Consider the following 228,826-nt stretch of genomic DNA (forward strand, 5'->3'; position numbering starts at 1 on the left):
CTGATGCCGAACTCGATCAGGAGGCGCTGGCCGCAGCGGGTGGTGATTCACTGGAGATCTTGCCCCAGCCGAAGTAGGGCCGCCTGAAGCGGCTTCAACCCGGGCCGTGATATGCCAACATCACCGGCCTGAGCTTATTTTTTCTTTCGCCCTGATGTGTGATGTCCGGCATCAATTGCGGGAATTCACCTCCTATAGTTAACACACCCATATGGGGTAACGGAGGTGAGTATGTCTGAACGTCCCGATGACCTTGAACCACTCCCAGATGATGCAGAGTTCCCTGTGGAGGAAGATGAAGATGAGGATGAAGCCGGATTACCATTAGGCACGGACGATGTAGAAAATCCCGTTGAAGATGATGATGAGCCTGTAGATCCACGAGAAGATATCTGATTTCTCTGACAAACCGCCAGAATGGCGTGCGCCATACCCGATACCGGGAGCCACGCCATCAGCGCGGTTTTTTTTCGTCCTGAATTCGCGCTGAATTGGCCTTGCTTTACGATCGCCAGAGGCGTTTTCAACACATCTTGTTGAGCTTTGATATGTTATATCATAACATTTAATCCTCTGTTACTTTTCGAGGATTCAATTTTGGCTGGTCACTTTGGAAAATTTGCTTTAGCTCTGGGTAGTCTTCTGGTCAGCGGACAGGCGCTGTCACATGGTCATCATTCGCACGGTACGCCGTTGACGGAGGTCGAGCAGAAGGCGGCTGACGGGGTGTTTGACGACAAAAACGTGAAGGATCGCAAGCTCGAAGATTGGGATGGCGTGTGGCAATCCGTTTATCCCCTGTTACTGAAAGGCGAACTGGATCCGGTTTTCAGGAAGAAAGCGGAAAAGGATAAGAGTAAAACCTTCGAGGATGTTAAAGCCTATTACCGCAAAGGCTATGCCACCAACATAGAGAGCATCGGCATCGAGAATGGCACCATGGAGTTCCACGTGGGCGAGCAGGTCAGCAGCTGTAAGTATGACTATGCCGGCTACAAAATCCTGAACTATGTCTCTGGTAAGAAGGGCGTCCGCTATCTGTTTGAATGTCATGATGCCAGCAGCAAAGCGCCGAAATTCGTGCAGTTCAGCGACCATATTATCGGTCCGCGTAAATCGTCCCATTTCCATATTTTTACCGGCAATACCTCCCAACAGGCGCTGTTGGCCGAAATGGACAGCTGGCCGACCTACTATCCGTTCCAGATGACGGACGAGCAGGTGGTTGACGAAATGCTGCATCACTAAGGCGATGACTGCCCCGGGCGGGGGGGTATTATCTGCGCCGTTTTACCCTCTATCAGGACGAAAAAAAGCCCACTCGAAGGTGGGCTTCTTCTCACTTGCCGGATAGTAGGAGTACCCAGCATGTTCGGGAATAGGGCGATAAGGCGACTACCATACAGTGATCTCATCAGATAGACAGCCTTGATCAAAGTTTAGTCAGCTTTAGGCCGGGCAGGGCAATAATTAATTAGTAAGCAGGCTAATAATAACGATAGCAAGAAGTGCTAAGAATCATCTTAAGGATTGCGGGATAATCTCTCTCGCCCCCTTCAAGAGCTAAGCCAATGCGAGTGCCGGAGATAAGCGCCGGATGGGGAGCAGTATTTAAAGAGGTCGCCTTTCGGCGGCCTTTTCTCGTTATAAAGCTCCGCTTTTCACCGACAAGGTCTGGGCAAGGTCAGATTAGCAATCATCTTCCTTTACAGCGCGTTGCCTTATCAGCAACGCCGCGTGGACGAAATGCGTCTACGGTAACCGGTTTCAATCTGCTAATGTTGATGTTCTTTTGTGCATTGGGGATCGTTATGACTGTCATAAATCCTGACGGGTTGAAGGCCAGAAGTTACTACAACCACATCAAAATCCGGCCCGGCACACCGGTGTTTCCTACCGGACAGGTCGCCTGGGATCAGGACGGCAGAATCGTTGGGGTGGGCGATATGCGGCAACAGGTTGAGCAGGTGTACGCCAATATCGACAGGTTACTGGCAGGATTAGGCGTCAGTCGCGATACCATTGTCCGAACCACTACCTATGTGACCAATCTGGCGCTGGTGGCCGAAATTCATCCGGTGCGTGAGCGCTTCTTCGCCGGGCTGGAATTGCCCGCCAGCACGCTGTTCAAGGTATCGGCACTCGCTGAGCCGGAACTGATGCTGGAAATCGATCTGGTTATTATGTTGCCGCTCTGAACAACGTCTTCTGCAACATCCTCCGCTCTGGCAACATGTTTCTGAACCGGTGACCGTGTGTCAGGGCGGTCACCAGCCGAGATCAGACTTCCGTCACCACCAGCTCGTTAAGATGATGGAAACGGCGATCCATATACAGCAGCGGCGCGGCATCGGCACGAGGATGGGTAACACCGGTCACTTCGCCAAGAAAAATACCATGGCTGTGCCAGTCAACAATCTTTGCCAGACGGCATTCAAACGACACCAGCGCTTCGGCACAGATCGGCGCGCCCTGCGCTGAAAAGCTCCAGTCACCGGTCTGAAAGCGCTCCGCCCGACGGCTGGAGTTGCTGAAAATATCCACCAGTGAAACGGCCTCTTTCGACAACACATTTACGCAGAAACGGCCTCCCTCCTGAATCATTGCAAACATCGACGCATTGCGGTTAACGCACACCAGCAAGGTTGGCGGCTCGGCACTGACCGAGGTTACGGCGGTGGCAATCATGCCGCTGTGCACACCGTCGTGATGAGTGGTGATCAGGCATACACCGGCTGGCAGCAGGCGCATCCCGCCGCGATACGCATCGGCAACATTGCCTGCCGCTTCGGTTACTGGCGGGATTATGCTGCCAGGGGCACTTCTGGACTCTGTCATGAACGAACCTTTAACAATCGGTAATGGGTTAAAATGTTATGCCTGTCACCTGCGAGTGACGCGACCTTCAATCGGGTGATGGCTGTCCACCGGACCGAGGCTGGAGCTTTTACCCGGCGAAACCAGCCGGTCGCAAAAGGCTTCATCTTCAGCCGTCCAGTCGCACGCCATCGCGGCGATACCGTCCTGCCACTGCTCAAACGTTCTCGGACCCAGTAGCGTGCTGGTCACGAGGCTGTTACGCATCACCCATGTCTGGGCAAGATGCGCGGGTTTACGTCCGGTCTGTTCGGCGTACGCCGCCAGCTCGCTCGCAGCCTGCAGCGACTCGGGCCGCCATTCCGCTTGCAACATGCGCGGGTCGCCTCGTCCGGCGCGGCTGCCCGCATCGGGTGCCTGATCCGGGCGATACTTGCCGGTCAGAATGCCGCGCGCCAGCGGACTGTAGCAAACTGTGCCGGTGCCAAAATACGCAGCAGAAGGCAGAATTTCTACTTCTGCTTCACGATTGACCAGGTTGTAAAGCGGTTGCGTAGCGACCGGCCCAGCGATGCCGGCCTGATGGGCCAGACGTACCGTTTCTGCCAGCCGCCAGGCTTTGAAATTGGATACGGCGAAATAACCGATTTTGCCCTCTCGGATCAAATCGGCGAAGGCCTGCACCATCTCTTCCAGCGGGGCACTGAAATCCGCTTTGTGCATATAGAGGATATCGATGTAATCGGTGCCCAGGCGGGTCAGTGACGCATGGGCCGCTTCGCGGATCCACTTACGTGACATGCCGCCCTGATTCGGGCCTTCGCCCATCGGATTACCGGCTTTAGTTGCCAGCACCCAGCGATCGCGTTCGGCGGCAATCGCCCGCCCCACCACGCGCTCTGACTCGCCTTTGTTATAGACGTCGGCAGTATCGATAAAATTGACTCCGCTGTCGCGTGCGGCGGCGATAATCTGCCGCGAGGTGGCCTCGTCGGTCACTCCGCCGAACATCATGGTGCCCAGGCAAATCTCTGAGACTTTTAGCCCACTGCGGCCCATATAACGGTATTGCATCTGGCAAATCCTCTTGGTTGCACTTGCGGAGCAGTAAGCTTAGCCGCTCCGCGAACGGCCCATGTCGTCAGGCTGGAATGATGGCGGTGGTAGCAATCTCAACCAGAAACTCAGGCCTGACCATTTCCAGCTTGACGCAAAAACGTGCCGGCAAAATAGCCGGGAAGTAGGTGACGTACAGTTCGTTGAATTTATGGTAGTCGTCCAGATTACGCAGGAAGATCTGATTCATCACCACGTGATCCATGCTGCTGCCGGCCGACTCTAACACCACTTTGATGCTGTCCAGTACCCGGCGCGTCTGTACTTCAATATCGCCTTCACCAACGATGCTGCCATCAATCGGATCGGTCGAGAGCATGCCCGCGACGGAAATATGGTTGCCCGACTTCACGCCCCAGTTAAGGTGATTGAGGCCGGTCGCAGTTTTGCCAATGATCCAACCTTCCGGATTTATTGCCTGATTCATCTCTGACTCCTGTTGGGGCTTCCGCCCACGGTGTTAAGTGATTAACGCCCCGATCCGCGGAGGAAAGGGCGACCTAAATCTGCCGGTGCCGCGCCCGCCCGACCCATCATGATCCAGGCAAACAGCGCGACCACAAACGGCATTGCCATTAACAGCGACGGCGCGATATCAATGCCCAGATATTGCCCCTGGAACTGCAGGGCCTCGAGCAGGCCGAGCACCACAGCGACGATCAGCACCCGCAGCGGCTTCCAGCGGGCAAAGATGGTGATGGCAATCGCCAGATAGCCGCGACCGGCGGTCATATCGTCGACGAAGATCCCGCCCGAGGCGACGATGCACAAATAGGCGCCACCCAGTCCCGCCATCAGGCCGGTGAACAACGCGGCAAAAAAGCGCAGGCGTAATACCGGGTGGCCGGCGGCATCGGTGGATAATGCATTTTCGCCCACCGCCCGCAGCAACAGTCCTGCGCGAGTAAAGCGGAACAATACCCACAGCGCGATGCCCACCAGCACCGCCAGATAGAACACCGGGCTTTGCGAGAACAGGGCGCGTCCCACCACCGGAATATCCGACAGCCAGGGCAGTTTTAACATCGAGACGGACCGCATTGAGCCGCTTGCCGGCGCACCGCTTAGCCATAGTTGCCGAATCAGTGATGTCGCGCCGATGGCCAACAAATTGAAGCCAATGCCCATCACAATCTGGTTGGCACGGGCAAAAACGGTGGCGAATGCCAGCACCGCTGCCGCCAGCAGTCCGCCCGCCATGCCAGCCAGCAGAGCGAGCATCGGCGAGCCGGTTACTGCCAGTCCCAGCGCCGAGGCAGACGCGCCAAACAGCATCAGACCTTCCAGCCCGATGGTGAACACGCCCGCCCGTTCAGAAACGGTTTCGCCCAGTGCGGCGAGCATCACCGGCACGCAGAGCCTCAGCCCACCGGCAAAAAACAGGGCCAGAGTTACAGCGTCGAATTCCATACCGGCCTCCCTTTCACCAACATCACGCCACTGATGGTCGCGAGGAAAATAATCGGCATGCCACCAAGCACATCCGCTAACGCCGCCGGGATCGAAAAGGTACTTTGCAGGGCCAGCGCGGCACTGTTGATCGCGCCAAAATAGAGCGAAACGATGATGGCGCCGAAGGGTTCAAGACCGGCGAGGAAAGAGACCGCCAGCCCTTCAAACCCCAAGCCGGAAGAGAAGCCGTCAATCAGACGGTACTGCACGCCCAGTACTTCAAATGCCCCGGCCAGTCCACTAATTGCACCTGAAATCGCCATACTGGAAATCACATTTTTTGCCGCAGACTGACCCTGAAACTGCACAAAGCGCGGGCTCTGGCCGCTGGCCCGCAGTTTTAAACCAAATGCGGTATGTTCCAGCATTACCCAGACGGCGAGGGCAATCATCAGGGCCAAGAACACGCCAGAGTGCAGACGTGTGCCGGCAATCACCTGTTCAAAAACGCCATCAGCCGGTAACTGCGCGGACATATTGAAGTTGGAATTCGCCGGACGCATCGGCCCTTGCACCAGATACTTGAGGGTATAAATAGCGATAAAATTCATCATCAGCGTCACGATGATTTCATCGATGCCACGCCAGACTTTCAGCACGGCGGGGATCAATCCCCACAACGCACCGCAAAGCGCACCACTGAGGATCGCCAGCGGCAGCAGGGCAGCGCCAATATCGCCGAAGGCGAGAAACGGCAACATCGCGCCGATGGCGCCCATTTGCAGCTGTCCTTCGCCACCCAGATTAAACATGCCGCCGCGAATGGCCACCAGCGCACCCAGCGCCACCAGCAGCCGCGGCGTCATAAACACCAGCGTATCGGACAGCGCGCGCACCGAGCCAAACGCGCCATCCCACACCACGCTGATGGCGGAATGTAGCGGCACGCCCATTGCGGCGATTAACCCCAGCCCGAGGATCGCCGATCCGATAAAGGCGCTGAGGGTGACCCATAAGGAACTGGCCGCGCTAAGCCTGGCGATAACGCGACGCAAAGATGCGCTGGATTCGGTCAGTGGATTGATTGATTCAGACATGTTCACCCCTTGCTGCTTGCGACGGCACGCCCTGACCCTGAGTCATCAGCGTGCCGATTCGCTCAATAGTCATCTCATCTCCCGCGACTTCGCCGGTAAAACGGCCGCCGTTCATCACCACGATGCGATCGGAAATGCGCAGTAATTCTTCAATATTGGAGGAGATAATCACCACGGTAGTGCTGGCATCTGCCGCTTCGGTGAGGCGGATTAACACCGCTTCTGCGGCGGCCATATCCAGCCCGCGCGTGGGCTGATAAACCACGATGATGGCCGCCGATTCCGCCATCGCCCGCGCTACCACGATCTTCTGCTGATTCCCCCCGGAAAGGGCGCGGGCAGGGCTAGTCGGCGAGTGGGTTCGAATATCGGATTGGGCGATCATTTCGCCGGCGCGCTGAGCAATGGCCGCATGGTTAAGCAGCCCCAGACGGCGGTACTGGCCCTGCATAATTTTCGGATAGAGCAAATTATGGCTAACCGGCAAATCCAGCGATAACCCTTCGTGATGGCGATCCTGTGGCACCAGCGCCACCGTCACCTCCTCGCCGCAGCGGGTGATCTCGCCACTCTCTGGCACTCGTTGGCCCGCCAGCAGTTCAAACAGTTCGGTTTGCCCGTTGCCTTCCACCCCGGCGATGCCAATCACTTCCTGCTGGCGTAGCGTCAGGTTGATATTGCTCAGTCCGGGCGAGCCACTGGCAGGACGTAAATTGACCCCGCTGACGTGCATCCGCTCAATGCCGGGCTGGCGTTGGCTGCCCAGCCGCGTGCCGCTGGCGACCGCACGGCCAACTATCTTTTCGACCAGCTCATCAGCACGACAGTCTTTAGTCATGCCCGTGCCGTTGGTTTTGCCGCGCCGGAGAATGGTGTAACGGTCGGCGTTAGCCAGCACTTCGTCGACATTGTGGGTCACCACCGCCACCGCCGTGCCTTTTTTACAGATACGCCGCACCGTGTCGTACAGCGCCACAATTTCAGCCGGGGTAAGGATAGTGGAGGGCTCATCCAGCAACAGCACGCGGGTGTCATTCACCAGCGCTTTCAGGATCTCGACGCGCTGCTGCAATGCCAGCGGTAGCTGCCCGACGATGGCGTGCGGATCGAGATCGACGCCATAGCCCTGCATAAAGGCGCGAATGTCCCCGTCCCGCCGCAGCGCTTTACGGCGTTCGCCCCTGGCAACCAGTGCCAGATTCTCGGCAACGGTAAACGGGCTGACCAGCTTGAAGTGCTGATGAACCATGCCGATGCCATTGGCTATCGCATCGGCAGGCTGGCGGTGGATCACCTGGCGTCCAGCCATAAGCACGCCACCTTCACTCGGTTCGTGCACGCCGTACAGAATATTCATCAAGGTCGACTTGCCGGCCCCGTTCTCGCCCAGGAGCGCGTGGATCTCGCCTGGATAAAAAGACATGCAGACCTTATTCAGCGCGACGAAACCGTTTGGGTAGCGCTTCGAGACGTGATCAAGTTCGATGACGGGGCTGGACATGCGGCTATTCCTCAATCTTAATCTTGCCAGCCTTCAGATCGTCAATCACCTTAAACACTTTCGTTTCAACGTCTTTGCCGACATGGGCAAACGGCGTTTTCAGCGACCACCCATTGGTGGCTAAATTCTCGGTGATAATGCGGTTGCCCAGCTGGTGGTCAGCAAAGTGCTTACCGATATCGGCATACGACTTGTCAAAGTTCATCACCGTGGAGGTCATGATCGCGTTCGGGAAGGATTTTGATTGATCGGTATAGGAGCCGATAGTCAGTACGCCTTCATCATCGGCCGCTTGCTGAATACCGGCATCGGCGGTATCTGCCGCTGGGATGATAAAGTCGGCGCCACGGGCGATGGTGCCGGTAGCAATTTCTTTTGCGCGGGCCACGTCAGTGAAGGAGCCGACATAGGCCGAGTCGACCTGGATTTTAGGGTTGACGTAAGCCGCCCCTTTTTTGATGAACTGCACGGTGCGTTCAGCCGACGGGATCGGTTCACCGCTAATCACCGCGATATGTCCGCTCTTACTGGCAGACGCGGCCAGCACACCGAGCACAAAGCCATATTCATCCCAGTCGACCGACCAGGCGGAGTAGTTCGGCAGGTTCGCCGTAGTGCTCTCGTAGGAATAGAGTACAAACTGGGTGCCGGGGAAGGCGGGGGCCACTTCCTTGATCGCCGCGGAATAGCCGGATGAGTGGGCTATAACCAGCTTCACGCCATCCGACGCTAGCTGACGCAGCACCGCAGGCGCGGATTCATAGGTGGTGTTTTCAAGATAGCTGGGGGCGAAACCGTCTTTGGTCGCCATGGATTTGAATGCGGAATAGCCGGCCATATCCCAAGAGCCCTGGCTGACGGTTTGGGTAAACAACGCGGCAACGCGCGGTTTGCTGTCATCTGCGTGCGCAACCGGGCCGTAACTTATTGCTGAGGAGACCGCAAAAGCCAACATCATTTTCATTTTCATAGCTCAACTCCTGGCGAGCCGCGAAGCGGCAAAGGTGATTCATAAGAGGCTGAGACAGGCCCAGCCTGAAGGTGACTACCGATCAACGCTTTACAGATTTTTGCCAGGCACGGGCGTTGGTATCGACGCCATGCAGCTCCAATACCTCCAGCACCTCGGTGCCGACCGTGCGCAGGTCATCGATGAAGTCCGGCACAATCACAGTGACGCCATCCAGCTGTGCCCCTTTAACAATCGCCGCCAGCTTGTTGCCGATCGTCTCCGGAGAGCCAACCAGTGCGGCGCGCGTCATCGAATTACGCTGCTCACCCTGCGAAACGAAACGCTGAGCCATGGTGTTTTGCTTGAAGCTTTTATCGCCGGAATATTCACGCGTCTGGTTATCCAGCGCGATGGTATCGACGCCGGCGTCATAGAAGGCCACCCGCTCCTGCGCTTCAGCATCGGTTGCGCCCGGAACGATGGTAAACAGCCCGTACGTTTTGAAGTCGGGTTTACCTTGCTGCGCCGCGAGCTCTTTGGCCCGCAGGCCGGTTTTAATAAAATCGTCGTGGTCTGAGCCGAGCATAAAACTGCCGGTGCAATGTTCGATGGTGAACAGGAAGCCCCGGTCGGAGGCGCCGGCGCAGATGATCGGTGGCGGGGAAACCGGTTTAGGGTTCGACATACAGTCGGTCAGTTGGTAGTGCTTACCCTGATGATCGACCCGATCTTCGGTCCACAGGCGTTTAAGCACCTCCAGCCATTCCGCCGCCAGCTCATAGCGTTCGCCATGATCCAGATCCATCCACAGCCCCATCTGCCCCTGATCGGTGGGATTGGATCCCGAAACGATATTCAGCGCAAAGCGCCCTTTAGAGATTTGATCGAGCACAGCGGTCATTTTGGCCACTACCGCCGGATGGAAAACCATGGTATGCACCGTTCCCCACACGCCAATTCGGCTGGTGGCCTGCGCCAGTCCCGCCATGGTGGTCAGGCTTTCCAGCGTGACGTCCCAGTGTTTAGACGGACCGCCGTAGCCGCGCCATTTCGCCATCGACAAGGCAAAATCAAATCCTAATTGCTCCGCCAGCACGGTGACGTCGCGGTTGTAATCATAGGTCGCCGGCAGTTGAGGGCTGTTGGTAGAGGTGATCCAGCCGCCGTTACCGACCGGGAGAAAGACGCCAAACTCAACGTTACGCGATTCGTGGTTGCTCATAAGCACCTCCGTTTGCCGGGCTGTGGATGGCTGCCACAAACCCAAACGTAATCTGGTTAAACAATGCGGGTTCCGTTTCAGACAGACTGTGTCCGCCCTGCGGGACGATTTTTAGTTCCGATCCGGCGATGCCCTCAGCCAGCAGGCGCGACTGGTAAGGTGGGGTCAGCACGTCATCCTGTGCGCAGAGCACCAGCGTCGGGATGGCGATCAGCGGCAAACAGGCGATAGCATCGTGCGCCATAATGGCGTCAATGCGGCTGAGCACCACCTCGCGCTGCGGAAATTTGGCGGCCGAGGCCAACAACGCTGGGGACAACACCTCGGCATTGGCTCTTACATGATCCGGTGGGTAAAGGAACAATGCGCTGCCATGTACATATTCTTCCACCGTGCTGCCCACAAGCAGCGCGCGGCGCATACGGAAACACCAGTTGAAATGCCGGTCCGACTTCGCCCAGCTGGCGTACATCACCATGCCGGCCAGCAGGTCAGGATGACGCGCGGCGAGGATCTGGCCGATGGCGCCACCCGTGGAATGGCCAATCAGGATCGGCCGTTCCAGCTTCAGTTCGCTAAGCAGACAAAACAGATCGTCGACCAGCGTTTCAATGCTGTATGGTCCGGCGGGATGTTCAGTCGTGCCAGACCCGCGCTGATCGTAGGTCAGAACGGTGAAGTCTTTGGCAAAAGCCGCAATCTGCGGCTGCCAGTAGGCCGCCGTTCCGCCCAATCCGGAGACAAAGACAATGGCCGGACCCGTGCCCTGAATTTCATAGTGGGTCAGTATCCCGTTAGTCATGATGCTCGGCATGGTTCTACCCTCGTTAGCGTCTTGCCTGACCAGGTCAGGTGCGTGAAGTCTTCGATGGCTAAATAAATATCACGCCCGCCGGGCGGTGATGTAATACCTAATGCAGCACGCCGCGTTGACTGTTTTAGAACGCCCGCCGGTTTGGCAGAATTAACCAATCTCTTTGCAGATATGCTTCAGAAACTGATGGGCAGCGAAGGAGAGAGAGCGATCGCGATGCACGCAGATTTCGATGGTGGCGGATTGCATCGCCTCGTTTTCAATGGGAATGGCGCGCAGCAGATTTTGCTGGATCTCTTTGGTGGCGATCTGTTCTGGGCCGATGGTTAAGGTTCTGCCCGCCATCGCCATTGCTTTGGTCAGCTCAAGATTATTGGTGTTCACAATCGATTGCGGATTCAGATGCAGGTTGCGAATATTTTTATCGAAGGTCTGACGCAGACCGAAGCTGGAGACGGGCAGGGCGATTGGCCAGGCGCAAATATCTTCCAGCGTCAGAGAATCATGGTCGGCTAGCGGGTGTTTCGGTGACACCAGGCACTGAATTGGTGCAGCGCAGCGTTTAATCACCTCGATGCCGGGTCGTTCACCCATGTTAAAAACGATGCCAATATCAATCTCATCGCGCATGATCGCTTCAATTGTCCGGTCGGAGGATTCGCTATATATGGAGAACTGAATGGCTGGGTAATTTTCATTAAATTCAGTCACTATGCGCGGTAATATCGCCTGAACCACCGCTTCAATCACCCATATTTTGACTTCCCCTTCGCGCAGGCCTTTTAAATTTTTAATCGACTCATGGATACGATCTAAATCCCGTACCATTTTTCGGGTAAAGCGTTCCAGCATCATGCCTGCGGGCGTCAGCCGGATACCGGTGTTGGTGCGCTCCAGCAGCATAACGCCGAGGCTGTGTTCGAGTAATGCGATCTGGCGACTGATGGCCGACGGGGCGACGTGCAAGCGATCGGCGGCGCGACGAATCGATCCGCTGGCCACTACCTCATTGAAATATTTATAAGTATTTAAATTCATACCAACCCCTGAAAGCAAAATGTTGCCGTAATGACGTTCAGGGCTGATGCAACATTGATACCAACGGGCGTTGCCAAACTGGCAGCACTAGCAAAGCAGGGCTTTCATGCAGAATGCGAGAACGAACAGAATAAAAAATAATCAGCGGTGGTATGATTAGGCCCATTCACCAAAAAGGTCGACGATAATGTCCTTCTTAAATCAGCTCATGGGCAGAATGACCAAAGGGACCTCTCAAACAAAATGCCCGGTTTGCGGTAAATCATCACAACAGTCATTCGCCAAAGTGAACCGTGAACAAACGCTACTTTGCCCGCACTGTAAATCCCTGTTCGTCGTCCATCCTTAAGGCCCAGCTGAGCTATACTTTAGCTACCCAATAATGGGTGAAGGAGGTCTTATGCTCACAGACCCGGAAGTCAAAAGGTGGGCCTCGTTGATGCTCACATCCGCCTTGCGCGGAGGCACGTGTAAAGAAACCATATGTCAGCAAATTGTTCTGTTGCGAACGCGTCATGGTACAGATGCACTGGAAGAGGTGTTAGAAGCAATGCTGTTGGAGGCGGGCCGTATCGGCACCTTGCACAGCGATGGCACCTTGTATGTCCAGGAGAGTGTTAACAAACCCGACCGACGCCCGCACTGATCTTTGCTATTTCAGTTAAATCTGCCGCCTTCCTGACGTGGATCTCACTATTTAACGGGGTCCAGTTCACGAAGGCGGCTTTTTTTATTCTGCGGGTGGCTCAAAAAACTGATAAGACCCGTCACCCCGGGCCTTCGCCTGGTACATGGCTTTATCGGCATTATCAAATAACACTTTGGCCGATGCGGTGCCAAACTGTGCGAGGCTGATGCCTATTGCCGCCCCGACCTGTACCTTGATGCCATTGATAGAAAAGGGCTCTATCAAACTGTCGATCAGGCGTTGGGCAATTGTCGACGCCACCTCGCGATTGCTGCACTTGGCTGCCACCACAAATTCGTCTCCGCCCATACGTGCTACCGAGTCGCCCGGTCGCATGCAGTGTTGTAGCCGCTCGCTGACCCGCTGCAGCAGGACATCTCCCGTCGCGTGCCCCATCGAGTCATTGACCGCCTTGAACCCATTCAAATCGATAAACAGCACCGTTGTCCAGGCCCGATCTTCGCCCTGCGAGAGCATGCAGCTAACCTGTTCGTTGATCCAGGCCCGATTGGGCAATCCGGTCAACGTATCGTGAGTCGCCAGCTTTTCGAGTTTCCGCATCCTTTCCTTATCACGCGTAATGTCGCGCGAAATCAGCACGGCGCCGATGTTTTTGCCTGAGGAAGGATCGCTGACGCTGCAGGCCTTGGTGCCCAGCGTCATGTAATGGCCATCGCGATGTAACTTGCGCACCTCAACCACGTCCGGCAATTCGCCGCCGTTGAAGAGGTGTTCCAATACTTCTGTGGCGGATGCGCGGTCGTCGGGATGCAGGAAGTCCACCACCCGCTGGCCGGTCATCTCATCGGCTGACCAGCCGATCATTTTGCTGTAAGAGGGCGAAATCGAAACGTACCTGCCGTCCGCGTCACAGTGGGCGATTAAATCCGTACTGTTTTCAATCAACAGACGATATTCCGCCGCGGTGCGCAGCGCGTCTTCCAGCGCTTTGCGCTGTGCGGTGATATCCAGAATAAAGCCGCTGTAACGCAGGCGAGGCACACCGGGTTGGCGATCCGGCAGGCCGGAGACAATCACCCGCCGCGTCGTTCCGTCCAGGCATTGGATAGGCACTTCGAGACTAAAAGGCTTCACACATTCCAACGCCGCAGCCAGTTGCAACGCGATCTTCGCATCATCATCTGCCTGTGCCAGCCTTAGCCAGGCACAAAGCGTGACGCCTTTCAGCGCAGGCATCAGGCCTGCGGGGCTTTCCTGACTGGCGATGCATAAGCCTTGGGCGTCCATGGACCAAACGGCGGAGAGGGTAGGTTTGATCACAGTGTTCATGATGGTTGGATCCGGTGTTTGCTGACGCGGGCCTGTCTGACAGCGGTTTCTACGATGCCATTTTGCCTGCAGAATTGAGCGGGAATTATCGATGACGCGTTCAGGTAAAGAAGGTTGTGACTGCGTATATCGGCCAATCGGCCCACAACCTTTAATGAAACCTTTATCAGGCTACGGGCGTGATCCGGTTAGCGGAAAAGCTCCGGCCCGGGATAAAACTCACGGAAGGCATCATCGACCGGCTGGTAACCCAGCACCTTGCGGGTCTCGGACAGATCGAATCGCTTAAAGCGGTTATCTGAAATGCCGTAGCCGATAAAGAAGGTTATATCCCTCGCTTCAATCGCGCAGGTGATGAGCTTCACGGCATCTTCCGGGCTGAGCCAGGCGCTGTAGTCGCGGGCATTGTTGAGTGCATCCGCATGTCGGGTTTCAAAGGCGCCGATCCTGAGCGCGACAGATGACAGGCCATGTTGAGTGGCATAAAAAGAACAGAGTGCCTCGCCGTAGCATTTGGTGACGCCATACAGATTGGCCGGCGCGACGGCCATACCCGGAGAGATTTGCACGTCAACCGGATATCCTTCAATGGTCTGGGCACTGCTGGCAAAAACAAAGCGACGACATGTGGTGGCAGCCGCCGCTTCCAGCAGCCAGGTGATGGAGAGGATGTTGGCCGGCAAGAGCTGTTCGAATTCCGCATCGGCTTCTGGAATCCCGGCCAGGTGCACGATCGCATCAGGTGGCTCAGCGGACAGCAATTTTGCAGCCGCACCCGGCGTCGACAGATCCGCGGCAATAAACCGGTGAGGTGATTCGATCTCATAGTCCGGTACGTTCCGGTCAGTAAGAATAAAGTTATAGGTCTCGCGCATCTTATTAAAATAGGTGCGCCCAATACGGCCGCTGGCACCTGTAAGCAGAATTGTTTTTACCGTCATCGTGCCGGATCCCTTGTTTCGTTAATTCATCATCGGGCTGATACCAAACGAGTTTAGCTCGGTCATGGCGGTCTGTAAGTCTGAGCCGCATGGAATTATGGCAAACAATCCGCCGTGATGAAGGTCAGGGATAAAAGTAATCTTTACTTCACGCTGAGCAGAGCCTGCTCCATCAGGTGTCCCAGTACCGTCCGCGCGTCAGCATTCGCTTCATTCCGTTGTCCCTGTTGTAGCGTAATCCCCAGATTCCCCGGCGAAGGCAAAATGCTGCCCGTCACGCGCAGATTACCCGGCATCCCCACGCGCGTTCGCACGGTAATCCCCAGTCCTGCCTGAACCGCCGCCCAGATACCGCTCAGGCTGTGGCTGACAAATACCACCCGCCAGGGAATGCCAGCCCGGTCCAGGCAGGCGAGGGCAGGTGTGCGCATTAGGCACGGGCTATCAAACATCACCAGCGGCAAGGGTTCGCCATGCTCCAGCAGCGTGCTGACGTCAAATTCTGCATGCTGTATCCACTCAAGCGGGAAGTGGCTAATCAGTTTTCCCTCACGCTGTGCGTTCGCCGGCTGCCATAACAGCGCCATATCCAGAACGTTGTTATCAAGCGCATTAAGCAGCGCCTGGTTGCGGTCCACGCGGGCAATAATCCGCATTCCCGGATGGTGGCGTGTAAACTCGCCGAGGATGCCGGGCATCAGCGACTCGCCAAAGTCTTCCTGCAACCCAATGCGGATTTCCCCCTGTAACAGCTCGCCTTTCACTGCACGCTGCGCCTCATCATTCAACGCCAGCAGCCGACGGGCATAACCGATTAAGATTTCTCCGTTAGGGGTTAGCATCAGATGGCGTCCGTTCTTAACCACCAGTTCGGCGCCGCATTGATGTTCCAGTTTCTTCAGCTGCGCGCTGACTGCGGAGGTGGAACGACAAAGCCGGGTTGCCGCCAGCGCAAAACTGCCGCACTCGATGCCGGTCACAAAGCTGCGCAGGGCATCGAGATCCAGGGTCAGACTTAACTTTTCCATAATCATCCTGATAAACGGGACTTATGATCGCGTTTAATTTGATTTTCAGGATGAAAGTATTTCGTCAGACTCGCTTCACTGTCAATAAGGAGAAAGATGATGGCGAAATCCCTCAATCGGGAAACCCTGGCAAAGCTGGCGCCGAAGCTGGCCGAACTGAGTCAGGAGATCCTTTTCAATGATATCTGGAAACGTGAAGCGCTGACGCCGCGCGAACGCAGCCTGCTTACGCTGGGTGCGCTGACAGCGCTGGGCCGCGTGCAACAGTTACCCTGGCATATCGATTTCGCGCAACAAAATGGCCTGACGCGTGAACAGATCGTCGAAGCCTTCACGCACCTGGCATTTTACGCTGGCTGGCCAGCCGCAGTTTCTGCCCTGACCTGTCTGGAAGAGGAATAACAGAGATGCCTTTTACGCGAATCATATTGCGCCAGGGATACAGCCACGTGCAGATAATGCAGATCTCCGACATCCTGCAACAGAGTCTTGAGCAGGAGTTTGCCGTGCCGCCCCGCGATCGCTTTCAGGTTTTCGAAGAATTGCCTGCCAGACTCCGCGTGTTTGACCGCCATTATAAAAGTGGCGGACGTAGCGATAATTTTATTCAGTTTCATATCCTTGCGGGCAGGCCGCGTTCATTTGCACAAAAGCAAAACCTGAGCCGCGTATTGTGCGACAGGCTGCACGGTGGCCTGAATATTGATCCGGATGATGTGATGATAATGATTCAGTTTAACAGCGCCGAGGAGTGGAGTTTCAGTCAGGGGCGGATGCTGTCTGAAGAGCAATGACGATCGCCATACAACCAGGCTGGTGGGGAATGATGGCGTTAGTTAGCGCGAATTGTTCTGCGCTAAAACTAATCCAGGCCGTTAATAGCCTGAACACCCTGCAGAGTCGTTGCAATTACGCTTTCATCACCGTGACGCCTTTTTCTTCAATGCTGCGAACCCAATTCTCATCGGCTCCGCTATCCACCACGATCGTGTCGATCAACCCGAGGTCACCAATAACAAAGGGTGACGCGGCGTTGATCTTTTCAGGAGAGACCAGCACGACCGTTTCTGCCGCTCTGCCGGAAAATGCACGTTTGATGCACGCTTCTTCGTAATCACCGGTGGTTAATCCCGCCTCGGCATGGACGCCGGTGACACCCATAAAGAAAATATCGGCCTGAATTTTGCCAATGCCTTCAATTGTTGCTGCACCCACGGTCACAACTGAGTGTTTGAATAGCCGTCCGCCAATCAAAATCACCTCAATTGAAGGGTGCTCAATGAGCCCAAGGGCAATGCTCGGGCTGTGCGTGACCACGGTGATGCGCAGGTCATCAGGGAGACAGGCAATGAGTTCTGAGGTGGTGGTGCCGCCATCAATAATCACCACCTGGCCTGAAGAGATCAGTTCTGCCCCTTTTTGCGCAACCTTCCTTTTAGCATCAGTTTTTAATGACTTACGCTCGGAAAATGTGGCGGTGGCTGAAGATGAAGGCAGCGCACCTCCGTGCACACGCTGCAAACGGCCTTCCGCGGCAAGCTCGCGTAAATCACGCCGAACGGTGTCTTCTGAGACCTCAAAGCGAACACTCAGATCCTTCGAGAGCACCTGTCCTTCCTTCAGAAGCTGTTCAAGGATGCGTTGTTTCCGTTGGCTGGTGAGCATGTCATTATTCCTGGTTTGCACGATATTGCTTGAATTTGCACGAGTGTGCTGCTTATGATGATAATCCTACGTATGGAGGAGGTAGTATGCAACCAAAACGTGCAGAAGTACGGATCGTCGACGAAAAAATTCTTTCCGATGATTGGTATTCTTTAAAGAAATACACCTTTGATATTCAACGGCGAAACGGTGACTGGCAGCAACAAACGCGTGAGGTCTACGATCGGGGCAATGGCGCCACCGTACTGCTCTATAACCGTGAGCGGGAAACGGTAATCCTGACTCGTCAGTTTCGTTTTCCGGTATTTATGAATGGTCACGAGGGTTATCTGATTGAAGCAGCGGCCGGTCTGCTGGATAACATGGACCCTGAAAGACGCATAAAAGCGGAAGCCGAAGAAGAAACGGGTTTCAAAATTTCTACGGTACAGAAAGTGTTCGAAGCCTATATGAGTCCGGGGTCGGTTACCGAAAAACTCTACTTCTACATTGCTGAATATGATGCAGGTGACAAGACCAGCGCGGGCGGTGGAATAGAGGCTGAAGGGGAAGACATTGAAGTGCTGGAAATGCCCCTGAAAGACGCGCTTGCCGCAGTCGAAAATGGCCTTATCGTTGATGGTAAAACCATCATGTTACTTTATCACGTGGCATTAAAAGTCATTTTACGAGGTTACGATGAATAAGCAGCTGATTATTATCGCAGGTCCCTACCGTAGCGGAACCGAAGGAAAACAAGCGCTGATTGACGCTAATCTTGCCCGTCTGGAAAAGGCCGCGCTGGAGGTTTATCAGCGAGGACACATTCCGGTCATCGGCGAATGGCTGGCGTTACCGCTGGCGAAAGCCGCAGGTTCAGAATCTATCGACGATGAAATAGGTGAGGCGATGATCTATCCGGTCGCGCACCGGCTTATCACCAAGTGTGATGCCCTGTACCGTATTGCAGGCGTTTCAAAAGGTGCCGATATGGATATCGAAATAGCACGGAAACACGGGCTGGCAATTTATACCCGAATTGAAGATATCCCCTTAGCCTGATTGAGTCGTTCAACAACGCCTGTAGCTAAAGCGGGCAGGGCTAAGTTCATGCCTGGTTTAATAAGGGGAAAGCGCAGGTGGCGATCCCCACATTTACTCACTACGAATTAGCTTTGACAGAAGCGCAGCCGGTTGCCAAACGGATCATAGACTTCCATCACATCGCCCCAATCTTGCTGCACTATTTCCGGGCGGCCGTAACCATATTGTTTACCGTGTAGTTCATCTCTGAACGACGCAATATTCTGCATCGGGATAAATATCGTTGCGCCGGGGCTGGCGTCACCATGATGTTCAGAGAGGTGTAGCTGCAAACCCTCGCGGACAATGCCCATATACAGGGGTAAGTTCGGCTCGAACCGGTGTTCAAATTCGACGCTGAACGACAGGAATTCAAGATAGAACTCACGGGCTTTTCGCTCATCAAAGCTGCGCAGAATAGGGATGGGTTTACTGAATTGAATCTCTGAGGGAGTGATATGCAGGGGTTCTGCCGTCTGAGAGGGCAGCGTTGCAACAGCGGTGTTCCAGTCGCGATAGCCCAACTGGTGTGAAACTGTTTCGAGTGCGGTGGCATAAGAAATCTTTTGATCGCGCAGCTCAAGTGAAGCTTTTAGCTTTGCGGCCATGTTTTTGGCCTGCTCGATAGATAGCATCTTGTCTCCTGTCGTCAGGTATTGAGGGGCTCGCATTACCATATCCCAACCATCAAGAGTGATTTAATCAATGAGGTTGAGGACTAACATGCTTTCACCATTTCCTTCAAGGAAGCGAGCGGCAGGCAGCGTGTGGTTGTTGGATGTTGTGGTAAAGATGCGTGACGGCAAGGTTTTCGTGATTACAGAATTTCACTCACCACAAACTCTTCTGCCACAAGCTCCATATCGTCAGAGAAAAAGCCAGCCCTTGTGAAAAAAGCCTTATGCTCTCTTCTCCAGTATTCGAGGCTTAAATCTCCTTCCCCCTCTTTCCTGGCAAACTCTTCAGTCACTTCAGAGAAACGTACCAGCCGAAGCGAAACTACTCGGATAACACATACCGGCGTGCCTTGTCCGTCCAGGACAATATTATAACTGCCTATTTTTGGTGAAGGTTCGTCTGCCTGGAATGAGGCAAGCGAGCCGCATGATGCGGTTTTAACCCCTTTAACAACTAAGCTTGCAAGCTCGTTTGCCATCTCAGGATTGTCCCCGAACGACCATGCTTGAGCATCCGGATATTTCGCGTTTAGCTCATCAATTAAACTCATTTTAAAATCCTTTTATCACCGTGAGTTGAGGGCTGAATTTAGCACGGTTTAACGGGTGGTGAACTTTGGGTAGACGCGAGATGCATAGATAAATGGAATTGGCTTTTCTGTTACTCACAAAGCACGGTGTACCCACACCCCAATCGGATACAGCAAATACAGAAAGATGGCGATTTGCATCCCTCTTATAAGCCAGCGGGCGTGCCGCCACTGGTGACGTTCTTTCTGATTGGCTTGTTGAATACTTTTTTGTATCTGATCCTGAGCTGTCATAACGTCGTCCTGAACGGGTGAGTCGGGTCATTACCTGAATTTTTAGCATAGCGATATAGATGCATACAGCAAGTTGTCTTGAGGGTATTAAACTGATTTTTATACGCCAACCAGTAATCCGTCTGCATAAAAGCCTGATAGTTTTTCACCGGGTTTATCGAAGCGGTTTTGCCCGTTAAGCCAGTTATCTTCCAGCCTGCGCAGCATGTTAAATCCAGCGGCGATACTTTCCGCTTTCAACTCCAGGAAACCGCTATAGTCCGGGGTAACATCCTCGATGGTGACATTCATCAGTAATGCCCTTCTGTTTTAAGTTTACGGACGATGATCTGAATGTTGAATCAGGCGTACTTTAGATCAGCATCGCCAGCAGGACCACGCACAGTAGCAGCACATAAACGCGCGCATGCCAGATATCCGGTACCGCGGGGATGTTGCTGCGGCTAAATACACTACCCGCCCAACCGGTTAAAACCAAAACAGCTAATATTTTCAGGTTGATGAAGCCAAGATATCCGCTTGCCGGCATGTGATGCCAGCCGCTTATCGCGTAGGTCGTTGCACCGCAAAGGGCCACCGGCAGTGAAAGCGGGTTGGCGGCACTAATGCAATCGCGCATTGTGTGGCCGTGACGGCGCAACAACGGCACCGTCATCACGCTGCCGCCCAAGCCCAATAATGCGGCAATCATCCCAATCAGTACACCGCCGCCCGTTACGGTTACAGGCGCTAAACGTCGGGGGGCGCTGCCGCCAATGAATCCTTTGCGCAGCAGGCAATCAGCAATCGCCACCACCATATAGACAATAAACAAGCCGCGAATCAGCGCCTCGCCGATCGTTCCTGCCAGCCATGAACCGGCTACCGCCCCAATGGCGATAAACCCTAACAGCGGAAAAAGAATTTGTGATGAAAGCTTACCCGCGCGCCAGTTGCGATAGCTGACCCAGCCCGCGTTAAAAATCATCACCGCCGTCGAGGTGGCCACGGCGATATGCAACGCATTACCCGCAACATCAGGCTGGCGCAGCAACAACTGGTAGACAAACGGCACCACCACAAAGCCACCGCCAAAGCCAAACAGCACGGTAGTGATGCCGGTGGTAAAACCGGCCAGTGCGATAATAACAATATCGTTCAAGGGAATTTCCTGATGGGAAATAATGCAGCAGCTTATCGCGCTGGCGACTCACTTCCCATTTGCGCAGCGCTCGATTACCCTTGCAAATCGGTCAGAAGGGGGCAGATGTGCGCAACGGAAAAATTGACGATTACGATCATCTGGATCGTGACGTGGTGTCGCTCGGCAATGACTATGCGCAGGGATTTATCCTGCAGCACCATCAACATCGCCGCGCGCAGCTGTTGTATGGCGCAACCGGGTTGATGCACGTATCCACCCTCGACGGGGAATGGGTGGTGCCGCCGCAGCATGCGGTGTGGATCCCGCCTGAAACGCTACATGCCGTCAAGTTTGTCGGCGTCAGCACGCGCAGTATCTATATCGAACCTGCCTGCGCGGCCGCGTTAAATAAAAACAGCCGCTGCGAAGCGATCGGCGTATCGCCACTGTTGCGGCAGTTATTGCTGGAAGCGGTGGATTTGCCGCCGCTGTATGACAGCGAACGCGACAGGGCGGTGATTAGGTTGATGTTGCTGGAACTGGCGGCAATGCCGGTACGCGAGTTTGATATTCCCCTGCCGCAGCAGCCTGCACTATTGGCGCTTTGTCAGGCTTTTTTACTCGCGCCAGCCATCCACGATCCGGCCGAGCGCTGGGCCAGCGCGCTGTTTATGAGCGCCAGCACCTTTCGCCGCCATTTTCTGCAGCAGCTCGGCATGTCATTTTCTGCATGGCGTCAGCGAGCCTGTGTGGTCAGCGCGTTGGCACTATTGATAACCGGAAAGTCGGTCAAGGAAGTGGCATTGTTACTGGGTTATGACAATGGCTCATCCTTCGCAACGATGTTCCGCCGCGTTACCGGGCAGCCTCCTTCACATTATCATCCGAACTAAGTGCTGGCGCATCGCAGCGGCTTTATGACTGCTGTTTTTTTCCATCAAGGTAAATATCAGGACGGGTGATGGTCCACGCATAATTTTCTTTATTGACGGGTGCATAGCCTAACTTCTCATAAAGCCATGGCGCCGTGGTTGTGAATAACACAATCCTGCGAAGCTGCTCAAAAACGGGATGGTTATGAATGCATTCCATCAGCCATCTTCCCAGCCCATCCCCTTGATATTCGTCCAGTACGTAGACATCGCACAGATAAGCGAAGGTGGCGTAGTCCGTAATCAGACGCGCAAAACCAATCTGCGATTGATGGTGATACATGCCAAAGTTGAGGCTGTTATCAATTGAAGCAGAGACGATGTCGGGAGCAATGCCTTTAGCCCACGTTGACCGGGTCAAATACTGATGCACGGCCGATACATCCAGCTTTTCTTTGTCCGTGCTAACAAGATAGTCATTTTCACGCCATTCATGTATTGCTGAAATGCTCACGCTGATGTCTGCCAGGAAGATGTCGGGGAAATTAAACCTATCATAAAATAAGCAAACCAGACGTTAAAAATCGCGTAGGCTCTGTTGCGATAATTTTTTAACTGACAGAAGCCTCTTTCGATTACCGATTGGCAATATAGCTTTTCAGAACCTGCCCGGCTGAAAGTATATGTTCAACGGTACGGTCGCGCGCAGCAGCGGGATCGTCTTCCAGGCAGGCCTTTAAAATAAGCGCATGTTCATCCTGAAACTTAGCCGTTTCCGACAGCAATCGATGCTGTAGGTGTTCATATCTCTCTACCTGCTCGCGTAGTTCAGTAATCATCTTCAACAGGCGTTGATTTTTACAGCGTCGATAAAGCAGTTCATGAAATTCCCGATTGTACTGTCCCTGCAACGTTGATTCTGTCGCGCTACCCAGAAGCTTGTGCACAAGCTCTGCGCGCGTAAGGGTTTCGGCATCCATGTTTTGCACGCTGTGGAAGATCGCATCGCCTTCCAGTAATGCCCGAAGTGGGTAAATTTCGTCAACGTCGCTGGCCGTAAGGGTTCTGACAACGGCTCCCCGGTTTCGGTAAACGTCTACCAAACCTTCCCGCTCAAGTTTCTGGATCGCTTCTCTCAGCGGGATGCGGCTGACAGAAAACTGGCTGGCGAGGTCTCTTTCAACAAGGCGATCGCCATCCCGCAACGCGCCGGTGTTAATTAAAATTTTAAGCTCACGGGCAAGCATGTCCGCAGTTGAAAGGATAACCGTACTCATAAAACCTTCTTTACCTGGTCGCTAAATGGTATACCATTATGCCACATTCAACGCCGGAGCGTGAAATTTATGCAACACACCTATTCGTCACACCTGTCCTGGACGGGAAATCTGGGGACCGGGACATCGGGTTACCGTTCTTATGCCCGCACATGGGACATTTCAGCCGCTGGGAAGGAAATCATTCATTGCTCTAACGATCCGCTACTGGGTGGCGACCCCGGTAAAATGAATCCGGAAGATCTGCTGATATCGTCTCTTTCTGCCTGCCATATGCTGTGGTATTTGCATCTGGCGTCGGATGCTGGCATCACCGTGCTGGAATACGAGGACTCACCGCAAGCAACGGGTGAGGTTTTAAAGAGTGGTGCAGGCCGCTTCATATCAGCAATCCTCAGACCCAAAATTACTGTGGTAGCCGGTACAAATATTGATGCTGCAACGGCTATTCACCATGAAATCCATAAAGTGTGCTTTATTGCCAGGTCCGTAAATTTCCCGGTGACCTGTGAGCCTGAATTTATCCTCTCTGAGGACGTGCATTCTTCGGAGTAGGGCCCGGTATAAACAACGCCGCTTTCGAAAGGGTTTTGATTTTCCTGAAAACGGCGATATGGCTTTTAACGGATGCTTGCTCTTTGCCAGAGGCTCTTGCAGCACCTTCCAAAGAGCTCCTGCAGCCCCTTCCAAAAAGCGCCAGTCACAGCCCATCTAAACCTTTTTGGAAAAACCTCTAGACGACTGGTCTAATTGTTGTTAGTTTAACGCCATCGCACCGACATGCGGTCGACATTTACCCCATTACAAGACGACTGGTCTAATTCAGTCAGCTAACCTAACTTGCAGGAGAGTAACGATGAAAATTCTTATGGTCTTAACCTCACACGACAAACTGGGTGATACCGGACGTAAAACCGGCTTCTGGCTGGAAGAGCTGGCCGCGCCTTACTATGCGTTTAAGGATGCCGGCGCCGAAGTCACGCTGGCTTCACCGAAAGGCGGCAACCCACCGTTAGACCCGAAAAGTAATGAACCGGATTTCCAGACTGACCAGACCCACCGCTTTGAAGCTGACGCCGCGGCTGTGGCCCAACTGGCTGCAACGGTCCGTCTCGACAGCGTGTCATCCGCAGATTACGACGCCGTTTTCTATCCAGGTGGACACGGTCCGCTGTGGGACCTGGCTGAAGATAAACACTCCATCAGCCTTATCGAATCTTTCCTCGCGGCGAACAAGCATGTTGCACTGGTATGTCATGCGCCAGGCGTGCTGCGTCACGTCAAAACGCCAGCGGGAAAACCACTGGTCGAGGGCCGCAAGGTCACCGGATTTACCAACAGCGAAGAAGAAGGGGTAGGGCTGACCCAGATTGTGCCTTTCCTGGTTGAAGACGAGCTGATCGCCAAAGGCGGGATCTATTCCAAAGGGGAAGACTGGGGTTCATATGTGGTGAGCGATGGCCTGCTGATCACCGGTCAAAACCCAGGATCTTCGGCCGCAACTGCAGCCCAGCTGATTAAGCAATTAGGTGCATAAAGGGTAATCACGCCGGAGGGGCGCAGGCTAAGCGCCCCAAGGCAAAGGATTATCCATAACGGTCCATCAACTTATCGGGCTGTCAGACGTTCTCTCAGAGCGTCTGGCTCAACGTCACCATTGAAGGAAAATCATCATGTTTAAAAAATCTTTGACCACGCTGGCATTAAGTCTGGCTTTGTCTGTCTATGCGCAGTCGTCTGTGGCTGAGCCGGTAAAAAACATTGTTTTGGTTCACGGGGCTTTTGTTGATGGATCGGGCTGGAACCCGGTGGCGCGCATTCTGGATAAAGCGGGCTATAAGGTGTCGATAGTTCAGGAGCCGCAAACCTCACTGGCGGATGATGTTGCGGCCACCCGGCGCGTTCTGGCACTACAACAGGGAAAATCGTTGCTGGTGGGCCATAGCTACGGCGGGATGATCATCAGTGACGCGGGAAATGAGGCTTCTGTCGCGGGGCTGGTCTATATCGCTGCGTTTCAGCCTGAGCAAGGCGATTCCTTGCTGAGTCTGGCAAAACAAATGCCGGCAGCCGCCCAGTCAATTACCGAAACAGCGGATCACTTCCTCTATATCAAACCGGAAAACTTCCACGCTGACTTTGCAGCAGATTTACCCGTTAAAGAGACGGATTTATTGGCGCGTTCCCAGGTGATGCCTGCCGTCGCCGCATTTACGGCTGCCGCTGGCGTTCCTGCCTGGAAAACCAAGCCAAGCTGGGCGGTTGTTGCCACGCAGGACAGGGCGATTAATCCCGAATTAGAGCGCTTCATGGCGAAACGTGCTCACAGCACCGTGACGGAACTGAAGGGCAACCACGCCATTTATGCCTCACAGCCGGAAAAAATTGCGGCAGTGATTGAAAAAGCGGCGAAGAGTTTATCTCAGTAAACAAAGAGTAAGCCTGCGAGGCGGTAACAGCGCTAACCTGTCTATAGACGACTGGTCTAGCCCCTGATAAATTATGCCGATGAATACGACAACTTCACTCCATAATCATGAAATCCGCGATCACATCCTTGCTACCGGCCAGCGCATTATGGCCGGTAAAGGATTCTCTGCCGTCGGATTGAATGAAATACTCAAAGATGCCGGTGTGCCAAAAGGCTCTTTCTACCATTACTTTGGTTCGAAGGAAGCGTTTGGCGTGGATATGTTGAGCCACTATTTTGATGACTATCTGGCGGATATCGACAGAACGCTGGGCCAGCCGGGTCTGACGATGGCGCAGCGACTGATGAACTACTTCCAGCAGTGGCAGGCGTCGCAGTCATTTTCTGATTGTCAGGGTAAATGCCTGGCGGTGAAGCTGGGTGCTGAAGTTGCCGACCTGTCGGACAGCATGCGCTTAGCGTTGGATGCGGGCACGTCTGGCATCATCTCACGCCTGTCGGAAGCGTTAGAAACGGGTGTCGCCGAGGGATCGCTTGCCATCGACGAGCCGCCTCGCACCGTGGCAGAAAGCCTCTATCAGCTTTGGCTGGGCGCAAGCGTCATGGTCAAGATTGTTCGACATACCGGCCCGTTCGACTCAGCCATGATCACCACCCGAAAAATTATTCATATCACCCCTTAACCGGGGGATATGCCTTCGTAAAGGCTCTTACCCCTTCCCAACGCCGCTCACAACCGACCGTGTCTATTTTATTCTCTGCAACATATCGAGTTTGAATAGTTTGTTGTGCAGTTCAACAACGTTGCGGCAGCCCAGCTTCTTCATGATGTTTTGTTTGTGGCTGCTGATGGTTTTATTGCTGCGCGAAACAATCGGCGCTATTAGCTTGTTGGTTTTTCCGCGGGCCATCAGTTCAAGCAGCCTGAACTCTAATGGCGTCAGCGTTTTGTGCTCGTCCTGATTATATTTCCATACCATCGCTTGTGAAGAGCTGTTAAAAGGATGCCCGCTGGCACCGGCAAATATGCATGCAGCCAACTGCTGGACGCTGTCATTTTTCATCACCATATTGCAGTGCGGAACATGTTGCAGAACGTACTTTATCAGCACCGGGTCAGCGATTTGGGTGAATATAATCAGCCGGATATGTGGCCAGCGCAGGTTAAGCTGCGTCAGGAATTTTACGCAGCGGAAGAAGGTATCCTTGCTGGTGGCCAGTTCGGCGATCACCACCTGAACTGAGTGAATTTCGAGGGTAAATTCAAGCTCAGTCATGTCCGGGCAGCAGAATGTGCGGATATCCCTGGCCTCAAAATAATCAGCGATGCCTTTGCAGCAAAAGGCATCACTGTCGAGCACGGCAAGTGTAAACATGGCGAGGACTCCGTGACAGTAGGTCCCGTCATTACACCCCTAAGATTAAGGGCCAGGAATCAACCATTACTGAAGATGTTGTAAGGCCTTTCCGAGTTTGGTTTAAGCACGTTTTTTTTGTTAGATACTCCGTAATGAACTCTGATGACAAGCCAGACACAGGTTCAAGGTATTCGATCTCTTATCGCTCACGATTGTTTAGCCGTTTTAGCCTGGACGTTGCCGGTATTCCCCCAGTGAGCCAGCGCACAAACCGGGACTAAAGTCTCCGACAATAATTAACATAACAGCATGATTTGTAACAAGTGCAGGGCATTTGCCTAACTGTTATCGGGCAATGTCACATAGGCGCGGGTCAACTCTGCTGGGTATACCTATAGCGGTGCTCTTAACCCTACAGGTGACGCATGACCCAACAACACGCTGAATTATCAGCCGATCACGATGCGCATATCGCGTCCGCCATCGGCAAGTTCTTCCGCCGCATCATCCCGATGCTGGCCGTGATGCTTATCGTTAACCAGATTGACCGCGCCAACATTGGCTTTGTTAAGGCCGAATTGCAAACCGATGCCGGCATCAGCGCCGCCGCCTTTGGCCTGGGCGCTGGGCTGTTCTTTATCGGCTATGCGCTGTTTGAAGTGCCAAGCAATATGATGCTGAAAAAAGTCGGCGCACGGGTATGGCTGACGCGCATCATGATCACCTGGGGTCTGGTGGTGGTGCTGACCGGCTTCGTCAGCACGCCGCTGCATTTCTATCTGCTGCGCTTCCTGCTCGGCGTCGCCGAGGCGGGCTTCTTCCCGGGCGTGCTGTTCTATTTTCGTCAATGGGTGCCGAATGCCTGGCGAGGACGCGCGACGGCGATGGTGCTCAGCGCGACCGCCAGCGCCTTTCTGTTTTCCGGTCCGCTGACCGGTGCCATCCTGATGATGCACGATTTTGGCGGCATCGCAGGCTGGAAATGGGTGATGTTTCTGGAAGGCGGCGCGTCGATAGTCATCGGTTTGCTGGCGGCCATGGTGCTGGTGTCGAAACCGGACGGGGCGAAATGGCTGAGCAGCGCGGAGAAACAGGCGCTGGCACAGCAGCTGGCGCTGGAAGATGCCGCTCGTGAAGAGCATGCGGTAACCCAGGGCCGCTGGGGATTAATTACCGACCGCAGCCTGTTAACGTACTGCCTGATCTTCTTCACCATGACCATGACCGGCTACACGCTGGTGTTCTGGCTACCGCAAATTATTCAACGCATTCAGGGCTTCAACAGTTTTGAAACCGGACTGCTGACCGCCGTTCCGTGGCTGTTCGCCATTGTGGCGCTGTTTCTGCTGGGCAAAGCCACCGACCGCTATCGCCATATGCTCGATAAAGGGCTGGGTATCGCCATGCTGATCGCCGCCTGCGGCACCTTTATGGCCACGCTGGGCACGCCATGGTTTGGTTTTGTGGCGATGATTGTTGCCTGTATTGGCTCCAAGGTCAGCGCCGCCTTCTTCTGGCCGATGCCGCAAAGCGAATTGCCGTCATCGATAGCTGCCCCCGGCATTGCGCTGATCAACTCCATTGGCAACCTTGGCGGATTCTTTGCGCCAACGGTGTTCGGCTACCTCGAAATGCATACCGGCAGCACCACCGGCGGGCTCTACGCGCTGACCAGCGTCTCCGTCGTGACCGGCCTGTGGCTGCTGCTGCGTCGCAAACCTGTTCCCCCGGCATTTGGTCATACGGAGACAAACCATGTCAGACAGTCCAGTCATTAAATCGATGCGCATTGTGCCGGTTGCCGGTTACGACAGCATGTTGCTGAATATTGGCGGTGCCCATAACTGCGTTTTTACCCGCATTATCGTGATCCTCACCGATTCTGCCGGACACACCGGCGTTGGCGAAACGCCCTGTCATGCCTCAACCCTGCAGTTGCTGGCGCAGTTTCGCCCGCTGATTGAAGGCAGTTCGCTGCTGCGGCTGAACGCGACGCTAAGCCAGCTGTTCAGCAGCGACGCGCGTCAGCAGCAAACCTCGCATACCAACGACATTCATATTCCGCAGATGAATCCGGAGAAGTTTTATAACGCCGCCGCCGCTATCGAAGCGGCGTTGTTGGATCTGCAAGGCAAGCTGTTTAACCTGCCGGTGGCGGATCTGCTGGCCAGTGGCAAACAGCGCGATCGTATTCCGGTGCTGGGCTATCTGTTCTATATCGCCGACCGCAAGCTGACCAATATGCACTATCGCTCGGGCGATAATGAGCAGGATGGCTGGTTCCGCCTGCGGCATGAAGCGGCGATGGACAGCACCGCCGTGGTGCGGCTGGCCGAAGCGGCGGTTGAGCAGTACGGCTTTCGCGACTTCAAGCTGAAAGGCGGCGTGCAGGCGGGCGAAGTGGAAGTCGAAACGGTTGAAGCGCTGCTGTCGCGTTTCCCCGAGGCGCGGGTGACCGTCGATCCCAACGCCAGCTGGTCGCTGGAGGAAGCGATTCGCTTTGGTAAACAGCTGGCCGGTAAGGTGCCCTATCTGGAAGATCCGTGCGGCGCGGAGCAGGGCTATTCCGGTCGGGAAACGCTGGCCGAATTCCGTCGCGCCACCGGCGTGCCGGTGGCCACCAATATGATCGCCAACGACTGGCGACAGCTGCATCATGCGCTGCAACTGAATGCCATCGACATTCCGCTCGCCGATCCGCACTTCTGGACGATGCGCAATGCCAACGTGGTGGCGCAGCTGTGCAACGAATGGGGACTGACCACCGGCTGTCACTCCAATAATCACTTTGATATCTCGCTGGCGATGGTGGCACACCTTGGCGCAGCGGCACCGGGCGATCGCCAGACCGCCTTTGATACCCACTGGATTTGGCAGGATGGCCAGCAGCTGACGCGTCAGCCGCCGCAGATCCGCGATGGCTACCTGGAATTACCGCCGGGCCCCGGACTGGGCATCGAGTTGGATATGGAACGCGTTGAGCAGGCGCATGCGTTGTATAACGCGCTGCCGGATAAGAATCGCAACGATGCGTTGGGAATGCAGTTTTTGATCGACAACTGGCGCTATGACGCCAAACGACCGTCACTGGTACGCTAAGGAATAAGCATGCAGAAAATAATACGTGCAGCGGCGCTGTTAGCGTCGATCGCCGCCAGCGCGCCAGTGATGGCGCAAACCTTTGTCTACGTTTCGGAAGCCGATGATGGCACCATCGCGCGCTACGCGCTGAATGAGCAAACCGGTGCGCTTAACCTGCTGGGACGCACCAAAACCGCCGGCAAAGTGATGCCGATGGCACTGAGTGCCGATCGTACCCAGCTCTATGCGGCCATCCGCAGTAAACCGCTGCAGCTGGAAAGCTGGCATATCGACAGCAAAACCGGCGATCTCAGCCCGTCCAGTTCTGTTAGCGCCGCCGCCAGCTATCCCTATATCAGCACCGATCCGCAGGGGCGTTTTCTGCTGGGCGCGTCCTATGATGGCGACGTGGTGCACGTCTACCGGCTCGCCAGTGACGGCAAGGTGATTGCGCCGCCGGTTGGCAGCTTCAAGACCGGTCACGCGGCCCACTCGGTGATTGTCGATGCCCGTGGGGAAAATGCCTACGTTGGCAATCTCGGCACCGATCGGGTGCTGCAGCTGAAGTTAAGCGCTACCGGCGAGCTGACGGCCCTTGGCAACGGCTATGTCAAAACGGCCGCTGAAAATGGCCCGCGCCATTCGGTGCTGTCGCCGGATAATCGCTTCCTCTACAACATCGGCGAGATGGGCGGCATCATCACCCAGTTCCGCCGTGAAGCCAGTGGCGAGCTGGTAAAAGTGGCGGAGACGCCGAATGCGGTGGCAGAAAAACACCATCTGGAACATGGCAAAGAGCGCCCGGCTAACTACAGCGACCCCACGCCGCGCATCTGGGCCGCCGATATCCGCCTGACGCCGGATGGCCGTTTTCTGTATGTTAGCGAGCGGACCAGCAGCACCATCAGCGGTTATCGGGTGAATAAGGCCGACGGCACGTTGACGCTGATTGATAGCTGGCAGGTTGAGAAACAGCCGCGCGGTATGGCGATTACTTCCGACGGTCGCTGGCTGATTGCCAGCGGGGAGAAGAGTACGGTTACCGGCAGTTATGCCATCGATCCGCAAAGCGGGGCACTTAAGCGCGTTGGTGAAGCACCGGCCGGCCGTGATGCGAACTGGGTGACGACGGTGACCTATGCGGAACACTGTACGCCGGAAGATTTTGGCGGCAAGGCGGATGGAAAAACGCTCAATACCACTGCCATCCAACAGGCGATTGACCAGTGCAGTCAGCGCGGCGGCGGAACGGTTCAGCTGTCGCCAGGACGCTGGTTAAGCGGCCCGCTGCAATTGCAGAGCAATATCACGCTTCAGATTGATCAAGGCGCCACGCTGCAAGCCAGTAATCAGGAAGGAAAATTTGTTAACGCCTTTATTGGCCATCCCGCCAGAGTGAATGAAGCCTTTATTTACGCCAGCAACGTCAACAACGTGGCGATAACCGGCGGCGGCACGCTGGATGGCGACGGTGAAAAAAGCTGGTGGCCGCAAGCATTGAAAATCCGCGCAGAGGTGAGAGGGGGCAATCCTAAAGCCTTTACCGATCGCTTCCCTGGCATTCCGTTAGCCAACGGCGCACCGCGTCCGTGGTTTATCGAATTCAACAACGTCAGCCACAGTAAGATCGAACAACTGCACCTGACCAACTCGCCGATGTGGAATATTGTTATCCGCAACAGCGCCGATATTACTGTGCAGAACGTCAGGATAACCAATCCCGTCAGCTCGCCAAATACCGACGGCATGGACATCGTTTCCTCGCGCAATATCACCGTGTCAAATATGGATATTCATACCGGTGACGACAATATTGCCATCAAGTCCGGGCTGGTTAACGGCACGGCTGCCGCCTCGAAGGACATTACTATCGAGGATTCGGTGATGCGGGATGGCCACGGTATTTCTGTCGGCAGTGAAACCGCCAACGGCATCGGCAAGGTTACGATTAATCACGTCACTTTCCTGAATACCGAAAATGGCGTGCGCATTAAATCAGCCAGAGATCGGGGCGAGAATATCGGTCCGCTGATCGCCAGTCATCTCACCATGACCAATGTGGTGACGCCGGTGCTGGTGACCAACAGCTACAGCGGCCAGGCAGGCGCACAGGGCCACACGCTGACCCAGCCGATTGAAACGGCTGCGGTCACCGCCTCCACACCAAAAATGAAAGGGATACATATTTCCGACCTGATGGCGACGAAAGCCAGCTATGCGATGATTTTCAGTGGCCTGCCGGAATCACCTGTTGAAGACGTCACGCTGAATAACATCCGCATTGATGCGCAGTATGGCGTGCAGGCAAGGTATGTCAGCGGGGAAGGGAAGAACATCACTCTCACCGTGAAGGAAGGCGAGACGCTGGCAAAAGGCCCGGATACCTCGCTCACACTAAACTGACCCGGCTTGCTCCTTCTGGACCCAATTCGTCCTAAAAGGAGCCGGTTTTTTCGCCAGAAAACAGCGTTGCACAAACTTTGAAACCATCCAGCTGACGCAGAGCATAGGGATATGCTGGATCTGGGGTTATCTTATGTGCAGGCATGTTGCCTGGAGGGGAGTTTATGAAGACAGTGATCGTGATATTAGCCTGCCTGGTGCTGTCCGGGTGTGGTGCAGGGATGGCTTCGCTGATTCCTTCCTCAGATGTGTGCCCGAACGGCATCGACAGCGTAACCGGGCAGTGCCGTTAAGAAAAACCGCCGTATCGGGATTAGCTGTGTTGGATCCTGATATCGGCGTCGGTCATTTTCCCCAGCAGTTGCTGTTCCGACACCAGCGGACGCCTGAAATCAACCGACTCGCCGGACAAACACACCGTGCGTAAATGGCGGTTACAGATAAACCAGATTTCATCCCGGTCATTCGAGAGAATGTAATACGCGTCGGAGGTTTCGGACGGATTGTAGCAACCCAACGCCCGGTAAGCCGTTTCGCTGTTGAATCCACTTTGCAGCGGAAGAGGGCGAGGACCGTTTTCCATTTCCTTCACCTTCAAATACAAGCCTTGTTCCAGCCAGAGCATAAGTCACCAATGGGTTTGCAGAAGTCCTGTAATTATAACCAGCCTCTCTCTGTTCACCCCGTCTGTGACGTTAATTGCCAACTCTGTCACAGACGAGACAAATTTATTGCCTTTAAAGCCGTTATTTACCGATCCTGGTAGGGATCTTTCTTGTGATCTTCACTGTCATCACGGGTTCGTGGGATCTCGCCATGTTCATTGGGATTATCTTTGGCAGGATGCTGGCCTTTCTCGTTGTCTTTTGGCTTTTTTTCATGCTCATGCGTTTTATCAGACATGCTTAACTCCTTCTTTTCCAGAAGTATTAAGAATAGACGATAAATGCCACAAATCTGGCTAAAACCCTACGCTATTCACGGATATTGAGAGGGCGATCGATGAATAATTCACTCAGGCGAATTAAGGATAATTACCGCATTAACGCAAATTAATCTTGTAAACTTACGTAATAAGTTCAATGCATTGATATTTAACAAATTTTAATTAAAGTAAGTAAAGAAAGCTTATTTGTAGTTAAAGGTATCTGTGATTTGTTAACAAAATTATTAAAATATTCCCCTAATTTTTTAATAATTGTTGAACTAAGTTACTCATATGTCGCAAACAAAAAAAGTTATTCCTGCTGTCTCGCTTCTGGCCCTGCTTGTCTGCTCCAGCGTTCACGCTGAAGAAACGGAAAAGACCGATGTCCTGCTGATTGGCGGCGGCATTATGAGTGCTTCTTTAGGCACCTTGCTGCACGACCTCCAGCCTGACTGGAAGCAGCTGATGGTTGAAAAACTGGATGGTGTTGCGCTCGAGTCCTCTAACGGCTGGAACAACGCCGGTACCGGTCACTCCGCCAACATGGAGCTGAACTACACGCCAGAGCGCCCGGACGGTTCCATTGATTACAGCAAAGCGCTTGAAATCAACGAAGCCTTTATGATCTCCCGCCAGTTCTGGACCACTCAGGTGCAGCGCGGCGTGCTGAACAATCCGCACTCCTTTATCAACTCCACGCCGCATATGAGCTTTGTCTGGGGTGACAAAAATGTCGACTTCCTGACCAAACGCTACAAGGCGCTGCAGGAAACCACGCTGTTCCAGGGAATGCAATTCTCTACCGATCAGAACCAGATTAAGAAGTGGGCACCGCTGATCATCGAAGGCCGCGATCCACAGCAGAAAGTGGCCGCGACCTGGACGCCAGTCGGCACCGACGTCAACTACGGTGAAATTACCCGTCAGCTGGTCGGCAGCCTGAAGAAGAACGACAACTTCAAGCTGGAAACCTCGACCGAAGCGACTGACTTCAAACGCAATGCCGATAACTCCTGGCACGTGACCGTGACCGATGTGAAAACCGGCAACACCCACGCCGTTGATGCGAAATACGTCTTTATCGGTGCCGGTGGCGGCGCGCTGAAGCTGCTGCAGAAAACCGGTATTCCGGAAGCAGACAACTATGCTGGCTTCCCGGTGGGCGGTTCATTCCTGGTGACTGAAAACCCGGACATCACCCGTCTGCACGGTGAGAAGGTTTACGGTCAGGCGTCCGTTGGCGCGCCGCCAATGTCCGTTCCGCACCTGGATGCGCGTTTCCTTGACGGTAAGCGTGTGGTGTTGTTTGGGCCGTTCGCCACCTTCTCCACCAAGTTCCTCAAGCAGGGTTCATTCCTCGATCTGCTGAGCACCACCACCACCAAAAACGTGATTCCAATGACCGACGTCGGTCTGGATAACTTCGACCTGGTGAAATACCTGATTGGTCAGGTGATGTTGAGCGATGACGACCGTTTTGCGGCGCTGAAAGAGTACTATCCTTCTGCCCGTAAAGAAGACTGGAAACTGATCCAGGCCGGTCAGCGCGTGCAGATCATCAAGAAAGATGCAGACAAGGGCGGCGTACTGAAGCTGGGCACCGAAATTGTCACCGACCAGCAGAAAACGCTGGCTGCGCTGCTGGGTGCTTCACCAGGCGCATCGACCGCTGCACCGATCTCGATCAACGTGATGAAAAAGCTGTTCCCTGAGCAGTTCAACTCGCCAGAATGGCAGAGCAAAATCCGCACCATCGTACCGAGCTACGGCCAGGAGCTGAATGGCAACGTGGCACTGACGCAGAAAGTGTGGAATGACACGGCTGCGGCACTGCAGCTGACCACGCCGCCGGTGATCAACATGAACAACGTTGATAAAGATGCGGTAACCAAACCTGCCGACCATAAATCTGTGGTCACTGGCCAGCACGATATGGCGCTGTAAGCCTGAGTGTCCTGAAGCCCCCAACGTCCGCGTTGGGGGCTTTTTCGTTTCTGGCATCTGGCGAAGGGAAGGCGGCGAAGTTTGCACCAGCCGTGGCCGGAGCCTGTGCTATCATCGCCGCGCGTGTTTCTGCTGCCCGTCGCGGGCGTTAATGATGAATGAGGAAATCATGAAAATTGGTTATTTATTCCCGGCTGCGGTGGGTATCGCAGGCGTCACTCTGCTGATCTGGTTTATCGCCAGCGGCGCGTGGATGCCGGGCGCGTAGCTCTCGGAATTATCCAGCGCCAAACCGGGGCTGACCTCTGCTACCCTATGGGAAGACATATAAGGGAGGCCTATGCGCACAAGAAATGCACTTTTGATTATCGCTTTGTCGGCAGTTTCACTGTCGGCTTCCGCTGCCGAATCGTTAACCTGCAGCCTGACGCACAGCGTGGAGTCTCCGGGACAGCAGCCTAAAGTCTCGGTGGTCAGCAAAAATTCTGCGGTGACCGATGAAGGCACCAGCTTCACCTTCTCCACCGATGGACAGAAGCGCATCACCAGCCCGGAGCTGCAGCCGCTAAAGACCGATGACGGTGAAACGGCGCTGGCTGCCAGGGTGAAAGATGTCACCTTCGTTAAGCTGAAAGACAGCTATGTGCTGCGCAACAAAAGCGAAAGCTACGTCTATTCGGACTGTAAGCCCGCCGCGAAGTAACCTCGTTGCTGAAGCTCAAACAACCCAGCCACCGCGCTGGGTTTTTTATTGCCGCAGCCGCCTCAACGGGGCGGCTTAGTGCTATTTTTCCGTCACTTGCATATAACATTTTTGAAATGTTTTCGAATCAGGCTTTCCCATTGCCGCAGTGAGGCTTAAACTATCTGACTTTAGGGTGGTCATCGTCGCCCATTTGACAGGAGTAATGTATGGTTTCCCCGCTGAAGGTTGCATTTATTAAAGCCAACTGGCACGCCGACATCGTTAACCAGACGCTGGTTGGATTCAAGAAAGAGATGGCCGCGCGTGACGTTGACTGCCAGATCACCGTGCTGGACGTACCCGGTGCCTTTGAGATGCCGTTGCTGGCACAGCGCCTGGCAAAACGGGGTGACGTTGATGCGATTGTCTGCGCCGCGCTGGTGGTTGATGGCGGCATTTACCGTCATGACTTTGTTGCTCAGGCGGTGGTGACTGGCCTGATGGATGTGCAGCTGGCCACCGACGTGCCGGTGTTCTCCGTCTCCCTGACGCCGCACAACTTCCAGCCCGCTGAAGAGTTCACCGGTTTCTACAGTGAGCACTTTATCAAGAAGGGCGCTGAAGCCGCCCGTGCCGTGTGCATGGTTGCCGAACTGAAATAAGCATTCCCGCCACACCGCAATGACGCCGGACGGAGAAATCCCCCGGCGTTTTTCATTTTTTGGTCCTACCAATTCATCCATTCTGTGATCCCGCTTAGGCCCTGAACGCATCAGGTTACGCAATCGTTGCATTCAGGTTAGCGAAAGAGGAACAATCGCCCGGTCAAACGCCTTTTTTGGTAGGACCAATCAGCGATGAGCAACGAACTGCTGGTGGATCGTCTGCGGGACTTTATCCACCAAAATCACCTTCAACCGGGCGCACGTCTGCCTGCCGAACGTCAGCTGGCGCAGCAGTTTGGCGTCTCGCGATCCTCACTGCGGGAAGCGATTCAAACGCTCACCAGCCAGGGGGTCTTATTCAGCCGTCGCGGCGGCGGCACCTTCCTGCAACCCGAGACGGTGGACTGGAGCGAAGAGCGTCTGGTGATGCCGCTCAGCTCACTGCTGGCCGAGGACCCGGGCTATCGCTATGACGTGCTGGAAGCACGCATGGCGATTGAAGCCAGCACCGCCTGGCACGCCGCCAGCCGCGCCACCGAAGAGGATAGGGCGCGGCTGAAAATGTGCTTCGAGGCGATGCAAACCATCTCCGATCGTGACGATCCCGATCTTGCCGCACACGCTGACGTGCGCTTTCACCTGGCGATTGCCGAAGCCTCGCACAATCTGGTGCTGCTGCAGGCGATGCGCGGCCTGTTCGATCTGCTGCAATCCTCGGTGATGCAAAGCCGCCAGAAGATGTTTACCCAGCCCGCGATCCTCGACCAGCTTTCCGCCCAGCATCAGGTCATCTACCGGGCGATTGTTGCCGGAGAGGCGGATGCTGCCCGCGACGCCACCCTTCACCATCTGGAGTTTGTTGCCGAGACTCTGCATGGCCTGACCGAGCAGGCGGCGCGACACGCCCGCAGCCTGCGTATTCCCGACATTAAACCGCAGCTTAAGTGAGGCACACCTGTGATTATCTCCTCCTCGAAAGACTACCGCGCCGCGGCAAAGGCCAAGATCCCGCCGTTTCTGTTTCACTATGCGGATGGTGGGGCCTACGACGAACACACGCTGCAACGCAACTGTGAAGACCTGGCCGATATCGCGCTGCGTCAGCGCATTCTGCGCAACATGTCCTCGCTGGACCTGACAACAACACTGTTTAACGAAACGCTGTCGATGCCGGTGGCGTTAGCGCCTGTCGGCCTGTGTGGCATGTACGCCCGGCGCGGGGAAGTGCAGGCCGCGCGCGCGGCGGATAAAAAGGGCATCCCGTTTACCCTGTCGACGGTCTCCGTGTGTCCGATAGAAGAAGTCGCGCCGGTGATGAACCGGCCGATGTGGTTCCAGCTGTACGTGCTGCGCGACCGGGGATTTATGCGCAATGCGCTGGAGCGTGCTCAGGCCGCGGGCTGTACCACGCTGGTGTTTACCGTGGATATGCCGGTGCCGGGCGCGCGTTACCGTGATGCGCACTCCGGGATGAGCGGTCCCAATGCCGCGATGCGCCGCTATCTGCAGTCGGTGACCCATCCGCAGTGGGCCTGGGATGTGGGTTTGCATGGACGCCCGCACGATCTGGGCAATATCTCGGCCTATCGCGGCGAGCCGACCAATCTGCAGGATTACATCGGCTGGCTGGCGAATAACTTCGATCCGTCGATCTCGTGGAGCGATCTGGAGTGGATACGTGACTTCTGGAAGGGGCCGATGATCATCAAAGGCATTCTGGATCCTGACGATGCGCGCGATGCGGTGCGCTTTGGTGCCGATGGCATTGTCGTTTCCAATCACGGCGGTCGCCAGCTGGATGGCGTGCTCTCGTCGGCGCGGGCGTTACCGGCGATTGCCGATGCGGTCAAAGGCGATCTGACCATTCTGGCCGATGGCGGCGTGCGCAGCGGGCTGGACGTGCTGCGCATGCTGGCGTTGGGGGCGGACACCGCATTGATTGGCCGCGCGTTCCTCTATGCGCTGGCCACCGACGGCGAGGCGGGCGTGACCAACCTGCTCAACCTGTTTGAGAAAGAAATGCGCGTGGCGATGACCCTCACCGGCGCCCGTTGCATCGCTGAGATCACCCGCGATTCGCTGGTTGCCGCGGCGAAACAATAGTCAGCCTGCGAATAAAATCAGCAACAGGGGACAGAAGTCCCCTGTATTTTTTTCTTCTTCTGCCGATAACCCTCTCAGAGTGATTTCAGCGCGCAATGGCGTGCAGGGGTAACACTTCCCGTATGCGCCTCGTTGAGAGCAGCGACGAAAACTAGAGGATTAAAATGGATAACTTTCAGAAAGAGATCGATGAGCGCGCCAACCTCGCCTTATCCAATAAATTTGAACTGCTGGTGTTTCGTTTAGGCTCGGATCTCAACGAAGAAAAGTCTGAACTGTTCGGCATCAACGTCTTTAAGCTGCGTGAAATCGTCCCGATGACCACCATCACCAAAGCGGCAGGCATGAAGTCACCGCTGCTGGGGATGGCCAACATTCGCGGTCAGTTTATTCCGGTGATCGACCTGCCGGCGGTCGTCGGCTGCACGCCAACCACCGGCCTTAACCTGATCCTGGTGACGGAATATGCCCGCAGCACCCAGGCCTTTGCCGTCGAATCGGTTGAGGATATCGTGCGTCTGGACTGGAGCCAGGTCCACGCTGCGGAAGCCGGCGTCAGCAGCCGTAATATCACCAGCATCGCCTGTCTGAATACCGACAAAGACAACAACACCACCATGGCGTTAGTGCTGGATGTCGAGCAGATCCTGCATGACGTGATCCCGTCGGTGCGTGAAGTGAAGGAAGGCGACATCAAGCTGAAAGAGTTTGATATCCGTCCAGGTTCGGTGGCAATCGTGGCAGAAGATTCGAAGGTTGCCCGTCAGATGCTGGAACAGGGCCTGAAGGCGATGGGCATTCCGGCAGAGATGCACAACACCGGTCTGGAAGCCTGGAACCGCATCAGAAGTATCCAGCAGCAGGCGAAGGAAGAAGGGATCCCGATCCGCGATAAGATCTCGATGGTGCTGACCGATCTGGAAATGCCGGAAATGGATGGCTTCACCCTGACGCGCAATATCAAAACCGACATTAACCTGCGGGATATTCCGGTGGTGATCCACTCGTCGCTGTCCGGCAGCGCCAACGAAGATCATGTGCGTAAGGTCGGTGCGAATGGCTACGTGGCGAAGTTTGAGATCAACCAGCTGTCGGCGGTGATCCACAAGGTGCTGGAAGAAGCTCCCCGCTAATGCGAGGAGCCATCGCGCATTATCTGCGGTTATTGCACAGGATTGAGAAGTTGAGGGCGGCGGCGATCGACAGCCACGCCAGATAAGGCAGCAGGATCAGGCCAGTCAGCGCTTCCAGCTGAAGGGCCATCACCACCATCGCCGCAACCACCAGCCACAGCAGGGTCAGGATTATCATCCCGGCAAGAATGCGGTGCGAGCCGAAGAACACCGGCGTCCACAGCGTGTTCAGCGCTATCTGTGCCGCCCACAATGCCAGCAGCGTCTCGCTGCCTGGCAGCATGGTCAGACGGTAGCCTGCCCAGGCAAGCAGCAGATAAATAATCGACCAGGCCACCGGAAACGCCCAGTTTGGCGGGGTAAAGCCCGGTTTTTTTAACGACTTATACCACTCGCCAGGTTTAAACAGCATCCCGGTACTGCCTGCTGCACAGCAGGCAAAAAGAAAGATAAAAAAGGTCATGTTCCGTCCTTAGCTTGCCGCTGTTTCCCGCTGTTGCAAAATGTTCTCAATGGCCGATTTAAAGGCTTCCGGCGGCTGTCCACCGGAGAGCAGATACTGGCGATCGAACACGATGGACGGCACGGACTGAATACCGGCATCCACCCATTCACGCTCCAGCGCGCGAACCTCGTCAGCATAGCGGTTGGTCGCCAGCACCTCGGCCGCTTCAACCGGATCCAGCCCAACGTCTTCGGCGACGTTAACCAGCACCACGTGACTCGACGGGTTTTCGCCATCGGTAAAGTAGGCGGTAAACAGCGCGTGCTTCAGCGGCTGCTGCAGGCCAAAGCCTTCCGCCCAGTGCAACAAGCGGTGCGCATCGAAGGTGTTATAGATGCGCAGTCCCGGCCCGGCGTTATTCATCTCAAAGCCCACCGCCTCAGCACGTTCGCGGATGCGCTGACGATTCTCAGCAGACTCTTCCGGCGACGAACCGTATTTCTCGGCGATGTGCTCAACCAGATCCTGACCTTCAGCCGCCATTGACGGGTTTAACTCAAAGGGCTGGAAGGTGATGTTAGCCTGAACGTCGGGGCCGAGTTCAGCCAGCGCTTGCTCCAGCCCCTGAAGGCCGATAATGCACCAGGGACAGGAAATATCGGAAACGAAGTCTATCTGCAGTGGCTTGCTCATGGTGCCTCCTCTGGCGTTATGGGCAGACTGTCGCGACGCATCGCGACAGCGAATGCCTTACAGTCTAGCATTTCACGCCCGGTGCTCAGGAGGCACCTTGAGCTTTTTCTCTCAGGAAGACTTCGGCAGTGGCGTAGTGCGACCAACGCGGAAGAAACCGGGTTTAGCAAACATCACCAGATTCCCCAGCAGGATCAAGACCAGGCCAATCACCGCGTTCGCATGCCAGACGTAGCCTTCGTACAGCGTGGACAGGGTCAGCGCCACCAGCGGGAACAGCAGGGTGCTGTAGGCGGCCTGGCTGGCACCAATGCGGCCAACCAGCGTGAAGTAAGCGCCGAAGGCGATCACCGAACCGAAAATCGCCAGATACAGCAGCGATCCCAGATAGCGCACCGACAGCTCCGGCATAAAGCGATCGCCGTTAAACAGGCTGATGGCGGCCATTACCAGCGCACCGTAAAACATCGCATAGGTGTTGGTCGAGAGGATTTCCAGCCCGCGACGCTGGTGGCGGGTGCTGATCATATTGCCCAGCGAGAAGCCGAAGGTCCCCAGCGCGCTCAGGCCGATGCCGATCAGCAAAGACGGCGCCATCTGCGTGGCCATCAGGTCGTGCCAGAACAGGGCGATAATGCCGATGATGCCCAGCGCGGCGGCCGGTAACAGATTGGGATGCGGACGCTGGCGGAAGAACAGCATGCTGTTTACCGCGTTATACAGCACCGCCATTGAGAAAATCACCGACTCCAACCCGCTGCTGATATAAGACGCCGCATGGTAGAAGCAGACAAAGTTAAAGCCGAATACGCAGCAGCCCTGTAACAGGCAGTAAAGGTGATCCTTCAGGCTGATTTTGCGCAGCCGGCCCGCCAGGCCCAGCACGATGACCATCGCCAGCGCCGCCACCAGAAAGCGCCAGAAAATGGAGACGGTAACCGACACCACGCCTTGCTGCATCACAATGGCTATCCATGTCGTCCCCCAAATCACCACCACCAATGCGTATAAAATTCCGTTCATCCTGACACCTCAAAACCGCGTTTAATTGCCGCCAGTGTGTCAGTTGCCATGCCGTGTCGCTTTCAGCAGCCTGCGCAGACTTGCATATTCTTGCGGTTATTTTCGGCTTGCGGGGATAAGCGCTGGAATCTGCTCCGGCAGCTCCTTAAAATACGGCTTTGCTTCCACCTTCAGGTATCGTTATGCCCCAGCCCTATCAGGCTTTTGAAAATCTGCGTCAGCATCGCGCGCGCCTGCAGGGCAGCGTGCAGCTTGGCTCGGGTATTCAACTGGCGGCATGGCGTAATGACTTTGACTGCGTCCGGCAGCGTAGCGATCACCACACGCTGAGCCTGTACGTTGAGGGTGGAGTGAACACCTGGCATAAAACCCGTTCCGGCTGGCAGAACGGCGGCGGTCCGGACCGTTTTTGCCTGATGCCCGAAAACAGCGAATCGGTCTGGGATATCCGTGCCGAATTCTCCTTCGTGCATCTCTACTGCACCGATCGTCATCTGCGCCATCTGGCCGAGCAAATCTGGGATAAAAGCCCGGCAAGCATTTCGCTGGATGAAAAGGTGTTCAGTGAAGATGTGCGCATTACCCAGCTGTATCGCCATTTTTTGCTGAGCAGCGACTGGCAGCAGAATGCCAACCATCTGATGCTCAGCAGCGCCTCAACCCTGTTGATGACCCATCTGTTGCAGCACTACAGCGAGGTGCTGTGGAAGTTGCCCGCGGTGCGGGGCGGGCTGGCCCCGGCGGTGTTACGCAACATTATGGCGTTTATCGAAGAGCATCTTGCCAGCCCGTTAACGCTGGCCGAACTGGCGGTGCAGGCGGGACTCAGCGAGTTTCACTTTGCGCGGATGTTTAAGCAGTCCACTCAGCTGGCCCCGCATCAGTACGTGATGCAGCGGCGGATGGCAAAAGCGGAACAGCTGGTGCGCGGAAGTCCGCTTCCGCTGACGGAGATCGCGCTGGCCTGCGGCTTTAACTCCTCCAGCCATTTCAGCAACCGCTTTAAAAGCGTGTATGGCTGCACGCCGTCCACGCTGCGGGGCTAGCCTGAGGCTTATCCTGGGGAGCTTTCTGAATTTGCCGGAAAGGCGAATATAAAGACATTTTTAACAGTCGACCGGGTGTACTGTCTGTTTGTCGGGTAATTTATGACAAAGAGATAACAATGGGCGATTACTATTATCTGGAGCAGAAAGCGCGCCAGGATGCTCTCAAAGTTGTCCACCGCTCAGGCTGCCTTAAGCTAAGCATTCTGAAACGACAAAGAGAGTTTTTGGGCACGTTTTATACCTCAGCAGATGCATTACTTACAGCAAACAAACGTTATGGTAGCAGCCGCTTATGTCCACTGTGCTGCATGAAGAAGCGTTAATTCAGAGGCTGCCTGCGGGCAGCCTTTTCTCTTTGTTGCAAAGGCTGACAGGCTGCTGTTACTCTGACGCCCCGCAGAATCGCCGTCCTTGAACGGCCCGTGTCTGGAACAGGATAGTTAATGATTTGGCTGATGCTCGTGACCCTGGTTGTGGTTTTTATAATTGGTTTTCGTGTGCTGAATTCCCAGACCCGGCGGGCCAGTAAAGCGCTGACTAAGCGGTTGAATCTGGAGCCGGTGTACGTGGAGTCATTGATCAATACGATGGGTCGCGTGGCGGGCGAAGAGTTTGTGCAGTATCTGGCGCGGGATAATGAAGCCCATATCGCCAACGGGGCCAGCGTGCTGCTGATCTACCAGGTGTTTATCGTCGACGAGTCCGACGAAAGCCTGATGTTCTGGCGCGGCGTGCTGCGTAAAGCCTATCTTCCGACTGAACTCAGCAATGAACACGTCAGGCTGGCGATGTCATTCCTGCGCGAGCTGGAACCCGACGCGCAGGAAATGCTGGCATTTCGTCAGCGCTATAACGCCCGCTTTGCGCCGCCAGACGACCATTCGCCTGATGAGCCGCACAATAATGTCTATTCCCTGCATTCACGTCTCGATCGTCACTGATTTCCGCTTATTCCCGTTGCCGCTGAATGTCTGAATAAGCGGGAATTCAGTGCTCAATTGTTTTATATTTGTTAATGTCATGATCCCCTCGCGTTAAATAATAAAAAAGGCGTCAGACGAATTTTTTCCATTTATTTAATGGGGGTATAGTCACGCTTTTGAATTATTCCCGGATAATCACAAGGGATAACTGGCCCTAATCAGCATAAAAACAGGGGTTATGCGGTTTTTTTAACCATAACAGGCCTTTATCATTTTCATGCTTAAATTTAACAACGTGATAAACATTTAACTATAAATAAACTGAATTCAAATTTTACATTTTGTAACCCTCCTATCCATAACATTACGTTCAGCACTGTCGATAACCATACTTATTAACTCAAATTACATTTTATTAGCATGTGAGAGTCGTGATGTTATGCTCCTTCAAAAAGAAACTACCCGTCGTAAGTTTTTAATAGGATCGCTGTTGGCATTACCGCTAGGCGATATGGTCCTGAAAGGTATTACTGCCGCCCAGGCTGCGGAAATGGCCGCACCCGAGCTGGTCGATTATAAACCGATCTTTTTTAGCGCCGATGAATGGCAATTCATCATGGCTGCCTGCGACCGCCTGATCCCGGCTGGCGGCAAAGGCAAAGCACCAGGCGCACTGGAAACCAACGTGCCGATCTTTATCGATCAGCAAATGCACGGCGATATGGGATCTGAAATCTATATGCAGGGGCCGTTCAACACCCACGCGCCTGCCACTATGGGGTATCAAATCCCGTTCCGTCCTCAGCAGATTTACAAAACCGGTATCAAGCTGATTGAGGGCTGGTGCCAGACGACCCATCAAAAATCCTTCCATGAACTGTCTGATGCGGACAAAGACGCCGTGCTGACCCAGGTTCAGAAGAACACCATCAGCTTCGCCGATCTGGGCGAAGAGGCACTGAAAGGATCGCAGTTCTTTAGCGAGCTGCTGGCCGATACCAAGCACGGTTACCTGGCCGATCCTATCTATGGCGGAAACAAAGGGATGAAGGCGTGGATCGCCATCGGCTTCCCTGGCGCGCGTGCCAGCTTTACCGAATGGGTGAAGCAGCACAACGTGCCGTATCCGCTGGGCCCGGTCAGCCTGTTAGGCATGCAGGCCTGAGTGCGCTAATAACGCTGATTGCGCTAATCGCGCTGACTCCGTTTTCTGATGAGTGACAGGATTTAAGATGGCAACTGTAAATAAAGAAGAAGTCGACGTCGTAGTCGTCGGCCTGGGTTGGGCTGGCTCACTGATGAGTATTGAGCTGGCGATGGCCGGGCTGAAAGTTCGTGCGCTGGAACGTGGTGGCGATCGCGGCTACGAAGAGTTCAAATATCCAAAACCGGCGGATGAGTACGCTTACGCAGTCCGTAACAAAGTGATGGCCACGCCGGCGGAAGCCGCGGTGACCGTGCGCTACAACATGAGCGAAACTGCGCTGCCAACCCGTAAATGGGGTGCGTTCGCACCCGGTACCGGCGTCGGCGGATCGGGTCTGCACTGGACGGCGGTATTGATCCGTCCAACGCCAACCGATCTCAAGCTGAAAACCTATGCAGACGAAGCCTACAAGCCCGGCATTCTGCAGGAAGATATGCGCATCATGGACTTCCCGTTCACCTGGGATGAAATCGAGCCGTATTACACCAAGTTTGAACATATCTGCGGCCAGTCCGGTAAAACCGGTAACCTGCGCGGCCAGATTATGGAAGGTGGCGATCCGTTCGAAGGGCCACGTTCAGAGCCGTATCCACTGCCCGCACTGGAAGATACGCTGAACAGCAGCATGTTTGCTGAAGTGACCAAAAAAATGGGGTATCACCCGTTCCCGAACCCATCTGCTTGCGTCTCGCGTGCCTGGACTAACCCGTACGGCAACCAGATCGCGCCGTGCAACTACTGCGGTTACTGCAGTAAATATCCGTGCCTCAACTACTCCAAAGCCTCGCCACAGACCGCGGTGATGGATGCGTTGAAGCGTATGGATAACTTCTCCTACGAAGTGCATGCCAACGTGATGAAAGTGGTGCTGCATGATGATAAGAAAACCGCCAAGGGCGTGATCTACATCGATGCACAGGGCAACGAGTGCTTCCAGCCAGCGAAAATCGTGGTGCTGAGCAGCTTCCAGTTCTGCAACGTGCGCCTGATGCTGCTGTCCGGCATTGGAAAGCCTTACAACCCAATCACCGAAGAAGGGGTGATCGGTCGTAACTATGCCTTCCTGAGCAACGGCGGCTCGACGCTGTTCTTCAAAGACAAAAACTTCAACCCGTTCGCCACCGCAGGCGCCACCGGCCAGATGTTTAACGATCTGTCGCCGGGCAACTTCGATGGTCCTTCACTGGGCTTTATCGGCGGCGCGAAAATTCACAGCTCGCAGGCGACCGGTACGCCAATCAGCACCGCCTTGCCGAAAGGCACACCGGCATGGGGAACCGGCTGGAAAGAGGGGATGGAAGAGTGGTACGGCCATTCGATGAAGATCAGCATCACCACCACCTGCCAGTCCTACCGCGATATCTATCTCGATCTGGATCCGAACTACAAAGACGAGTACGGCTATCCGCTGCTGCGTATGACCTTCGACTGGAAACTGAACGAGCTTAAGCTGCAGCAGCACCTGAAGCAGATCGTCGGCAATATCACCAAAGAGCTTAACCCGGACAGCTACAGCGAAAGCTTCCTGCCGATGGATGCGCACTTTGACCTGACCAAATACGTCTCGACCCACAACGTCGGCGGCGCGGTGATGGGCGATAATCCGAAGACCTCTGCGCTGAATAAGTACCTGCAGAGCTGGGATGTTCATAACGTCTTTGTGCCAGGCGGTAATGCGTTCCCGCAGAACTTCCAGGCGAACCCGACCGATACCATTGGCGCAATCACGCTGATGGCGGCTCAGGCGATCAAGGATCACTATCTGAAAAATCCCGGCCCACTGGTACAGGCGTAAGCGATATGAAGATGACATTAAAAAGTTTGGTTCTGGCCAACACGCTGCTGCTGGGCGCAGGATTTTGTCAGCTGGCGCAGGCAGACGATGCGGCGCTGGTAAAGCAGGGGGAATACATCTCCCGTCTGGGCGACTGCAGTGCCTGTCACTCGATTCCGGGCAAACCGGCGTTCTCCGGCGGCCTGGCGATTGAGTCGAACCTCGGCACGATTTATTCGACCAATATCACGCCGGATAAAGATCACGGCATTGGCAACTATTCCGAGCAGCAGTTCTCTGATGCGGTGCGTAAGGGTGTGCTGCCAGACGGCAAGCGCCTGTATCCGGCAATGCCTTATCCGGACTACGCCAAGATCAACGATCGGGATATGCACGCGCTTTACACTTACTTTATGCAGGGCGTGAAGCCAAGTGCCGACGTGCCGCCGGAAACGGATCTGAGTTTCCCGTTCAGCCAGCGCTGGGGAATGCGCTTCTGGAACTGGGCGTTTGTGTCCGACAAGCCATTCCAGCCTATCGGTGGGGCCACGGCGGAAGTAAATCGCGGTGCCTATCTGGTGGAAAGCCTCGGTCACTGTGGCAGCTGCCACACGCCGCGCGGTCTGGGGATGAACGAGAAAGCGCTGGATAGCGGTGACGACCAGTTCCTCGCCGGTGGCAACCTCAACGGATGGGAAGTGCCTTCCCTGCGTGGTCTGCCACACTGGACCGAGCAGGAAACCGTCGACTATCTGGCAACCGGCCGTAACGACAAGGCGGCGGTGGGCGGCGAGATGACCTCGGTGGTTGAGCACAGCACCTCGTATATGAGCGATGCCGACCTGAAAGCGATTGCCGCTTACCTGAAGTTTATTGGCGGCAACCCGGCGGCACCTGCCGCGCAGGAAACCACCATCAGCCCAACGGAAGCGAAGCTGACGGCGGCGAAAAACCTCTCTGCGGGCGAGCGTCTGTATCTGGACAACTGTGGCGCCTGTCACTTTGTCACCGGTAAAGGCGCACCGGGCGTGTTCCCGCAGCTGGACCAGGCGACCATCGTTAATGCCGGCGATCCGGGTGGGTTGATTCATACCATTCTGGCCGGTGCGCAGCAGCCTTCAACGGCGAAAGCGCCATCCACGCTGGCGATGCCAGGCTTTGCCAACCGTCTTAGCGATGATCAAGTGGCGCAGTTAGCGACCTTTATCCGCCAGGGCTGGAGCAACAAAGCGTCGGCGGTTACCGCTGACCAGGTGGCGAAAGTCAGAGAATCGCTGAAGAAGTAAGGGATTTTCGGGCACCACATACAGAGAGAGGCTTCGGCCTCTCTTTTTTTATGCCATTTGGCCCTCTTAACACAAATCATTCGCGTCTGGAAGGTCCTTAATTCGTTCATAGTGTTAAGGAAGTGATAAGAAGGGGTAAAGTAGCGTAAGTCCATGGGTTTTAAGACATTTGGAGATATTCAACCGCCTGCGCTTAGCCGATAGTACCACTCAACGGCGGCACGAAAGCCGGGTGAAAATCGAGGATACAAAAATGAAAAAAACGACTCTGGCACTGTTAATGACCGTCTTTACGGCAAGCACCCTGTTCTCCACGGTTTCTCAGGCTGAGGGCCCTCCGGGACAGCCATGGCATCAGCAGGGCGGCCATGATGGACACGGCGGCCCTGACGGCCACGGTGGCGGCCCAGGTCGTGGTCCGGATCGCGGACATGACGATCGCGGTCATAACGATCGCGGACATGATAATCACGATCGCGGTCACGACAATCGTGGCCCGGATCGTCATTACGAATCCCGCGACCGCTTTGCGTGGCAGGGACACGACTTCCGTCGTGGCGACCGCCTGCCACCGCACTATCGTTACGATGATTACCGCGTCAATGACTGGCACGAACGTGGCCTACGTGAACCGCCGCGGGGTGAGAACTGGGCCTACATCGACGGCAACTATGTGTTGATTGCGGCGGCAACCGGGGTGATTACCTCGATCCTGTTAAATAACGCCTTCCACTAGTCCTTCTGACGGCTGGCCACTGCGCCAGCCGTGTTACTTTTCCCCTTACTTTTCAGCCTGCTACATCCCCGCGTTTTATATCCTTCCTTCAGGGTAAAGTTTCGCCGCTCAACTACCGATAACCTCTGTAAGGCCGTTCTCTGACCTTAATTCCAGCTTAGATCCGACTGCTGCTTCACCTGAAGGGTGAGGGCGATGTCTGTCAGCTATTTACAAGGCACCAGTGAAATCACGTTGAGGTTTCAGCATGACTATTACAAAAAGACTGTTCTTTATTTTTTCCCTGCTCGCCGTGGCCCTGTGCCTGCTGGCCGGGTTCTCTCTCTATGCCATCACCGGGTTCCAGAACAGATTTGAATACGTTCAGATGAACGCCATTCCCAGCATCAAAGATTTGGATAAGGCTATCAGCACCGCCAGCAAGCTGAATATGGCGCTTTACGAGCATCAGAGTGAAGCGAACAACAGCAAGCAGAATGAATTTGAGAAAAAGATTAACGAGCAGATTGACCTGTTAAAAACCCAGACCGATTACTATATGGCGAACGATATCTCCAGCGATGAAGATAAGGCCATGACCGTCGCTGCGCTGGCTGATATCGAGGCGATAAAAGCGGTGTTACCGGCCTTTATCACCGCTTCACTGGCGCATAACGATGCGGTTACCCTGCCGATGATGCAGGGTGAGGGCGGAATTGGTGCGGCGGTGCGCAAGCTGACCGGCGATCTTAAGGCGCAGATCGAGCTGAACATTCAAATCGGCGAAAGCTTACGCAAAGAAAACAACGCGATTTACTCTCGCGTGTTCTGGGGATTACTGAGCTTCTCTGCGGTAGTGATCCTGCTGATGGGCGCACTGGCGTGTAAGACCATCTTCGGCGTGCGCCGCAGCCTGAACAGTATTCAGCAGGTGATGGTTGAGACCAGCGAATCGCTGGATCTGACCCGCCTGGCCGACGACAGCCGTCATGATGAGATTGGCAAAACCGCCTTTGCGTTTAACGCCCTGATGGCACGCGTGGCCACCGCGATGACCGCCGTCACCGCCTCGGCGCAGTCCGTCAGCTCGGCTTCAACGCAGATTGCCGCCGGTAACGAAGATCTGTCTGCCCGTACGGAAGAACAGGCTGCCTCACTGGAGCAGACCTCTGCCAGCATGAGTACCCTGAACGACACGGTGAAGCAGAACGCCGAAAACGCCAAACAGGCCAGCCTGTTAGCCAGCAACGCCAACGAAATGGCCGAGCAGAGCGGGAATGCGGTGTCCTCAATGGTGAAAACCATGGACAACATTAAGGCCAGCTCCAGCAAAATCTCCGACATCACCGGGTTAATCGAAGGCATTGCCTTCCAGACCAACATCCTGGCGTTAAACGCCGCGGTAGAAGCGGCACGTGCGGGTGAGCAGGGTCGTGGATTTGCCGTGGTCGCCAGCGAAGTGCGTAACCTGGCACAGCGATCATCTGTGGCAGCCAAAGAGATCAAAGATCTGATCGTTACCTCGGCACAGCTGGTGGAAAGCGGTGCCGTACAGGTGGCGAACGTCGGCGATAATATGGAGAAAGTGCAGGGTTCGATCCGTCAGGTGGCGGATATCGTCGGTGAAATGGCGGCGGCAACCTCTGAGCAGAGCCAGGGCATTGAGCAGGTGCATCTGGCCGTGGGTCAGATGGACTCGGTGACGCAGCAGAACGCCGCGCTGGTGGAAGAAGCGTCAGCGGCTTCCCAGTCGTTGCAGGAACAGGCACTGACCCTGAGTAATCTGGTGGGTGCGTTTAAGGTGCAGGCCGGCAGCGCAGTCGCCGCCGTTCATCAGCCAGCCGTGGTGAAATCACCGGCCAGGGCGGGAAAACTGATTAAGCCTGAACTGGCTACCGATAACTGGAGCTCGTTCTGATAGCACGGCCTGACGCCGCCTGATTTGCTCAGGACGTGTCAAAGCCATAAAAAAGCCCCGCCAGAGCGATCTGGCGGGGCTTTTTATTGCCCGCTTAGCGCGGGATCTCAGCGCTTACTGATGGGCAATGATAGAAGCAATCACACCGGTGCTGATGGCAATCAGGACATAGTTGCCATCAACATTCTGCCAGCGGTGACCGGCCGGTGGCGCCTTCAGGCCACGCTGATGCCAGTCGTTGACCTGGTAACCTTCACCCCGGTATTTCTGCGGCAGTGGGCGACCCTGATGGAAGTCATTGTGATGCGACTGTTTGTGCTGCGGCTCGCGGTGCTCGGAAGCACGCTGTGGCTGTGCACCGTGCGGATTACCCTGCGGCTGGCCGCCGTGCTGGTTGCCGCCTTGCGGTGGACGTTTCACTGGCTGCTGCTGGTGCTGATCGTCATGACCCTGCTGTGGGCCTTCGGCAAATGCGCTCAGGCTGGTTGAAGCAAACAGCAGCGCAGAAAGGGCAATAATTCCTGATTTTTTCATCTTTTTTTCCCTGTGGGTATGGAGCAAAAGTCGTGTTGATGCAGACAATTTGGGGGGCAGGGAAGGGAAGAACAACCTGAATACTCCTAAGAATGATGATCTTAACGGTAAATTTACACTGGCTTAGCGCAACGCTAACGGAGGAGGGGCAAAAGGGGCGAAATCGGGCGCTGAAAGCGGATGAATAGTGCCAGTAAATACGGCGAACACGCGCCACAGCAGTGGCGCATTGTGGATCAGAACGGGGTTTCGACCACACCGCCGTCGACACGTAAGGCGGCACCTGACGTGGCGGAGGACAGCGGTGAACAGACATACACCACCATATTGCTAACTTCTTCGACGCTGGCGGCACGCTGGATCACCGAGGTTGGGCGGTTGGCTTTGACAAATTTCGCGCCCAGCTCTTCCAGATCGGCACCCTGATCCAGCTCTTTCTTAAACATCTCTTTGAAGCCATCGGACAGCGTCGGGCCGGGCAGCACGGCATTTACCGTGACGCCGGATCCGGCAACCGCTTTAGCCAGTCCACGAGAGAGAGCCAACAGCGCGGTTTTGCTGACGCCATAATGGATCATATCGGGAGGGATATTCACCGCAGATTCAGAAGAGAGGAACACCACGCGTCCCCAGCCTGCCTGCTTCATCGCCGGCATATAGGCACGGCTCAGGCGCACGGCGGACATCACGTTGACGTCCCAGATCTTTTGCCAGGTATCGTCGGTGGTTTCAAAGAAATCCCCCTGCGGGAAAATCCCGACGTTGTTGACCAGCACGTCGCAGGTGGGCTCGGCGTTGATCAACGCCTGACAGCCCTCTTCCGTCCCCAAATCCACCACATGACCGCGCGCATTGTTGCCGAGTTTTTTCACCAGCGAATTCACCTGATCTTCGCTGCGGCCGGTGACAATCACCGTTGCGCCCGCGGCCGCCAGACCTTCCGCAATCCCTTTACCAATCCCCTTGGTTGAGCCGGTAACAATCGCCGTTTTGCCGGTTAATTCAATCTTCATGTCGATCTCCTTTTGGGTCGCAAAAGAGATAAGTGTAGACAAGCGAAACTGCAAACCCGGCTCTCAGTCACATTCCCCAACAAAATCAATAAATGCCCGCAGCGGTGCCGGGATCAGACGGCGGTCGGGATAATAGAGCCACGGGCCGGGGAAGGTCAGCCACCACGGCTGCAAAATGGGTTCGAGTTCGCCGCGGGCAAAATAGGGCGCAAGCCACTCTTCGAACAGGTAAACGATGCCGCCGCCGGCGATGGCGGTATCCACCGCCAGGTCGACACCGGCGCCAATGCTGACCAACAGCGCGGCGGGCGGCTTAACCCGCACGTTTTCTCCCTCACGCTCAAATTCCCACTCCGGCTCCACGCCACTGGCGAAGCGACCGCGCAGGCAGCGGTGCTGTATCAGATGATGTGGATGGGTTGGCCGTCCGGCCTGATTGAGGTAATCCGCTGAGGCGGCCAGCGCAAACCGTTGCTTGCGCGGGCCAATCGGAACGGCAATCACATCCTGCTCCAGCTTTTCGTCGTAGCGTATGCCGGCATCACAGCCCTCGCGGAACACATCCTGCACGTTGCTTTCGGCGACTATCTCCAGCTGGATGTCCGGGTAGCGCGCCAGAAATGCCGGAACGATCGTCGGCAGGATCAGCCTTGAGACGCTTATCGGCACGTTTAAACGCAGGGTGCCTGAAGGCGTGTCGCGATAGCGATTAATGTCATCCAGCGCCGACTCCATCTCGTTCATGGCCGGCATCAGCCGCGCCATCAGCGCTCGGCCAGCGTCGGTCAGCGAGACCGAACGGGTGGTGCGGTGAAACAGCCGGATGCCCAGCTGCTGTTCCGCCCGTCTGACCGCATCGCTCAGCCGCGAGGGATTGCTGCCGGTAACGCGTGCCGCTTCGCGAAAGCCGCCGGCTTTGGCTACCGCTACCACCGCATGAAGCAGGGAGATATCGAGTTTCATTGTCCGCCTTATCGTACAGTCTGTCGTGATTCTGCTGGATAGTTGCACAGACTCAGCAGGGCTACAATCATCAGGTTATCAACTCTGGAGGTTTGTTATGTCCGATCTTTTGCTTACCTTTCCCCTCGCGGGTCGTCAGATTAACCGTATGGGCTACGGCGCTATGCAGCTAGCCGGTCCGGGCGTGTTTGGCCCACCGGCCGATCGGCAGGCCGCCATCAACGTGCTGCGTGCGGCGGTCGACGCCGGCGTCAATATGATTGATACCTCGGATTTTTACGGCCCGCATATCACCAATCAGTTAATCAAAGAGGCGCTGCATCCCTGGCATGAAAGCCTGTGCATTGTCACCAAAGTCGGTTGCTTCCGGGATGAGAAGGGCGGTTGGCTGCCCGCGTTTAGTGCCGATGAGCTGGCGCGCGCGGTGGACGACAACCTGAAAAATCTGGGCGTTGATGTGCTGGATGTGGTGAATCTGCGCAGCATGTTCAACGTTCAACAGCCGCAGGAAGGCTCGCTGGACGCGCCGTTGCAGGCGTTGATAAAACTGAAGGAGCAGGGGCTGATCCGTCATATTGGCCTCAGTAACGTTACGCCGAAACAGGTTGCCGATGCGCAGGCAATGACCGAAATCGTCTGCGTGCAAAACCTGTATAACCTGGCTAACCGTCAGGACGACCAGCTGGTAGATAGCCTGGCCGCGCAGGGCGTGGCGTATGTGCCGTTCTTCCCGCTGGGTGGCTTCAGCCCGTTGCAGTCTGCCGAGCTGACCGACGTGGCGAAAAGCCTGAATGCCACGCCGATGCAGGTGGCGCTGGCGTGGTTGCTACAGCGTTCGCCGAATATCTTGCTGATCCCCGGTACCTCGTCGGTGGCGCATTTACATGAAAATATGGCGGCGAAGGATCTGCACTTACCGGCGGAGGCGCTGGAAAAACTGAATGGCATGAGCGCTTAACGGCCGGTCAGGTCGGTCTGAATGACAGGCGGAGAGGCCGATAACGTCGTGAATCAGGCTGGATAATACAGGCAGGCCAGGGAAGGCCCGCCTGCCGTTGGCGATCAGGCGACGGAGTACGCCTGCTCCAGCATAAAGCGTTGCTGCTCTTCGCTGTAACTCACGATTGAATTCTTGCTGTTGGAACGCGCCAGGATCCAGCTGACTTCTTCCGCCGTCAGCGGCTGGGCATCGTGCCAGAAAGGCGTGATGGCATTATCTTTCAGCCAGTGAACCAGCATTCTGGCCGGCGGTAGGGTAAAGCCAGGGAACAGCGTGGCCGCCAGATCCGCCATCAGTTCCTGTTGTTGTTCATTTTCGCTGTCGTTCAGCAGCGTCAGGAAAGGCAGCAGTAAGCGCCCGCACACTTCTCCGTGATGATAATCCTTAATCGCCCCTAATTCCCCGGCGATGCCGTGGATCACCCCCAGCCCGGCCATGCTCAGGCTTAAGCCGCCCTGCCAGGACGCCAGCATCATCTGCTCACGCGCCCGATCGCCCTGTTCATCTTTGCGGTTCAGATGTGGCCAGGCGCTGATAAAGGCGCGCATGCCGCTCAGCGCGGTCTGACGGCTGAACAGATTGCCTTTGCTGGAAAGGTAGGCTTCAAACAGATGGGTGAAGGCGTCAATCGCGCAGCAGGCCAGCACATGCTCTGGCGCGCCGCGCAGCAAATCGGGGTCGAGAATGGCAATATCAGGCACAAAATTGGCGTGACGCAGCGAGGCTTTGACCTTGATGTCGGCCTTGTCAGTCACCACTGCGTTTTGCGTCACTTCGCTGCCGGTGCCGGCGGTGGTCGGGATGGCGATCAGCGGCAAGGTTGCGCCGGTAATCGGCGTATCTCCGACTTTTTCAAGATAGCGCAGGGTATTCAGTGGATGCTGGCTCAGCGCCGCAAAGGCTTTCGCGGCGTCCAGCACGCTGCCGCCGCCAATGGCCACCACGCGTTGCACCTTGCCGCGCCAGCGACCCACCCAGCCATCAATCTCATCGGGAGAGGCCTCATGGCTGACAATCTCATGGCCCAGCAGCAAAGGTTCCAGCTCGGCTTTCAGCGCATCCCACGCGGCGCCTTGCAGAAATGAACGGCCACAGAACAGCAAAGTGGGTTGCGGATCGTTTTGCAGCAGCGGCAGCAGCTCGCGCAGGCTTCCACGGCCAAAATAGGTGTGGCGGTTGGCAATCATCTGGCTGGTGGTCATTGAGGTTTCCAGTAAGGTCAGAATCAGAGCCTACAAACTAGCAAGCTCGCGGGACGGGATAAAGATCAGATTGAGCGGGAAGGGCAGTTAAAGGTCAGCACCTTATCCTGCGGCGCATTGACTACCATAAAGCGCGTATCGGAAAGCCGCATCGCCAGCCAGCCTTCAGGCGTGACGGCCGCAGGCACATATTTCTGGCGATCGGCGGAGTGTAATGGGCCACTGTTTAAGGTGAGATCCGGCACGGTGACGCTGAAAGAGGTAAAGCGATCGACTATTTTGCCCTGCACATTGCCCAGCACGCGGCCATCCAGCGTTTGCGCCTGGCCTTCACAGACCATGCCTTTTTCGCCGGATGAACAGCCGGTTAACAGCGCCAGCGCGGTAAGCAGCGGCACAGCAAAAATTGCCGGGTTGAGACCCGCGCACAACGGTCTTTTTGACTCCTGCCAGCGCATAATGCGTCCTTTTTTTCGGGTGTTCCTCTGAGTATAGCGGGGAGTGTGTTAAATATCGCCTGGCCTGAAACCCGGTAAAGATCAGGGGTAAAAGCGCTGATTTAACGCAAACTGCCCGGTGTATTATCAATTTGTGGGGTTCGACTGAATCAATTCAGCAAAATGCGTAACAACAGTTCGCAAAGCAATTATTGAGTGCTACAATTCCGCCCGATTTTGACACTTTCCCCCTGTTTTCCGCATCTGAACAGCCGTTTTACTCGACTGATTGCGCTATCACCCTCATTCCGTAGGGGACATTGACGGGCAAGTTTCAAAACGTCTTGTATACTTTTGCAGCATGATGCGCGCGTCTTATCGCATAACGGTGTTTACGAAAAGTCCGGCTTTTCGTGGCCATTCTGACGGTGAGGCTTTAACGGCTAACTTTAAAAAAATAACGAACCGATCCTGTGAATAACAAAACGTCTGCTTTTCTCTTAACGCCGCTGTTTTTACTTCAGCCTGCGCTGAGCTATGCCCAGTCAACGGCTCCGCAGAGCTCCACCGACAGCCCCTCCGAAGGCTCGCTGATGGTCATTAAGCAGCGCAGTGGCTTATCCGAACTGGATACTCCGGCCGCGGTCAGCGTGGTCAGCGGTGATGATTTACGCAACAGCACGGCGCAGGTCAATCTGTCCGAGAGTCTCGGCAGCGTGCCTGGCCTGCAGATCCAGAATCGTCAGAACTATGCACAGGATCTTCAGCTGTCCGTCCGTGGCTTTGGTAGCCGCTCGATGTACGGCGTTCGTGGCGTGCGCGTCTATGTTGACGGCATTCCGGCCACCATGCCCGACGGGCAGGGGCAAACCTCCAATATTGATATCAACTCGATTGATAAAGTCGAAGTGCTGCGCGGCCCCTATTCGGCCCTGTACGGCAATGCCTCCGGCGGCGTGGTCAATATCGATACGCAGACCGGCAGCCAGCCAACTACACTGACAGCAGGCACTTACTTCGGCAGCTACGGCAGCTGGCGCAACAGCGTTAAGGCCAGCGGATCGACCGGTGACGGCAGCCATGCAGGCGATGTGAATTACACCATTTCCGGCTCCCGCTTCACCACCAACGGCTATCGCGACCACAGCGGCACGCAAAAGAATCTCGGCAATGCCAGGCTCGGCGTACGGATTGATGATGTCAGCACCTTAACGCTAATGTTGAACAGCGTCTCGGTCGATGCCAACGATCCCGGCGGCTTGACGCGCGCCGAATGGAAAGACAATCCCCGCCAGTCTCCGCGCGGTGATACCTATAACACCCGTAAGAGTCTGGATCAGACCCAGGTGGGCCTGCGTTACCAGCGCGAGATGAGCGAAAACGACCAGCTAACGCTGACCACCTGGCATGGCGAGCGCCATACCACGCAGTATCAATCCATCCCTGTCGCCGTACAGAAAAATCCGGCCTATCCGGGCGGGGTGATTGTGCTGGAACGTAAATACTCCGGTATTGATACCCGCTGGAAGCATCAGGATCAGATTGGCTCAGTGCCGTTCAGCGTTATTGGCGGCCTCGATTACGAAACCATGACCGAACGTCGTCAGGGCTTCCAGAACTATGTGATCGATAACGGCACCACCGAGCTGGGTGAGAAGGGCGAGCAGCGCCGGAACGAGAAGAACGTCATGTGGAATCTCGATCCCTACCTGCAAACCAGCTGGGATCTGACCTCGAAATGGACGCTGGATGCGGGGATGCGCTACAGCACCGTCAGCTTTGACTCTACCGATTATTACGTCACCACCGGAAACGGCGATGACAGTGGCAGCAAGCGCTACCACAAACTCCTGCCGATGGGATCGCTGAACTACGCGGTGACCGATGCCTGGAACGTCTATCTGTCCGCCGGACGGGGCTTTGAAACGCCAACCATCAATGAGCTTTCCTACCGCTCGGTGGATGGCAGCCAGACCGGACTGAACCTCGGCCTGAAGCCGTCAACCAGCGACACCGTGGAACTGGGCAGCAAAACCCGCATCGGCTATGGCCTGTTGACTGCCGCCGTGTTCCAGACCAATACCGATAACGAACTGGTGGTGGAAGACAGCAGCAACGGACGTTCAGTGTATAAGAACGCCGGCAAAACCCGCCGTCAGGGCGTTGAGATGTCCTTCGACCAGCAGTTTGCTGAAAACTGGCAGATGAAAATGGCGTGGACGTATCTCGATGCCACCTACCGCAATTCGACCTGTGATGACAGCGGCAGCTGTACGCCATCCGGCAACCGTCTGCCGGGCGTGGCGAAAAATATGGGCTACGCTTCTCTGGCCTGGGCCCCGGAACAGGGCTGGCACGCCGGCGCTGACGTGCGCTATATGGGCAGCATTCAGGCCGACGATGAAAACGACGCTAAAGCGCCGTCTTACACCGTGGTTGGCCTGAGCACCGGCTACAAATTTGGCTGGGATAAGTGGTCTCTCGACCTGTTCAGCCGCGTCGATAACCTGTTCGATAAAGCCTATGTTGGCTCGGTTATCGTGAATGAAGGCAACGGCCGTTACTACGAGCCGGCGCCGGGACGAAATTACGGTGTGGGCGCGTCGCTCTCCTATTCGTTCCTGTAATACAGAATCCAGCACAGCCTGCCGTGTTGCCAACGCAAGACGGCGGGTACAAAACACCGGATGGATAAGATGGTTAAACCGGGTGTTTTTTGCGATTTAGCATACGATCTAAATCGAAGACGTTAAATTTTGGTAAGGTCCATACTATGCAAAGTAAAGCACCGTTATCACGAATCCTCGTGATCCTTACGGCTGTGTTTGCCGTCCTCAGCGGGTTATACCTGCTGGTTGGCGGTATCTGGCTGGCCAAGCTTGGCGGCTCGTTCTATTACATCATCGCTGGTGTGATTGAACTGGTTGTTGCCTGGTTGCTGTTCCGTCGCCGCTCATCAGCGCTGTTGCTGTACGCGGTATTCCTGCTCGCAACGCTGATTTGGTCGTTGTGGGAAGTGGGGTCCGATTTCTGGGCACTGACGCCACGTCTGGACGTCACCTTCTTCCTCGGCCTGTGGCTGGTGCTGCCGTTTGTTTACCGTGGTCTGAGCCAGGGCAAATTTGCCCGTGGCGCACTGAGCCTGGTACTGGTGGTAACGGTGATTGCGCTGGCTTACTCGGTGTTCAACGATCCGCAGGAAATCAACGGTTCCCTAAGCCCGGAGCAAGCGGCGAACATTGAGAAGTCTGGCGACGGCATCGCTGCCGGTGACTGGCCGGCTTATGGCCGTACCCAGGGCGGTACGCGTTACTCGCCGCTGACGCAGATCAACGACAAGAACGTTGGCCAGCTGAAGGAAGCATGGACCTTCCGTACCGGTGACATGAAGCGCCCAACCGATCCAGGCGAACTGACTGATGAAGTCACGCCGATCAAAATTGGTGATTCCCTGTACCTGTGTACGCCACACCAGATCCTGTTCGCGCTGGACGCAGCAACCGGTAAAGAGAAGTGGAAATTTGATCCACAGCTGAAAACCGATCCGTCCTTCCAGCACGTGACCTGTCGCGGTGTGTCTTACTACCAGACGCCGGATGTGGCAACGCTGCCAGCAGGCACCAAGCCTGCCATGTGCGCACGTCGCATCATCCTGCCGGTTAACGATGGTCACCTCTACGCGCTGGACGCGGAAACCGGCGCGCTGTGCCCGGAATTCGGCGAAAACGGCAAGCTGAACCTTCAGCAGAACATGCCTAACGCCCGTGCCGGTGCTTACGAACCAACCTCTCCGCCAATCATCACCGATAAGGTGATTGTGGTGGCCGGTGCCGTAACCGATAACTACTCAACCAAAGAGCCGTCTGGCGTGATCCGTGGTTTCGATGTAAACAGCGGTAAACTGCTGTGGGCCTTCGATACCGGCGCTAAAGATCCGAATGTCCTGCCGGGTGAAGATCAGCACTATGTGGCTAACTCACCGAACTCATGGGCACCGGCGTCATATGATGCCAAGCTGGATCTGGTTTACCTGCCAATCGGCGTGGCAACACCGGATATCTGGGGCGGCAACCGTACCCCGGAAATGGAGCGTTACGCTTCTGGCCTGCTGGCGCTAAACGCGACCACCGGTAAGCTGGCGTGGTTCTACCAGACCGTGCACCACGATCTGTGGGATATGGACGTTCCGGCTCAGCCGACCCTGGCCGATATCAACGACAAAAACGGCAACAAAGTGCCGGTCATTTATGTTCCGGCGAAAACCGGTAACATCTTTGTGCTGGACCGTCGTACCGGTAAAGAAGTGGTTCCTGCACCAGAAACGCCAGTGCCACAAGGCCCGGCGAAAGGCGACCGTCTGTCACCAACCCAGCCGTATTCTGAGCTGACCTACCGTCCGAAGAAAAACCTGACCGGTGCGGACATGTGGGGCGCAACGATTTACGATCAGCTGATCTGCCGCGTGATGTTCCACAGCCTGCGTTATGAAGGTCCGTTCACACCGCCTTCAGAGCAGGGTACGCTGGTGTTCCCGGGTAACCTGGGCATGTTCGAATGGGGCGGCATCTCTGTTGATACCGATCGCCAGATCGCCGTGACCAACCCAATGGCGCTGCCGTTTGTTTCCCGTCTGATCCCACGTGGTCCAAACAACCCACTGTGGCCAGATGCCAACGACAAAGGCGGTAGCGGTACAGAAACCGGCGTTCAGCCACAGTATGGCGTGCCATACGGCGTGACCCTGAACCCGTTCCTGTCACCACTGGGCTTCCCTTGTAAGCAACCGGCCTGGGGCTATGTGTCTGCGGTTGACCTGAAAACTAACGATATCGTGTGGAAAAAACGCATCGGTACCGTTCGTGACAGCTCACCAATTCCACTGCCATTCAAAATGGGTATGCCAATGCTGGGCGCACCAATCTCTACAGCGGGTAACGTGATGTTCATTGGCGCAACGGCAGATAACTATCTGCGTGCGTTCAACGTGACTAACGGTAAATCCCTGTGGGAAGCGCGTCTGCCAGCGGGCGGCCAGGCAACTCCAATGACCTACGAAGTGAACGGCAAGCAGTATGTGCTGATCGCTGCGGGTGGTCATGGTTCCTTCGGCACCAAGCTGGGCGACTATATCGTTGCTTATGCTCTGCCGGATGATGCCAAGTAATCCTTGATAAGGGCGAACCCCGGTTCGCCCAATCTTCCCCGTTCATCAGGGAAGGCCAATAATAAGGACGTCTGCGCAATGCAGGCGTCTTTTTTTTGGCAATAAAAAGGGCAAAAAGATGAAGGCAACCTTAAGTTTTCATTTTTTTCCAGTGCCTGAATTTCCCCCGCTGCCCGCAATTGCCTCGCGAAAGTAAACCCAACCTAAACCCCGCAACTGATTTCCTGCCTAAATTCTCACGCCTCGAACAATCTTAATTTTTAGCTAAGGAATCTCCTATATCGTTCAGCAAATGTTGATTAACGGACATTCTGACTCTGATACAGTCATTTTCCACTGTTGCTGAGCGCTTGATAACAACGGGCTTGCCAATGCTATCCGCAGACAGACAGGCGTGGCCTGGTTAAACGACGATTAAATTTCAAGGCATTAGCGTTTGGTTTAGGCGCAGTTGGCGCACGTTCTGCTAAAGTTTTTTAGGGTTATTGTTAAAGGAATTTTACCAATGTCTGAATTTCTCCCTTTTTCTCGCCCGGCGATGGGCGAGGCCGAACTGGCCGCGGTTGGCGAAGTCATGAACTCTGGCTGGATTACGACTGGACCTAAGAATCAGCAGCTGGAACAGGCATTTTGCCAACTGACCGGCAACCAACACGCGATAGCCGTAAGCTCGGCCACCGCCGGGATGCATGTCACCCTGATGGCGCTGGGCATTGGCAGTGGCGATGAAGTGATCACCCCGTCGCTGACCTGGGTGTCCACGCTGAATATGATTGCGCTGCTCGGCGCTGAGCCGGTCATGATTGATATCGATCGCGACAGTTTGATGATTACCCCTGAGTTGATCGAAGCAGCGATAACTCCCCGTACCAAAGCCATCGTGCCGGTTCACTATGCCGGTGCGCCGGCGGATATCGATGCCATCCATGCGCTGGGCAAACGCTACGGCATCCCGGTGATTGATGACGCGGCGCATGCGGCAGGCACCTTTTACAAAGGACGCCACGTCGGTAACAGCGGCACGGCAATCTTCTCCTTCCACGCCATTAAAAATATGACCTGCGCCGAAGGTGGCCTGGTCGTCACCGATAACGAAGCGCTGGCCAACCGTATTCGCAGCCTGAAATTCCACGGTCTTGGCGTGGACGCCTTTGACCGCCAGACCCACGGCCGCGCGCCGCAGGCGGAAGTTATCGCGCCTGGCTACAAATACAACCTCGCCGATATCAACGCCGCCATCGCGCTGGTGCAGCTGGCCAAGCTGCCAACGCTGAATGCCCGCCGTCAGGCAATCGCTGAACGCTATCTGAAGGAGTTGGCCGACACGCCTTTCCTGCCGCTGTCGCAACCTGACTACGACCATCAGCACGCCTGGCATCTGTTTATTCTGCGCGTCGATCCCGCCCGTTGCGGCCTGAGCCGCGACCAGCTGATGCAGGAACTGAAGGATCGCCAGATTGGCACCGGCCTGCATTTCCGCGCAGCGCATACGCAGAAATATTACCGGGACCGTTTTCCTGAACTGTCGCTGCCCGAAACAGAATGGAACTCCGAGCGCATTTGTTCAATTCCGCTGTTCCCAACGATGACCGATGACGATGTCAGCCGGGTTATTGCCGCGCTGCATGAAATTGCTGAGAAACACCATGACCGCTGATCAACCTATTAACAAAGTCTCCGTCGTAATCCCTGTGTATAACGAGCAGGACAGTCTGCCGGAGCTGATCCGCCGTACCTCTGAGGCCTGCTCCCAGCTGTCAATGGCGTGGGAAATCCTGCTGGTGGACGACGGCAGTAGCGACCGTTCACCGGAGATGCTGACCGCAGCGGCGGAAGAACCGGGCAGCCATGTTGTTGCGGTGCTGCTTAACCGTAATTACGGCCAGCATTCGGCGATCATGGCCGGTTTCAACCACGTCAGCGGGGATTTAATTATCACCCTGGATGCCGATCTGCAGAACCCACCGGAAGAGATCCCGCGGCTGGTGGCGAAAGCGCAGGAAGGCTACGACGTGGTCGGCACCGTGCGGCAAAATCGCCAGGACAGCTGGTTCCGTAAACGCGCGTCCCGGCTGATCAACAACCTTATTCAACGCACTACCGGTAAGGCGATGGGCGATTACGGCTGCATGCTGCGCGCCTACCGCCGTCACATCATTGACGCGATGCTCAACTGCCACGAGCGCAGCACCTTTATTCCCATTCTGGCCAACACCTTTGCCCGTCGGGCGATTGAAATTCCGGTGCTGCACGCCGAGCGTGAATTTGGTGATTCCAAATACAGCCTGATGAAGCTGATCAATCTGATGTATGACCTCGTCACCTGCCTGACCACCACGCCGCTGCGGATGCTCAGCGTGTTTGGCAGCCTGATCGCGCTGGCCGGCTTTGCATTGTCACTGTTACTGATTGTTTTACGTCTCTTCTTTGGCCCGGAGTGGTCCGGAGACGGGGTGTTTATGCTGTTTGCCGTGCTGTTTATTTTTATCGGTGCGCAGTTTGTCGGTATGGGGCTGTTAGGGGAATACATCGGACGTATCTACAACGATGTCCGTGCCCGTCCACGCTATTTTATCCAGCGCGTAGTTAACTCCTCCGCGCCTGTCCGCTCTGAGGAAGACCAATAATGAAAGCTGTCGTTTTTGCCTATCACGATATGGGTTGCATTGGGATCAATGCGCTGGTGAATGCCGGTTATGAAATTGAAGCGATTTTTACCCACGCCGATTCATCTAACGAGAACCACTTTTTTGCCTCCGTTGCCCGTACCGCCGCAGAGCAGGGGATCCCGGTGTATGCGCCCGAGGATGTCAACCATCCGCTGTGGGTTGACCGCATCAGAACCATGGCGCCGGAGGTCATTTTCTCTTTCTACTACCGTAACCTGCTGAGCGATCAATTGTTAAGCATCGCGACCAAAGGCGCGTTTAACCTGCACGGTTCTCTGCTGCCAAAATACCGTGGCCGCGCGCCGCTGAACTGGGCGCTGGTCAACGGTGAAACGGAAACCGGCGTGACGCTGCACCGTATGGTGGCCCGTGCCGATGCCGGCGCCATTATTGCGCAGGATAAAGTCAGCATTTCGGCCGACGATAATGCGCTGACACTGCACCGCAAACTTAATGCCGCCGCTGAACATCTGCTGGCGGACTGCCTGCCAGCGCTGAGAAATGGTCAGATCAGCGAACGTGCTCAGGACAATACGCAGGTTACCGTGGTGGGACGCCGTACGCCGGACGATGGCCGTATCGACTGGTCGCAACCGGCGGAAGTGGTCAACAACCTGGTGCGTGCGGTGACCGATCCGTGGCCGGGTGCGTTTGGCTACGTTGGCGCGGCCAAATTCATTATCTGGAAAGGCAAAGTGCGTCACGATCTGCCTGCCGCCAAAGCCGGAACCGTACTGTCAGTGAATCCGCTGGTGGTGGCCTGTGGTGAAGGTGCGCTGGAAGTGATGACCGGACAGAGCGAAAACGGCGTTTACATGCAGGGCTCGCAGCTGGCACAAACTCTGGGTCTGGTAAACCAGGCGCTGTTGACCAACAAACCGGTTTCGGCAGTGAAACGCCGCACGCGCGTGCTGATCCTCGGCGTTAACGGCTTTATTGGTAACCACCTGACCGAGCGCCTGTTGCAGGACGATAACTTCGATATTTTCGGCCTGGATATTGGCTCCGATGCCATCAGCCGCTTTATCGGCCATCCGCGCTTCCAGTTCGTCGAAGGGGATATCAGCATCCATTCGGAGTGGATTGAATACCACATCAAAAAATGCGACGTGATCCTGCCGCTGGTGGCCATCGCCACGCCGATTGAGTACACGCGTAATCCGTTACGGGTTTTTGAGCTCGATTTCGAAGAGAACCTGAAGATCATCCGCGACTGCGTTAAGTACAAAAAACGCATTATCTTCCCGTCCACCTCTGAAGTGTACGGCATGTGTGATGACCCGAACTTCGATGAAGACACCTCGAATCTGGTGGTGGGGCCGATCAACAAACAGCGCTGGATCTACTCGGTTTCCAAGCAGCTGTTGGATCGCGTGCTGTGGGCCTATGGCGACAAAGAAGGGCTGCGCTTCACCCTGTTCCGTCCGTTTAACTGGATGGGCCCGCGCCTGGATAACCTGAACGCCGCGCGCATTGGCAGTTCCAGGGCGATCACCCAACTGATCCTCAATCTGGTGGAAGGATCGCCGATCAAACTGATGGACGGCGGTAAGCAGAAGCGCTGCTTCACCGATATCAGTGATGGCGTTGAGGCGCTGTTCCGCATTATTGAAAACAAAGACAATAACTGCGACGGACAGATCATCAACATTGGTAACCCGGATAACGAAGCAAGCATCAAAGAGCTGGCGGAACAGCTGCTGGCCAGCTTTGAGCGCCATCCACTGCGCGATCGTTTCCCGCCGTTTGCCGGTTTCCGCGACGTGGAAAGCAGCAGCTACTACGGCAAAGGCTATCAGGACGTTGAGCACCGCAAGCCGGCAATCCGTAACGCCCGTCGCCTGCTGGGCTGGACGCCGGAAGTGACCATGGATAAAACCATCGATGCCACGCTGGACTTCTTCCTGAGAACGGTCGAACTGGACGTGCCGGAAGAGAAAAAATGAGGAAAGTCGGCCTTCGAATAGATGTCGATACCTGGCGGGGCACGCGGGATGGCGTGCCAAAGCTGCTGGAAATCCTCAGTTTGCATCGCACTCAGGCCACTTTTTTCTTCAGCGTTGGACCCGACAACATGGGGCGCCACCTGTGGCGCCTGCTGAAGCCCAGGTTTCTGTGGAAGATGCTGAGATCGAACGCCGCCTCGCTGTATGGCTGGGATATTCTGCTGGCGGGCACCGCCTGGCCGGGCCGTCAGATCGGACGCGGGCTGGCGGAGATCGTCAGCGCCGCCAGCGATCATCACGAAGTCGGCCTGCATGCCTGGGATCACTTTGCGTGGCAAACCTGGGCGGGCGTCTGGCCTGCGGCACAGCTTACGCAGCAAATCCGTCTGGGAAAGGATGCGCTGGCGGTGATTATCGAACAGCCGGTGACCTGTTCAGCGGTCGCCGGATGGCGCGCTGACCAACGGGTGGTGAATGCGAAGGAGCCGTTCCAGTTTCATTACAACAGCGACTGCCGGGGAACCACGCCGTTTCGTCCGCTGTTAAGTGATGGCACTGCCGGTACGGTGCAGATCCCGGTGACATTGCCCACCTGGGATGAGGTGGTCGGCTCCACGGTGAGCAAAGAAGACTTCAATGCGTTCATTATCGACCGCATCAAGCAGGATCAGGGCACTCCCGTTTATACCATCCATGCGGAAGTGGAGGGGATCGTAATGAGCACCCTGTTCAGCGATCTGCTGACGCTGGCCGCGCAGGAGGGTATTCAGTTTTGCCCGCTGAGTGAGCTCTTACCTGACGATCTTAACAGCCTGCCGACAGGAAAAATTGTTCGGGGTAGCCTCCCCGGTCGTGAAGGATGGCTGGGATGCCAGCAATTAACCGAGTAATTTTTTATGACTATGACGAGAAAGGGCTTTCTCCTTCTGGCGTTATTTGCCGTGTATTACCTGGTCCCACTGGAATTTCGGGCGTTATGGCAGCCTGATGAGACCCGCTATGCGGAGATCAGCCGTGAAATGTTGGTCAGCGGTAACTGGGTGGTGCCGCACTTCTTTGATTTACGCTATTTCGAAAAGCCAATTGCCGGTTACTGGATCAACAACCTCAGTCAGCTGATTTTTGGTCATAACAATTTTGCCGTGCGTTTTGGATCCGTTTTCTCCATTACCCTGACCGCGCTGATGGTCACCTGGCTGGCGTTCCGCCTGTGGCGCGATCGTGCTACGGCGATGGTCTCTGGCGTCATTTTCCTTACCTGTCTGTTGGTGTACGGCATCGGCACCTATGCGGTGCTGGATCCGATGATCACCCTGTGGCTGGTCGCCGCCATGTGCAGCTACTGGCTGGCAACGGAAGCGACGACCACCGGCAAAAAAGCGCTGAGCTGGCTGCTGCTCGGGTTTGCCTGTGGAATGGGCTTTATGACCAAGGGCTTCCTGGCGCTGGCGGTGCCGGTGATTGCCATTCTGCCCTGGGCGATTCATCAGCGTCGCTTCAAAGCGTTGCTGTGCTTTGGTCCACTGGCCATCGTCGGTGCGGTGTTAATCAGTGCACCCTGGGCGATGGCTATCGCCAAAAGCGAACCGGACTTCTGGCACTATTTCTTCTGGGTAGAACATATCCAGCGCTTTGCCGAAGCCAACGCGCAGCATAAAGCGCCGTTCTGGTATTACCTGCCGGTACTGGTTATGGGCTGCCTGCCCTGGCTGGCCCTGTTGCCGTCTGCCTTACGTTCAGGCTGGCAGGATCGCCAGAGTAGCCGCGGCAGCCTGTATTTGCTGAGCTGGGTGGTGATGCCGCTGCTGTTCTTCAGCATCGCCAAAGGCAAGCTGCCAACCTATATCCTGCCATGCTTTGCGCCGCTGGCGATCCTGATGGCGCGTCAGGCGATGAGCATGATGTCAGGCAACGGCCAGGCGTTAAAAATCAATGGCTGGATAAATCTGGTGTTTGGTCTGGTGCTGACGGTCGCCGTGCTCGGTTTCCTGGCACCGTGGGGGCTGGCGAAGCATCCGGTTTACGGTCATCACGAAGTGATCAAAGTGCTGCTGGCCGCTGCGGCCTTCGCATTCTGGGCGTTGTGCGGTGGGTTAACGCTGAAAGCGCCACAGGCACGCTGGGGGCTGGCCGCGCTGTGCCCACTGGTGCTGGCGCTGGTGATCGGCCAGGCGATCCCGTCAGGCGTGATGGATGCCAAACAGCCTCAGCAATTTATCCGGGCGATCAAAAGCGATATTGCCGGCAGCCGTTATTTGCTGGCGAATAACCCCGGCATTGCTTCTGGCCTGGCGTGGGAGATGCAACGCAGCGATATCACTCTGTACGATCAGCCGGGCGAAGTGCAGTACGGGCTGAGCTACCCGGATGCGCGCGATAAGTTTGTCAGCGGAGCCGACTTCCCGGCCTGGCTGGCTGCGCATCGGCGCATGGGCGATGTGACGCTGGTGCTGTCGCTGTCCCGCAATCAGGATCCGGACAAAGAGCTGCCCAAAGCCGATTTCAGTTACCGGCAGGGCCGGTTAGCCCTGTTCCGTTACGGTCAGACGCCATGAGTCTGCTGCTGATCCTGCTGGCCAGCCTGCTGAGTTGCGGCGGGCAACTGTGCCAGAAGCAGGCTGCGCATCATGGTTTGCAAAAGGGGAAAGGCCACCTGCTGATCTGGCTGGGGGTAAGCGTGCTGCTGCTGGGCGTGGCGATGGCGATCTGGCTGGTGGTGCTGCAAAGCGTGCCGGTCGGGGTGGCGTATCCGATGCTGAGCCTGAACTTTATCTTTGTGGTGCTGGCGGCCCGCGGGTTATGGAAAGAACCCGTTCCTTTCCGCCACTGGCTGGGCATCGTCTTGATTGTGGCGGGTGTGGTGGTGATGGGAGCCTATACCTGATGGGCATTTTATGGGCACTGTGCAGCGTCCTGCTGGTCGGCGGGGCGCAGCTGTTATTGCGCTGGTCAATGATGTCTCTGCCTTCAGTGGGCGAGCCATCAGCCTTTTTTAGCGCCTTGCTGAGCTGGCCCTTCGCCGCCTCCGCGTTGTTCGCCGGGCTGGCGGCCTATGCCTGCTCCATGCTGTGCTGGCTGCTGGCGCTGCGACGCATCGCCCTGAGTAAAGCTTACCCGCTGCTCAGCCTGAGTTACGTGCTGGTGTGGGCGGCAGCGCTGATTTTGCCTGCCTTCAATGAAGTCTTTCAGTGGGGAAAACTGGCAGGCGTGGCGCTGATTTTTAGCGGGTTACTGTTGATATGCTGGCGAGGGGACGCAGTCGATTCACACTGACGGGAAGAACAGCATGCGAATATTGCTGGTAGAAGATGACGCCATAATGGGTGAAGCGGTTGTTGAAGCGCTAAAAGAAGCCCGCTACGCGGTGGACTGGCTGCGCAGCGGCACCGAGGCTATCGCCACGCTTGCGATCCCGCGTTATGACCTGGTGCTGCTGGATTTGCGGCTGCCAGGCAACGATGGCTTTAGCGTAATCAGTAGCTTGCGTGATAAAGGCAATATGCTGCCGCTGCTGATTATCACCGCCCGCGACGCGCTGGAAGACCGGCTGCGCGGGCTTGACGCCGGCGCGGATGACTTCGTGATCGCACCGTTCGACATGACCGCGTGGCTGGCGAGAATACGCGCGGTCATGCGGCGTAAAGAAGGCCACTGTGGCCCGGTGCTGAGTAACGGCATTATCCGGCTCGATCCCGCCAGCCATGAGGCCTGCGACGTGGAAAAGGGCGAGGTTTACCGGCTGTCGAACCGTGAATTTGCCTTGCTGCAGGCGCTGTTGATCCGCCCGGGGACGTTGCTGTCGCGCAGCGAACTGGAGGAGAAGATTTACGGCTGGGGTGAAGAGATTGAGAGCAACGCAGTGGAATTTTTTATTCATGCGTTGCGTAAGAAATTCGGCAGTAAAGCGATCAAGAACGTCCGGGGCGTGGGATGGAAGGTATCAGGAAATGCCTGAAGGCGCTGGTGACGACCCTCGGCCGATCCCGCCTGAGCGATAATGGCGTTCAGCCAGGGCCATAACGGTGCGTTTGCGGGCGGTGTAAATGATAAAAAGGCGAAAATTTATCGCCTTATCACGTTATTATCCTGGGGTTAAATTTCACATCAGGTTGACTCATTATGTCGCGAACTTCTCTCCTGCTGGACGTGCAGGACGTTAGCTATGTGCAGGATGGCACCACGTTGTTGGCCCCCGTCTCGCTACAGCTGAATCAAGGTGAGTTTGTGCTGCTGACCGGGCCCTCCGGCAGCGGCAAAAGCACGCTACTCAAAATCATCGCTTCCCTGCTCGAACCCACCACCGGCGATATTCAGTTTAAGGGCCGCAGCATTAACGAACTTAAGCCGGAAAGCTATCGTCAGCAGGTCTCTTACTGCTTCCAGACCCCGGCGCTGTTTGGCGACACGGTGTATGACAATCTTGCGTTGCCGTGGCAAATCCGCCAGAAAAAGGTCGACAGCGAAAAGCTGAAAGACTGGCTGAAAAAGGTCAATCTGCCGGTGGAGATGCTGACCAAAAAAACCGAACAGCTCTCCGGCGGAGAAAAGCAGCGGGTCGCGTTACTGCGCAATCTGCAATTCCTGCCGGATGTGCTGCTGCTGGATGAAATCACCAGCGCACTGGATGAGGAAAATAAGCAGGCGATTAATCAGCTTGTTGCCGGGCTGGTGAAAGATAAGGGCGTGGCGGTGATGTGGATTAGCCATGACACCACCGAGATCAATCAGGCGCAACGCGTGGTGACGCTTCAGCCACCGGTCAGGAAGGGCACAGATGAATCAGCATAATATTAGCAACGAATCCCTCGGCCTGGCGCTGATTCTGGTGCTGATTGCGCTGCTGGTCAGTAAGAAAGAGAAGCTCGGGCTGGAGAAAGACATTGTCTGGAGTATCGCCCGGGCGATCGTTCAGCTGATTATTGTCGGATACGTTCTCAAATATATTTTCGACCTCAACAACCGCTGGCTGACGGTATTGATGGTGCTGTTTATCTGCGTCAATGCGGCCCTCAACGCCCGTAAACGCAGCCGCAATATTGGCAATGCCTTTATGCTCTCCTTTATCGCCATTACCGTCAGCACCACGTTGACGCTGGTGATCCTGGTGTTAAGTGGCTCGATTGAGTTTATGCCGATGCAGGTGATCCCGATTTCAGGGATGATTGCCGGTAATGCGATGGTGGCGGTGGGGCTCTGTTACAGCAATCTGAACCAGCGCTTTACCGACAACCGGCAGAAAATCCAGGAGATGTTGAGCCTGGGCGCGTCAATCAAAACCGCGTCGGGAAGGCTTATCCGCGACAGCATTCGTGCGGCGATGATCCCAACGGTTGATGCGGCTAAAACCGTGGGGCTGGTCAGCTTGCCGGGCATGATGTCCGGGCTGATTTTTGCCGGTATCGATCCGGTTAAAGCGATCAAATACCAGATCATGGTGACCTTTATGCTGCTGGGGACGGCCAGCATCTCCACGATTATTGCGGGCTATCTCGCCTACCGCCGCTTTTACACGGCACGCGCACAGCTACGCTAGTCAGGGCTGATGTTTGCAGGTGGGGTATGTCGATGTTGATGCAGGGATGAAGAGCAGGCGGATCGAACGATCCGCCTGACGCGCGAGGATCAGAAGTTGATATTGGCGCTGATACCGCCAACGAAGGCATTTTTCACTTCGCTGACCGCACCTGGAGACGCGACGTACTGCAGGTTTGGACGCAGTTTCAGCCAGTTGGTGACCTGAGCGTTGTAATAGATCTCATAGTTATATTCGGATCCACTCTGGATCGGCAGGTAAGTTGGGTTGTCGTAATCGTTAACCCCGTTTTCCTGGTTGGTTTTGCGCAGCATATTGCCGTAATCATTGTTGACGTGAATACGCGCGGCACCGACCCCGATCTCATCTTTCGGACGGGCATCAAACGGTCCTTTCCAGACGAAGGAGACGGACTGATAGTTGTCGGTCTTAGAGGTTTTCTGGTCGTTCATTACGGCCTGAACCGTCACGCCTAAACCGCGCGTGTTGTCGCCTTCCATCGCGGTCAGCTGTTGTTGTAACAGCAGGTAGCCGCCGTAAGAGTGGTTGTCTTCGCCGTACTGTCCCTCGTTGTAGCTGCTGTAGTTATCGCCGCGCACCGAGGAGTAGTACATCCCGACGCGGTAATTACCCGGCAATTTGTCGGCGCCAAAGGCCGGTTTCCAACCCAATTCCACCGGCACCATATTCCCCAGCGTTGGGCTGGTATCGAGGCGGAAACCGTTGCCGGTATCGTAGTTCGACGGCGTCTGATTATAGAAACCCACCTGGAAGAACAGCTCTGGCGTGAAGTTAAACTTCACGCGTCCGCCCCACTGGGAGACCGGCCAGTTATACCAGCGGTCGCCACGCCAGTTACCTGCCTGGCCGCTACCAAATGCCAGGTTCTGGAAGTTGCTGTCAAAGGAGTCGAAGTCCTCACCAACCGTGACCCGTCCCGCTTTCACTTCTACCGCATGATCAAAGAAGCCTTTATTCAACCAGAACTGCGTCAGGCGCCAGGTTTGTCCTCGTCCCCACACTTCCTGCACTGAGGAAAGGCCACCCGAACGCGGATCGTTAATATATTGCGTTAAGTCCTGACCGTTACGGCTGGTGATAGTCGTCTGGAACTGGGTGTCATTCCAGTTCAGCAGTTTTTCCAGATCCAGGGTGGTCCCGAACGCCCACTGGTCGGTATAACGCGCGCTGGTTGACTGGTTATAGCCGCCGGAGAAATTACTGGCGGATTCCATGGTGTAATTCACCTGGAAATCCACACCGTCATTTTTCAGCTGGGTGCGGGAACCCTCCCAGTCACCAAATGCGTAGGGAGAATCCATACTGAGCGGCGCGAAATCTGCCAGTGCAGATCCTGACGCCAGCATCAGTCCTAAACCACAGAACGCCACCGATCTTTTTAACGTGGTTTTTGGTTGCTTGCTTTTCATGTGAAACACCTTCTTTCTTATAGTGATAGCGCTGCCCAAAAGGTTATTTATTGGACAGGGTGCGTCGCGGCCACGCTGCTTTGTTAAGCATTTTCTCCTGCTCAGGGGATCTGTTCAGGGGGGACGTGCTGACATAAGCCGGGAATGACGGCCTTAACAGACGGAATGAAAGCATTAATTGGCGGGAAAGGTGTTCTAATTAGTGCTGAAATTATTAGCCTGGTAGTAATGAGTTATAGAAGTTTTAATCGGATCACAATTTAGCCATCGCGACAGCCGTAACGACAGGGAAAAGCGGGGCAGGAAGGGGAATAGCGGGCAGAAAAAAAGGCCGAAAATGTCGGCCTTTTATTTTCAGAGCGTCGCGAGGCGACGCTGCGGGCTGATTAGCGGCGACCAAAAATCTTCGCGGCCAGGAAGCCCACGCCAGCGGCAATCGCCAGCGAGACAAACGGGGCGTCCTGCGTCTTGGTTTTTACGCAATCCAAGGCGTCGTCAACGGCATAAGAGGCTTTAGCTGCGCCCTGGCGCACACGGCCTTTGAACTCATGCTCGGGAGAATCGACAGCTTTACCAAATTGCTCCTGACCTTTACCCAGCGCTTCGTCAGCTTTGTCTGATGCTTTATCTAATAAACTCATACTGTCTCCTTCTTGATGGCATGATTTCCTCATGAACGTTAAAAGCTTAGACCATCCTGCGCCTTATGCCGCCTCGGTTATGTGACTATTTATGACTTCTGTAAAGAAAAAGGGCCGACAAATGTCGGCCCTTCGCAAATAACTGGCAATCAGAGGTTCAATGTGACTTCATGCCAGCAGCGGTCATCATCACGCGGAACAGCATCGCCACCACGCCAAGTGCCATTACGCTACCCGCGTAAATGGCAACCATCCACAGTACGCGTTTCCACGCTCGCGGTTTGACCGCCTGCTGTGTGTGTTGTGCTTCAATCATCATCGTGTCTCCAAAATATCCCGCAGTATGCCGGGTGCCGGTGGCTTAACTGCCCGCCTGCACCCGGCTCTGTTGTGGTTATCAGATTGCCGTTAAATCAATGGTAGCCTTCGTCTGCTTTGATTTTCCCACGGAACACGTAGTAGCTCCAGAAGGTGTAAACCAGGATCACCGGGATGATCAGCAGGCCACCGACCAGCATAAAGCCAAGGCTCTGCGGCGGTGAGGCCGCCTGCCAGATGGTGATGGACGGCGGAATAATGTTCGGCCAGATGCTGATGCCGAGGCCGGTAAAGCCCAGGAACACCAGCGCCAGCGTCAGCAGGAACGGCGAGTAGTGAGCATGGCGCTTCAGGGAACGCAACAGTCCCCACGAAGCCAGCAGCACCAGCACCGGGACCGGCAGGAACCAGAACAGGTTCGGCAGGGTAAACCAGCGCTGCATGATGTTGGCATGCTCCAGCGGTGTCCAGATGCTGACCACGGCGATGATCGCCAGCAGCGCCAGCAACATCGGCTTAGCCAGTGCCGTCATCTTCCGGTGCAGCTCGTTCTCGGTCTTCATGATCAGCCAGGTGCTGCCCAGCAGTGCATACGCCACAACCAGACCCAGACCGCAGAACAGTGAGAACGGCGTCAGCCAACCCAGTTCCGGGCCGCTGTAAGCACGGTTGGTCACGCTGAAACCGTTGATGATCGCGCCCAGCGCCACACCCTGACTGAAGGTGGCCAGATAAGAGCCGACGATAAACGACTTATCCCAGAACGGACGGTGCTCTTCAGTGGCTTTAAAGCGGAATTCAAACGCCACGCCACGGAAGATCAGACCAATCAGCATGGCGGTCAGCGGCACGGACAGTGCGTCAATGATCACCGCGTAAGCCAGCGGGAAGGCACCGTAAAGTGCTGCACCGCCCAGCACCAGCCAGGTTTCGTTACCATCCCACACCGGTGCGACGGTGTTAACCATCATGTCGCGCTCGGTGGCGTCCTTATTGAACGGGAACAGGATGCCGATACCCAGGTCGAAACCATCCATCACGATATACATCAGGGTCGAGAAGACGATGATGGTGAACCAGATTACAGGAAGATCGATACCCACGTTATTTCCCCTCTTCCGGCGAATTTAATTTTTCCTGCACGGCTGACAGCGGACGTGAAGGGGTGTGATGGGTACCCGGACCGCCGTCTGGCGTGTGGTCACCTTCACCCGGTTGCGGGCCTTTCTTGATCAGGTTGAACAGGTAGGTATAACCCACGCCGAACACCGACATATAGACCACGATAAAGGCAATCAGGCTGATGCTCATATGCAGATCGCCATGGGCAGATACCGCATCTTTGGTGCGCAGCAGACCGTAAACCACCCACGGCTGACGGCCGATTTCAGTGGTGAACCAACCCGCCAACAGTGCAATCAGACCTGATGGACCCATCGCCAGTGCAAACCACAGGAACGGACGAGAGGTGTAAAGACGGTTACGGAAACGCAGCCACAGGCTGGCGAAGCCAAGGAACACCATCAGCATGCCCAGACCGGCCATCACGCGGAACGACCAGAAGATGATGGTCGAGTTAGGACGATCTTCTTTCGGGAATGACTTCAGCGCAGGCACTTGCTTGTGCAGACTGTGGGTCAGGATCAGGCTGCCCAGATACGGAATTTCAACCGCATACTTGGTTCTTTCCTGTTCCATGTCGGGAATACCGAACAGCACCAACGGCGTTGGCTCACCCGGTGGGTTTTCCCAGTGACCTTCAATCGCGGCAATCTTCGCCGGCTGATGCTCAAGGGTGTTCAGACCGTGGGCATCGCCCAGCATCGCCTGAATTGGCGAAACGATCAGCGCCATCCACATGGCCATCGACAGCATTTTACGGATTGCCGGCGTGTCGTTTTTACGCAGCAGGTGCCACGCCGCAGAAGCGCCAACAAAGAAGGCGCTGGCGAGGAACGCCGCGGTGGACATATGCAGCAAGCGGAACGGGAAGGACGGGTTAAAGACAATCTTGAACCAGTCAACCGGGACCACAATGCCGTTCTGAATGGCATAACCCTGCGGGGTCTGCATCCAGCTGTTCGAGGCGAGGATCCAGAAGGTCGAGATCAGGGTGCCCAACGCCACCATACAGGTAGCGAAGAAGTGCAGGCCCGGACCCACGCGGTTCCAGCCGAACAGCATCACGCCCAGGAAGCCCGCTTCGAGGAAGAACGCGGTAAGCACTTCGTAAGTCAGCAGCGGACCGGTCACGCTGCCGGCAAACTGCGAGAAGCCGCTCCAGTTGGTGCCGAACTGATACGCCATGACCAGGCCGGACACCACGCCCATACCAAAGTTAACGGCGAAGATTTTTGACCAGAAATGGTACAGGTCGCGATAATCCGGGTTTTTGGTTTTCAACCATAGCCCTTCCAACACCGCCAGGAAACTGGCGAGGCCGATAGTGATGGCCGGGAAGAGGATATGGAAGGAAACGGTAAACCCGAACTGTATCCTTGCCAGGTGGAACGCATCTAATCCAAACATTGCTTACCTCGATCTAACATAATAAAAAACTGCCTTTCTTTTTTATTTACCGACATTTAACAAGCGGGCTACATTCAGCCGCCGCTAAACGGGTATTTCATCGAAGGATTGATCCTGAGACCAAATCAGGTGAAGGAGTAGCTACAGTAATAGGAAATCTGCCTATAACAGCGCGGATCTTTGCGATGAATTGTTTCATCATCAGGTTAAAATATTTTGACGCGCTGTTAAATAAGAGTAGCCGAATGATGCCGCAATGTAAGAATACTGTGTCTTTCGGGCCGGAAGGGCTTTTTGCAGCCGCCGTCGGGGAGAGGGAAGGGCGACGTATTGTAAAAAAGCGCGCGACTTTTAATTATGTATGAGCGCGTTGCTATAACTTTTTAGAGATTCAATTCCTCGAACAAGCGCACAAATGGGAAATTAATCAGAAAAAACATCACTCCGAAAAGGGGTATGTTATTTTATTGTTATTTTAAAGGGTGTTTGAAATTAAATATTCACCCGCCGAATGTTATCAACAATGGTCAGGTTCCCCTGCGTCATCACTTGCTATGAAAAACCGTGTAAATGTTAAACCTTAATTTCTTATTTTGATTCACGTAGAATCATTTTGTTACGTTTATCCCTTACGAAAAACGCGTTTTCTTGTTTTGGGTCAAAATGTGGTCAGCCGTTGTGTGACTACCTCGCCATGTGTCAAAAGTTTGATCTTCATCTCAAAATGTAAATTTCCCGCTGCCGGAGCATATCAGCGTTGGGATGTTACCGTTAACATGTTCCCGGTAACACCTCGTGAGTTATGCCTGAATACCCTGACACTGATACCCGTCACGCCGTGAGCAAGGCGGGAAAAATTAATGTGACCCTGATGACGCATCCGGGCCACACACCGGAGAATATTTATGCCATTAGTCATCGTTGCGATTGGCGTAGTGCTGTTACTGCTGCTGATGATCCGCTTGAAATTGAATGGATTCATTGCCCTGATCCTGGTCGCACTGGCGGTCGGCGTGATGCAGGGAATGCCTGTTAACAAAGTGATTGGTTCGATCAAAGCTGGCGTCGGCGGCACGCTGGGCAGCCTGGCACTGATTATGGGCTTCGGCGCGATGCTCGGCAAACTGCTGGCGGACTGTGGCGGTGCGCAGCGCATTGCCACCACGCTGATTGCCAAATTTGGCACCAAACACATTCAATGGGCGGTGGTGCTGACCGGGTTTACCGTCGGCTTCGCGCTGTTCTATGAAGTGGGCTTTGTGCTGCTGTTGCCGCTGGTGCTGACCATCGCGGCTTCTGCGCGCGTACCTTTACTCTACGTTGGCGTGCCGATGGCGGCGGCGCTGTCCGTCACCCATGGCTTCCTGCCTCCGCACCCGGGCCCAACGGCTATCGCCACGTTGTTCCACGCGGATATGGGGAAAACGCTGCTGTTCGGTACGCTGTTGGGGATCCCTACGGTAATCCTGGCGGGCCCCGTCTACACCCGTTTCCTGAAGAGCATTGATAAGCCAATCCCGGAAGGTCTGTATAACAAGAAAACCTTCACCGAAGCCGAGATGCCAGGGTTTGGCGTCAGCGTCTGGACCGCGTTAGTCCCGGTGGTGCTGATGGCGTTGCGTGCAGTTGCTGAGATGGTGTTGCCAAAAGGGCATCCGCTGCTGGCCTATGCCGAGTTCTTTGGTGACCCAATCATGGCAACGCTGATTGCGGTGTTAATTGCGATCTTCACCTTTGGGCTGAACCGCGGCCGCACCATGGATGAAGTGATGCGGACGCTGACCGACTCAATCAAAATCATCGCCATGATGCTGTTGATTATCGGCGGTGGCGGGGCCTTCAAGCAGGTGCTGGTCGACAGTGGCGTGGATAAATACATCGCCGGCATGATGGAAGGCAGTACCATCTCGCCAATCCTGATGGCCTGGTCGATTGCCGCCGCGCTGCGTATTGCGCTGGGCTCTGCAACCGTTGCGGCGATTACTGCCGGTGGCATTGTCGCCCCGATTATCGCCACCACCGGCGTCAGCCCTGAGCTGATGGTGATTGCGGTTGGTTCCGGTAGCGTGATCTTCTCGCACGTTAACGATCCCGGCTTCTGGCTGTTCAAAGAGTATTTCAACCTGACTATCGGCGAAACCATTCGTGCGTGGTCCGGCCTGGAAACGGTGATTTCGCTGTGCGGCTTAATCGGCTGCCTGCTGTTGCAGAACGTGGTGTAAGCTTGCTGGCCTGCCTGTAAGGGCAGGCCTTTGCCCCCATTCGCCAGACCATATAACGTTTTTGTCGTGAGTCTCAGGTCCAGAAAATTAAAATGCTTAAGGTTGTCCTAATCTTAAAAATGTCATACTGCTGCAATAATTTCTGACGTTCACCGGACCTGCTTTGTTTATGTCACTGTCATCGATTCTGAAACGGCCCACGCTCAGTCGGGTTGCCTTCCTGATATTGTTTTCCGTTTATATCGCCGTATTCCTCAATATTGCCTATTACCGGCAGGTGCTGGCCAACTTGCCGCTGACCTCATTCCATAACCTGTTGGTCTTTTTTTCGATGCCGGTGGTGGCATTTAGCGTGATTAATATCCTGCTAACCATTGCCTCCTTTATATGGCTCGACCGCATTCTTATTGCCATTTTTATTCTGGTCTCAGCATCAGCCCAATATTTCATTATGAATTACGGGATTATCATCGATCGTTCAATGATAACCAATATGCTGGACACCACGCCTTCCGAGACGCTGGCATTAGTGACCCCGCAACTGTTATTCGCCATCTTAGTCCTTGGCCTGTTGATGGTGATTGTGGCGTTTTGGATAAAAATTAAAAAAACGCAGCCGGTGTGGAAGAGTTTGGTTTTTCGTCTGGCCAGCCTGGTGGTCTCGGTGGCGTTGATTGCTCTCGTTGCCACCTTCTTTTATAAAGATTACGCCTCGTTATTCCGCAACGATAAAGAGCTGGTGAAATCGCTATCGCCTTCCAACAGTATCGTCGCGTCCTATTCTTATTACTCTCACCACAAGCTGGATAATCTGCCATTGGTGAAAATAGGCGAAGATGCGAAACAAAATCCAAAAATGCTGGCCGGCCCGAAGAAGACCCTGACCATTTTGGTGCTCGGTGAAACCTCGCGTGCCGATAATTTCTCGTTATCTGGCTACGGCCGTGATACCAACCCGTTGCTGGCGAAAGATAACGTCTTCTATTTCCCTCATACGACGTCATGTGGCACCGCCACCGCGGTTTCCGTGCCGTGCATGTTCTCGAATATGCCCAGAGCCCATTACGATGAAGAACTGGCCAGTCATCAGGAAGGCCTGTTGGATGTGATTCAGCGTGCGGGAATTAACGTCTTGTGGAAAGAAAATGATGGCGGCTGCAAAGGGGCTTGCGATCGTGTTCCCCATGAAGATGTCACCAGCCTGGATTTACCCGGCATGTGCATTGAGGGTGAGTGCCACGATGAGATCCTGTTTAATAAGCTCGAGGATTATATTAAAAATCTGAAAGGCAACGGCGTCATTGTGCTGCACACCATCGGTAGCCATGGCCCGACCTACTATCATCGTTATCCTGCCAGCTTCCGTAAGTTCACGCCAACCTGTGATACGAACGAGATCCAGACCTGCAGCAGCGAGCAGCTGGTAAATACCTATGACAACACCATTCTGTATATCGATTATATTGTCGATAAAGCCATCACGGTGTTGAAGCAGAACGATGCGAATTTCACTACCAGCCTGGTCTATCTGTCCGACCACGGCGAGTCGCTGGGTGAAAGTGGCGTCTATCTGCACGGTATGCCGTATGCCATTGCGCCGGTTCAACAAAAGCATGTGCCGATGCTGATCTGGCTGTCGGAAGATTACAAAAAACGCTTTGGTATTAATGAGACCTGTCTGAAGAAAGAGGCGGCGAACAACAACTATTCTCAGGATAATCTGTTCTCCACCCTGCTGGGGCTCACGGGGACCGAGACCAAAGAATATGTGCCGTCTGATGACATTCTTGCAAGCTGCCGCTGATTGAGGGAGTGAGCGTTGATGAAAGCGATCGTCTTTGCTTATCATGACATGGGCTGCGCCGGACTGAAGGCGCTGATCGAGGCCGGGATTGAGGTTCTGGCGGTCTTCACCCATCCAGACGCGGTGGGAGAAAATCACTTCCACGGCTCGGTGGCGCTGGCTGCAGAGCAACAGGGCATTGCGGTGTATACGCCCGAGGATGTCAATCTGGCTGCGTCATTCAGCCATACAATGGCCTTAACCAGCGGCCAGGTTTTATCGCTAGCTCGCTGAAATCGTTATCAGTTGGAGCCGTTTATCGGCTCCTTTTATTCGCGAATCCCGCCCTGCACCCGGTAATCTCATCCAAGGCTGTTGCCAAAAAACACCTTTGCTAAGTATACTATCACCTTGATAGTATTTGGTTTTTTGACTAAAGCCAAATTTCGACCGGCAATAAAAATAACAAACGACCTTAAGTCAATTTGCCCCATTTTCGGCGCAGGCCACCCAACACCTTTCTCAAACGCCTTCTGCGTTACACGGTTAATTATCCTTTTTATTAAACAGGTCTGTGGGCAATTGCCTTTGGGGATGTATGCAGTATGGAAAATGAACAGATTCAGGTGCCGACGCTCCCCGAGCTGCCGCTTAAGGGGATCCCGCAGGAAATACTGCGGTTAGGAAAACGCCTGGCGGACACCAAATATCAGATCGATATGCTCGGGAAAACAGGCTGGGGTGAACTGACGGCCAACCTTCACGGCCTTGAAGCCAGCGGTGAATGGGACGGGCCGGATGATGCCCTGACCTTTTTTAGCAAAATTTTTCCCTTCGCCAGGCTGCCGGCGGAAACCGAACCGCTGGGCATTTTCCGCGTGCCGACGGAGCGGGTGATTGGGCGTAGCTGGCGCTGGTGGCCAGAGCATTTGAGCGCCACCAGTGAAACGAAACTCCTTGAGCACCTGGACGGTCCGATGGCGGCGGAGAGTACCTCATGGTATTTCCTGCCTTCACTTGGGCTGCTGCTGGCTGCGCAGGGGCAAAGCCGGGTGAACTATTGTCGTCTGCGGCATATCCCCTTTATCACCGCACGGGTCAGTAATCTGAACTACCCTCCGGCCGACCGTTTCCGTCTTTATCACGTCACCAAAGGCCAGACGCGGCAGAGTTGGGTGGTGTATAACGACCGTTATCTCCAACCGGTTCAATGGCCGCGTATCACCTTGCCAGCATTAACCACCTATGGGGTGCACAGCGGCAGTTGGCCAGTGACATTTCCGCCGGTCGAGCGTATTTTCGACGCGCTGTATCATCCGCAGCCCGCGGAAGACTTTATTGCGCCTTGTGTCGATCTGAATGCGGTTAAAGAGGCGATTGAAGCGGAAAAACTGGCGGAAAAAGCGGCCAAAAAACCGGTGAAAATGGCGCTCAGCGATATGGATATCACCAATATCTGGCCGGTCAGCCTGACGCTGTCGTTCTTCTTTATCCTGGCGCTGGTGGTGGCAGGGCTTACCGCGGGTGAAGGGATTACCGGCTGTATCAGCCTGCTGGTCTGTGGCATGGCCGGAAGCCTGTTGCTGTTTCTTGCCACGCCGGTGTTTCTGGTGAGCAAGCGCTTACGAAGAAACTATGATAATGATGGATCGGATGAGGAGCCAGCGGAAGAGCCGCTGCAAAAGGCGGAGGCGCAAACTCCCGCGGGCTGAGGATCAAACCTGTTATTAACAGCATAAGGATAACGTCATGCTGAAAGTCTGGGGCAGAAAAACCTCTTCCAACGTGCAGGCGGTGATGTGGTGCATTGCAGAGTTGGGATTACCCTGTGAACGGGTGGATATTGGCCATAAGTACGGTGGCAACGACACGGCAGAATTTCTGGCCATGAACCCGAATGGCACCGTACCGGTGATCCGTGACGGGGAAGGGGAACCGCTATGGGAAACCGGCGCTATCCTGCGTTATCTCGCCAATCGTTATGCTGACAGGACGTTCTGGCCGGCGGATATTGCACAACGCGCGGCAGTGGATAAGTGGGCAGAGTGGGCCAAGATCAACGTGGCCCACAGCTTTACTGCTCCCCTGTTCTGGCGAGTGGTCAGAACGGCGGAAAAAGATCGCGATTATCCGGCCATTGCGGCAGCGCTGTCAGTGTTGAATAGCAAACTGGCAATTGCCGAGGCGCAGTTAAACCAACATGCCTATCTGGCGGGAAATGAACTGACGCTGGCCGATATTCAGTTTGGCCATCTGCTGTTCCGTTATTTCGATATTGAACTCGCCCGCACGCCATTTCCGGCCGTCGAGGCGTATTATCAGCGCCTGCAGCTGCGGCCCGCTTTTGTCGAGCACGTGATGGTTTCCTATGAGGATTTGCGGGTAACCTGAGTGAATGCACGGCCTGAGGAAAGGGCAGACAATCAGCACGCCGCGATTGTCCGCAAAACAAAAGGGCCCTGAGATAAGGGCCCTTAATCAATCACGCCACCGCTAATGCGGCTGAACAAAGCCTGCTTTTACCATCTCATCTCTGAATGCATTGGCAATCACCCGGTTTCCGCCGGTAACGGGATAAATCACGTTATTCACCACGTCGTCCAGGTAATGTTCATTAAACTCCTGGAGGGTGAGCTGCGACCCGCCTTCATCATTGATGGCAATCGATCCTTTAATATGATTGCCGTTGTGTTTGGCCTTCAGGCTATAACGGCCCATGCTGCTATTAATTGTGCTCATAAGATCTCCTTGTTAACGTCATGAAAAAGTCATAGCAAGTGAGTCCATAGCAAATGACACTCATCAGTTTAGTCCCACCGCGCAGTGACATCCTGGTGAGAAAGGTAAAGAAAACGCAGAGCGTGACCGCCATCGCGAAAAAAATCGGGTAGGGGATTTTAACGTTAATTATTTAGCTAACGTTATGACAATAAAGCATTAATTTGGCATCTGGACGCTAAGTGTCTGAACGGACTTTATTCGCTGGCGTGAGGCGCCGATTGCGCAAAGGAAAAAATCTTCTTCTATACTCAAGCCACTACATCGTAGTGACTTTTTACTGTGGCTGAGGAAAATGGAATGAAGCTAATACTTTGGATTATTGCGATTATTTTTATTGTTGGTTTATTGACCATCACAGGCGTGTTCAAAATTCTGTTCTAAGACTCAGGTGGCAGTGGAGTCCTGCGCGCTGTCACCTCTTCACTTTGTAAAAGGGCGCTTCTGAAAGAAAGATCCTTCAGGCTGATCGGCTTTTTACAGGTTGCACAACGTGCGCCATGATGTTGACCGAACCGATCTCCTCGGGTGGTAAAGACTATCTTCACCTCACCACATTTATTGCAGCGAATTCTCATCAGCTCTCACCTCCTTGCTTTAAGCGTCCTCTGAGTCTACCAAAAAAAATCCGCACATTGATAAATTATACTTATCAGTAAACTCAGGTGATATTCACCGGTAACAAATTGATTAATAAGGATGACCTTAGAGTATGTAGGTGATTATTTCACGTTTGACGATTAAGGATTTTTCTTAGGGCGGGATTTAATTTTGCTTACAGGGGATTCTTAGCAGGAGCAACTGAGCGGGTTTCGCTCATGACGGTAAGCATAGGACTACGCTTGCCTGGGATTCATCCTGGAGAAAGCGTGGCAAGGCATTGTTAAAATCGCCTTCAGAAAAAATTGAGCCAGATGCCCGTTAGCTGCATAAAAATAAAGCAGGCACATTCAGCAAGCGTTTAAGCGGCATCGGTATAATGGCTATTTTTACGACGGAACGACATTTGGATTGCTTCTGATTGCCGTTAGTAACAGCGTCTTTTCAACACCATGTGAACGGTAGATCATTCAGTGAAGTCACTAAAACTCCCCCTTTTCTTGCTGGCCCTGTCCAGTCTGTGTTTTGCGCCTTTTGCCGGGGCGATCACCCTGGCGACCGGTATCTCAAGTACCTGGACGGCGTTTACTGACAACGTCAGCGAAACCTGGAACACCCCTGATAACTACGATGTGTATCTTCCCGCTGTCACCTGGCATAACCGACTGACCTACGACAGTGATAAAACCGACCGATACAATGAACGTCCCTGGGGAGCTGGTGGCGGGATTTCCCATTACGATGAGAAAGGGAACTGGAACGGCCTCTATCTGATGGCATTTAAGGACTCCTATAATAAATGGGAACCGATCGGCGGTTACGGCTGGGAAAAGACCTGGCGACCGTTGAACGATCAGGATTTTCACCTCGGTTTAGGCTACACCGCAGGGGTGACGGCGCGTGATAACTGGAAGTACATTCCCATCCCTTTAGTGCTGCCCTTAGCATCAATAGGTTACAGCAAGGCGACTTTCCAGATGACTTATATACCAGGCACTTACAATAACGGAAACGTTTACTTTGCCTGGTTCCGCTGGCAGTTTTAGCTGCGGGAAGCGTGGCGAAAGTATGACGTATCTTCAAAAAAGGCGATATTTATCACTTTTTCGCGGTGGGTGACTGGACAAAAGCCTCGGCAATTGCTGTACTAACCACCGACACAGTTTAGTGTCCATTTTTCATGTAAAGGTAATATAGATGTCTAAGATTAAAGGTAGCGTTAAGTGGTTTAATGAGTCCAAAGGATTCGGTTTCATTACTCCTGAAGATGGTAGCAAAGACGTGTTCGTACACTTCTCTGCCATCCAGAGCAATGGTTTCAAAACTCTGGCTGAAGGTCAGCGCGTAGAGTTCGAAATCACCAACGGTGCCAAAGGCCCATCTGCTGCTAACGTTGCCGCTATTTAAGTTACCAGACAGAATTCTAAAAACCCGCCGATTGGCGGGTTTTTTTTTGCGTTATTTTTACCCCTTTCCGCAGGTGAAAAGGGACGAATGCTTCTCCGGTTAGCGGGCGAAATACTGGCTAAGCCAGAGCGCAGCCGCCAACAGGCTCACGGTAACAGCAACAGCTTCAGGCAGGGATTTTGGTAAGATATTCATTGGGTCAACTCTTTGGCTGGTTTTATCAAAGAGTGTGGCGAAACATTATTAAGGAAACATTAATAAACCCGTTTTGGCCAACGGGATCCCGCCGATTTGCCTGCTGGCCTGAAATGCGGCTGCGGGTCTGTAACAACCGCCCGGTTTCTGACACTTGCTTATCCTGCCGGGCAAGCTATAAACATAGGCGAGAGGGCCCTGCATAGGCTCATAACTGGAGGAAGCGTGATGAAAATCCGTCTGGCGGAAGCCAATGACAGTTTTGCCCTGAGTGCCCTGTTAGCCGAACTGGGCTACGAGAATACCGAAGGGTTTATTGAACGGCGTCTTGCACAGCTGATTGATGACCAGACCGAGGAGCTGTTGGTTGCCGTTTATGGCAACACGGTGCTGGGTTTCCTGTCTTTACACTTTATTCCCCAGCTGGCGCTGGCCGGTGATTTTGCCCGCGTTAGCTACTTCTGCGTGGCAGAAGGTGAGCGCAGCAAAGGCGCAGGACAAAAGTTGCTGCAGCATGCGGAACAGGTGGCAAAGCAGCGGGGTTGCGACCGGATGGAAGTCCATTGCAATGCGCACCGCATCAAAGCCAATGCGTTTTATGCCCGGGAAGGTTACAGCGAATCTCCCCGTTATCTGATCAAAGACCTCAACGAATAGCGTTACTGTCCAGCCCACTGGCCAGCAGCAGAGCGTCGGCAATACTCTCAATGCGGTCACTTTGGATCATTGAGATGCTGACGCGGATAAACTGAATCCCTCCAATGCGGCAGCGCTCCCCTGGCAGGACGGCAATACCGCGTGCCGCCAGCGTGATCATCGCAAACTGCTCCGATTGCACCGGCATAAAAATACTCAGACCATCACGGTCCGGCAGTTCCAGGCCTCGCTTTGCCAGCGCGCTGAGCAGCTCGCGACGACGCTTAGCGTAAATCGCTTTCGCCTGCTGTATCTGCTGCTGGGTCGCGGGATCGTTAATCATCCATGCCACTGCCTGCTGAGTAATGCGGCTGGTCCAGCCGGCGCCAAAATTGCGCCATGACTGAATACGCTTAAGGTGCTCAGACGGGCCAGAAAGGACCGCCAGACGCAGATCGGGTCCGTAAGCCTTGGAGTAAGAACGGACGTGCAGGGTGCGTTCCGGGAAATAACGGCCCAGGCTCCAGACCGGATGCACCGACAATTCGCCGATGCCATCATCTTCCACAATCAACGTCCGCGTACCCATTAACACTTTCGCCAGCGCTTCGCTGCGTGCTTCACTGACCGTATGGCCGGTGGCGGAGTGCGTCCTCGGCTGATAGATAAAGGCGGTTGCGCCTTTATTCAGTAACATCGCCAGCGCGCCAGGCAGCGGGCCGTGCTCATCACAAGCCAGCGGCATCACTTCGGCGCCAATATTGTCCAGAATATCCAGCAGCCTGGTGGCGGTGGGATCCTCAATGATCACCTTTTCTCCTGGCGAAAACAGCGTCTGCACGAGGGTATTCATCGCCGCAAAGCCCCCCTCGGTCGCCAGCCAGGCGTCGGCCTGGTAAGGCCAGTCCGGTTTGATCGCCTCCAGCAACGGCTGCGAGATCGGATCGCGCTGGTAGCTGTTGAGCTGTGGGCAAAGAACGCCCTGGCGCATCGCCTCCTGCAGATCGGGCATTAACGTCGGATCGGGGGACGCCATGGCCAGATCGGCGCGGATATTGTCGCCATAATTGCCGATCTTCTCAAAACGCACCGGCCTCGGCGTGACGTTATCGCCACAGACCCACACGCCGCTGCGGCCTTTCCCGGCAATCACCTTCTGCCGCTTTAACTGTCCCCAGGCGGCGGAAACCGTCGCCGGACTGACGCCTAACGCTTCTGCGAGATCGCGAACCGAAGGCAAATGCGTGCCTATCGGGATTTGCCCTTCGCGAATCAGGCCCGCCGTCACCCCGGCAATCCCTTTAACAGAAGCATCGGTAAGGCGTTCAGCAAACCAGCGCAGGTCCAGCGTTGAGGTCATAAGAAATCCGTTTGTTCAGTAACAAAGAAATTATTGTACAGCTATTATTATCGATCTAGTATCGAATTCAAGCAGTAATTGCACACAAATTATGCGCCCCGTTCCGGCGCTCTTCAGGGCAGAGAGAGATAACGATGGTCACGATCAGACTGGCAGTTAGAGATTGGGATTACTTCACGCCGCTGGCGCTGGGCGATATCAAACCGCAGGGGTTTGCGCTGGAAGTGCATCGCGTGGGTACGCTGGTCGGCGACCTGGCGACCAGCAGCGAGTATGACGCGGCAGAAATTTCCTTCAGCCGCTATGCTCAGGGCAGGGCAAAAGGTGACAGCTCCTTGCTCGCCTTGCCCCACATCCTGATGCGTGGCTTCCGCCAGCGTTGCATCATCACCACCGAAGACAACCCGATCGTCTCTCTTGAGCAGTTGAAGGGGGCCAAAATTGGCGTGACCGGCTGGCAGGATTCCGGCAATACCTGGACCCGTGCGGTCCTACGTGAAGCCGGCGTCGATATTGATGATGCTTACTGGTTTGCCGGTCGCCTGACGGCTGACCATCCCGTTGTTGACCGTCTGAACGGTTTTGGCCGTCCGGGCCGCATTGAAGCCGCACCCGGCGAGCACCCGTTGATCGACCTGCTGCGTGCCGGTGAACTGGATGCCGTCTTTACGCCGTTTATGCCACAGGGCTTCTTCCTGAAAGGCTCCGGCCTGCGCCAGTTGCAGACTGATTTCCGTCAGGCAGAACTGGATTACTTCAACCGGGTTGGCTATATCCCTGGCCATCACCTGCTGGCCTTTAAATCTTCCTTTGCCGAAGCCCATCCGGACATTCCTCAGCAGCTCAGCGAGCTGATCGATCAATCGGCCAAAATGTGGAACGACAAGCGCGAAAAGTATGCTGATACCACCCCCTGGTTGTTGGACGATTTGCGACGCACCGCGCAGGATTTACCTGCCGACTGGAACGCAAATGGTTTTGACGCTAACAAGAAGATGATTGCCGATTTCGGCACAGAGCTTTTTGAGCAGGGAATCACTTCTCAATGCCTTACGCCTGAGGATTTGTTCCCGGCCGTGACCAAAGGATCAATACGATGAAAGTTGCATTAGGACAGTTCGCAGTCAGCCGCGAGTGGCAGGAAAATGCCGTGACCTGCACCGGTTTAATGGCCCAGGCGCTGGCCGGTGGTGCCGATTTGCTGGTGTTACCGGAAGGCGTGCTGGCGCGTGATATTGCCGATCCTGATTTGGTGCTGAAGGCCGCACAGCCGCTCGATGGCCCGTTCCTGACGGAAGTCTATGCCGCCAGCCGTGGCAACACGTTGACCACGATGATGACCGTCCACGTGCCCACGCCCGATGGTCGTGCGCTGAACGTGCTGATCGCCATCCGTAACGGCGAAATCATCGCCCGCTACGACAAGCTGCATCTTTATGATGCCTTCGCGATGCAGGAATCCCGCAACGTCACGGCAGGCAATGAGGTTCCGCCGCTGGTTGAAGTTGCCGGCATGAAAGTTGGCCTGATGACCTGTTACGACGTGCGTTTCCCGGAGCAGGCGCGTCGCCTGGTGCTGGACGGTGCGGATGTGCTGGTGCTGCCGGCCGCCTGGGTTAAAGGCCCGTTAAAAGAGATGCATTGGGAAGTTCTGGTCACCGCCCGCGCGCTGGAAAATACCTGTTATATGGTGGCGGTCGGTGAGTGTGGTCCGCGCAATATCGGTAACAGCCTGGTGGTGGATCCGCTCGGCGTGGCGATTGCCAAAGCCGCTGAAGCCCCGGCGCTGGTCTTTGCCGATTTAGATCCGGCCCGTATTGCGCATGCGCGCCACGTGCTGCCGGTGTTGGAAAACCGCCGTTTCGCGCGTCCTGAATTGAATAAACAATAAGACACCGGGGAAATTTATAATGAAAAAGATAGCGACCGCCATTGCACTGGCTCTGGGATTAAGTGCAGGTTGTGCCCAGGCCGCAGACGCCATTCCGGCGCAGAAAGTCGATCAGGCGTTACACGACCGTTTACCGGCGGATATTAAAACCGCTGGCAAAATGATCTCGGTAAATAACGGCTCCTTCCCGCCTTATGAGATCGTTGAAGGCCCGACCACCATGACCGGCGCGTCTGCCGATTTAACCGAAGCCCTGGCACAACTGCTGGGCATCAAGATCGAACATGCCACGGTCAGTGGTCTGTCGGGCGTGTTGGCTGGCATTAAGTCAGGTCGCTATCAGTTAGCTATTGGCCCGATTGGCGACTATCCGGACCGCCAGGCTAAAAATGATTTTATCGACTTCGTGCAGGAGTTTGTGGTGTTTGCCGTGCAGAAAGGCAACCCAGCGCAAATCAACGGCCTCGACGATACCTGCGGTAAGCGGATTGCGGTGATGGCTGCCGGCTCTGCTGAGCAGGTGATCCGCAAACAATCTCTGGTCTGTACCGATGCGGGTAAACCGGCGGTGACCGTCCAGTCATTTACCGACCAGCCTTCGTCGATTCTGGCGGTGCGCTCTAAACGTTCCGATGCCTTCTTCTCGTCTCAGGCCCCGCTGGTGTACTTCGTTGACCAGGCGCACGGCCAGCTGGAGTTAACCGGCCAGGGCAAGAAAAATGGTTTTGGCGATATCTTCCAGGGCACCGTGGTTCCTAAGGATTCTGAACTGGGGAAAGTGGTCCTCGACGGTTATAAAGCGCTGTTCGCCAACGGCACCTACGCGGCGATCATGAAAAAGTGGAAGCTGGATGGCAACATGATCAGCGCACCGGGGGTTAACCTGGCGAAAGGGGCGGCGAAATGACAAAAAGCACCACGGATTCACGAGCCAGGGAAACGGCAGACGTGGAACAGCGCGACGTGGCCTTTGCCCGCAGCGCACCGCGTTACGGACGCCTGGCCTCATGGATTGTGGTGCTGGTGATTGCCGCCAACTTTAGCTGGCTGGTGGCCACTAACCCCAATTTCGAGTGGCACGTGGTGTTGCAGTGGTTTACCGAAGGCTCGGTGCTGAGCGGATTAAAGGTGACGCTGGGACTGACGGTGGTGTCGATGGTTCTCGGCACCCTGTTGGGCCTGCTGTTAGCGGTCGCCCGGCTGTCGGATAACCGGCTGATGCGCGGCCTTTCCGGGCTGTATATCTGGTTCTTCCGCGGCACGCCGCTGCTGGTGCAGCTGATTTTTTGGTACAACATGTCGACCTTGTTCCCGAAGATCACCCTGGGTATTCCGTTCGATGGCCCGATCTTCGCCAGCTGGAACACCAACGATTTGATCACCCCGTTAACCGCGGCGATCGCCGGGCTGGCCCTGAATGAAGCGGCCTATATGGCCGAAATTATTCGTGCCGGGCTGCAGTCGGTAGACAACGGTCAGGTTGAAACCACCCAGGCATTTGGCATGAGCCGCGCGCGTGCGCTGCGCCGGATTATCATTCCTCAGGCGATGCGCTCGATCATTCCTCCGACCGGCAATCAGCTGATCAGCATGATCAAAGCCACCTCGCTGGTCAGCGTGATCGCGATGGGCGATCTGCTGTATTCGGTGCAGTCGGTGTATAACCGGACCTTTGAAGTGATCCCGATGCTGATGGTGGCGGTGATCTGGTATCTGTTTATCACCTCGATTCTCAATGTCGGGCAGTCTTTCATTGAGCGATATTATTCGCGCGGCGTGCGTCGCTCGGTCTCAGCGACTAAACGTCGCCAGCCGCCAGCGGACAGTAAAACAACGCCGATGGTTAACCGCCCATTAGTCCGTAAGGAGGATGTATGAGTGAAATGCAGCCGCTGGTTCGGGCACGTAACGTACAGAAAAGTTACGGTGATAATGAAGTGCTGAAAGGCATCGATCTGGATGTGATGCCGGGCGAAGTGGTGGTGATCCTCGGGCCTTCCGGCTCCGGTAAATCGACCTTCCTGCGCTGCATCAATCATCTTGAAGATATGAATGCCGGCTCGATTATGGTGGGCGGGCAGCAGATTGGCTATGAGCTGAAACAGGGGATTTTACAGCGCCTGTCGGCCCGTAAAATTGACCGCCAGCGCCAGGAGATCGGCATGGTGTTTCAGCAGTTTAATCTCTATCCGCATATGACCGTGCTGCAGAACATTATTGAAGCGCCGATTGGCGTGCACAAAGAGTCACGTGAAGCCGCGACGCGTCACGCTCGGGAACTGCTGGCAACGGTGGGTTTGAGCGATAAAGCCGATGCCTGGCCGCGTCATCTTTCCGGCGGGCAACAGCAGCGCGTGGCGATTGCCCGCGCGCTGGCCATTCGTCCTAAGCTGATGCTGTTTGATGAGCCAACGTCGGCATTGGATCCGGAACTGGTTGGCGAGGTGCTGGCCACCATGCGCACCCTGGCCGATCGGGGGTTAACCATGGTGGTGGTGACCCATGAGATCGGTTTTGCCCGCGAGGCTGCCGATCGGGTGGTGTTTATGGATGGGGGCGTGGTGGTTGAACAGGGGCCGCCTGAGAAGGTATTGGTGAATCCTGAGCATCCCCGATTCCAGGCTTTCCTCAGCCGGTTTATCTGATATTATCGCGAGAGTATTCTGTACAGAGAACTCTGTTACAGATTGCGGTTGTATTGACCGGCGATCTGCGCGTTAATACACTTTATCGTTATTGGCCTTGTTATTGGTCAGGTTAAAAAAGAAGGTGTGTATGGAAGGTATCAGTATTGCAAAACTGCTGATTATCGGTGCTCTGATCGTCTTGCTGTTCGGAACCAATAAGTTACGTTCTCTCGGTGGCGATCTGGGGTCAGCGATCAAAGGCTTTAAAAAGGCGATGAGCGACGACGACACTTCCGCTAAAAAAGCGCCGGTTGTTGACGAAAAGCCAGCAGAGCAGGTTGTTCACAAAGATTAATCGCCCGCTCAGGCATAAAAAAACGGATGACAGGGTCATCCGTTTTTTGTTTGTGTTGCAATAATGTAAATTATTGTAACGCAGGGCAAGTCACCTCACCCCGTCAATTTATTTCACTTCCAGACCTTTCGCCTGCATATCCGCATGATAAGAAGAACGGACGAACGGTCCGCAGGCAGCGTGGGTAAAGCCCATCTCCATCGCCGCATCTTTCATCTCATCAAACTCCGCAGGGCTGACATAACGCTGAACTGGCAGATGGTGACGGCTTGGCTGCAGGTACTGACCTAAGGTCAGCATGGTCACGCCGTGGCGACGCAGATCGCGCATCACCTCCACGATTTCCGCGTTCGTTTCACCAAGGCCAACCATCAGACCGGATTTAGTCGGCACGTCTGGGTGCGCTTCTTTAAAGCGTTCCAGCAGCTTCAGTGACCAGTCGTAGTTAGCGCCAGGGCGCACCTGACGGTAAACACGCGGCACGTTTTCCATGTTGTGATTAAACACGTCTGGCGGCGTAGCGGTGAGGATTTCCAGCGCGCGATCCATACGGCCACGGAAGTCCGGTACCAGCGTTTCAATCTTGATGGTCGGGTTCTTGGCGCGGATGGCGGTAATGCAGTCGGCAAAGTGCTGAGCACCACCGTCACGCAGGTCATCACGGTCAACGGAGGTGATCACCACGTAGCGCAATCCCATATCGGCAATGGTCTGCGCCAGCTTCAGCGGCTCATTCTGATCCGGGGCAACCGGACGTCCGTGGGCCACGTCGCAGAACGGGCAGCGGCGGGTACAGATCGCGCCGAGGATCATAAAGGTGGCTGTGCCGTGGTTGAAACATTCTGCAAGGTTAGGGCAGGAAGCCTCTTCACAGACGGAGTGCAGGCCATTTTTACGCATCGCAGCTTTGATGCCCTGGATGCGGCTGGAGTCCGCGGGGAGCTTGATTTTCATCCACTCCGGCTTGCGTAAAATCTCCGTGCGCTCGGTGATCACGGTTTTAACCGGGATAAGCGCCATTTTGTCTGCGTCGCGGTATTTAACACCACGTTCCATCTGAATGGGTTTACTCATAATCTTGCAAGTTCCAGGTTGGCATGCGCGATCCGCATAAAACTCAAATAAGTGATCTTGTGTTCAACTTTTTTTGATAAAGCGCAAAAATTATATCATCTCGGCGCGGCAGTTTCAGCCAGCCAGACCGATTAAATGTGACGTAATTGTAAATCCGCACGGACGGTTACTTTTCAATAAGGTTATCGGCGGCCTGCCAGCGAACGTCAGTGATGTTCAACAGTCTGGCAAAATGCGTGATTAACAGCGGCTGCACATCGGCCAGCGTCACGCCAGCTTTCAACGCGCTAAGCTGCGTCATCTCCAGCCCGGCATAGCCGCAGGGATTGATGCGCAGAAAAGGCGACAAATCCATATCGACATTCAGCGCCAGGCCATGGAACGAGCAGCCGTTACGAATGCGTAAGCCCAATGAACAGATCTTTTTACCCTGCACATACACACCGGGTGCATCGGCTCTGGCCGCCGCTTCCACGCCAAAATGGGCGAGGGTGGCAATCACCGTATCTTCGAGGGCGGTCACCAGCTGCCTGACGCCAATTTTCCGGCGCTTCAGATTGATCATCACGTACATGATTTGCTGTCCGGGTCCGTGATACGTCACCTGGCCACCGCGATCGCTTTGCATCACCGGAATATCGCCCGGACCCAGCAGATGTTCGGCTTTGCCTGCCTGACCCTGAGTGAAGACCGGAAGATGATCGACCAGCCAGATTTCGTCGGCAGAGTGCTCACCGCGCTGGTCAGTAAAATCATGCATGGCTTGAGAGATGGGTGCCCAGGGCTGTAAGCCCAGCTGGCGGATGAGTAGGGTATCGTGAGGCAAAACGTCAGTCCTGTTGAGAACAGAAGGGCAGTATAACGCTGACAGAGAGCAGATCCATGCCCGCTGTCAGCGAGAGTTTTTACAGCACCATGCGGACAATTTCGATTTTGCCCAGCTCGTCATACAGCGTTTCCACTTGCTCAATGTGGGTGGCAGTAATGGTGATCGAGACGGAGTGGTAGTTGCCTTTGCTGCTTGGCTTCACGTCCGGAGAGTAGTCACCCGGCGCATGGCGCTGAACAACTTCAACTACTTGATCAACCAGTTCCGGCTGCGCCAGTCCCATTACTTTGTAAGTAAAAGGAGTTGGGAATTCGAGCAGTTCTTTAAGATTGGTTTTCATAGGGGCTCCGGTAACGCCAAAACAAAGACTCCCGCTGTGCGTAGCGGGAGTCTACAGATAACTCAAATATGGGGTGCATTCACGCCGAAATCAAGGGGGCATTGCTGCCCAAATGCGTGCCGGCATGACGGGCTTAGCCAAACCAGTGATGGAACATCAGCTTAATGTAATCGACGATGCGACCGATGAAGCCACCTTCCTGCATATCGTTCAACACCACCAGCGGATGCTGTTCAATGGTTTTGCCATCCAGCTGGAAGTTGATGGTGCCGACAACCTGGTTTTTCGCCAGCGGCGCATGCAGTTCGGTATTGCTCAGCGTGTAGCTGGCTTTCAGATCTTTCATGCGGCCACGAGGGATGGTCAGGAAGACATCTTTTTCCACACCCAGCTGCACGCGGTCGCTGGTGCCGAACCACACTGGCTCAGAAGCAAACTCTTTGCCTGCTTTCAGCGGTGCCACGGTTTCAAAGAAACGGAAGCCCCAGGTCAGCAGTTTTTTGCTTTCGGTCTCGCGGCCTTTATAGGTGTGACCACCCATCACGGCAGAGATCAGGCGCATCTGGCCTTCGGTCGCGGAGGCAACCAGGTTGTAGCCCGCGGCTTCAGTGTGACCGGTTTTGATGCCGTCAACCTGCAGGCTGGTATCCCACAGCAGACCGTTACGGTTCATCTGGCGGATATTGTTGAAGGTGAATTCTTTCTCTTTATACACCGCGTACTCATCCGGCACGTCACGGATCAGTGCACGGCCAATCAGCGCCATATCACGCGCTGAACTGTACTGGCCATCCGCATCCAGGCCATGAACGGTCTGGAAGTGGGTGTTCTGCAGGCCCAATGCTTTAACGTAGTTGTTCATCAGACCAACAAACGTATCCTGGCTGCCGGCAACATAGTCGGCCATAGCCACACAGGCATCATTACCGGATTGCAGCACGATGCCGCGCGTCAGCTCGGAAACCGCAACGCGATCGCCTGGCTTCAGGAACATCAGGGAAGAGCCTTTGAACACCGGATTACCGGTTGCCCAGGCATCTTTGCCCACGGTAACCATGTCATCCTGCTTGATTTTACCGGCTTTGACCGCCTGACCAATCACGTAGCTGGTCATCATTTTGGTCAGGCTGGCTGGGTCACGGCGAGCGTCGGCATTTTTCTCTGCCAGCACTTTGCCTGAGTTGTAGTCGATCAGCACATAGGCTTCCGCATCGATATCCGGCACGCCTGGGATCATTGTTTTAATGTTCACGTCGTCGGCGTGGGCGAAGGAAGTCAGGCTGAGGGCAATCAGCGATCCCGCCGTCAGGCGTTTGATCAGTTTGTAGGAGGTCAGATTGTTCATGTTTAGGACTACAACATCCATCGGCTAAGTTAAAAAAAGTGACTCACTATAGCAAAAGCAGTCCTGCCCGGCACTCGTCTTTACCATGCAGGTTAACAGCACTTTCAGCCTGTTAGCCCGCACTGAATGCCGGTCAGTATGACATTTCGTTAGGGTGCGACGGTAATAAATGAGGTGAGCTTCGCTTCGCTCGATAACCGCTGCTGCAAGGCGCTGGCCTGCTGGCGAGAGGTGAAGCGGCCCAGCTGAACCCGGTAAACATTGCCGTGGCTGTCAACCGCGCCCGGCACACCAAACTGTTTGCTCAGGGAATTCATCCAGGTTTTGGCTTTGGCTGCATCGCCAACGGCGCCGACCTGCACCACATAGGTGGTGCCGGAAGCGGCAGGGCGGCTGGCAGCGACCGCTGCGGGTGCTGCGACGACGGCGGCAGCGGCTGGCGCAGCAACCGGCGCGGCGACCGGCTCACTGCCTTCCAGCACGCCAGAACGTAACGGCTGCGCGGCACCTAAAAATCCATTGCTGCGTACCGGTGCGCCCAGGCTGTCATCACTGTTGACGTTGGCGTTATCAATTGGACGCGACTCCGGCGCCTGCTGCTGACTGGCCTCCGGTTGTGACGCGGCACTGGCGGCGGCATCGCCACCCATCGTGGTCATACCGCCGCCCAGGGTGGTCATCCCACCCGCGATATCAGGACGGGCGGGCAGGGCATAGCTCTGTTTGGCGACGGTGGTGCCAATGGTGCCAGGACCCGAGAGCGTGCCATCCGGCGCGACCTTGATGTAATCGATTTTCACTTTGGTGTTATTCGAGATATTCAGGCGATCGCCCGCGGCTCGGGACAGATCGATAACCCGGCCTGGCGTGTAAGGACCGCGATCGTTCACGCGCACCACCAGCTGGCGACCATTGGCCAGGTTAGTGACGCGCACGTAACTTGGCAGCGGTAACGTCGGGTGAGCCGCAGTAAGCGCATCAGGATCGAACTGCTCGCCGGTTGCGGTGCGGTTGCTGCCGGCCTCATCGCCATACCAGGCGGCCAGGCCGGTTTCGCTGAAATTAGACGGATCTTTGACGATTTTGTAAGTCTTGCCATTCACCGTGTAGTCCTGGCTGGTGCCTGGGTTCTGCGGTTCATAACGGGGTTCGGCACCGCCAATTTCCACCACCGGACCATTGTAGGCCGGTTGCTGTGGTGCGGGTGCCTGCTGCTGTTCATCGGTAGCACAGGCTGCCAGCAATACTGAAGCCAGACCAATCCAAAGCCAATCCTTACGCATGTTTACGCCTCTTAAACGCTCTTAGACAACAGTTTTCGGTGGGTGTGAATCGACATAATAATGCCAAACCCGGCCATCAGCACGATCAGGGCCGAACCGCCATAGCTGACCAACGGCAATGGAACTCCAACCACCGGGAGAATGCCGCTAACCATACCAATATTAACGAAAACATACACAAAGAAGATCAGCATTAAGCCACCGGCCATTACCCGACCAAAGGTGGTTTGCGCCCGCGCCGCCATCATCAGGCCACGCATAATCACCAGAATGTAGAGTACCAGCAGCACCAGGACGCCGACCAGGCCTAATTCTTCGGCCAGAACCGCAAAAATAAAGTCCGTGTGGCGTTCGGGTAAAAATTCCAGCTGTGACTGAGTGCCGTGCAGCCAGCCTTTGCCGCGTAGTCCACCTGAACCAATGGCAATCTTGGATTGAATGATGTGGTAACCCGCGCCAAGCGGGTCGCTCTCCGGATCCAGAAGCATCATAACGCGGTCGCGCTGATAATCATGCATCAGGAAGAACCACAGCACCGGCACGAAGGCCGCCACCATCAGTACCGCCACCGCAATCAGTTTCCAGCTCATCCCGGAAAGGAACAGAACAAACAGGCCGGAGGCGGCAATCAGAATTGAGGTTCCCAGGTCCGGCTGCGCGGCGACCAGCAGCGTGGGCATAAAGATCAGCACCAGCGCGATGGCGGTGTTTTTCAGCGTCGGCGGACAGACATCGCGGTTAATAAAGCGCGCCACCATCAGCGGCACGGCGATTTTGGCAATCTCTGAGGGCTGGAAGCGCACAAAGCCCAGATCCAGCCAACGCTGTGCACCTTTACTGATATGGCCAAACGCATCCACGGCGACCAGCAGGATCACCGTGATGATATACAGATAGGGCGCCCAACCTTCATAAACCCGCGGCGGGATTTGCGCCATCACCAGCATGATCACCACACCCATGGCGATCTGGCCGATTTTACGCTCCATCATGCCTGGATCCTGGCCACTGGCGCTCCAGATCACTAAGGCGCTGTAAACCAGCAGGGCAAAAATCAGAATAAAGAATGTCGGATCGACATGAATTCGGGTCCAGATGGTGCGTTTATGGTGACGATCGTTCATGTCTATTCACCCTCATAACCGGGCGGCACGGGGGCAGCGTCCGGCAGGTTGGTATTGTTATCACCAAGCATAATATGGTCCAAAATCTGGCGCATGATAGTCCCTACGGCCGGGCCTGCGCCGCCATTCTCCAGAATCATGGTGACGGCCACACGCGGCTTGTCATACGGAGCAAAGGCGGTCATCAGCTTGTGGTCTCGCAGGTGTTCAGCGATTTTATGCGCATTGTAAGTTTCGTTGGCTTTCAGGCCATAGACCTGAGCCGTACCGGATTTGGCGGCAATCTTGTAAGGTGCGTCAGAGAAGCTTTTTCTGGCGGTGCCGTTAGGTCGGTTTGCAACACCGTACATACCGTCTTTGGCGATTTCCCAGTAGCCTGAGTGAATATCCGCAATCGGGGGTGAGTCGGGCTGACGATAAGGCACCCGCACATTATTCACCACGTTGGACTGCATCAGGTGCGGTGTTTTCACGATTCCGTCGTTAATCAGGGTCATCATCGCTTTGTTCATTTGCACCGGCGTGGCGGTCCAGTAACCCTGACCGATCCCCACCGGAATGGTATCACCCTGATACCACGGCTTTTTAAAGCGTTTCTGCTTCCATTCACGGGTTGGCATATTACCCGGCGTTTCTTCCACCAGGTCAATGCCGGTCAGGTGCCCGTAGCCAAACTTGTTCATCCATTCGCCGAGGCGATCGATGCCCATATCGTAAGCCACCTGATAGAAAAAGGTATCCGCAGACTCTTCCAGCGATTTGGTGACGTTCAGGCGGCCGTGGCCCCAATGCTTCCAGTCACGGAAGCGCTTTTCGGAGCCCGGCAGCTGCCACCAACCCGGGTCAAACAGGCTGGTGTTTTTGTTGATCACGCCAGCGGTCAGCGCTGAGACGGCAATATAGGGTTTCACCGTTGATGCCGGCGGATAGGCGCCCTGCGTCGCACGGTTAATCAGCGGCCGGTTGGGGTCATTCAACAGCATGTTGTAATCGGTGCTGCTGATGCCATCAACGAACAGATTGGGATCGTAGCTGGGCATCGACACCATCGCCAGAATGTCACCGTTGCGCGGATCGGTCACCACCACTGCGGCACGGCTGCCCGCCAGCAGCGTCTCAATATATTGCTGCAGCTTCAGGTCGATGGTCAGGTAGATATCCTGGCCGGCCTGAGGGGACTGTTCGTGAAGCTGACGGATCACCCGGCCACGGTTGTTGACTTCGACTTCTTCGTAGCCGGTTTTGCCGTGCAGCATCTCTTCGTAATAACGTTCGATACCCAGCTTGCCGATATCATGCGTGGCGGCGTAGTTGGGCCACTTACCTTCATTATCCAGCCGTTCGACATCACGATCGTTAATTTTGGACACATAGCCCAACACGTGAGTCAGCGCAGAGTTGTAAGGGTAGTAGCGGCGTTGATAGCCTTTCACTTCCACGCCGGGGAAAGCATATTGATTAACGGCGAAGCGGGCGACCTGCACATCGTTCAGGCCGGTTTTAACCGCGATAGAGGTAAAGCGGCGTGAGCGCTTACGCTCTTTTTCAAAGGCGACAAGGTCTTCGTCACTTAAGTCGACAATGGGGCGCAGAGCAAGCAGGGTTTTTTCAAGGTCATCGACCTTTTCGGGCACCAGCTCAATCTGATAAATCGTGCGGTTGAGCGCAAGGGGCAGGCCGTTACGATCAAAAATAATGCCGCGGCTGGGCGCGACGGGCACCAGTTTGATGCGGTTTTCGTTTGAGCGGGTACTGTAATCGGTGTAGCGGATAATTTGCAGGTGGTACAGATTGACCACCAGGATACCGGAAAGTACGATAATGCCGATAAAGGCGATCAGCGCCCGACGAACAAAGAGAGACTGTTCGGCAGTGTAGTCACGAAAAGAGTTACGTTGTAATTTCATCCGCTGTTTCAGTGTATCCGGTTGATCCTATGGCCTATTCCCGATGGTAAGGGTGATTTGCTGTGATGCTCCATGCACGATACAAACTCTCCGCAACCAGCACCCGTACCAGCGGATGGGGCAGGGTCAGCGCGGAAAGAGACCAGCTTTGCTCAGCGGCAGCTTTGCAGGCTGGCGACAGACCTTCCGGTCCACCAATCAGCAGGCTGACATCACGGCCATCCAGCTTCCAACGTTCAAGCTGAGTGGCTAAATGGGGCGTTTCCCACGGCTGCCCTGGAATATCCAGGGTAACAATGCGGTTCCCTTTGCCAGTCGCAGCCAGCATCATTTCGCCCTCTTTTTCAAGAATGCGTTTGATGTCGGCATTTTTACCGCGCTTGCCAGCCTGAACTTCAGTCAGTTCCAGCGGCATATCTTTAGGAAAACGACGCAAATACTCCAGAAACCCGGTTTGCACCCAATCCGGCATTTTAGTGCCGACGGCAACCAACTGCAGCTTCACAGCTTAGTTCCAGAGCTTTTCGAGTTCGTAAAGCTGGCGGCTCTCTTCCTGCATGACGTGAACAATCACTTCACCCAGATCGACGACAACCCAGTCAGCGGCAGCTTTACCTGCAACAGCAAAGGTTTCCACGCCAGCAGCACGAGATTCCTGAACCACGTGGTCAGCAATCGACGCCACATGACGCGTTGAGGTGCCGGTGCAGATAATCATGCAATCGGTGATACTTGATTTGCCCTGGACATCTACAGCAACAATGTCCTGGCCTTTTAAATCGTCTAATTTATCAATGACGAAGTCTTGGAGTGCTTTACCTTGCAAAAGGTTCCCCTTGGGTTTTGAGTCGGAGCGGTTGTCCTGCGCCTGTGGCGTGGCTAACCGAAAAAAGATGTTTCCGGATTGCTCCAGAAAATTTAGCGGCGAAGTATACCACGTGCTCAGGGCTTGCGATATAAACCTGCAGCAAGGATGTAGGCCGAAACTGCCGGAGGGATCAGATCGTCACACGATTGCCCGCTATGCAATCGATCGCGTATTTCAGTCGCAGAGATGGACACCAGCGGCGTGTCTGCCAGAAAAATCCTGCCGCAGGGATGCTGATGCAACGCTTCTGCCTGCCGGATTTGATGCTGTTCCAGCCAGCGCTGTAGCGCCGGGGTTTCCATCGTGCTGTCATAACCCGGACGTTTACAGACCAGTAAATGGCACAGGCTGAGCAGTTCTTCCCAGCGATGCCACTTGTGTAAGGTTAGCAAAGAATCCTGGCCAATGATAAACGCCAGCGGCTGGTTATCGCCCCGTTCTGCACGGAGCTCCGTAAGCGTCTCAAGGGTGAAAGAGGGCGTGTCGCGCTGCATTTCACGCAGATCCAGGTCGAACAACGGCAGGTTGGCAATCGCCAGCCTCACCATTTCCACCCGCTGTGACGGGCTGGCTTCTGGCTGTGGGCGATGAGGCGGCACGTTATTCGGCAATAACGTCACCTTTTTCAGCCCGACCTGCGCGGCTAAAACCTCAACTGGCTTCAGATGGCCAAAATGGATCGGATCAAAGGTGCCGCCGAACAGCGCTTCCAGCGTGTGGGATTCAGACATCGCAGAAATGCTCAGGGAAACCACGCTGGCAAATCAGCAACGACAGCGTTTCAAGATCGGACCAGACCGACTGACCATAATCCTGTTTCAGCGTCAGCTCAATGCGCGTCAGCAGATGGATTGCCTGACTCAGCTGCCGTGCAGAAAGACGTTGCAGCGCTTCACTGAACAGTGGACGGCGGTTTTGCCAGACGCGGTGCTGATCAAACAGCGTTCTGATCGGTGTTTTCACCATCTGGCGTTGTAAGGTCAGCAGCATCATCAGCTCTCTTTGCACGGTGCGCAATAAGATCACCGGCTCGCTCTCTTCCGCCTGCATCTGACGCAAAATATGCTGAGCACGCTTACTTTTCCCGGCCAACAGGGCATCCACCCAGTGGAACGGCGTAAAGTGTGCGGCATCGTTAACGGCCTGCTCAACTCTTGGCAGGGTCAGCTTGCCGTCTGGCCAGAGCAGCGACAGCCGTTCCAGCGCCTGGGCCAGCGCCAGCAGATTCCCTTCATAACAGTAGCAAAGCAGCTGAACAGCCGCATCGTCCACGCTCAGCTTGAGGCTTTTCGCGCGGGCGATCACCCAGCGAGGCAACTGCGCCTGCTCAGGTGTCTGGCAGGGCACGATCACCGCATTGGCGCTCAGCGCTTTAAACCAGGCACTGTTTTCCTGCGCTTTAGTCAGTTTCGACGCCCGCAATATCAGCAGAATATCGGCATGGAGCAGTGAGGAGAGGGTAACAAGCTGTTCCGCCATCGCCGCGTTGGGACCATTTTCAGGTAGCGTTAGCAGCAGCGTTTGCCGGCTGGCAAACAGGCTTAGAGCCTGACAGGTAGAGAAGATTGCATCCCAGTCAGTATGGGCATCAATGACCACGCTAAAGTGCTCGGTGAATTCCTGCTTTTGCGCAGCAGCCCGCACCGCATCCTGAGATTCCTGCAACAGAAGCGGTTCGTTACCGGCCAGAATGTAACAAGCGCGCAGCCCCTCGTGGAGCTGCGCGCTGAGTTGCTCAGGGTAAATCCTGATCATCTTGCCAGAGAGCTGTCTGTCAGGCCGGATGCAGGATTGGTCTGATCGATGGCTTCAGGCGTGCTGTCCAGCGTATTGATGGAAGGATCGTCCTCTGCCGCATGTACCGTCAGTAATTTACGCACCAGCTGTTGAGCCGCCTGGGTACGCATTTCACTCATGATAATGTTCTGCTCGGAGTCCTTCGCCAGTGCCGCCAGCGGGTTATCAAAGAACGAACGATACACTGTCGCGCTGATGGGATAGATGCCTTTATTTGGCACCAGCACCTGCGCATTAACGGTCATGTACATCGAGTACTCGGCCGTTTTACCGTCCTGGAAGATGGAGGCTGTGTCACGACCCTGAACCTCACCCATCAGACGCAGGGAAGGCACGGTTTTATGCAGCGTCCCTTTGCTCATCGCCGTGGTGTTGCTGTCATCCAGCACCGTCACGTTATTCAGGCGCAGCTCTTCACGTACGGTACGCGTCAGCGGACCATAAGGATCGGAGGTGTCCAGGATCATCGTTTTCATTTCTTTCGGGACCGAAGTGGTCCCGCGAAGATGAAAGCCACAACCTGCGGTGATTAACACCGCAAGACCCAGCATCACAGATAAAATCGGATGTCGCACAATTCCTCCTGACATCAACCCACGACCAGGTTAAGCAATTTGCCCGGTACGTAAATCTCTTTACGAATGGTGGTGCCATCGACGTACTTGGCAACCAGATGCTCCTGCAACGCACGAGCCTTAACCTGTTCCGCAGTGGCATCAGCCGGAACGGTAATTTTGCCACGCACTTTACCATTAACCTGCACGACCACCAGCAGAGAATCTTCCACCATCGCCTCTTCATCTGCCTGCGGCCATGGCGCGTTGTCGACGTCGCCTTCGCCACCCAGCGCCTGCCACAATGAGAAGCAGGCATGCGGGGTAAACGGATACAGCAGACGCACCACGGATTGCAGCGCTTCCTGCATCAGTGCACGATCCTGCTCGCTTTCTTGTGGGGCACGGGCCAGCTTGTTCATCAGCTCCATAATCGCCGCAATGGCGGTGTTGAAGGTCTGACGACGGCCGATGTCATCGGACACTTTGGCGATGGTTTTATGCAGCTCGCGGCGCAGCGATTTCTGATCGTCGTTGAGGCTGGCGATATCCAGTGCAACGGTCGGTCCTTTTTCGCTGTGTTCGAAGGCCAGTCGCCAGACGCGTTTCAGGAAGCGGTTAGCACCTTCCACACCGGATTCCTGCCATTCGAGAGTCATTTCTGCCGGCGAAGCGAACATCATAAACAGACGCACGGTATCGGCACCGTAGCGCTCAACCATCACCTGTGGGTCAATGCCGTTGTTTTTCGACTTCGACATTTTGCTCATACCGGCGTAAACCAGCTCGCGGCCGGTTGCATCGGTGGCTTTGGTCACGCGGCCTTTCTCATCACGCTCAAGGGTGACATCAACCGGGGAAACCCAGTTACGCTCACCGCTGGCGCCAAGATAGTAGAAGGCATCAGCCAGAACCATGCCCTGGCAAAGCAGGCGTTTGGCCGGCTCATTGGAGGTCACCAGGCCAGCATCACGCAGCAACTTATGGAAGAAGCGGAAGTAGAGCAGGTGCATGATGGCGTGTTCGATACCGCCGACATACTGATCGACCGGCAGCCAATAGTTAGCTGCAGCCGGGTCCAGCATGCCTTTGTCATAGTCCGGGCAGGTATAGCGCGCGTAATACCAGGAAGACTCCATAAAGGTGTCAAAGGTGTCGGTTTCGCGCAGCGCAGGCTGACCGTTGACGGTGGTTTTTGCCCACTCAGGATCGGCTTTGATTGGGCTGGTGATCCCGTCCATTACCACGTCTTCCGGCAGGATAACCGGCAGCTGATCTTCTGGCGTCGGCATCACGGTGCCGTCTTCCAGGGTCACCATTGGAATTGGTGCGCCCCAGTAACGCTGGCGTGAAACACCCCAGTCGCGCAGACGGTAATTAACTTTACGCTCGCCAACGCCTTTGGCCGCCAGCTTCTCAGCAATGGCGTTAAAGCCTGCTTCGTACGACAGACCGTCAAACTCGCCTGAGTTAAACAGCGTGCCTTTATCGGTCATGGCCGCGTCGGTCAGATCCGGCTCGCTTCCGTCAGCATTAAGGATCACGGGCTTGATAGTGAGGTTGTACTTGGTGGCGAACTCCCAGTCACGCTGGTCGTGGCCAGGAACGGCCATCACCGCACCGGTGCCGTATTCCATCAGCACAAAATTGGCGACCCAGACCGGCACTTTCTCGCCAGACAGTGGGTGCACGGCAAACTTGCCGGTGGCCATGCCTTTTTTCTCCATGGTCGCCATTTCAGCTTCGGCAACCTTGGTATTACGGCATTCGGCAATAAAGTCGGCCAGCGCAGGATTCGACGCGGCAGCCTGCGCAGCCAGCGGATGGCCCGCAGCCACGGCCAGATAGGTCACACCCATAAAGGTGTCTGGACGGGTGGTATAAACGCTCAGTTTTTCGGGGCTTTCTGCCACGTCAAAGGTGATTTCCACCCCTTCAGAACGGCCGATCCAGTTACGCTGCATGGTTTTAACCTGCTCAGGCCAGCTTTCCAGCGTGTCCAGGTCATTTAACAGTTCATCAGCGTAATCGGTGATTTTAACAAACCACTGTGGGATCTCTTTGCGTTCAACTTTGGTATCGCAGCGCCAGCAGCAACCGTCAATAACCTGTTCGTTAGCCAGCACGGTCTGGTCGGTCGGGCACCAGTTAACTGCCGAGGTTTTCTTATAGACCAGGCCTTTTTCGTACAGCTTGGTGAAGAACCACTGTTCCCAGCGATAGTACTCAGGCTGACAGGTGGCCAGTTCACGGTTCCAGTCATAGCCGAAGCCCAGCAATTTCAGCTGGTTCTTCATGTAGGCAATGTTGTCGTAGGTCCATGGCGCCGGCGCGGTGTTGTTTTTTACCGCTGCGCCTTCTGCAGGCAGGCCAAATGCATCCCAGCCGATCGGCTGCAGGACGTTTTTGCCCAGCATACGCTGGTAGCGGGAGATCACATCACCGATGGTGTAGTTACGAACGTGGCCCATATGTAGGCGGCCAGAAGGATAGGGCAGCATGGAGAGGCAGTAGTACTTCTCTTTACCTTCCTCTTCGGTCACTTTGAACGTTTGCTTCTCATCCCAGTGCTGTTGGACGTGGGATTCTATCTCTTCCGGGCGGTATTGCTCTTGCATGGCAGCCAGTGGTCCTTTGTAAACTTTATGAGTTCGTTCAGATCCGCATAGCATAGCTGATCCGCCCCCGCAGCAACAACAGTAACCGCCCTGACAAACGGCATTTCTCTACAAGCTGGAAGAGAGCAGGCATTTTTGACAGCGGGTTGGGTGCATTTTTTTGATCGACGCTAGAATTACTGCATAACGTATTGGAACGTTTAGGAGAAAAAATGAACAAGGTTGCTCAGTACTATCGGGAACTGGTCTCTTCTCTGACCGAAAGGATCAACCGGGGAGAGCATGATATTGATGCTCTGGTGGAGAGTGCCCGACAACGAATGAACAATCGCGGTGAATTGACCCGCAGCCAGATCGAGGATGTCACCCGAGCGGTGCGCAGGGATTTAGAAGAGTTTGCCCGCAGCTATACCGAGAATCAGGATGATGCAGGTGATAGCGTGTTTATGCGCATTATTCGCGAAAGCGTGTGGAAAGAGCTGGCCGATATCACCGATAAAAGTCAGTTAGAGTGGCGCGAAGTTTTTCAGGACCTGAATCATCATGGTGTTTATCAAAGCGGTGAGGTGGTGGGACTGGGGAATTTAGTTTGTGAGAAATGTCAGTTTACCCGGGCGATTTACACCCCTGAAACGCTGACACGCTGTCCTGAATGCGGTAACGATCAGTTCCAGCGACAACCTTTTGAACCGTAGAAATCGGGGCGGAAGATTCCGCCCCGCTATGCTGATTAATGCAGGATTTTGGCGAGGAAATCTTTCGCACGATCGGACTGCGGATTGTTAAAGAAGTCGTCTTTCGGCGAATCCTCCACAATTTTCCCCTCATCCATAAAGATCACCCGGTTTGCCACCTTACGGGCGAAGCCCATTTCGTGGGTCACCACCATCATGGTCATCCCTTCATTCGCCAGTTCCACCATGACATCCAGCACTTCATTGATCATCTCGGGATCCAGTGCGGAGGTGGGCTCATCGAACAGCATGGCGATCGGATCCATGCACAGCGCTCGGGCGATAGCCACACGCTGCTGCTGACCACCGGAAAGCTGCCCTGGGTGCTTGTTAGCATGGGCTGACAGGCCCACGCGCTCCAACAGTTTCAGCCCCTTCTGACGGGCTTCCTCTTTGTTACGCTTCAGCACTTTTACCTGCGCCAGCGTCAGGTTCTCAACGATGGTCAGATGCGGGAACAGCTCAAAATGCTGGAAGACCATGCCGACTTTGGAACGCAGCTGCGCCAGATTGGTCTTTTTGTCGTTGACGGCGGTGCCGTTGACTTCAATCTTACCTTCCTGAATCGGCTCTAAGCCATTGACCGTTTTGATCAGCGTGGATTTACCGGAACCCGACGGGCCGCACACCACCACCACTTCGCCTTTTTTCACTTCGGTTGAGCAGTCGGTCAGTACCTGAAAGTGACCATACCACTTAGAAACATTTTTCAGGGTAATCATTTAAACCGTCCTTTTTTTCTTTAAATAGCTGACCAACAGCGAAGCGCTAAGGCTGATAACGAAGTAGACCGCACCGGCAAACAGCACCATTTCAATTTCGGTGCCGTTGTTGATGCCGATGGTGTCGGCCGTCCTGAAGAAGTCGGCAAGGCTGAGCACGTAAACCAGAGAGGTATCCTGGAACAGCACGATGCCCTGAGTCAGCAGCAGCGGCACCATAGCGCGAAACGCCTGAGGCAGGATAATCAGCTGCATCGACTGCCAGCGCGTCATCCCCAGCGCCAGCGCGGCGCTTCCCTGGCCTCGGGCGATACTGACAATACCGGCACGAATGATTTCAGAGTAGTAAGCGGCTTCGAACAGCGAGAAGGCAACCATCGCCGAGATCAGGCGGATATCGGTTTTCGGCGACAGGCCAAGCACGTTCTGCAGGAAGCTGGGCACCACCAGATAGAACCACAACAGCACCATCACCAACGGCACCGAGCGGAACAGGTTGACGTAAAGGCGGGCAAACCAGCTGACAGGCTTGAAGCTCGACAGACGCATCACCGCCAGCAGCGTTCCCCAGACGATGCCAAAAATGATGGCCGTCACGGTAATTTTGAGGGTGATCACCATGCCGTTCATCAGATACGGCAGGTTGGGAACAATGGTGCTCCAGTCAAATTCGTACATTATTTGCCTCCCATGCCGCCAGGCAGGCGAACCTTACGTTCGACCAGGCTCATCAGCAGCATAATCACAATATTGATGCCAACGTAGGCCAGCGTAATCGCGGTAAAGGATTCATAGGCATGAGCCGAGTAATCCAGCAGCTTGCCTGCTTGTGCGGCCATATCGACCAGACCAATGGTCGAGGCGATGGCGGAGTTCTTTACCAGGTTCAGCATCTCTGAGGTCATTGGCGGCACAATTACGCGATAGGCGTTTGGTAACAGCACATAGCGGTAGGTTTGTGGCAGCGTCAGGCCCATCGCCAGACCGGCATTCTTCTGGCCTGATGGCAGCGACTGGATCGCCGCGCGAACCTGTTCGCACACGCGGGCGGCGGTAAACAGGCCGAGGCACAGCACCGAGCAAGTAAAGAACTGAATATTGGGATCCAGCTCGGATTTGAACCAGGTGCTAATGCTTTCAGGCAGCAGTTCAGGGATCACCAGATACCAGATAAAGAATTGCACTATCAGCGGGATATTACGGAATAGCTCAACGTAACAGGTGCCGAGAGTGGAGAGCAGACGGTTGGGCACGGTGCGCAGAATACCAAACAGCGAACCGACCAAAAGGGCGATAATCCACGCGCAGACTGACACAGCAATGGTGACCTGAAAGCCGGACCACAGCCACCCCAGATAGGTGGTATTACCGAAGGGGGCCTGTTGCAGGAAAATACCCCAGTTCCAATCGATTGACATAAATAACTCCGGAAGAAAAAAAGGGTAGCGAAGCTACCCTGAAGATTGATGAGAGGCTCATTTGCACGTTATGGGGAACGACCACTTCGTACCTTTGCCTGACTATCCGGATGTGTGTTCCGGATGATTCAGGCTGTTGTCTGTCCGAGCCTGTTTTCAACAATCATAGGGCAACCAGCGGTCACCCTTATTTTCATTATTAGTTCAGTGCCTTGTCATTTGGCGTTTTGAATGTCGCTTTCATGTCGTCAGACAGGGCGAAGTTCATGTTGAGGTTTTTTGGTGGGATCGGGTTGCTGAACCACTTATCAAACCACTTCGACGCTTCACCTGAGGTCTGCGCTTTCGCAATGGTGTCATCCATCAGCTGTTTGAAGCCGGCGTCGTCTTTACGCAGCATACAGCCGTAAGCTTCTTTCGACTGCGGCGTACCCACGATCACCCAGTTATCAGGTTTTTTAGCTTTAGCACGTTCGCCAGCCAGCAGGGCATCATCCATCATAAAGGCAACGGCACGACCACTTTCCAGCGTACGGAAGGAGTCGCCATGGTCTTTGGCGCTGATGATGCGCATGTCCATTTTCTTCTCATCATTCAGCTTGTTCAGCAGAATTTCGGAAGTGGTACCTGAAGTGACGACAACCGTTTTGCCTTTCAGATCCGGGAAGTCTTTAATCGGGCTGCCTTTCTTCACCAGCAAACGGGTGCCGATAACAAAGATAGTGTCCGAGAAAGCGGCCTGTTTCTGGCGCTCAAGGTTGTTGGTGGTTGAACCACACTCAAAATCGTAGGTGCCGTTTTGCAACAGTGGAATACGGTTCTGTGAGGTGACCGGCAGCATTTTCACCTGCAGATCGGGTTTGTTCAGTTTGGCTTTGATCGCGGCCACGATGGCGTTGGAATAATCCTGCGAGTAGCCGACCACTTTTTGCTGATTATCGTAGTAAGAGAAAGGAACAGAAGACTCACGGTGTCCCACGACAATGACGCCATTTTTAGCGATTTTGTCTAACGTGGGAGATTGTGATGCATCTTCTGCATGGGCGATACCGGATGCAAGGCCAGCCAGTGCCAGGCACAAGCCTAATTTCCGTAATTTCATCTCCAACTCCTTCGTTTAATGGCGTCATAAAATTGCGCCGATTGTGATGTTATGTTTATTAACTGCTGCTTTTCTTTTTATACCAGGACGTAATCGCCCCCTGAATAGTCATAACATAGCCGAATGTTAAAACGATGAAACAAGAAAGTTTCTTTTTTGCGAAGCGTGCCGCACCAAATAAAGGCATTGTTAAAAACAATGCTCCGCCCTGGGGCAATGATTGAGCCACAATGGTGCGGAAACGCTTATGCAAGGCTTTATGCAGACTAATCAGCGAGTTCGCTGGTAATGTTTTGCAATCGTCGTGCCAAAATGTTTTTTGTGAAACAGTTAGCAGCAGGATCTGCTTGTAGATGCAGGAGCAGGAGAAGGGCAAAAAAAAACGCCGAACCCAAAGGTTCAGCGTTTTAGTGTCGTGCTTTGACGCTTAACCGCGACGTCTGAAGCCGGTAATCACCGCGCCCACTGCGAACAGCAGGGTGATGATCCACACAGGCCAGTTACCAAAACGCGCATAGGGCGTCAGGCCCTGAGTCGGCGTGATCTTGGTGGAAAGCACCGTCGCCTGGAATTGCGGGATCATCTCTTCGGCATCGCCATCAGCATTGATCACCGCCGTGACGCCGTTGTTGGTGTCACGCAGCAGTGGCCTGCCCAATTCCAGGGCACGCATCCGCGCCATCTGGAAATGCTGCCATGGGCCGATAGAGTGGCCGAACCACGCATCGTTGGAGATGGTCAGCAGGAAGTCAGTATCCGGTCGGAAATTATCCCTGACCTGCTGACCCAACACGATCTCATAACAGATAGCCGCGGTCAGATTGTAGCCGGCCACCTTTAACTGAGGCTGAATATAGGCGCCACGGCTGAAGGAGGACATCGGTAAATCGAATAAGGGTGCCAGAGGACGCAGCAGCGCTTCCATTGGAACAAACTCGCCAAATGGCACCAGATGGTTTTTCTGGTAACGATTCGGGCTGAAGTAGTCGTAAGGCTCATCGCCGCCGAGCACAATAATCGAGTTGTAATCGTGGTAACGATTCTGTTCCAGACGCGAATCCACAATCCCGGTGATCAGGCTACTGCCGTGTGCCCGCAGTTCTTCATCCAGAGATTTCAGGAACGGCTGCTGGTTAGATTCCAGATCGGGAATAGCGGATTCAGGCCAGATAATAATCGGCGCTTTGCCGACGTAAGGCCGACTGAGTGAGGTATAGGTTTTCAGCGAGTTGATCAGCTGATTCGGATCCCACTTCATCGACTGCGGAATGTTGCCCTGAACCAGCGCAATATTCACTTCACGCTCGGGCATGGGCTGATACCAGCTAATCTGACGCAGCGGCCATGGAAGCACCAGCAGCGCCAGCGCGATAACACCGGCGACCCAGTGACGTTTTACCGCCGCAAACACCGCCAGCCCGGAGATAACCATCAACGCGAAGGTAATGCCTTCAACACCAAATAGCGGTCCCAGACCTTTCAGCGGTCCATCAATCTGGCTGTAACCAAACTGTAGCCATGGGAAACCGGTCAGGATCCACCCGCGCAGGAACTCGGTGATCTGCCATAAAACCGGCGCAGCAACCACCAGCCGAACCAGCGAGGTTTTTGGGAATAAGCGGTTAAGCAGGGCGGCAAACAGTAGGGTGAACAGCGACAGATACGCCGCCAGCAGCACCACCAGGAACACGTTGACCGGCCCCGGCATGCCACCAAAGGTGGCGATACTGACATAGACCCAGTTTATGCCGCTACCAAACAGCCCCATGCCCCAGACAAAACCAATCGCCGTCGCCTGACGGGTAGAGCGGTTGAGGGTCAGCGCCAGCAAACCGGCCAATGACAGCAGTGCAGCAGGCCAAAAATCATAAGGTGAGAACGACAGGGTGCCAAGGGCACCCGTTATCAGCGCTAAAAGCAGGCGAACCCGCTGGCGCTGGTACAGTGAGGCAATAGCCATAAGAAAATTATTCTTCCAGTATCGGTTGCGGCGCGTTTTCCGGAATTCTGACGTGGACCTGAATGATGCGGCGGCTGTCGGCCATAGCGACCTTGAACTGATAGCCATCGATCTCAATGCTCTCCCCGCGGGCAGGCAAATGACCAAAGGCCTGCATCACCAGACCGCCGATAGTGTCGACCTCTTCATCGCTGAAGCTGGTTTCAAACACGTCATTGAAGTCTTCAATCGGCGTGAGCGCACGAATGGTGTAGGTATGACGACTCAGCTGGCGGATATCACGATCTTCTTCATCGTCATACTCATCTTCGATTTCGCCAACGATCAGCTCCAGAATATCCTCAATGGTGACCAGTCCTGAGACGCCGCCGAATTCATCGATCACAATCGCCATATGGTAGCGTTGGGAACGGAACTCTTTCAGCATGCGGTCAACGCGCTTGCTCTCAGGCACCACGACCGCCTGACGCAGCACTTTTTCGACGCTGAACGGGGACGATCCGCTGCTCATAAACGGCAGCAAATCTTTAGCCATCAGAATGCCTTCAACATGATCTTTGTCTTCGCTGATCACCGGGTAACGGGAATGGGCGGATTCAATGATCACGTCCAGGCACTCTTCCAGTGACTGATTGCGCTTCAGGGTTACCATCTGCGAGCGGGGGATCATGATGTCGCGCACGCGCTGCTCGGCAATATCCATCACGCCTTCAAGCATGTCGCGCGTGTCCGGATCGATCAGATCGTTCTGTTCGGAATCGCGGATCAGCTCCAGCAGTTCGTCGCGGTTTTTTGGCTCACCGTGGAACAGCTGATTGAGGATAAGGGTGAAAAATCCCTTTTTGGTACTGGGACTGTCGTTGTTCTGTGAATGGTCATCGCTCATGGCGTTTTGGTTTGGTCACTCTTGTCATGTGTTGGGGTATCCCTGCCTGCCGGTTGCACAGGCCAGGGACATATCAGGCCAGCGGCCTGCTTAGGGTAACTCTTTCTCCGAAATGTACGGATCGTCATAACCAAGAGCAAGCATTATCTCGGTCTCGATCGATTCCATCTCGTCAGCTTCGTCGTCTTCAATATGGTCATAGCCCAGTAAATGCAGACTGCCATGCACCACCATATGAGCCCAGTGTGCCAGTACCGGCTTCTCCTGCTCGGCCGCTTCTTTCTCCACCACCTGGCGACAAATAATCAGGTCGCCCAGCAGCGGAAGCTCAATCCCCGGCGGGGCTTCGAACGGAAAAGAGAGCACATTGGTCGGTTTATCTTTGCCGCGATAGGTGTGATTCAGCTCATGGCTTTCAGCTTCATCCACCACGCGCACCGTGACTTCGCTCTCTTCCTGGAACTGCGGCAAAACCGCTTCCAGCCAGCGACGAAAATCAGATTCTGCCGGTAAGCCGGCGGGTTTTTCGCAGGCAAGTTGTAAATCGAGAATTACGGTGCTCATTTCTGCTCCTGCGCAGCCTGTTGCAGGGCCAGCGCGTCACGTTTGCGCTCTTCTGCCTGCGCATCACGCCGTTTTTGATCGGCGGCTTCCCAGGCTTCATAAGCAACAACCACTCTCGCCACCACCGGGTGACGGACCACATCTTCACTGTGGAAGAAGTTAAAGCTGATCTCTTCTACACCGGAAAGCACTTCAATCGCATGACGCAGGCCAGACTTAAGGTTACGCGGCAGGTCAATTTGCGTGACGTCGCCGGTAATCACCGCTTTGGAGTTGAAGCCAATACGGGTCAGGAACATCTTCATCTGTTCGATGGTGGTGTTCTGGCTCTCATCGAGAATGATAAAAGCATCGTTCAGGGTACGACCACGCATATAGGCCAGCGGGGCGACCTCAATCACGTTACGTTCGATCAGTTTCTCGACGCGCTCGAAGCCCAGCATTTCAAACAGTGCATCATAAAGCGGGCGCAGATAGGGATCGACCTTCTGGCTTAAATCGCCCGGCAGGAATCCGAGCTTTTCGCCCGCTTCCACTGCCGGACGCGTCAGCATGATGCGGCGCACTTCCTGGCGCTCCAGCGCATCGACCGCTGCCGCCACGGCCAGATAGGTTTTCCCTGTTCCCGCCGGGCCGATGCCGAAGGTGATATCGTGGTCGAGCACGTTGGCGACATATTGCGCCTGGTTTTGCGTGCGGGGCTTGATCACGCCACGCTTGGTCTTGATATTGACCGACTTGCCGAACTCCGGAATGCTCTCGGCACTTTGCTCCAGCACGCGGCTCTCTTTAATCGCCAGGTGAATTTGCTCAGGGTCGATATCCGGGATATGGCCACGCACCGGCGCGGTGTCCACATACAGGTCGCGCAGGATCCGCGCCGCGGCGTCAACAATCAGCGCTTTACCCACCAGCTTAAAGGCGTTGTCACGGCGGTTGATCTCAATCCCCAGACGGCGCTCAAGCTGTTTGATGTTGTCATCAAAGGGACCACACAGGCTCAGCAGGCGGGTGTTGTCTGTTGGCTCTAACGTAATTTCGCGTGTTTCAATATTCAAACTAATCCTTTGGGTCGCTCAGGGCCAGTTGAGGAGAATAATCAGAGGCTATCAACGCCTTCGGGTGCCGGGCCATAACGAAAGTATTTATGGCGCAACCGAAAGGCGCAAGCACTGAAGGAGATATTTGGGCTCCGCTTGCGGAAAGCAAGGGTAAGCCGATGATTTGTTGCGGCGAACCTGCGAGGCCCGCCGCAATTATTCGCGGGTTCAAGGCTGGAAAGTCCCGACGCCAAGCTCATTTTCTTTGCGTGTGCGGGCAATCACGGCTGACGGGGTCTCAACCGAACGCAGGGTCATCTGTTCTTCTTTCAGCACCACCACGCCGCGCATTGAGTTGGTATGAACCTCGACGATTTCAACATCGACGAACTTACCAATCATCTCTGGCGTTCCTTCGAAGTTCACCACACGGTTACATTCGGTGCGTCCGGCCAGCTCCATCACGTTTCTGCGCGACAGTCTTTCCACCAGGATACGCTGAACGGTGCCCAACTTACTGCGGCTCCAGTTCATCACCTGCTGGTTAATGCGCTGCTGCAGCAGCCACAGGCGCTCTTTTTTCTCTTCATCACTGACGTCGTCCGGCAAATCGGCAGCCGGGGTGCCTGGACGGGCAGAGTAGATAAAGCTGAAGCTGGTATCGAAGTTGATTTCGCCAATCAGCTTCATGGTTTGCTCGAAGTCCTGCTGGGTTTCACCAGGGAAGCCGATAATAAAGTCCGAACTCATCTGCATCGCCGGGCGCGCAGCCAGCAGCTTACGGATGGTGGACTTGTACTCCAGCGCAGTATGGGAGCGCTTCATCAACGTCAGAATGCGGTCCGAACCACTTTGCACCGGCAGATGCAGGAAGCTCACCAGCTCTGGCGTATCACGATAGACATCAATAATGTCGTCGGTGAATTCAATCGGGTGGCTGGTGGTGAAACGAATGCGGTCAATGCCATCAATCGCGGCAACCAGACGCAGCAGATCGGCGAACGAGCAGATGTCGCCGTCGAACGTTTCGCCACGATAGGCATTCACGTTCTGGCCAAGCAGGTTGACCTCACGGACGCCCTGAGACGCCAGCTGAGCGATTTCAAACAGAATGTCGTCGCTTGGACGGCTGACCTCTTCGCCACGCGTGTACGGCACCACGCAGAAGGTACAGTATTTGTTGCAGCCTTCCATGATCGACACAAAAGCCGACGGGCCATCGGCGCGCGGCTCTGGCAGACGGTCAAACTTCTCAATTTCCGGGAAGCTGATATCAACGACCGGGCTTTTGGTGCCTTTCACGGTGTTGATCATTTCAGGCAGGCGGTGCAGCGTCTGCGGGCCAAACACGATGTCGACACAGGGCGCACGCTGGCGAATCAGATCGCCTTCCTGTGACGCCACGCAGCCACCGACGCCGATCACCAGGTCAGGATTTTTCTCTTTCAGCAGTTTCCAGCGCCCAAGCTGATGGAACACTTTTTCCTGCGCCTTTTCACGAATAGAACAGGTATTGAGCAGCAGGACATCGGCCTCTTCAGCAACCTCTGTCAGGGTGTAGCCATGCGTGCTGTTTAACAGGTCCGCCATTTTTGATGAATCATATTCATTCATCTGGCAGCCCCAGGTTTTAATAAGAAGTTTTTTTGTCATCTGCTCGTAACCGCTAATAGGCCTGGAAAAATCCGGTACACTAAGGGTAACAGAATTAGCCCTGGCAAGGCCAGGTGAAGGGCGTACGGATGGCCTCAAGGACAGGAATTATATGAGCGAAATAACGCAAAAATGGGATGTCACCGTGGTCGGTGGCGGAATGGTGGGTGCAGCTTTAGCCAGTGGGCTGGCCGCGCAGGGATTTAAGGTCGCGGTGCTGGAGCAACAGGAACCCGCAGAGTTTGATGCCAGCAGCAATCCGGATGTGCGGATCTCGGCGATTGGTGCCGCGTCTGTCGCGTTGCTGAAACAGCTGGACGTCTGGCCGTTGATACAAAGAATGCGCTGCACCCCTTATCGCAAACTCGAAACCTGGGAGTGGCATACGGCGCAGGTAAGCTTTGATGCGCAGTCACTGGGGTTGCCCGAGCTGGGCTATATGGTTGAGAACAGCGTATTGCAGCGGGCGTTGTGGCAACGTTTGCAGCAGCAGGGCGTGGAGTTGATTTCTCCGGCCAGATTGCAGGCGATGCAGCCTGGTAACGGCGGATGGCAGTTAACCTTAGAGAATGGCGACAGGCTGTTGACGAAGTTGGTGGTGGGCGCGGACGGGGCCAACTCGCAGGTTCGCCAACTGGCGGGAATGGGGATCCGTGGCTGGAATTACGCACAGTCCTGTATGTTGATCAGCGTGCGCTGTGAACAGGATGCGGGCGACTGCACCTGGCAGCAGTTCACGCCGGATGGCCCACGGGCATTTCTTCCGTTGTTCGATCGCTGGGCATCGCTGGTCTGGTACGACAACCCGGCCAGAATACGCCAGCTTCAGGCGATGAATATGGCGCAGCTTGGCCAGCAGATCGCCACCCATTTCCCGGCGCGTCTGGGAAAGGTCACGCCGGTTTCGGCAGGCTCTTTCCCCCTGGTTCGCCGCCACGCCACGCGCTATGTGCTGCCGGGACTGGCGCTGGTCGGTGATGCCGCGCATACCATCAACCCGCTGGCCGGGCAGGGCGTTAATCTGGGCTATCGCGACGTGGATGCGCTGATTGATACGCTGGTGGCATCACGCGACCGCGCGGAAGACTGGGCATCGGAAGGGGTGCTCAAACGTTATCAACGTAAGCGTCAGAAAGATAATCTGCTGATGCAAAGTGGCATGGACCTGTTCTATTTCGCATTCAGCACGCCGGTTGCACCTTTACGGATTGTGCGTAACCTGGGGCTGATGGTGGCAGAACGTTCGGGCGTATTGAAACGTCAGGCATTGAAGTACGCGCTGGGATTGTAACTCTCGGGCGGGATTCATCGGGTGTGGTGGCAGGTTGTCACCACACCGTGCCGGTAACGTCATTGAGAAGATACACACGTCAGACGTAAAAAAGCCCGCGTTAGCGGGCTTCTTCACTTACTGGCTGGGGTGCAGGGATTCGAACCCCGGAATGCTGGTATCAGAAACCAGTGCCTTACCGCTTGGCGACACCCCAATTAGGTGTTGCGATCTGCGCTGCAAATCGTCTTTTTTATGGCTGGGGTGCAGGGATTCGAACCCCGGAATGCTGGTATCAGAAACCAGTGCCTTACCGCTTGGCGACACCCCAATAAAATTGGTGGCTACTACGGGAATCGAACCTGTGACCCCAGCATTATGAGTGCTGTGCTCTAACCAGCTGAGCTAAGTAGCCTAATTTTACTGCGTCTAACTGTACATCTTGTTCTTTCAGTCTGGCTGGGATACCTGGATTCGAACCAGGGAATGCCGGTATCAAAAACCGGTGCCTTACCGCTTGGCGATATCCCAATGTCCGTTTCAAAGCACAAAAACCATCAGAAAAAACTGGCTGGGGTACCTGGATTCGAACCAGGGAATGCCGGTATCAAAAACCGGTGCCTTACCGCTTGGCGATACCCCATCCGTGCAAAACCGTTTTGGAAATGGTGCGGGAGGCGAGACTTGAACTCGCACACCTTGCGGCGCCAGAACCTAAATCTGGTGCGTCTACCAATTTCGCCACTCCCGCAAAAAAGATGGTGGCTACGACGGGAATCGAACCTGTGACCCCAGCATTATGAGTGCTGTGCTCTAACCAGCTGAGCTACGTAGCCATCTTTTTTTCGCGTTACCTTCATCGGCGTTGCGGGGCGCATTATGCGGAGTTGACCTGTTAGCGTCAACAATTTTTTTAGCGTTTTTTCCCAGAAACCTGTCGTTTGTCTGGCTTATAACCAGCCTGGCGAATAAATCAGCAAAATATGAAGGTAATCAGCGAATTTCTCAAAAATAACGGGCCGCTGGCGGCCCGTTTTCTCACGCAAAGCAGTCGCTTATTTGTAAGCTGACTGGTGAACGCCTACCGCGCGCCCAGACGGATCGTCCATGGTTTTGAACGCTTCGTCCCACTCAATGGCTTTTGCTGACGAACAGGCAACTGACGGGCCGCCAGGCACGCATTCTGCAGCGCTTGCCAGAGGGAACTGCTCTTCAAAGATTTCACGGTACAAATAGCCTTCTTTTGAGGTCGGCGTGTTGTAAGGGAAACGGAAGTGAGCCGTCTGCAACTGTTGATCCGTGACCTGCTTCGCCGCGACTTCTTTCAGCGTATCAATCCAGCTGTAGCCAACGCCGTCAGAGAACTGCTCTTTCTGGCGCCAGGCAACGCTTTCCGGCAGATAAGAAGAGAAGCATTCGCGCAGGATGTGTTTTTCCATCTTGCCGTTGGTGCCGCACAGCTTGTCCGCAGGGTTGATGCGCATCGCCACGTCGAGGAATTTTTTATCCAGGAAAGGAACGCGCGCTTCCACGCCCCAGGCCGACATCGCTTTGTTAGCACGCGCACAGTCAAACATATGCAGCGCCAGCAGTTTACGGACGTTTTCTTCATGGAATTCTTTGGCGTTCGGCGCCTTATGGAAGTACAGGTAGCCGCCAAACACTTCATCAGCCCCTTCGCCAGACAACACCATCTTGATGCCCATCGCTTTGATCTTACGCGACATCAGGTACATCGGCGTGGAAGCACGGATGGTGGTCACGTCATAGGTTTCGATGTGATAGATCACATCGCGGATCGCATCCAGACCTTCCTGCACGGTGAAATGGATCTCGTGGTGCACGGTACCCAGATGTTCAGCAACAGATTTAGCCGCTTTCAAATCCGGCGAACCTTCCAGACCGACGGCAAAGGAGTGCAGCTGCGGCCACCAGGCCTCGCTCTTATCCTGATCCTCAACACGCTTGGCGGCGTATTTTTTGGTCACAGCAGAGATGATGGATGAGTCCAGACCGCCAGACAGCAGCACGCCGTAAGGCACGTCTGACATCAGGTGGCTTTTAACCGCTTCTTCCAGCGCATCTTTCAGCTCAACGGCGTCGGTTTTGTTGTGTTCAACGGCTTCATAGCTGAACCAGTCACGCTGCCAGTAACGGCGGATTTCCCCGTCGGTGCTGGACATGTAGCTTCCTGGAGGGAACTCTTTGATTGATTTGCACACCGGCACCAGCGCTTTCATTTCTGAAGCAACGAACAGGTTGCCGTGCTCATCGTTACCCATATACAGCGGGATAATACCAATATGGTCACGACCAATCAGGTAGGTGTTTTTCACGCTGTCATACAGGATGAACGCGAACATGCCTTGCAGATCGTCGAGGAAATCAACGCCCTTTTCCTGATACAGCGCCAGAATCACTTCACAGTCTGATTCTGTCTGGAATTCGTAGCGATCGCTCAGCTCTGCACGCAGCGCCTGATGGTTATAGATCTCACCGTTCACTGCCAGAACATGGGTATGGGCTGCGTTATAAAGTGGCTGAGCACCGTTGTTGACGTCAACAATCGACAGACGCTCGTGCGCCAGAATCGCGTTATCGTTGGCATAGACGCCGGACCAGTCCGGGCCACGGTGACGCATCAGACGGGAAAGCTCGAGGGCTTTCTTACGCAGTTCAACAGGATCGCTTTTGAGATCCAATACACCAAAAATAGAACACATAGCTAACTCCCTAACGACATCCCTGAACGGTGATGATGATGATTCGTGAATAAACCAGAGCGACAGTTATCGCCGATGTATAAGAAAATGCTCTATATCATCGATGTGAGCAAGCGTTTTAGCTTTTCTCTGAAAAATAGTCTGTTGACCTGCGATAAATGTTGATGGATCCACAAGGAATCGCCTTATTTATTGTTGAATCGATAATTATTTGCCGGGGGTGGCTGAATTTTGAGCAGGGGCGGGGCAATAAAAAGCCCGACGCGCTGGCCGGGCTGATGTTCAGATAATGTCGATATCGGCAACCGAGGGATAAATCCAGCTCGGTCGGAACGGCATGGCATCCACGTCACTGAGGGTGGAAACCCCTGACAGCACCAGGATGGTTTCCAGACCCGCCTGGAAGCCGGCCAGAATATCCGTGCGCAGGTTATCTCCGACAATCACCGTTTCTTCCGAATGGGCCTGCATCTTGTTTAAGGCCGCGCGGATAATCCACGGGCTGGGCTTGCCGACGTAGAAGGGCTGGCGGCCGGAGATCTTCTCAATCCCGGCGCAAAGCGCGCCACAGGCAGGGACAAAGCCGCGTGCATGGGTGTCGGGATTGGTGGCAATAAAGCGCGCGCCATTGGCAACATGGAAGGCGGCCTTATGCATCATATCCCAGTTAAAGGAGCGCGTTTCGCCCACGATAACAAAATCCGGGTTGACGTCAGTAATGGTAAAACCGGCTTTATACAGCTCATGGATCAGCGCGCCTTCACCAATGACATAGGCTTTCTTCCCTTCCTGGCGGCGCAGGAAATCGGCGGTTGCCATTGCGGAGGTATAAAAGACGCTATCCGGCAGATCGATCCCGGCAGACGCAAAACGGTTCGCGAGATCCATTGAGGTCTGGGAAGGGTAGTTGGTCAGCACCACCAGCGGCATACCTTTTTCCATGATCCGCTGCAGGAATTCATTGGCGCCAGGCACGGCGGTGTTGTCATGCATCAGTACGCCATCGATATCGCAGATGACATTTTTTATTGTGGCAGTTTCACTGTCCGACAGGGTCAAAGCGCTCATTAACCTTCCAGTAAATGTTGTAATAAGATGCCGTTAAGCATGGCCCGTTTCGCCAGCGCAAACGCGCCAATGGCAGAACGATGATCAATCTCTGAGCGTACCACCGGCAGATTCTTGCGGAAAGCTTTCAGAACCTGAGTATTGATACAGCCCTCTATGGCCGCCAACAGCACTTTATCGGCTTCGGTAATTTCACCGGCAATCACCACTTTCTGTGGATTGAACAGGTTGATGGCAATCGCAATCGCCTTGCCGAGGTGCCGCCCAACGTAATCGATAACTTCCACTGCCAGAGCATCGCCCCGGTTGGCGGCTTTGCAAATCTTCGGCATCTGGCAATCATCCAGCGTCAGCGAGCTGGGGTAGCCCTGTGTGAGCAGATGGCGCACCCGGTTTTCAATAGCGCCATTGGCGGCGATGGTTTCCAGACAGCCAAAGTTGCCACAGTGGCAGCGTTCACCCAGCGCATCGACCTGAATATGCCCCAACTCGCCAACGTTGCCGTTGCTGCCGAGGAAAATATGGCCATTGGCGATGATGCCGGCGCCGGTTCCCCGGTGAACGCGCACCAAAATGGAGTCGGCACAATCGCGTGATGCACCAAAGTAGTGCTCGGCGAGGGCGAGACTGCGGATATCGTGACCGACAAAGCTGGTGACGTTAAAGCGCTTTTGCAGATTCGCCACTAACGGCCAGTGATGAACATGGATATGCGGCATGTATTTAATCACGCCGTTATTCGGGTCAACCAGGCCGGGAAGAATGACCGAGATGGCGATCAGTTCACGCACCTTGCGCTGGTGCTGCTCGCTGAAGCTGGCGATGGCATTGAAGAGGGCGTTTTCCAGCGTTTCCTGGGTGCGTTCCGGCAGCGCGTAGTCTTCCTGCGCCAGCGATTTTCCGCTCAGGTCGAATAAGGTCAGGGTGGCATCGCTGCGGCCAAGACGCACACCGATGGTGTGGAAGCCGCGGGTTTCAGTAATGATGGAAATTGCGCGGCGGCCTCCGGTAGAGGCCTGCTGATCGACTTCTTTGATCAGCCCACGTTCAATCAGCTGGCGGGTGATTTTGGTGACGCTGGCGGGGGCTAACTGGCTATGCTCAGCAATCTGGATGCGCGAAATCGGCCCTTGCTGGTCGATAAGCCGGTAAACGGCCGCGCTGTTGAGTTGCTTAACAAGATCGACATTTCCTATTTGAGCCTGGCCGCCAGTGGTCATACAGTATCTACTCGCTTAAGACTTCGTCACCATTAACGATAGTCTGGATTATTTTGTAGTCACGGGTGAAAACAGTCAGGTTAGCCACTTTTCCGGCTTCGATCGATCCTAACTTTTTCTCAACACCCATAGCCCGTGCAGGGTACAACGTTGCCATTCGCAGCGTTTCGTCCAGTGAGATACCAACATGTTCAACGCTGTTAGCGACAGCTTCAATCATAGTCAGCGCCGAACCACTGAGCGTACCGTTCTCGTCAACGCAGAGTCCATCGCGATAGTATATTGTTTTTCCTGCAAAAATGAACTGGTCAATGGATGCACCCGCCGGTGCGGTGGCATCGGTCACCAGGATCAGTTTGTCGCCTTTGATGCGTTTGGCATTACGGATGTTAGCGTAGTGAACATGTAAACCGTCAGCAATGATACCGCAGTAGACATTTGGCGAATCAAACAGCGCCCCAATCAGGCCCGGCTCACGGCCGGTAATGGTTGGCATGGCGTTATATAAATGGGTCGCGAAGCTGACGCCGGCGCTGATGCCGATGCGCGCTTCATCATGGGTCGCATGCGAGTGCCCGGCGGAGATAACGATACCGGCTTCGCTGAGCTGACGGATCACCGCACTGTCAACCTGCTCAGGCGCCAGGGTGATTTTACCGATCACATCCGCATTAGCGCAGAGAAACTCCACCAGCGCCGGCTCGGGCGTGCGGATCAATTTAGGGTCATGGGTGCCCGGTTTTCTTGGGCTTAACCATGGGCCTTCAAGATGTAAACCCAGCGCTTTATTGGCATTTTGCGCCAGATAAGCACGCATCACTTCCACCGCGCGCTTCATCATCTCATCGGTGCTGGTAATCAGGGTCGGCAGATAGCTGGTGCAGCCAGAGCGTTCATTGGCCTGCTGCATGGTGGTCAGCGTTTCGACGCTCAGCGCGTTGATATCATCATTAAACTGAACGCCACCACAGCCGTTAAGCTGCAGATCGATAAAGCCGGGAGCAATTATCGCACCACCCACGTCACGCGTTGTAACGCCAGCAGGAATATCACTCAGGGCGCAAACGCGCTCAATCACGCCATCTGCAATGATAACAGCATGATTATCCAGTATTTCGTGGCCGGTATAGATTCGGCCATGGGTTAATGCGTACATAATTTTCTCCCGGCTAATTCCAACGTGGTTTACAGATTTTTGACGTTTTCTGCTTCCATCTCGCGGAAATATTTAACAGTTTTGACTTTCAGTTCCATGGTCGCTGGCTCATCACAGACCACCACAGATTTGGCGTGCAGCTGCAGGCAGCTGATGGTCCACATATGGTTCACATTGCCTTCAACCGCGGCCTGCAGCGCCTGCGCTTTAACATGGCCAATCACCAGAATCATCACTTCTTCGGCATCTAACAGCGTACCCACGCCGACAGTCAGCGCATATTTCGGCACCTGATCGACATCGCCATCGAAGAAGCGTGAGTTGGCCACGCGCGTGTCATGCGTCAGGGTTTTGATGCGGGTACGTGAAGCCAGAGATGAAGCAGGTTCGTTAAAAGCAATGTGACCGTCGTTGCCGACACCGCCCATAAACAAATTAATTTTACCGTAGGAACGGATCTTCTCTTCATACTGGCGACATTCTGCGTCAATATCTGGTGCATTGCCATTCAGAAGGTTGATGTTTTCCGGTTTAATATCAACGTGATCGAAAAAGTTGCGGTACATGAAGCTGTGATAGCTTTCCGGGTGCTCTTTTGGCAGGCCGACATATTCGTCCATGTTAAAGGTCACCACATTTTTAAAGCTAACCTGGCCTGCTTTATGCATATCGATTAAATGCTTGTACGCTTCCAGTGGGGTCCCACCGGTTGGCAGACCGAGGACGAAAGGACGGTCCGCGGTCGGGTTGAAAGCGTTAATGCGATTGACGATATGGCGCGCGGCCCATTTTCCAACCTGGGTCGGGGTAGCTAAAGGAATCAGTCTCATGTTTCACCTCATAGTAACAAGCAGTTTTAAGGGAGTCAGACGGTGTCCGGGGATCAGTTAGGCTTAAGCGTAACGCGCCCTGTCCGGTATCGGCGAGGAATAAATCCGTCCTGATAATTCGGATCATAAAATAAGTTTGAGGTGATAGCCAGCCTGACAGCTATTTTTGTCTGTGATTAGGTGATAAAAGTCACAAACAGAGCGAATTAATTTGCGAAGCGAATTAATTTCTTTTTACACTCCGTACCGTGGTTAAACTGTCTTACAGAACCAACTAGCCGTGATAAAAACAGAAAACGGCTATTTGCGCTTAGCGGATCTCAAAGGGGGAAATGTGAATATACTCGGGTTCTTTCAAAGGTTAGGGCGGTCGTTACAGCTGCCAATCGCTGTACTGCCGGTCGCAGCGTTGATGCTACGCTTCGGTCAGCCAGATTTACTCAATATGCCGTTCATCGCTCAAGGTGGCGGCGCGATATTTGACAACCTCGCACTGATCTTCGCCATCGGTGTTGCGTCAACCTGGTCGAAAGACAATGCCGGTGCTGCGGCTCTGGCGGGTGCGGTAGGTTACTTTATCCTGACCAAATCAATGGTCACCATCAACCCAGCGATCAATATGGGCGTGTTGGCCGGTATCATTACCGGGCTGGTTGCCGGTGCAACCTACAACCGTTGGTCCGATATCAAACTGCCTGACTTCCTGAGTTTCTTCGGTGGCCGACGCTTTGTCCCGATCGCGACCGGCTTCTTCTGTCTGATTCTGGCCGCAGTGTTTGGCTACATCTGGCCACCGGTTCAGGCCGCAATCCACGCCGGTGGTGAATGGATTGTGTCTGAAGGGGCGTTTGGTGCTGGCGTGTTCGGCTTCGTTAACCGTCTGCTGATCCCAACCGGCCTGCATCAGGTGCTGAATACCATCGCCTGGTTCCAGATTGGTGAGTTCCATAATGCAGCAGGCGCGGTATTCCACGGTGATATCAACCGCTTCTATGCCGGTGATGGTACCGCAGGCATGTTTATGTCTGGCTTCTTCCCAATCATGATGTTTGGTCTGCCTGGCGCCGCGTTAGCGATGTACCTGGCTGCACCGAAAGAGCGTCGTCCAATGGTGGGTGGCATGCTGCTGTCGGTGGCGATTACCGCCTTCCTGACCGGTGTGACCGAGCCGCTGGAATTCCTGTTCATGTTCCTGGCGCCGATGCTGTATCTGATCCATGCGCTGTTAACCGGTATCAGCCTGTATATTGCGACCGCACTGGGTATCCATGCCGGCTTCTCCTTCTCAGCGGGTGCGATTGACTACGCGTTAATGTACAACCTGCCGGCGGCCAGCAAAAACGTCTGGATGCTGTTGGTGATGGGCGTGGTGGCATTTGGTATCTACTTTGTGCTGTTCACCGCGGTGATCCGCATGTTCAACCTGAAAACCCCGGGTCGTGAAGATGCCAGCGCGGACGTGGTCGACAGTGAAGCCAACAGCAATACCGAAGAAGGGCTGAACCAGCTTTCCCAGCAGTATATTGCCGCGATTGGCGGTTCCGATAACCTGCAAATCATTGATGCCTGTATTACCCGTCTGCGTCTGTCGGTGAAAGATGCCGGCCTGGTCAACGATGCCGCCTGTAAGCGCCTGGGGGCTTCCGGTATTGTTAAGCTGAACAAACAAACCGTTCAGGTTATTGTTGGTGCGAAAGCTGAATCCATCGCGGAAGTGATGAAAAAACTGATTGCTAAAGGCCCGATTGCGGCCTGGTCCTCCACCACAGCACCTGCTCCTCAGGCGGTGAAAGTGGCGCCTCAGGCAGTGCCTAACGCCCCTAAAGGCATCATTGCTACGCTGGTTGCGCCGGTAAGCGGTGAGGTTGTGGCGCTGGAACAGGTCCCGGATGAAGCCTTCGCCAGCAAAGCGGTCGGTGATGGCCTGGCGATCAGGCCAACCAGCAGCACGGTGTTGTCTCCTGCTGCCGGTACCGTGGTGAAAATCTTCAACACCAACCATGCCTTCTGTCTGGAAACAGAGAACGGCGCTGAGATTGTGGTGCATATGGGGCTGGATACCGTGGGACTGGAAGGCAAAGGCTTTACCCGTCTGGTGGAAGAAGGTGCTCAGGTGACTGCAGGTCAGCCGGTACTCGAGATGGATCTGGCCTTCCTTAATGCCAATGCCCGCTCGATGATCAGCCCGGTGGTGGTCAGCAATATCGATGACTACAGCGGCATCACGCTGGTAGCCGGTCAAACCGTCGTGGCAGGTGAAAGTCGCCTGTTCGACATTAACGGCTAAACGCTGATTGCGTTACAATGAACGGGCGGGAAGCAATTCCCGCCCTTTTTTTATCGTTATCCCGCAACAAACGGTTGTTTCCCTTCCCGGCTTTGTGGATCATACTCCGTTATTTCACGCACTTCTTATGCTAAGCATTACTGAGGAAATTAAGATGAGTGAGGCTGAAGCCCGCCCAACTAACTTTATTCGTCAGATCATCGACGAAGATCTGGCGACCGGTAAGCATGCCAGCGTGCATACCCGCTTCCCGCCGGAACCGAATGGTTATCTGCACATTGGCCATGCCAAGTCTATCTGTCTTAACTTTGGTATTGCGCAAGATTATCAAGGCCAGTGCAACCTGCGTTTTGATGACACCAACCCGGTCAAAGAAGACCTGGAGTTTGTTGAGTCGATCAAACAAGACGTGCAGTGGTTGGGCTTCGAGTGGACGGGCAACGTTCGCTACTCCTCTGACTATTTCGACCAGCTGCATAACTACGCTGTTGAGTTGATCAACAAAGGCCTGGCCTATGTTGACGAACTGAGCCCGGAACAAATTCGTGAATATCGCGGAACCCTGACTGCGCCTGGCAAAAATAGCCCGTACCGCGATCGCACGGTTGAAGAGAACCTGGCGCTGTTTGCAAAAATGCGCAACGGTGAGTTTGCCGAAGGGACTGCCTGCCTGCGTGCAAAAATCGATATGGCTTCCAGCTTTATCGTGATGCGCGATCCGGTGCTGTACCGCATTAAGTTTGCCGAGCATCATCAGACCGGTAACAAGTGGTGCATCTATCCCATGTATGACTTCACCCACTGCATTTCCGATGCGCTGGAAGGGATCACACATTCACTCTGCACGCTGGAGTTCCAGGATAACCGCCGCCTGTATGACTGGGTGCTGGATAACATCACTATCCCAATGCATCCACGCCAGTACGAGTTTTCTCGCCTGAATCTGGAATACGCCATTATGTCCAAGCGTAATCTGAATCGTCTGGTGACTGACAAGATTGTAGAAGGCTGGGATGACCCGCGCATGCTGACCGTTTCCGGTCTGCGCCGCCGTGGATATACCGCCGGTTCAATCCGCGAGTTCTGCCGCCGTATCGGCGTGACCAAACAGGACAACATCGTGGAAATGGCTTCGCTGGAATCCTGTATCCGCGACGATCTTAACGAGAACGCGCCGCGTGCGATGGCGGTGCTGGATCCGGTTAAGCTGGTGATTGAAAACCTGCCGGCGAATCACGAAGAGATCATCCCCATGCCTAATCATCCGAATAAACCGGAGATGGGTACGCGTGACGTTCCGTTCAGCCGCGAGATCTATATCGATCGTGCTGACTTCCGTGAAGAAGCGAACAAACAGTATAAGCGTCTGGTGCTGGGCAAAGAAGTTCGCCTGCGCAACGCCTACGTGATCAAAGCTGAACGCATCGCGAAGGATGAAGAGGGCAATATTACCTGCCTGTTCTGTACCTGCGATACCGAGACCTTAAGCAAAGATCCGGCTGATGGCCGTAAAGTGAAAGGCGTGATCCATTGGGTATCTGCAGAACATGCACTGCCTGCGGAATTCCGTCTGTATGACCGTCTGTTCAGCGTGCCAAATCCGGGCGCGGCAGAAGACTTTATGACCACGATCAACCCAGAGTCTTTGCTGATCCGTCAGGGATTTGTCGAACCTGGATTGCAGAAGGCAGAAGCCAACAGCCCGTATCAGTTCGAACGTGAAGGCTACTTCTGTGCTGACAGCCGTTATTCCAGTGCCAACAATCTGGTGTTCAACCGCACCGTTGGCCTGCGCGATACCTGGGCAAAAGCGGGCGAGTAACGCTCTCTGATTGCCAGACTGAAACGCAGCCTTCGGGCTGCGTTTTTTTTTATGAACGACACCGGGCGCCATTCAATATCTAAGAATTTTATTAAACAAGACCGCCAGCCAGTCCTTAATACGCTAAGGAGATGTTGTCTTTCTGTAATTAGAATATATCCGCGAGATGATATTTAAGATTAATATTAATTGAGTAAGCGCGAATTAAATTAGCGGGCTATTTATATTCTTTCATTAATAACGCCGTTTTGTGCCGCCGCTCATACTTTCTTCTTTCACTTTTAAATAGTTATTGATAATTCGCGTCGCGAAAAATATCATCGACTTTGAGTTTCGTCGGTTAGAGGATGCTTATAACCAATTGATATCATGGCTCAGAATGGGCCTTACTCTTATGGAAGAGGGGTTATCTATGTCTGCTTTTATCTCATCACGTCCCGTGATGGCGGGCGCAGTCGCCTGCTGTACGCTGTTATCGGTTCCGCTTTTTATTCCTGATGCTACTGCCGCCGGATTTATTGATGATGCCTCATTAACGGGCGGCGTTTATTACTGGCAACGCCACCGGGAAAGAAAGGATCTCAATCCTGATAGCGATAAGTTTGGCCAGTATCAGCAAAATCTCCACCATTCTACTTTTAACAGTAATCTGGATTTTTCATCGGGTTATGTTGCCGACATTATTGGACTGGATTTAGCGGTATTTGGCGCGCTGGAAATGTCAGATAAAGGCCCGGCAGCGCCAAATGAAATTGGCTTCAGCGATGCCAATACGCGCTGGGATGAAAAATGGAGCGGGGATAAAAATGGCGCCAGCCTTTATAAGGCGGCATTAAAACTAAAGCTTAACGATTACTGGCTGCGGGCCGGTTATTTGCAGCCGCAGGGACAGACGCTGCTGGCGCCAAACTGGAGTTTTTTACCGGGCACCTATCGCGGAGCCGAGCTTGGCACCCAGGTTGATTTTGCTGATGCAGGGGCACTATCACTTTCCTATATGTGGAGCGATGAGTATAAGGCACCCTGGTACCGCAACACCTATCACTTCCGCAAGGCGGATGGCAAAACGGGCATCCCGTATCTGCATTCGATAGGGGCAAAATACGACTTCAAAAATGACCTGTTGTTGGAAGGCGCTTTCGGTCAGGCGGCCGGTTATATGGACCAGTACTTCACCAAACTCTCTTACACCTTTGCGCTGGCTGAAAATCCGCTTACCACCAGCTGGCAATTCTATGGTGCCCGGGACAAAGAGCGCGGTGGCGCAGCCAACAGTAATGATGTCTATGACGGCCTGGCCTGGCTGCAGGCGCTGACCTTCGGTTATCGCGCGGGGCCTTTCGATCTGCGTCTTGAAGGCACCTGGGTCAAGGCCGAGGGAAATCAGGGTTTCTTCCTGCAACGCATGACGCCGGGTTATGCCACCTCAAACGGTCGGCTGGATGTCTGGTGGGATTCCCGTTCCGACTTTAACGCCAACGGCGAGAAAGCCCTGTTTGCCGGCGTGTTGTATGAGCTGAAAGGCTGGGGCCTGCCGGGCCTTTCGGTCGGCACCTCCTATGCTTACGGCTGGGATGCCAAACCCAACAGCAAACCGATCTATAACCAAAATACCCGTCTGAAAGAATCTGCCTGGAATCTGGACCTGCTTTACAAAGTGCAGGAGGGCAGGGCGAAAGACACCTTATTCAAGCTGCACTTCACCCGATTCAATAACCATTCCACCCTTCCCAGCTGGGGCGGCGGCTACGGCAATATCTTCCAGGATGAGAAGGATCTGAAGTTTATCGTCACTGCACCCTTCACAATTTTATGACGTGTGTCTTGCAACGAAATGAAGAAAAACGACTTACCTACGGACAAGGATTAAAGGATGAAAAAGTTCAGAGCCAGTCTGATATCGGTTGCGCTGATATCTGCGTTAGCCAGTGGTGGAGCAGCCGCCAACCAGCAGTTAGTCGATCAAATCAGCCAGTTTGGCGTGAAGTACAAAGTGACGGACAATCTTGCCGCCCAGCATGGCGTGGATTGCGCCGGACTGGGCGCTGACTGGGCCTCCTGTAACCGCGCAACCATTAGCTTCACCAATCCGGGCCCCGCCATCGACAGCAAAGACTGGGCAATTTATATGTCTAACGTGCATGAAACGCTGAAGGTCGAAAGCGATCAGTTTCGCATGGTGCATATTGTCGGGGATTTAACCCGCCTGGAGCCGACAGACAAATTCAAAGGCATTGCGGCGGGCGAAACCATCGAGATCCCGATCGTGAATGAATACTGGCAGCTGTTTATTACCGATGTGATGCCGCGTTGGTATGCGACCTCTGGCGATGCCACGCCGAAAATCCTCGTCAGCACGGATACCGAGATACTGACCGATTTTGTGGAGCCTTTTGGCGCTCAGTGGAAGCGCATCGCAGATGATAAGAACCTGTTGATGGATGCCCAGGGCCGCTTTACTAAAAACAGCGATGTCGCCCCGATGGCCGCGTCCACTTTACGTGGGCAAATCCTTCCCACCCCGTTGAAGGTTTCGGTGTTCTCTGATGACGCGGATCTCTCTGCTGGGGTGACGCTGGAACTGGCAAGCCTGTCGGCAGAGAAAGCCGAAGCCATACAGCAGCGTTTTGCGCTGATGGGAATCAAAGCGCAGCCCAATGGATACCCGATTACCACTCGGGTGAGCAAAAAAGCGTTCGATAAAAAGCTGGCCGTTCCGGGGGGATACACGCTGAATATTGGCAAGGACAAGGCTGAAGTGGTGGGTTATGACCAGAGCGGCGTGTTCTATGGTTTACAGTCGATCCTGTCGCTGATCCCGGCCGATGGCAGCCTGAACGTGGCGACGTTAAAGGCCAGCGATGCGCCGCGTTTCCAATACCGTGCGGTGTTCCTTGATGTGGCGCGCAACTTCCACAGCAAAGAGGTGGTACTGCGCTTGCTGGACCAGATGGCGGCGTGGAAACTCAACGTTTTCCATTTCCATCTGACCGACGATGAAGGCTGGCGTATTGAAATTCCAGGCCTGCCGGAGTTAACGGAGATTGGCAGCAAGCGTTGTCACGATCCTGAAGAGAAGCGCTGTTTGCTGCCACAGTTAGGATCGGGACCAAACAGTGATAACAGTGGCAGCGGTCATTTCAGCCGTCAGCAGTATATCGATATTGTGAAGTATGCTGATGCGCGCGGTATTCAGGTCATCCCGGAAATCGATATGCCGGCCCACGCCCGGGCAGCGGTAATCTCGATGGAAGCGCGTTACGATCGCTTGTTCAATGCCGGTAAGGAAAAAGAAGCCAATGAATTCCGCCTGCTCGATCCCAGCGACAATTCCAACACCACCTCCGTGCAGCTTTACGATCGCACCAGCTATCTCAATCCGTGCCTGAGCTCCTCGTTACGCTTTACCGACAAGGTGATAGGTGAAATCCAGGCGATGCATAAAGCTGCCGGACAGCCGCTGAAGACCTGGCATTTCGGCGGAGATGAAGCCAAAAACATTCGCTTAGGATCCGGCTATTCGGATAAGAACACACCCGTTGAAGGCACCGGTTTACTGGACTTAAGCCAGCAAGATAAGCCGTGGGCAAAATCCCAGGTCTGCCAGACGATGATTGAAGAAGGAAAGATTGAAGACCTGGATCATCTGCCGAGCGACTTTGCCCTTAACGTCAGCAAGCAGGTTAAGGCACACGGTATCGGCAAAATGCAGGCCTGGCAGGATGGTATTAAAGACGCTAAAAATGCCAAAGCCTTCGCAACGGACAGGGTTGCGGTCAACTTCTGGGATACGCTGTTTTGGGGCGGTTTTGATTCTGCCAATGACTGGGCAGGCAAAGGTTATGAAGTGATCGTCTCCAATCCGGATTACCTGTATCTCGATTTTCCTGCCGAGGTGAATCCGCTGGAGCGGGGATACTACTGGGGAACGCGCTTTACCGATGAACGGAAAATTTTCCACTTCGCGCCGGATAACTTGCCACAAAACGCCGAGACTTCCGTCGATCGCGACGGCAAACCTTTCACGGCTAAATCTGACAAGCCCTGGCCTGGCGCTCACGGCATCTCCGCTCAACTGTGGAGTGAAACCACCCGTACCGACGCGCAGGTGGAGTACAAGCTTTTCCCGCGCATTTTGTCCGTGGCGGAACGTGCCTGGCACCGCGCAGCCTGGGAGCAGGATTATAAAGCCGGCAAAGAGTATACCGGCGGCAAAACCCGCCTGGTAGACCAGCAGGCTCAGCTGAAGGACTGGCAGCGGTTTGCCAACCTTCTGGGGCAACGTGAATTGGCAAAACTGGATAAAGCCGGCATTGCCTATCGCTTGCCGGTGCCCGGTGGGGTGGTGCAGGACGGTAAGCTGGTGGTCAATACCGAGCTACCGGGCTTAACCGTTGAGTACAGCCTGGACGAGGGGACAACCTGGCAGCAGTGGCAGGCGGATCAACCGCCGGCGGTGGCCGGTAAGGTATTGCTGCGTACGCGCAGTCCTGATGGTCTGCGCGTCAGCCGGACGGAAGCGCTGTAACGGGGCGACAGGCAAAAAAAAACCGGTGAAGGATCACCGGTTTTTTGCTGTTAGTGTAGATTACTTGTCGTGCAGCGTCTCATCTTCACGGCAGTCACCGGTTGAGCAGTGACCGTAAAGGTACAGGCTGTGGTTACTGAGTTTGATGCCGTGGCGCGTGGCGATATCACGCTGGCGAGCTTCGATGTTTTCATCACGGAACTCGATCACCTTGCCACAATCCAGGCAAATCAGATGATCGTGGTGATGCTGCTGAGTCAGTTCGAAAACGGATTTACCACCTTCGAAATTATGACGGGTAACGATCCCGGCATCATCAAATTGGTTAAGAACGCGGTAAACCGTCGCCAGACCAATCTCTTCGCCCATGTCAATCAGACGCTTGTACAAGTCTTCCGCACTGACGTGATGGCCCTCAGGTTCCTGAAGTACTTCCAGAATTTTAAGTCGTGGAAGCGTGACTTTCAGGCCGGCCTTCTTTAATGCGGTGTTATTGTCAGTCATGCGGATATTGTCCTGTTACTTTGCTAGTCACTTTGTGGCTGAAAAGCCCTGAACATCGGTCGTCGCGAAAAGCCAAACGTCTCATTATAGAACTGATATTTCGAAATGAACACCACTGGCGATGCATCTCAATCAAGGGAGGTAAGGAGAAGAGTCGTTACGTCCGTGAGAGCAAGCGGTTGGGCTGACATTTCGCTCTGCCTCATCATAGTCGCTATTAGAGCGAAAGGCGCTGAGAAAGCGGGTGACCGATGGCGATATTTTACAGATTTGCAGATGAAAGTTACAAAAATGTGTCTATTACTTCTATAGGAAAAACCACTGGCCTGATGTGAGATACCTCCCAATCAGGCCGGTCTGATTACGCTTCCAGGATTTCTTTCAGCTGGAGCTCGTCATAAATCTGTTTGACCCACTGCTCGGTGCGCTCACTGGTGAGTTCTGGCTGACGATCTTCGTCAATAGCCAGACCGAGGAAGTGCTTATCATCCGCCAGCCCTTTCGAGGCTTCAAAATGGTAGCCTTCAGTTGGCCAGTGACCGACGATCACCGCGCCTTTAGGCTCGATAATGTCGCGGATGGTGCCCATCGCGTCACAGAAGTACTCAGCGTAATCTTCCTGATCGCCACAACCGAACAGCGCAACGAGCTTGCCGTTGAAATCAATTTCTTCCAACGTCGGGAAGAAATCATCCCAGTCGCACTGCGCTTCGCCGTAGTACCAGGTTGGGATACCGAGCAGCAGAATATCAAAGGCTTCAAGGTCTTCTTTGCTGCTTTTAGCGATATCATGAACTTCAGCCACCTCTTTACCGAGCTGCTTCTGGATCACTTTTGCAATGTTTTCTGTATTGCCCGTATCGCTGCCAAAGAAAATGCCTACGATTGCCATGACTTACTAACCTCTTGAAACGTGTTGATAGGGTAAAGGCTGCTTATTACAGATACCGGCAATGATAGCAGACAGCTACAGGGGGATAAATGAGTAATCCGCCTGCTTTTGTCGCTTTGTGCTTCACCGGGGGGTGCTGAAAGCGCCTGTTCAGCGGTCCTGATCGGCCAACTGCGCCATGACCATTTCTTCAATCAGCTCGCTGCGGCTCATATTACGCTGCTCGGCAAGCTGGTTCAGAGCATCAACCGCGTCACTGTTCATTTTCAGTTCAACGCGCTTCAGCCCGCGCACTTTATCGCGCTTAAGCTGGTTGCGTTTGTTGATACGCAGCTGCTCATCACGCGTCAGCGGATTGGTTTTTGGTCGTCCCGGGCGACGGTCATCTGCGAACAGATCGATCGTGGTGCGGTCCGTGTTTTCTTTTGCCATAGAATCGTGATACTGAAAGGCTGGAGTTCTGATGGTTCAGGCCTGATGTCGGCTGAAATTCGTGCAGCGACAAATTTTTAGCGCGCCATCATACCCCAGCGAAAGTCATGACGACAATGATTTAGCCATCTCAGGATATAATTGTTTTTACAGCGCAAAAAAACGGCGTATTGCGCGCAAAACAGCATCAGGTTTCTCGGCATGGACCCAGTGACCGGCACCGTTGACCACATGCGCACGGGCTTTGGGGAACTGCGCCAGCAGGGCGTCACGATATTCATCGGCCAGGTAGGGCGAACGTTCGCCGCGAATAAACAGCGCGGGATGTTCCCAGGCCGGAACCGGCTGCCAGCCAATAATCCGATCGTAGCACTGCCACAGCACCGGCACGTTAAACCGCCATTCCCCTTGCTGGAAGGATTTCAGCAGAAACTGAATCACGCCTTCTTCTTCTATCGTTTCACGCATCAGCGCTGCGGCATCGCTTCGTTGCGTAATGCCCGCTGCGGTGACCGCCTTCAGCGCCGCAAAAATCGTATCGTGATGGCGGGTCGGATAAGCGACCGGTGCCATATCGATAACCACCAGCTGCTCGATTCGTTCTGGCGCCAGCGCGGTTAACGCCATCGCCACTTTTCCGCCCATCGAATGTCCGATGACCGCGACCCGGTCAATCCCTTCGGCATCCAGCGTTTCCAGTACATCGCGGGCCATCGCCTGATAATCCATCTGGTCATCGCGAGGCGATAAACCGTGGTTTCTCAGGTCGATCTGCACCAGCTGGCGATCGTCCTTTAACCCTCGCGCCAACACGGACAAATTATCAAGGCTGCCAAAAAGGCCGTGGATTAACACCACGGGAACCTCAGGGCGGGCGGATTGTTCAGATAGCAAGCGGGTATTCAATTTCATAACAAAGTTCTTACTGTTGAAACGAGGGGTTAGGGTATCATAGATTCACTTTTTCCTGCCGTGACGGCCAGAAAGCGCCCGCCAATCTTTTTGCGGCATATTCTGACTTTTACTGGTATCAGGGGCTGGCGCTACACCCCGGCAGGATTTAACTTTATAATCCTCGTGTTAGAGCTGGAACGATCCTGTGCGGCTTGTTCAGGCAGCGTACAGACCGGCTCTTATCAGCAATAAATTGTACTGGATCAAGATGAAAACTATTGAAGTCGACGAAGAGCTCTACCGTTATATCGCCAGTCACACTCAGCATATTGGTGAAAGCGCCTCTGACATTTTGCGTCGTATGCTTAAATTTACGGCCGGGCAAAAAGCGCCTGCTACCGCAGCGGTAACGGCATCTACTGCCGTGAGCGTCGCCAAAGACGCGGCGCCAGTGAAGGTGGAATCCCGCCCTCAGGACCGCGTTCGCGCGGTGCGTGAGCTGCTGCTGTCTGACGAATATGCTGAGCAGAAGAAAGCGGTTAACCGTTTTATGCTCATCTTGTCGACTTTATATAATCAGGATCCCAAAGCTTTTGCCGCCGCGACCGAGTCACTGCTTGGCCGCACGCGCGTTTACTTTGCAGGCAATCAGCAGACCCTGGTACAGAATGGCACCCATACCAAGCCGCAACATATTCCCGGCACGCCGTATTGGGTGATCACCAACACCAACACAGGTCGCAAACGCAGCATGGTGGAACACATCATGCAGTCAATGCAGTTCCCTGCGGAACTCGCTGACAAGGTTTGCGGCACCCTCTAACTGATAAAGAAGCGTCAGGGAGAATCGCCAATGGCCAATCACCCCCGTGCAGGGCAACCCGCCCAGCAGAGTGATTTGATTAACGTTGCACAATTAACGTCACAGTATTATGTCCTGCAGCCCGATCTGAGCAACCCGGAACATGCGGTTAAATTCGGGACTTCTGGCCATCGCGGCAGTGCAGGGCGTCAGAGCTTTAACGAGACGCACATTCTGGCTATTGCTCAGGCGATTGCAGAAGAACGCAAAAAGAACGGCATTACCGGTCCTTGCTTCGTCGGCAAAGATACCCATGCGCTCTCCGAACCTGCGATCATTTCCGTACTGGAAGTGCTGGCCGCGAACGGTGTCGATGTGATTGTGCAGCTGGACAATGGCTATACGCCAACGCCTGCGATCTCCAATGCTATTCTGGAGCACAACAAAGCCGGTGGCCTTCAGGCCGATGGCATTGTGATCACGCCTTCGCACAACCCACCGGAAGATGGCGGCATTAAATACAACCCGCCAAACGGTGGCCCGGCTGACACTAACGTCACCAAAGTGGTTGAAGACCGTGCCAATGCTCTGATTAAAGATGGCCTGAAAGGCGTTAAGCGCATCGCGCTGGACAAAGCCTGGGAAAGCGGCCATCTTCAGGAAAAAGACCTGATCCAGCCTTACATTGAAGGCCTGGCGCAGATCGTTAACATTCCTGCTATTCAGAAAGCGGGCCTGAAAATTGGTGTCGATCCGTTAGGCGGTTCAGGGATTGCTTACTGGCAGCGTATTGCCGAGTTCTACAACCTTGATCTGACCATCGTGAACGATTCGGTCGATCAGACCTTCCGCTTTATGCACCTCGATAAAGATGGCGTGATCCGCATGGATTGCTCGTCTGAGAGCGCGATGGCGGGTCTGCTGGCGCTGCGTGATAAATTCGATCTGGCCTTTGCCAACGATCCGGATTATGACCGCCACGGTATCGTCACGCCTGCTGGCCTGATGAACCCGAACCACTACCTGGCCGTTGCAATCAACTACCTGTTCCAGAACCGTCCGCAGTGGGGCAAAGATGTCGCCGTCGGCAAAACGCTGGTTTCCAGCGCGATGATCGACCGCGTGGTTAACGACATTGGTCGCAAGCTGGTGGAAGTGCCGGTTGGCTTTAAATGGTTTGTTGACGGCCTGTACGATGGCAGCTTTGGTTTCGGCGGCGAAGAGAGTGCGGGTGCTTCCTTCCTGCGCTTTGACGGCACGCCGTGGTCTACCGACAAAGACGGCATCATCATGTGCCTGCTGGCGGCAGAAATCACTGCGGTAACCGGCAAGAATCCACAGCAGCATTATGACGAACTGGCCGCGCGCTTCGGCGCCCCGAGCTACAACCGTCTGCAGGCTTCTGCGACTTCTGCGCAAAAAGCGGCGCTGTCTAAACTGTCACCAGAAATGGTCAGTGCCGATACGCTGGCGGGCGATCCGATCACGGCACGCCTGACGGCAGCGCCGGGTAACGGTGCTTCTATCGGTGGTCTGAAAGTGATGACCGAGAACGGCTGGTTTGCTGCGCGTCCTTCGGGCACTGAAGATGCATACAAAATCTACTGCGAGAGCTTCCTCGGTGCTGAGCACCGTGAGCAGATCGAGAAAGAAGCGGTTGAGATTGTTAGCGAAGTGCTGAAAAACGCCTAATCGCGAAGCTTCAGAAAAACCTAAAGGCGCTGATATAGCGCCTTTTTTATTGCCTGCGCCGCAGCCATTCACGGCATAAAGCGGTAGCCGACACCGGTTTCGGTGATCAAATGGCGAGGTTGCGCCGGATCGCTTTCCAGCTTCTGCCGCAGATGTCCCATATAGATGCGCAGATAATGGCTGTGCTCGACGGCATTGGGTCCCCAAACCTGGTTAAGCAGTTGACGTTGCGTCATGACTTTTCCGGCGTGATTCAACAGGCTGACCAGCAGACGAAACTCAATGGGCGTCAGATGCAGATCCGCACCGCCTTTGGTGACGCGTCGCCCGGCAATATCCACGCAGACGTCGCTAAAGGTAATTTCACTGGCTTGCGTCCCGTTGCCGGATTTATCCCGGTGCCGAAGCGCAACACGCACTCTTGCCAGTAACTCCCCAATACCAAAAGGCTTGGTGAGAAAGTCATCGGCGCCGGCATCCAGCGCCGCAATCTTATCCTGTTCGTCACTGCGTGCAGAGAGCACGATGACCGGCACTGCACTCCACTGGCGGACTTCGCGGATAAACTGATTGCCATCGCCGTCAGGCAAACCCAGATCGAGGATCACTAAATCGGGTTTACGGGTTGCCGCTTCAATCAGCCCGCGTTGCAGGGTGTCGGCGTCGTACACCCGCAGGGATTCACCCTCCAGCGCAATACGCAGAAAACGGCGGATCTCTTTTTCATCTTCAACGATCAGAACGGTTGTCACCGGGTTTCCTTCCTGTTATCGGGCAGCGGCGCCGCATTAGGGCGGCCCAATTTATCAAATATCCTTCCGCTTTGCTGCAAACCTTCTCGGCCGTGCAACAGGCGACCGAAGACGGTAAGGGATAATCCGGCAGTGGATGTCATTCGATTGTTAATTAATAACGGTAAAGTTAACATTTATGTAACTTGATTACGGTTCGGTGAAAATATCAGCGGTTTTTTTCGCTTTTAGTGGTCGGATGAGTAGTAAAATTACACAGAAGGCGCTATTATTTTGCGCAGATTACATTCGTTTCATTGGGCTAACGGGAGGACATATGGGTCTTTATCAGCACTACTCTTTACACCGGATTGTCCTGCGTCGCATTGCGGTGATCGTCGCAGGCACTTTGGCTTTACCGGTTATGCTTTTCCGCCAGGATCGTGCCAGGTTTTACAGTTATCTGCACCGCGTCTGGTCCAAGACCAGCAGCCAGCCGGTCTGGCTGGCCCAGTCTGAAGCCGCAGGTTGCGACTTCTACTGATCTCTCCCGCTCCGGCGGGATTTTTTTTGCCCGTTATTCAACCTTCACGCGATCATTGCGCGGCTTTCAGCTACACTTAAACCTCTACAAGATTCTGGAGGTTGTACAACTATGAGCGAAAAAATTCCCGTCGGCATCAGCGCCTGTTTGCTCGGTGACAACGTCCGTTTTGATGGCGGTCATAAGCGCTGCGCTTTCGCCACCGAAGATCTCGCCCCGTTTATCCGTTATGAACCGGCCTGCCCGGAAATGGCGATCGGATTGCCGACGCCACGACCTGCGCTGCGTTTAACCGAAAATGGTGACGATCTGCCCGCGCTCTGCTTCAGTAATGGCAAAGGCGATCCGGTCACCGAGGCCATGCAGTCTTACGCAGAAAAACGCGTTTCCGCCCTGCATCATCTGTGTGGCTACATTGTCTGTGCTAAATCGCCCAGCTGCGGCATGGAACGCGTGCGGGTCTATCAGGCCGATAACAACAATAACCGCAAAGAAGGGGTAGGGGTCTTTACTCGCGAGCTGATGGCGCAAATGCCGTGGCTGCCGGTTGAAGAAGATGGTCGCCTGCACGATCCCGTACTGCGGGAAAACTTTGTTGAACGCGTGTATACGCTGCATGAATTTAATGAGCTGTGGCGCAGCGGCCTGACGCGCGGCAAATTAATGGCCTTTCACAGCCGTTATAAGCTCTCTTTGCTGGCGCACTCCCAGCCGGAATACCGCGAAATGGGGCGTTTTGTTGCGGCGATGGCCGACTGGTCGTCACTGGAAGAGTATGCCTTTGAGTATCGCCAGCGTCTGATGGATTTGCTGAAGAATCAGGCCACCCGGGGAAATCACACCAACGTGCTGATGCACGTTCAGGGTTATTTCCGTCCTCAGCTGACCTCAAAACAGCGCCAGGAGCTGACCTCGCTGATTGAACACTATCGTCAGGGGATGCAGCCGTTGCTGGCACCGATCACCCTGTTGAAGCATTACATGGCGGAGTACCCCGATGCGTATCTGGCGCAGCAGCGCTATTTTGAACCCTATCCGGAAGCGCTTCGCCTGCGCTATGGACACTAGTTTTTCTCAGGGAGTGTTATGGCAACCCATTTGATCTGGCTGCGCAACGATCTGCGCGTCCATGATAATTACGCATTGCATGCTGCCTGCCGCGATGCCGATGCCACCGTGCTGGCACTGTTTATAGCCACGCCAGCGCAGTGGAAAAGTCATTCGATGGCGCCGAAACAGGCGGCCTTTATCTACCAGAACCTGCTGGATGTTCAACACTCGCTGGCTGAGAAGGGCATCGCGCTGCACACAGTGCAGTGTGATGATTTTGCCGCTTCCGTCGAGGCGTTAAGTGATTTCTGCCAGCAGCATCATGTCGACCGGCTGTTCTACAACTATCAGTACGAAGTTAACGAGCGCCAGCGCGATGCGGCGGCGGAGCGCAGGCTGTTTGATCTCGATATCATTTCTCAGGGATTCGACGACAGCCTGTTGCTGCCACCGGGTAGCGTACTGACCGGTAACCGTGAGATGTATAAAGTCTTTACGCCGTTCAGCCGGGCGTTTGTTAAACGCCTGCACGAAGGATTGCCCGAGTGCGTGCCGGCACCCAAACCGCGGCAGGGCGCGCCGTTAAGCAAAACGCCGGAGATAAAGCCCTTCGATTATCCAACCGAAGCGTTCGACAGCGAGCTGTTTGCCGCCGGAGAGAAAGCTGCGCTGCATCAGTTACGGCATTTCTGCCAGCAGCCGGTCACTGAATACCCCGACACCCGCAATATTCCGGCGGTTGATGGCACCAGCCGGCTTTCTGTCTATCTGGCCACCGGCGTGCTTTCGCCACGTCAATGTCTTCACCGGCTGCTGGCGGAACATCCCCGAGGTCTGGACGACAGTAACGTTTTTGTCTGGCTGAATGAGCTGATCTGGCGTGAGTTTTACCGTCATCTGCTGGTGGCCTGGCCGAAGCTCTGTCGGTATAAACCCTTTATCGCCTGGACCGACAACGTAAAGTGGCAGCCGGCTGATAAGCAGCTGGAAGCGTGGCAGCAGGGTAAAACCGGCTACCCGATTGTTGATGCGGCGATGCGACAGATGAATCAGTTGGGCTGGATGCACAACCGTCTGCGGATGATCGTCGCCAGCTTCCTGGTAAAAGACCTGCTGATCGACTGGCGGGAAGGGGAGCGCTACTTTATGTCACAGCTGATTGATGGCGATCTGGCAGCCAACAATGGCGGCTGGCAGTGGGCGGCGTCCAGTGGCAACGATGCCGCACCGTATTTCCGCATCTTTAATCCGACCACTCAGGGCGAGCGCTTTGATAAAGAAGGTGAGTTTATCCGCAAGTGGCTGCCGGAGTTAAAGGACGTGCCGGTAAAGCATATTCATCAACCGCATATCTGGGCCGACAATGTGGGCGTTGCGCTGGATTATCCTCAGCCGGTTGTCGATCATAAAGAAGCGCGAAAGCGCACGCTTGAGGCGTTTGAAGCGGCGCGTAAACAGAGTTAACCGTTAAGGCGCCAGTATTTATCACTGGGCGCTTTACGTAATTGCCAGCAAAAAAAGAGATCGCCAGGCGATCTCTTTTTATTTTTACATAGCAGGAACGGGGGTTACAGCGTGCCGGTACCACCATCCGAGCACCAGACCTGACCAGAGGTATAGCTGCTTTCGGTCGAGGCGAGGGTGACATACAGCGGAGCAATTTCAGCTGGCTGTCCCGGGCGACCCAGTGGCGAATCCTGGCCAAACTGCTGCACTTTTTCCTGCGGCTGTCCGCCACTTGACTGAAGTGGCGTCCAGTAAGGTCCCGGTGCGACGGCATTGACGCGAATGCCTTCTTTCCCCAGCTGCTTAGCCAGTGATTTGGTAAAGGCGACAATGCTGGCTTTGGTCTGGGCATAATCCAGCAGGATTTCGCTGGGTTTAAAGGCCTGAACCGAACTGGTATTAATAATCGACGCGCCACGCGGAAGATAATCCACCGCCGCTTTAGTTATCCAGAACATGGCATAAACGTTGGTTTTAAATGTGGCATCGAAATCTTCGGTACTTAATGTCCGAATAGATTCATTAAATTGCTGACGCCCGGCATTGTTCACCAGAATATCCAGACCGCCAAGTTTGCTGGCTGCCTCTTTAACTAATTGCTGACAGAAAGCTTCGGTGCGAATATCACCCGGGATCGCGATGGCTTTGCGCCCTTCGGCTTCGATAAGCTGAATAACTTCAGCCGCATCTGACTCTTCTTCCGGCAGATAATTGATTGCCACGTCGGCCCCTTCACGAGCATAGGCAATGGCCACGGCGCGGCCGATGCCGGAGTCGCCACCGGTGATCAGCGCTTTACGTCCGGCCAGTCGGCCTGACCCTTTATAGGATTTCTCACCGTGATCCGGCACCGGGATCATTTTGCTGGCAAGGCCTGGCACAGGCTGAGGCTGTTCTGCAAAGGGTGGCGCAGGATAATCAACGGTCAGGATGCTTTTGTTATTTTGATGTGACATATTTTTCACCTTGTGCATATTTACGTGTTGTTAAAGCCTGGCACAGATGTGAGGTTTGTCACACATTAAGCCGGAAAAAGTCCTTTTATCGGAACAACCTTCCGGGCGATCCAGTGCATTAACCCGATGAACAACCCGGGCGAAATAAATAACGTACACCGCTGTTGATGCGTTAATTGTCTGTTTTATCAGCAGCTGTCGGCAGATAAAAAAATGCTGCTGATAGTCCCCACGCTTTGTTATTGTGACGGTAATCCCACACGCAGCGTTACGCGGTAATTGTTTTCCGGGTAACGCGCACTTCAGGAATTGATATGCGTAATACAGAGCTTGAACAGATTGTTAACCAACTGCTGAACACCGCTGCCTTCAAAGACTACGGCCCGAACGGCTTGCAGGTGGAAGGGCGGAGTGAGGTGAAGAAAATTGTTACCGGCGTTACCGCGTGCCAGGCGCTGCTGGATGAGGCGGTGCGGCTGAATGCTGATGCGGTGCTGGTCCATCACGGTTATTTCTGGAAGAACGAAGCCTCGGTGATCAAAGGGATGAAGCGTAACCGGCTGAAAACCCTGCTGGCCAATGACATCAATATGTACGGCTGGCATCTGCCGCTGGACGCGCATCCTCAGTTGGGAAATAACGCCCGGCTCGCCAGCCTGCTGGGCATTGACACCAAAGGTGAAATTGAAGAACTGCTGCCATGGGGAGAGCTGAAAGAGCCGTTGACCGGCAATCAGTTTGCCCAGCGCATCAGTCAGGTGCTGGGACGTGAACCGCTGCACTGTGGCGATAATGCCCCTGAGTCGATCCGCCGTATTGCCTGGTGCTCCGGTGGCGGTCAGGGCTTTATTGATGCGGCGGCAGCCTTCGGCGTCGATGCGTTTTTCAGTGGCGAAGTCTCTGAGCAGACCATCCACAGCGCGCGCGAACAGGGCCTGCACTTCTTCGCCGCCGGGCATCATGCCACCGAGCGTTGTGGCATTCAGGCGCTCGGCGAGTGGCTGGCAGAGAACCATAATCTGGACGTCACCTTCATCGATATCCCTAATCCTGCCTGATTTCTGCCAGGCGGCTACCCCGGCCGCCTGCAACACAGTTGACACATCCCCGACATTTCCGCATAACTATTTGCCTTATATCGATTTCAGATGGCCTTAATACCAGGTCAGGAGGAGCGTTTTGCAACGAGCTCGTTGTTACCTGTTAGGCGAACGTGCAGTCGTACTTGAACTTGAGCCGCCGGTTACGCTGGCCACTCAGCAACGGATTTGGGGCCTGTCGTCGCGATTAATGGCAAGACCTGAAGTCATTGAAGTGGTCCCGGGGATGAATAACATCACCGTGCTGCTGAGCGATCCGCAACAGACGGCGCTGGATGCCATTGAGTGGTTACAGTCCTGGTGGGAAAAAAGCGAACAGCTGGAAATGACCTCACGCGAGGTTGAGATTCCGGTGGTTTATGGCGGTTCCGCCGGGCCGGATCTGGATGAGGTTGCCCGCCACAGTGGCTTAACGCCGCAACAGGTTGTCGAAGCCCATGCCAGCGGAAAATACGTGGTTTACTTTATCGGTTTCCAGCCTGGATTCCCGTATATGGCTGGGCTGGACGATCGCCTGCATACGCCACGGCGTGCCGAGCCAAGAGTGGCGGTGCCCGCCGGATCGGTAGGCATCGGCGGCAGCCAGACCGGCGTCTATCCGTTTTCCGCCCCTGGCGGCTGGCAGTTGATTGGTCAGACGGACATCACGTTGTTCAATCCAGTAAACCAGCCACCCACTTTCTTAAGGCCGGGCGACAGCGTGCGGTTTGTACCGCAGAAGGGAGGCTTATGCTGAAGATAATTCGCGCAGGAATGGCGACCACGTTGCAGGACGCCGGCCGCACCGGTTGGCGGCAGTACGGCGTCGGTCTGAGCGGGGTTCTCGATCGTCCCGCCATGGAAACCGCCAATCTGCTGGTGGGCAATGATAAAAACAGCGCGGTACTGGAGATTACGCTGGGGCAATTCAGTGCTGAATTCACCCGCGACGGCTGGATAGCGCTGACCGGCGCGGGATGCAGTGCCGAGCTGGACAGTCAGCCGGTGTGGACCGGCTGGCGAACGGCGGTGAAAAAGGGACAGCGGCTGACGTTAAGCATGCCGCACCGGGGCATGCGCAGCTATCTGGCGCTGGATGGCGGGTTTGCCGTCGAGCCAATGTTAGGTTCTTGCAGCACGGATGCCAAAGCCGGCTTTGGTGGCTTTAACGGCGGCCCGATTAAAGATGGCGATTTGCTGCCTCAGCGCGAGCCGCAACGGCACTTCCTGAAGCCGGTCGGCGTGCGCCAACTGCTGTTCGGTAACCGCATCCGGGTGATGATGGGGCCGGAATATCATGAGTTTACCCATGAGAGTCGTGAAGCGTTCTGGCGGACCGCCTGGAAACTTAATCCGCAAAGTAACCGTATGGGCTACCGCCTGCAGGGCCGGCCGCTGCAACGCAGCGAAAAGCGTGAAATGCTGTCGCACGGCCTGATCCCCGGCGTGATTCAGGTGCCGCCAAACGGTCAGCCGATTGTGCTGATGGCGGATGCGCAGACCACCGGCGGCTATCCGCGCATTGGCTGCGTGATCGAAGCCGATCTTTACCATCTGGCGCAGATCCGTCTGGGCGAGCCGATGCATTTTGTTTACTGCACGCTTGAAGAAGCGCTGAAAGCCAAACGCGACCAGCAACTGGCGCTGGAGCAAATGGCCTGGGGAGTGGAACATGAAAGTTGATCTTAATGCCGATCTGGGCGAAGGCTGCGCCAACGATCGTGACTTATTGCAGCTGGTGTCATCGGCCAATATCGCCTGTGGATTCCATGCCGGCGATGCGCAAACCATGCGTCAAAGCGTGTTATGGGCGCTGGAATTCGGCGTGGCCATCGGCGCACATCCGAGCTTTCCCGATCGGGAAAATTTTGGCCGCACGCGGATGCAGCTCCCTGCCGAAACCGTGTATGCCCAGATGATTTACCAGATTGGCGCACTGCAGGCGATCGCCCGCAGCGAAGGCGGCAAGCTGGTGCATGTGAAGCCCCACGGAATGCTCTATAACCAGGCCGCTCAGGAGCCCGAGCTGGCGAACGCGATCGCGCGGGCGGTGAAAGCCGTCGATCCGGCTTTGGTGCTGGTGGGGCTGGCCAACAGTGAATCCATTCGGGCCGGCAAGGCGCTGGGTCTGACCACGCGCGAAGAGGTTTTCGCCGATCGTGGCTATCAGGCCGACGGATCGCTGGTTCCGCGCAGCCAGCCAGGCGCGCTGATTGACAGCGATCAACAGGCCATCGAGCAGACCCTGAGCATGATCCAGCAGGGCAAGGTGAAGAGCCTCAGCGGTGAATGGGTGAACGTCAATGCTGACACCGTTTGCCTGCACGGCGATGGCGCACACGCAATGGCTTTTGCCGCCCAGCTCCGTCAGGCCTTTAAGCAACAACAGATTCAGGTCACCAGCCTTTAAGGCAATAACGCGTTGAAACGCGGCAGATTCCTCAACTCGGTTGGGGAATTTTTTTTATCAATACCGGGAGGATGTATATGGAAAGTGCAGTGAATTTATGGCCACTGGCAGGGATTGTGGCCATCGTCATCGGTTTTTTACTCCGGTTTAACCCGGTGCTGGTGGTGATCGTCTCCGGACTGATTACCGGGCTGGCCGCGCATATGCCGCTGGGCGATATTCTGGAAAAGCTGGGCTCAGGATTTCTCAACACCCGTAACCTGCCGCTGATCCTGTTGTTGCCGCTGGCCGTTATCGGCCTGCTGGAGCGTCACGGTCTGAAGCAGCGGGCCCAGGCGTGGATCGCTCAGATTAAAACCGCCACAGCCGGACGCCTGCTGATTGTGTATCTGTTCGTGCGTGAAATCACCGCCGCGATGGGCCTGACCAGTCTGGGTGGGCATCCGCAAATGGTGCGTCCGCTGCTGGCACCGATGGCCGAAGGGGCCACCGAAAACCGCTATGGCGAGTTGCCTGACAGCGTTCGCCATCGCCTGCGCGCGATGTCGGCCGCAACCGATAACGTCGGCCTGTTCTTTGGCGAAGATATCTTTGTCGCCTTTGGCGCGATCATCTTTATGCATAACTTTATGCAGGAATCCGCCGGAATTCAGACCGAGCCGCTGCATATTGCGCTGTGGGGCATTCCGACCGCTGTCTGCGCGTTTCTGATCCACGCCGTGCGCTTACGCCGCCTGGATAAAACCATTGCCAAAGAACTGTCTGCACTGAATAACACCGCGTTGAAAGCGAAGGGAGGCCGCTAATGTTCCAGCAACAATATCTGTTCTGGCTGGCGGGAATTATCCTGCTGGTGGTCGCCGTGATGTCCTGGCGCGACAAAGGAAACCCACGCCGCTTAACCACCGGGCTGTTCTGGGCACTGTACGGGCTGGTGTTTTTCGTCGGTGACTGGGCGGTTGAGCTGCTTGGCGCACGTTCACTGCACATTGTGATAGGCGTGATGGTGGTGGTGATGGCGTTGATTGCCGGTCTGGGCGGCGTGAAGCTGGGCTCATACCATCAGCGCAGCGAAGAGCAGAAAGAGCAAAGCGCTCAGCGCTTACGCAACAAACTGTTCCTGCCGGCGTTAGCCATCCCGGTGGTGACGGTGATTGGCGTGCTGGCCTTCAATAATATTCCGGGGTTGCAGGAAGGGCTGTTTGGTCCGGGGAATCACTCCACGCTGGTGACGTTATTCTCAATGATGGTCGGCTGCGTGATCGGCTGGCTGATCGCCCTGAAACTCACCCATGAAGGCCCGGCGCAGTCGGTGCAGGAAGCGCGTCGCCTGCTGGATGCCATCGGTTGGGCATTTATTCTGCCGCAAATCCTTGCCACCTTAGGTCTGCTGTTCACCAGCGCCGGCGTTGGCACGGCGATTTCGCACCTGACCGAAACCTACCTGGCGGTAGATAACCGCTTTATTGCCGTTGCCACCTATGCCATCGGCATGGCGCTGCTGACCATGGTGATGGGCAATGCCTTTGCCGCATTCCCGATTGTTACCGCCGGCATCGGTATTCCGATCCTGGTGCTGCAACACCATGGCAATCCGGCGGTCATGGCGGCGATTGGCATGTTCTCCGGCTATTGCGGCACGCTGATGACGCCCATGGCGGCCAACTTCAATATTGTCCCGGCGGCGCTGCTCGAACTGCCTGACCGCAATGCGGTGATCAAGGCTCAGGTGCCCACCGGCGTGCTATTGTTAATAGCCAATATCTTCCTTCTGTATTTCATGATGTTCCTGTGAGGCCACAATGAAGACCGTTTTGATTACCGCTTTCGAGCCTTTCGGAGGCGAGCTGGTGAACCCGTCGTGGGAAGCCGTCAGCCATCTGCATGAGCGCATGGTGTGCGGAGCAAAAGTGATGGCCAAACAGCTGCCCTGTGCTTTTGGCGACTCGCTGACCGCGTTGTATGCCGCCATTGAAGAGTTGAAACCGGATCTGGTGATTGCCGTAGGGCAGGCGGGGGGGCGTACCGATGTGACCATCGAGCGCGTCGGCATCAATGTCGATGATGCCCGCATTCCTGATAACCTGGGGAATCAGCCGATTGACGAAGAGATTGTCGAGGATGGGCCGGTGGCCTACTTCTCCACGCTGCCGATTAAGGCGATTGTCGAAGGGATCCGCGAAGCGGGGATCCCGGCGTCCGTCTCTCAGACGGCGGGCACCTATGTCTGCAATCATGTGATGTACGGGCTGATGCATTATCTGGAAAAATACAACAGCCTGGCAAAGAACAAGACCAAAATCCGCGGTGGGTTTATCCATATTCCTTACCTGCCTGAACAGGCGGTTAAACATCCTGGTGTGGCGAGCATGCCGGCGGCGACGGTGATCCTCGCGCTGGAAATGGCGCTGAGCATTGCGCTGATCGTTGAGAAGGATATTCGTCTGGAAGGCGGCGCCACACACTGAGACTGAACGGGTGAATCATGCCAGAAGGACCTGAAATCCGCCGCGCGGCGGATTAGCTGGAGAAAGCGATCAAGGGGAAAACGCTGACTGACGTCTGGTTTGCTTTTCCTCAGCTAAAAACCTACGAACCGGCATTGCTTGGCGAACGGGTTGAGGCGATTGAAACGCGGGGCAAAGCGATGCTGACCCACTTTTCTAATGGCCTGACGCTTTACAGCCATAACCAGCTGTATGGCGTCTGGCGGGTGGCGAAAAGCGGCGTTGATCCTGCCACTAACCGCATTCTGCGCGTTCGTCTGGCGGCGGAAGATAAGGCCATTCTGCTCTACAGCGCGTCAGAGATTGAATTGCTGAATGCAGATACGTTGATGGCACATCCTTTTCTGCAGCGCGTAGGTCCGGACGTGCTGGATATGACGTTAACCTCTGAGCAGGTTAAAGCGCGGTTGCTTTCATCCCGTTTCAGACGGCGTCAGTTCAGCGCGTTACTGTTGGATCAGGCTTTTCTGGCGGGATTAGGCAACTATCTGCGGGTAGAAATACTCTGGCTGGCAGGCCTGGCGCCGCAGCATAAAGCGCAGGACCTGACCGAAGAGCAGTTGGCGCTATTGGCTGACGCGTTACTGGCCATTCCGCGGCTTTCGTACCTCACGCGGGGAGTCAGTAAAGAGAATAAACATCACGGCGCGCTGTTCAGCTTTAAGGTGTTTCATCGGGCAGGGCAGCCGTGCGAGCGGTGCGGTGGCATCATTGAAAAAACGGTGCTTTCGTCGCGCCCGTTTTACTGGTGTCCGGGTTGCCAGCACTAACTAAAAAAAAACGCCGCAATCGCGGCGTTTTTTATGCGGTCTGGCGGATTACTTGGTGCCAGACTTGAAGTCACGCTTGTCATAGCCGGTATACAGCTGACGCGGACGGGCAATTTTGATGCCGTCGTCGTGCATTTCTTTCCAGTGTGCAATCCAGCCCACGGTACGCGCCATCGCGAAGATCACGGTAAACATGGAAGACGGAATGCCCATCGCTTTCAGAATAATGCCTGAGTAGAAGTCGACGTTTGGATAAAGTTTACGCTCGATAAAGTACGGGTCGTTCAGCGCGATATCTTCCAGCTTCATCGCCACTTCCAACAGATCGTCCTTCATACCCAGTTCGTTCAGCACTTCATGACAGGTCTCACGCATCACGGTTGCACGCGGATCGTGGTTCTTATACACGCGGTGGCCGAAGCCCATCAGACGGAACGAATCGTTCTTGTCTTTTGCACGCTTCACGAACTCAGGGATGTGATCAACGGTGCTGATCTCTTCCAGCATACGCAGGGTCGCTTCGTTTGCGCCACCGTGGGCAGGTCCCCACAGGGAAGCGATCCCCGCGGCGATACAGGCAAACGGGTTAGCGCCAGAAGAACCGGCGGTACGCACGGTAGAGGTGGAGGCGTTCTGCTCATGGTCGGCATGCAGGATCAGGATACGATCCATGGCGCGTTCCAGAATTGGGTTCACCACGTACTCTTCGCACGGCGTGGAGAACATCATATGCAGGAAGTTTCCGGCGTAAGACAGGTCGTTGCGTGGGTAAACGAAAGGCTGGCCGATCGAATATTTGTAACACATCGCCGCAACGGTCGGCATTTTGGACAGCAGGCGGAATGCCGCAATTTCGCGGTGACGCTCAATGTTAACGTCCATCGCATCATGATAAAACGCGGCCAGTGCACCGGTAACACCACACATTACCGCCATCGGATGAGAGTCACGACGGAAGCCACGGAACAGATGATGGATCTGCTCATGGATCATGGTATGGCGGGTTACGATGGTTTTGAATTCTTCAAACTGCTCTTTGGTTGGCGCTTCGCCATTCAGCAGGATGTAGCACACTTCCAGATAGTTGGAGTGCACAGCGAGTTGATCGATCGGGAAACCACGGTGGAGCAGGATACCTTCATCACCGTCGATGTAGGTGATTTTAGATTCGCAGGACGCAGTAGAGGTGAAGCCTGGGTCAAAGGTGAAATACCCTTTGGATCCGAGGGTACGTACATCTATCTCGTCCTGGCCTAACGTGCCTTGCAACACATCAAGTTCAATAGGAGCTTCGCCTGGTAGGGTTAGCGTTGCTTTTTTATCAGCCATTTATTGTCTCCTTTGCGCCTTATCTATAGATCTTCGACACTCGAAATGCTCATTGTGTCCGCGCCTGCATAAAAAAGCGCAGTGTCGTCTCTGTGGCATCTTGTATCGTGCAGGGTACAGAGAGACGGGGCGTGCGCAGGCCGGGTGGGCACAACAGTACTGCGTTTCGCGGTTGTTAAAGATCCGGTCTGGTCGTAACTTGTTGGTAACCGATACCTGATACTTTGTACGTATATATCATCAATGTTACATAACTTGTGCTTAGGGGAAAGTGTATCCCCATAACTTTTGTGCATCATAGAACTTTTGATCGTCCGTTTGTAACAGGAATGTTGAAGTTTTGTCAAATCAGATAATTAAATTTGTATAAATTGTGAAAAATGTGAGTCGGATCACTGTTCCACCTAAATATGCCCAAGAAGTTTGTAGGGGAATTGTAATGAGTTTGTGAACCCCCTATACTTCCGCCAGGTCTCCGGAATACCCTGCAGTAGGAGCCACCCAGCGTTGCGTACGCGTCGTTTTGACACTGGATGTTGTTGTTTTAGTGCCTGGCGTAGTATCTCCGTAACGCTGTCTGACCCGCCCTCAGGACCGGAGGAAGCAAAATAAGAAAGGCTGTGTGGGCAAAACCGTGAAAAAACAAAGACCTGTCAACTTGGATCTCTCCACGATCCGGTTTCCCGTTACTGCAATAGCGTCTATTCTCCATCGCGTATCTGGCGTCATTACGTTTGTGGCTGTTGGTATACTGCTCTGGTTACTGGGCCTGTCACTCTCATCTCCCGAAGGCTTCCTGCAAGCTTCTGCCGTCATGGGCAGCTTCTTTGTCAAATTCATCATGTGGGGCATTTTAACCGCACTGGCGTATCACATCGTCGGTGGGATTCGTCACATGCTGATGGACTTCGGATATCTGGGTGAAACGCTGCAAATTGGGACGCGCTCCGCGCAAATCTCTTTTGGTATCACTGTCGTGCTTTCAATTCTGGCTGGAGTCCTCGTATGGTAAGCAACGCTTCTGCATTGGGTCGCAACGGCGTTCATGACTGGCTGCTGCTGCGTGCTGCTGCGATGATCATGACGTTATACGTGATCTACATCCTCGGTTTCGTGGTGATGTCAGGAACCCTGACGTACGACATCTGGCGTGGCTTCTTTGCCTCCAACTTTACCAAAGTCTTCACCCTTCTGACGCTGTTCTCCATTCTGGTGCATGGCTGGATTGGGATGTGGCAGGTACTGACGGATTACATCAAGCCGGTTGCTATCCGCTTGATGCTGCAACTGGTGGTGGTGGTTGCGCTGTTTGTTTATGCCATTTATGGAACTGTTGTTGTGTGGGGTGCGTAATGAGTTTGCCAGTAAGAGAGTTTGACGCCGTAGTAATCGGCGCCGGTGGTGCAGGCATGCGTGCCGCGCTGCAGATTTCCCAATCGGGCCAGAGCTGTGCTCTGTTGTCCAAAGTTTTCCCGACCCGTTCCCATACCGTTTCTGCGCAGGGCGGTATCACCGTTGCGCTGGGTAACACCCATGAAGATAACTGGGAATGGCATATGTACGACACGGTGAAAGGCTCCGATTACATCGGTGACCAGGACGCCATTGAATATATGTGTAAAACCGGACCGGAAGCGATTCTGGAACTGGAACACATGGGCCTGCCTTTCTCCCGTCTGGACGATGGCCGCATTTATCAGCGTCCGTTTGGTGGCCAGTCGAAGAACTTCGGCGGTGAGCAGGCGGCGCGTACCGCGGCGGCGGCTGACCGTACCGGCCATGCGTTATTGCATACCCTTTATCAGCAGAACCTGAAAAACAAGACCACTATCTTCTCCGAGTGGTATGCGTTGGATCTGGTGAAAAATGCCGACGGCGCCATTGTCGGCTGTACCGCACTGAATATTGAAGATGGCGAAGTCGTCTACTTTAAAGCGCGCGCAACGGTTCTGGCGACCGGCGGTGCAGGACGTATTTACCAGTCCACCACCAATGCCCACATCAATACCGGTGACGGCGTGGGTATGGCACTGCGTGCCGGCGTGCCGGTACAGGACATGGAAATGTGGCAGTTCCACCCAACCGGTATTGCCGGCGCGGGTGTGCTGGTGACCGAAGGCTGTCGTGGTGAAGGTGGTTACCTGTTGAACAAACACGGTGAGCGCTTTATGGAGCGTTATGCGCCAAACGCCAAAGACCTTGCCGGTCGTGACGTGGTTGCCCGTTCAATGATGATCGAAATCCGTGAAGGTCGTGGTTGCGAAGGTCCGTGGGGCCCGCACATCAAACTGAAATTGGATCACCTCGGTCACGAAGTGCTGGAAGCGCGTCTGCCAGGTATTCTGGAACTGTCCCGCACCTTTGCTCACGTCGATCCGGTTAAAGAACCGATCCCGGTTATCCCTACCTGCCACTATATGATGGGCGGTATTCCGACCCGCGTAACCGGTCAGGCGCTGACGGTAAATGAGAAGGGCGAAGATACTCTGGTGCCAGGACTCTTTGCGGTGGGTGAGATTGCCTGCGTATCGGTTCATGGTTCTAACCGTCTGGGCGGCAACTCGCTGCTGGATCTGGTGGTGTTTGGTCGTGCGGCGGGTCTGCACCTGCTGGAATCCATTCAAGAGCAGGGCGAGCTGAAAGACGCAACCGAAGAAGAGATCGAAGCGTCTCTGGCCCGCATGAACCGCTGGAACAACAACACCACCGGCGAGGATCCTGCCGAGCTGCGCAAAGCCCTGCAAACCTGTATGCAGAACAACTTCTCGGTGTTCCGTGAAGGCGATGCGATGGCAAAAGGTCTGGAAGAGCTGAAAGTTCTGCGTGAACGCCTGAAAGGCGCCCGTCTGGATGACCGTTCAAGCGACTTCAATACCCAGCGTATTGAGTGCCTTGAGCTGGATAACCTGATGGAAACGGCCTATGCAACGGCCGTCGCGGCGAACTACCGCACCGAAAGCCGTGGCGCGCACAGCCGCTTCGACTACCCAGAACGTGACGATGCAAACTGGTTATGCCACAGCGTGTATCTGCCGCAGAGCGAAAGCATGACTCGCCGTGAGGTGAACATGGCGCCGAAACTGCGCGCGGCGTTCCCGCCGAAAGCACGTACTTACTAGTTTGCGGAGATAAGCGATGAGACTCGAATTTTCTATTTATCGTTACAACCCGGAAGTTGACGATGCTCCGCACATGCAGGAGTACAGCCTGGAGTCCGAAGAAGGGCGCGACATGATGCTGCTGGACGCGCTGATGCGTCTGAAGGAAAAGGACCCGACGCTGGCTTTCCGTCGCTCCTGCCGCGAGGGCGTTTGCGGTTCCGATGGCATCAACATGAACGGTAAAAACGGTCTGGCCTGTATCACACCTGTTTCCGCCCTTGGCGGCGGCAGTAAAAAAATTGTGATCCGTCCTTTACCGGGTTTACCGGTGATCCGTGATTTGGTGGTGGACATGGGGCAATTCTACACTCAGTATGAGAAGATTAAGCCTTACCTGTTGAATAATGGGGAAAATCCACCGGCGCGTGAGCATCTGCAGGAGCCGGAACAGCGTGAAAAACTGGATGGCCTGTACGAATGTATCCTGTGTGCATGCTGCTCAACGTCCTGCCCATCTTTCTGGTGGAACCCGGACAAATTTATCGGTCCGGCTGGGTTGCTGGCAGCCTACCGTTTCCTGATCGACGACCGTGATACCGAAACGGATGCGCGCCTGGATAATCTGAACGATGCTTTCAGCGTATTCCGGTGTCACAGCATCATGAACTGTGTGAGCGTATGTCCTAAAGGACTTAACCCTACGCGCGCCATCGGCCACATTAAGTCGATGCTGCTGCAAAGAGGCGCATAAGCGCACCTCATCCGGGAACCGCCAGGTTCCCGGTTGTTTTACCAGGAAACCCTGCCAAGCTTATCTTCGGGTTGGCTTTGCAAGGTTCCCTTACGGGCCCGGGCGCCAGCAGTCGCGCACAGCGCTCGTATCGATGAACTTTCAGGCTGCGTCCCGCGTTGTTAGCGGAACACAGCCGAGGGCAAGCCGCTTATGCGGCGTGGGGCCTGCAAAGGCCCTGTTAAATAATCACGGCGAACTAAAGCACAAAATGCTTAAGGGATCACAATGCAGAACAGCGCGATGAAACCCTGGCTGGACTCCTCCTGGCTGGCCGGCGCGAACCAGACCTACATAGAGCAGCTCTATGAGGACTATCTAACTGATCCTGACTCTGTTGATGTTGCCTGGAAAGAGCTCTTTCAGCAGCTTCCAGGTCAAGGGGTCAGACCGGAACAATTTCACTCGAGCACACGCGAGTACTTCCGCCGTCTGGCGAAAGACGCCACGCGTTACACCTCTTCCGTAAGCGATCCTGATACCAATGCCAAGCAGGTTAAGGTTCTCCAGCTGATCAACGCCTTCCGTTTCCGCGGACATCAGCTGGCAAACCTCGATCCGTTAGGCCTGTGGCAGAATGAATCCGTGCCGGATCTGGATCCTAAATTCCACGATCTGAGCGAAGCGGATTTCCAGGAAACCTTCAACGTGGGTTCATTTGCTTTCGGCAAAGACACCATGAAGCTGGCGGATCTTTACGCCTTGCTGAAGCAGACCTACTGCGGCTCGATCGGTGCTGAGTATATGCACATCACCAACACCGAAGAGAAACGCTGGATCCAACAGCGCATCGAATCGGTGGCCGGACAGGCATCGTTCTCCACCGCGGAGAAGAAAGGTTTCCTGAAACAGCTGACCGCAGCCGAAGGCCTTGAGCGTTACCTCGGCGCGAAATTCCCGGGCGCCAAGCGCTTCTCGCTGGAAGGCGGCGATGCACTGGTGCCAATGCTGAACGAGATGATCCACCATTCAGGCAAAAGCGGCACGCGTGAAGTGGTGCTGGGCATGGCCCACCGTGGTCGTCTGAACGTGCTGATCAACGTGCTGGGTAAAAAGCCGCAGGACCTGTTTGACGAGTTCGCGGGCAAGCACAAAGAGCATCTCGGTACCGGTGACGTGAAGTACCATATGGGCTTCTCTTCCGACGTCGAAACCGAAGGCGGCATGGTTCACCTGGCGCTGGCGTTTAACCCGTCGCACCTTGAGATCGTCAGCCCGGTAGTGATGGGGTCTGTGCGTGCGCGTCTGGATCGTCTTGACGAGCCGGGCAGCAACAAAGTTCTGCCAATCACCATCCACGGTGATGCGGCGATCATTGGTCAGGGTGTGGTTCAGGAAACGCTGAACATGTCTCAGGCTCGCGGCTATGAAGTCGGCGGCACCGTGCGCATCGTGATCAACAACCAGATTGGTTTCACCACCTCCAATCCGAAAGATGCCCGTTCAACCCAGTACTGTACCGATATCGGTAAAATGGTGCTGGCGCCAATCTTCCACGTGAATGCCGATGACCCGGAAGCGGTGGCCTTTGTGACCCGCCTGGCGTTGGATTTCCGTAACACCTTCAAGCGTGATGTCTTCATCGATCTGGTCTGTTATCGCCGTCACGGCCATAACGAAGCGGATGAGCCAAGTGCGACTCAGCCGGTGATGTACCAGAAGATCAAAAAGCATCCGACTCCGCGCAAACTCTATGCTGATCGTCTCGAAAGCGAGAAGATTGCCAGCCTGGAAGATGCCACGGAAATGGTCAACCTGTACCGCGACGCGCTGGATGCCGGCGAATGCGTGGTGCCTGAATGGCGTCCGATGAGCCTGCACTCCTTCACCTGGTCGCCGTATCTGAACCATGACTGGGATGAAAGCTATCAGGAAACTTTAGACCTGAAGCGCCTGCAAGAGCTGGCTAAACGCATCAGTAGCGTGCCGGAAGCCATTGAAATGCAGTCCCGCGTGGCGAAGATCTATAACGATCGCGCTGAGATGGCCGCAGGCAACAAACCGTTCGACTGGGGCGCTGCCGAGAACCTGGCCTATGCCACGCTGGTAGATGAGGGCATTCCGTGCCGTCTTTCCGGTGAAGACATGGGACGTGGCACCTTCTTCCACCGCCATGCGGTGATCCACAACCAGTCCAACGGCTCAACCTATACCCCGCTGATGCACGTGCATAACGGTCAGGGCACCTTCAAAGTCTGGGACTCCGTCCTGTCTGAAGAAGCGGTGCTGGCGTTCGAATACGGTTATGCCACGGCAGAACCACGCACGCTGACCATCTGGGAAGCGCAGTTTGGTGACTTTGCCAACGGTGCTCAGGTGGTTATCGACCAGTTCATCAGCTCCGGCGAGCAGAAATGGGGCCGTATGTGCGGTCTGGTAATGCTGCTGCCGCACGGTTACGAAGGGCAGGGCCCGGAGCACTCCTCCGCCCGTCTGGAACGTTATCTGCAGCTTTGCGCTGAGCAGAACATGCAGGTTTGCGTGCCGTCAACGCCGGCTCAGGTTTACCATATGCTGCGTCGTCAGGCGCTGCGCGGTATGCGCCGTCCGTTGATCGTCATGTCACCGAAATCTCTGCTGCGTCATCCGCTGGCGGTCTCTTCCCTGGAAGAGCTGGCAACGGGCGGCTTCCAGCCGGCAATTGGCGAGATCGACGCGCTTGACCCGAAAGGCGTGAAGCGTGTGGTGCTCTGCTCCGGTAAGGTCTATTACGATCTGCTGGACAAGCGTCGCAAAAACGAGCAAACCGATGTCGCTATCGTGCGTATCGAACAGCTGTATCCGTTCCCGCACAAAGCGGTTCAGGATGTGCTGCAGCAATATTCGCATGTGCATGATTTCGTGTGGTGCCAGGAAGAGCCGCTTAATCAGGGCGCATGGTTCTGCAGCCAGCACCACTTCCGTGAAGTGGTTCCTTTTGGGGCTTCATTACGTTACGCCGGCCGCCCCGCCTCCGCCTCGCCGGCAGTTGGCTATATGTCCGTTCACCAGCAGCAGCAGCAAGATCTGGTAAATGACGCGCTGAACGTTAATTAATTCAAGGAAAAATAATGAGTAGCGTAGAGATCATCGTTCCCGACCTGCCTGAATCCGTTGCCGATGCCACCGTGGCAACCTGGCACAAAAAACCAGGCGATTCTGTCCAGCGCGACGAAGTGCTGGTAGAGATCGAAACCGACAAAGTGATTCTGGAAGTTCCGGCCACCGCCGATGGCGTGCTGGAAGCGATTCTGGAAGATGAAGGCGCAACAGTTATCTCTCGTCAGGCGCTGGGTCGTCTGAAAGAAGGGAACAGCGGCGGCAAAGCAAGCTCTGCCAAAGTTGAAGAGCAGGATTCTACCCCGGCACAGCGTCAGAGCGCTTCTCTGGAAGAAGAGAGCAACGACGCGCTCAGCCCGGCTATCCGCCGCCTGATTGCTGAACACAACCTCGATGCGGCCGCCATCAAAGGCACCGGTGTCGGTGGACGTTTGACGCGTGAAGACGTTGAAAAACATCTGGCGAAAAAACCTGAAGCCGCCGCGAAAGCGCCTGCTGCAGCCGCGCCTTCTGCACCAGCCGCCGCTCTGCCAGGCCGCAGCGAGAAGCGCGTTCCAATGACCCGTCTGCGTAAGCGCATTGCCGAGCGTCTGTTGGAAGCCAAAAACAGCACCGCGATGTTGACCACCTTTAACGAAGTCAACATGCAGCCAATCATGAACCTGCGTAAGCAGTACGGCGAAGCGTTTGAAAAACGTCACGGCGTGCGTCTGGGCTTCATGTCCTTCTACCTGAAAGCGGTTGTTGAAGCGCTGAAACGCTTCCCGGAAGTCAATGCGTCTATCGACGGCGAAGACGTTGTTTACCACAACTACTTTGACGTCAGCATCGCTGTTTCTACCCCACGTGGGCTGGTCACGCCAGTGCTGAAAGATATCGATGCGCTGGGTATGGCCGATATCGAGAAGAAAATCAAAGAGCTGGCAGTGAAAGGCCGTGACGGGAAACTAACCGTTGACGAACTGACTGGCGGTAACTTCACCATCACCAACGGCGGCGTGTTCGGTTCCCTGATGTCCACGCCGATCATCAACCCACCGCAGAGTGCCATCCTCGGCATGCATGCGATCAAAGATCGTCCTATGGCGGTTAATGGTCAGGTTGTGATCCTGCCAATGATGTATCTGGCCCTCTCTTACGATCACCGCCTGATCGACGGTAAAGAATCCGTCAGCTACCTGGTGGCGATCAAAGAGCTGCTGGAAGATCCGTCAAGGCTGCTGCTGGACGTTTAATCCCTGTCGGGTGCGGCCTGGTGCTGCACCCAACCCTATGTGTGGCCGACACTCTGGCAACCGCCAGATTCGGCCAAGTTTTTTCCGACCTGAATGGATAGAACATCATGAACTTACACGAATATCAGGCAAAACAGTTGTTTGCACGGTATGGTTTACCGGCACCAACCGGCTATGCCTGCACCACTCCACGTGAAGCTGAAGAAGCCGCCTCAAAGATTGGCGCCGGTCCGTGGGTAGTGAAATGTCAGGTTCATGCCGGAGGCCGCGGTAAAGCGGGCGGTGTGAAGGTAGTGAAGAGCAAGGAAGAGATCCGTGCTTTCGCTGAACACTGGCTGGGCAAACGCCTGACCACCTATCAGACTGACGCCAATGGCCAGCCGGTAAACCAGATCCTGGTTGAAGCGGCAACGGATATCGACCAGGAACTCTACCTGGGTGCCGTGGTTGACCGTGCGACCCGTCGCGTGGTGTTTATGGCCTCGACCGAAGGCGGCGTGGAAATTGAGAAAGTGGCGGAAGAAACCCCGCACCTGATCCACCAGATGGCGCTGGATCCATTGACCGGTCCTCAGCCTTATCAGGGCCGCGAGCTGGCCTTCAAACTGGGTCTGACCGGTAAGCAGGTTGGCCAGTTCACCAAGATCTTTATGGGTCTGGCCACGCTGTTCCTGGAGCGCGATCTGGCACTGGTTGAGATCAACCCGCTGGTGATCACCAAACAGGGCGATCTGATCTGCCTCGACGGCAAACTGACTGCGGATGGCAATGCTCTGTTCCGTCAGCCGGAACTGCGTGAAATGCGCGATCCAAGCCAGGAAGATGCCCGTGAAGCGCAGGCTGCACAGTGGGAACTGAACTATGTGGCACTGGAAGGCAACATCGGTTGTATGGTTAACGGCGCAGGCCTGGCGATGGGTACCATGGACATCGTTAAGCTGAGCGGCGGCCAGCCTGCTAACTTCCTTGACGTTGGCGGCGGTGCAACCAAAGAGCGCGTGACCGAAGCCTTCAAAATCATCCTGTCTGACGACGCGGTGAAAGCGGTATTTGTAAACATTTTCGGCGGCATCGTACGCTGCGACCTGATTGCTGATGGCATCATCGGCGCGGTTGAAGAAGTCGGTGTTAACGTGCCAGTGGTGGTGCGTCTGGAAGGTAACAATGCCGAGCTGGGTGCCAAAAAACTGGCAGACAGCGGTCTGAACATCATTGCAGCAACCAGCCTGAGTGACGCGGCGCAGCGCGTTGTTGCCGCAGCGGAGGGTAAATAATGTCCATTTTGATCGATAAGAACACCAAAGTAATCTGCCAGGGCTTCACCGGTGGCCAGGGAACTTTCCACTCCGAGCAGGCGCTGGCCTATGGTACGCAGCTGGTTGGCGGCGTAACGCCAGGTAAAGGCGGCACCGAGCATCTGGGTCTGCCGGTGTTCAACACCGTGCGTGAAGCGGTAGAAGCGACGGGCGCAACCGCCTCGGTCATCTACGTTCCGGCCCCGTTCTGTAAAGACGGTATCCTGGAAGCGATCGAAGCGGGCATCAAGCTGATCATCACCATCACGGAAGGCATTCCTACCCTGGATATGCTGACGGTGAAAGTGAAGCTGGATGAAGCTGGCGTGCGTATGATTGGCCCGAACTGCCCAGGTGTGATCACCCCTGGCGCCTGCAAAATCGGCATCATGCCGGGTCATATTCACCAGCCAGGCCGTATCGGCATCGTTTCACGTTCCGGTACCCTGACGTATGAAGCCGTTAAGCAGACCACAGACATCGGCTACGGCCAGTCTACCTGCGTCGGTATCGGTGGTGACCCGATCCCAGGTTCAAACTTCATTGATATCCTGAAACTGTTCCAGGAAGATCCACAGACCGAAGCGATTGTGATGATCGGTGAAATCGGCGGCAGCGCGGAAGAAGAAGCGGCAGCCTTTATCAAAGAGCACGTCACCAAGCCGGTTGTCGGTTACATCGCGGGCGTGACTGCGCCTAAAGGCAAGCGTATGGGCCATGCTGGCGCCATCATCGCGGGCGGTAAAGGCACAGCAGACGAGAAGTTTGCCGCGCTGGAAGCTGCAGGCGTGAAAACCGTGCGTAGCCTGGCCGATATCGGCGACGCGGTTAAAGCGGTTCTGCCGAAATAACTGACGCTTTCTGGAATCCCTTCAAAGGCCACCTTCGGGTGGCCTTTTTAATGCGTTCAAAAAAAAGTGATGTCAAAGCGGGCGCAACGCAGGCAAAGCTGAGAAACCTGACTAAGATTAGGGAAGCTGGCGGCGTTAAATTTTATCGGAAACTATTACTTAATTATTTCAAATTAGAGTTCAGTTAAAACAATAAATTAACAACTTCACCCCTCTACCACACCAACAGGTCACTAAACTTTAATTAAGATCAAATAAGTGCGATCTATATCAATTCTTAAAGCTGGCTAAGAAAAAGGTTTTTCGATTAAATTGCTCTGCATCAATACGGGCGTCTCAGGCAATATTAGAAAAACCCGTATCTGGTTAAATAAAATAAATCTGGCATCACAAATTCTTTACTTTCAGCAAGGTAAAACCGCAAGGCTTATCGCCATGATGATGCGGAAACCTGTGTGTTTAATTGGATTAAAATACTGGTACTGACCGGTATCACGGATACTCAGCCGTGCTTACCGCGTCATCACCCACGTGTGTGGAGCAAGGAGTCAAGATGTTTGATATTGTCGAACTATCGCGCTTACAGTTTGCTCTGACAGCCATGTACCATTTCCTGTTCGTCCCATTAACGCTCGGTATGGCGTTTTTGTTGGCGATCATGGAAACGGTCTATGTGCTTTCAGGCAAGCAAATCTATAAAGATATGACCAAGTTCTGGGGCAAGTTATTTGGCATTAACTTTGCGCTGGGCGTGGCAACCGGGCTGACCATGGAGTTCCAGTTCGGAACCAACTGGTCTTATTACTCTCACTATGTCGGGGATATCTTTGGCGCACCGTTGGCTATTGAAGGCCTGATGGCATTCTTCCTCGAATCCACCTTCGTCGGGCTGTTCTTCTTTGGCTGGGATCGCCTGGGCAAAGTTCAGCATATGGCCGTGACCTGGCTGGTGGCGTTGGGTTCAAACCTCTCCGCACTGTGGATCCTGGTGGCGAATGGCTGGATGCAGAATCCGGTCGCCTCCGAATTCAACTTCGAAACCATGCGTATGGAAATGGTCAGCTTCTCCGAGCTGATCTTAAACCCTGTCGCGCAGGTGAAGTTCGTGCACACCGTGGCTGCCGGCTATACCTGTGGCGCGATGTTCATCCTCGGTATCAGCGCCTACTATCTGCTGCGCGGACGCGACATCGCCTTTGCGAAACGCTCCTTTGCCATTGCCGCCAGTTTTGGTATGGCCGCCATTCTCTCGGTGATCGTGCTGGGTGATGAATCCGGTTATGAAATCGGTGACGTGCAGAAAACCAAACTCGCCGCGATTGAAGCCGAATGGGAAACACAGCCGGCACCAGCCGCGTTCACGCTGTTTGGTATTCCCGATCAGGAAGCGCAGGAGAATAAATACGCCATTCAAATTCCGTGGGCGCTGGGGCTGATTGCTACCCGCTCGGTGGACAAGCAAGTCACCGGCCTGAAAGAGTTAATGGGTCAGCATGAAGTGCGTATCCGCAACGGGATGAAGGCCTATAGCCTACTGGAGCAACTGCGTTCCGGGAATAAAGATCCTGCTGTGCGCACCGAATTCAACGATGTGAAGAAAGATCTGGGTTACGGGCTGCTGCTGAAGCGCTACACGCCAAACGTGGCGGATGCCAGCGAAGCGCAAATCCAACAGGCAACCAAAGACTCAATTCCACGCGTGGCTCCGCTGTACTTCTCCTTCCGTATCATGGTCGGCGCGGGCGTGCTGATGCTGCTGATTATCGGTGGATCCTTCTGGACAGTGATCCGTAACCGCATTGGTAAGAGTACTTTCCTGTTGAAATGTGCGTTGTACGGCATTCCGCTGCCGTGGATTGCCATCGAATCGGGCTGGTTTGTCGCTGAATATGGTCGTCAGCCGTGGGCCATCGGTGAAGTGCTGCCAACTGCGGTCGCCAACTCCTCGCTGACCGTGGGCGATCTGCTGTTCTCGATGATCCTGATCTGCGGTCTGTATACGCTGTTCCTCGTGGCTGAAATGTATCTGATGTTCAAGTTTGCGCGCCTGGGGCCAAGCAGCCTGAAGACCGGACGCTATCACTTCGAACAGTCCAGTATTGCTGCGCGTGATGCTCAGACAGGAGTCCTGCAATGATCACTTATGAACTGCTGCGTTTCGTCTGGTGGGCACTGATTGGCGTGTTGCTGATTGGCTTCGCCGTTGCCGACGGATTCGATATGGGCGTGGGCATGCTGACCCGCATTCTTGGGCGCACCGATACTGAACGTCGCATTATGATCAACAGCATCGCGCCACACTGGGACGGTAACCAGGTCTGGCTGATCACCGCCGGTGGGGCGCTGTTTGCCGCCTGGCCAACGGTGTATGCCGCTGCGTTCTCCGGCTTCTACGTGGCGATGATTCTGGTGCTCGCTTCGCTGTTCTTCCGGCCAATCGGCTTTGACTACCGTTCAAAACTGGAAGACAACCGCTGGCGTGGCATGTGGGACTGGGCGATCTTTATCGGCAGCTTTGTGCCACCGTTAGTGATTGGCGTGGCCTTCGGCAATCTGCTGCAGGGCGTGCCGTTCCATATGGATGAGTATCTGCGCCTGTTCTATACCGGCAACTTCTTCCAGCTGCTGAATCCGTTTGCGCTGCTGGCCGGGATTGTCAGCCTGACCATGATCCTCACGCAGGGTGCGACCTATCTGCAGATGCGTACCGTCGGCGAGCTGCATGTACGTTCACGCCTTGCTGCGCAGATCTCGGCATTGGTGATGGTTGTGTGCTTCGTACTGGCCGGCGTCTGGGTGATGTATGGCATCGACGGCTATGCCGTCACCAGCGTGCTGGATCACAACGCGGCTTCAAACCCATTGGGCAAAGAAGTGGTGCGTGAAGCGGGTGCCTGGATGGTCAACTTTAACAAGACACCGCTGCTGTGGATTATTCCCGCGCTGGGCGTGGTGCTGCCGCTGTTGACCATTCTCTGTTCGCGACTGGAAAAAGGGGCCTGGGCGTTTGTCTTCTCTTCCTTAACGCTGGCCTGTGTGATCCTCACTGCGGGTGTTGCCATGTTCCCGTTCATCATGCCGTCCAGCACGATGCCGAATATGAGCCTGACCATGTGGGACAGCACCTCCAGCCTGTTGACGCTGAAAATCATGACCGTTGCCGCCATTATCTTCGTGCCAATTATCCTGGCCTACACAACCTGGTGTTACTACAAAATGTTCGGTCGTCTGACCAAAGAGCAGATTGAAAACAACACCCATTCTCTCTATTAATTGAGGAGCTGAACAATGTGGTATTTTGCCTGGATCCTCGGCACCTTGCTGGCCTGCGCGTTCGGCATTATTACAGCGCTGGCAATTGAGCATATCGAAGACAGTGAAGTGAAAGAGAAACGCTGATGGGGCAGGGGATAACACGCCTCTATCAGTGGATGGATAAGAGCCCGTTACGGGCTCTTTCATTGCTGATGGCCTTGCTGCTGGCAGGCTGTATGTTCTGGGATCCGAAACGGTTCGCGGCGAACAGCAGCTCACTGGAAATCTGGCAGGGATTATTAATGATGTGGGCGGTGTGCACCGGGGTGATCCATGGGGTTGGTTTCCGGCCTCGTCGACTGCGCTGGCAGGCATTTTTCTCGCCTCTTCCTGCCTGGATCGTCCTTATTTTTGGCCTGGCCTTCTTCTTTTCCTAAGCTTACTCAGGCGAAGTCTCACTTCGCCTGCCTTCCCTGACCGCCAAAACCGCCTTTTTCCTCAGATTACGTCAAGAAACGTCCAGGATTTGTCCGTATTTCCTCTGGCTTGTTTCCAAACAATAATTATTTTCTTTCCCCTCTGGCAACCCATTCCAAAGGCGTATGCTCTTGCGTATAGTAGCAGCGTTTAAAGCATTACCGGGATGTAGAGTGAGTACAACGCTGTTTCGATGGCCGGTTCGTGTCTACTACGAAGACACCGATGCCGGTGGTGTGGTTTACCATGCCAGCTATGTCGCGTTTTATGAACGGGCACGAACTGAGATGTTGCGCCAGCACCATTTCAACCAACAGGCTTTGCTGGAACAGCAGGTCGCGTTTGTCGTGCGTCGGATTACGGTCGATTACCTTGCGGCTGCCCGCCTTGACGATCTTCTCGAGGTGCAGTGTGAAGTGGTAAGTATGACCAGAACGACCATGACTTTCGCACAACGTATTGTGAATGCAGAAGGACGGACGCTGAACGAAGCGGAAGTGCTGATCGCCTGCATCAATCCACATCTAATGAAGCCCATTGCGCTTCCCAAGTCTATTGTCGCGGAGTTCAAGCAGTGACTGACATGAACATTCTTGATTTGTTCCTGAAGGCGAGCCTTCTGGTCAAACTTATCATGTTGATTTTGATTGGTTTTTCTATCGCCTCATGGGCAATCATTATTCAACGCACGCGCATCCTGAATGCCGCCGGGCGTGATGCTGATGCATTCGAAGACAAGTTCTGGTCGGGGATCGAACTGTCTCGCCTGTATCAGGAAAGCCAGGCCCGTCGTGACGAGCTCGGGGGCTCTGAACAAATTTTCTATTCGGGCTTTAAAGAGTTTGCCCGACTGCACCGTGCCAATAACCATGCGCCAGAAGCGGTGGTTGAAGGCGCAACGCGTGCGATGCGCATCTCGCTGAACCGTGAAATGGAAGCGCTGGAAAACCACATTCCCTTCCTGGGAACCGTGGGCTCCATCAGTCCTTATATCGGTCTGTTCGGTACCGTCTGGGGCATCATGCATGCCTTTATCGCGCTGGGCGCGGTGAAGCAGGCCACCTTGCAGATGGTTGCGCCGGGTATTGCAGAAGCGCTGATCGCCACGGCTATCGGTCTGTTTGCGGCGATCCCCGCTGTTATGGCTTACAACCGCCTTAATCAGCGCGTGAATAAGCTGGAACAGAATTACGATAACTTTATGGAAGAGTTCACGGCTATTCTGCATCGTCAGGCGTTCTCCAGCGAGAACACCAAGTAAGAGCTGAGGTTAGCATGGCCAGAACTCGTGGTCGCGGCGGTCGCCGTGAGATGAAGTCCGAGATCAACATTGTTCCACTGCTGGACGTTTTGCTGGTGCTGCTGCTGATTTTCATGGCAACCGCACCGATCATTACCCAGAGCGTGGAAGTGGATCTGCCGGATGCGACAGATTCAAAAACTGTTTCCAGTGACGATAATCCGCCAGTGATCGTAGAAGTGGCGGGCGTGGGACAGTACAGCCTGGTGGTCGATCACGATCGGATGGAGCAGCTGCCACCTGAGCAGGTAGTCGCTGAAGCTCAGCGCCGTATTGAGGCGAATCCGAAGACGGTATTCCTGATCGGTGGGGCAAAAGATGTGCCTTACGACGAGATCATTAAGGCGCTCAACTTGCTGCATCAGGCAGGCGTTAAGTCTGTCGGATTAATGACGCAGCCGATTTAATTCATTCGAACCGTTTTTGGGAATCGAGAGTGTCGAAGGCAACCGAGCAAAACGATAAGTTAAAACGAGCGATTATCTTTTCAGTCATCCTGCATGTGCTTGTCATTGCGGTACTGATCTGGAGCTCTTTTGACGAACACATCGACGCGAGCAGCGGCGGTGGCGGTGGTGATATCGATGCCGTCATGGTCGATCCTGGTGCGATCGTTGATCAGTATAATCGGCAGCAGAATCAGCAAAGCGACAGTAAGCGGGCTGACAATCAGCGTAAGAAGCAGGCGCAACAGCAGGCTGAAGAGCTGCAACAGAAGCAGGCCGCTGAGCAACAGCGTTTGAAAGAGCTGGAAAAAGAGCGTCTGCAAGCCCAGCAGGATGCGAAGCAGCAAGCGGCTGCGCAGGCTGCCGAGCAGAAGCAGGCTCAGGACGCGGCGAAGCAGGCACAGGAAGAGCAAAAGCAGGCTGAAATGGCCGCCGCTAAAGCGAAGTCCGATGCCAAAGCGCAGGCTGATGCTCAGGCTAAATCGGCCGCTGAAGCACAGAAAAAAGCGGAAGCAGAGGCCAAACAGGCAGCTGCCGATGCACAGAAAAAAGCCGAAGCCGAAGCCAAAAAAGTGGCAGCCGAAGCTAAAAAGCAGGCTGACGCTGAGGCCAAAGAAGCTGCCGCTGAAGCCGCCAAGGTAAAAGCGGCCGCCGATGCGAAGGCGAAAGCCACCGCAGACGCGAAAGCCAAAGCGGCGGAAGAGGCTAAAGAAGCGAAAGCTGCTGCCGCGAAAGAAGCCGCAGAAGCGAAAGAGAAAGCCGCTGAAGAGGCGAAAGCCAAAGCAGAGGCTTCTGCAAAAGCGAAAGCAGACGCCGCGGCGAAAGCCAAAGCCGCTGCCGACGCCAAGAAAAAAGCCGCCGCTGATGCCGCAAAAGACACCAGCGATGTGGACGATTTACTGGGAGGACTCAGCTCTGGCAAGAACGCGCCGAAGCAGGGTAAATCCGGTGGCGCTGCCGCAGGGCAGGGTAATCAGAAAAAAGCGGGCGCATCAGGGGCTGCAATTGATAGTTATATAGGCCAGGTTCAGGCGGCTATCCAGAGTAAGTTCTATGATTCGGACACGTTCAAAGGCAGGACGTGTGATATTCACATCAAGATCATGTCCGATGGCACCTTAGTTTCCGCCACTGCGGCTGGAGGCGATGCTGCACTGTGTCAGGCGGCAATTAATGCTGCCCGCATGGCAAGAATGCCTAAACCGCCGAGTGCGGAAGTTTATCAGGCAGTTAAAGATGCAACGTTAGAATTCAAGCCATAAGAATTCGGTAACATCCGGCAAGTTGAACTATGGTCAACTTGCCGTACTCTATAGATGCATTATTGGTTCGTTTGAACACTGCTAATTATCGTGGACGTTGCGTTCAGGTAAGGGAGAAAAGATGAAGCAGGCATTTCGTGTAGCAATGAGTTTTTTACTGCTGTTTGTCGCTGTAGCGCATGCAGAAGTTCGCATTGAAATTACCCAGGGTGTGAACACCGCGCGTCCAATTGGCGTGGTCCCATTCAAATGGGCCGGCCCGGGTGCCGCACCTGAAGATATCGGTGGCATCGTTGCCGCTGATTTACGCAACAGTGGTAAATTCAACCCGTTAGATCGTTCACGTCTGCCTCAGCAGCCAACCACAGCAGCTGAAGTTCAGCCTGCTGCCTGGACCGCGCTGGGTATCGATGCCGTGGTTGTCGGTCAGGTTCAGCCTGGCGCCGACGGCAGCTACCTGGTTTCTTACCAGCTGGTGGATACCTCGGGTAATCCGGGTGCCATTCTGGCTCAGAACCAGTATAAGGTGACCAAACAGTGGTTACGTTATGCGGCGCATACTGCCAGTGATGAAGCCTTTGAGAAGCTGACCGGCATTAAAGGGGCTTTCCGCACCCGTATTGCGTATGTCGTGCAGACCAACGGCGGTCAGTTCCCGTATGAACTGCGCGTCTCTGACTACGACGGTTACAACCAGAACACCGTGCACCGTTCACCACAGCCGCTGATGTCTCCGGCCTGGTCTAAAGACGGCAGCAAGCTGGCTTACGTGACCTTCGAAAGCGGTAAATCAGCCCTGGTCGTGCAGACTCTGGCGAACGGCGCGATCAAACAGGTTGCTTCCTTCCCGCGTCACAACGGTGCACCGGCCTTCTCCCCAGACGGGACGAAGTTAGCCTTTGCGCTGTCCAAGACCGGTAGCCTGAATCTGTACGTGATGGACCTGGCGTCAGGCCAGATCAATCAGCTGACAGACGGTCGTTATAACAGTACTGAACCCACCTGGTTCCCGGACAGCCAGAGCCTGGCTTACACTTCGGATCAGGCAGGTCGTCCACAAATTTATAAAATCAGTGCAAGTGGCGGTACCGCACAGCGTCTGACCTGGGAAGGCGGACAGAATCAGGATGCGGACGTGAGCTCTGATGGTAAATCACTGGTGATGATTAGCACCAACGGCGGTGCTCAACACGTCGCCAGACAAGATCTGGAAACGGGAGCCGTTCAACAATTAACGGACACGTTCCTGGATGAAACGCCAAGCCTCGCACCAAATGGCACCATGGTAATCTACAGCTCTACTCAGGGTATGGGATCCGTATTGCAGTTGGTTTCGACTGATGGGCGTTTCAAAGCGCGTCTTCCGGCAACTGATGGACAGGTAAAATTCCCTGCCTGGTCGCCGTATCTGTGATGCATATGTAAATATGTATGGCTAACAATAATAGGATTGTAGAAATGCAACTGAACAAAGTGCTGAAAGGCTTAATGCTGGCACTGCCAGTAATCGCAGTGGCTGCTTGTAGCTCACACAAAAACAATAACAACGACCAGACCAATGGTATGGGCGATGGCGCTAACGCTAATAGCGGCATGAACAGCGGCAACATGTCATCTGATGAGCAGGCTCGCCTGCAGATGCAGGAACTGCAGAAAAACAACATCGTTTACTTCGGCCTGGACAAGTATGACATCCAGTCTGAGTTCGCACAGATGCTGGATGCTCACGCTAACTTCCTGCGTAGCAACCCATCTTACAAAGTGACTGTTGAAGGTCATGCGGATGAGCGCGGTACACCAGAGTACAACATCGCCCTGGGCGAACGTCGTGCTACTGCTGTTAAAATGTACCTGCAGGGTAAAGGTGTTTCTGCTGACCAGATCTCTATCGTTTCTTACGGTAAAGAGAAGCCAGCTGTACTGGGTCATGACGAATCAGCGTATGCTAAAAACCGTCGTGCCGTACTGGTATACTAAGAGAATCACATGATTAGTAACTTCAGACTTCACGTGTTGGGTCTGTCGTTACTGGTTGGCGTAGCGGCCCCCTGGGCCGCTAATGCCCAGGCGTCAATCAGTAACGTTGGCTCAGGCTCGGTCGAAGACCGTGTCACAACTCTTGAGCGTATCTCCAATGCTCAGGCGCAACTTCTTCAGCAACTTCAGCAACAGCTCTCCGACTCACAGCGCGATGTCGACTCACTCCGTGGTCAGATTCAAGAAAATCAGTACCAAATGAATCAGATGACTGAGCGTCAGAAAAGCATGTACCAGCAGATTGATACGCTAAGCAATGGCGGTGGTAATGCCAACGCACAGGCTCAGGGTGCTTCTGGTGATGCCGCCGCTGCTGCCGGTGGTGCTGCAGCCGATAATGCCGCAAACGGCAACAGCGCAGCGTCAGGGGCCTCTGCGGCACCTGTACAAAGCGGGGATGCCAACACTGATTACAACGCTGCGGTCGCGCTGGTTCTTGAAAAGAAACAGAACGAACAGGCAATCAGTGCATTTCAGGCTTTTGTGAAGAAATATCCGGATTCCACTTATCAGCCCAATGCCAATTACTGGTTGGGACAGTTGAATTACAACAAAGGCAAGAAAGACGACGCGGCGTATTATTTCGCTACTGTGGTCAAAAACTACCCGAAATCACCAAAGAGTCCTGATGCGTTGTATAAGGTTGGGGTGATCATGCAGGAGAAGGGCGACACGGCGAAAGCCAAAGCCGTTTACCAGCAAGTGTCCAAACTTTATCCAAACAGTGATGCAGCGAAAAATGCCGCAAAACGGGCAGCTGCGCTCTAAGTGACCAGCTTTGACCGGATATTGCCGTATTTCTGGTCTTTGCGGACGAAAGGTAGTCAGTTGAACAAGTTATCTGAAAATAGTGGTTGCGCTGAATCGGTAAATCAGTAATATATGCCGCCGTTGCAGGGACATATGTGAAAACGTTCTGGCAGCGCAAAAGTGGGTCGTTAGCTCAGTTGGTAGAGCAGTTGACTTTTAATCAATTGGTCGCAGGTTCGAATCCTGCACGACCCACCACTTTAAAGCAGTATGCAGTACAAAGCAGTAACCGCTCGATGCGGGTCGTTAGCTCAGTTGGTAGAGCAGTTGACTTTTAATCAATTGGTCGCAGGTTCGAATCCTGCACGACCCACCATTAAGCCTTAATAGCGCAAGTGTTTAAGCAGGCATCGAAGTGAAGTGTTACCGCGAAAGCGGGTCGTTAGCTCAGTTGGTAGAGCAGTTGACTTTTAATCAATTGGTCGCAGGTTCGAATCCTGCACGACCCACCAGTGTTAAGAAGGCGCCCTAAAGGCGCCTTTTTGCTATCTGCGATTCGTGTAGGATTTGAACCTGCATCCTGCATGACTCACCAATGTTAAGAAGGCGCCCTAAAGGCGCCTTTTTGCTTTCTGCGATTTATAAAATGTTGGTTGAAGGGCTGGTTGCCTGCGTGGCCCGGTATCCCGGTCAGGGAGAGAAGGTTGAACGCAAAGTCGCCGTGAACCCATCCCTGGGGGCTCAGCGGCGACATCCCTGTCGCCGATGCTTTGCTTATCAACCTTCTCTCCCTTCCCCTAAGCTTCAGTATCGAATGGTTAATTGTGGACACACAGGTCAAAGCCCTATTCGATGCTTGCCTTTCAAACGAGCTTCCACCGAGCCTCATCAACGCGATCGCACTTCACTCAGCCTTTGACCTGTGTATCCACCAACCTACCCATCGACACCAATTCTATGAGGTGGCGGCATAGAGTGCCTTAGCCGAGTGTCTGCGGCAGGGATGCCGCAGCCAAGCCTCCAGGGATGGATTTACGGCGTCTCGGATAAGGCACTCTATGCTGACGCCATACCCCCGAAACCGGTTTTGACCTGAATCCCTTTAGCCCTTAAACCTTCCCCGGCGCAAGATTCTTCCAGATATGCATCACGGCATAACTTCGCCACGGGCGCCAGGCTTGAGATAATCGCTCGGCTTCCTTCGCCGTTACGCTACCCAGATTCTTTCTGACCACCACATCTCCGGCAGGGAATGCGTCAGGCCAACGCAGCGCCCGCATCGCAATATAATGCGCGGTCCACTCTCCTATGCCCGGCTGAGCCACCAATGATGCGATTGCGCGATCCGGATCGGTGCCTGCATCCAACCTCAGCTCACCCCGATCGTAGGCTTGTGCAATGGCTATCAGCGTCCGTGAACGCGCGCTGACGATGCCAAGGCTCGCCACCTCATCCAACGTCGCCACTGCTATCCTCGCGGCCTGTGGTGACAGCTGAGTGAGCTCAGGGAAGGGCGTCTTGATCGCCTCGCCAAAGGCCTCTGCAAAACGACCACCAATCGTGGTGGCAGCTTTCAAGGTGATCTGCTGACCGAGAATGGCCCTGACCACCATTTCAAAACCATCAAATGCGCCAGGTACCCGCAATCCCGCATCTTTCGTCAGACTGTCCCGCAACAGCGGATCCTGCTCAAGATGGGCGGCAATCAGATCGGGATGGGCATCGAGATCAAAAAGATTCTTCAACCGACGCAACAGCGCAGGTAACACCGGCGTCAGCGAATGGGTAAACTCGACCTGTAATCCGTGCTTCTTGTCAGACTGTGTGACACGAACCCATCCGGTATGCTCGCCCAGACGCACGGTACGCGCATAACTTTGATTATCCACACTCTCCACGCCTTTAATGGCACGAAGCCGCAGAAAAGCTAACAGGGCGGTCCAGTTGAATGGCGGACGATAGCTCAACAACAGCGTCGAGGTCTCACTGCTGATAAAATGACCCGTTTCGCTGGCTTCTTTGCGTAACCGGCTCGGCGGCATTCGATACTGACGGCTGAACACCTCGTTGAAGCGACGCAAACTGGCAAATCCACTGGCATATGCCACCTCAGTGACTGGCAGCGTGGTTTCGGTCAATAGCTGCTTTGCCAGCAGCAAACGACGGGTCTGCCTGAGCTCGAGCGGCGAAACGCCCAACTCTTTTTGCACAATGCGCCGCAACTGACGTGAACTGAGCGAAAACTGCGCCGCAATCTCTTCCAGACTGTCGATATCCTCAACCAATCCTTCTTCAATCCGCTGGATCAGTAAATCGGCAATCCGGTGACTGCTGTCTACCGGCGCATTCCCCGGCGCCAGTTCCGGACGACAGCGCAGGCAAGGGCGAAAGGCGGCCTTTTCTGCCGCTTCAGCACTGTCAAAAAACAGACAATTCACCTCATGCGGCGGCTTAACCGGACATACAGGCCGACAATAAATGCCGGTAGACGTCACGCCGACGTAAAACACCCCATCAAAACGCACATCCCGGGAGGTCAGTGCCCGGTAAGCAACCTGTTTATCAATCATCATCATTCCCGACTCGCTGGCTTTTATGCCAGGTTAAGGGCAATTTGTTGCCCACGCTAGCCGTTTTCGGACAGCTAACGTATTTCAACCTGATGTCCGAAAACGGCTAGCGTAGCGTTTCTTCTCACGGATAATAGACGTAATCTCAGCAAAACATCGTGATACAGGAAGAAGACTGATGAGCTATTTCTGCAAAGTAATGCCTTCACCCGTGGGCGCCCTGACGCTGATTGCCAGCGATCTCGGCCTGACGGCGATCCTCTGGCAGGATGACAACCCAAATCGCGTGCGCTTACCGGATATGCAAGAAAATCCGACGCATCCGGTGCTGGTGGAAACCGAGCGTCAGCTGAATGAGTATTTTGCCGGGACGCGCACCACCTTCACCATGACGCTGGATTTTGTCGGTACCGAATTTCAGAAAAAAGTCTGGCAGGCGCTGGTGGCCATTCCGTTTGGGGAAACGCGCAGCTATGCCGATATCGCCCGCGACATTGGCAACCCGAAGGCGGTCAGAGCGGTCGGCGCGGCCAACGGTAAAAATCCAATCTCGATTATTGCTCCCTGTCATCGGGTGATTGGATCGAATGGCAAACTGACCGGATTTGCCGGCGGTCTGGAGGTGAAAGCCTTCCTGCTGAAGATTGAAACGGCGAAGCAGGGCGAGGCAGAATTCACCCTGAAGTGATCGGGCTCACATCCTGAGATCTCAGCGAAAAACTGAGCGACACCGGCGACTATTTCGGCTATCGTGTTTAGCATATAAAACAAACCGACCGCAGGTCGGCGCGGAAAGGCCAATTTCCGCTAATTTGGTTAAGTTAAAGAAACGAGAGCCGCGATATGAGCCTGATGTTCGATCCTGAAACCGCTGTGTATCCCTTCCCGCCGAAACCTGCCCGCCTTACCCAGGATGAAAAGCAGATTTACCGGGAGAAAATCAAACGGTTACTTAAAGAGCGCAATGCAGTGATGGTTGCCCATTACTATACCGATCCGGAAATTCAGGCGCTGGCAGAAGAGACCGGCGGTTGCGTCGCCGATTCGCTGGAAATGGCCCGCTTTGGCAGCCAGCACTCCGCCAGCACCTTGCTGGTGGCTGGCGTACGGTTTATGGGCGAGACGGCCAAAATCCTCAGCCCGGAAAAAACCATCCTGATGCCAACCCTTCAGGCGGAATGTTCCCTCGATCTCGGCTGCCCGATCGACGAATTCAACCGCTTCTGCGACCAGCATCCCGACCGCACCGTGGTGGTGTATGCCAACACCTCCGCAGCAGTCAAGGCTCGCGCTGACTGGGTGGTCACCTCAAGCATTGCCGTAGAACTGATTGAACATCTTGATAGCCTGGGTGAGAAAATCATCTGGGCACCGGATCGTCACCTTGGCCAGTACGTTACCCGCCAAACCGGGGCCGATATCCTGTGCTGGCAGGGCGCATGTATTGTCCATGACGAGTTCAAAACTCAGGCGTTGCAACGCATGAAGGCACTTTATCCGGACGCGGCGGTGCTGGTTCACCCGGAATCTCCGCAGGCGATTGTGGATCTGGCGGATGCGGTCGGCTCGACCAGCCAGCTGATCCAGGCAGCCAAAACCCTGCCTAACCCACAGATGATTGTGGCGACCGATCGCGGCATCTTTTATAAAATGCAGCAGGCTTGCCCGGACAAAGAACTGCTGGAAGCGCCAACAGCGGGCGAGGGCGCAACCTGCCGCACCTGTGCACACTGTCCGTGGATGGCGATGAATGGCCTGAAGGCGATTGCCGATGGCCTGGAACATGGCGGCAGCCAGCATGAAATTCATGTCGATGCGGCGCTACGTGAAGGCGCGTTGATCTCGTTGAACCGTATGCTAACCTTTGCAGCAAGTTTAAAAGGCTAATCGTTGCTTTTCTGCTGAGGACACAGGTGCCAATATGGATTTTTTTAGCACGCATAATATTCTGGTTCACATCCCCCTTGGGACCGGTGGTTACGATCTTTCGTGGATTGAAGCCATTGGTACCGTGGCGGGCCTGCTTTGTATCTGGCTCGCCAGTCTTGAGAAAATCAGTAACTACGCCTTTGGCCTGATTAACGTCACGCTGTTTGCGGTCATTTTCTTCCAGATCCAACTCTACGCCAGCCTGCTGTTGCAGCTGTTCTTCTTTGTCGCCAACATCTACGGCTGGTATGCATGGAGCAGGCAAACCACGGATAACCAGCAGGCGCTGCAAATCCGCTGGATGACCTTGCCGAAAGCCATTGGCTGGCTGCTGGTGTGCGTGGTAGCGATTGGCCTGATGACGCTGTACATCAACCCGGTCTTTGCCTGGCTGACGAAAATTGCGGTGACGGTAATGCAGGGCGTGGGCCTGTCGGTCGCCATGCCGGAATTGCAGCCCGATGCGTTCCCGTTCTGGGACTCCTGCCTGATGGTGTTGTCGATTGTGGCGATGATCCTGATGACGCGGAAATACGTCGAGAACTGGCTGCTGTGGGTGATTATTAACGTGATTAGCGTGATGATCTTCGCGCGCCAGGGCGTCTACGCCATGTCGCTGGAATATGCCATCCTGACGCTGATTGCCCTGAACGGTTGCTGGCTGTGGATTAAAAGCGCCCGCGAACAGGGTTCACGCGCGCTTTCGTCTTAGTGATGATGGTGGGCATGCTCATGCCCACCATTTCCCCAACTCAGTTCACAGTCACCATCATCACAACTCTGATATTCCATCTGCACCGTCGCATGTTCAATCTGATAATGGTCATGCAGCCAGTCGTGGATGCGGTGCAGTAACGCATCGTGGTCATAAGGCGGAATGACGTGAACGTGCAGCGTCATCACCGGCTTCTCACCTACCTGCCACAAATGAATATGATGCACATTGCGGATCTCCGGGATGCCTTGCGTCAGCGCCCGCTTCAATTTGTCGACATCCAGTGAAGGAGGCGCGCCTTCCAGCAACTCGTGAATACTCTCTTTCATCAGCGCCCAGGCACTGCGTAACACCAGCACCGAAACCAGAATCGACAGGATCGGGTCAATCGGCGTCCAGCCGGTATAAATGATGATTAATGCTGCGGCGATGGCGCCGACGGAACCCAGCAAATCCCCCAACACATGCAGCGCCGCGGCGCGCACGTTGAGGTTCATTTCCTCACTGCCACGATGCAACAGCCAGAAAGAGAGCAGATTCGCCAGCAGTCCCGCCACGGCAACGGTCAGCATAAAACCGCCCGCCACAGGTTCCGGATGACGGAAACGAACGATCGCTTCCCAGACAATCAACGCGGTGATCACCACTAACGCGATGGCGTTGACGAAAGCCGCCAGGGTGGTCAGACGAAGCAGGCCAAAGGTGTGGCGAGCATTGGGTTTGCGTTGGGCAAACTGTACCGCGAGCAGGGCCATCAGCAGAGCGGCCGCATCGGTAAGCATATGCCCGGCATCCGCCAACAGCGCCAGCGAGCCAGAGAGTATGCCGCCGGCCACTTCAGCCACCATAAAGACGGCGGTAACGAGAAAGGCTGCCAGCAGGCGGGTACGGTTTCCCGTGCCTTCAGAATGGGTGTGCGCCATAAGATTCCAGTTCAGTGAGTAAACTTTCTGTTAATGATATCAATAAATTCAGTTCGGTAGCAGGCTGTTGCTGTGCCCGGCACTGCCCGATAATGTGCTGGCAGCGATTTTCACCCTCGGCATAGCCTAGCATTTGCCAGCTTCCCTTCAGACGATGGGCGGCTTTTTCGGCCTTTTCCCAATCTTGTTCCTTCAGCGCGGTGACCAGCCTGGTGCTGTCTTCTCGTAGGGTCTGCTGCAGCGTTTTCTGCAATTTGCTGAAAAAGGCGTGGTCATGACCGGCCAGATCCCACAGTCGCTGGTGCAGATCGGCAAAAACGACCTCGGTGCCCGCGGTCAGCAGCGGCTCAATTTCGTTCAGGGTTACAGGTTTCAGCAACACCTTATCGGTCAGCGCCGCCACCTGTGGGCTGGCCAGGATATCGGCATCGGCCGAACACATCACAATGCGGCAGCGTCGGGCGGTGTGACGCTCACCACGACGGATGATTTTCGCCAGCGTCACGCCATCCGGATGCGGCATGCTGTAGTCAATAAACAGCAGGTCATACACGCCGCCCGCGGCGAGAAAAGCCCGGCCATCAGGATAGCAGTCGGCTTCAATGCCAAACCAGGCCAGCTGCTGCTGCATCACCAGCAGATTGGTGGGATGATCGTCGACCACCGCAACGCGCTGCACGTTTGGCGTTCCACCCGGCGAGCGCACGGGTGCCGGTTCATTCATGGCAGCATCGCTGGTGACGATCTGCAAAGGCAGAAACACCGTCAGCGTGGTCCCTTGATGCGGCGTGGATGCCAGCAGGATCTCTCCGCCCATCCTGGCGACGATCTCTTTGCAAATCGACAGGCCAAGACCGCTACCCTGCACGGAAAGCTGGCGGCCCGATGGCGTCTGATACCAGGGCTCGAAGAGCCTGATCTGCTCCTCTGGCGGAATGCCGCTGCCGCTGTCGATCACCTGTAAACGCAGGCGATCGTTTTCCGTCGCCAGGGTGACGCGAATCTCACCCTGGCGGGTAAATTTGATCGCATTGCTGATCAGGTTATTAGCAATCTGCTGCAGCCGTTGCCCATCAATCATGATCAGCGCAGGTAACGGCGGGAGGGTTTCGACGCGGAACAGCGGCCCGTTATTTCGCATCAACGGGTGATAAAAATCTGCCAGTCGGCTGAGCCATTTGGCCGGATCGAGCGGCTGCGGCACCAGAGTAAAACTGTTGCTCTCCAGCTTGGCGTGATCCTGCAGATCGTTTAGCAAGGTCAGCAGCGTGGAGGCGCTGCTGTGGATCACGTTGAGGTTTTTGCTGGCAGGCGTGCGGGACACTTCCACTTCCAGCAGGCCCAGAATCGCCTGCATCGGCGTGCGCAGCTCGTGGCTGACGGTGGCCAGAAACTGGCTTTTCATCTGATTGGCCCGCTCGGCCTCTTCGCGCTCCAGCTCCAGCTGGCGGCGCTGCAGCCGTTCGCGGCGCTGTTCCAGATAACGTCGAATCAACAGCACCAGTAAAAAGACAATGGCAAATAACGCGGCGATCAGCACAAATAACGAGATCGGCCGCATGCTGTTTTCAGCGCCTTCTGAAAGCACCGAGCTGTTGTTGCTCCAGGTCTCTCTCATCCGTTGCTGCGTATCGGCGGGGATTTGCTGCAGGCTGGTGTTGAGCAGGGTTCTTAACAGCGGGAACGCCGGGCTGACGCCCAATGTGATGGGCCAGGCGGTGTCGCTGGCGGCAAAGGCCAGGCGTAATGCGTCGCTATAGCGGGACTGAATCAGCCAGCGGGCCGAAATGACATTGTCTACCAGCGCATCGATCTGTCCATTAGCCAGCGCGTCATACAGCGTTTTGCTGTCCTCAAACGGCACGACAGTGATGCCTGCGGGTATCAGCCCGCGCGCGATATCACCGCGACGGATGCCGACTTTCAGGCCCTGAAGCTGCTGCCAGCCGGTCGCCGGGCGCGACATCTGCCCAACGTAGACGCCCCAAAGCGCACGCCAGATTGGCAGCGTATTGCTGCGCATCGCATCGTCGCCGGTCAGGGGCAGCGTCAACTGAATCATCGCCCGTCCCTGATCGACCAGCGCCTGCGCCTGTTGCGCATTGCTCACCCACCAGGGCTGAAAACGCAGCCCGGTGTTCTGACCGATAATATTCAGCAGCTCGACGCTGTAGCCACTCGGTTGACCGTTGGCCGCCCGGTAACTCCAGGGATAGTCATCGCCGATCGCCGCATAGGTCACAACCGGATGTTGCGTGATCCAGCTGCGCTCCATCGGGGTTAAGTGGGCAGTATTGGTGTCCTGATAACGCGGTAACTGGCTGCTCCAGCGGCCCTGAATGCCGTTAATCACCTCCATCGGGAGCTGACGGATAGCCATGTCCAGCCGTTCGGTTAACGCCGGCTGGGTGGTAATGGCCTGCAGACGCAGTTCACCCGGATCGAGTGGCGAGGCCAGTTGATAAATTTGCCCCTGTTGCAGCTGATTGAGCAAAAACCCGGCGCTGGTCTCATCGGCGACCACATAATCACTTTTATTATTCAGCAAGGCATACAGCGCCTGCAGATCGTTATCCACCACCTGCCAGTGATGCTGGCGGGCAAATGCCGGATCGATCAGCGCGAGGGCCGATTTGCTGATGGTGATTAGGGCATCGGTAGAGTTGAACATCACCGGCCGCAGATTTTCGCGGCTGCGGTAAATGCGCAGGGGGCTGGTAAACCAGGGCTGGGTGGCGCTCATTCCCTTTTCCAGCGTTTGCTGAGGTACGCCAAAAGCGATATCCAGCTTGCCGTGTAGCAGAGCCTGCTGCAAGGCCTGCCAGTCCGGGTAATCCGCAACCTGAAACTTCAGGCCGGTGGTTTGCGTCAGTGCCACCAGATAGTCAGCATTGATGCCATAGAGATCCTGGCCAACCACCATATTCCACGGCGTGCTGTTATCGCGCAGGATGCCCACGCGTAATGGCTTATCCTGCCACTTCGACGACTGATCCAGCGGCATCATCTCCTGCGGCATCAACACGCTGCTGATCGGCCGCAACGCGGCGGCAACCGGCAGGCACAGCAACAGCATAACAGCCAGCAACAGGCGACGCGTCACTGCTGAGCCTTCCAGAATCCGGCCAGTTCAACCACCGAGCTGGCTCCGGTTTTATCCATGATGTTCTTTTTATGGGTGCTGACGGTTTTATTGCTGATATTGAGCTGTTCAGCAATCTGTAAATTAGACAGCCCGCGCGCCAGCAGCGCTAAAATCTGCTGCTCTTTGCTGGTCAGCATATGCGTGGTGGTTTCACTCTCGCTGCTGACAGGGAACGCCTGCTGGCCGCCGAGTACCGCCAGAATGGCAGAGAGCAGCTGTGGCATCGGCTGACGTTTCGCAACATAGCCCGCTGCACCGGCGGCTTCGGCCAGCCGTTGATAGAGACGTTCCTCCTGCGCGGAATAGATGATCACCGGCAGAGCAGGGAAGTGGCGGCGGATAAATTTCAGCAACTGCAGGCCATCACTGTCCGGCAGCCCGATATCCAGCACCACGATATCCACCGGCTGTGCGGCCAGCAGCGCATGGGCACGGTTTTCATCTTCGGCTGCCAACAGGGTAAAGGGAAAAGGCGCGCGCGCCAGCGCCGCTTCAAGCGCAACATGCACCAGCGGGTGGTCGTCAATCAGCAGCAGCGTAACCATGAATTTATCCGGGGGAAATCAGGGCTTTCAAGAATAGCGTAAAGGTTCAGGTAAGCAAACAGACACGAAAAAGGAGAGCCTGAGCTCTCCTTTTAATCACGCGTCAAAACGGTTATCAGGCGACTTACTGGGTAGTGCCATCCGTTTTAGTATTCGCGTCAGGTCCGACTTTTTTGTTGATGTTCGGACATTTACCGTCTTTACACTCGCTGTTTTTGTGGATCTGCTCAGCGCTCATTTTTTTGTGATGCTTCATGGTTTTATGGGTCGTCCCACTGGTGGCATCACCGGTATTGTTGATTTTGCTGTTATCCACGCCATTAGGGGCGATTTTCTGGGCTGCACCACCGGCCGCTGCACCGGCATCTGCTGCCTGGTTAGACGTACCGTTGTTGCCAGATTCAGCCATTGCCGCACCGCTGCCAAGGGTCATTGCTGCGGTCAGGAATACGATTGCAAACTTATTCATCATTATGCTCCGTTAAGGTGTGAATATTGCCGAACCAAACCCGTTAAAATGCGGTTTGAATAAATAATTCGAAGAGTTCGGAATACAATCAGCACAAGATCAACTCCTCTAAAGTTAGTGATCTTTATGCGTTTTTTTTAGGTATTAACAAGTAAAAGTGTAGTTCAGGAACCGGAAACAGCAACTTTAAATGGCAAGAAGTTGACCAAAGCGGATTTACAGCACTGTAAGCACGCGATAAATTGGACGTGATGCGCCTGATGTGCAGAACGGCCTTTAAAATACTGGAAATATTATGAATTATCAGAATGATGACTTAAGAATCAAAGAGATAAAAGAACTTCTTCCCCCTGTAGCCCTGCTTGAAAAGTATCCTGCCACGGACATGGCGGCGAAAACCGTTTCTGACTCCCGCCAGGCTATTCATAATATTCTTAAAAAGACCGACGATCGTTTATTGGTGGTGATTGGACCTTGCTCCATTCATGACACCCAGGCCGCAAAAGAATATGCCGCGCGATTACTGACGCTGCGTGAAGAGTTAAGTGACTCTTTGGAAGTGGTGATGCGCGTGTATTTTGAAAAACCGCGGACTACCGTTGGCTGGAAAGGGCTGATTAACGATCCGCATATGGACAACAGCTACCAGATCAATGACGGCCTGCGCATTGCCCGCAAGCTGCTGCTGGACATCAATGATTCCGGCCTGCCTGCCGCCGGTGAGTTCCTCGATATGATCACGCCACAATATATGGCTGACCTGATGAGCTGGGGAGCAATTGGCGCGCGCACCACCGAATCGCAGGTTCACCGTGAACTCTCTTCGGGCCTTTCCTGCCCGGTTGGCTTCAAGAACGGCACCGACGGGACGATTAAAGTGGCTATCGATGCTATTAATGCCGCCAGCGCGCCGCATTGCTTCCTGTCAGTCACCAAATACGGTCACTCGGCCATTGTTGAAACCAGCGGCAACGGCGACTGCCATATCATCCTGCGCGGCGGCAAAGAGCCGAACTACAGCGCCCACCATGTCAGCGCCGTTAAAACCGGTCTGGAGAAGGCCGGTCTGGATCCGCAGGTGATGATTGACTTCAGCCATGCCAACAGCAGTAAGCAGTTCCAGAAGCAGCTGGTGGTGTCGGATGACGTGTCGCAGCAGATTGCGGGCGGAGACAAGGCGATTATTGGCGTGATGATCGAGAGCCATCTGGTGGAAGGTAATCAGAGCCTCGAAAGCGGTGAGCCGCTGGTTTACGGTAAGAGCGTGACCGATGCCTGTATTGGTTGGGAAGACACTGAAAAAGTGCTTCGCCAGCTGGCAGATGCCGTGAAGGCGCGTCGCGCCCACTAAGCCCGGCGTTGAGGCTACTTCTGCCCGAGTACAGGTCGGGCAGCGTTTTCTCAGCGCATCAGCCATAAAAAAATCCGCCTTTCGGCGGATTTTTTGTGCTCAGCATTCTCTCTTTTCCCGCAGGAAAGAGGAGGGAATTACTTCGCTTTACCCTGGTTGGCTACTGCCGCCGCTTTCGCAGCAATTTCGTCAGCATCGCCCAGATAGTAATGTTTGATTGGTTTGAAGTTTTCATCAAACTCATACACCAGTGGCACGCCAGTTGGGATATTCAGTTCAAGGATGGCTTCTTCACTCATGTTGTCCAGGTATTTCACCAGCGCACGCAGGGAGTTACCGTGGGCCGCGATGATCACTTTCTCGCCGCTTTTCATGCGTGGCAGAATGGATTCGTTCCAGTATGGCAACACGCGATCGATGGTCAGCGCCAGGCTTTCTGTGGTTGGCAACTGCTCAGCCGTCAGTGCAGCGTAACGTGGGTCATGGCCAGGGAAACGCTCATCGGCACGATCCAGCTCTGGCGGCGTTACCGCGAACCCGCGACGCCATTGCTTAACCTGCTCGTCACCGTACTTCTGTGCGGTTTCGGCTTTATCCAGACCCTGCAGCGCACCGTAGTGACGCTCGTTCAGACGCCAGGATTTCTCCACTGGCAGCCAGACCTGGTCAACTTCGTCCAGGATGTTCCACAGCGTGTGGATGGCACGTTTCAGCACGGAGGTGTAAGCGAAATCGAAGGTGAAGCCTTCTTTTTTCAGCAGCTGACCTGCGGCTTTCGCTTCGGTACGGCCTTTATCGGACAGGTCAACATCGTACCAACCGGTAAAGCGGTTTTCATTATTCCACTGGCTTTCGCCGTGACGTACCAGAACCAGCTTAGTTACAGCCATAGCTTAACTCCTTAATAATCTGACGTTTCTATGATAATGGTAAACCGTAAATTGCCGGTAGCACCCTGGCGGCAATTTTATAGGCCATTACCATAACGGAAATCTGCGCACCGCGTAAGCCTGTCGCCTCTCCGATGCGCGTTTTTCATGCGCTGAATCAAACCGCTGTCAGGCGGTAGCGCGTAATCGACTGATACGATTCACCCGGTTTAAGCCAGCAGTCAGGCTGCGGCCACTCGGGATGATTCGGCGAGTCGGGTAAAAACTCGCTCTCCAGTGCGATACCCTGAAAGGCATTATAGACGCCCTGCTCACGAGCAGGGGTGCCTTGCAGATAATTGCCTGAGTAAAATTGCAGCGCCGGGGCCGAGGTAAATACGCTCAGCTGCAGCTGACCATCTGCCGACCAGAGTTCGGCCGCGGGCTGGCTTTCATCCTCGGTGTTCAGCAGGAAGGCGTGGTCGTAACCTTTCACCGCGCGCTGATCGTCATCCTGCAGGAACTCGGCGGCGACCGTTTTTGGCTGGCGGAAGTCAAAACTGGTGCCGGCAACGGCTTTCAGATCGGCATTCGGGATGCCTTCACTGTCAACCGGCAGATACCGTTCAGCATTCAACTGCAACTTATGATCGCGGGCGTCGCCATGCCGGGCATCCAGATTGAAGTAGGCATGATTGGTCAGGTTCACCGGGCAGGCTTTATCCGTGGTGGCGTGATACTGGATGGTCAGCGTGTTGTCATCTTCCAGACGGTACAGCAGGGTCACCAGCAGATTGCCTGGATAGCCCTGATCGCCATCGGGCGAATCCAGCTGATATTCCACTTCATGCTCTGCCTGGCGGACGATCTGCCAGCGACGGCTGCTGAACCCTTCCGGGCCGCCGTGGAGCTGATGAGGTCCCTGATTGGCCGCAACCTGCCAGGTTTTGCCTTCACCGCTGAACGTGGAATGGGCAATACGGTTGGCATAGCGACCGACGGTGGCACCAAGGTAAGCCGTCTGATGCAGATAATCCGCCGGTGTGGCGCAGCCGAGCAGGGCTTCACGCACGGTGCCATCTTTCATTGGCACACGGGCGGAGAGCCAGGTGGCGCCCCAGCTCATAAAGGTGGCAACCATGCCGCCCGCATTGCGCAGCGTGGTGATATGCCACGGCTGACCATCCGGCGCACGGGACGTGGGTTCGGTTAGCATTGACCCGCTCCTTCAGAGGCTTTGCAGACGTAGAAGGTTTCTTTGATGCCCGATTTGGCTTCGTATTGCTGCTCCACGGCAGCTTTCACCGACTCCACCATCTCCAGCGGCATCAGCGCGACAACGCAGCCGCCGAAACCGCCGCCGGTCATGCGCACGCCGCCACGATCGCCCAGCGAGGCCTTAACGATCTCAACCAGCATATCGACCGGTGGCACGGTGATTTCAAAGTCATCACGCATTGAGGCATGAGATTCGGCCATCAGCACCGCCAGACGCGCCAAATCGCCGCGTGCCAGCACGTCAGCGGCTTCCAGCGTACGGGCATTTTCGGTCAGCACATGACGCACGCGCTTCGCGACGACCGGGTCGAGTTTGTCTTCCGCCGCTCTGAACTGCTCCAGTTCGACGTCACGCAGTGAGGTCTGACCAAAGAACGCCGCACCCGCCTCACACTGTTCACGACGCACGTTATATTCGCTGCCGACCAGGCTACGACGGAAGTTGGTGTTGATAATCACCACCGCAATGTCTTCCGGCATAGGCACCGGGCGCGTACCCAGCGTGCGGCAATCGAGCAGCATGGCGTGATCTTTTTTACCCAGCGCCGAAATCAGCTGGTCCATGATGCCGCAGTTACAGCCAACAAACTGGTTCTCTGCTTCCTGGCCGTTCACCGCAATCTCCGCACCGTCTAAAGGCAGATCGTACAGCTGCTGGAACACGGTGCCGACCGCCACTTCCAGCGAGGCAGAAGAGCTCAGACCTGCACCCTGCGGCACATCACCGGCAATCACCATATCCACGCCAGAAAAATCGCTGTTGCGCTTCTGCAGATGCTTCACCACGCCACGGACATAGTTCGCCCACATTTTGTCGTTCAGCGGCGCGATCGGCTCATCCAGCGAGAAGATATCCTGCTCGTTGTCGTAATCCGCCGCAATGACGCGCACCTGACGATCGTCGCGTTTCGCGCAGGCAATCACCGTCTGATAGTCGATGGCGCACGGCAGCACGAAGCCGTCGTTGTAATCGGTATGTTCGCCAATAAGATTCACGCGGCCTGGCGCCTGGATAGTATGGTCAGCGGCGTAACCAAACTTTTCCTGGAAAATGTTGTGGGTAGAGGTCTGTAAGGTCATGGTTATGCTCCCGTCTCGCGGAAATGAATATCACTGACGGAACGCAGACGTTCTGCTGCCTGTTCCGCTGTTAAATCACGTTGTGTTTCGGCCAGCATTTCATAGCCAACCATAAATTTACGTACCGTAGCGGAACGCAGCAGCGGCGGGTAGAAGTGGGCGTGTAACTGCCAGTGATCGTTGGCTTCGCCGTTGAAAGGCGCGGCGTGCCAGCCCATCGAATACGGGAAGGAGCACTGGAACAGGTTGTCATAGCGGCTGGTCAGTTTTTTCAGCGCCAGCGCCAGATCGGTGCGCTGTGCATCGGTCAGATCGACCAGGCGTTTGATATGGGCTTTAGGCAACAGCAGGGTTTCGAACGGCCATGCAGCCCACCAGGGCACCACTGCCAGCCAGTGCTCGGTTTCAACCACCGTGCGGCTGCCGTCTTTCAGCTCGCGCGCGCTGTAATCGACCAGCATTGGTGACCCGTGCTGCTCAAAGTAAGCGCGCTGCAAATCATCTTCGCGTTTCACTTCATTTGGCAGGAAGCTGTTGGCCCACACCTGGCCGTGCGGATGCGGGTTGGAGCAGCCCATGGCCGCACCTTTGTTCTCAAAAACCTGCACCCACGGATAGTGTTGGCCCAGATCGGCGGTCTGTTCCTGCCAGGTTCTGACCACCTGCTCGATACCGGCAACGGTCAGTTCAGGCAGGGTTTTGCTGTGATCTGGCGAGAAGCAGATCACCCGGCTGGTGCCGCGCGCGCTTTCGCAACGCATCAGCATGTCTTCGCTTTCCGGCGCGTCTGGCGTGTCGGTCATCAGCGCCGCAAAATCGTTGGTGAAGACATAGGTGCTGCTGTAATCGGGGTTTTTATCGCCTGTTACACGGGTGTTTCCAGGACACAGGAAGCAGTCCGGATCGTGGGCAGGCAGTTTTTCCTGGGAAGCGGTTTCCTGCGCGCCTTGCCATGGGCGTTTGGCGCGGTGAGGAGAAACCAAAATCCACTGATCTGACAGTGGGTTATAACGGCGATGCGGATGATCGACCGGATTAAATTTTTGCATGTTGAGTCCTGATAACCTTCTTTATGCGTCGATAGCCTTAAAGAAAAATAGCACAGCGCGGAGGAATAAAGCGTGATCAAGTCTGTATAAATGGAATCGTTTACACAAGTTGAATAATCCGAACTGTCAGTAAAAACGGCAAAATAATCCATGCGTCGATGGTGGTAAGCAATAATTAGTGGTAGCGGTTACATCATTATATCTCGCTGATAGCGATAGTGCTCGCCTTCGGCGACAAACGTCAGGCGATCGGTAATACAGTGCGGCGCATCTTCAGCATGGTGGGAGACGAACAGCAGCTGCGTTTCGCCTTCGCCAATCAGCACATCGACGAAACGGCGAACCAGCTGACGGTTGATCGGATCCAGACCCTGCAACGGCTCATCGAGGATCAGCAGCGCCGGATGTTTCACCAACGCGCGGGCGATCAGGACCAGCCGCTGCTGTCCCCAGGACAGGCCGTGGAACGGCGCATCGCCGAGCTTTTCCATCCCCAGCAAATGCAGCCACTGCTTAGCCAGCGATTGCTGGCGATCGGACACCGCCTGATAAATGCCAATGGAGTCAAAATAGCCGGAGAGGATCACGTTGCGCACGCTGCTGCTGACCCGGTAATCCAGGTGCAGGCTGCTGCTGACGTAACCAATATGCTGCTTGATATCCCAGATGGTTTCACCACTGCCGCGGCGGCGGCCAAACAGCGTCAGATCGTTGCTGTAGCCCTGCGGATGATCGCCGGTCACCAGGCTCAGCAGCGTGGATTTTCCTGCGCCGTTCGGCCCGACGATCTGCCAGTGTTCGCCGGGTTTCACTTCCCAGCTGAGATGATTGAGGATCGGCTTATCGTTATAGGAGACGACGCCATCGCGCAGCACAATCAGCGGATCGCCGGCGACAAGCGCAGGCTTACTTCCGGCGTCATCGGCTTCGGGCAGGGCCATCCCCGCCAGCTGTTCGCTGTGAGCGAGCTGGGCGACTAAGGCTTCGGCGAGGATTTCACGGCGGGGACCCACGTGGGTCAGCGTGCATTCAGCCAGCACGCCCACGTTATCGATGAAATCAGGGATATCATCAAAGCGGTTCAGCACCAGCACCAGCGTGCAGTTTTGTTGATGCAGCCCGGCCAGCACCTGTGCCAGATTGGCGCGAGAATCAACGTCCAGACCGTCAAACGGCTCATCCAGCACCAGCAGGTCCGGTTGCGACATCAACGTCTGGCACAGCAGGGTTTTACGCGTTTCGCCGGTGGACAGGTATTTGAAGCGGCGATCCAACAGCCGCGTGATGCCAAATAACGCGGCCAGCTGCTGGCAGCGTTGCGGATCTTTGGTATTTTCCTGGATGATTTCTGCGGTGGTGCGGCCGGTATCGTCTTCACCGGGACTGAGCAAATCGGTGTTATTTCGCTCCCACTCTTCCGCCACCAGTTTCTGCAACTGCTCCAGGGAGAGGCGGACGGTGCGGACAAAGCTGTTGGTCAGCTGGCCTTTAGCCGCATTCAGTTCACCTGCCAGCACGCGAGCCAGCGAAGATTTACCGCTGCCGTTGGCGCCAACAAAGGCCCAACTTTCACCGGCCTGCAGGGTCAGCGCATCCAGGGTCAGGTTTTTAGTCTCACTAAGGTGAAACGTGCCTTGCAAAATTTGCAACGTCGACATTGTTCATTCCATTTTATGCATTGTTAGCAAACTATGGATCCGCAATGCCCTTGCTGTCAAATCTCCTGTCCGGTTTCAGAGCAGTGTGGCGATGATCACCTTGTCGGCATTAAAATGTGCTGTGACCGGCAGATCCTGTTGCAGGTTTTGCTCTGCCACGCGTTCGTTGGCAAGCGTGGCACACAGCGTTTCACCGCCCGGTAAGGCGACTAACACCTCACTCTGACTTTCTCCCTGTTCAATCTTGCTGATGGTGCCACTCAGCTGATTATCCGCGTCTGACGCGCCGGTGGTCACGTCAATCCACGGCGCTTTGATTAACACCAGCACCTCTTTGCCGCTGGTCAACGCCAGCCGGTTGGCGCTCTGCTCGGTTAACGCCACCGAGATTTTTGTACTGCCATCGGCCAGCAGCACTTCAACATGCTGCACCACGGCCCGATCGTCGCGGTCGGTAATCGTGCCAAACAGCTGGTTACGCGCGCTGGTTTGCAGCGAGAAGCGGGCGATGGCGCCCAGCAGGCTGCCTAACGGCACATCGTCCTGCAGCACATCAAACGCCTTCTGCTGGATCTGTTCCATCAGCGCAAACAGCTGGATCAGCCGCTCGCCATAAGGGGTGACTTTGGCGCCGCCACCGCCTTTGCCGCCGGTGGCGCGGTCCACCAGCGTGCGGTCGGCGAGGGTATTCATTTCATTAATGGCATCCCAGGCGCTTTTGTAGCTGATGCCGGCGAGTTTTGCGCCCTGGCTGATCGAGCCCGTTTGTTGAACCTGCTTCAGCAACTCAATACGCCGTGGGTCGGCAAACAGCCGCTGCTGTAGTTTCAGGATCAGGGAAAGTTCTGCCTGCATAATGGCTCTCGCTTCGGGATAAAATAAGGGTGGGGTGCAGTGTACACCTTTGGCTGGCCGGGCGTAAAAACAGGTAAAAGGCACAAAAGGGCAGTGCACTTTTTTTGGCTGTAGATACAATGGCTTTTTTACGCTGCAATGGAGGCGACCATGCTTGAATTACTGATAGGTCTTGGCGAAGCAATCCTGATGGTGCCTGTTGTGATGGCGATTATCCTCGGTCTGATTTGGGGACTGGGTGAAGTATTTAACGTTATCTCAACAATCGGTCATAAAAAGGACCAGACGGAACAATCCCGTCATTAAGCTTTCCTGAAACGCCCGGCACCTGCCGGGCGTTCGTTTTTTGTTGATCCCCCTTAAGCTTTTCCCCCTTCCAACCGATAAACTCCATGACAGGGTAGATAAAATCGTTATATTACGAACTACATAACGAACCCTCTGGAGATCACCATGTCTGTAAAATTACGCCATTTCTTCGTTGGTGCCGTGCTCAGCGCCAGCTTTGCCGGCCACGCGGTTGCCGCCGATAAGATCACCGTGTTTGCCGCGGCCTCGTTGACCAATGCACTGCAGGAAATTGGCGACAGCTATCAGAAAGGCAAAAACGTGCAGGTGGTTTCTTCCTTCGCCTCGTCGTCCACGCTGGCGCGGCAGATTGAGCAGGGCGCGCCTGCGGATCTGTTTATCTCTGCCGATCAGCAGTGGATGGACTACGCGGTGCAGAAGAAAACCATCGATGACGCCAGCCGTTTTACGCTGCTGGGTAACGAGCTGGTGCTGGTGGCGCCCGCCGAGACTCACCCTGAGCAAGTGACGATTTCCAAAAATACCGACTGGAAAAGCCTGTTAAAAGGACAGCGTTTGTCAGTGGGCGATCCCGATCATGTCCCGGCCGGTATCTATGCCAAAGAAGCGTTGCAGCATTTAGGTGCCTGGGATGTCTTGTCGGGTCAGCTGGCACCGGGCAACAGCGTACGCGTCGCGCTGGCACTGGTTGAGCGCAACGAAGCGCCTTACGGCATCGTCTATGGCTCTGATGCGGTTGCCAGTAAAAAAGTGAAGGTGGTTGGCATCTTCCCGGAAGACAGCCACAAACCGGTCGAATACCCGATGGCTATGGTGAAAGATCATAACTCTGCCGCCGTAACCGCTTTCTACAATTATTTGAAAGGGCCTGACGCTGCGGCCGTGTTCAAACGTTACGGATTTACGCCTGAAAAATGATCCTGAGTGAGCCCGAATGGCAGGCCGTTGCCCTGAGCCTGAAAGTTGCTTCAGTGGCGGTAATTTTTAGCCTGCCCTTCGGGATCCTGATGGCGTGGGTCCTCGTCCGCTGCCGTTTCCCCGGCAAAACCCTGTTAGACAGTCTGGTTCATCTGCCGCTGGTGCTGCCGCCGGTGGTGGTGGGCTATTTACTGCTGATCGGTTTTGGCCGTCGCGGATTTATCGGCGAATACCTGTATGACTGGTTTGGCTTCACCTTCGCCTTCAGCTGGCGCGGCGCGGCGCTGGCCTCGGCGGTGATTGCTTTCCCGCTGATGGTCAGGGCCATCCGCCTGGCGCTTGAAGGCGTCGACAGCAAGCTGGAGCTGGCCGCCCGCACGCTGGGTGCCGGGCGCTGGCGCGTCTTTTTCACCATCACCTTACCGCTGACCCTGCCGGGCATTATTGCCGGCACCGTGCTGGCCTTTGCCCGCTCGCTGGGCGAGTTTGGTGCCACCATTACCTTCGTCTCGAATATTCCGGGTGAAACCCGCACGCTTCCCTCCGCGATGTACACGCTGATTGAAACACCCGGTGCTGAAAATGCCGCCGCGCGGCTCTGCGTCATTGCGATTTTACTGGCGCTGGCTTCACTGCTGATTTCTGAATGGCTGGCACGCTGGGGCCGCAAAAGGTTGGGATTGTAATGCTGGAACTCAATTTCACTCAGCGCTTGGGCGATCATACCCTGACCCTCGATACACAGCTGCCCGCCAGGGGCATCACCGCGATTTTCGGCGTATCGGGTGCCGGGAAAACCTCCCTGATCAATGCTATCGGTGGCCTGACCACGCCACAGCAGGGCCGCATCGTGCTGAATGGCCGGGTGTTAAGCGACGCCGGGAGCAAATTTCATCTGCCGCCAGAAAAACGGCGGATTGGCTACGTGTTTCAGGATGCCCGGCTGTTCCCGCACTATCGCGTGCGGGGCAACCTCGAGTACGGCATGGCCAAAAGCCTGCGTTCGGAGTTTGATCAGCTGGTCAGGCTGCTGGGTATTGAAGATCTGCTGACGCGCTTTCCGGCGTCGCTGTCTGGCGGTGAAAAGCAGCGTGTCGCCATCGGCCGGGCATTGCTGACCGCGCCCGAAATTCTGTTGATGGACGAACCGCTGGCCTCGCTGGATTTGCCGCGTAAGCGTGAATTGCTGCCTTACCTGCACAAGCTGGCGAAAACGGTGGATATCCCGATCCTGTATGTCAGCCACAGCCTGGATGAAATCCTGCAGCTGGCCGATAACGTGCTGGTGCTGGATAACGGCCAGGTTAAGGCGATGGGCAGCGTGGAAAAAGTCTGGGCCAGCAGCGCGATGCGGCCGTGGTTACCGCGATCCCAACTGAGTAGCGTGCTGCGGGTGCAGGTGCTGGAGCAGCATCCGCACTATGCGATGACCGCATTGTCGCTGGGCGATCAGCATATCTGGGTCAGCCGTGTCGATGCCCCGGCGAAGACGCCGCTGCGTTTGCGTATTCAGTCCGCCGACGTGTCATTAAGCCTGCAGCCGCCGGTCAACAGCAGCATTCGCAACGTGATCCCGGCCCATGTGGCGGAGTTGCTGGAGATTGACGATCAGATTGAAGTGAAGCTGATGGTGGGACAAAGCGAGCTGTGGGCGCGCATCACGCCCTGGGCTCGCGATGAACTGATGATCAAACCGGGCATGTGGTTATATGCCCAGATTAAAAGCGTGTCGATTATCGCGCCAACTCACAACACTTCGCGGTAGATGGTTTCCGCAATGCCTGGCTCAAGGTTGGTGCCGATTACCCGGCCGGCACGGGCTTTAATCGCCTCGTCGGCATTGCCCATCGCCACACCCAGCCCCACCGTTTCCAGCATGCTCAGGTCATTGTAGTTATCGCCAAAGGCCAGCACGTCACTCATCTGGTACCCCTCGGATTCCACCCACTGTGCCAGACGCTTGCCTTTGCTGTTGCCGGCTTTGGCGATGTCCACCTGATCGTGCCATGACCACTCGCAGGCCAGCCCCATCTCTTTTTCGACCCGCTCGGCGAAGTGCTGTAATGCGACGGTGTCAGGATGGGAAAGGGCGAACTTCCAGATTGAGCCCGCGTCTTTGGCTGCCTGCGCCAGGCTGTCGACCTTGTTGAACACCGGACGCTGATGTTCTGGCAGGGACAATCCCCAGTCGATGGTGCGCGTCACGTGGCCAGTTTCTGTCTGATAGAGCATGGCATCGTCGACGTACAGCAGACCGTGGATCCCGGCTTCGTCGAGCATCTCAATCACCCGTAACGCCTGCTCTTTCGGCAGCGGATCGGCTTGCAGGACCTTTTTTGCATGATAATCATACAAATAGGTGCCATTACAGCAGATTGCAGGTGTATCTAATGCCAGTGCCTGATAAAAAGGATGGATAGCGACATGATGACGACCGGTGACGATGGCCACCTTTACCCCAGCCTGTTGTGCTTTTTTCAGGGCTTCGAGCGATTCGGGAAGGATGGTTTTGCGCGGCGTTAACAGGGTGCCGTCCAGGTCCAAAGCAATGATGCGATAACTCATAAACAGTTCCGGAAGTGGCTAAACAAGAGCCAGAGAGTGTACACCTTGTGACGGGGTTAACAAAATGACACGCCACAAATCCCCCCACGCGGGAAGGAAAAACACGCTACGCTTTGCCACAGGTCAGCTTACTCAGAAAAAGGAGAATTCATGAAACAAGTCGTATATACCGCCAGCCCGGAGAGCCAGCAGATCCATGCCTGGCAGTTAGCCGATGACGGCGCGCTAACCCTGCTGCAGGTGGTTGATGCGCCAGGCCAGGTTCAGCCGATGGTCGTTAGCCCCGACAAACGTTTTCTCTATGTGGGCGTGCGCCCTGATTTCCGTGTCGTGGCTTATCAGATTGATGCGGAAGGCAAACTGAAGGAAGCCGGGCACGCGTCATTGCCAGGCAGCCCAACCCATATTTCTACCGATCGTCAGGGCCGTTTTGTCTTCGTCGGCTCGTATAACGATGCCTGCGTCAGTGTGACGCCGATTGGCGCCGATGGCCTGCCGGGCGAGCCGGTGCAGGTAATCGACGGCATGGACGGCTGTCACTCCGCCAATATCACGCTTGATAACAAAACCCTGTTCGTGCCGGCATTAAAACAGGATCGTATCTGTCTGTTTGATTTGCAGGAAAACGGCCAGTTGCAGCCGCATAAGCAGCCGCAGGTGACCACCGTTGAAGGTGCGGGCCCGCGTCATATGGTGTTCCATCCGAACCAGCAGTACGCCTACTGCATCAACGAGCTGGACAGCACGGTTGACGTCTGGAAATTGAACAATGCGCAGGGTGTGGTTGAGCGGGTGCAGAGCCTGGATACCATGCCAGCTGGCTTCAGCGAAACCCGCTGGGCAGCCGATATTCACCTGACGCCAGATGGTCGCCATCTGTATAGCTGCGATCGTACCGCCAGCCTGCTGACCATCTTTAGCGTCAGCGAAGACGGCGCGGTGCTGACCGTTGAAGGGCATCAGCCGACCGAAACGCAGCCACGCGGCTTCAACATCGATAATACCGGACAGTATCTGGTGGCGGCGGGGCAGAAATCGCACCATATCGAAGTGTATAAAATTGCTGGCGAGCAGGGGTTACTGCAACCGCTGGCGCGCTACGCGGTCGGTCAGGGCCCAATGTGGGTGGCGATCGCCGCGCTGTAAGGCTGGTTCAGACAGCAAAAGGGGGCGATTTCTCGCCCCCTTTTTTTATGCGCTGAAAAGCCGCTCTTTCGCGTTAGCTGTACATCGCGGTAATTGATGCGCTGCCCAACTGATGGAAATGGACGTTGAAGCCCAGATAAGCGCCGCTGGCCTGCTCATCGACCTCCAGTTTTTCCACATCAATGGCGTAAACGGTGAAGATATAGCGGTGGCTTTCGCCCTTCGGCGGTGCCGCGCCGCCGTAGCCGCTTTTACCAAAGTCGGTGCGTGTCTGAACTGATCCAGAAGGCAGTTCGGCCGCGCCGGAACCTGCACCCTGGGGCAGAGAACGGGTGTCGGCCGGCAGATTGGCCACGCCCCAGTGCCACCAGCCTGATCCGGTCGGCGCATCAGGATCGTAGCAGGTGACGACAAAGCTTTTGGTGCCCGCCGGCACGTCATCCCAGGCGAGGTGCGGTGACAAATTGTCCCCTTCATACCCCATGCCGTTAAAGACCTGGCGCTCCGGCAGCTTATCGCCGTCGTTAAAATCCTGGCTAATCAGTTTCATTCCCTCTCCTGCGGTTAACGATGAAGTAATTTAAGCAGCTCTTCGGCTGCTGCTGCGGAGGATGCCGGGTTCTGCCCGGTGACCAGATGGCCATCGGTCAGTGTATAAACGCCCCAGTTATCGGTTTTTTCATACTCTGCGCCCAATGACTTAAGCACATCCTCAACCAGGAAAGGTACCACATCTGTCAGCCCCACGGCTTCCTCTTCCGTGTTGCTGAAACCGGTGACCCGCTTACCGGCAACCAGCGGCGTGCCGTCCGGTTTTTTCACATGGCGCAGTACGCCAGGCGCGTGGCAGACCGCACCGACCGGCTTGCCGTTGGCAAAGAAGTTTTCGATCAGATCGATGCTGACCCGATCTTCGGCCAGGTCCCACAGCGGACCGTGACCGCCGGGATAAAACACCGCATCGAACTGGGTGCTGTCGATGGTTTCCAGTTTCTGCGTATGCGCCAGCGCCTGCTGGGCCGGGAGATCGCCACGGAAGCGATCGGTGTCGGTGGTCTGCGCATCGGGTTCATCGCTGACCGGATCCAGCGGAGGTTGCCCGCCGGCCGGTGAAGCCAGCACCACGTTTACCCCGGCATCGCGGAACACGTAATAGGATGCGGCGAACTCTTCGAGCCAGAAACCGGTTTTCTTCCCCGTTTCACCCAGCCGATCGTGTGAGGTAAGCACCATTAAGAGTTTCATTTCACTGCTCCTGAAGGTTTGTCGCCCGCCACCCGGATCAGCACTTTGCCGAAGTTGTTACCTTCAAGCATGCCGATAAAGGTTTCTGGCGCGTTATCCAGCCCGTCAACGCAGTCTTCCCGGAAGACGAAGCGTTCCTGCTCCACCCACTGGCTCATCTGGCTGAAGAATTCACCGAAACGGTGACCATAATCCTGGGTGATGATAAAGCCCTCGACCCGCAGACGTTTACGCAGGATCGCGCTCTGGAACTGCGGCAGAAGATCCGGGCCTTTGGCGGCTTCGGTACTGTTGTAGTCGGCAATCAGACCACAGACGGGAATGCGACCTTTGGTATTCATCAGCGGCAGAACCGCGTTAAAGACCTTGCCGCCCACGCTTTCGAAATAGACGTCAATACCGTCGCGGCAGTAGCGTTTCAGCGCTTCCGCCAGATCGGCTGCGCGGTGATCGAGGCAGCGGTCAAAGCCCAGAACCTCTTCGGCGTAACGGCATTTCTCTTCGCCGCCGGCAATGCCGACCACGTAGCAGCCTTTCAGCTTGGCAATCTGACCGACCATCGAGCCCACCGCACCGGTCGCGGCTGCGACCACCACGGTTTCGCCCGGTTGCGGGTTACCGATATCCAGCAAGCCCATATAGGCGGTGAAGCCGGTCATCCCCAGCAGGCCTAACGCCCAGGAAGGGTGCTTCAGGACCGGACCGGAAAGCTTGAACAGATCCTTACCGTTCGAGACGGCGAAATCCTGCCAGCCGCTCTGGCTGACCACCCAGTCGCCCGGGGCATAATTTTCATTATTGGACTGTTCGACGATGGCGACGGTGCCGGCGCCCATCACTTCATTGATGCCAATCGGCGGAACGTAGGAAGGCGCGTCGCTCATCCGGCCACGCATATAGGGATCTAACGACAGCCAGACGGTACGAAGTAACACTTCTCCCTGGCCTGGGGTAGGAACGTGCTGCGATTCAAGACGGAAATTGGCTTCCGTTGGCGCACCGTGCGGGCGGGAAGCCAGCACGATACGGCGGTTAGTCTGTTTATCTTGTGGCATAAATTTGCTCCTTTACGGGATGTTGCCCCGTAAAAGCGTAGTGCATCAGCGGCCTCGCTGCTTTGCTGTGACGCGCATAAGTCAGCGTCAGGCGCTGAGAAACAGCTCGGGACGCACCAGCGCGGCGGCAATTGCCCCGGTGAGCTGGGCTAAGGCGTCGGCTTGAATAATGTACGGCGGCATCAGGTAAATCAGTTTGCCAAACGGCCGGATCCATACGCCGCGCTCAACAAAGAACGCCTGCAACGCGGCCATATTCACCGGCCGGTGGGTTTCGATCACCCCAATGGTCCCCAGCACGCGGGCGTGGGCCACTTCAGGCATTTCCTGCAGCGGCAGCAGGGCGGCTTTCAGCTGCGCTTCGATGGTCGCGACCTGCTGTTGCCAGTGACCTTCCTGCAACATCGCCAGGCTTTCAGTGGCGACCGCGCAGGCCAGCGGATTACCCATAAAGGTCGGGCCGTGCATAAAGCAGCCGGCCTCACCGTTGCTGATGGTGTTGGCAACCTCGCGGGTGGTCAGGGTAGCGGACAGGGTCATGGTGCCGCCGGTCAGCGCTTTGCCAACGCACAGTATGTCCGGGGAAATCCCGGCATGTTCGCAGGCGAACAGCTTGCCGGTGCGGCCAAATCCGGTGGCAATCTCATCGGCGATCAGCAGCACGTTATGGCGATCGCACAGCTCGCGGACCTTTTCCAGATAACGCGGATGATAGAAGCGCATGCCGCCCGCGCCCTGAACAATCGGCTCAAGGATCACTGCCGCCAGCTCACCGGCATGCAGGCGGATCAGTCGCTCGAAGTCGTCAACATCACGCGCCTGCCATTCATCGTCAAAGCCACAGGCGGGTGCGGCAGCAAACAGGTGCGAAGGCAAATAGCCCTGATACAGGCTGTGCATTGAATTCTGCGGATCGCACACCGACATCGCGGCGAAGGTATCGCCGTGGTAGCCGTTTCGCAGCGTCAGGAAGCGCTGACGGCGCTCGCCACGGGCCTGCCAGTATTGCAGCGCCATCTTCATCGACACTTCAACCGCCACCGATCCCGAATCGGCCAGGAACACGCACTCCAGCCCTTGCGGCGTCATCTCAACCAGCTTGCGGCACAGCGCCACGGCGGAAGGATGGGTAATGCCGCCAAACATCACGTGTGACATCTGTTCAATTTGCGCGGTCATCGCCCGGTTCAGGCGCGGATGGTTGTAGCCATGGATCGCTGCCCACCATGAAGACATGCCATCAACCAGCTCACGACCGTCGGCCAGTTTCAGGGACGTCTCCTGCGCGGCGACCACCGGATAGACCGGCAGCGGTTGGCTCATGGAGGTGTAAGGGTGCCAGATATGGTCACGATCAAAAGCGAGGTCAGCAGGCGTCATAAATTACTTGTAAACCAAATTCAAAAAAATTAGTTTACAAGTATAACCACGCAAAGATGATTAACGACAGATTTTTTTGGAGCACGCAATGGCAACTCGTTGGACGATCCCACAGGCTCAGGCCCTGTTTGATAAACCCTTTCTGGAACTGATGTTTGAAGCTCAGCAGGTGCACCGCCAGCACTTCGATCCCCGCCAGGTGCAGGTCAGCACCTTGCTGTCGATCAAAACGGGCGCCTGCCCGGAAGACTGTAAATACTGTCCGCAAAGCTCACGCTATAAAACCGGCCTCGCCACCGAGCGGCTGATGGAAGTGGAAGACGTGCTGACCTCGGCCCGCAAAGCAAAAGCGGCCGGTTCGGATCGCTTCTGTATGGGCGCAGCCTGGAAAAACCCGCACGAACGTGACATGCCTTACCTTGAGCAGATGGTGAAAGGCGTTCGTGAAATGGGGCTGGAAACCTGTATGACGCTGGGCACGCTGAGCGAAGAACAGGCGCAGCGTCTGGCGCACGCCGGACTGGATTACTACAACCACAACCTCGATACCTCGCCGGAATTCTACGGCAGCATCATCACCACCCGAAGCTATCAGGAACGCCTGGATACGCTGGGCAAAGTGCGTGATGCCGGGATCAAAGTCTGTTCAGGCGGCATCCTCGGCCTTGGCGAAACCGTTAACGATCGCGCGGGCCTGCTGGTGCAGCTGGCGAATCTGCCGACGCCGCCGGAAAGCGTGCCGATCAATATGCTGGTAAAAGTCAAAGGCACGCCGCTGGCCGATAACGACGATGTCGATCCGTTTGATTTTATCCGCGCCATCGCGGTTGCCCGCATCATGATGCCCACCTCGCACGTGCGCCTGTCTGCCGGACGTGAGCAGATGAGCGAGCAAACGCAGGCCATGTGCTTTATGGCCGGGGCAAACTCCATCTTCTACGGCTGCAAACTGCTGACCACGCCGAACCCGGAAGAAGACAAAGACCTGCAACTGTTCCACAAGCTGGGCCTGAATCCGCGCCACACCACCACCGAAGCGGGTGACAACGAGCAGCAGCAGGCGTTGGCAGGACAGCTGATGACCGCTGATACCGACCAGTTTTACAACGCGGCGGTGTAAGTGAGCTGGCAGCATCGAATTTCCCTGGCGCTGACCGGGCGCCAGCAAAAAGGGCAGATGCGCACCCGTCGGGTTAACCAGCACAGCGATGCGCGGACCTTGCAGATTGACGGCACGTGCTATCTGAACTTTGCCGCCAATGACTATCTTGGGTTGAGCCATGACCCGAGGCTGGTTCAGGCCTGGCAACAGGGTGCGGAACGTTATGGCGTCGGGGCCGGCGGATCGGCGCACGTCACCGGTTATCATGCGCCACAGGCGGAATTTGAGCAGCAGCTTGCCGACTGGCTGGGTTATCCACGCGCCCTGGTATTTATTTCCGGCTTTGCCGCCAATCAGGCGGTGATTGCGGCGATGCTGGCGAAAAATGACCGCATCTTCGCCGATAAGCTGGCGCACGCCTCGTTGCTCGAAGCGGCGGCTCACAGTCCCGCTACCCTGCGTCGCTTCGCACACAATCAACCGGCTGCGCTTGAAAAACTGCTGCAACATCCGGCCGGGGGCGAGACGCTGGTGGTCACCGAAGGCGTTTTCAGCATGGATGGCGACAGCGCGCCGCTGGCGGAGCTTCACCGCTTATCTCAGCGTCAGGGAAGCTGGCTGATGGTGGACGATGCGCATGGCATTGGCGCCACCGGCGAGCAGGGACGCGGCAGCTGCTGGCAGCAGCAGGTTAAACCGGAACTGCTGGTGGTCACCTTTGGTAAAGCCTTTGGCCTGAGCGGGGCGGCGGTGTTGTGTGATGATGACACCGCTGATTATCTGCTGCAGTTTGCCCGCCACCTGATCTACAGCACGGCGATGCCACCGGCGCAGGCCTGGGCATTGCAGACCGCGCTGGCCTGCATTCAGCAGGGTGACGAACTGCGTCAGCGGCTGCAGCAAAATATTGCGCTGTTCCGTCAGGGCGCGCAGGCGCTGGGGCTGGCTTTACTGCCGTCGGCCACGGCGATCCAGCCGTTGATCGTCGGCGAAGAGCAGCAGGCGCTGGCCCTGGCCGACAGGCTGCAACAGCAGGGATGCTGGGTGACGGCTATCCGCCCACCGACGGTTCCGCCCGGCACCGCCCGTTTACGGATCACCTTAAGTGCGGCGCATCGGCCGGAAGATATTCATCGCCTGCTGGAGGGACTGCAACATGCAAACCGTTAATAAACAGGCGATTGCGCAGGCGTTTGGCCGGGCGGCGCAGAGCTACAATCAACATGCCGGCTTGCAACGCCTCTGTGGCGAAGAGTTGGCCAGCTATGCCACCCGACGGCAGGGGCAGAAAGTGTTGGATGCGGGCTGCGGTCCGGGTTGGTTCAGCCAGCACTGGCGCGCCGCCGGTAACCATGTGACCGCGCTTGATTTGTCTGCAGAAATGCTGGTTCAGGCGCAGGCGTTACACACCGCCGATTGCTATCAGCCGGGCGATATCGAAGCGCTGCCGTTCAGTGATGCGAGCTTTGATCTGTGCTGGAGCAACCTTGCGGTGCAATGGTGCAGTGACTTATCGCTGGCACTGACAGAACTTTACAGGGTGACCTCGCCAGGCGGCCAGGTGCTGTTCTCGACGCTCTCCGCCGACTCATTACATGAGCTGTCCGCCGCCTGGCAACCGCTGGATTTACCCGCCCCGGTTAACCGCTTTTTGCCTTTCGACGCCATCGCCCACGCGGGCCAGCATCTGCCGCTGACACTGATGCAACAAACGCTGACCGTTGGATTCCCGGACGTGCTGAGTGCGCTGCGTTCACTGAAAGGCATTGGTGCCACGCATTTGCATCAGGGCCGTCACGGTGGACTGCTTAGCCGCCGGCATCTGCAACAGCTGGAGCAGCACTGGCCGCGCGATCGGCGGGGATATTTACTGAGTTATCATCTGGTTTATGGAGTTATGCATCGTGAGTGAACGCTGGTTTATCACCGGAACGGATACGGAAGTGGGCAAAACGGTTGCCAGTTCGGCCCTGCTTCAGGCCGCCAACGCGGCGGGATTTCACAGCGTGGGTTACAAGCCGGTTGCTTCGGGCTGTGAAATGACGGCAGACGGGTTGAGAAATGAGGATGCGCTGGCGCTACAAAAGTACAGCGTGCTGCAACTGCCTTATGACAGCATCAACCCTCTGGCTTTCGCAGAGCCGACCTCGCCGCATATCGTCAGTGCCGAAGAAGGCCGGCCGATTACTTTTGAGCAGCTTTCTGCCGGCCTGGCTGCGTTAACCGCGCAGTCTGACTGGGTGCTGACGGAAGGGGCCGGTGGCTGGTTTACGCCGCTCTCTGAGCAGACCACCTTTGCCGACTGGGCGGTGGCGGAACAGCTGCCGGTGATTTTGGTGGTGGGCGTGAAGTTAGGCTGTATCAATCATGCGGTGCTGACCGCACAGGCAATTCAGGCCAGCGGACTGCGTCTGGCGGGTTGGATAGCCAATGACATTCAACCGCCGGGAAAACGCCACACCGAGTATCTGGCGGCGCTTAAACAGCGGCTGCCGGCGCCAATGCTGGGTGAGATCCCCTATCTGACGCAGCCAGAACAGTTCGACCAGCTGGCACAGTACGTGCAGCTGCCGTTATAACGGTTAACCCTTCGGGCGGAGTTTCCTCCGCCCACCTTACCGTCAAGACACCGTCATCCAGGTATTGAGCATGCTTTCGTCCAGCTGGGCGACTTTGCCGTGCGCCACGTTGCGGCCCCGATGCAGCAGCAGGAAGTAATCCGCCACCTTACGGATAAACGAAATGCGTTGCTCCAGCAGCAGGATCGTCAGGCCGAAATCGTGATTCAGACGATGGATCAGATTGCCCATCTCCTCTTCCAGCCACGGCGACATGCCTTCGGTTGGCTCGTCCAGGATCAACAGCTTAGGCTGCAACACCAGCGCTCTGGCCAGCGCCAGTTGCTGCTGCTGCTCAATCTGTAAATCACCGCTGCGCTGATGGCGCAAGGAGTAGAGGGCAGGGAACAGGTCATAGACCATCTGCGGAATGGCCCGATGGCGTTCCAGGCCCGCGCCGGCCAGCAGCGCAATCTGCAGGTTATCTTCCACGCTAAGCTGGGAGAAAAGCTGTCGCCCTTGCGGCACATAGCCAATGCCCAGCGCAGCCCGTTGCTCCATCGGCTGCAGCAGCAGATCCTGCGGCGGGCGGTTGGCTTCCTGCCAGGTCATCGAGCCGCTGTTAATCGGCAGATGGCCCATGATGCAGTTGACCAGCGTGGTTTTTCCCATGCCGGGACGTCCCAGTACGCCGGTACAGGTGCCTGGGGCGAGATCCAGATCAACATCCCACAGGATGTGATTTTGTCCATAAAATTGGTTGATTGAACGTAAGCTGAGCATCTGACACTCTCCTCCAGACAGTTTTCGATCGCACCTGGTTGCATCCGCTCTACGTCGTGTGGCAAACAGTCGTCAACGTCTCATGCGAGACGCCTGCGGCTTTGTGCTCCTCGCTCTGGTGTTATGAAAGCGTGAGGCGGTTAGACAGAGTCTTGCAATTGGCAGGCCAACCTGGCAAAAGTCTCAGAAAACGCCCGCCCGCCTGATGATTAGCACCAGTAATTAGTAATAAAACTTAAACAATTGCCCGGGGTAATATTCCGCTGCACTTTGTCAGTGCTATGGACGAATCATTTCTGGTGCAGTTGCCTGTCTCAGTGGCAACCCGCGACTGTCATCAAACTGAAAAAAACGTCGAAATAAGGCTAGCGGCAACGGGGGAAATATGCCTTTCAGGACCATTAATCCTCAAGCGTCAGGCGAAAATAATGCAAAAAAAAATATTTGCGGCCCCGATCGCAGGGCAATGCGGTTTTATACACATCAGACGGCTCGGGCGCTCAAATCAGTTATCCACCATTCCTGTGGATAACCATGTGCATGAGCGTCTGAAAACTTACGGCAGGCGAGAGCGGACGCGGGTTGAGCACGAGTTGACGCGAAACTCATCTCTGAGCGCAAAGGGTGATTTATCAATATGTTAGTTAAAATCAAGCACCCGAAAAATCTCAGTTGCCTGGCTCACCGCATTTTGTCAGTGCTGCTTGACAAATGTTAAAGCGCTTCCTCTTTTGGGGATAACCTGTCCGACCAGCCGCATTGCTGATTGCCCACTGGGCCGGGAAAGGGCAACGCTGAACGCATGAGCAATATCTTGCAAAATTACTGTAATTATATCCAGTCTTTTTTTCTGGTAAATTCGCAGTAGCAGAGTAAAATTAGGATCCTGTTCGCGTCATTCATTACCAGGTAGCCACTCAATGAGCAAAGTCTTTAAACTCAACTCCGAATTCAAACCCGCTGGTGACCAGCCCGAGGCGATCCGTCGTCTGGAAGAGGGGCTGGAAGACGGGCTGGCGCACCAGACGCTGCTCGGGGTAACCGGCTCAGGTAAAACCTTCACCGTGGCCAACGTCATTGCCGACTTAAACCGGCCAACCATGGTGCTGGCACCGAATAAAACGCTGGCGGCGCAGCTGTACGGCGAAATGAAAGAGTTCTTCCCGGATAACGCGGTGGAGTACTTCGTCTCTTACTACGACTACTATCAGCCGGAAGCGTATGTGCCCAGCTCCGACACCTTTATCGAAAAGGATGCCTCGGTAAACGAACATATCGAGCAGATGCGTCTGTCAGCGACCAAAGCGCTGCTGGAGCGACGGGATGTGATCGTGGTCGCCTCGGTGTCGGCCATCTACGGTCTGGGCGATCCTGACCTGTATCTGAAGATGATGCTGCACCTGACCCGTGGCATGGTGATCGATCAGCGCTCTATCCTGCGCCGCCTGTCGGAATTGCAGTATTCCCGCAACGATCAGGCGTTCCAGCGCGGCACCTTCCGCGTGCGCGGCGAAGTGATTGATATCTTCCCGGCGGAATCGGACGATTATGCGCTGCGCGTCGAACTGTTTGATGAAGAGGTCGAGCGCCTGTCGATCTTCGACCCGCTCACCGGGCAGGTCACTTCCGTGGTCCCGCGCTACACCATCTACCCGAAAACCCACTATGTGACCCCGCGCGAGCGCATCCTGCAAGCGATGGAAGAGATCAAAGTGGAGCTGGCCGACCGGCGCAAGGTGCTGCTGAACAACAACAAGCTGCTGGAAGAGCAGCGCATCTCTCAGCGTACCCAGTTCGATCTGGAGATGATGAACGAGCTGGGCTACTGCTCCGGTATCGAGAACTACTCGCGCTATCTCTCCGCGCGCGGGCCGGGCGAAGCGCCGCCAACCCTGTTTGACTACTTACCGGCGGACGGCCTGCTGGTGGTCGACGAATCCCACGTCACCATTCCGCAAATCGGCGGGATGTACAAAGGTGACCGTGCGCGTAAAGAGACGCTGGTTGAGTACGGTTTCCGTCTGCCTTCGGCGCTCGATAACCGCCCAATGAAATTTGAAGAGTTTGAGGCGCTGGCGCCGCAGACCATTTATGTCTCCGCCACGCCGGGTAAATATGAGCTGGAGAAATCCGGTGGTGAAGTGATCGATCAGGTGGTGCGCCCAACCGGTCTGCTGGATCCGCTAATCGAAGTGCGTCCGGTCAGCACCCAGGTGGATGACCTGCTGTCTGAGATTCGTAAACGCGTGGCAATCAATGAGCGCGTGCTGGTAACGGTGTTAACCAAACGCATGGCCGAGGATCTCACCGAGTATCTGGAAGAGCACGGTGAGCGGGTGCGTTACCTGCACTCGGATATCGACACCGTCGAGCGCGTGGAGATCATCCGTGACCTGCGTCTGGGCGAGTTTGATGTGCTGGTCGGCATCAACTTACTGCGAGAAGGTCTGGATATGCCGGAAGTGTCGCTGGTGGCGATTCTGGATGCCGATAAAGAGGGCTTCCTGCGTTCCGATCGCTCGCTGATCCAGACCATTGGTCGCGCCGCGCGTAACCTGAACGGTAAGGCCATTCTCTACGGCGATAAAATCACGCCGTCAATGGAGCGCGCCATCGGCGAAACCGAGCGCCGCCGCGCCAAACAGGAAATCTACAACGCTGAGAACGGCATTGTGCCGCAGGGACTGAACAAGAAGATTGCCGATATTCTTGAACTGGGCCAGGGGCTGGCGAAAAACAAATCCCGGGGACGCGCCAAGGCCGGACGTATTGTGGAAGATGATGCACCGTACCTGGATCTGTCTCCGAAAGGACTGCAGAAGAAAATTCACCAGCTGGAAGCGCAAATGCAGGAGCATGCGCAGAATCTGGAGTTTGAAGAGGCCGCCAATATCCGTGACCAGCTGCATAAGGTGCGGGAGCTGTTTATCGCCGCGTCCTGATCGGTCAGCCGTGGCGGCGGGTCAGCGGGCAGAGGAGCGGGGAAACGCCGGACGGCTTTCCCCGCACTGGCCTTACTTAGAGCCTTACTGAATGGCCTGAATTGCGTGTTCCAGCGCGATATGCAGCAACTGACGATCGTGGCGGTATTTGATATCCGCCGCTTCCAGCGGTTCCTGAATAATCAGCCGGCCGCTGACATTGCTGATGTCCACCGCCGGGCCAACCACCACCGCATCAATCACTTTCTTGCCAATATATTTTTCCATCATCTCCAGCTTGCCCGCCAGCGTCAGCTGCGCGGCCGCCGGGCTTAATTCTTTCCCGAGGTTGCCGATAAAGACCATGGTGGCGGGCGTGCGGCGTAGTGCCTGTGCCATATCCGGCATCAGTAGCAGCGGCATCAGGCTGGTGTAGAAGCTGCCGGGGCCAATCAGGATCAAATCCGCTTCGCCCACCGCTTCAATCGCTTCGCGGGTGGCGCTGACGTTGGGGGAAAGCAGCAGTTCCTGCGGCGGAAGCTGCATCTGGTCAATCTCGGTTTCGCCGTAGATCTGGTTGCCTTCGCTGTCGACCGCCACCAGATCGACCGGCTGCTCGGACATCGGGATCAGAAAGGCGTCGACCTTCAGCAGATTGCGGATCAGGTTGATGGCTTCAAACGGCCGTACGCTAAGGTGATCCAGCGCTTTCAGCATCAGGTTGCCGAGATTGTGACCGGCCAGCTCACCGTTACCGCTAAAGCGATATTCGAACATCGCCGAGGCGACGCTGGGTTCGGCGATCAGCTGATTCAGGCAGTTGCGCATGTCGCCCCAGGCGATGCCGCCTTCTGAACGGCGGATGCGTCCGGTGGAGCCGCCGTTGTCGGTTGTGGTAACAATGCCGGTAAGGCGCGAACCCAAAGGGGAAAGGGCAGACATCACACGGCCAAGGCCATGTCCGCCACCTAAAGCCACCACTCTGTCGAGATCGGCTAATGTGCGATTACGCATAAAAATCCTTCATTATGTTGATGCTTTATTGATGAATCAGCCAAGCTACTGGCAGTACGGCAATTTTAGCGAAAGTAACGGTGATCTGCCGACAAAAAACGTTATATATCAAAATGCATAGCGAAAGTCTGTGGTGGTAAGACTTTCCGGTTAGCGGTAGAATTTTACCACCATGATTTACCGGTGTTCGGTAAATCACACTTAGCCCTGACACCTAAGTCTCCTGATACGGTGTCCTGGCCGCAACCTCGCGTTGCCAGGGTGCAGAAAGAAATGCCTGCATCTCCCGATTTGGAAGGTGTTCTGGTGTCACAATTTCAAGATAGCTTCGATCGCAAGTTTTACTACCTGCGTCTGTCGATCACTGACGTCTGCAATTTCCGTTGCAACTATTGCCTGCCTGACGGTTACAAGCCGCAGGGCAACAGCAATAAAAGCTTCCTGTCGCTGGATGAAATCCGGCGTATTACCCGTGCCTTCGCGGCCGCGGGGACGGAAAAAGTGCGTCTGACCGGCGGCGAACCCTCGTTGCGCCGCGACTTCACCGAGATTATCGCGGCGGTGCGTGAAAACAGCGCAATCCGCCAACTGGCGGTCACCACCAATGGCTATCGCCTGGCGCGTGACGTTGCCCAATGGCGCGACGCCGGTCTGACGGCACTCAACGTCAGCATAGACAGTCTGGATGCCCGTCAGTTTCATGCCATTACCGGTCAGGATAAATTCCAGCAGGTAATGAACGGCATCGATGCGGCGTTTGAGGCCGGTTTCAGCAAGGTGAAAGTCAATACCGTGCTGATGCGCGACGTCAATCATAACAGTCTGCAAACCTTCCTTGACTGGATCCGCACCCGTCCCATTCAGCTACGCTTTATCGAGCTGATGGAAACCGGCGACGGCGGCGACCTGTTCCGCAAACACCATATTTCCGGCGAGGTGATCCGCGCCAGCCTGTTGCTACAGGGATGGGAGCGGCAGGTCAGTGAACGCAGTGCCGGACCGGCGCAGGTGTTCCGTCATCCGGATTATCAGGGCGAGATTGGCCTGATCATGCCTTACGAAAAAGATTTCTGTGCCACCTGTAACCGTCTGCGGGTTTCCGCTACCGGCAAGCTGCATCTGTGCCTGTTTGGCGATGGCGGCGTGTCGCTACGTGACCTGCTGCAAGACGACAATCAGCAGGATGCGTTACAGGAGCGGATTGCCGCCAGCCTGCGCACCAAAAAGCAGACGCATTTCCTGCATCAGGGCAATACCGGCATTACGCAGAATCTCTCTTATATCGGCGGTTAACACTAAGGACGTTAAAATGGGCAAACCTTCGGCTGAATTTATGCCGCTCAACGTAGCAGTACTCACCGTTTCCGACAGCCGCGATGCGACCAGTGACAGCTCTGGCGACTATCTGCGTGAAGCGCTGGCCGAAGCGGGCCACCAGGTGCTGGATCATGCGCTGGTGAAAGATGACCGTTATCGCATCCGCGCGGTGGTCTCCAGCTGGATTGCCAGCAGTGATGTTCAGGTGGTGTTGATTAACGGCGGCACCGGCTTTAACACTAAAAACTGCACGCCAGAAGCCCTGCTGCCGCTGTTTGACCGCGAGATTGAAGGGTTCGGCGAACTGTTCCGCATGATCTCGTATGAAGATATCGGCACCTCAACCCTGCAGTCACGCGCCGTGGCCGGTGTGGCTAACGGCACGGTGATTTTTGCCGTGCCGGGATCAACCAATGCCTGCCAGAGCGCGTGGGAAAGGATCATTCAGGACCAGCTGGATGCCCGCACCCGTCCCTGTAATTTTGTTTCGCATGTGAAGAAGCCCTGAACTTATGTCGCAACTGACCCATATTAATGCCTCTGGCGAGGCGCACATGGTGGACGTCTCCGCCAAGGCCGAAACGGTGCGCGAAGCCCGTGCCGAAGCCTTTGTGAAAATGCGTCCCGAGACGCTGAAGATGATTGTCGACGGCAGCCATCATAAAGGCGACGTGTTCGCTACCGCGCGCATCGCCGGCATCCAGGCCGCCAAGCGCACCTGGGAGCTGATCCCGCTGTGCCATCCGCTGTTGCTCAGCAAAGTGGAAGTGACACTGACGGCGGATGTGGAAAACAGTCAGGTCCGCATTGAGTCGCTGTGCCGTCTCACCGGGAAAACCGGGGTCGAGATGGAAGCGTTGACCGCCGCCTCCGTGGCCGCGTTGACCATTTACGATATGTGCAAAGCGGTGCAGAAAGATATCAGCATTGAGATGTGCCGTTTGCTGAGCAAAAGCGGCGGCAAATCCGGTGATTTTAAGGCGGTGTCTGATGATTAACGTGCTGTTTTTTGCCCAGACGCGTGAGCTGGTCGGTACCGGCAGCATCACCGTCACCCGGGATTACGCCACGGTAGACGAGCTGCGTGCGGTGCTGGCGGCGAAGGGCGACCGCTGGTCGCTGGCGCTGGAGTCCGGCAAAGTGCTGTCGGCGGTTAACCAGACGCTGGTGTCACCGCAGCACGCGCTGAAAGCGGGGGATGAAGTGGCTTTCTTCCCGCCGGTTACCGGAGGGTAAGATGGAAACGCGGATCAGAGTCGGGCAGGCGCCTTTTGATATGGGCGAAGAGTATCGCTGGCTGGCGGCCTGTGATGAAGACGGCGCGGTCGTGACCTTTACCGGCAAAGTGCGCAATCACAACCTGGGTGACAACGTGTCTGCGCTGACGCTGGAGCACTATCCTGGAATGACCGAAAAAGCGCTGGCCGGGATCGTGGCTGAGGCGCGTGAACGCTGGCCGATGCAGCGCGTCACGGTGATCCACCGCATTGGCGAACTGTTTCCCGGTGATGAGATTGTGATGGTTGGCGTCAGCGGCGCGCACCGTGCCGGGGCCTTTGCCGCCGCCGAATTCATTATGGATTACCTGAAAACCAAAGCCCCGTTCTGGAAGCGTGAAGCCACGCCGGAAGGCGATCGCTGGGTTGAATCGCGTGACAGCGATCGTCAGTCCGCCGCGCGCTGGAAGTAACCGCCCGCATTCAGCCGCCTCCGATGGATTATTGCCGCTGCGCTGTGTAACCTCGGGGCGGTCGTTATTACAGAACAAGGAAAGTCATGATCGGTTCCCTCTCCAAACGCCTATCTCTGCTGGCACTGATGGTGCTGGCAGGGTGTAGCAGCCAGCCTAAAAAGTCCCTCCCCGAGCAGCGTCCGGTGGACGTCAAGGCGCAAATTTCCCGCCTGTTACCGGCCAGGGTGAGCGATCGTCAGGGCTGGAGCAACGATATCTTCGCCGCTTTTAATGGCCAGGGGCTTGAGCCGTCGGTCAGCAATCTCTGTTCGGTGATTGCGGTCACCGATCAGGAATCCACCTTTAATGCCGATGCCAATGTGCCTGGGCTGCCGAAAATTGCCTGGGGCGAAATCGATCGCCGCGCTGGCAAGCTGCATATCCCGTCGTTCGTGGTGCGTACCGCGCTGATGATCAAATCGCCTAATGGCAAAAGCTACACCGATCGCCTGGACAACGTGCGCAGCGAAAAAGAGCTGAGCGCCATTTTCGATGACTTTATCGATATGGTGCCGATGGGGCAGACGCTGTTTGGCAATCTGAACCCGATCCATACCGGCGGCCCGATGCAGGTCAGCATTGAGTTTGCCGAAGCCCATGCCAAAGGCTATCCGTATCCGGTTGATGGCTCGATCCGCCGCGAAGTGTTCAGCCGACGTGGCGGCGTGTGGTTTGGCACCATGCACCTGCTGGGCTATCCGGCGGATTACACTCGCCAGATCTACCGTTTTGCTGACTTCAATGCCGGATGGTATGCCAGCCGCAACGCCGCCTTCCAGGCCGCCGTTTCGCGGTTAAGCGGCATTAAACTGGCGCTGGACGGTGATTTGATTCAGTACGGTTCAGATGCGGCGGGATCGACGGAGCTGGCGGTCAGGACGCTGAGCACGCGTCTGGATATGAGCAACCGCAGCATCCGCAGCGCGCTGGAGAAGGGCGACAGCGAAGACTTTGTTAAAACCGATTTGTGGAAGCAGGTGTTTGCGATGGCGGATAAAAATGCTGGCAGACCTCAACCGCGTGAGATGCTGCCAGGCATTAAGCTGGAAAGCCCAAAAATCACCCGCAATCTGACCACCGCCTGGTTTGCCCAGCGCGTCGACGGTCGTTACCAGAGTTGCCTGGCGCGCGGGAAGTAACCGATGCCTTAAGCGGCATCCAGCCGGAAAATCTGCACGGTTTGCGCCAGCTGCTTCGCCTGATCCTCCAGCGAAGCGGCGGCAGCAGACATCTGCTGAACCAGCGCCGAGTTCTGCTGAGTGGCGCCATCCATCTGATTGACCGCCACCGTCACCTGACCAATCCCCTGCGACTGCTCGTCGGACGCATGCACAATCTCGCCAATAATGGTTTTCACCGAGTTCACCGCGGTGGTCATCTCCTGCATGGTCTTGCCTGCATCCTGCACCAGCGACACCCCTTGATTAACGCGTAAGGTGGATTCGCCAATCAGCGCGGAAATGTCTTTAACCGCGTTGGCACTGCGCTGCGCCAGGCTGCGAACTTCTGCCGCCACCACCGCAAATCCGCGACCCTGTTCGCCTGCGCGCGCCGCTTCTACCGCCGCGTTCAGCGCCAGAATATTGGTCTGGAAGGCAATGCCGTTGATGATGCTGGTGATCGCGCCAATCTTGCGGGAACTCTCGTCAATCTGCTGCATGATCTGCACCACTTGCTGCACCAGCGACTCGCCGCGTTGCGCGATATCGGTGGCGTTTTCGGTTAACGAGGTGGCCTGATGGGCGTTATCGGCATTGTGCTTCACCGTGGCGGTTAACTGCTCCATGCTGGCCGCCGTCTCTTCCAGCGCTGCCGCCTGTTGTTCAGTGCGTGAGGCCAAATCCAGATTGCCGGAAGCAATCTCTTCGGCACCCTGACGGACCGAATCACTGGCGGAGATTATCTCGCCGACCATGGTTCTCAACTGCTGCTGCATGGTCTGCATGGCAAAGAAAATGCTCTGGCGGTCACGATCGCCCACCGGGATGTCGGCAGTCAGATTGCCTTCGGAGACGCCCAGCGCAATCGCTGCGGCCTGTGAAGGTTCGCCGCCGATCGGTTTAGAAATCTTACGGCTGAACAGCAGACCCAGCACCGAGCACACGATGACAATGCTGAGAATCATCATAATCAGCGCGTTCATTAGCTGACGGTTGGCTTCAGCCATCACCGCGCTGACCGGAGTGACGATGCCCAGATACCACGGGAACTGGCTGTTGCCGACGGTGACCGGTCGCCAGGTTTCCAGCACCTTTTCGCCCAGCGAGTCGTCAAAATGCTCCACAACCTGCTGGGTAAATTTGTCGGTTTCCCCTTTATAAGGCTTGCCGGACATGGCTTTATCCGGGCTGGAGACCACCAGTCCCTTGTTGGACAGCAGCAGAGCGTAACCCACGCCTTCCCAAGGCTTGATGGCCCCGACGGTTTTCTGCAGCGACGCCAGCGAAATATCGGAGGTGATCACCGCTTTCAGCTTGTTATCGTCCATCACCACCGCCGCGACCGAAGTCAGCAGGGTCGGCACGCCGTTATAGGCGTAGCTGTAAGGCTCAATCAACATATCCTGCTGCAGTTTCTGTGGGACCAGATAGTAGTCGCCCTGGCCGGGCTTGAAGATTGAGTCGAGGTTATGCAGGGCAAAATTGCCGCTGCTGTCGCGATCGACAAAGCGAGCAAAACGGCCCTCAGGCGCCGCGTCAGGCTGCTGCGCGAATTCGGCATCGCGGCCATCAAAGGCGTTCTCTTCGAAAATCACCGACATCGACAGATAGTCAGGGTTTTGTTTCAGGGAGTACTTCATCAGCTCTTCGCCGATCTTACGGTCGGTGATCCCGGCCGGGGGCAGGGCAATCAAACTCTGACCAAGATTGCGTGCGACCGTGCGGGCATAATCCAGGTCCTTCTGTACGCTTAACGCCTTGCTCTCGGCAATCTGGCCGAGATAATTCTCTGCCAGCTTGCGCTGCTGCTGGCTGGACTCCCAGCTGAGAAAACCAATGGTGATAGTGAAGCCCAGCGTGATGGTCAGGGCTCCGGTCAGGAGCATAAGCGTGCGCGTGCTCATTTTCCGCTTAGGTGACGGCGTGGTCTGCATTCTGGCTTCCCCGATGTAAGAGATGACGCGTATTAACTTCCTGTTAGCTGTTCTCCATCTGTTCACTCTATCGGCAAAATATGGACAATCTTTATGCGGGTGAGAGCGGTTTCCGCCGATAACGTCCATGCCGGATAAACGCTTACGTAAAAAGCCCGGGGCAGGACTGGCTTATCTTCCCCTGAGTGTGCCAGACTTAACCACGACCGGGGCGGGGCGCGTTGCGCCCTTACCCTGTGTTCACATCGTTAATTTAAGCATCAGGAGAGCATCATGGATCGATATCCACGTTCCGACAGTTCTATGGTTTCGCAGGCCAACACCGGCCTGCAGACCTATATGGCACAGGTGTATGGCTGGATGACCTGCGGTCTGTTGCTGACCGCGTTTGTTTCGTGGTTTGCCGCCAACACGCCTGCGGTGATGGAGATGGTTTTCGCTAACCGTATCACCTTCTATGGCCTGATTATTGTGCAGCTCGGTCTGGTGTTCGTGCTGTCCGGTATGGTGCATAAGCTGAGCGGGGCGGTCGCCACCGGCCTGTTTATGCTGTACTCCGCGCTGACCGGTTTAACCATGGCGAGCATTTTCCTCGTCTACACCTACTCCTCCATCGCCGGGACCTTCCTGGTGGCGGGCGGCATGTTTGGTGTGATGAGCTTCTGGGGTTACACCACCAAGCGCGACCTGAGCGGCATGGGCAGCATGCTGTTTATGGCGCTGATCGGGATCGTGCTGGCGTCCGTGGTGAACATCTGGCTGAAAAGCACCGCGCTGATGTGGGCCGTGACCTATATCGGCGTGCTGGTGTTTGTCGGGCTGACGGCGTATGACACGCAGAAACTGAAAAATATCGGTGAGGGGATCAATGTTGAAGACAAAGAGAACCTGCGTCGTTATTCCATTATGGGCGCATTAACGCTGTATCTGGACTTTATTAACCTGTTCCTGATGCTGCTGCGTATTTTCGGTAACCGCCGCTAAGAAAGAGGGGGCGATTTCCGTCGCCCCCTTTGTTTTACGCCTGTTTCTCTCTCTCCCGCTCGTTCATCGCCCGCAATGACTTCGCCCGACTCTCCAGCCAGAGATAGAGCACAAGCGCCAGCAGCAGCGGGGCAATAAAGTAAATCACGCGATACGCCAGCAGCGCGGCAATGATCGAACCGTGCGACAGATGCTCGCCGCCCAGCAACGCCAGGAACACCGCTTCCAGCACGCCAATCCCCGCCGGAATATGGATAATCACGCCCGCAATACTGCTGATCAGCAACACGCCCAGCACCTGCGGATAGTCGACCTTCTGCGCCAGCAGTAGCCAGATAATCGCGCCCATCACCAGCCAGTTGGCGCTGGATACCGCAAACTGCAACATCGCCATGCGGAAAGAGGGCAGCGCCAGCTTGTGGCCCTTGACGGTCCAGCGGCGGCGTTTAGAGAAGGCACACAGCGCCAGATAGACCACCACAAACACCAGCAGCGCCGCACCGATGGTTCTCAGCGTGCCTTCGCCAATAAACCAGCCTGACGGGATCGGCACCCAGCCGGAGGTGAACACCACGCCGGCCACCAGCACGTAACCCAACCAGTTAGTGGCAATACTGAGCGAGAAAATACGGGTGATGGTGCTGCCATCCAGCCCTAACCGGGAATAGAGCCGGTAGCGCATCGCCACGCCGCCAACCCAGGTGCTGAGCGTCAGGTTAAAGGCATAACAAATAAACGACACCAGCATCACCTGGCGTTTTTGCAGCTTGTGACCGCAATAGGCCTGGCCAATCAGATCGTACACGCCATAGGTGAGGTAGCTGACCACCACCAGCGCGACAGAGGCGAAGATAGCGAAGCGGTTATAGTTGCTGATCACCTCAACCACGTCGTGCCAGTTGACCTTGCGCGCATAAATAACCAGCAGCACGATAACGGCGATAAAGAACAGCCAGGTGAGAATTTTCTTCACCCACTTCCAGCGGGAATGCGCAGCAGACATCAGGGTTTTACTCGCTCATTGTCGGATTCAACACGGTCCTGGGTTTCCAGCTCTGGCTGCACCGGCGGCGCAATCTGCGCCAGTTTCGGCGTATGCGCAGGTAGCCAGCCAGCAATGGCCGGGAAATGACGCAGGAAATGGAACACCACGATGCTTTTTGCCAGCTGGCGCCAGTTCTGTTTGGGTAACTGGCTCTCCTCCACCCGCTGGCAATCTTCTGTCAGCAGGCGGTTGAGATTGCCACGCATCACTTCGTTAAAGGTGCGGTCGTGGATCATCAGGTTAGCCTCAAGGTTTAACGACAGGCTCAGCGGATCGAGATTGCTGGAACCCACCGTCGACCAGTGGTTATCCTGTACGGCAATTTTGGCATGCAGCGGACGGCGGATATATTCATACACTTCCACGCCGCCGCCCACCAGGTAGTTATAGAGCAGCTCGGCGCCCACCTTAACAATCGGCATATCCGGTTCGCCCTGTACAATCAGCTTCACCGACACGCCGCGCTGTGCGGCACTGCGCATCTCCCGCAGCAGCTTATAGCCGGGGAAGAAGTAGGCGTTGGCGATGATCACTTCCTGCTTTGCGCTACGCAGCATGTCGATATAGTGCTGCTCAATATCGTCGCGGTGCTGATCATTGTCTCGCCAGACAAAGAGGATCTGCGCATCACCAGGCGTCACATTTTTCGCCGGGCGATGGGAGCGGGCGCCCCACCAGCGGCGAGTCACCTGTTCGCTGTTGATGGCCTGCTGCACATACAGCGTGATGTCATCGACGATTGGGCCTTTCACTTCCACCGCATAATCCTGCTTAGCTTCTGCGCCATAGCTGGAATTGTGCTCAGCGGAGAAGTTGATGCCGCCGACAAAGGCAATCTCCCCGTCGCAGACCACAATTTTACGGTGCAGGCGACGAAAGATATTGGTACGCATACCAAAAATCAGCGGGCGCGGATCGTAATAAAGGAAACGTACACCGGCCGCCGTCAGGCTTTGGGTAAATTCGGTTGAGAGATCGTTGGAGCCGTAGCCATCCACCATCATCTCCACTTTGACGCCGCGGTTTGCCGCGTCCAGCAGCACCTCATGGAGCGCATTTCCCACCTCGTCCTCAAACAGGATAAAGGTTTCCAGCAGCACGGTTTCCTTCGCCCGCCGAATGGCTTCAAAGACCCGCGGAAAATACTGTTCGCCATTTTCCAGCAGGCGCAGGCGGTTACCGTCACGCCATTCCATTTTCATAGGTGGATCTCCACAGCCAGCGGGGCATGATCGGACAGATGGGACCAGGGCCGCAGCGGGATAGTCTGCGGGTGGCTGATCCCGGCATTACGGACATAGATCCGGTCAAGGCGCAGCAGCGGGAAGCGGGCAGGGAAGGTGCGGGCCGGACGGCCAAACTTGCGGCTGAACACTTCTTCCAGCGCCGCCCCTTTTTTCAGCACCGCGTTAGCTTTTTGCTGCCAGTCGTTGAAATCGCCCGCGACCACCACCGGCGCATCGGCCGGCAGGCTGTTGACCAGTTCGCACAGCAGTTTCAGCTGCGCATGGCGGTGGGCATCCTTCAGACCCAGGTGCACGCAGATGGCATGCAGCGGCTGCTCGTGGCTGGGAATGGCAACCTGGCAATGCAGCAGCCCGCGTTTTTCGGTGCCTTCCACCGAAATATCGCGGTTTTCAAACTTCAGGATCGGGTAGCGGGACAGGATGGCGTTACCATGATGTCCTTCGGGATAAACCGCATTGCGGCCATAGGCATAGTCGTTCCACATGGTGTCGGCCAAAAATTCGTAATGAGGTGTGTCTGGCCAGTTCTCAACCTTCAATTGGTTGATGGCAGGCGCTCCCATTACCTCTTGTAAGAAGACAATATCCGCCGCGGTTGCACGTACTGCATCACGCAGTTCAGGCAGGATAAAGCGGCGATTAAAAGCGGCAAAACCTTTGTGTGTATTGATCGTCAGGACTTTTAATGAAAATCCTTGAGCATTTTGTGCCATACTGTGCGCGCTCTCCTTTTCAATGTACGAAAGGTAAAGTGTAGTCTTTGTCACAAAAGAGTGCCCTGAAACGGCGTTCTTTGCGGCATTATCCGAAAACTACGTTAGTCTGAGGAAATTCGTTATCACTTACTGTGTTAACAAGGCTGGGCGACCTCTGTTGGGTCTGCCAGGAGAAGAAAATGAAATGGTCTAACCGTATTCAGATTGTCACCGGACAAACCTGTGTACATATCGCGCTCCACCTTCTGCTGATTGCAGGGTTGGTGTGGGGTTGGAAGCACCAGGCATTGCTGCAGGTCAGCACGGTATTTCTGGCGATGTATGCCAGCGTGTTTACCGCCATGTTGTTGACTCAGCGACTGCCACGTCTGCGCCGGGTGGGCGACTTCTTAGAAGACGTCACCACCACCTACTATTTTGGCGCAGCGATGTTGGTGCTTTATATGCTCTCCCGCGTGATCCACAACAACCTGCTGCTGGGTTGTGTTGGTGTGCTAATGCTGACCGGACCCTGTGTGGTCTCTCTGCTGGCTAAAGAGCCTGTTCGCGCTCGCCAGCGTCACCGCTAAGCACAACAGGCCACGAAAGTGGCCTGTTCTTTATAAGAAACGCCTTCCTTAGAACAAAACGACCTGAATAAAATCCTGCCCTGAACTGTTAACCCTGTAATTACTCACGGGGAACATCATCATGCACCAGACTTCCGCTCCTGTTCATTACGACCGGCTTACTATTGCCCTGCACTGGCTGACGGCGCTTGACGTCATTTTTCTGTTTGCCAGCTATCAGGTGTGGTCACGACTGGAAAAAGGCACGCCGCTGCGCCATGACCTGCAATCACTGCATATCTCTTTTGGCCTGCTGCTGGCGCTGTTGATGGTGGTGCGCATTGTCTGGCGCATCAGCAAAGGCCGCCGCCTGCCGCCGGCCAGCCCTTCCCGCGCGGCGCATGTCGGCGCGAAATCCGTCCACGGCCTGCTCTATTTATTGCTGATCGCCCAGGTGGTGTTAGGTTTCCTGTTCCGCTGGGCGCAGGGCGAACCGTTCGCCTTCTTCGGCTTCGGCGATCTGTCCGATCTGGTTTATATCGAAAGTTCATTGCGTAAGCTGTTGGGATCGCTTCATTACTACAACGCCTGGCTGATTATTGTGCTGGCCGGCGGCCACGCCGTGGTGGCGCTATTGCACCATTACGCGCTGCGCGACGGCACGTTAAAACGCATGATCCCAAAACTGAAGTAACCCTCTGCTGTACTCTACCGGAGTCACAAAAATGAAGAGCAAAATCAGTCGTGTGTTATGTCTGGCCGCCTTATCGGGCGTGCTGGTGAGCGGAATGGTTCACGCCATGGGCGATGATGATGACAAGCCGCCAACCTGTCCGAAAGGGCAGATCTACGATAAAAAAGCCAAAAGCTGTGTGGCCGATAAAACCAGTATGATCAATGATAATGATCGCACCGCCTATGCCTACGCGCTGGCGAAAGCCGGCCGCTATGATGAGGCGCTGCAAACGCTGAATAAGCTGAAAGAACCCAATACCGCCAAAGCCTGGAATTATCGCGGTTATGCCACCCGCAAGCTGGGACGCACCGACGAAGGGATTGGCTATTATCAGAAATCTATCGCCCTCGATCCGCATTACGCCAAAGTCCGGGAATACCTCGGTGAGGCTTATATGGTCAAGCAGCAGCCGGCGATGGCGCGTGAGCAGCTGAATATTATCAAAGGCATCTGTGGCACCGGTTGCGAAGAGTACCGCGATCTCTCTGCCGCCATCGATGGCCACCCGGAAAGTTAATCCACGGCAGCCCAAGGAGCACCGGTGAATCACCACGATATTCGCGCTGAACTGCCGCTTTATCTGGCGCGTTTATGGCGTTACGGGCTGGTGCTGTCCCGCAAACGGGATGTGGCCGAAGATCTGGTGCAGGCGACCTGCCTGCGCGCGCTGGAAAAAAGCAGCCAGTATGTTCCCGGCACCCGCCTGGACCGCTGGCTGTTTACCATTCTGCATTCGGTGTGGATCAATCAGGTTCGGGCCACCCATCTGACGCAACAGCAAAATATTGATGACGTGGATGAGCAGGCGTTCCAGCTAAGCGAAGGCGACGCCGATCACCTCTGGGCGCAGCAGGTGCGTGAACGGATCAACCGCCTGCCGGAAGCCCAGCGCAATGCCGTGTTCCTGGTCTACGTTGAGGGCTTTACCTATCAGGAAGCCGCCGACACGCTGGCGGTGCCGATTGGCACCATTATGAGCCGACTGGCAAACGCCAGACAGACGCTGGCCAAAGGCGTGGTGGTGGGCGTCAGACGTAACAAAAGGGGGGAAGTATGACCCAGTGGCAGAACGGCGCGCCCATTTCCGACGAGGTGCTGGTGGCCTGGCTTGATAAGCAACTCACGGTTCAACAGCATCAGCAGGTGGAAAAAATGCTCAGTGATGACCCGGAGCTGGCCGAGCGACTGGCCGAGCTCGATCGCGCCAGCGTGGATTTTTCGGCTGCCTTTGCGCCTTTACTGCAGGAAGCGCCGAAGGATCGCCTGCAGCAAAAGCTCAGCGCCGCACTGGCGCAGCCGCAAACGCCGCCATCTGCAGGCATCAGCCGCAGAACCCTGATTGCCGCGACGGTATCTGCGCTGGCGTTGGGCGTGGTCGGCGGCATGAAAGGCAGACGGTTGTTTGATAATGATGATGGCTGGCGGGATACCGTGGCGCAATATATGGCGCTGTACACCCATCAGACCTTTGAAGGGGTTTCACCTTCTGACAGCGCCATGCAGCAGCAGATAGCCAGCGTCAGCGGTCACCTGGGCCTGTCGCTCTCCGCCAGCGCGTTAACGCTTCCCGGCAGCGCGTTTAAGGGCGCAAGAATGCTGAATTACGATGATCAGGCCATCGCACAGATTGTCTGGGATGACCCAAACAGCGGGCCGTTGGCGCTGTGCATTACCGGTGCGGTTCACCCGACGGATCGCGGATTTGCCGAAGAGCAACGCCGTGGCATGAACGTGGTGTACTGGCAACAGCAACAGCACAGCTTTATGCTGATAGGCCACAAGCCCGTGTCAGAGCTGCGAAGGGTCGCCAGCAGCCTGTCGGCGGCGGTCTGAAACGGCCCGCATAAAGGCCGGGAAAATGGTCAGAATTGACCCACACAAAGAAACTCTCTCTGTGTGGGCATAACATCTGTTATAATCCGGCGCTTACGCACCGTGGTTTGTGCTCCCTTTCAAACGTCAGGCGAAGCCTGGCGTCATATTCTCCCCCTGGAAACTACATCGCTTACCGCGATCAGGGCGGATCCGGAGTCAGTCAATTTTATGTCATTTGATTCTCTCGGCCTGAATGCCGATATTTTGCGTGCTGTTGCAGAACAGGGTTACGACGAGCCTACGCCGATCCAGCGTCAGGCAATCCCGGTAGTGTTGGCAGGTCGCGACCTGATGGCCAGCGCCCAGACCGGTACCGGTAAAACCGCGGGCTTTACGCTGCCGGTTTTACAGCTGCTGAGCAGCCACAACCCGCATCCAAAAGGTCGTCGCCCGGTTCGTGCGCTGATCTTAACCCCAACCCGTGAGCTTGCGGCTCAGATCGGGGAAAACGTCCAGGATTACTCTAAGTACCTGGATCTGCGTTCGCTGGTGGTCTTCGGCGGCGTGAGCATCAACCCGCAGATGATGAAACTGCGCAGCGGCGTTGACGTGCTGGTGGCGACACCTGGCCGTCTGCTGGACCTGGAACATCAGAACGCACTGGACCTCTCTAAAGTTGAGATCCTGGTGCTGGATGAAGCCGACCGTATGCTGGATATGGGCTTCATTCACGATATCCGTCGCGTGCTGGCCAAACTGCCTGCCAAGCGTCAGAACCTGCTGTTCTCCGCCACCTTCTCTGACGAGATCAAAGGCCTGGCCGAGAAGCTGCTGCACAATCCAGAAGAAGTGTCTGTGGCGCGCCGCAACACTGCTTCCGAGCAGATCACTCAGCACGTTCACATGGTTGATAAGAAGCGTAAGCGTGAACTGCTGTCGTTCCTGATTGGCCGTGATAACTGGCAGCAGGTGCTGGTCTTCACCCGTACCAAGCACGGTGCTAACCACCTTGCTGAGCAGCTGAACAAAGATGGCATTACGTCTGCGGCCATCCACGGCAACAAGAGCCAGGGTGCCCGTACGCGCGCGCTGAGCGACTTTAAAGAAGGCAAAATCCGTGTGCTGGTGGCGACCGATATCGCCGCTCGCGGCATCGATATCTCCGAGTTGCCACACGTGGTGAACTTTGAGCTGCCAAACGTACCGGAAGACTACGTGCACCGTATTGGCCGTACCGGCCGTGCGGCAGCCACCGGTGAAGCGTTGTCTCTGGTCTGTGTCGATGAGCTGAAACTGCTGCGTGATATCGAGCGCGTGCTGAAGCGTGAAATCCCACGTATGGCGATTGAAGGCTACGAGCCGGATCCGTCGATCAAAGCTGAGCCGATCCTTAACGGTCGTCAGCAGCAGCGTGGCGGTGCAGGTGGCGGCGGCGGTGGTCGCGGTCGCGGTGCGCCAGGCGGCGGCGGAAATCGCAGCGGTCAGGGCGGTCGGGGTAACGGCGGCGGCAACGGCGGCGAGCGCAGCCAGTCTGCCACCGGCGAACGTAGCCAGGGTAACGGTCAGCGTCGTCCGGCCGCTGCAGGTTCGGGTTCTGCCCGCACTGAAGGCAGCAGCAACGGGGCACCACGTACCAACAAAACCCGTCAGCGCCGCTCTAACCCAGCCTAAGCACTTCTTCCGGGGGGATCGCCAGATCCCCCTTCTCAACGCTACGAACAGGTTGTGACATGCGCGTTTTACTTGCCCCGATGGAGGGCGTGCTGGACTCTCTGGTGCGCGAACTGCTCACCGACGTCAACGAGTACGATCTCTGCATCACCGAATTTCTCCGGGTTGTCGACCAGCTATTGCCGGTTAAATCCTTCCAACGCCTTTGCCCTGAACTTCACCATGCCAGCCGCACCTCTTCTGGCACGCTTGTGCGCATCCAGCTGTTGGGTCAATACCCGCAATGGCTGGCGGAAAATGCCGCACGCGCGGTGGAACTGGGGTCGTGGGGCGTGGATCTCAACTGTGGTTGCCCGTCCAAAACGGTCAACGGCAGCGGCGGTGGGGCGACCTTACTAAAAGATCCCGAGCTAATTTATCGCGGAGCGAAAGCGATGCGTGACGCGGTGCCAGCGCATCTGCCGGTGACGGTGAAGGTCAGGCTGGGCTGGGAATCCGGTGACCGGCAGTTTGAAATTGCCGATGCGGTGCAACAGGCTGGCGCGACGGAGCTGGCGGTACACGGCCGCACCAAGGAAGACGGCTACAAACCCGAGCGCATTAACTGGCAGGCGATTGGCGAGATCCGTCAGCGGCTGACCATTCCGGTGATCGCCAACGGCGAAATCTGGGACTGGCAGAGCGCACAGGACTGTATGCAGGTGACCGGCTGTGATGCGGTAATGATTGGCCGTGGGGCGCTCAATGTGCCGAATCTGAGCCGGGTGATCAAATACAACGAGCCGCGTATGCCGTGGCCCGAGGTGGTGATGCTGCTGAAAAAGTACGTGCTGCTGGAGAAGGAAGGCGACACCGGCCTGTATCACGTTGCCCGCATCAAACAGTGGCTGGGCTATCTGCGCAAAGAGTATGACGAAGCCAGCGAGTTGTTCAGTCACATACGTGCGCTAAAAACCTCTAACGAGATCCAACGGTTCATTACTGCCTGGCAACCTGCCAGTCACATTTATCACAATTCTTAAGGGGATATCTTAGCGTGCTAAGGGTATGATGTGAGCTACATCACACACTAATTCCTGGCGCCGGTATGTCTTCGACCCCCGCATTATCCAATGCACAGCTCAATAAACGCATCATCTCCGTGGTGGTTTTCACCTTCTTCTGTTACCTGTCGATCGGTCTGCCGCTGGCGGTGTTGCCGGGTTATGTGCATAACCAGCTCGGCTACAGCTCGTTTATGGCTGGCCTGATTATCAGCCTGCAATATTTCGCTACGCTGATCAGCCGTCCGCAGTCGGGGCGCTATGCCGATCTGCTGGGACCGAAAAAAGTGGTGCTGGTGGGGCTGCTGCTGTGCGGTACCAGCGGGTTGTTCACGCTGCTGGCGGTGATGTACGAATCCACACCGTTAACCAGCCTGATTTTGCTGGCCATCGGCCGTATTTTCCTTGGCTTAGGGGAAAGCCTGACCGCTACCGGCTCGATACTCTGGGGCATCAATATTGTCGGCACGGTGCAGAGCGCGAGAGTGATCTCGTGGAACGGCGTGGCAACCTATCTGGCGATGGCAGTGGGTGCGCCGCTGGGGGTGATCCTCAATTCGATGTTCGGCATCCCCGGCTTTGCGGTATTGATTATGCTGATGGCGATCTTCGGCTTCTGGCTGGCGACCAGACGTCCTGCGGTGGTGGTGGCCGTTGGGCAGCGTATCCCGTTCAATCAGGTCTTTTCCCGCATCTGGGTGTATGGCTTGTGCCTCGGATTGGGCACCGTCGGTTTCGGCACCATTGCCACTTTTATTACTCTCTACTTCGCCAGCCATGACTGGAGCGGTGCCGCCTTCTCACTGACGTTGTTCAGCCTCGGCTTTATCGCCATGCGCCTGGTGTTCAGCAGCTATATCGGCCGCTTTGGCGGCATTCGCGTTTCGCTGGTCTCCTTCGCGATTGAATGTATCGGGCTGGTGATGATCTGGAAGGGCGGTTCGGTGCTGATGGTCGATGCCGGGGCCTTCCTGACCGGTTCCGGTTTCTCGCTGATATTCCCGGCGCTCGGCGTGGAAGCTATCCGTCAGGTGGCACCGCAAAATCAGGGCTCGGCACTGGGGCTGTATTCTGCCTTTCTCGATTTTGGTCTGGGGATCACCGGGCCGATTGCCGGTTTACTGATTGGGCACTGGGGCGTGGATTCGATCTATCTCGGTGCGGCGGTGGTGGTGCTGTTTGCCTTTGCGCTGACGCTGCGGCTACAGCTGATCACCCAAAGAGAAACGGTGACCACCTAGCGGCAATCCCGGCCGCATCACTAAACGGGCGGAGAGACAGCGACGACCAGACCCTGGCCGTCGACTGACTCTTCGCCCGTTTTGTTTAGTAGATTTCCGGCACGATCATATTGTCCGGCACCGGCGAGCGGCGGTAATCCTCGTTACGCTCACGCGGCGGCAGGGCGATTTTCTTCTCTTCCGTATCTTCGTAAGGCACCTGACGCAGCAGATGGCTGATGCAATTCAGTCGCGCCTTCTTCTTATCGACTCCCTGAACCACCCACCATGGCGCTTCGTCGATATGGGTGCGCGCCAGCATAATCTCTTTCGCTTCGGTGTAATCTTCCCACAGGCGGCGGCTTTCCAGATCCATCGGGCTGAGCTTCCACTGCTTAAGCGGATCGTGAATGCGGCTTAAGAAGCGCAGTTCCTGCTCTTCATCGGTGATCGAGAACCAGTACTTCACAATCTGCACGCCGCTGCGGGTCAGCATTTTTTCAAACTCGGGTACGCTGCGGAAAAACTCTTCCACTTCGGCATCGTTACAAAAGCCCATCACCCGTTCCACCCCGGCACGGTTATACCAACTGCGGTCGAACAGCACGATTTCGCCCGCGGCAGGCAGATGGGCAATATAGCGCTGGAAATACCACTGGGTGCGCTCGCGATCGTTGGGCGCGGGCAGGGCCGCCACCCGGCAGGTTCTCGGGTTCAGGCGCTGGGTAATGCGCTTGATCACGCCGCCTTTGCCGGCGGCATCCCGCCCCTCAAAAATGATCACCATCCGGTGGCCGGTGCGCGTTACCCAGTCCTGCAACTTCACCAGCTCGCCCTGCAGACGCAGCAGCTCGCGGAAGTAGTATTTACGCCAGGCCTTTTCACCCGGCTCAGGGGCCTGTTGCTGCTCGCCAAAGCGGATATCATCGAGTTCCATTTCCAGCTCTTCGTCGTAGCTGTCATAGAACTCCTGCAGCAGACGCTGGTGGAAATGCTCGTTGCTAAAATCATTACCTTGCATAGCCATCGTTTTCTCCCGATTAGAAGTGAGTAAACAGCCAGTAAAGAGTGGCCGAAAGCAAAATGGAGACCGGCAGCGTCAGCACCCACGCCATCAGCAGATTGCGCAGGGTCGACATTTGCAGGCCGGAGCGGTTGGCGGCCATGGTGCCGGCGACGCCAGAAGAGAGCACGTGGGTAGTGGAAACCGGCAGGCCGAAAACGTCCGCCGCGCCGATGGTGGCCATCGCCACCAGTTCTGCGCTGGCGCCCTGCGCATAATTCAGGTGCGTTTTACCGATTTTTTCGCCCACGGTGACCACGATACGACGCCAGCCGACCATGGTGCCGAGGCCCAGCGCGATGGCCACCACCACCTTCACCCACCACGGGATAAAGCGGGTGGCGTTATCCAGCTCGACCTTCAGCGCATCAAGGTCATGCTGGGTTTGCGCCGGGATTTTTAGCTGCTCATCGCTTTTCATATGCTTGATGGTTTCGGAGGCCAGGTACATATCGTTTCGGGTATTCGACACCGCCTGTGCGGGGATCTTTTCGACCGTACCGTACTGGCGGATCTGATTACCGATCGCGCCCGTTAGCGCCGCCAGCGCTGGCATGACGTTGGCATTCATGGTGCCGGTCCGCACATAGTCGGTCAGCACGGTATGCGGCGCGGCGGGCGGCGTAACGCCCGGCGACAGTTGCAGCAGCTGCTGCTGGGTCACGGTCGCCAGCGCGGCAACGCGCGGACTTTGTTCCGCCGGAATAGAGCGGTTCAGCGCATAGGCGATGGGCATGGTGCCGACCAGGATCAGCATGATCAGGCCCATCCCTTTCTGACCATCATTCGATCCGTGGGCAAAGGAAACGCCGGTACAGGTGAGGATCAGCAAGCCGCGGATCCAGGTCGGCGGCTTCTCGTTGCTCTTTGGCGCGGTATACAGTTCGGGCTTTTTAACCAGCCGTTTCATAATCAGCAGCAGCGCGGCGGAGAACACAAAGCCGATAACCGGCGAGAACAGCAGGGCATACCCCACTTTCAGCGCCTGTCCCCAGTCCACGCCGCTGGTGCCGGTGCGGCCATGGATCAGGGCATTCGCCACGCCTACGCCGATAATCGAGCCAATCAGCGTATGGGACGACGAGGCCGGTAAGCCGAACCACCAGGTGCCGAGGTTCCAGATAATGGCCGAGAACAGCAGGGCATACACCATGGCGAAGCCGGTGCCGGTTCCCGCTTGCAGGATCAGCTCGACCGGCAGCAGCGAGATGATGCCGAAGGCGACCACGCCGCTGGACATCAACACCCCAAGGAAGTTGAAGAAGCCGGACCACATCACCGCGATATTCGGCGTCATTGAGTGGGTGTAGATGACGGTCGCAACCGCATTGGCGGTGTCATGAAAGCCGTTAACAAACTCGAAGCCAAGGGCAATCAGCAGCGCCATTCCCAACAGCAGGAAGGGAACATAGCTGGTGACCACGCCGCCGGCATCGCTGACATCGTTGAACAGGTTAACGCCGGCGAAGGCAATCCCCAGGATCACCAGCAGAATAAACAACATCACCGAGAAGCGGCTATTTTTCCCATAAATAGGCGGGCGCCCGGCGCTGGCCTGGCCCTGCTGAATCGCACTGTTATGGCTCATAAAACCTCGTGAACGGGTTGGCTAAGGAAAACTGACCTGACGCCTTGGTGAGAATGACGTCTCACAGTCGGTGTACGCAGGTTTTGTGACAAAGAGATGAAGTTGATCGTCGCCTCCAGAAGCGGCTGGATCGAAAATTTAACGGTGCTGTGCCGCTGGCAGTCAACTCTCTGTAATAGAGTTGCGTTACCGTTCGGTGACACTTTACTGACGGCCCGCCTGACTATGACCCATCGCCAGCCACTGACCATTCAGAAACCCGACTTTACCGATGATGTCGCCGGATTGATTTACGGCTATTGCTTCCACAGCGGCGCGGAGCCGCGGCCGCTGACGGCTCAGCAGGCCTGCCAGGCCTGGCAACAGCAGCAGGGCGAAGGATTTATCTGGCTGCACGTCAACCTCAGTCATGCCGCCTCTGCGCGCTGGCTGAAGAACAATTTTGCGGTGGATGAGGACTTCTTCGATGAGATCCAACACGGTTCGCACAGTACCCGCATCGAGCGGCAGAACGATGCGCTGATGGCGGTGCTGAACGACGTGATTTTCGATGCGCGGGAAAACAGCGAACAGAACGCCACGCTGTGGATCTGGTGCCGCGCCGGGCTGGTGGTCAGCGCCCGCTTTAAGCCGGTGCGGTTGATTGAACGGTTAAACGACAAGCTTGATGAGCTGGTGCTGCACTCCTCGACCGAGCTGCTGACCCATTTACTGGTAGAGCAGGAAACGGTGCTGGAGCAGATCGTGCGTCAGGCCAATCAGGTGGTCGATCAGATCGAAGAGCGGCTGCTCAGCCACCATATCAAAAGCAACCGCAGCGAGCTGGGTCGGTTGCGGCGGATGCTGTTACGTTTTCAGCGCTTACTGGCACCGGAACCGGCAGCGTTGTTCCGGCTGATCAACCGCCCGCCGGGCTGGCTGGACCGCCAGGTGGTGCAGGATTTACGCCAGTTCACCGAGGAGTTCACCGTGGTGCTGAACGATCTGATTGGCCTGACGGAGCGCATCCGCCTGCTGCAGGAAGAGATCGCTTCCCGGCAGATGGAGCAGAGCAACCGCACGCTGTTTACCCTGACGGTGATTACCGTTCTGGCGTTGCCGATCAACATTATCGCCGGGTTTTTTGGCATGAACGTTGGCGGCGTTCCGCTGGCCAACAATCCGCACGGCTTTATTTTGCTGGTGCTACTGGTGACGCTGTTTACCTGTATCGCCGCCTGGCTGACGCTGCGGCGGCGGGATAAACTCTAAGCCCATCTGATTTATCGGAAAATTTCCCTCAGATTACCGCGCCGGCGATCCACTGGTGTATAAAGAGGGAGGTCTTTCGTCTCGTCAGCTGAAGGTAAAATCACCGGTTATGTTTGTCCCTAAGCCCATTCACCTGCTGGCCGGTTGTCTGCTGCTGCCCGGCCTGGCGCAGGCCGATACCGTCTGGATGAAAAACGGCGATCGTCTGAGCGGCAAGGTGCGATCACTGAGCGACGGTAAGCTGCTGATCGACACGCCTTATGGCGGCACGGTTTCCCTTAACTGGAGCGCGGTCAGCACGCTGTCCAGCGACAAGCTGGATGTCAGCACCGGTAAAAATACGCCCCAGATCCAGGCCCGGCTGGAAGCGGCCGATGCCGGCTATATCGTCGTGCGTCGGGGCAATGACCAGCAGCGGGTGGCGGTCGACAAGTTCGAACAGTTTATGAAGCCGAAAGAGCCGTCCGATAAGCTGGACTGGCAAGGGAAGGTCGATGCCGGCGTCAGCCTGAAAAAAGCCTCCACGCACACCCAGGATTACAACCTGGCGTTCAGCAACAAGATCAACGTGGGCAAGTGGCGCAACGACCTCGGCGGCACTTACGATCGCGAGAAAGAAGACGACAGCCTGAATACCGATAACTACAGTCTGCGATACTCGCTGGACTATATGTTTCGCGACCAGTATTTCTGGCAGGGGCGGGCAACCTATAAACGTGACTGGGTGGAAGATCTTTCCCGCCAGGCGTTGATTGGCACCGGGCCCGGCTATCAGTTCTGGGATGATGAGCTGGGATCGTTTTCACTGTCGCTTCTCGGCGGCGCCTTTGGCTATGCCTACAGCGATGGCAGTTCGGACCGTCACTATGGCGCGTCGGTGCATTGGGATTATCAACGCTTCCTGCGCGGTAAGGAGCTGACCCTGTTCACCGATGGTGAGCTTGGCCACTCGCTGGACGATGACGGGGTGGTCAGTCTGGATGCGGAAGTGGGGCTGCGTTACCAGCTTAACAACTGGTCGTCGCTGAATATCACTTACCGCCATAATTTGGTCAGCGGTACCCGGGATACCCTTAACGAGCGGGATTTCACCACCGGACTGGGCGTGAAGTGGTAAGCAAAAAAAACGGGCCATCAGGCCCGTTTTTTTATCACCCAGTCGCTTAAGACTGCGTGCTTGCTGCCGGTGCAACCGCAACTGGCGCGGTGGCTTTAGCCGGTACGGAAGCCGGTTTAGATTCGTAAATCGGACCAGGCTGCTTTGGCACCACAA

The 228,826-nt window shown here is 55.3% G+C and carries 224 protein-coding genes, 10 tRNA genes, 2 pseudogenes and 1 riboswitch (2 of these 237 running past the window's edge); of the genes and pseudogenes, 132 read left to right on the top strand and 104 right to left on the bottom strand.

The window, feature by feature from the left end:
• From iraP to EBC_RS07440, 4 genes are all read left to right on the top strand, one after another.
• A protein-coding gene (iraP, locus tag EBC_RS07430; protein WP_013201178.1) for an anti-adapter protein IraP crosses the window boundary here: on the top strand, positions 1–77 show its 3' portion. It extends 274 nt beyond the left edge of the window; only the last 77 of its 351 coding nucleotides appear in the window; its start codon lies off the left edge, out of view; the stop codon is at positions 75–77.
• Between the two features lie 154 nt (positions 78–231).
• Positions 232–396 (top strand): hypothetical protein, encoded by a 165-nt coding sequence (locus EBC_RS25705; protein ID WP_157868009.1) that lies wholly within the window; start codon positions 232–234, stop codon positions 394–396.
• Between the two features lie 201 nt (positions 397–597).
• Entirely contained in the window at positions 598–1,248 is a 651-nt protein-coding gene (gene zinT, locus EBC_RS07435) for a metal-binding protein ZinT (RefSeq protein WP_013201179.1), read from the top strand.
• Between the two features lie 563 nt (positions 1,249–1,811).
• The gene (locus EBC_RS07440) at positions 1,812–2,198 is read left to right on the top strand and encodes a RidA family protein (protein WP_049789585.1); all 387 of its coding nucleotides are present in this window, start codon (positions 1,812–1,814) and stop codon (positions 2,196–2,198) included.
• An 82-nt stretch (positions 2,199–2,280) separates the two neighbouring features.
• Here EBC_RS07440 and EBC_RS07445 read toward each other — a convergent pair whose 3' ends face one another.
• The 10 genes from EBC_RS07445 to EBC_RS07490 all read right to left on the bottom strand — a co-directional run bounded on the left by EBC_RS07445 (position 2,281) and on the right by EBC_RS07490 (position 11,949).
• Complete coding sequence (locus EBC_RS07445; protein ID WP_013201181.1) at positions 2,281–2,838, bottom strand: flavin reductase family protein; 558 nt, start codon at positions 2,836–2,838, stop codon at positions 2,281–2,283.
• A 45-nt stretch (positions 2,839–2,883) separates the two neighbouring features.
• The gene (locus EBC_RS07450) at positions 2,884–3,891 is read right to left on the bottom strand and encodes an aldo/keto reductase (protein ID WP_013201182.1); all 1,008 of its coding nucleotides are present in this window, start codon (positions 3,889–3,891) and stop codon (positions 2,884–2,886) included.
• A gap of 67 nt (positions 3,892–3,958) precedes the next feature.
• The gene (locus EBC_RS07455; protein ID WP_013201183.1) at positions 3,959–4,360 is read right to left on the bottom strand and encodes a RidA family protein; all 402 of its coding nucleotides are present in this window, start codon (positions 4,358–4,360) and stop codon (positions 3,959–3,961) included.
• A 41-nt stretch (positions 4,361–4,401) separates the two neighbouring features.
• Positions 4,402–5,343, bottom strand: a complete 942-nt coding sequence (locus EBC_RS07460) for an ABC transporter permease (protein ID WP_049789586.1) — start codon at positions 5,341–5,343, stop codon at positions 4,402–4,404.
• Positions 5,325–6,422 carry an ABC transporter permease gene (locus EBC_RS07465; RefSeq protein WP_013201185.1) on the bottom strand — a complete coding sequence of 366 codons (1,098 nt, stop codon included), beginning with the start codon at positions 6,420–6,422 and terminating at the stop codon, positions 5,325–5,327. Before EBC_RS07465 ends, EBC_RS07460 begins: the two co-directional genes overlap by 19 nt.
• Positions 6,415–7,923 (bottom strand): ABC transporter ATP-binding protein, encoded by a 1,509-nt coding sequence (locus tag EBC_RS07470; protein WP_013201186.1) that lies wholly within the window; start codon positions 7,921–7,923, stop codon positions 6,415–6,417. Before EBC_RS07470 ends, EBC_RS07465 begins: the two co-directional genes overlap by 8 nt.
• Positions 7,924–7,927: 4 nt before the next feature.
• Complete coding sequence (locus EBC_RS07475) at positions 7,928–8,893, bottom strand: BMP family protein (protein ID WP_013201187.1); 966 nt, start codon at positions 8,891–8,893, stop codon at positions 7,928–7,930.
• Positions 8,894–8,975: 82 nt separating this feature from the next.
• Positions 8,976–10,097 carry an LLM class flavin-dependent oxidoreductase gene (locus EBC_RS07480; RefSeq protein WP_041691936.1) on the bottom strand — a complete coding sequence of 374 codons (1,122 nt, stop codon included), beginning with the start codon at positions 10,095–10,097 and terminating at the stop codon, positions 8,976–8,978.
• Positions 10,075–10,911 carry an alpha/beta fold hydrolase gene (locus EBC_RS07485; protein WP_013201189.1) on the bottom strand — a complete coding sequence of 279 codons (837 nt, stop codon included), beginning with the start codon at positions 10,909–10,911 and terminating at the stop codon, positions 10,075–10,077. Before EBC_RS07485 ends, EBC_RS07480 begins: the two co-directional genes overlap by 23 nt.
• Positions 10,912–11,061: 150 nt before the next feature.
• Entirely contained in the window at positions 11,062–11,949 is an 888-nt protein-coding gene (locus EBC_RS07490) for a LysR family transcriptional regulator (protein ID WP_013201190.1), read from the bottom strand.
• Between the two features lie 187 nt (positions 11,950–12,136).
• On the opposite strand from EBC_RS07490, the gene EBC_RS26110 reads away from it, so the two are divergent.
• The gene (locus tag EBC_RS26110; protein ID WP_225309779.1) at positions 12,137–12,298 is read left to right on the top strand and encodes a YnfU family zinc-binding protein; all 162 of its coding nucleotides are present in this window, start codon (positions 12,137–12,139) and stop codon (positions 12,296–12,298) included.
• Between the two features lie 381 nt (positions 12,299–12,679).
• Here the strand turns inward: EBC_RS26110 and EBC_RS07500 are convergent, their stop codons facing one another.
• From EBC_RS07500 to EBC_RS07510, 3 genes are all read right to left on the bottom strand, one after another.
• The gene (locus EBC_RS07500; RefSeq protein WP_041691937.1) at positions 12,680–13,927 is read right to left on the bottom strand and encodes a diguanylate cyclase domain-containing protein; all 1,248 of its coding nucleotides are present in this window, start codon (positions 13,925–13,927) and stop codon (positions 12,680–12,682) included.
• Between the two features lie 188 nt (positions 13,928–14,115).
• Positions 14,116–14,868, bottom strand: a complete 753-nt coding sequence (locus EBC_RS07505; RefSeq protein ID WP_013201192.1) for an NAD-dependent epimerase/dehydratase family protein — start codon at positions 14,866–14,868, stop codon at positions 14,116–14,118.
• 143 nt (positions 14,869–15,011) lie between these two features.
• Positions 15,012–15,908 (bottom strand): LysR substrate-binding domain-containing protein, encoded by an 897-nt coding sequence (locus EBC_RS07510; RefSeq protein ID WP_173363023.1) that lies wholly within the window; start codon positions 15,906–15,908, stop codon positions 15,012–15,014.
• An 87-nt stretch (positions 15,909–15,995) separates the two neighbouring features.
• On the opposite strand from EBC_RS07510, the gene EBC_RS07515 reads away from it, so the two are divergent.
• Complete coding sequence (locus tag EBC_RS07515) at positions 15,996–16,298, top strand: carboxymuconolactone decarboxylase family protein (protein WP_041691938.1); 303 nt, start codon at positions 15,996–15,998, stop codon at positions 16,296–16,298.
• Between the two features lie 5 nt (positions 16,299–16,303).
• Positions 16,304–16,690, top strand: a complete 387-nt coding sequence (locus EBC_RS07520; RefSeq protein WP_013201195.1) for a tautomerase family protein — start codon at positions 16,304–16,306, stop codon at positions 16,688–16,690.
• Between the two features lie 115 nt (positions 16,691–16,805).
• Here EBC_RS07520 and EBC_RS07525 read toward each other — a convergent pair whose 3' ends face one another.
• A complete protein-coding gene (locus tag EBC_RS07525; protein WP_013201196.1) occupies positions 16,806–17,561 on the bottom strand; it encodes a DeoR/GlpR family DNA-binding transcription regulator in 756 nt (251 codons plus the stop codon).
• Between the two features lie 86 nt (positions 17,562–17,647).
• Between EBC_RS07525 and EBC_RS07530 the strand changes: the two genes are divergently transcribed.
• Both EBC_RS07530 and EBC_RS07535 read left to right on the top strand, forming a co-directional pair.
• The gene (locus EBC_RS07530; protein ID WP_013201197.1) at positions 17,648–18,247 is read left to right on the top strand and encodes an NUDIX hydrolase; all 600 of its coding nucleotides are present in this window, start codon (positions 17,648–17,650) and stop codon (positions 18,245–18,247) included.
• Complete coding sequence (locus EBC_RS07535) at positions 18,240–18,602, top strand: DUF4406 domain-containing protein (RefSeq protein WP_013201198.1); 363 nt, start codon at positions 18,240–18,242, stop codon at positions 18,600–18,602. Before EBC_RS07530 ends, EBC_RS07535 begins: the two co-directional genes overlap by 8 nt.
• Before the next feature lie 107 nt (positions 18,603–18,709).
• On the opposite strand, the gene EBC_RS07540 is transcribed toward EBC_RS07535, so the two are convergent.
• The 4 genes and pseudogenes from EBC_RS07540 to EBC_RS07555 form a co-directional block, all read right to left on the bottom strand.
• Positions 18,710–19,258: a glyoxalase superfamily protein gene (locus EBC_RS07540; protein WP_013201199.1), complete on the bottom strand. Its 549-nt coding sequence runs from the start codon at positions 19,256–19,258 to the stop codon at positions 18,710–18,712.
• Positions 19,259–19,440: 182 nt separating this feature from the next.
• A complete protein-coding gene (locus EBC_RS07545) occupies positions 19,441–19,851 on the bottom strand; it encodes an ASCH domain-containing protein (RefSeq protein WP_013201200.1) in 411 nt (136 codons plus the stop codon).
• A 375-nt stretch (positions 19,852–20,226) separates the two neighbouring features.
• A pseudogene (locus EBC_RS07550) lies at positions 20,227–20,415 on the bottom strand (GNAT family N-acetyltransferase); the annotation flags it as partial.
• A 61-nt stretch (positions 20,416–20,476) separates the two neighbouring features.
• Positions 20,477–21,265, bottom strand: coding sequence for a sulfite exporter TauE/SafE family protein (locus EBC_RS07555; protein ID WP_013201201.1), 789 nt, complete (start codon positions 21,263–21,265; stop codon positions 20,477–20,479).
• A 107-nt stretch (positions 21,266–21,372) separates the two neighbouring features.
• Here EBC_RS07555 and EBC_RS07560 point away from each other — a divergent pair, with 107 nt between their 5' ends.
• Positions 21,373–22,140 carry an AraC family transcriptional regulator gene (locus tag EBC_RS07560; RefSeq protein WP_013201202.1) on the top strand — a complete coding sequence of 256 codons (768 nt, stop codon included), beginning with the start codon at positions 21,373–21,375 and terminating at the stop codon, positions 22,138–22,140.
• Between the two features lie 22 nt (positions 22,141–22,162).
• Here EBC_RS07560 and EBC_RS07565 read toward each other — a convergent pair whose 3' ends face one another.
• On the bottom strand, positions 22,163–22,633 hold the full coding sequence (locus EBC_RS07565) for a GNAT family N-acetyltransferase (protein WP_041691939.1): 471 nt from the start codon (positions 22,631–22,633) through the stop codon (positions 22,163–22,165).
• A gap of 121 nt (positions 22,634–22,754) precedes the next feature.
• A complete protein-coding gene (locus EBC_RS07570) occupies positions 22,755–23,396 on the bottom strand; it encodes a GntR family transcriptional regulator (RefSeq protein WP_013201204.1) in 642 nt (213 codons plus the stop codon).
• A gap of 69 nt (positions 23,397–23,465) precedes the next feature.
• On the opposite strand from EBC_RS07570, the gene EBC_RS07575 reads away from it, so the two are divergent.
• From EBC_RS07575 to EBC_RS07590, 4 genes are all read left to right on the top strand, one after another.
• Positions 23,466–23,951: an OsmC family protein gene (locus EBC_RS07575; protein WP_013201205.1), complete on the top strand. Its 486-nt coding sequence runs from the start codon at positions 23,466–23,468 to the stop codon at positions 23,949–23,951.
• A 301-nt stretch (positions 23,952–24,252) separates the two neighbouring features.
• On the top strand, positions 24,253–24,933 hold the full coding sequence (locus tag EBC_RS07580) for a type 1 glutamine amidotransferase domain-containing protein (RefSeq protein WP_013201206.1): 681 nt from the start codon (positions 24,253–24,255) through the stop codon (positions 24,931–24,933).
• 136 nt (positions 24,934–25,069) lie between these two features.
• Entirely contained in the window at positions 25,070–25,825 is a 756-nt protein-coding gene (locus EBC_RS07585) for an alpha/beta fold hydrolase (protein ID WP_013201207.1), read from the top strand.
• Between the two features lie 79 nt (positions 25,826–25,904).
• Positions 25,905–26,510, top strand: coding sequence for a TetR/AcrR family transcriptional regulator (locus EBC_RS07590; RefSeq protein ID WP_041692234.1), 606 nt, complete (start codon positions 25,905–25,907; stop codon positions 26,508–26,510).
• 63 nt (positions 26,511–26,573) lie between these two features.
• On the opposite strand, the gene EBC_RS24680 is transcribed toward EBC_RS07590, so the two are convergent.
• Positions 26,574–27,203 (bottom strand): response regulator transcription factor, encoded by a 630-nt coding sequence (locus EBC_RS24680; protein ID WP_013201209.1) that lies wholly within the window; start codon positions 27,201–27,203, stop codon positions 26,574–26,576.
• 407 nt (positions 27,204–27,610) lie between these two features.
• Between EBC_RS24680 and EBC_RS07600 the strand changes: the two genes are divergently transcribed.
• The 4 genes from EBC_RS07600 to EBC_RS26235 all read left to right on the top strand — a co-directional run bounded on the left by EBC_RS07600 (position 27,611) and on the right by EBC_RS26235 (position 32,962).
• On the top strand, positions 27,611–28,963 hold the full coding sequence (locus tag EBC_RS07600) for an MFS transporter (protein WP_013201210.1): 1,353 nt from the start codon (positions 27,611–27,613) through the stop codon (positions 28,961–28,963).
• On the top strand, positions 28,941–30,284 hold the full coding sequence (locus EBC_RS07605) for an enolase C-terminal domain-like protein (RefSeq protein WP_041691940.1): 1,344 nt from the start codon (positions 28,941–28,943) through the stop codon (positions 30,282–30,284). Before EBC_RS07600 ends, EBC_RS07605 begins: the two co-directional genes overlap by 23 nt.
• Before the next feature lie 9 nt (positions 30,285–30,293).
• Positions 30,294–32,669 (top strand): beta-propeller fold lactonase family protein, encoded by a 2,376-nt coding sequence (locus tag EBC_RS26010; RefSeq protein WP_013201212.1) that lies wholly within the window; start codon positions 30,294–30,296, stop codon positions 32,667–32,669.
• A gap of 164 nt (positions 32,670–32,833) precedes the next feature.
• Positions 32,834–32,962: a hypothetical protein gene (locus tag EBC_RS26235; RefSeq protein ID WP_256372207.1), complete on the top strand. Its 129-nt coding sequence runs from the start codon at positions 32,834–32,836 to the stop codon at positions 32,960–32,962.
• Positions 32,963–32,982: 20 nt separating this feature from the next.
• Here the strand turns inward: EBC_RS26235 and EBC_RS07620 are convergent, their stop codons facing one another.
• Both EBC_RS07620 and EBC_RS25960 read right to left on the bottom strand, forming a co-directional pair.
• Positions 32,983–33,294 carry a hypothetical protein gene (locus EBC_RS07620; protein ID WP_013201213.1) on the bottom strand — a complete coding sequence of 104 codons (312 nt, stop codon included), beginning with the start codon at positions 33,292–33,294 and terminating at the stop codon, positions 32,983–32,985.
• A 125-nt stretch (positions 33,295–33,419) separates the two neighbouring features.
• A complete protein-coding gene (locus tag EBC_RS25960) occupies positions 33,420–33,572 on the bottom strand; it encodes a hypothetical protein (RefSeq protein WP_167738400.1) in 153 nt (50 codons plus the stop codon).
• A gap of 316 nt (positions 33,573–33,888) precedes the next feature.
• Between EBC_RS25960 and mqo the strand changes: the two genes are divergently transcribed.
• The 7 genes from mqo to EBC_RS07650 all read left to right on the top strand — a co-directional run bounded on the left by mqo (position 33,889) and on the right by EBC_RS07650 (position 40,127).
• Entirely contained in the window at positions 33,889–35,541 is a 1,653-nt protein-coding gene (gene mqo / locus EBC_RS07625) for a malate dehydrogenase (quinone) (protein WP_013201214.1), read from the top strand.
• A gap of 169 nt (positions 35,542–35,710) precedes the next feature.
• Positions 35,711–35,809 (top strand): YoaK family small membrane protein, encoded by a 99-nt coding sequence (locus EBC_RS25710; protein ID WP_141653825.1) that lies wholly within the window; start codon positions 35,711–35,713, stop codon positions 35,807–35,809.
• Positions 35,810–35,881: 72 nt separating this feature from the next.
• Positions 35,882–36,244: a hypothetical protein gene (locus EBC_RS07630; protein ID WP_013201215.1), complete on the top strand. Its 363-nt coding sequence runs from the start codon at positions 35,882–35,884 to the stop codon at positions 36,242–36,244.
• Between the two features lie 209 nt (positions 36,245–36,453).
• Positions 36,454–36,888, top strand: coding sequence for a 6,7-dimethyl-8-ribityllumazine synthase (locus EBC_RS07635; protein WP_013201216.1), 435 nt, complete (start codon positions 36,454–36,456; stop codon positions 36,886–36,888).
• A gap of 195 nt (positions 36,889–37,083) precedes the next feature.
• Positions 37,084–37,839, top strand: coding sequence for a transcriptional regulator LldR (lldR, locus tag EBC_RS07640; RefSeq protein ID WP_013201217.1), 756 nt, complete (start codon positions 37,084–37,086; stop codon positions 37,837–37,839).
• Positions 37,840–37,848: 9 nt separating this feature from the next.
• Positions 37,849–38,994: an FMN-dependent L-lactate dehydrogenase LldD gene (gene lldD / locus EBC_RS07645; protein ID WP_013201218.1), complete on the top strand. Its 1,146-nt coding sequence runs from the start codon at positions 37,849–37,851 to the stop codon at positions 38,992–38,994.
• A gap of 164 nt (positions 38,995–39,158) precedes the next feature.
• Positions 39,159–40,127: a chemotaxis protein gene (locus tag EBC_RS07650; RefSeq protein WP_013201219.1), complete on the top strand. Its 969-nt coding sequence runs from the start codon at positions 39,159–39,161 to the stop codon at positions 40,125–40,127.
• 19 nt (positions 40,128–40,146) lie between these two features.
• Here EBC_RS07650 and tspO read toward each other — a convergent pair whose 3' ends face one another.
• The 3 genes from tspO to EBC_RS07665 form a co-directional block, all read right to left on the bottom strand.
• Positions 40,147–40,590, bottom strand: a complete 444-nt coding sequence (gene tspO, locus EBC_RS07655; RefSeq protein ID WP_013201220.1) for a tryptophan-rich sensory protein TspO — start codon at positions 40,588–40,590, stop codon at positions 40,147–40,149.
• Between the two features lie 9 nt (positions 40,591–40,599).
• A complete protein-coding gene (locus EBC_RS07660) occupies positions 40,600–41,265 on the bottom strand; it encodes a DsbA family oxidoreductase (RefSeq protein ID WP_013201221.1) in 666 nt (221 codons plus the stop codon).
• A 111-nt stretch (positions 41,266–41,376) separates the two neighbouring features.
• Positions 41,377–42,288, bottom strand: coding sequence for a DMT family transporter (locus EBC_RS07665; RefSeq protein WP_013201222.1), 912 nt, complete (start codon positions 42,286–42,288; stop codon positions 41,377–41,379).
• Positions 42,289–42,470: 182 nt separating this feature from the next.
• On the opposite strand from EBC_RS07665, the gene EBC_RS07670 reads away from it, so the two are divergent.
• The 7 genes from EBC_RS07670 to EBC_RS07700 all read left to right on the top strand — a co-directional run bounded on the left by EBC_RS07670 (position 42,471) and on the right by EBC_RS07700 (position 51,160).
• On the top strand, positions 42,471–43,334 hold the full coding sequence (locus EBC_RS07670; protein WP_013201223.1) for a helix-turn-helix domain-containing protein: 864 nt from the start codon (positions 42,471–42,473) through the stop codon (positions 43,332–43,334).
• A 446-nt stretch (positions 43,335–43,780) separates the two neighbouring features.
• A complete protein-coding gene (locus tag EBC_RS07675) occupies positions 43,781–44,278 on the top strand; it encodes a DUF1198 family protein (protein ID WP_013201224.1) in 498 nt (165 codons plus the stop codon).
• 421 nt (positions 44,279–44,699) lie between these two features.
• On the top strand, positions 44,700–45,425 hold the full coding sequence (locus tag EBC_RS07680; protein ID WP_013201225.1) for a gluconate 2-dehydrogenase subunit 3 family protein: 726 nt from the start codon (positions 44,700–44,702) through the stop codon (positions 45,423–45,425).
• Positions 45,426–45,492: 67 nt separating this feature from the next.
• A complete protein-coding gene (locus tag EBC_RS07685) occupies positions 45,493–47,262 on the top strand; it encodes a GMC family oxidoreductase (RefSeq protein WP_013201226.1) in 1,770 nt (589 codons plus the stop codon).
• Positions 47,263–47,273: 11 nt separating this feature from the next.
• On the top strand, positions 47,274–48,527 hold the full coding sequence (locus EBC_RS07690; RefSeq protein ID WP_081461052.1) for a c-type cytochrome: 1,254 nt from the start codon (positions 47,274–47,276) through the stop codon (positions 48,525–48,527).
• Positions 48,528–48,780: 253 nt separating this feature from the next.
• The gene (locus EBC_RS07695) at positions 48,781–49,263 is read left to right on the top strand and encodes an RcnB family protein (RefSeq protein WP_013201228.1); all 483 of its coding nucleotides are present in this window, start codon (positions 48,781–48,783) and stop codon (positions 49,261–49,263) included.
• A 247-nt stretch (positions 49,264–49,510) separates the two neighbouring features.
• Positions 49,511–51,160 carry a methyl-accepting chemotaxis protein gene (locus tag EBC_RS07700; protein ID WP_013201229.1) on the top strand — a complete coding sequence of 550 codons (1,650 nt, stop codon included), beginning with the start codon at positions 49,511–49,513 and terminating at the stop codon, positions 51,158–51,160.
• A gap of 114 nt (positions 51,161–51,274) precedes the next feature.
• Here the strand turns inward: EBC_RS07700 and EBC_RS07705 are convergent, their stop codons facing one another.
• The 3 genes from EBC_RS07705 to EBC_RS07715 form a co-directional block, all read right to left on the bottom strand.
• The gene (locus EBC_RS07705; RefSeq protein WP_013201230.1) at positions 51,275–51,694 is read right to left on the bottom strand and encodes an RcnB family protein; all 420 of its coding nucleotides are present in this window, start codon (positions 51,692–51,694) and stop codon (positions 51,275–51,277) included.
• A gap of 236 nt (positions 51,695–51,930) precedes the next feature.
• The gene (locus tag EBC_RS07710; protein ID WP_013201231.1) at positions 51,931–52,707 is read right to left on the bottom strand and encodes an SDR family NAD(P)-dependent oxidoreductase; all 777 of its coding nucleotides are present in this window, start codon (positions 52,705–52,707) and stop codon (positions 51,931–51,933) included.
• 63 nt (positions 52,708–52,770) lie between these two features.
• On the bottom strand, positions 52,771–53,670 hold the full coding sequence (locus tag EBC_RS07715) for a LysR family transcriptional regulator (protein WP_013201232.1): 900 nt from the start codon (positions 53,668–53,670) through the stop codon (positions 52,771–52,773).
• A 97-nt stretch (positions 53,671–53,767) separates the two neighbouring features.
• On the opposite strand from EBC_RS07715, the gene EBC_RS07720 reads away from it, so the two are divergent.
• Entirely contained in the window at positions 53,768–54,628 is an 861-nt protein-coding gene (locus tag EBC_RS07720; RefSeq protein WP_013201233.1) for an aldo/keto reductase family oxidoreductase, read from the top strand.
• 104 nt (positions 54,629–54,732) lie between these two features.
• Here the strand turns inward: EBC_RS07720 and EBC_RS07725 are convergent, their stop codons facing one another.
• On the bottom strand, positions 54,733–55,872 hold the full coding sequence (locus EBC_RS07725; protein WP_013201234.1) for an iron-containing alcohol dehydrogenase: 1,140 nt from the start codon (positions 55,870–55,872) through the stop codon (positions 54,733–54,735).
• A gap of 65 nt (positions 55,873–55,937) precedes the next feature.
• Positions 55,938–56,330, bottom strand: a complete 393-nt coding sequence (locus EBC_RS07730; RefSeq protein ID WP_013201235.1) for a hypothetical protein — start codon at positions 56,328–56,330, stop codon at positions 55,938–55,940.
• 452 nt (positions 56,331–56,782) lie between these two features.
• On the opposite strand from EBC_RS07730, the gene pqqU reads away from it, so the two are divergent.
• From pqqU to fetB, 12 genes are all read left to right on the top strand, one after another.
• A complete protein-coding gene (gene pqqU, locus EBC_RS07735) occupies positions 56,783–58,936 on the top strand; it encodes a TonB-dependent receptor PqqU (RefSeq protein WP_013201236.1) in 2,154 nt (717 codons plus the stop codon).
• A gap of 146 nt (positions 58,937–59,082) precedes the next feature.
• The gene (locus tag EBC_RS07740) at positions 59,083–61,473 is read left to right on the top strand and encodes a glucose/quinate/shikimate family membrane-bound PQQ-dependent dehydrogenase (RefSeq protein ID WP_013201237.1); all 2,391 of its coding nucleotides are present in this window, start codon (positions 59,083–59,085) and stop codon (positions 61,471–61,473) included.
• Positions 61,474–61,978: 505 nt separating this feature from the next.
• A complete protein-coding gene (gene arnB / locus EBC_RS07745) occupies positions 61,979–63,130 on the top strand; it encodes a UDP-4-amino-4-deoxy-L-arabinose aminotransferase (protein WP_013201238.1) in 1,152 nt (383 codons plus the stop codon).
• Positions 63,120–64,100: an undecaprenyl-phosphate 4-deoxy-4-formamido-L-arabinose transferase gene (gene arnC / locus EBC_RS07750; RefSeq protein ID WP_013201239.1), complete on the top strand. Its 981-nt coding sequence runs from the start codon at positions 63,120–63,122 to the stop codon at positions 64,098–64,100. Before arnB ends, arnC begins: the two co-directional genes overlap by 11 nt.
• Positions 64,100–66,088 carry a bifunctional UDP-4-amino-4-deoxy-L-arabinose formyltransferase/UDP-glucuronic acid oxidase ArnA gene (arnA, locus tag EBC_RS07755; RefSeq protein ID WP_013201240.1) on the top strand — a complete coding sequence of 663 codons (1,989 nt, stop codon included), beginning with the start codon at positions 64,100–64,102 and terminating at the stop codon, positions 66,086–66,088. Before arnC ends, arnA begins: the two co-directional genes overlap by 1 nt.
• Positions 66,085–66,978, top strand: a complete 894-nt coding sequence (gene arnD / locus EBC_RS07760; protein ID WP_013201241.1) for a 4-deoxy-4-formamido-L-arabinose-phosphoundecaprenol deformylase — start codon at positions 66,085–66,087, stop codon at positions 66,976–66,978. Before arnA ends, arnD begins: the two co-directional genes overlap by 4 nt.
• A 6-nt stretch (positions 66,979–66,984) precedes the next feature.
• Positions 66,985–68,643, top strand: coding sequence for a lipid IV(A) 4-amino-4-deoxy-L-arabinosyltransferase (gene arnT / locus EBC_RS07765; protein WP_013201242.1), 1,659 nt, complete (start codon positions 66,985–66,987; stop codon positions 68,641–68,643).
• On the top strand, positions 68,640–68,972 hold the full coding sequence (gene arnE / locus EBC_RS07770) for a 4-amino-4-deoxy-L-arabinose-phosphoundecaprenol flippase subunit ArnE (RefSeq protein WP_013201243.1): 333 nt from the start codon (positions 68,640–68,642) through the stop codon (positions 68,970–68,972). Before arnT ends, arnE begins: the two co-directional genes overlap by 4 nt.
• Positions 68,972–69,361 (top strand): 4-amino-4-deoxy-L-arabinose-phosphoundecaprenol flippase subunit ArnF, encoded by a 390-nt coding sequence (gene arnF / locus EBC_RS07775; protein ID WP_013201244.1) that lies wholly within the window; start codon positions 68,972–68,974, stop codon positions 69,359–69,361. Before arnE ends, arnF begins: the two co-directional genes overlap by 1 nt.
• Before the next feature lie 13 nt (positions 69,362–69,374).
• Positions 69,375–70,043 (top strand): response regulator, encoded by a 669-nt coding sequence (locus tag EBC_RS07780; RefSeq protein ID WP_013201245.1) that lies wholly within the window; start codon positions 69,375–69,377, stop codon positions 70,041–70,043.
• Positions 70,044–70,207: 164 nt separating this feature from the next.
• Positions 70,208–70,876 (top strand): iron efflux ABC transporter ATP-binding subunit FetA, encoded by a 669-nt coding sequence (fetA, locus tag EBC_RS07785; protein WP_013201246.1) that lies wholly within the window; start codon positions 70,208–70,210, stop codon positions 70,874–70,876.
• On the top strand, positions 70,863–71,621 hold the full coding sequence (fetB, locus tag EBC_RS07790; protein WP_013201247.1) for an iron efflux ABC transporter permease subunit FetB: 759 nt from the start codon (positions 70,863–70,865) through the stop codon (positions 71,619–71,621). The genes fetA and fetB overlap by 14 nt, the downstream gene beginning before the upstream one ends.
• A gap of 89 nt (positions 71,622–71,710) precedes the next feature.
• Here fetB and EBC_RS07795 read toward each other — a convergent pair whose 3' ends face one another.
• The 5 genes from EBC_RS07795 to EBC_RS07810 all read right to left on the bottom strand — a co-directional run bounded on the left by EBC_RS07795 (position 71,711) and on the right by EBC_RS07810 (position 76,539).
• The gene (locus tag EBC_RS07795; protein WP_013201248.1) at positions 71,711–73,051 is read right to left on the bottom strand and encodes a carbohydrate porin; all 1,341 of its coding nucleotides are present in this window, start codon (positions 73,049–73,051) and stop codon (positions 71,711–71,713) included.
• A gap of 386 nt (positions 73,052–73,437) precedes the next feature.
• The gene (locus EBC_RS07800) at positions 73,438–73,692 is read right to left on the bottom strand and encodes a CsbD family protein (RefSeq protein ID WP_013201249.1); all 255 of its coding nucleotides are present in this window, start codon (positions 73,690–73,692) and stop codon (positions 73,438–73,440) included.
• Between the two features lie 157 nt (positions 73,693–73,849).
• On the bottom strand, positions 73,850–74,008 hold the full coding sequence (locus tag EBC_RS25055; RefSeq protein WP_013201250.1) for a DUF2474 domain-containing protein: 159 nt from the start codon (positions 74,006–74,008) through the stop codon (positions 73,850–73,852).
• A 97-nt stretch (positions 74,009–74,105) separates the two neighbouring features.
• Positions 74,106–75,113 carry a cytochrome d ubiquinol oxidase subunit II gene (gene cydB, locus EBC_RS07805; RefSeq protein WP_013201251.1) on the bottom strand — a complete coding sequence of 336 codons (1,008 nt, stop codon included), beginning with the start codon at positions 75,111–75,113 and terminating at the stop codon, positions 74,106–74,108.
• Position 75,114: 1 nt separating this feature from the next.
• Positions 75,115–76,539: a cytochrome ubiquinol oxidase subunit I gene (locus tag EBC_RS07810; RefSeq protein ID WP_013201252.1), complete on the bottom strand. Its 1,425-nt coding sequence runs from the start codon at positions 76,537–76,539 to the stop codon at positions 75,115–75,117.
• A gap of 905 nt (positions 76,540–77,444) precedes the next feature.
• On the opposite strand from EBC_RS07810, the gene gntT reads away from it, so the two are divergent.
• The 5 genes and pseudogenes from gntT to EBC_RS07835 all read left to right on the top strand — a co-directional run bounded on the left by gntT (position 77,445) and on the right by EBC_RS07835 (position 82,935).
• Positions 77,445–78,761 carry a gluconate transporter gene (gene gntT / locus EBC_RS07815; protein ID WP_013201253.1) on the top strand — a complete coding sequence of 439 codons (1,317 nt, stop codon included), beginning with the start codon at positions 77,445–77,447 and terminating at the stop codon, positions 78,759–78,761.
• Positions 78,762–78,930: 169 nt separating this feature from the next.
• Positions 78,931–80,565 carry a phosphoethanolamine transferase EptA gene (eptA, locus tag EBC_RS07820; RefSeq protein WP_013201254.1) on the top strand — a complete coding sequence of 545 codons (1,635 nt, stop codon included), beginning with the start codon at positions 78,931–78,933 and terminating at the stop codon, positions 80,563–80,565.
• A gap of 18 nt (positions 80,566–80,583) precedes the next feature.
• A pseudogene (locus tag EBC_RS07825) lies at positions 80,584–80,772 on the top strand (hypothetical protein); the annotation flags it as partial.
• A gap of 377 nt (positions 80,773–81,149) precedes the next feature.
• Positions 81,150–82,256 carry a hypothetical protein gene (locus EBC_RS07830; RefSeq protein ID WP_013201255.1) on the top strand — a complete coding sequence of 369 codons (1,107 nt, stop codon included), beginning with the start codon at positions 81,150–81,152 and terminating at the stop codon, positions 82,254–82,256.
• Positions 82,257–82,293: 37 nt separating this feature from the next.
• A complete protein-coding gene (locus EBC_RS07835) occupies positions 82,294–82,935 on the top strand; it encodes a glutathione S-transferase family protein (RefSeq protein WP_013201256.1) in 642 nt (213 codons plus the stop codon).
• A 102-nt stretch (positions 82,936–83,037) separates the two neighbouring features.
• On the opposite strand, the gene EBC_RS07840 is transcribed toward EBC_RS07835, so the two are convergent.
• A complete protein-coding gene (locus tag EBC_RS07840; RefSeq protein WP_013201257.1) occupies positions 83,038–83,283 on the bottom strand; it encodes a hypothetical protein in 246 nt (81 codons plus the stop codon).
• A gap of 339 nt (positions 83,284–83,622) precedes the next feature.
• Between EBC_RS07840 and EBC_RS26390 the strand changes: the two genes are divergently transcribed.
• From EBC_RS26390 to EBC_RS07855, 4 genes are all read left to right on the top strand, one after another.
• Complete coding sequence (locus EBC_RS26390; RefSeq protein WP_441316267.1) at positions 83,623–83,706, top strand: small membrane protein YohP; 84 nt, start codon at positions 83,623–83,625, stop codon at positions 83,704–83,706.
• A gap of 734 nt (positions 83,707–84,440) precedes the next feature.
• Positions 84,441–84,968, top strand: a complete 528-nt coding sequence (gene pagP / locus EBC_RS07845; protein WP_269446439.1) for a lipid IV(A) palmitoyltransferase PagP — start codon at positions 84,441–84,443, stop codon at positions 84,966–84,968.
• 151 nt (positions 84,969–85,119) lie between these two features.
• A complete protein-coding gene (gene cspE / locus EBC_RS07850; protein ID WP_004156612.1) occupies positions 85,120–85,329 on the top strand; it encodes a transcription antiterminator/RNA stability regulator CspE in 210 nt (69 codons plus the stop codon).
• A gap of 423 nt (positions 85,330–85,752) precedes the next feature.
• The gene (locus EBC_RS07855) at positions 85,753–86,181 is read left to right on the top strand and encodes a GNAT family N-acetyltransferase (RefSeq protein WP_013201259.1); all 429 of its coding nucleotides are present in this window, start codon (positions 85,753–85,755) and stop codon (positions 86,179–86,181) included.
• Here the strand turns inward: EBC_RS07855 and EBC_RS07860 are convergent.
• Positions 86,171–87,520, bottom strand: coding sequence for an aminotransferase-like domain-containing protein (locus tag EBC_RS07860; protein WP_013201260.1), 1,350 nt, complete (start codon positions 87,518–87,520; stop codon positions 86,171–86,173). The two genes, EBC_RS07855 and EBC_RS07860, sit on opposite strands and share 11 nt — an antisense overlap.
• 134 nt (positions 87,521–87,654) lie before the next feature.
• Here EBC_RS07860 and EBC_RS07865 point away from each other — a divergent pair, with 134 nt between their 5' ends.
• The 6 genes from EBC_RS07865 (at position 87,655) to tatE (ending at position 92,393) form a co-directional block, all read left to right on the top strand.
• Entirely contained in the window at positions 87,655–88,620 is a 966-nt protein-coding gene (locus EBC_RS07865; RefSeq protein ID WP_013201261.1) for a substrate-binding domain-containing protein, read from the top strand.
• Complete coding sequence (locus EBC_RS07870) at positions 88,617–89,411, top strand: deaminated glutathione amidase (protein ID WP_013201262.1); 795 nt, start codon at positions 88,617–88,619, stop codon at positions 89,409–89,411. The genes EBC_RS07865 and EBC_RS07870 overlap by 4 nt, the downstream gene beginning before the upstream one ends.
• 19 nt (positions 89,412–89,430) lie before the next feature.
• Positions 89,431–90,318: an ABC transporter substrate-binding protein gene (locus EBC_RS07875; protein WP_013201263.1), complete on the top strand. Its 888-nt coding sequence runs from the start codon at positions 89,431–89,433 to the stop codon at positions 90,316–90,318.
• A complete protein-coding gene (locus EBC_RS07880) occupies positions 90,315–91,289 on the top strand; it encodes an amino acid ABC transporter permease (protein ID WP_013201264.1) in 975 nt (324 codons plus the stop codon). Before EBC_RS07875 ends, EBC_RS07880 begins: the two co-directional genes overlap by 4 nt.
• Positions 91,286–92,056, top strand: a complete 771-nt coding sequence (locus EBC_RS07885) for an amino acid ABC transporter ATP-binding protein (protein WP_013201265.1) — start codon at positions 91,286–91,288, stop codon at positions 92,054–92,056. The genes EBC_RS07880 and EBC_RS07885 overlap by 4 nt, the downstream gene beginning before the upstream one ends.
• 130 nt (positions 92,057–92,186) lie before the next feature.
• Positions 92,187–92,393: a twin-arginine translocase subunit TatE gene (tatE, locus tag EBC_RS07890; RefSeq protein WP_013201266.1), complete on the top strand. Its 207-nt coding sequence runs from the start codon at positions 92,187–92,189 to the stop codon at positions 92,391–92,393.
• 108 nt (positions 92,394–92,501) lie between these two features.
• Here tatE and lipA read toward each other — a convergent pair whose 3' ends face one another.
• From lipA to leuS, 13 genes are all read right to left on the bottom strand, one after another.
• The gene (gene lipA / locus EBC_RS07895; RefSeq protein WP_013201267.1) at positions 92,502–93,467 is read right to left on the bottom strand and encodes a lipoyl synthase; all 966 of its coding nucleotides are present in this window, start codon (positions 93,465–93,467) and stop codon (positions 92,502–92,504) included.
• A gap of 166 nt (positions 93,468–93,633) precedes the next feature.
• The gene (gene lipB, locus EBC_RS07900) at positions 93,634–94,293 is read right to left on the bottom strand and encodes a lipoyl(octanoyl) transferase LipB (RefSeq protein ID WP_041691942.1); all 660 of its coding nucleotides are present in this window, start codon (positions 94,291–94,293) and stop codon (positions 93,634–93,636) included.
• Between the two features lie 79 nt (positions 94,294–94,372).
• Complete coding sequence (gene ybeD, locus EBC_RS07905) at positions 94,373–94,636, bottom strand: DUF493 family protein YbeD (RefSeq protein ID WP_013201269.1); 264 nt, start codon at positions 94,634–94,636, stop codon at positions 94,373–94,375.
• 133 nt (positions 94,637–94,769) lie between these two features.
• Positions 94,770–95,981 carry a D-alanyl-D-alanine carboxypeptidase DacA gene (gene dacA, locus EBC_RS07910; RefSeq protein ID WP_013201270.1) on the bottom strand — a complete coding sequence of 404 codons (1,212 nt, stop codon included), beginning with the start codon at positions 95,979–95,981 and terminating at the stop codon, positions 94,770–94,772.
• Positions 95,982–96,130: 149 nt separating this feature from the next.
• Complete coding sequence (rlpA, locus tag EBC_RS07915; protein WP_013201271.1) at positions 96,131–97,264, bottom strand: endolytic peptidoglycan transglycosylase RlpA; 1,134 nt, start codon at positions 97,262–97,264, stop codon at positions 96,131–96,133.
• Between the two features lie 11 nt (positions 97,265–97,275).
• Positions 97,276–98,388, bottom strand: coding sequence for a peptidoglycan glycosyltransferase MrdB (gene mrdB / locus EBC_RS07920; RefSeq protein WP_013201272.1), 1,113 nt, complete (start codon positions 98,386–98,388; stop codon positions 97,276–97,278).
• A 2-nt stretch (positions 98,389–98,390) separates the two neighbouring features.
• The gene (gene mrdA, locus EBC_RS07925; RefSeq protein WP_013201273.1) at positions 98,391–100,295 is read right to left on the bottom strand and encodes a peptidoglycan DD-transpeptidase MrdA; all 1,905 of its coding nucleotides are present in this window, start codon (positions 100,293–100,295) and stop codon (positions 98,391–98,393) included.
• Positions 100,296–100,329: 34 nt separating this feature from the next.
• A complete protein-coding gene (gene rlmH, locus EBC_RS07930; protein ID WP_013201274.1) occupies positions 100,330–100,800 on the bottom strand; it encodes a 23S rRNA (pseudouridine(1915)-N(3))-methyltransferase RlmH in 471 nt (156 codons plus the stop codon).
• Between the two features lie 3 nt (positions 100,801–100,803).
• Positions 100,804–101,121, bottom strand: a complete 318-nt coding sequence (gene rsfS, locus EBC_RS07935) for a ribosome silencing factor (RefSeq protein WP_041691943.1) — start codon at positions 101,119–101,121, stop codon at positions 100,804–100,806.
• A gap of 116 nt (positions 101,122–101,237) precedes the next feature.
• Positions 101,238–101,894: a nicotinate-nucleotide adenylyltransferase gene (gene nadD / locus EBC_RS07940; protein WP_013201276.1), complete on the bottom strand. Its 657-nt coding sequence runs from the start codon at positions 101,892–101,894 to the stop codon at positions 101,238–101,240.
• On the bottom strand, positions 101,887–102,918 hold the full coding sequence (holA, locus tag EBC_RS07945; protein WP_013201277.1) for a DNA polymerase III subunit delta: 1,032 nt from the start codon (positions 102,916–102,918) through the stop codon (positions 101,887–101,889). Before holA ends, nadD begins: the two co-directional genes overlap by 8 nt.
• Positions 102,915–103,535, bottom strand: a complete 621-nt coding sequence (lptE, locus tag EBC_RS07950) for an LPS assembly lipoprotein LptE (protein ID WP_041691944.1) — start codon at positions 103,533–103,535, stop codon at positions 102,915–102,917. Before lptE ends, holA begins: the two co-directional genes overlap by 4 nt.
• A 14-nt stretch (positions 103,536–103,549) precedes the next feature.
• Positions 103,550–106,132, bottom strand: coding sequence for a leucine--tRNA ligase (leuS, locus tag EBC_RS07955; RefSeq protein ID WP_013201279.1), 2,583 nt, complete (start codon positions 106,130–106,132; stop codon positions 103,550–103,552).
• A 212-nt stretch (positions 106,133–106,344) separates the two neighbouring features.
• Here leuS and EBC_RS07960 point away from each other — a divergent pair, with 212 nt between their 5' ends.
• Positions 106,345–106,827, top strand: a complete 483-nt coding sequence (locus EBC_RS07960) for a zinc ribbon-containing protein (protein ID WP_013201280.1) — start codon at positions 106,345–106,347, stop codon at positions 106,825–106,827.
• A gap of 35 nt (positions 106,828–106,862) precedes the next feature.
• Here the strand turns inward: EBC_RS07960 and EBC_RS25715 are convergent, their stop codons facing one another.
• The 9 genes from EBC_RS25715 to miaB all read right to left on the bottom strand — a co-directional run bounded on the left by EBC_RS25715 (position 106,863) and on the right by miaB (position 116,211).
• Positions 106,863–107,588 carry an amino acid ABC transporter ATP-binding protein gene (locus EBC_RS25715; RefSeq protein WP_013201281.1) on the bottom strand — a complete coding sequence of 242 codons (726 nt, stop codon included), beginning with the start codon at positions 107,586–107,588 and terminating at the stop codon, positions 106,863–106,865.
• The gene (gene gltK / locus EBC_RS25720) at positions 107,589–108,266 is read right to left on the bottom strand and encodes a glutamate/aspartate ABC transporter permease GltK (protein WP_013201282.1); all 678 of its coding nucleotides are present in this window, start codon (positions 108,264–108,266) and stop codon (positions 107,589–107,591) included. It lies immediately after the preceding gene.
• Positions 108,266–109,006: an amino acid ABC transporter permease gene (locus EBC_RS07975; protein WP_013201283.1), complete on the bottom strand. Its 741-nt coding sequence runs from the start codon at positions 109,004–109,006 to the stop codon at positions 108,266–108,268. Before EBC_RS07975 ends, gltK begins: the two co-directional genes overlap by 1 nt.
• Before the next feature lie 199 nt (positions 109,007–109,205).
• On the bottom strand, positions 109,206–110,108 hold the full coding sequence (locus EBC_RS07980; RefSeq protein ID WP_013201284.1) for an amino acid ABC transporter substrate-binding protein: 903 nt from the start codon (positions 110,106–110,108) through the stop codon (positions 109,206–109,208).
• Positions 110,109–110,535: 427 nt separating this feature from the next.
• A complete protein-coding gene (gene lnt / locus EBC_RS07985; RefSeq protein WP_013201285.1) occupies positions 110,536–112,068 on the bottom strand; it encodes an apolipoprotein N-acyltransferase in 1,533 nt (510 codons plus the stop codon).
• Positions 112,069–112,075: 7 nt separating this feature from the next.
• Positions 112,076–112,954 (bottom strand): CNNM family magnesium/cobalt transport protein CorC, encoded by an 879-nt coding sequence (gene corC / locus EBC_RS07990; protein ID WP_013201286.1) that lies wholly within the window; start codon positions 112,952–112,954, stop codon positions 112,076–112,078.
• 90 nt (positions 112,955–113,044) lie between these two features.
• Positions 113,045–113,518, bottom strand: a complete 474-nt coding sequence (gene ybeY, locus EBC_RS07995; RefSeq protein ID WP_013201287.1) for an rRNA maturation RNase YbeY — start codon at positions 113,516–113,518, stop codon at positions 113,045–113,047.
• Positions 113,515–114,576 (bottom strand): PhoH family protein, encoded by a 1,062-nt coding sequence (locus EBC_RS08000; RefSeq protein ID WP_013201288.1) that lies wholly within the window; start codon positions 114,574–114,576, stop codon positions 113,515–113,517. The genes ybeY and EBC_RS08000 overlap by 4 nt, the downstream gene beginning before the upstream one ends.
• 210 nt (positions 114,577–114,786) lie before the next feature.
• Complete coding sequence (miaB, locus tag EBC_RS08005; RefSeq protein WP_013201289.1) at positions 114,787–116,211, bottom strand: tRNA (N6-isopentenyl adenosine(37)-C2)-methylthiotransferase MiaB; 1,425 nt, start codon at positions 116,209–116,211, stop codon at positions 114,787–114,789.
• A 112-nt stretch (positions 116,212–116,323) separates the two neighbouring features.
• Between miaB and ubiF the strand changes: the two genes are divergently transcribed.
• On the top strand, positions 116,324–117,502 hold the full coding sequence (ubiF, locus tag EBC_RS08010; RefSeq protein WP_013201290.1) for a 3-demethoxyubiquinol 3-hydroxylase: 1,179 nt from the start codon (positions 116,324–116,326) through the stop codon (positions 117,500–117,502).
• A gap of 121 nt (positions 117,503–117,623) precedes the next feature.
• Here ubiF and EBC_RS08015 read toward each other — a convergent pair.
• From EBC_RS08015 to nagB, 12 genes are all read right to left on the bottom strand, one after another.
• Positions 117,624–117,698: transfer RNA gene (locus EBC_RS08015), tRNA-Gln, on the bottom strand.
• A gap of 39 nt (positions 117,699–117,737) precedes the next feature.
• A tRNA-Gln gene (locus EBC_RS08020) sits at positions 117,738–117,812 on the bottom strand.
• A 7-nt stretch (positions 117,813–117,819) separates the two neighbouring features.
• Positions 117,820–117,896 (bottom strand) — tRNA-Met (locus EBC_RS08025).
• 41 nt (positions 117,897–117,937) lie between these two features.
• Positions 117,938–118,012, bottom strand: a tRNA-Gln gene (locus EBC_RS08030).
• Positions 118,013–118,049: 37 nt separating this feature from the next.
• Positions 118,050–118,124: transfer RNA gene (locus EBC_RS08035), tRNA-Gln, on the bottom strand.
• A gap of 23 nt (positions 118,125–118,147) precedes the next feature.
• Positions 118,148–118,232, bottom strand: a tRNA-Leu gene (locus EBC_RS08040).
• Between the two features lie 8 nt (positions 118,233–118,240).
• Positions 118,241–118,317 (bottom strand) — tRNA-Met (locus tag EBC_RS08045).
• Between the two features lie 219 nt (positions 118,318–118,536).
• Positions 118,537–120,204 carry an asparagine synthase B gene (gene asnB, locus EBC_RS08050; protein ID WP_013201291.1) on the bottom strand — a complete coding sequence of 556 codons (1,668 nt, stop codon included), beginning with the start codon at positions 120,202–120,204 and terminating at the stop codon, positions 118,537–118,539.
• A 282-nt stretch (positions 120,205–120,486) separates the two neighbouring features.
• A complete protein-coding gene (locus tag EBC_RS08055; protein WP_013201292.1) occupies positions 120,487–121,272 on the bottom strand; it encodes an HAD-IIA family hydrolase in 786 nt (261 codons plus the stop codon).
• Positions 121,272–122,492 (bottom strand): DNA-binding transcriptional regulator NagC, encoded by a 1,221-nt coding sequence (nagC, locus tag EBC_RS08060; protein WP_013201293.1) that lies wholly within the window; start codon positions 122,490–122,492, stop codon positions 121,272–121,274. The genes EBC_RS08055 and nagC overlap by 1 nt, the downstream gene beginning before the upstream one ends.
• Positions 122,493–122,499: 7 nt before the next feature.
• Positions 122,500–123,648: an N-acetylglucosamine-6-phosphate deacetylase gene (gene nagA, locus EBC_RS08065; protein WP_013201294.1), complete on the bottom strand. Its 1,149-nt coding sequence runs from the start codon at positions 123,646–123,648 to the stop codon at positions 122,500–122,502.
• Between the two features lie 29 nt (positions 123,649–123,677).
• Positions 123,678–124,478: a glucosamine-6-phosphate deaminase gene (gene nagB / locus EBC_RS08070; RefSeq protein WP_013201295.1), complete on the bottom strand. Its 801-nt coding sequence runs from the start codon at positions 124,476–124,478 to the stop codon at positions 123,678–123,680.
• 334 nt (positions 124,479–124,812) lie between these two features.
• On the opposite strand from nagB, the gene nagE reads away from it, so the two are divergent.
• The 4 genes from nagE to EBC_RS08090 all read left to right on the top strand — a co-directional run bounded on the left by nagE (position 124,813) and on the right by EBC_RS08090 (position 133,115).
• The gene (gene nagE / locus EBC_RS08075) at positions 124,813–126,765 is read left to right on the top strand and encodes a PTS N-acetyl glucosamine transporter subunit IIABC (RefSeq protein ID WP_041691945.1); all 1,953 of its coding nucleotides are present in this window, start codon (positions 124,813–124,815) and stop codon (positions 126,763–126,765) included.
• Between the two features lie 154 nt (positions 126,766–126,919).
• Complete coding sequence (gene glnS / locus EBC_RS08080; protein ID WP_013201297.1) at positions 126,920–128,587, top strand: glutamine--tRNA ligase; 1,668 nt, start codon at positions 126,920–126,922, stop codon at positions 128,585–128,587.
• A 442-nt stretch (positions 128,588–129,029) separates the two neighbouring features.
• A complete protein-coding gene (gene chiP, locus EBC_RS08085) occupies positions 129,030–130,403 on the top strand; it encodes a chitoporin ChiP (protein ID WP_231853706.1) in 1,374 nt (457 codons plus the stop codon).
• Positions 130,404–130,460: 57 nt separating this feature from the next.
• On the top strand, positions 130,461–133,115 hold the full coding sequence (locus tag EBC_RS08090; RefSeq protein ID WP_013201299.1) for a beta-N-acetylhexosaminidase: 2,655 nt from the start codon (positions 130,461–130,463) through the stop codon (positions 133,113–133,115).
• Between the two features lie 60 nt (positions 133,116–133,175).
• Here the strand turns inward: EBC_RS08090 and fur are convergent, their stop codons facing one another.
• From fur to ybfF, 4 genes are all read right to left on the bottom strand, one after another.
• Positions 133,176–133,619, bottom strand: coding sequence for a ferric iron uptake transcriptional regulator (fur, locus tag EBC_RS08095; protein ID WP_013201300.1), 444 nt, complete (start codon positions 133,617–133,619; stop codon positions 133,176–133,178).
• Positions 133,620–133,980: 361 nt separating this feature from the next.
• Entirely contained in the window at positions 133,981–134,511 is a 531-nt protein-coding gene (gene fldA, locus EBC_RS08100) for a flavodoxin FldA (RefSeq protein WP_013201301.1), read from the bottom strand.
• Between the two features lie 150 nt (positions 134,512–134,661).
• Positions 134,662–134,943, bottom strand: a complete 282-nt coding sequence (gene ybfE, locus EBC_RS08105; RefSeq protein ID WP_013201302.1) for a LexA regulated protein — start codon at positions 134,941–134,943, stop codon at positions 134,662–134,664.
• Between the two features lie 147 nt (positions 134,944–135,090).
• A complete protein-coding gene (gene ybfF, locus EBC_RS08110) occupies positions 135,091–135,855 on the bottom strand; it encodes an esterase (protein WP_013201303.1) in 765 nt (254 codons plus the stop codon).
• Between the two features lie 250 nt (positions 135,856–136,105).
• Between ybfF and seqA the strand changes: the two genes are divergently transcribed.
• On the top strand, positions 136,106–136,660 hold the full coding sequence (gene seqA / locus EBC_RS08115; protein ID WP_013201304.1) for a replication initiation negative regulator SeqA: 555 nt from the start codon (positions 136,106–136,108) through the stop codon (positions 136,658–136,660).
• A gap of 30 nt (positions 136,661–136,690) precedes the next feature.
• The gene (gene pgm, locus EBC_RS08120) at positions 136,691–138,331 is read left to right on the top strand and encodes a phosphoglucomutase (alpha-D-glucose-1,6-bisphosphate-dependent) (RefSeq protein WP_013201305.1); all 1,641 of its coding nucleotides are present in this window, start codon (positions 136,691–136,693) and stop codon (positions 138,329–138,331) included.
• Positions 138,332–138,399: 68 nt separating this feature from the next.
• Here the strand turns inward: pgm and kdpE are convergent, their stop codons facing one another.
• The gene (gene kdpE / locus EBC_RS08125; protein WP_013201306.1) at positions 138,400–139,083 is read right to left on the bottom strand and encodes a two-component system response regulator KdpE; all 684 of its coding nucleotides are present in this window, start codon (positions 139,081–139,083) and stop codon (positions 138,400–138,402) included.
• 316 nt (positions 139,084–139,399) lie between these two features.
• On the opposite strand from kdpE, the gene EBC_RS08130 reads away from it, so the two are divergent.
• From EBC_RS08130 to phrB, 3 genes are all read left to right on the top strand, one after another.
• Complete coding sequence (locus tag EBC_RS08130; RefSeq protein WP_013201307.1) at positions 139,400–139,606, top strand: YbfA family protein; 207 nt, start codon at positions 139,400–139,402, stop codon at positions 139,604–139,606.
• Between the two features lie 111 nt (positions 139,607–139,717).
• The gene (locus tag EBC_RS08135; protein ID WP_013201308.1) at positions 139,718–140,674 is read left to right on the top strand and encodes a YbgA family protein; all 957 of its coding nucleotides are present in this window, start codon (positions 139,718–139,720) and stop codon (positions 140,672–140,674) included.
• Between the two features lie 18 nt (positions 140,675–140,692).
• Entirely contained in the window at positions 140,693–142,120 is a 1,428-nt protein-coding gene (gene phrB, locus EBC_RS08140; RefSeq protein ID WP_013201309.1) for a deoxyribodipyrimidine photo-lyase, read from the top strand.
• Positions 142,121–142,224: 104 nt separating this feature from the next.
• On the opposite strand, the gene EBC_RS08145 is transcribed toward phrB, so the two are convergent.
• Positions 142,225–143,118, bottom strand: a complete 894-nt coding sequence (locus EBC_RS08145) for an SDR family oxidoreductase (protein ID WP_013201310.1) — start codon at positions 143,116–143,118, stop codon at positions 142,225–142,227.
• Between the two features lie 314 nt (positions 143,119–143,432).
• Here EBC_RS08145 and EBC_RS08150 point away from each other — a divergent pair, with 314 nt between their 5' ends.
• The 8 genes from EBC_RS08150 to nei all read left to right on the top strand — a co-directional run bounded on the left by EBC_RS08150 (position 143,433) and on the right by nei (position 149,884).
• Entirely contained in the window at positions 143,433–144,176 is a 744-nt protein-coding gene (locus tag EBC_RS08150) for a type 2 GTP cyclohydrolase I (RefSeq protein WP_013201311.1), read from the top strand.
• A 121-nt stretch (positions 144,177–144,297) separates the two neighbouring features.
• Complete coding sequence (gene pxpB / locus EBC_RS08155; RefSeq protein ID WP_013201312.1) at positions 144,298–144,954, top strand: 5-oxoprolinase subunit PxpB; 657 nt, start codon at positions 144,298–144,300, stop codon at positions 144,952–144,954.
• The gene (pxpC, locus tag EBC_RS08160; protein ID WP_013201313.1) at positions 144,948–145,880 is read left to right on the top strand and encodes a 5-oxoprolinase subunit PxpC; all 933 of its coding nucleotides are present in this window, start codon (positions 144,948–144,950) and stop codon (positions 145,878–145,880) included. Before pxpB ends, pxpC begins: the two co-directional genes overlap by 7 nt.
• Positions 145,870–146,607 (top strand): 5-oxoprolinase subunit PxpA, encoded by a 738-nt coding sequence (pxpA, locus tag EBC_RS08165; RefSeq protein ID WP_013201314.1) that lies wholly within the window; start codon positions 145,870–145,872, stop codon positions 146,605–146,607. The genes pxpC and pxpA overlap by 11 nt, the downstream gene beginning before the upstream one ends.
• Before the next feature lie 77 nt (positions 146,608–146,684).
• A complete protein-coding gene (locus EBC_RS08170) occupies positions 146,685–147,413 on the top strand; it encodes a DUF969 domain-containing protein (RefSeq protein ID WP_013201315.1) in 729 nt (242 codons plus the stop codon).
• Positions 147,413–148,402, top strand: coding sequence for a DUF979 domain-containing protein (locus EBC_RS08175; protein ID WP_013201316.1), 990 nt, complete (start codon positions 147,413–147,415; stop codon positions 148,400–148,402). Before EBC_RS08170 ends, EBC_RS08175 begins: the two co-directional genes overlap by 1 nt.
• 7 nt (positions 148,403–148,409) lie before the next feature.
• Positions 148,410–149,075, top strand: coding sequence for a pyroglutamyl-peptidase I (gene pcp, locus EBC_RS08180; protein ID WP_013201317.1), 666 nt, complete (start codon positions 148,410–148,412; stop codon positions 149,073–149,075).
• Between the two features lie 56 nt (positions 149,076–149,131).
• Entirely contained in the window at positions 149,132–149,884 is a 753-nt protein-coding gene (nei, locus tag EBC_RS08185) for an endonuclease VIII (RefSeq protein WP_013201318.1), read from the top strand.
• 48 nt (positions 149,885–149,932) lie between these two features.
• On the opposite strand, the gene EBC_RS08190 is transcribed toward nei, so the two are convergent.
• Positions 149,933–151,213 (bottom strand): citrate synthase, encoded by a 1,281-nt coding sequence (locus tag EBC_RS08190; RefSeq protein WP_013201319.1) that lies wholly within the window; start codon positions 151,211–151,213, stop codon positions 149,933–149,935.
• A 622-nt stretch (positions 151,214–151,835) separates the two neighbouring features.
• Between EBC_RS08190 and sdhC the strand changes: the two genes are divergently transcribed.
• The 22 genes from sdhC to EBC_RS08295 all read left to right on the top strand — a co-directional run bounded on the left by sdhC (position 151,836) and on the right by EBC_RS08295 (position 171,563).
• Positions 151,836–152,225, top strand: a complete 390-nt coding sequence (gene sdhC / locus EBC_RS08195) for a succinate dehydrogenase cytochrome b556 subunit (RefSeq protein ID WP_013201320.1) — start codon at positions 151,836–151,838, stop codon at positions 152,223–152,225.
• A complete protein-coding gene (gene sdhD, locus EBC_RS08200) occupies positions 152,219–152,566 on the top strand; it encodes a succinate dehydrogenase membrane anchor subunit (RefSeq protein ID WP_013201321.1) in 348 nt (115 codons plus the stop codon). The genes sdhC and sdhD overlap by 7 nt, the downstream gene beginning before the upstream one ends.
• Positions 152,566–154,332, top strand: a complete 1,767-nt coding sequence (sdhA, locus tag EBC_RS08205) for a succinate dehydrogenase flavoprotein subunit (protein WP_013201322.1) — start codon at positions 152,566–152,568, stop codon at positions 154,330–154,332. The genes sdhD and sdhA overlap by 1 nt, the downstream gene beginning before the upstream one ends.
• Positions 154,333–154,348: 16 nt before the next feature.
• A complete protein-coding gene (locus tag EBC_RS08210) occupies positions 154,349–155,065 on the top strand; it encodes a succinate dehydrogenase iron-sulfur subunit (RefSeq protein ID WP_013201323.1) in 717 nt (238 codons plus the stop codon).
• Between the two features lie 267 nt (positions 155,066–155,332).
• Complete coding sequence (gene sucA, locus EBC_RS08215; protein ID WP_013201324.1) at positions 155,333–158,140, top strand: 2-oxoglutarate dehydrogenase E1 component; 2,808 nt, start codon at positions 155,333–155,335, stop codon at positions 158,138–158,140.
• Positions 158,141–158,154: 14 nt separating this feature from the next.
• Positions 158,155–159,378, top strand: coding sequence for a 2-oxoglutarate dehydrogenase complex dihydrolipoyllysine-residue succinyltransferase (gene odhB, locus EBC_RS08220; protein WP_013201325.1), 1,224 nt, complete (start codon positions 158,155–158,157; stop codon positions 159,376–159,378).
• Between the two features lie 107 nt (positions 159,379–159,485).
• Entirely contained in the window at positions 159,486–160,652 is a 1,167-nt protein-coding gene (gene sucC / locus EBC_RS08225) for an ADP-forming succinate--CoA ligase subunit beta (RefSeq protein WP_013201326.1), read from the top strand.
• On the top strand, positions 160,652–161,524 hold the full coding sequence (gene sucD, locus EBC_RS08230; protein ID WP_013201327.1) for a succinate--CoA ligase subunit alpha: 873 nt from the start codon (positions 160,652–160,654) through the stop codon (positions 161,522–161,524). The genes sucC and sucD overlap by 1 nt, the downstream gene beginning before the upstream one ends.
• 553 nt (positions 161,525–162,077) lie before the next feature.
• The gene (cydA, locus tag EBC_RS08235; protein ID WP_013201328.1) at positions 162,078–163,661 is read left to right on the top strand and encodes a cytochrome ubiquinol oxidase subunit I; all 1,584 of its coding nucleotides are present in this window, start codon (positions 162,078–162,080) and stop codon (positions 163,659–163,661) included.
• The gene (gene cydB, locus EBC_RS08240; protein WP_013201329.1) at positions 163,658–164,797 is read left to right on the top strand and encodes a cytochrome d ubiquinol oxidase subunit II; all 1,140 of its coding nucleotides are present in this window, start codon (positions 163,658–163,660) and stop codon (positions 164,795–164,797) included. Before cydA ends, cydB (EBC_RS08240) begins: the two co-directional genes overlap by 4 nt.
• 15 nt (positions 164,798–164,812) lie before the next feature.
• On the top strand, positions 164,813–164,923 hold the full coding sequence (gene cydX / locus EBC_RS24800; RefSeq protein WP_065762065.1) for a cytochrome bd-I oxidase subunit CydX: 111 nt from the start codon (positions 164,813–164,815) through the stop codon (positions 164,921–164,923).
• Positions 164,923–165,216: a cyd operon protein YbgE gene (gene ybgE / locus EBC_RS08245; protein WP_013201330.1), complete on the top strand. Its 294-nt coding sequence runs from the start codon at positions 164,923–164,925 to the stop codon at positions 165,214–165,216. The genes cydX and ybgE overlap by 1 nt, the downstream gene beginning before the upstream one ends.
• A 213-nt stretch (positions 165,217–165,429) precedes the next feature.
• On the top strand, positions 165,430–165,834 hold the full coding sequence (gene ybgC, locus EBC_RS08250) for a tol-pal system-associated acyl-CoA thioesterase (protein ID WP_013201331.1): 405 nt from the start codon (positions 165,430–165,432) through the stop codon (positions 165,832–165,834).
• A 5-nt stretch (positions 165,835–165,839) separates the two neighbouring features.
• Positions 165,840–166,517, top strand: coding sequence for a Tol-Pal system protein TolQ (gene tolQ / locus EBC_RS08255; protein WP_013201332.1), 678 nt, complete (start codon positions 165,840–165,842; stop codon positions 166,515–166,517).
• 14 nt (positions 166,518–166,531) lie between these two features.
• A complete protein-coding gene (gene tolR, locus EBC_RS08260) occupies positions 166,532–166,963 on the top strand; it encodes a colicin uptake protein TolR (protein WP_013201333.1) in 432 nt (143 codons plus the stop codon).
• 29 nt (positions 166,964–166,992) lie between these two features.
• Complete coding sequence (gene tolA / locus EBC_RS08265; RefSeq protein ID WP_013201334.1) at positions 166,993–168,264, top strand: cell envelope integrity protein TolA; 1,272 nt, start codon at positions 166,993–166,995, stop codon at positions 168,262–168,264.
• A gap of 121 nt (positions 168,265–168,385) precedes the next feature.
• On the top strand, positions 168,386–169,678 hold the full coding sequence (gene tolB / locus EBC_RS08270) for a Tol-Pal system beta propeller repeat protein TolB (protein WP_013201335.1): 1,293 nt from the start codon (positions 168,386–168,388) through the stop codon (positions 169,676–169,678).
• A gap of 44 nt (positions 169,679–169,722) precedes the next feature.
• Positions 169,723–170,241 (top strand): peptidoglycan-associated lipoprotein Pal, encoded by a 519-nt coding sequence (gene pal, locus EBC_RS08275; protein ID WP_013201336.1) that lies wholly within the window; start codon positions 169,723–169,725, stop codon positions 170,239–170,241.
• A gap of 9 nt (positions 170,242–170,250) precedes the next feature.
• Positions 170,251–171,069 (top strand): cell division protein CpoB, encoded by an 819-nt coding sequence (gene cpoB, locus EBC_RS08280; protein WP_013201337.1) that lies wholly within the window; start codon positions 170,251–170,253, stop codon positions 171,067–171,069.
• A 164-nt stretch (positions 171,070–171,233) separates the two neighbouring features.
• Positions 171,234–171,309: transfer RNA gene (locus EBC_RS08285), tRNA-Lys, on the top strand.
• Positions 171,310–171,351: 42 nt separating this feature from the next.
• A tRNA-Lys gene (locus tag EBC_RS08290) sits at positions 171,352–171,427 on the top strand.
• Between the two features lie 60 nt (positions 171,428–171,487).
• Positions 171,488–171,563: transfer RNA gene (locus EBC_RS08295), tRNA-Lys, on the top strand.
• A 597-nt stretch (positions 171,564–172,160) separates the two neighbouring features.
• Here the strand turns inward: EBC_RS08295 and EBC_RS08300 are convergent.
• Positions 172,161–173,621, bottom strand: a complete 1,461-nt coding sequence (locus EBC_RS08300) for a DNA-3-methyladenine glycosylase 2 (protein ID WP_013201338.1) — start codon at positions 173,619–173,621, stop codon at positions 172,161–172,163.
• 178 nt (positions 173,622–173,799) lie between these two features.
• Between EBC_RS08300 and EBC_RS08305 the strand changes: the two genes are divergently transcribed.
• The 3 genes from EBC_RS08305 to pnuC all read left to right on the top strand — a co-directional run bounded on the left by EBC_RS08305 (position 173,800) and on the right by pnuC (position 176,262).
• Positions 173,800–174,309, top strand: a complete 510-nt coding sequence (locus tag EBC_RS08305; RefSeq protein ID WP_013201339.1) for a methylated-DNA--[protein]-cysteine S-methyltransferase — start codon at positions 173,800–173,802, stop codon at positions 174,307–174,309.
• Positions 174,310–174,464: 155 nt separating this feature from the next.
• Positions 174,465–175,508, top strand: coding sequence for a quinolinate synthase NadA (gene nadA / locus EBC_RS08310; protein WP_013201340.1), 1,044 nt, complete (start codon positions 174,465–174,467; stop codon positions 175,506–175,508).
• Positions 175,509–175,542: 34 nt separating this feature from the next.
• Positions 175,543–176,262, top strand: coding sequence for a nicotinamide riboside transporter PnuC (gene pnuC, locus EBC_RS08315; protein ID WP_013201341.1), 720 nt, complete (start codon positions 175,543–175,545; stop codon positions 176,260–176,262).
• Here the strand turns inward: pnuC and zitB are convergent.
• The 4 genes from zitB to EBC_RS08335 all read right to left on the bottom strand — a co-directional run bounded on the left by zitB (position 176,259) and on the right by EBC_RS08335 (position 181,350).
• Positions 176,259–177,188, bottom strand: coding sequence for a CDF family zinc transporter ZitB (gene zitB / locus EBC_RS08320; protein WP_041691948.1), 930 nt, complete (start codon positions 177,186–177,188; stop codon positions 176,259–176,261). The two genes, pnuC and zitB, sit on opposite strands and share 4 nt — an antisense overlap.
• Positions 177,169–180,264 (bottom strand): ATP-binding protein, encoded by a 3,096-nt coding sequence (locus EBC_RS08325; RefSeq protein WP_231853707.1) that lies wholly within the window; start codon positions 180,262–180,264, stop codon positions 177,169–177,171. The genes zitB and EBC_RS08325 overlap by 20 nt, the downstream gene beginning before the upstream one ends.
• Before the next feature lie 23 nt (positions 180,265–180,287).
• On the bottom strand, positions 180,288–180,878 hold the full coding sequence (locus tag EBC_RS08330) for a response regulator (RefSeq protein ID WP_013201344.1): 591 nt from the start codon (positions 180,876–180,878) through the stop codon (positions 180,288–180,290).
• 124 nt (positions 180,879–181,002) lie between these two features.
• Positions 181,003–181,350, bottom strand: a complete 348-nt coding sequence (locus tag EBC_RS08335) for a YbgS-like family protein (protein ID WP_013201345.1) — start codon at positions 181,348–181,350, stop codon at positions 181,003–181,005.
• Positions 181,351–181,642: 292 nt separating this feature from the next.
• On the opposite strand from EBC_RS08335, the gene aroG reads away from it, so the two are divergent.
• Entirely contained in the window at positions 181,643–182,698 is a 1,056-nt protein-coding gene (gene aroG, locus EBC_RS08340; protein WP_013201346.1) for a 3-deoxy-7-phosphoheptulonate synthase AroG, read from the top strand.
• A gap of 137 nt (positions 182,699–182,835) precedes the next feature.
• Here the strand turns inward: aroG and gpmA are convergent, their stop codons facing one another.
• The 6 genes from gpmA to modE all read right to left on the bottom strand — a co-directional run bounded on the left by gpmA (position 182,836) and on the right by modE (position 189,487).
• On the bottom strand, positions 182,836–183,588 hold the full coding sequence (gpmA, locus tag EBC_RS08345; RefSeq protein ID WP_013201347.1) for a 2,3-diphosphoglycerate-dependent phosphoglycerate mutase: 753 nt from the start codon (positions 183,586–183,588) through the stop codon (positions 182,836–182,838).
• Between the two features lie 157 nt (positions 183,589–183,745).
• Positions 183,746–184,783 (bottom strand): galactose-1-epimerase, encoded by a 1,038-nt coding sequence (gene galM / locus EBC_RS08350; RefSeq protein WP_013201348.1) that lies wholly within the window; start codon positions 184,781–184,783, stop codon positions 183,746–183,748.
• A complete protein-coding gene (galK, locus tag EBC_RS08355) occupies positions 184,777–185,925 on the bottom strand; it encodes a galactokinase (protein ID WP_013201349.1) in 1,149 nt (382 codons plus the stop codon). The genes galM and galK overlap by 7 nt, the downstream gene beginning before the upstream one ends.
• Positions 185,926–185,927: 2 nt before the next feature.
• Complete coding sequence (gene galT / locus EBC_RS08360; RefSeq protein WP_013201350.1) at positions 185,928–186,974, bottom strand: galactose-1-phosphate uridylyltransferase; 1,047 nt, start codon at positions 186,972–186,974, stop codon at positions 185,928–185,930.
• 188 nt (positions 186,975–187,162) lie between these two features.
• Positions 187,163–188,632 (bottom strand): molybdate ABC transporter ATP-binding protein ModF, encoded by a 1,470-nt coding sequence (gene modF, locus EBC_RS08365; RefSeq protein WP_013201351.1) that lies wholly within the window; start codon positions 188,630–188,632, stop codon positions 187,163–187,165.
• 75 nt (positions 188,633–188,707) lie between these two features.
• Positions 188,708–189,487 carry a molybdenum-dependent transcriptional regulator gene (gene modE / locus EBC_RS08370; RefSeq protein WP_013201352.1) on the bottom strand — a complete coding sequence of 260 codons (780 nt, stop codon included), beginning with the start codon at positions 189,485–189,487 and terminating at the stop codon, positions 188,708–188,710.
• Between the two features lie 150 nt (positions 189,488–189,637).
• On the opposite strand from modE, the gene EBC_RS25065 reads away from it, so the two are divergent.
• From EBC_RS25065 to modC, 4 genes are all read left to right on the top strand, one after another.
• Positions 189,638–189,793, top strand: a complete 156-nt coding sequence (locus EBC_RS25065) for an AcrZ family multidrug efflux pump-associated protein (RefSeq protein WP_013201353.1) — start codon at positions 189,638–189,640, stop codon at positions 189,791–189,793.
• Between the two features lie 147 nt (positions 189,794–189,940).
• On the top strand, positions 189,941–190,714 hold the full coding sequence (gene modA, locus EBC_RS08380; protein ID WP_013201354.1) for a molybdate ABC transporter substrate-binding protein: 774 nt from the start codon (positions 189,941–189,943) through the stop codon (positions 190,712–190,714).
• Positions 190,711–191,400, top strand: a complete 690-nt coding sequence (modB, locus tag EBC_RS08385; protein WP_013201355.1) for a molybdate ABC transporter permease subunit — start codon at positions 190,711–190,713, stop codon at positions 191,398–191,400. Before modA ends, modB begins: the two co-directional genes overlap by 4 nt.
• Positions 191,400–192,479: a molybdenum ABC transporter ATP-binding protein ModC gene (gene modC / locus EBC_RS08390; RefSeq protein WP_013201356.1), complete on the top strand. Its 1,080-nt coding sequence runs from the start codon at positions 191,400–191,402 to the stop codon at positions 192,477–192,479. Before modB ends, modC begins: the two co-directional genes overlap by 1 nt.
• Here modC and EBC_RS08395 read toward each other — a convergent pair.
• A complete protein-coding gene (locus EBC_RS08395; protein WP_013201357.1) occupies positions 192,461–193,279 on the bottom strand; it encodes a pyridoxal phosphatase in 819 nt (272 codons plus the stop codon). The two genes, modC and EBC_RS08395, sit on opposite strands and share 19 nt — an antisense overlap.
• A gap of 150 nt (positions 193,280–193,429) precedes the next feature.
• Here EBC_RS08395 and pgl point away from each other — a divergent pair, with 150 nt between their 5' ends.
• On the top strand, positions 193,430–194,425 hold the full coding sequence (gene pgl / locus EBC_RS08400; protein WP_013201358.1) for a 6-phosphogluconolactonase: 996 nt from the start codon (positions 193,430–193,432) through the stop codon (positions 194,423–194,425).
• A gap of 73 nt (positions 194,426–194,498) precedes the next feature.
• Here pgl and EBC_RS08405 read toward each other — a convergent pair whose 3' ends face one another.
• The 4 genes from EBC_RS08405 to bioA all read right to left on the bottom strand — a co-directional run bounded on the left by EBC_RS08405 (position 194,499) and on the right by bioA (position 198,105).
• On the bottom strand, positions 194,499–194,975 hold the full coding sequence (locus tag EBC_RS08405; protein ID WP_013201359.1) for a kinase inhibitor: 477 nt from the start codon (positions 194,973–194,975) through the stop codon (positions 194,499–194,501).
• Positions 194,976–194,989: 14 nt separating this feature from the next.
• Positions 194,990–195,670 (bottom strand): type 1 glutamine amidotransferase domain-containing protein, encoded by a 681-nt coding sequence (locus tag EBC_RS08410; protein ID WP_013201360.1) that lies wholly within the window; start codon positions 195,668–195,670, stop codon positions 194,990–194,992.
• Positions 195,667–196,725, bottom strand: coding sequence for an NADP-dependent oxidoreductase (locus EBC_RS08415; RefSeq protein WP_013201361.1), 1,059 nt, complete (start codon positions 196,723–196,725; stop codon positions 195,667–195,669). The genes EBC_RS08410 and EBC_RS08415 overlap by 4 nt, the downstream gene beginning before the upstream one ends.
• A gap of 87 nt (positions 196,726–196,812) precedes the next feature.
• Positions 196,813–198,105, bottom strand: a complete 1,293-nt coding sequence (gene bioA / locus EBC_RS08420; RefSeq protein WP_013201362.1) for an adenosylmethionine--8-amino-7-oxononanoate transaminase — start codon at positions 198,103–198,105, stop codon at positions 196,813–196,815.
• Between the two features lie 88 nt (positions 198,106–198,193).
• On the opposite strand from bioA, the gene bioB reads away from it, so the two are divergent.
• Genes bioB through bioD form a run of 4 tightly spaced genes read left to right on the top strand, consistent with a single transcriptional unit; the run spans position 198,194 to position 201,786 of the window.
• Positions 198,194–199,225, top strand: a complete 1,032-nt coding sequence (gene bioB / locus EBC_RS08425; protein ID WP_013201363.1) for a biotin synthase BioB — start codon at positions 198,194–198,196, stop codon at positions 199,223–199,225.
• Positions 199,226–200,377 (top strand): 8-amino-7-oxononanoate synthase, encoded by a 1,152-nt coding sequence (bioF, locus tag EBC_RS08430; protein WP_013201364.1) that lies wholly within the window; start codon positions 199,226–199,228, stop codon positions 200,375–200,377. It abuts the gene before it with no gap.
• A complete protein-coding gene (gene bioC, locus EBC_RS08435) occupies positions 200,364–201,119 on the top strand; it encodes a malonyl-ACP O-methyltransferase BioC (protein WP_013201365.1) in 756 nt (251 codons plus the stop codon). The genes bioF and bioC overlap by 14 nt, the downstream gene beginning before the upstream one ends.
• Positions 201,097–201,786 carry a dethiobiotin synthase gene (gene bioD, locus EBC_RS08440; protein WP_157868010.1) on the top strand — a complete coding sequence of 230 codons (690 nt, stop codon included), beginning with the start codon at positions 201,097–201,099 and terminating at the stop codon, positions 201,784–201,786. The genes bioC and bioD overlap by 23 nt, the downstream gene beginning before the upstream one ends.
• A 42-nt stretch (positions 201,787–201,828) precedes the next feature.
• Here the strand turns inward: bioD and EBC_RS08445 are convergent, their stop codons facing one another.
• A complete protein-coding gene (locus EBC_RS08445; protein WP_013201367.1) occupies positions 201,829–202,548 on the bottom strand; it encodes an ABC transporter ATP-binding protein in 720 nt (239 codons plus the stop codon).
• 920 nt (positions 202,549–203,468) lie between these two features.
• On the opposite strand from EBC_RS08445, the gene uvrB reads away from it, so the two are divergent.
• Positions 203,469–205,490 carry an excinuclease ABC subunit UvrB gene (gene uvrB / locus EBC_RS08450; RefSeq protein ID WP_013201368.1) on the top strand — a complete coding sequence of 674 codons (2,022 nt, stop codon included), beginning with the start codon at positions 203,469–203,471 and terminating at the stop codon, positions 205,488–205,490.
• 84 nt (positions 205,491–205,574) lie between these two features.
• Here uvrB and EBC_RS08455 read toward each other — a convergent pair whose 3' ends face one another.
• Positions 205,575–206,483, bottom strand: a complete 909-nt coding sequence (locus EBC_RS08455; RefSeq protein WP_013201369.1) for a gluconeogenesis factor YvcK family protein — start codon at positions 206,481–206,483, stop codon at positions 205,575–205,577.
• A gap of 186 nt (positions 206,484–206,669) precedes the next feature.
• Positions 206,670–206,800, top strand: a riboswitch (molybdenum cofactor riboswitch).
• On the opposite strand from EBC_RS08455, the gene moaA reads away from it, so the two are divergent.
• From moaA to EBC_RS08485, 6 genes are all read left to right on the top strand, one after another.
• On the top strand, positions 206,787–207,776 hold the full coding sequence (gene moaA, locus EBC_RS08460; protein ID WP_157868052.1) for a GTP 3',8-cyclase MoaA: 990 nt from the start codon (positions 206,787–206,789) through the stop codon (positions 207,774–207,776). It overlaps the preceding riboswitch by 14 nt.
• Before the next feature lie 16 nt (positions 207,777–207,792).
• A complete protein-coding gene (gene moaB / locus EBC_RS08465) occupies positions 207,793–208,308 on the top strand; it encodes a molybdenum cofactor biosynthesis protein B (RefSeq protein WP_013201371.1) in 516 nt (171 codons plus the stop codon).
• Positions 208,309–208,312: 4 nt separating this feature from the next.
• Complete coding sequence (moaC, locus tag EBC_RS08470; RefSeq protein ID WP_013201372.1) at positions 208,313–208,798, top strand: cyclic pyranopterin monophosphate synthase MoaC; 486 nt, start codon at positions 208,313–208,315, stop codon at positions 208,796–208,798.
• On the top strand, positions 208,791–209,036 hold the full coding sequence (gene moaD / locus EBC_RS08475) for a molybdopterin synthase sulfur carrier subunit (protein WP_013201373.1): 246 nt from the start codon (positions 208,791–208,793) through the stop codon (positions 209,034–209,036). Before moaC ends, moaD begins: the two co-directional genes overlap by 8 nt.
• A 1-nt stretch (position 209,037) precedes the next feature.
• Positions 209,038–209,490 (top strand): molybdopterin synthase catalytic subunit MoaE, encoded by a 453-nt coding sequence (moaE, locus tag EBC_RS08480; protein ID WP_013201374.1) that lies wholly within the window; start codon positions 209,038–209,040, stop codon positions 209,488–209,490.
• A gap of 86 nt (positions 209,491–209,576) precedes the next feature.
• Positions 209,577–210,671 (top strand): DUF1615 domain-containing protein, encoded by a 1,095-nt coding sequence (locus EBC_RS08485; protein WP_013201375.1) that lies wholly within the window; start codon positions 209,577–209,579, stop codon positions 210,669–210,671.
• A gap of 8 nt (positions 210,672–210,679) precedes the next feature.
• Here the strand turns inward: EBC_RS08485 and EBC_RS08490 are convergent, their stop codons facing one another.
• Positions 210,680–212,626, bottom strand: a complete 1,947-nt coding sequence (locus EBC_RS08490) for a methyl-accepting chemotaxis protein (protein ID WP_013201376.1) — start codon at positions 212,624–212,626, stop codon at positions 210,680–210,682.
• 273 nt (positions 212,627–212,899) lie between these two features.
• On the opposite strand from EBC_RS08490, the gene EBC_RS08495 reads away from it, so the two are divergent.
• The gene (locus EBC_RS08495; protein WP_013201377.1) at positions 212,900–213,610 is read left to right on the top strand and encodes a Bax inhibitor-1/YccA family protein; all 711 of its coding nucleotides are present in this window, start codon (positions 212,900–212,902) and stop codon (positions 213,608–213,610) included.
• 34 nt (positions 213,611–213,644) lie between these two features.
• Here EBC_RS08495 and EBC_RS08500 read toward each other — a convergent pair whose 3' ends face one another.
• From EBC_RS08500 to EBC_RS08510, 3 genes are read right to left on the bottom strand one after another with little or no spacing between them, the layout of a single operon-like run.
• Complete coding sequence (locus EBC_RS08500) at positions 213,645–214,613, bottom strand: lysylphosphatidylglycerol synthase domain-containing protein (RefSeq protein ID WP_013201378.1); 969 nt, start codon at positions 214,611–214,613, stop codon at positions 213,645–213,647.
• The gene (gene clsB / locus EBC_RS08505; protein WP_013201379.1) at positions 214,613–215,857 is read right to left on the bottom strand and encodes a cardiolipin synthase ClsB; all 1,245 of its coding nucleotides are present in this window, start codon (positions 215,855–215,857) and stop codon (positions 214,613–214,615) included. Before clsB ends, EBC_RS08500 begins: the two co-directional genes overlap by 1 nt.
• Positions 215,854–216,615: an endonuclease/exonuclease/phosphatase family protein gene (locus EBC_RS08510; protein WP_013201380.1), complete on the bottom strand. Its 762-nt coding sequence runs from the start codon at positions 216,613–216,615 to the stop codon at positions 215,854–215,856. The genes clsB and EBC_RS08510 overlap by 4 nt, the downstream gene beginning before the upstream one ends.
• Positions 216,616–216,797: 182 nt before the next feature.
• On the opposite strand from EBC_RS08510, the gene EBC_RS08515 reads away from it, so the two are divergent.
• From EBC_RS08515 to EBC_RS08550, 8 genes are all read left to right on the top strand, one after another.
• On the top strand, positions 216,798–217,187 hold the full coding sequence (locus EBC_RS08515; RefSeq protein ID WP_013201381.1) for a YbhQ family protein: 390 nt from the start codon (positions 216,798–216,800) through the stop codon (positions 217,185–217,187).
• A 121-nt stretch (positions 217,188–217,308) separates the two neighbouring features.
• Positions 217,309–217,860 (top strand): cytochrome b, encoded by a 552-nt coding sequence (locus EBC_RS08520; protein WP_013201382.1) that lies wholly within the window; start codon positions 217,309–217,311, stop codon positions 217,858–217,860.
• A gap of 31 nt (positions 217,861–217,891) precedes the next feature.
• Positions 217,892–218,419, top strand: a complete 528-nt coding sequence (locus EBC_RS25725; protein ID WP_013201383.1) for a tetratricopeptide repeat protein — start codon at positions 217,892–217,894, stop codon at positions 218,417–218,419.
• Between the two features lie 24 nt (positions 218,420–218,443).
• A complete protein-coding gene (locus EBC_RS25730; RefSeq protein ID WP_013201384.1) occupies positions 218,444–218,959 on the top strand; it encodes an RNA polymerase sigma factor in 516 nt (171 codons plus the stop codon).
• Positions 218,956–219,735, top strand: a complete 780-nt coding sequence (locus EBC_RS08535) for an anti-sigma factor family protein (RefSeq protein WP_013201385.1) — start codon at positions 218,956–218,958, stop codon at positions 219,733–219,735. Before EBC_RS25730 ends, EBC_RS08535 begins: the two co-directional genes overlap by 4 nt.
• Before the next feature lie 210 nt (positions 219,736–219,945).
• Positions 219,946–221,388, top strand: coding sequence for an ATP-dependent RNA helicase RhlE (gene rhlE / locus EBC_RS08540; RefSeq protein ID WP_013201386.1), 1,443 nt, complete (start codon positions 219,946–219,948; stop codon positions 221,386–221,388).
• Between the two features lie 59 nt (positions 221,389–221,447).
• Positions 221,448–222,410: a tRNA dihydrouridine(16) synthase DusC gene (dusC, locus tag EBC_RS08545; protein WP_013201387.1), complete on the top strand. Its 963-nt coding sequence runs from the start codon at positions 221,448–221,450 to the stop codon at positions 222,408–222,410.
• A 65-nt stretch (positions 222,411–222,475) separates the two neighbouring features.
• Positions 222,476–223,672 carry an MFS transporter gene (locus EBC_RS08550; protein WP_013201388.1) on the top strand — a complete coding sequence of 399 codons (1,197 nt, stop codon included), beginning with the start codon at positions 222,476–222,478 and terminating at the stop codon, positions 223,670–223,672.
• Positions 223,673–223,757: 85 nt separating this feature from the next.
• On the opposite strand, the gene ppk2 is transcribed toward EBC_RS08550, so the two are convergent.
• Together ppk2 and EBC_RS08560 are read right to left on the bottom strand one after the other, a co-directional pair.
• On the bottom strand, positions 223,758–224,678 hold the full coding sequence (ppk2, locus tag EBC_RS08555) for a polyphosphate kinase 2 (RefSeq protein ID WP_013201389.1): 921 nt from the start codon (positions 224,676–224,678) through the stop codon (positions 223,758–223,760).
• Positions 224,679–224,691: 13 nt separating this feature from the next.
• Entirely contained in the window at positions 224,692–226,302 is a 1,611-nt protein-coding gene (locus tag EBC_RS08560; protein WP_013201390.1) for an inorganic phosphate transporter, read from the bottom strand.
• Positions 226,303–226,527: 225 nt separating this feature from the next.
• Between EBC_RS08560 and EBC_RS08565 the strand changes: the two genes are divergently transcribed.
• The gene (locus EBC_RS08565; RefSeq protein WP_041692244.1) at positions 226,528–227,553 is read left to right on the top strand and encodes a CorA family divalent cation transporter; all 1,026 of its coding nucleotides are present in this window, start codon (positions 226,528–226,530) and stop codon (positions 227,551–227,553) included.
• A gap of 109 nt (positions 227,554–227,662) precedes the next feature.
• Entirely contained in the window at positions 227,663–228,670 is a 1,008-nt protein-coding gene (locus EBC_RS08570) for a DUF481 domain-containing protein (RefSeq protein ID WP_013201392.1), read from the top strand.
• Between the two features lie 46 nt (positions 228,671–228,716).
• Here the strand turns inward: EBC_RS08570 and EBC_RS08575 are convergent, their stop codons facing one another.
• On the bottom strand, positions 228,717–228,826 hold the 3' portion of the coding sequence (locus EBC_RS08575; protein WP_013201393.1) for a L,D-transpeptidase family protein. It continues 1,192 nt past the right edge of the window; 110 of the gene's 1,302 nt are visible here — the last part of the coding sequence; its start codon lies off the right edge, out of view; the stop codon is at positions 228,717–228,719.

Origin of the sequence: Erwinia billingiae Eb661 (genome assembly GCF_000196615.1) — a bacterium.
Classification (GTDB): domain Bacteria; phylum Pseudomonadota; class Gammaproteobacteria; order Enterobacterales; family Enterobacteriaceae; genus Erwinia; species Erwinia billingiae.

Bases quoted from the DNA above. Each gene is read 5' to 3' on its own strand.
- EBC_RS08445 (WP_013201367.1), bottom strand. From the start codon at position 202,548: ATGCTCAGCTTACGTTCAATCAACCAATTTTATGGACAAAATCACATC.
- EBC_RS08335 (WP_013201345.1), bottom strand. From the start codon at position 181,350: ATGATGAATAAGTTTGCAATCGTATTCCTGACCGCAGCAATGACCCTT.
- phrB (WP_013201309.1), top strand. From the start codon at position 140,693: ATGGCAACCCATTTGATCTGGCTGCGCAACGATCTGCGCGTCCATGAT.
- lnt (WP_013201285.1), bottom strand. From the start codon at position 112,068: ATGGCTATTGCCTCACTGTACCAGCGCCAGCGGGTTCGCCTGCTTTTA.
- EBC_RS07590 (WP_041692234.1), top strand. From the start codon at position 25,905: ATGAATACGACAACTTCACTCCATAATCATGAAATCCGCGATCACATC.
- EBC_RS07515 (WP_041691938.1), top strand. From the start codon at position 15,996: ATGGCGAAATCCCTCAATCGGGAAACCCTGGCAAAGCTGGCGCCGAAG.
- EBC_RS07810 (WP_013201252.1), bottom strand. From the start codon at position 76,539: ATGTTTGGATTAGATGCGTTCCACCTGGCAAGGATACAGTTCGGGTTT.
- EBC_RS07700 (WP_013201229.1), top strand. From the start codon at position 49,511: ATGACTATTACAAAAAGACTGTTCTTTATTTTTTCCCTGCTCGCCGTG.
- EBC_RS07600 (WP_013201210.1), top strand. From the start codon at position 27,611: ATGACCCAACAACACGCTGAATTATCAGCCGATCACGATGCGCATATC.
- EBC_RS08175 (WP_013201316.1), top strand. From the start codon at position 147,413: ATGTTCCAGCAACAATATCTGTTCTGGCTGGCGGGAATTATCCTGCTG.
- EBC_RS07480 (WP_041691936.1), bottom strand. From the start codon at position 10,097: ATGAGCAACCACGAATCGCGTAACGTTGAGTTTGGCGTCTTTCTCCCG.
- EBC_RS08090 (WP_013201299.1), top strand. From the start codon at position 130,461: ATGAAAAAGTTCAGAGCCAGTCTGATATCGGTTGCGCTGATATCTGCG.
- sucD (WP_013201327.1), top strand. From the start codon at position 160,652: ATGTCCATTTTGATCGATAAGAACACCAAAGTAATCTGCCAGGGCTTC.
- EBC_RS07460 (WP_049789586.1), bottom strand. From the start codon at position 5,343: ATGGAATTCGACGCTGTAACTCTGGCCCTGTTTTTTGCCGGTGGGCTG.
- arnA (WP_013201240.1), top strand. From the start codon at position 64,100: ATGAAAGCTGTCGTTTTTGCCTATCACGATATGGGTTGCATTGGGATC.
- arnB (WP_013201238.1), top strand. From the start codon at position 61,979: ATGTCTGAATTTCTCCCTTTTTCTCGCCCGGCGATGGGCGAGGCCGAA.
- EBC_RS07975 (WP_013201283.1), bottom strand. From the start codon at position 109,006: ATGTCAATCGATTGGAACTGGGGTATTTTCCTGCAACAGGCCCCCTTC.
- mrdB (WP_013201272.1), bottom strand. From the start codon at position 98,388: ATGAACGATCGTCACCATAAACGCACCATCTGGACCCGAATTCATGTC.
- fldA (WP_013201301.1), bottom strand. From the start codon at position 134,511: ATGGCAATCGTAGGCATTTTCTTTGGCAGCGATACGGGCAATACAGAA.
- EBC_RS07800 (WP_013201249.1), bottom strand. From the start codon at position 73,692: ATGAGTTTATTAGATAAAGCATCAGACAAAGCTGACGAAGCGCTGGGT.
- pgl (WP_013201358.1), top strand. From the start codon at position 193,430: ATGAAACAAGTCGTATATACCGCCAGCCCGGAGAGCCAGCAGATCCAT.
- EBC_RS07535 (WP_013201198.1), top strand. From the start codon at position 18,240: ATGAATAAGCAGCTGATTATTATCGCAGGTCCCTACCGTAGCGGAACC.
- EBC_RS07570 (WP_013201204.1), bottom strand. From the start codon at position 23,396: ATGAGTACGGTTATCCTTTCAACTGCGGACATGCTTGCCCGTGAGCTT.
- EBC_RS07475 (WP_013201187.1), bottom strand. From the start codon at position 8,893: ATGAAAATGAAAATGATGTTGGCTTTTGCGGTCTCCTCAGCAATAAGT.
- arnD (WP_013201241.1), top strand. From the start codon at position 66,085: ATGAGGAAAGTCGGCCTTCGAATAGATGTCGATACCTGGCGGGGCACG.
- galM (WP_013201348.1), bottom strand. From the start codon at position 184,783: ATGCTAACCGAACCCACGTCCCGTGCGCCGGATGGTCAGCCGTGGCAT.
- modC (WP_013201356.1), top strand. From the start codon at position 191,400: ATGCTGGAACTCAATTTCACTCAGCGCTTGGGCGATCATACCCTGACC.
- nagA (WP_013201294.1), bottom strand. From the start codon at position 123,648: ATGTACGCATTAACCCATGGCCGAATCTATACCGGCCACGAAATACTG.
- EBC_RS07730 (WP_013201235.1), bottom strand. From the start codon at position 56,330: ATGCGCTGGCAGGAGTCAAAAAGACCGTTGTGCGCGGGTCTCAACCCG.
- cydA (WP_013201328.1), top strand. From the start codon at position 162,078: ATGTTTGATATTGTCGAACTATCGCGCTTACAGTTTGCTCTGACAGCC.
- seqA (WP_013201304.1), top strand. From the start codon at position 136,106: ATGAAAACTATTGAAGTCGACGAAGAGCTCTACCGTTATATCGCCAGT.
- ybeY (WP_013201287.1), bottom strand. From the start codon at position 113,518: ATGAGCACCGTAATTCTCGATTTACAACTTGCCTGCGAAAAACCCGCC.
- glnS (WP_013201297.1), top strand. From the start codon at position 126,920: ATGAGTGAGGCTGAAGCCCGCCCAACTAACTTTATTCGTCAGATCATC.
- EBC_RS08455 (WP_013201369.1), bottom strand. From the start codon at position 206,483: ATGCGTAATCGCACATTAGCCGATCTCGACAGAGTGGTGGCTTTAGGT.
- EBC_RS08305 (WP_013201339.1), top strand. From the start codon at position 173,800: ATGAGCTATTTCTGCAAAGTAATGCCTTCACCCGTGGGCGCCCTGACG.
- EBC_RS07680 (WP_013201225.1), top strand. From the start codon at position 44,700: ATGCTCCTTCAAAAAGAAACTACCCGTCGTAAGTTTTTAATAGGATCG.
- pal (WP_013201336.1), top strand. From the start codon at position 169,723: ATGCAACTGAACAAAGTGCTGAAAGGCTTAATGCTGGCACTGCCAGTA.
- ybfE (WP_013201302.1), bottom strand. From the start codon at position 134,943: ATGGCAAAAGAAAACACGGACCGCACCACGATCGATCTGTTCGCAGAT.
- EBC_RS08210 (WP_013201323.1), top strand. From the start codon at position 154,349: ATGAGACTCGAATTTTCTATTTATCGTTACAACCCGGAAGTTGACGAT.
- nadD (WP_013201276.1), bottom strand. From the start codon at position 101,894: ATGTCTGAATCCCACACGCTGGAAGCGCTGTTCGGCGGCACCTTTGAT.
- EBC_RS07875 (WP_013201263.1), top strand. From the start codon at position 89,431: ATGAAAAAGATAGCGACCGCCATTGCACTGGCTCTGGGATTAAGTGCA.
- EBC_RS26110 (WP_225309779.1), top strand. From the start codon at position 12,137: ATGTCCTTCTTAAATCAGCTCATGGGCAGAATGACCAAAGGGACCTCT.
- EBC_RS07980 (WP_013201284.1), bottom strand. From the start codon at position 110,108: ATGAAATTACGGAAATTAGGCTTGTGCCTGGCACTGGCTGGCCTTGCA.
- EBC_RS25055 (WP_013201250.1), bottom strand. From the start codon at position 74,008: ATGATTGAAGCACAACACACACAGCAGGCGGTCAAACCGCGAGCGTGG.
- EBC_RS07575 (WP_013201205.1), top strand. From the start codon at position 23,466: ATGCAACACACCTATTCGTCACACCTGTCCTGGACGGGAAATCTGGGG.
- lipA (WP_013201267.1), bottom strand. From the start codon at position 93,467: ATGAGTAAACCCATTCAGATGGAACGTGGTGTTAAATACCGCGACGCA.
- EBC_RS08500 (WP_013201378.1), bottom strand. From the start codon at position 214,613: ATGTCTGCTGCGCATTCCCGCTGGAAGTGGGTGAAGAAAATTCTCACC.
- EBC_RS07710 (WP_013201231.1), bottom strand. From the start codon at position 52,707: ATGAAGATTGAATTAACCGGCAAAACGGCGATTGTTACCGGCTCAACC.
- EBC_RS07740 (WP_013201237.1), top strand. From the start codon at position 59,083: ATGCAAAGTAAAGCACCGTTATCACGAATCCTCGTGATCCTTACGGCT.
- EBC_RS26235 (WP_256372207.1), top strand. From the start codon at position 32,834: ATGAAGACAGTGATCGTGATATTAGCCTGCCTGGTGCTGTCCGGGTGT.
- EBC_RS07585 (WP_013201207.1), top strand. From the start codon at position 25,070: ATGTTTAAAAAATCTTTGACCACGCTGGCATTAAGTCTGGCTTTGTCT.
- EBC_RS07830 (WP_013201255.1), top strand. From the start codon at position 81,150: ATGGAAAATGAACAGATTCAGGTGCCGACGCTCCCCGAGCTGCCGCTT.
- EBC_RS07490 (WP_013201190.1), bottom strand. From the start codon at position 11,949: ATGAATTTAAATACTTATAAATATTTCAATGAGGTAGTGGCCAGCGGA.
- dacA (WP_013201270.1), bottom strand. From the start codon at position 95,981: ATGAACAATCTGACCTCCTACAAACTGATCAAACGCCTGACGGCGGGA.
- sucC (WP_013201326.1), top strand. From the start codon at position 159,486: ATGAACTTACACGAATATCAGGCAAAACAGTTGTTTGCACGGTATGGT.
- EBC_RS07605 (WP_041691940.1), top strand. From the start codon at position 28,941: ATGTCAGACAGTCCAGTCATTAAATCGATGCGCATTGTGCCGGTTGCC.
- bioA (WP_013201362.1), bottom strand. From the start codon at position 198,105: ATGACGCCTGCTGACCTCGCTTTTGATCGTGACCATATCTGGCACCCT.
- modA (WP_013201354.1), top strand. From the start codon at position 189,941: ATGTCTGTAAAATTACGCCATTTCTTCGTTGGTGCCGTGCTCAGCGCC.
- gntT (WP_013201253.1), top strand. From the start codon at position 77,445: ATGCCATTAGTCATCGTTGCGATTGGCGTAGTGCTGTTACTGCTGCTG.
- EBC_RS07835 (WP_013201256.1), top strand. From the start codon at position 82,294: ATGCTGAAAGTCTGGGGCAGAAAAACCTCTTCCAACGTGCAGGCGGTG.
- arnF (WP_013201244.1), top strand. From the start codon at position 68,972: ATGGGCATTTTATGGGCACTGTGCAGCGTCCTGCTGGTCGGCGGGGCG.
- EBC_RS08300 (WP_013201338.1), bottom strand. From the start codon at position 173,621: ATGATTGATAAACAGGTTGCTTACCGGGCACTGACCTCCCGGGATGTG.
- pgm (WP_013201305.1), top strand. From the start codon at position 136,691: ATGGCCAATCACCCCCGTGCAGGGCAACCCGCCCAGCAGAGTGATTTG.
- EBC_RS08415 (WP_013201361.1), bottom strand. From the start codon at position 196,725: ATGCCACAAGATAAACAGACTAACCGCCGTATCGTGCTGGCTTCCCGC.
- tolQ (WP_013201332.1), top strand. From the start codon at position 165,840: ATGAACATTCTTGATTTGTTCCTGAAGGCGAGCCTTCTGGTCAAACTT.
- ubiF (WP_013201290.1), top strand. From the start codon at position 116,324: ATGAGCGAAATAACGCAAAAATGGGATGTCACCGTGGTCGGTGGCGGA.
- EBC_RS07840 (WP_013201257.1), bottom strand. From the start codon at position 83,283: ATGAGCACAATTAATAGCAGCATGGGCCGTTATAGCCTGAAGGCCAAA.
- EBC_RS07670 (WP_013201223.1), top strand. From the start codon at position 42,471: ATGCCCCAGCCCTATCAGGCTTTTGAAAATCTGCGTCAGCATCGCGCG.
- moaC (WP_013201372.1), top strand. From the start codon at position 208,313: ATGTCGCAACTGACCCATATTAATGCCTCTGGCGAGGCGCACATGGTG.
- EBC_RS08560 (WP_013201390.1), bottom strand. From the start codon at position 226,302: ATGAGCCATAACAGTGCGATTCAGCAGGGCCAGGCCAGCGCCGGGCGC.
- fetB (WP_013201247.1), top strand. From the start codon at position 70,863: ATGAATCAGCATAATATTAGCAACGAATCCCTCGGCCTGGCGCTGATT.
- pxpC (WP_013201313.1), top strand. From the start codon at position 144,948: ATGCTGAAGATAATTCGCGCAGGAATGGCGACCACGTTGCAGGACGCC.
- EBC_RS07580 (WP_013201206.1), top strand. From the start codon at position 24,253: ATGAAAATTCTTATGGTCTTAACCTCACACGACAAACTGGGTGATACC.
- asnB (WP_013201291.1), bottom strand. From the start codon at position 120,204: ATGTGTTCTATTTTTGGTGTATTGGATCTCAAAAGCGATCCTGTTGAA.
- EBC_RS07650 (WP_013201219.1), top strand. From the start codon at position 39,159: ATGGATAACTTTCAGAAAGAGATCGATGAGCGCGCCAACCTCGCCTTA.
- mqo (WP_013201214.1), top strand. From the start codon at position 33,889: ATGTCGCAAACAAAAAAAGTTATTCCTGCTGTCTCGCTTCTGGCCCTG.
- EBC_RS07500 (WP_041691937.1), bottom strand. From the start codon at position 13,927: ATGAACACTGTGATCAAACCTACCCTCTCCGCCGTTTGGTCCATGGAC.
- cspE (WP_004156612.1), top strand. From the start codon at position 85,120: ATGTCTAAGATTAAAGGTAGCGTTAAGTGGTTTAATGAGTCCAAAGGA.
- chiP (WP_231853706.1), top strand. From the start codon at position 129,030: ATGGCGGGCGCAGTCGCCTGCTGTACGCTGTTATCGGTTCCGCTTTTT.
- EBC_RS07690 (WP_081461052.1), top strand. From the start codon at position 47,274: ATGACATTAAAAAGTTTGGTTCTGGCCAACACGCTGCTGCTGGGCGCA.
- corC (WP_013201286.1), bottom strand. From the start codon at position 112,954: ATGAGCGATGACCATTCACAGAACAACGACAGTCCCAGTACCAAAAAG.
- pcp (WP_013201317.1), top strand. From the start codon at position 148,410: ATGAAGACCGTTTTGATTACCGCTTTCGAGCCTTTCGGAGGCGAGCTG.
- gltK (WP_013201282.1), bottom strand. From the start codon at position 108,266: ATGTACGAATTTGACTGGAGCACCATTGTTCCCAACCTGCCGTATCTG.
- moaD (WP_013201373.1), top strand. From the start codon at position 208,791: ATGATTAACGTGCTGTTTTTTGCCCAGACGCGTGAGCTGGTCGGTACC.
- gpmA (WP_013201347.1), bottom strand. From the start codon at position 183,588: ATGGCTGTAACTAAGCTGGTTCTGGTACGTCACGGCGAAAGCCAGTGG.
- EBC_RS08550 (WP_013201388.1), top strand. From the start codon at position 222,476: ATGTCTTCGACCCCCGCATTATCCAATGCACAGCTCAATAAACGCATC.
- EBC_RS07445 (WP_013201181.1), bottom strand. From the start codon at position 2,838: ATGACAGAGTCCAGAAGTGCCCCTGGCAGCATAATCCCGCCAGTAACC.
- pnuC (WP_013201341.1), top strand. From the start codon at position 175,543: ATGGATTTTTTTAGCACGCATAATATTCTGGTTCACATCCCCCTTGGG.
- galT (WP_013201350.1), bottom strand. From the start codon at position 186,974: ATGCAAAAATTTAATCCGGTCGATCATCCGCATCGCCGTTATAACCCA.
- EBC_RS07715 (WP_013201232.1), bottom strand. From the start codon at position 53,670: ATGAAACTCGATATCTCCCTGCTTCATGCGGTGGTAGCGGTAGCCAAA.
- EBC_RS07635 (WP_013201216.1), top strand. From the start codon at position 36,454: ATGGTTTCCCCGCTGAAGGTTGCATTTATTAAAGCCAACTGGCACGCC.
- aroG (WP_013201346.1), top strand. From the start codon at position 181,643: ATGAATTATCAGAATGATGACTTAAGAATCAAAGAGATAAAAGAACTT.
- tolB (WP_013201335.1), top strand. From the start codon at position 168,386: ATGAAGCAGGCATTTCGTGTAGCAATGAGTTTTTTACTGCTGTTTGTC.
- nadA (WP_013201340.1), top strand. From the start codon at position 174,465: ATGAGCCTGATGTTCGATCCTGAAACCGCTGTGTATCCCTTCCCGCCG.
- ybfF (WP_013201303.1), bottom strand. From the start codon at position 135,855: ATGAAATTGAATACCCGCTTGCTATCTGAACAATCCGCCCGCCCTGAG.
- EBC_RS07540 (WP_013201199.1), bottom strand. From the start codon at position 19,258: ATGCTATCTATCGAGCAGGCCAAAAACATGGCCGCAAAGCTAAAAGCT.
- arnC (WP_013201239.1), top strand. From the start codon at position 63,120: ATGACCGCTGATCAACCTATTAACAAAGTCTCCGTCGTAATCCCTGTG.
- tolR (WP_013201333.1), top strand. From the start codon at position 166,532: ATGGCCAGAACTCGTGGTCGCGGCGGTCGCCGTGAGATGAAGTCCGAG.
- arnE (WP_013201243.1), top strand. From the start codon at position 68,640: ATGAGTCTGCTGCTGATCCTGCTGGCCAGCCTGCTGAGTTGCGGCGGG.
- modE (WP_013201352.1), bottom strand. From the start codon at position 189,487: ATGCAGGCAGAACTTTCCCTGATCCTGAAACTACAGCAGCGGCTGTTT.
- EBC_RS07530 (WP_013201197.1), top strand. From the start codon at position 17,648: ATGCAACCAAAACGTGCAGAAGTACGGATCGTCGACGAAAAAATTCTT.
- bioB (WP_013201363.1), top strand. From the start codon at position 198,194: ATGGCAACTCGTTGGACGATCCCACAGGCTCAGGCCCTGTTTGATAAA.
- EBC_RS07545 (WP_013201200.1), bottom strand. From the start codon at position 19,851: ATGAGTTTAATTGATGAGCTAAACGCGAAATATCCGGATGCTCAAGCA.
- EBC_RS08565 (WP_041692244.1), top strand. From the start codon at position 226,528: ATGACCCATCGCCAGCCACTGACCATTCAGAAACCCGACTTTACCGAT.
- EBC_RS08485 (WP_013201375.1), top strand. From the start codon at position 209,577: ATGATCGGTTCCCTCTCCAAACGCCTATCTCTGCTGGCACTGATGGTG.
- EBC_RS07855 (WP_013201259.1), top strand. From the start codon at position 85,753: ATGAAAATCCGTCTGGCGGAAGCCAATGACAGTTTTGCCCTGAGTGCC.
- modB (WP_013201355.1), top strand. From the start codon at position 190,711: ATGATCCTGAGTGAGCCCGAATGGCAGGCCGTTGCCCTGAGCCTGAAA.
- EBC_RS08325 (WP_231853707.1), bottom strand. From the start codon at position 180,264: ATGCTGTTGCTGTGCCTGCCGGTTGCCGCCGCGTTGCGGCCGATCAGC.
- ybgE (WP_013201330.1), top strand. From the start codon at position 164,923: ATGGGGCAGGGGATAACACGCCTCTATCAGTGGATGGATAAGAGCCCG.
- clsB (WP_013201379.1), bottom strand. From the start codon at position 215,857: ATGAAAATGGAATGGCGTGACGGTAACCGCCTGCGCCTGCTGGAAAAT.
- zitB (WP_041691948.1), bottom strand. From the start codon at position 177,188: ATGGCGCACACCCATTCTGAAGGCACGGGAAACCGTACCCGCCTGCTG.
- cydB (WP_013201329.1), top strand. From the start codon at position 163,658: ATGATCACTTATGAACTGCTGCGTTTCGTCTGGTGGGCACTGATTGGC.
- EBC_RS08130 (WP_013201307.1), top strand. From the start codon at position 139,400: ATGGGTCTTTATCAGCACTACTCTTTACACCGGATTGTCCTGCGTCGC.
- EBC_RS07780 (WP_013201245.1), top strand. From the start codon at position 69,375: ATGCGAATATTGCTGGTAGAAGATGACGCCATAATGGGTGAAGCGGTT.
- EBC_RS08515 (WP_013201381.1), top strand. From the start codon at position 216,798: ATGAAATGGTCTAACCGTATTCAGATTGTCACCGGACAAACCTGTGTA.
- EBC_RS07795 (WP_013201248.1), bottom strand. From the start codon at position 73,051: ATGAAAAGCAAGCAACCAAAAACCACGTTAAAAAGATCGGTGGCGTTC.
- EBC_RS07865 (WP_013201261.1), top strand. From the start codon at position 87,655: ATGGTCACGATCAGACTGGCAGTTAGAGATTGGGATTACTTCACGCCG.
- EBC_RS07665 (WP_013201222.1), bottom strand. From the start codon at position 42,288: ATGAACGGAATTTTATACGCATTGGTGGTGGTGATTTGGGGGACGACA.
- EBC_RS07470 (WP_013201186.1), bottom strand. From the start codon at position 7,923: ATGTCCAGCCCCGTCATCGAACTTGATCACGTCTCGAAGCGCTACCCA.
- moaB (WP_013201371.1), top strand. From the start codon at position 207,793: ATGGGCAAACCTTCGGCTGAATTTATGCCGCTCAACGTAGCAGTACTC.
- tspO (WP_013201220.1), bottom strand. From the start codon at position 40,590: ATGACCTTTTTTATCTTTCTTTTTGCCTGCTGTGCAGCAGGCAGTACC.
- EBC_RS25705 (WP_157868009.1), top strand. From the start codon at position 232: ATGTCTGAACGTCCCGATGACCTTGAACCACTCCCAGATGATGCAGAG.
- ppk2 (WP_013201389.1), bottom strand. From the start codon at position 224,678: ATGGCTATGCAAGGTAATGATTTTAGCAACGAGCATTTCCACCAGCGT.
- EBC_RS08520 (WP_013201382.1), top strand. From the start codon at position 217,309: ATGCACCAGACTTCCGCTCCTGTTCATTACGACCGGCTTACTATTGCC.
- leuS (WP_013201279.1), bottom strand. From the start codon at position 106,132: ATGCAAGAGCAATACCGCCCGGAAGAGATAGAATCCCACGTCCAACAG.
- holA (WP_013201277.1), bottom strand. From the start codon at position 102,918: ATGATCAGGATTTACCCTGAGCAACTCAGCGCGCAGCTCCACGAGGGG.
- EBC_RS07465 (WP_013201185.1), bottom strand. From the start codon at position 6,422: ATGTCTGAATCAATCAATCCACTGACCGAATCCAGCGCATCTTTGCGT.
- bioC (WP_013201365.1), top strand. From the start codon at position 200,364: ATGCAAACCGTTAATAAACAGGCGATTGCGCAGGCGTTTGGCCGGGCG.
- uvrB (WP_013201368.1), top strand. From the start codon at position 203,469: ATGAGCAAAGTCTTTAAACTCAACTCCGAATTCAAACCCGCTGGTGAC.
- fur (WP_013201300.1), bottom strand. From the start codon at position 133,619: ATGACTGACAATAACACCGCATTAAAGAAGGCCGGCCTGAAAGTCACG.
- EBC_RS07505 (WP_013201192.1), bottom strand. From the start codon at position 14,868: ATGACGGTAAAAACAATTCTGCTTACAGGTGCCAGCGGCCGTATTGGG.
- sucA (WP_013201324.1), top strand. From the start codon at position 155,333: ATGCAGAACAGCGCGATGAAACCCTGGCTGGACTCCTCCTGGCTGGCC.
- EBC_RS07860 (WP_013201260.1), bottom strand. From the start codon at position 87,520: ATGACCTCAACGCTGGACCTGCGCTGGTTTGCTGAACGCCTTACCGAT.
- EBC_RS08535 (WP_013201385.1), top strand. From the start codon at position 218,956: ATGACCCAGTGGCAGAACGGCGCGCCCATTTCCGACGAGGTGCTGGTG.
- EBC_RS07885 (WP_013201265.1), top strand. From the start codon at position 91,286: ATGAGTGAAATGCAGCCGCTGGTTCGGGCACGTAACGTACAGAAAAGT.
- EBC_RS07620 (WP_013201213.1), bottom strand. From the start codon at position 33,294: ATGCTCTGGCTGGAACAAGGCTTGTATTTGAAGGTGAAGGAAATGGAA.
- rhlE (WP_013201386.1), top strand. From the start codon at position 219,946: ATGTCATTTGATTCTCTCGGCCTGAATGCCGATATTTTGCGTGCTGTT.
- EBC_RS26010 (WP_013201212.1), top strand. From the start codon at position 30,294: ATGCAGAAAATAATACGTGCAGCGGCGCTGTTAGCGTCGATCGCCGCC.
- EBC_RS07720 (WP_013201233.1), top strand. From the start codon at position 53,768: ATGTCCGATCTTTTGCTTACCTTTCCCCTCGCGGGTCGTCAGATTAAC.
- EBC_RS07960 (WP_013201280.1), top strand. From the start codon at position 106,345: ATGAACAAGGTTGCTCAGTACTATCGGGAACTGGTCTCTTCTCTGACC.
- arnT (WP_013201242.1), top strand. From the start codon at position 66,985: ATGACTATGACGAGAAAGGGCTTTCTCCTTCTGGCGTTATTTGCCGTG.
- EBC_RS08410 (WP_013201360.1), bottom strand. From the start codon at position 195,670: ATGAAACTCTTAATGGTGCTTACCTCACACGATCGGCTGGGTGAAACG.
- EBC_RS08510 (WP_013201380.1), bottom strand. From the start codon at position 216,615: ATGGCACAAAATGCTCAAGGATTTTCATTAAAAGTCCTGACGATCAAT.
- modF (WP_013201351.1), bottom strand. From the start codon at position 188,632: ATGTCGACGTTGCAAATTTTGCAAGGCACGTTTCACCTTAGTGAGACT.
- EBC_RS07695 (WP_013201228.1), top strand. From the start codon at position 48,781: ATGAAAAAAACGACTCTGGCACTGTTAATGACCGTCTTTACGGCAAGC.
- odhB (WP_013201325.1), top strand. From the start codon at position 158,155: ATGAGTAGCGTAGAGATCATCGTTCCCGACCTGCCTGAATCCGTTGCC.
- EBC_RS07880 (WP_013201264.1), top strand. From the start codon at position 90,315: ATGACAAAAAGCACCACGGATTCACGAGCCAGGGAAACGGCAGACGTG.
- EBC_RS07525 (WP_013201196.1), bottom strand. From the start codon at position 17,561: ATGCTCACCAGCCAACGGAAACAACGCATCCTTGAACAGCTTCTGAAG.
- nagC (WP_013201293.1), bottom strand. From the start codon at position 122,492: ATGACCACTGGCGGCCAGGCTCAAATAGGAAATGTCGATCTTGTTAAG.
- EBC_RS26390 (WP_441316267.1), top strand. From the start codon at position 83,623: ATGAAGCTAATACTTTGGATTATTGCGATTATTTTTATTGTTGGTTTA.
- EBC_RS08145 (WP_013201310.1), bottom strand. From the start codon at position 143,118: ATGTCACATCAAAATAACAAAAGCATCCTGACCGTTGATTATCCTGCG.
- mrdA (WP_013201273.1), bottom strand. From the start codon at position 100,295: ATGAAATTACAACGTAACTCTTTTCGTGACTACACTGCCGAACAGTCT.
- EBC_RS08490 (WP_013201376.1), bottom strand. From the start codon at position 212,626: ATGCAGACCACGCCGTCACCTAAGCGGAAAATGAGCACGCGCACGCTT.
- dusC (WP_013201387.1), top strand. From the start codon at position 221,448: ATGCGCGTTTTACTTGCCCCGATGGAGGGCGTGCTGGACTCTCTGGTG.
- EBC_RS07685 (WP_013201226.1), top strand. From the start codon at position 45,493: ATGGCAACTGTAAATAAAGAAGAAGTCGACGTCGTAGTCGTCGGCCTG.
- EBC_RS07660 (WP_013201221.1), bottom strand. From the start codon at position 41,265: ATGAGCAAGCCACTGCAGATAGACTTCGTTTCCGATATTTCCTGTCCC.
- cpoB (WP_013201337.1), top strand. From the start codon at position 170,251: ATGATTAGTAACTTCAGACTTCACGTGTTGGGTCTGTCGTTACTGGTT.
- fetA (WP_013201246.1), top strand. From the start codon at position 70,208: ATGTCGCGAACTTCTCTCCTGCTGGACGTGCAGGACGTTAGCTATGTG.
- EBC_RS25715 (WP_013201281.1), bottom strand. From the start codon at position 107,588: ATGATTACCCTGAAAAATGTTTCTAAGTGGTATGGTCACTTTCAGGTA.
- EBC_RS08170 (WP_013201315.1), top strand. From the start codon at position 146,685: ATGGAAAGTGCAGTGAATTTATGGCCACTGGCAGGGATTGTGGCCATC.
- moaE (WP_013201374.1), top strand. From the start codon at position 209,038: ATGGAAACGCGGATCAGAGTCGGGCAGGCGCCTTTTGATATGGGCGAA.
- rlpA (WP_013201271.1), bottom strand. From the start codon at position 97,264: ATGCGTAAGGATTGGCTTTGGATTGGTCTGGCTTCAGTATTGCTGGCA.
- pxpA (WP_013201314.1), top strand. From the start codon at position 145,870: ATGAAAGTTGATCTTAATGCCGATCTGGGCGAAGGCTGCGCCAACGAT.
- EBC_RS08495 (WP_013201377.1), top strand. From the start codon at position 212,900: ATGGATCGATATCCACGTTCCGACAGTTCTATGGTTTCGCAGGCCAAC.
- EBC_RS25725 (WP_013201383.1), top strand. From the start codon at position 217,892: ATGAAGAGCAAAATCAGTCGTGTGTTATGTCTGGCCGCCTTATCGGGC.
- tatE (WP_013201266.1), top strand. From the start codon at position 92,187: ATGGAAGGTATCAGTATTGCAAAACTGCTGATTATCGGTGCTCTGATC.
- EBC_RS08190 (WP_013201319.1), bottom strand. From the start codon at position 151,213: ATGGCTGATAAAAAAGCAACGCTAACCCTACCAGGCGAAGCTCCTATT.
- EBC_RS08135 (WP_013201308.1), top strand. From the start codon at position 139,718: ATGAGCGAAAAAATTCCCGTCGGCATCAGCGCCTGTTTGCTCGGTGAC.
- EBC_RS08405 (WP_013201359.1), bottom strand. From the start codon at position 194,975: ATGAAACTGATTAGCCAGGATTTTAACGACGGCGATAAGCTGCCGGAG.
- sdhA (WP_013201322.1), top strand. From the start codon at position 152,566: ATGAGTTTGCCAGTAAGAGAGTTTGACGCCGTAGTAATCGGCGCCGGT.
- EBC_RS08570 (WP_013201392.1), top strand. From the start codon at position 227,663: ATGTTTGTCCCTAAGCCCATTCACCTGCTGGCCGGTTGTCTGCTGCTG.
- EBC_RS07450 (WP_013201182.1), bottom strand. From the start codon at position 3,891: ATGCAATACCGTTATATGGGCCGCAGTGGGCTAAAAGTCTCAGAGATT.
- EBC_RS25065 (WP_013201353.1), top strand. From the start codon at position 189,638: ATGCTTGAATTACTGATAGGTCTTGGCGAAGCAATCCTGATGGTGCCT.
- EBC_RS24680 (WP_013201209.1), bottom strand. From the start codon at position 27,203: ATGTTTACACTTGCCGTGCTCGACAGTGATGCCTTTTGCTGCAAAGGC.
- cydX (WP_065762065.1), top strand. From the start codon at position 164,813: ATGTGGTATTTTGCCTGGATCCTCGGCACCTTGCTGGCCTGCGCGTTC.
- EBC_RS07630 (WP_013201215.1), top strand. From the start codon at position 35,882: ATGCGCACAAGAAATGCACTTTTGATTATCGCTTTGTCGGCAGTTTCA.
- sdhD (WP_013201321.1), top strand. From the start codon at position 152,219: ATGGTAAGCAACGCTTCTGCATTGGGTCGCAACGGCGTTCATGACTGG.
- EBC_RS07675 (WP_013201224.1), top strand. From the start codon at position 43,781: ATGATTTGGCTGATGCTCGTGACCCTGGTTGTGGTTTTTATAATTGGT.
- EBC_RS08150 (WP_013201311.1), top strand. From the start codon at position 143,433: ATGCGTAATACAGAGCTTGAACAGATTGTTAACCAACTGCTGAACACC.
- galK (WP_013201349.1), bottom strand. From the start codon at position 185,925: ATGACCTTACAGACCTCTACCCACAACATTTTCCAGGAAAAGTTTGGT.
- EBC_RS25710 (WP_141653825.1), top strand. From the start codon at position 35,711: ATGAAAATTGGTTATTTATTCCCGGCTGCGGTGGGTATCGCAGGCGTC.
- bioD (WP_157868010.1), top strand. From the start codon at position 201,097: ATGGAGTTATGCATCGTGAGTGAACGCTGGTTTATCACCGGAACGGAT.
- nagB (WP_013201295.1), bottom strand. From the start codon at position 124,478: ATGAGACTGATTCCTTTAGCTACCCCGACCCAGGTTGGAAAATGGGCC.
- EBC_RS07455 (WP_013201183.1), bottom strand. From the start codon at position 4,360: ATGAATCAGGCAATAAATCCGGAAGGTTGGATCATTGGCAAAACTGCG.
- eptA (WP_013201254.1), top strand. From the start codon at position 78,931: ATGTCACTGTCATCGATTCTGAAACGGCCCACGCTCAGTCGGGTTGCC.
- lldR (WP_013201217.1), top strand. From the start codon at position 37,084: ATGAGCAACGAACTGCTGGTGGATCGTCTGCGGGACTTTATCCACCAA.
- EBC_RS08330 (WP_013201344.1), bottom strand. From the start codon at position 180,878: ATGGTTACGCTGCTGCTGATTGACGACCACCCGCTGGTGCATGTTGCG.
- EBC_RS08395 (WP_013201357.1), bottom strand. From the start codon at position 193,279: ATGAGTTATCGCATCATTGCTTTGGACCTGGACGGCACCCTGTTAACG.
- EBC_RS25960 (WP_167738400.1), bottom strand. From the start codon at position 33,572: ATGTCTGATAAAACGCATGAGCATGAAAAAAAGCCAAAAGACAACGAG.
- EBC_RS08055 (WP_013201292.1), bottom strand. From the start codon at position 121,272: ATGAGCGCTTTGACCCTGTCGGACAGTGAAACTGCCACAATAAAAAAT.
- EBC_RS07870 (WP_013201262.1), top strand. From the start codon at position 88,617: ATGAAAGTTGCATTAGGACAGTTCGCAGTCAGCCGCGAGTGGCAGGAA.
- ybeD (WP_013201269.1), bottom strand. From the start codon at position 94,636: ATGAAAACCAATCTTAAAGAACTGCTCGAATTCCCAACTCCTTTTACT.
- EBC_RS07485 (WP_013201189.1), bottom strand. From the start codon at position 10,911: ATGCCGAGCATCATGACTAACGGGATACTGACCCACTATGAAATTCAG.
- miaB (WP_013201289.1), bottom strand. From the start codon at position 116,211: ATGACAAAAAAACTTCTTATTAAAACCTGGGGCTGCCAGATGAATGAA.
- EBC_RS07520 (WP_013201195.1), top strand. From the start codon at position 16,304: ATGCCTTTTACGCGAATCATATTGCGCCAGGGATACAGCCACGTGCAG.
- EBC_RS07705 (WP_013201230.1), bottom strand. From the start codon at position 51,694: ATGAAAAAATCAGGAATTATTGCCCTTTCTGCGCTGCTGTTTGCTTCA.
- EBC_RS07725 (WP_013201234.1), bottom strand. From the start codon at position 55,872: ATGACCACCAGCCAGATGATTGCCAACCGCCACACCTATTTTGGCCGT.
- EBC_RS07440 (WP_049789585.1), top strand. From the start codon at position 1,812: ATGACTGTCATAAATCCTGACGGGTTGAAGGCCAGAAGTTACTACAAC.